This window comes from Sphingomonas longa (assembly GCF_016892685.1).
GTDB lineage: Bacteria > Pseudomonadota > Alphaproteobacteria > Sphingomonadales > Sphingomonadaceae > Sphingomonas > Sphingomonas longa.
Window position 1 is genome coordinate 115344 of sequence record NZ_JAFEMC010000002.1, and the last position, 224978, is coordinate 340321.

Below are 224978 nucleotides of genomic sequence, written 5' to 3' on the forward strand. Positions count from 1 at the left end.
GCTGTTGCAGGGGCTGGCGCTGGGTGGCGAATATGGCGGGGCGGCGACCTATGTCGCGGAGCACGCTCCGGCGCACCGGCGCGGCCTGTATACCAGCTTCATCCAGACGACCGCGACGCTCGGGCTGTTCGCGGCGTTGCTCGTCGTCATCGGGCTCCGGACGTTTGTCGGAGAGGCGGCGTTCGCGGCGTGGGGTTGGCGATTGCCGTTCATCATCTCGATCGTGCTGCTCGGCGTGTCCTTGTGGATCCGGCTGCAACTGGCGGAGAGCCCGGCGTTTCAGCGGATGAGGGACGAGGGCAAGACTTCGAAAGCCCCGCTGACGGAGGCGTTCGCGCGCTGGGGCAACCTGAAGATCGTGCTGATCGCGCTGTTCGGCGCGGCGATGGGGCAGGCGGTGGTCTGGTATACCGGCCAGTTCTACGCGCTGTTCTTCCTAGAAAAGATGCTGAAGGTCGACGGCGCGACGACCAACGTGCTGATGGCGGTGGCGCTGGCGCTGGGAACGCCGTTCTTCGTGATCTTCGGCTGGCTGTCGGACAGGATCGGGCGCAAGCCGATCATCATGGCGGGCTGCGCGCTGGCGGCGTTGACGTATTTCCCGCTGTTCGGCGCGTTGACGCAGGCCGCGAATCCGGCGCTGGCGGCGGCGCAGGCACGGTCGCCGGTGACGGTCGTCAGCCACGATGCGGATTGCTCGGTCCAGTTCGATCCGATCGGTCGCAACAGGTTCGACGCGAAAAGCTGCGACGTCGCCAAGTCGTGGCTGGCGAAGAACGGCATCAGCTACGCGAATGTCGAGGCTCCGGCGGGCACGATCGCCCAGGTTCGCATCGGCGACCGCAGCTTCGTCGCGCCAGATCCTGCCGCCGTGAGCGGAGAAGCGCGCAAGGTCGCGATCGCCGCCTATCAGGCCGCGCTGAAGACTGCGGTCGCCGCCGCCGGCTATCCGGCGAAATACGATCCGGCAGGCATGAACACGCCGCTGGTGATCGCGATCCTGTTCTTCATGGTGCTGCTGGTGACCGCCGTCTACGGCCCGATCGCGGCGTTGCTGGTGGAGCTGTTTCCCACCAACATCCGCTATACGTCGATGTCCTTGCCCTATCATATCGGCAATGGCTGGTTCGGCGGCTTCCTGCCGACGACCGCCTTCGCGATGGTCGCGGCGACGGGGGACATCTATTACGGGCTCTGGTACCCGGTCGTGCTGGCCGCGATCACACTGGTGTTGGGGTTGCTGTTCCTGCCGGAGACGTTCCGGCGGGATATCGAGGCATAGCGTCTTCTCGCTCCCTCTTCCGGAAGGGAGCGAGAAGACGGCGATCAGAATACCGCCGCCACCATCTGGCGGAAGGCGTCCGCGCGGTGGCTGATCTCGTTCTTCAGCGCGTCGTTCATCTCGCCGAAGCTACGGTCGTGGCCGTCTGGCACGAACATCGGATCGTAGCCGTGTCCCTTGTCGCCGCGCACCGGCGACACGAGCGTGCCGTCGACCCGGCCCTCGAACCATTCGACGTGCCCGTCCGGCCATGCCAGCGCCAGCGCGCAGACGAAGTGCGCGGAGCGGGCGGGCGCGGTGCCCGTTTCCGCCTCGATCCGGCCGAGATGATCCTCGATCAGGCGCATCGCCATGCCGAAGTCCTTGTCCGGCCCGCCCCAGCGCGCGGAGAAGATGCCCGGATCGCCGTCCAGCGCATCGACGCACAGGCCGCTGTCGTCGGCGAGCGCAGGCAGGCCCGACAAATCGGCCGCCGCGCGCGCCTTCAGCTCGGCGTTCATCACGAAGGTGGTGCCGGTCTCCTCCGGCTCGGGCAGGTCGAGCGACGCCGCGGACACGACATCGAGGCCATGCCCCTCCAGCAGGGCCGCGATCTCGCGAACCTTGCCGGGGTTGTGGCTGGCGATGACGAGCTTGCCCGGCGCGAGCTTGCGGATCGCCTGCGGCTCCTTGCCCTCGCCGCTCATTTCACGGCTTCGGCTTGAGCACGGAAGATGTCGCCGCAACCCATGCGGGCGAGCCGCAGCAGCCTCAGCAGCGCCTCCTCGTCATAGGTCGCGTGCTCGGCCGTCGCCTGCGCCTCGGCGATGTTGCCGTTTTCCAGCAGGACGAAATTACCGTCCGCATCGGCCGCCGAATCCTCGTCGTAATCGAGGTCGAGGACGGGCGTGCCCTTGTAGATGCCGCAGCTGACCGCTGCGACCTTCTGCGTGATCGGGTCGGTCGTCAGCTTGCCCGACTTCAACAGCCCGTCCACCGCCAGCCGCAAGGCGACCCACGCGCCTGAGATCGAGGCGGTGCGCGTGCCTCCGTCCGCCTGGATGACGTCGCAATCGAGCACGATCTGGCGCTCGCCGAGCAGCTTCATGTCGACGACGGAGCGCAGCGAGCGGCCGATCAGACGCTGGATTTCCTGCGTACGGCCGGACTGCTTGCCCTTCGCCGCCTCGCGGTTGCCGCGAGTGTGGGTGGCGCGGGGCAGCATGCCATATTCGGCCGTCACCCAACCCTCGCCCTTGCCGCGCAGGAAGGGGGGGACGCGTTCCTCGATGGAGGCGGTGACGAGAACCTTGGTGTCGCCGAAGCCGATCAGCACCGATCCTTCCGCATGGCGGGTGAAGCGGGGCTCGATGGTGATGGCGCGCATCTGATCTGGCGCTCGGCCGCTGGGGCGCATTCAACTCTCCTCAAGGTCGGGTAGCCCAAGCCCTAGCGTTCGAGGGCGGCCCACGCCAGTGGCCGTGCGAAAGAGGAACCGAGTCATGCACCTTGAGATCACTGCCTTGTTCGCCGTGACGATGTTGGCGGGGTGTGCGACCATGCCTCAGCCGGGTGGCGCGCCGGTGCCGATCGAGCGGGAGGAGATCAGCTACTCGACGGCGCCGTGCTTCGGCACCTGCCCGGTCTACACGGTCACCGTTCACCCCGACGGCAGCGGTGTGTTCGAGGGGAAGGCGCACACCGCCATCACCGGGCTGCGGTCATTCACGATGACACCGGATGCGTACCGCCGCTTCGCCGCCGCGCTGTCACCGTATCGCCCCGCGTCGGGCGAGCGGCTGATCCAGCCGGGCAGTCCCGATTGCGGCAACGCACCGACCGACATGCCAAGCGTCGATGTGCACTGGACCGGGCTGGAGGGCGCGGGGCAGCATCTGTCGCTCTACTATGGTTGCCGTCCCGACAGCGACGACCGCATGCGGACGACGTTGCGCGCTGCACCGGACCTGCTGCCGATCGCGGCCTTCATCGGCAAGCGGTGACCCAATCCTTCCCAATCAGGGACCGGGATGAAGCGGTGCTTTATCCCAGCCCCGCGACACTCTAGATCACCCACATGGCCCCGCCCGTCACCGAATTGACCGACCGCGCCCGCGAGATCTTTCGCGCGGTGGTGGACGGCTATCTGGCGAACGGTGCGCCGATGGGGTCGAAGACGATCGCGATCGCATCCGGCCTGAACCTGTCACCGGCATCGATCCGCAACGTCATGGGCGAACTCGAGTCGCTGGGTCTGCTCGCCTCGCCGCACACCTCGGCGGGACGCGTGCCGACCGAGCGCGGGCTGCGGCTGTTCGTCGACGGCATGATGCAGGCCGCCGAACCGTCTACGGAGGAGCGCACCGCGATCGAGGCGCAACTCGCCGCGCGTGCGCTGCGCGCCGGGCCGGTGGAGGACGCGCTGGCCGCCACCACCGCCGCGCTGTCGGGATTGTCGGCATGTGCCGGGCTGGTGCTGGTGCCGAAGCGTGAGGTCACGCTGCGCTCGATCGGCTTCGTGCCGCTGTCGAGGATGCAGGCTTTGGCGGTGATGGTCGGGGAGGACGGCGCGGTCGAGAACCGCGTCATCGACCTGCCCGACGGAATGGACCCATCCGCGCTGGTGGAGGCGGGCAATTACCTGTCGGCGACGCTCGGTGGGCTGACGCTGGCAGAGGCGAAGTCGCGAGTGGAGCGCGAGCTGGCGGACGGGCGCGCGGCGCTGGATGCGTCGGCGCGCGCGCTGGTCGAACGTGGCATCGCGATCTGGAGCGAGGACGACCGCCGACGCCCGGTGCTGATCGTGCGCGGGCAGGGCCGACTGATCGACGCCGCCGCCGCCGCCGACCTCGACCGCGTCCGCGACCTGCTCGACGATCTGGAGGGCAAGCAGGAGATCGCCTCGCTGCTCGACTCGGCGCGCGCCGGCGACGCGACGCGCATCTTCATCGGCGCGGAGAACAAATTGTTCGCGCTCAGCGGATCGTCCGTCATCGCGCGACCGTTTCGCGGACCGGGCGGGCAGGTGGTCGGTGTGGTCGGTGTGATCGGCCCGACGCGGTTGAACTACGCGCGCGTCGTGCCCATGGTGGATTTCACTGCGGCGACGCTCGCTCGCCTGATGCAATAAGTACAGGGAATACGATGATCGACAACGAGACCGAAACCGCCGGAGAGGACCTGCGCGCCGAGACCGCCGAGGCGGCGCCGGAAGTCGCGGAACACGACGCGTCGCAGGGCCGCATCGCCGAGCTGGAAGCGCAACTGGCGGAGGCGAAGCAGCAGGTGTTGTACGCGCAGGCGGAGGTGCAGAACGTCCGTCGTCGCGCCGAAAAGGAAGCGATCGACGCCCGCGCCTATGCGACCACCAGCTTCGCGCGCGACATCCTGTCGGTCGCCGACAATCTGTCGCGTGGTCTGGCGGCAATCCCGGCCGACTGGCGCGCCGACGAGAAGTCGAAGGGTCTGGTAACGGGTCTGGAAGCGACCGGACGCGAGCTGGAAAGCGTGTTCCAGCGCCACGGCATCACCAAGATTGAGGCGATGGGCGCGACGCTGGACCCCAACAAGCATCAGGCGATGCTGGAAGTGCCGAGCGATGCGCCGCCGGGCACCGTCGTGCAGGAGATGCAGGCTGGGTACATGATCAAGGACCGCCTGCTGCGGCCGGCGCTGGTCGGGGTCGCCAAGGCGGGGTGATCTGACGCTGACTATCCCTGCCGTCAGTACCGACGTGCCCGCAAAGGCGGGGATCCAGTAAGCCACGATTTCAGCATCTGCGGCTCACTGGGTCCTCGCCTTCGCGGGGACACGGGATCGCGTTAAGCCGGCTGGCCACCTCCACCGGTCGCCCCGAAGATTTGGCCGGTCGAGAAGGACAGGGCCGGATCCGCTGCCGCGACGTACAGCCCGGCGATTTCCGCCGGTTGCCCCGGCCGACCCAGCGGCGAGCTTTCGCCGAACGACTTCTGCTTCTCCGGCGTCGCGCCGCCGCTGACCTGTAGCGGCGTCCAGAACGGCCCCGGCGCGACGGCGTTGACGCGGATGCCCTTTTCCGCAAGCTGCTTGGCCATGCCCTTGGTGAAGTTCAGCACCGCGGCGCGCGTCATCGCATAGTCGATGATGTCCTTCGATGGATCGCCCGCCTGTTCGGACGACGTATTGACGATCACGCTGCCCGGCCCCATCCGTGCCACCGCCGCTTTCGTCAGCCAGAACGGTGCGTAGACGTTGGTCTTCATCGTCGCGTCGAAATCCTCCGAGGAGATGTCGGCGATCGTCGGTCTCGTCTGCTGGCGCGCGGCGTTGTTGACGAGGATGTCGAGCCCGCCGAGCTTTGCGGCCGCCTGCTCCACCAGTTTCCGGCAGAACGCCTCGTCGCGCAGGTCGCCGGGGATCGCGACGGCGTTGCGCCCTTCCGCCTTGATGAGCGCGATCACCTCGCGCGCATCGGGTTCCTCCGCGGGCAGGTAGTTGATCGCTACATCGGCACCCTCGCGCGCATAGGCGATCGCGGCGGCGCGACCGATGCCGCTGTCGCCGCCGGTGATCAGCGCCTTCTTGCCTGCGAGCCGGCCAGAACCCTTGTAGCTCGTCTCACCGTGATCCGGCCGCGGGTTCATCTTCGAAGCAAGACCGGGCCAGGGCTGGCGCTGAACCGGGAACGGCGGCTTCGGATAGGCGGCGGCCTGCGGGGTCGTCGCCGGCTTGGCGCCCTGCGCGATGGCCGGTGCGGCGGCGGCGACGCCCGCGGCGAGGGCCGCGCCGGTGACGAAGGTTCGGCGGTCGGTATCGGTCATGTTGGAAACTCCCGTGTTCCCGAATGCTAACCGGTTGCGAGCATGGCAGTTCCTTGGCGAAGGGTTTCCGTCGCGATCCGCGCGCGATAGATGCGGCGGCCATGAACCTGAACCCGAACCTCAGCGCCGACCGCCCGACCTTCGTCACGCATCTGGAATGCTCGATCACCGGCGAGCGGTACGACGCGGACCAGCTTCACGGCCTGTCGCGGGCGGGCCGGCCGCTGCTGGTCCGCTACGATCTGGACGCCGTCGGGGCGGCGCTGTCGAAGGACCCGCTGGAGGCGCGCCCGACCGACCTGTGGCGCTGGCGCGAATTGCTGCCGGTCCGGCGGACGGAAAACGTCGTCAGCCTCGGCGAGGTCGAGACGCCGCTGATCCCGATTCCGGCGTCTGGCGGCGGCAACGTGCTGGTGAAGGACGAGGGGCGCTTGCCGACCGGCAGCTTCAAGGCGCGCGGCCTCGTCATGGCGGTGGCGATGGCGAAGGAACTGGGCGTGACCCGGATCGCGATGCCGACCAACGGCAATGCCGGCGCTGCACTGGCGGCCTATGCGACGCGCGTCGGGATCGAGACGATCGTGTTCTGCCCGGAGGACACGCCCGAGGTGAATGTCCGCGAGATCGCGATGCAGGGCGCGCGGGTCTGGCGGGTCAACGGCCTGATCGACGATTGCGGCGCGATCGTCGGCAAGGGCGCGGCGGAAGGTCGCTGGTTCGACTTCTCGACCCTGAAGGAGCCGTACCGGATCGAGGGCAAGAAGACGATGGGTCTGGAACTCGCCGCCCAACTTGGTTGGGAACTGCCCGACGCGATCTTCTATCCCACCGGCGGCGGCACCGGCCTGATCGGCATGTGGAAGGCGTTCGACGAACTGGAGGCGCTCGGCTGGATCGGGGCGAAGCGGCCGCGGATGTATGCGGTGCAGGCGTCGGGCTGCGCGCCGATCGTGCGTGCATTCGAGGCGGGCGTCGAGCATGCCGAGCGGTGGGAGGATGCCCACACCGTCGCCGCCGGTATTCGCGTGCCGAAGGCGGTCGGCGATTTCCTGATCCTGCGCGCGGTGCGGGAGAGCGGCGGCAAGGCGCTTGGGGTAGGCGATCCCGCGATCCTGAAGGCGGTGGACGATTGCGCGCGCAAGGACGGCCTGCTGCTGTGTCCCGAAGGCGGCGCAACGCTGGCCGCGTACCGCGAGGCGGTGAAGACCGGCGAGGTCGACGAGGACGAGCGTGTCGTCCTGTTCAACTGCGCGACCGGACTGAAATACCCGATGCCCGAAGCACCTCGGACGCTCGACCGGCATGCGCCGATCGACTTCGATCGTCTGTGACGCGCCCGTGATCCGGATCGCCGCCCTTTATCGGTTCGCCCGCTTCGACGATCCCGGCGCGGTGCGCGAGCATCTGGAGGCGGTCGCGCAGGCGGCGGGCATCCGCGGCACGCTGCTGATCGCGGGCGAAGGCGTCAACGGAACGATCGCCGGCGGTCCCGATGCGATTGACGCGGTGCTGGCGGCGATCCGCGCCTTGCCCGGATGCACGGACCTGAAGCCCAAGTTCGCCGAGGCCGACGCGATGCCGTTCCACCGGCTGAAGGTGCGGCTGAAGGCGGAGATCGTCACGATGGGGGTGCCCGACATCGACCCGCTGGACGATGTCGGTACCTACGTAGCGCCCGCCGACTGGAACGCGCTGGTCGACGACCCCGACACCGTCGTGATCGACACCCGCAACGCGTATGAGGTCGCGGTCGGCAGCTTCGCCGGGGCGGTCGATCCCAGCACCGGCAGCTTCCGCGACTTTCCGGCCTGGGTCGAAGCGCACCGCGACGATCTGACTGGCAAGCGCGTCGCGATGTTCTGCACCGGCGGCATCCGTTGCGAAAAGGCGACGGCGTATCTGAAGCGGGAGGGAGTCGGAGACGTTTTCCACCTCGATGGCGGCATCCTCCGCTATCTTGAGGAGGTACCCGCCGCGGACAGCCGCTGGCAGGGCGAATGCTTCGTGTTCGACGAGCGGGTGGCGGTCGGCCACGGTCTGACGCCCGGCACGCACGGCCTGTGTCGCGGTTGCCGGATGCCCGTCAGCGAAGCCGACCGCGCCTCGCGCTTATACGAAGAAGGTGTGGCGTGTCCGCGCTGCCATGAGACCCGCACCGACGAACAGCGCGCCGGTTATGCCGAGCGGCACCGGCAGGTTGAACTCGCCGCAACGCGGGGCGAGGCGCATGTCGGGGCGGACTTTCCGAACCTCCCCAACTGACCTGTCATGCCGGGCTTGTCCCGGCATCCACTGCGCCGCGCGCCAGCAGGCGGCGGGCATTCCGAACCGTCGATGCCCGGACGCGCCCGGCACAATCAAAGCTCAAAACGGCAGCAGTCCCTCATACACTTCCACCCCCGGCGCGCCGACGACCTTCGCGCCGGCGCGCAGCAGGAAGGCATGCCGCACGATCTCGGCCTGTTGCTCGATGCCGTAGCGGTGGAAGGGCTGCCCCGGTTTCAGCGCATAGTCGTAACGGCAGAACGGGTGGCGCTTCAGCGGCAGGCAAAGCCCACATTGATGCTGCCAGACATGCACCATCTCGTGCATGAACAGCCCCTGCAATTGCAGCCCCGCTGCCGCGTAATCCTCTCGCCAGTCGAGATTTTCGGGATGCAGGTGAATGTGTCCGCGCGGTGCCATCGCCGTCCCGCGCGGCTGGAAAAACGCCCATTTCCAGCGGCGTATCTCGACTCCGGCATAATCGATCCGGTCGCCGAACATGCCGCGCGCCAGCGTCACCTCGCCGGCGGTCAGCGGTCGCGCGGAACGGGGCGGCGTCACTTGGGGGCCGGATCGCCCGCCGCGATCGCCCACGCCTTGCGCTGCATCCGCGACCCGTCGGAGAAGGTGAAGGTCAGGATCGTCGCCCCGCCGGGCTTCAGCGCCGGGTTCACTCCGAACAGCATCAAATGACGCCCGCCGGGTGCGAACACCACATCGCTGCGCGCCGGCACCGCGACCCGGGTCAGCGGCGTCATCGTCATCGTGCCGCCCGGCCCCTTCATGCTCTCATGCATTTCGGTGCGCACGGCGAGGTCGGCGGCGACGTTGATCAGCACCGCGTCCTTGCCCGCGCCGTGCATCTTGAAATAGCCCGATGCGGGCCGGCCGGCGACGGCGGGCAGGCGCACCCACGGGTCCTCCGTCTCCACCGTCTCCGCCTTCAGGCAGCCGGTGAGCATCGCCGCAGCGCACATCACCGGTGCCATCCTCATCAAAAGCCTGCGCATTGCCGCCTGTCCCTTCGCGATACGAAGCACGCACTAGGTTCCACGACTTCTTGCGGCAAGCGGCACGCCACCTATATCGCGCCCATCAACCGGTGATTGCGCCGCCGTAACGGGGCGCGGTCCCAAGGGCCTATTTTGTTTGTTGAGGGGCATCTACGACTCATGGCTAAAGTAATCGGCATCGATCTCGGCACCACCAACAGCTGCGTTGCGGTGATGGAGGGCGGCAAGCCCAAGGTGATCGAGAACGCAGAGGGTGCACGCACGACCCCGTCGATCGTCGCCTTCGCCAAGGACGGCGAGCGGCTGGTCGGCCAGCCCGCCAAGCGTCAGGCGGTGACGAACGGCGACAACACGATCTTCGCGGTGAAGCGCCTGATTGGTCGCCGCTTCGACGACCCGATCACCAAGAAGGACACCGAGCTGGTCCCGTACAAGATCGCGCGCGGCCAGAACGGCGATGCGTGGGTTTCGGTAGGGGGCAAGGATTACAGCCCGTCGCAGATCAGCGCCTTCACGCTCCAGAAGATGAAGGAGACCGCCGAGTCCTATCTGGGCGAGACGGTGACGCAGGCGGTCATCACCGTGCCGGCGTATTTCAACGACGCCCAGCGTCAGGCGACCAAGGACGCCGGCCAGATCGCCGGCCTCGAGGTGCTGCGCATCATCAACGAGCCGACCGCGGCGGCTTTGGCTTACGGGCTGGAGAAGCAGGACGGCAAGACGATCGCGGTCTACGATCTGGGCGGCGGCACGTTCGACGTCTCGATCCTGGAGATCGGCGACGGCGTGTTCGAGGTGAAGGCCACCAACGGCGACACTTTCCTGGGCGGTGAAGATTTCGACAACAAGCTGGTCGAGTTCCTGGCCGAGGGCTTCAAGAAGGACGAGGGCATCGACCTCGCCAAGGACAAGCTCGCGCTCCAGCGCCTGAAGGAAGCGGCCGAGAAGGCAAAGATCGAGCTGTCGTCGGCGGCATCGACCGAGGTCAATCTGCCGTTCATCACGGCCGACCAGAACGGGCCGAAGCACCTCGTGAAGACGATCAACCGCGCCGATCTGGAGCGGCTGGTCGACGACCTGATCAAGCGCACGATCGAGCCGATGAAGAAGGCGCTGGCCGATGCGGGCCTGAAGACCGACGACATCAGCGAAGTCGTCCTGGTCGGCGGCATGACCCGCATGCCCAAGGTGCGCGAGGCGGTGAAGGCGTTCTTCGGCAAGGACCCGCACACCGGCGTGAACCCGGACGAGGTCGTGGCGATGGGCGCCGCGATCCAGGCGGGCGTGTTGCAGGGCGACGTCAAGGACGTGCTGCTGCTCGATGTGACGCCGCTGTCGCTGGGCATCGAGACGCTGGGTGGCGTGTTCACGCGGATGATCGATCGCAACACGACGATCCCGACCAAGAAGGCGCAGACCTATTCGACTGCGGACGACAACCAGGGCGCGGTGACGATCCGCGTGTTTCAGGGCGAGCGGGAGATGGCGGCGGACAACAAGTTGTTGGGCCAGTTCGACCTCGTCGGCATCCCGCCGGCACCGCGCGGCGTGCCGCAGATCGAGGTCACGTTCGACATCGACGCCAACGGCCTGGTCAACGTGTCGGCCAAGGACAAGGGCACGGGTAAGGAGCAGCAGATCCGCATCCAGGCGTCGGGTGGCCTGTCCGACAACGACATCGAGCAGATGGTCCGCGATGCGGAGCAGTTCGCCGAGGAGGACAAGAAGCGTCGGGCCGGTGCCGAGGCGAAGAACAACGCCGAATCGCTGATCCACACGACCGAGCGTCAGCTGGTCGACAATGGCGACAAGATCGACGAGTCGCTGAAGGGTGAGATCCAGACCGCGATCGACGCCGCGAAGGCGGCGGTCGAAGGCGGTGAGCCCGATGCGATGAACGAAAAGGCGCAGGCGCTGGCGCAGGTCGCCATGAAGATGGGTCAGGCGATCTACGAGAAGCAGCAGCAGTCGGAGGCGTCCCCCGCATCCGACACCGCCGACGCGCCCAAGGAAGACGTGGTCGACGCCGAGTTCTCGGAAGTCGACGACAACCACAAGGCGTGATGCACCTCCCGCCGTCGCTCCCGGATCGGAGTGACGGCGGGTTGGTCGAGGGGCAGTGATGAGTACCCAGGTCGACTATTACGAGCTGCTCGAATGCGAGCGCACCGCCGATGCGGGGACGCTGAAGACGGCGTACCGGAAGCTCGCGATGAAGTATCATCCGGACAAGAATGCCGGGTGCAAGGATTCGGAGGCGCGCTTCAAGGCGGTGTCCGAAGCCTATGACGTGCTGAAGGACCCGCAGAAGCGTGCGGCCTATGATCGCTTCGGCCATGCCGCGTTCCAGCAGGGCGGCAGTGGTGGAGGTGCGCAGGATTTCGGCGGCTTTTCCGACATTTTCGAAAGCGTGTTCGGCGAATTCATGGGCGGCGGTCGTGGCGGTCGCCAGCAGGCAAGGCGCGGTGCCGACTTGCGCTACGACATGGAAGTCACGCTGGAACAGGCGTTCCACGGCCATGAGACGGAGATCACGGTCGACGTCTCTGCGCCGTGCGACACCTGCCACGGATCGGGCGCGAAACCGGGCACCCACGCCGCCACCTGCCGCCAGTGCAACGGCCACGGCAAGGTTCGCGCGCAGCAGGGTTTCTTCGTGGTCGAGCGCGCCTGTCCGGTGTGTCAGGGATCTGGTCAGGTCATCGCCGACCCGTGCGGCGATTGCCGTGGCGAAGGCCGCGTGGACAAGACCAAGACGCTGTCGGTCAACGTACCGGCCGGTGTCGACGAGGGCACGCGCATCCGCCTGACCGGCGAAGGTGAGGCGGGAGCGCGCGGCGTGCCGCCGGGCGACCTCTACATCTTCCTGCACGTGAAGCGGCATGCGCTGTTCGAGCGCGAGGGCACGACGCTGTTCGCGCGCGCGCCGATCAGCTTCACCACCGCAGCGCTCGGCGGATCGCTGGCGATCCCCGGCCTCGACGGCCGCACGCACGAGGTGAAGATCCCGGCAGGCATCCAGTCCGGCAAGCAACTGCGGCAGCGCGGTGCCGGCATGCCGGTACTACAGGGCCGCGGCGCCGGCGACCTCGTCGTCCAGATCGAGGTCGAGACGCCGACCAAGCTGTCGGTACGCCAGCGCGAATTGCTGGAGATGTTCCGCGAAACGGAAACCGGTGACGAATGTCCGGAAAGCCAGGGCTTCTTCGCGAAGCTGAAGGGTGTTTTCGCGGCGGAATAGGTCACCGTATGGACGGGCCCGCGGGCGATCTGTGGGCAGGCGCTACACCGTCTTTGCTCCCCTCCATTTGAGGGAGGGGCTGGCGGTGGGGGGAGGCCGGGCGTTACGTTACCCAGTACGCGGCCGGTGCCGTATCGCGAGCCCCCGACCCACCCCCGACCCCTCCCTGTCAGGGAGGAGAGAAGCCGGCGGGATGTCTTTGAGCTTTGCGTCAGGTCGCCTCGACGGCGAGCCGCATTTCTTTACTCCCTCCTTCTCAGGGAGAGGAGAAGCGGGTCCGAACTTTGAGGCGTGCAATCGGAACGGGCGCAGAGGGCAGCCTGCCCGCCCCCTCTCCCGAGAGGGCGGCTGGCCGATGGATCAGAAGGTGGAAACGACCACCCCGACCACCAGCGCCTGTACCGCGATCACCAGCAAGGAGCTGGTCACGGTTTCGAACATACGCATGGTTGGGTCTCCGCTGCCGGAGATATATCCGGCAAGCGATAGATGGCGATCATTGCGGTTTGGCGCAATTTCATAACAGGCTATCGCGATTGCATTCGGCGCACGGGTCGACTCATTCGCGCCCGGTGCGGCGACCGTGGTTGGATCGTCGGGTGGAGCAAACGGATCGGGGTTTTAAGGCGATGAACGCCGACGCATACCAGACTGCCCCGTGCCGTTGGGCGGTCGCGACCGCATGAGTCGAGGCGGCTACCGTCTGACGAAGGTCAGGCCGCGGCCAGCCGCCGGACGAAGCCGTCGGCTTCGTCTTGCAGACGCGCCGCGACGCTGCTGAGGCTGCTGGCGGCGCGGGCGACGCGATCGGACAACGTCTCGGTGTCGCCGGCCATGCGGACGATACCCGAGAATTCGTGGCTCAGCGCGTCGGCGCCGCCTGCGGCGGTGTCGGCGGCCTCTTCGATCAGGTCGGCGGTGTCGCGCTGGCGGGCGACCTCGGCGCGGATCGTTTCCGCCACGTCGGCGACGTCGTCGACGGTGCGGCCGATCGCGGCCAGCGCCTCGCGCGCCTCGCCCGCACCCCCGGCGATCGACCCGGCCAGCGATCGAATCTGGTCGGTCGCGCCCGTGGTCTGGCCGGCGAGCAGTTTCACCTCCCCCGCGACGATCGCGAAGCCGCGGCCGACTTCGCCGGCGCGGGCCGCCTCGATCGTGGCGTTCAGCGCGAGCAGGTTGGTCTGCCCGGCGATCGCGCTGATCGTGTCGGCGAAGCCGCCGACGGTGGCGGTGCGCGAAACGAGGGCATCGACCGCCTGATGGCCGGTGTTGCTGAGTCCGCGTGCCGCGCCGCTCAGGCTGGCCTGACGTTCGACCGATCCGCTGATCGTCGCAATCGAGCGGCTGAGATCGTGGACCCGCTCCGCCAGGCGCGCCGCGCTGCGTGACGATTCGCTGACGGTATTGGCTGTCCCGGCGGCATCCCGGCTGGTCTGTTGCGCCAGCTGATGTAGCGCCTTGGCCGACGCATCGAGGTCGGTGCAGGCGGTACCCATCGTCTCCACCACGCCCGCGATCGACCGGCGAAAGCCGTCCGCCAGCGCGACCAGTTCGGTGCGGCGTGTCTCCGCGGCGGTACGTTCTGCGGCTTCGCGGCGGGCGGTCTCGGCCTGTGCGCGCTGCTCCGCGGCATGGGCGGCGTCCAGTGCGTGCTGCGTTTCGGTGCGGCCGGCGATCGCCGCCTCGGTCAGCCGGCGGCTCTCGCCCTGCACCTCGCGCCGGTTTTTCAACAGGCGGCGCAATTGCGCGGTGATGTAGCTGAGCGCGGTGAACTGCAACAGCACGGCCGTCCCGTGGAACAGCACGCGACCGATGCCGGCCTGATCGGCGAACACCCATTGCGGCATGACCCACTCGCCGATCAGATGGTGGACGAGGATCAGCCCGGATGCGAGCAGCAGGGGCCGCCAGTCGCACAGCAGCGTCAACGCCGCGAGCGCGACGAAGAAATACATATGCCCGTCCATCTGCCAGGCATGCCCGGTCAGCATCATCACCAGCAGCGCCGGATGCGCCGCCGCCAGCGTCGCGACGGTCAGACGGGCGGGCAGATCGTGCCGACGGTTGTGCAGGATCAGGGTCGGCGCGGCGTTGATGACGATCCCCGCGATCGTCACGGGCAGGGTCAGCGTGCTGCCGACCGCCAGCCCCAGCAGCGTCAGGACGAGGGTCGCGCCCCAACCCGCGATCACGATCATGCGGATGCCGTGCAGCCGCAGCGGGGCGAGGTCGAGCACCTCCTCCGGCGTTTCCCGGGACATCATCGGCCGCACCAGATTCCGGGCGCCGCGACGGCGAGTACGCCGCTCGCCAGCAAGGGCCGAAACAGTCGCGCGCGTTCGCCGCGCACGATCAGCGTACCGGGGAGGGGGCCGAGCCCGCCGATGCGCGCACCGTGATCCAGCGCGAGGTCGACGATCGTGGCGGCCCGCTCTGCCGTCAGCGGCACCAGCAGCATCGCACCGTCCGCGGGCGGCATCAGGACGCTGCCCCCCAGCAACATGACGACCGCCGCGCCTTGGAACAAGACGAGGCGATACGGATGGGAAATCGCTGGCGACATGCCCCGGAGGATGCCTCCGAAACCGTTAATTCGGGGTTAGGAAAACGCCGACGACCCCAATATCCGGCTGAAAGGGTTGAGGATGCCGGCCCGGGGCCGGCGTCCCTGGGCTATCAATCGGCGGTCCCGAATACCCGCGCGAAGATCGTGTCGACATGCTTGTAATGGTAAGCGAGGTCGAAGCGCGACGCGATCTCGTCCTGCGACAGGGCCGCGGCGACCTCGGGGTCGGCCTGGAGCAGTTCGAGCAGCGACAGCGCGCCGTCCGACTCCCACACTTTCATCGCATTACGCTGCACCAGCCGGTACGCGTCCTCGCGGCTGACGCCGGCCTGCGTCAGCGCGAGCAGCACGCGTTGCGAATGGACGAGCCCGCCCATCTTGTGCAGGTTCTTCGCCATCCGCTCCGGATAGACGACCAGCTTGTCCATCACCCCGGTCAGCCGCGCCAGCGCGAAGTCGAGCGTGATCGTGGCGTCGGGGCCGATATAGCGCTCGACCGAGGAGTGGCTGATGTCGCGCTCATGCCACAGCGCGACATTCTCCAGCGCGGGCGTGACATAGCCGCGGACCATGCGGGCGAGGCCGGTCAGGTTTTCGGTCAGCACCGGGTTGCGCTTGTGCGGCATCGCCGACGACCCCTTCTGGCCGGGGGAGAAATACTCCTCCGCCTCCAGCACCTCGGTCCGCTGCAAATGGCGGATCTCGGTCGCCAGTCGCTCGATCGAGCCCGCGATGACGCCCAAGGTCGCGAAGAACATCGCGTGCCGGTCGCGCGGGATCACCTGCGTCGAGACCGGCTCGACGGTCAGGCCCATCTTCTCCGCGACATAGCTTTCGACGAACGGATCGATGTTGGCGAAGGTGCCGACCGCGCCGGAGATCGCGCAGGTCGCGACGTCCGCCCGCGCCGCCACCAGCCGCGCACGATTGCGATCGAATTCGGCATAGGCCTGCGCCAGCTTCAGCCCGAACGTCACCGGTTCGGCGTGGATGCCGTGGCTGCGGCCGATCGTCGGCGTCAGCTTGTGCTCGATTGCGCGGCGCTTCAGCACCAGCAGCAGCGCGTCGATATCGGCCAGCAGGATATCAGCGGCGCGCGCCAGCTGGACCGCGAGGCACGTGTCGAGCACGTCGGACGACGTCATCCCCTGATGCAGGAAGCGCGCCTCCGGCCCGGTGCGCTCCGACACATGCGTCAGGAAGGCGATGACGTCGTGCTTCGTTTCTGCCTCGATCGCGTCGATCCGTTCGACATCGAACGGGCCGGCGGCGGCATCCGCCTCCCAGATGCGGGCTGCGGCCGCTTTCGGCACGACGCCCAGTTCGGCCAGCGCGTCGGTCGCATGCGCCTCGATCTCGAACCAGATGCGGAATCGTGCCTCGGGGGTCCAGATCGCTGTCATCGGCGCGCGGGAATAGCGTGGGATCATGGCTGGCGTTCGTCCTGACAAGGCCACGAGTCATCGTGGGAATTCGCGGCAAACCCGCGGATTCGCGTGCCCTAGCATCCGTGCCGGCCGCCAGCAAACTTGCGCCTGCGGAACCGGGTTCTTAAATAACGGTTGTAGCAAGCAGAGATCACAACGTCGGCATCAAGGTTTAACCAAGGGTGCCGGTCGTAATTCGGAAGGAGAATATCAATGATCCGTACGATCTTCCTCGCAAGTGCGATGACTATGGCGGCTCCGGTACTGGCGCAGACGGCGACACCGCCGGCGCAGACCACGACCGCCAACCCGGCAGCGCCGACAACGTCTGCGACGACTGGAGCCGATCAGGCGACGACCGGTCAGGCTGCGCCGATACAGACGGCGCCTGCCACGACGGCGCAGGCGCAGCCGGCACCGACGACTCCGGCCGATCCCGCCCAGCCGGCGGTGGCCGATGCGACAGCGACGCCGGGTGCCGCTCAGGGCGATCAGGTTGCGCAGGCGGTCGACACGCAATTCGCGCAGTATGACAAGAACGCCGACGGCAAGCTCGACAAGGTCGAATTTTCGTCGTGGATGGTCGCGCTGAAGACCGCGAGCGATCCGGCGACGAAGGCCGACAGCCCGGCGACCAAGAAGTGGGTCGGGGCAGCGTTCGCGCAGGCCGACAAGAATAAGAACAGCAGCCTCGACAAGACCGAGGTGACGGGTTTCCTGGCGCAGGGCCAGTCGTAATCCCTCAGCCGCCCTACGCTTCGGCGTAGGTTAGCCGCCGACGCCGCCGAATCCCCCCCTCCCGGCGGCGTTTGGCGTTTCGGTCCCGTCAGATCAGCCCTTGCGCCCGCAGCGACGCATGCCCGTTCGTGCCGATGATGACGTGGTCGTGCACGGCGATGTTCAGCCGCTTGCCAACCTCCATGATCGCGCGGGTGACATCGATATCCGCGTGGCTAGGCGACGGATCGCCGGACGGGTGATTGTGGACGAGGATCAGCGACGCGGACCCCAAGTCGATCGCGCGCCGGATCACCTCTCGGACATAGACGGCGGTCTGGTCGACCGATCCCTTGCTCATGATCTCGTCGCGGATCAGGATGTTGCGCGTGTTCAGGTGCAGCACGCGGAAGCGCTCGACGCCGTGATGCGCCATGTCCGCGCGCAGATAGTCGAGCAGCGCCTGCCAATTGCCGAGCACCGGCCGCGCCGCGACGTTCGCCGCCAGCAGCCGCGTCGCGGCCGCCTGCGCGATGCGGATCGCCGCGGCGCTGGTTTCGCCCATGCCGTCGATGCGCAGCAGCGCCTCGCTCTCCGCCGCGAACAATCCGCCCAGCCCGCCGAACTCGCGCAGCAGCGCCTTTGCCAGCGGCTTTGTATCGCGTCGGGGCAGCGCCAGCGCGAGCAGATATTCGACGATCTCGTGATCGAGCAGCCCATTGGCATCGGTTAGCAACCGCCCGCGCAGGCGAGCGCGGTGACCACTGGCGTCATGGGGTTCGGGCTCCGCCATGCGCCACTGGCTATCACCGATGAAAGCGCAAGTTCAACATGAGTCAGGAACCGGCCGCATTGCCGTTGTCCCACTCCGGTTCCTTCTCTAGGAACACCTGCTGACCGCGAACGGAGCGACGGATACGTGGAGGACGACAACGACGCCGTTCCCTCCCTGCCGATCCGTCGCCGCTCCATCCGCCGCCGCGCGGCGATCGCATTGGCGCTCGTCGTCGTTGCGGGCCTGATCCTGCTCTGGGTCGAGCGCCGCCCGATTGCGGGCCGCTTCGTCGATCGCGAACTCGCCGCCGCGGGCGTGCCGGCGACCTATACGATCGCCGATCTGGGCCTTGGGCGGCAGCGGCTGACCGATGTCGTCATCGGCAACCCGGCCGATCCCGACCTCGTCGCCGACTGGATCGAGACACGGACGGAGATCGGCTTGTCCGGCGTTCGCCTCGACGGCGTCCGGGCGGGGCGCGTCCGTATGCGGGGACGCCTGATCGACGGTCGCCTGTCGCTCGGCGCGATCGATCGCCTGTTGCCCGCCGGTCCGAGCGGACAGCCCTTCACACTGCCGGCGCTCGACGTCGAGGTGGCAGATGCGCGGCTACGGCTGGAAACGCCGGTCGGGCTGCTGGGCCTGAAGATCGCGGGGAGCGGGAAGCTGGACGACGGATTCCGCGGCACCGTCGCCGCAGTCGCCCCGACGCTCGCCGCCGGGGGGTGCAGCGTTGCCGGCGGCACCGCCGCCGTGCGCCTGACGATCGACGGCGGGCGTCCGCACATCGTCGGACCGGTGCGCGCGAAAGCGGTGGACTGCAGGCAAGCCCGGATCGCCGCGCCGGGCGCGAACATCGACCTTACCCTGTCCAAGGGGCTCGATCGCTGGACCGGCACCGCCCGTCTCGCGACCGGTGCCACGCGGGGGCAGGGGGGCGTCGTACAGTCGATCGCCGGCGACCTCAGCTTCGCGGGCGACGCGACGTTGACGCAGGGCCGACTGGACGTGGTGGCCACCGCAATGCGCCATCCCGGCGTCACCGCCCGGCGCGTCACGATCGCGGGCGATTACGGCATCGGCCGCCGTCTCGCGTTTCAGGGACGCGTCGCAGCGGACGGAGCCGTCCTGGCCGCGTCGCTGCTGCCGAATGTGAGCGGGGCGGGGGCGGGCACGCCGGTGGCTCCACTCGTCCGCGCCGTTGCCACCGCCGTTGCGCGCGCGAACCGGGACATGGCGCTGAGCATCGACCTCGCCGCCGCCACTGGCGCAATACGCATCAGTCGTGCGACGCTGTCGTCCGCAAGCGGGGCGCGGATGTCGCTCGACGGTGTCGTCTCCGCCGATGCGCGTGGCCTGACGCTCAATGGGACCGTCGCGACCCGCGGCGGTGGCCTGCCGAGCGCGCGCGTATCGCTGATGCAAGCCGGCCCCGGCGCAGCGATCCGCGGAACCGCCCGCGTCGAACGCTACGCCGCCGACGGTGCCAGCCTGGAGCTGACGCCGGTCACCTTTTCCGCCACGCCCGGCGGCGCGACGCGGATCGCGACGACGGCGACGCTCGACGGGCCACTTGGCGATGGCGAGGTCGAGGGCCTGTCGCTGCCGCTCGACGTCGGCTGGAACGGTCGGACGCTGGTCGTCGGTCGCGGCTGTGCGCCGCTCGCGTGGCGGGCGCTGCGCATCTCGGGGCTGACCCTCGACCCGGCGCGACTGGCGCTGTGTCCGACCGGGCCGGCGCTCGTGACCGTCAGCAGTGGGCAGATGTCCGGCGGGGCGCGTCTCGCCGCCAGCGAACTCACCGGTCGGCTGGGTGGAACGCCGCTGCGCGTGGCGACCGGCGGCGCAACGCTGGGTCTGGCGGATCGTGGCTTCACGCTGACGCAGGTCGCAGCCCGCTTGGGCGCGCCGGATCGCCAGACGCGGATCGAGGCGGCTACATTGTCGGGTATGATCGCAAACGGCGGCGTTGCGGGGACATTCGCCGGTGGAGGCGGAAAGATCGGTGCGGTGCCGCTGATCCTGTCCGCAGCGGACGGCCGCTGGGCGCTGAAGGGGGGCGTGCTCGACCTGACGGGGGCGCTGACCGTGTCGGACGCGCAGACCGACAACCCGCGGTTCCGGCCGATGCAGGCGCGTGGTGTCGCACTCCGGCTGGCTGGCAGCGCGATCACCGCGACCGCTATGCTGCACGAGCCGACGACCGGCACGCGGGTTGCGGACCTCCGCATCGGCCACCTCCTGTCCAGCGGTATGGGCAGTGCGGACCTGACCGTGCCCGACTTGTCCTTCCGTGAGGGATTCCAACCCGAACTGCTGACTCCGTTGACCTTCGGCGTCGTCGCGGAGGTGCGGGGCAATGTCCGTGGCGCCGGGCATATCGCCTGGGACGCCCAGCGCGTGACCAGCACTGGTCGCTTCACCACCGAGGCGCTCGATCTGGCCGTCGCATTCGGACCCGTCACCGGCCTGTCGGGCACGATCGTGTTCGACGACCTGCTCGGGCTGCACACGCCGGCCGGTCAGGTTGCGCTGGTGAAGACGGTCAATCCCGGCATTCCGGTGTCCGATGGCACCGTGCGGTACCAGTTGCTCGGCGGCGTCCGGGTCGGGGTGGAGGGTGCACGCTGGCCGTTCGCGGGCGGCACATTGACGCTCGACCCGACCGTGCTGGACTTCGATGCCGCCCGCCAGCGCCGCATGACCTTCCGCGTCGACGGGGCGGGTGCGGGCATCTTCCTCCAGCAGTTCGATTTCCAGAACATCGACGCCAGCGGCACGTTCGACGGCGTCCTGCCGATGGTGTTCGACCAGAGCGGCGGACGGATCGAGAATGGCCGCCTGTCCGCGCGTCCGGGCGGTGGCAGCCTCGCCTATGTCGGCACGCTGTCGCAGCAGGAGCTGGGCACCTGGGGCAACCTGGCTTTTCAGGCATTGAAGTCGCTGAAATATCGCAGCCTGTCGCTGGTGCTGAACGGCCCGCTGACCGGCGAAATGGTCACCGACGTGCGCTTCGCCGGTATCAGTCAGGGGGCGGGGGCGAAGTCGAACTTCCTGATCCGCCGCCTCCAGAAGCTGCCCTTCGTGTTCAACATCCGCATCAAGGCGCCGTTTCGCGGCCTGCTCGATTCGGCGCAGTCCTTCTATGATCCGCGCCGGCTGATCCAGCGCAACCTGCCGGCGTTGCTGGAGGAGCAGAACAAGCGCGCCGTGCCGCCTTCGCGGCCGGCGGCGACAACTCCACCCGTTCAGACCCCCGAAAGCGAGACGATGCGATGAACCGTTCGAGGTTGACGACGATGCGAAGGATCACGACTTTAACCCTGCTGATCGCGACCGGCGCGACGGGTGGTTGCGTCAACGTGACCGCGCCCGACAAGCCGATCGAGATCAACCTCAACATCAACGTGACGCAGGAAGTGGTGTATCGCCTCGACAACGATGCGAAGTCGCTGATCCAGCAGAACCCGGGGATTTTCTAAGATGAACGCCAAGTTCGTTATTGCCGCCGGCCTAGCGCTCGGCCTCGCCACCGCCGCCTCCGCGCAGCGCGACCCCGCCTATGCCGCGGCACGGTCGGCGGGGCAGGTCGGCGAGCAGCCGGACGGCTATCTCGGGATCGTCGGCGCAGCCTCGGGCGATCTGCGCGCGCTGGTCAACAGCATCAACATCCAGCGCAAGTCCGCCTACACGCAAAAGGCGACGGCGAGCGGCGCGACTGTCGAGCAGCTCGCCTTCACCAGCGGCTGCAACCTGATCGCGCAGACGGGCGCCGGCGAGAAGTACAAGGCTCCGGACGGCGCGTGGAAAACCCGCACTGCCGCCGCCCCGGACCGCGACCCACGCTGCGTGTGACGATCCGGGTTGGCGGGCTTTACGAAGACGGGGCCGCTGCCACCCAACCCGGTTGACTTGCCCGCCCCCCCTTTCTAAACGGGCCGCGCCTTGGCGGGGTCGCTCGCCGTTTGCGCGTTTTCTCCCCTGTTGAGGCCATTGGTTTCGGCCAAGATGGTTTCCGGCAGGGGATGGCGCGTGGCGGAAGACGACTCCGGACAGGACTTCGGCAAGGCGGAGGATCCGCGACTGACTTCGCTCGACGAGCGACTGCGTCAGGCGCGCGATACCGAAGCGGCGCGGTCGGGGGTGAAGAAGCAGGACACGGACCGGGGCTATAGCCAGGGCAACCGCGTCATCTCCGCCCTGATCGGGAGTCTCGTCGGCAGCGCGCTGATCGGCTGGTTGATAGACCGCTGGTTCGGCACCGCGCCCTGGGGTCTGATCGTGATGCTGTTCCTCGGGATAGCGGTCGCCTTCAGGCAAATTATTCGGATAGGTGGCGAGCGCCCGGAATAAACCGGGCGCTTGTCGTATGTGGAGCGCGAACGTGGCGGCGGCAGAAGGCAGCAAGATCGATCCGATGCACCAGTTCCTGATCGAGCCGGTGGCCGGCTCGCATTGGGTGGTGGGCGGTTACGACCTGTCGTTCACCAATTCCGCATTGTGGATGGTGGTGACGCTGGCGTCGCTGGCCGCGTTCATGATCGGCGGCATGAAGCGCGAGCTGGTGCCCGGTCGCTGGCAGGCGGCGGTGGAGGGTTTCACCGGCTTCGTCTCGGCGATGCTGGTGTCGAACGTCGGCCCGGCGGGCAAGCGCTTCATCCCCTACGTCTTCTCGCTGTTCATGTTCATCCTGTTCGCGAACATCCTGGGCCTGCTGCCGTTCGGTGTGGTGCCCGGCGTGCATCCGTTCACCGTGACCAGCCACTTGACGGTCACCGGCGTGCTGGCGATCATCAGCTTCGCGATCGTGCTGATCGTCGGTTTCGGGAAGCACGGCTTCCACTTCTTCTCGCTGTTCGTGCCGCACGGCACGCCCGTCGTGATGATCCCGCTGATCTTCGTCGTCGAGCTGATGAGCTTTCTGGTGCGCCCCTTTTCGCTGGGACTGCGACTGTTCGTCGCGATGACCGCAGGGCATATTCTGCTCAAGGTGCTGGCGGCGTTCGTCATCAACGGCATCAACATGGGGCCGGGCTATGTCGCCCTGGTCTCGCTGCCCAGCTTCGCGCTGATGGTCGGCATCACGCTTCTCGAACTGTTGGTCGCGGGCATTCAGGCCTATGTCTTCGCGCTCTTGACCTCCGTGTACCTCAATGATGCGGTGAATCTGCACTGATCGCCGGCGTTGGGCTGAATTTCCGACTTAACTTCCGACCTAATCTGACTGGAGTGAATATCATGGACGTTGATGCCGCAAAGATGATCGGCGCTGGCCTCGCGGCGATCGGTATGGGCCTCGCCTCGCTCGGCGTGGGCAACGTGTTCGCGAAGTTCCTGGAAGGCGCGCTGCGCAATCCGGGTGCCGCCGACAGCCAGCAGGGTCGCCTGTTCATCGGCTTCGCGGGCGCCGAGCTTCTCGGCCTGCTCGCGTTCGTGACGATGATCATCCTGGTGTTCGTCGCCTAACAACACCGGATGTCGCGCCGGGCGGATCGTCCGCCCGGCCGATATCGAAGGAAGCCGATGCCACAGATTTCCCAGATCGCCGCCACCTACGCGTCGCAGATCTTCTGGCTGCTGATCACCTTCGGCCTGCTCTACTTCGTGGTGGGCAAGGGGATGGTGACCAAGATCGTCGCCACGGTCGACGCCCGCGAGGCGAAGATCGAGGGCGATCTCGCTGCCGCCGAAGCCGCCCGCCGTCAGGCGGATACGGTCGAGGATGCGTGGCGGGCGCAGATGGAAGCGGCGCGCGTCGCGGCGGCGGCGGAAACCGCGGCGGCGAAGGCGCAGGCGACCCAGTCGGCCGAGGCCCAGGTCAAGGCGGCGGACGCCAGCCTTGCCGAGCGTCTGGGCCATCATGATTTCGCGATCGCCAACGCCAAGGCCGAGGCGCTCGCCAATCTGGACACCGTCGCGGCCGAAGCGGCGCAGCAACTGGTGGCCAAGCTGTCCGGTATCGACGTCAGCGTCGATCAGGCGGCGCACGCGGTTCGCGAGGTGAGGGCACATGGCTAATCCCGGTTTCAGCGCCGAGGCGGTGAACTCCACCTCTTTGACCGAGCGTCCGATCAAGGGCGAGGACGGGCTGGAGCATGGTACCGCCGGCACCGTTGCGGGCGGCGAGGAGCATGTCGCGTCGCCGACCGCGCTTGGGTTCGACTCGACCGGCTGGGTGGCGATCGCCGCGATCGTCGTGCTCATCATCATGCTGGTGAAGAAGGTGCCCGCCGCGATCGGCGGTATGCTAGACACCCGCATCGCCGCGATCCGTGCGCAGCTCGACGAAGCGTCGAAGCTGCGCGCCGAGGCCGAAGCGCTGCGCGCCGAGTATGAGGGCAAGGCTCGCGCGGCCGAAGCCGATGCGGAGACGATGCGCGCGCATGCCCATCAGGAAGCGCACCAGATCCTCGTCAAGGCGAAGGCCGATGCCGAGGCGCTGATGGAGCGTCGTGCCAAGATGGCCGAGGACAAGATCGCCGCCGCCGAGCGGTCGGCGATCGCCGAGGTGCGCGCCCGCGCCGCGGATGCCGCCGCCAAGGCCGCCGGCCTGCTGATCGCCGAGCATCACGGTGCCGATGCCGACCGCCGTATGATCGACCGCACGATTTCGGGGCTCGGCCGGCCGAACTGATCCGGACTTCGCGGTGCAGCGGAGCCCAATCGCCTGCTGCATCGTGTGCCCGGACGAGGGCGGACGAGTTTCAGATTCAAGGCAGACCGCCTCTTTCGGGTTTCCGGCGGTCCTGCTTCTGCGTTGAGCCCGTGGGAGGAACCCCGCGCATGTATTGGCTCATTCTCGCCGTCGCCGTCGTCACCGAAATCTGCTGGGCATTGAGCCTGAAATGGGCAGCGACCCTCGCCACGTGGCAGGCATCGAGCGTGCCCATCGTCCTCAGCTTCGTGAATATGGGCCTGCTGGCGCTGGCGATGCGCGGCCTGCCTGCGGGCACCGCCTATGCGGTCTGGACCGGCCTTGGTGCGGTCGGCGTCATCATCGGCGGCATCTTCCTGTTCGGCGACCGCGTGTCCGCGGTGCAGGCCGGCTTCATGACGCTGACCGTCATCGGCGTCGTCGGCACGAAGCTGTTCGCGCAAGCCTGATCGAGCGCAAGGGCTTCGGCCGCTGTGGGCCGTGAAACGCACGTTTCAGGTGTGGCGGTGCTACGCCGCGGCCGCGATTCGATTGGGCCCGCGCTAAGCTCGCCGCCGGAGCCGTTTGCGCTAGGCCAGTTCAAGCACAGGTGGGACTCAGGCTCCCCGAGGTATCGCTTCGCACAGGCCGCGATAAGCTTCAGCGAACGGGCGAGGAAAATCTATGTCGTGTCGCTATGCAGCAATATCTCGACCGCTGACAGTGAACACAAGTTCTGATCGAACAGGACGGTGATGCTTGATCCTGTTTATGGACTTGGCCCTGCGTACCCGATCGGGTTCGTGGTAGAACCTGTTCGACTCGACGTCGAGTTGAGTCGATAACAGGGGAAGATCAATGAAAACGATGCATAAGATGCTGCTTGGCGCTGCACTGTTGAGTGCCGCTCCGGCTTTTGCGACGGACTTTTCGTATACCGGGACGTTCCGGCAGGATGACAATGTCGCCTTTTTCGACTTCGTCGCAACCGGGACTTCGACCGTCACGCTGCGCAGTTTTTCCTATGCCGGTGGAGTCAATTCAGCCGGTGCGACGATCGCCGCTGGCGGGTTCGATCCGATCCTGACGCTGTACGACTTGGCGACGGGTAACCGCATCTCGTTTCAGGATGACGGTAGCGGAGTGCCCGTCGACCCCGTGACCGGCGCCCCCTTCGACGTGAATTTCTCGTCGACGCTTGCAGCGGGCAGCTATCGCGTCGCCCTCAGTCAGTACAACAACTTCGGTGGAGCGACTCTGAGCGACGCATTCGACCGTGCGGGGAGCGGCAACTTCACTCAAGCCTATTGCGATATGGGGATCACCGCACCGTTCTGTGATTTCACCGGTGCGAAACGCACAAGCGCCTGGGCATTCGACATCCTCGGCGTCGACACGGCGACCGGTCCCGGCGGCACTGTGCCGGAGCCTGCCACATGGGCGATGATGATCCTGGGCATGGGTGCGGTCGGCGGAGCGCTGCGTCGCCGCTCGGTCAAGGTCGCTTTCGCGCATTGATCGAGACGGAGGCAGGGCCGGAGGGGATTCCATCCGGCCCTGCGCCTACCTAGATAAGGGGCGATGTCGACGCCCACGCCAGACCGGTTCAACGAAGAAAACGCCACCTATGCGATCCGCGGCTCCGACACGCCCGATCTCGACGCGGGCGTGGCGGCAATCCGCAACGTGCTGAAGACGCTGCCGCAGCGGTCCGGCGTCTATCGGATGCAGGATGCGCGCGGCGACGTGCTGTACGTCGGCAAGGCGCGGTCGCTGAAACAGCGGGTCGCGAACTACACGCAGGTCAAGGCGCTGCCCAAGCGGCTTCAGCGGATGGTGTCGCAGACGCGGTCGATGACGATCGTCACGACCAACAACGAGGCGGAGGCGCTGCTGCTCGAGGCGCAGCTGATCAAACGCTATCGCCCCGCCTACAACGTCCTGCTGCGCGACGACAAAAGCTTCCCATTCATCCTGCTGCGTGCCGACACCGATTTTCCGCGCGTCCAGAAGCATCGCGGTGCGCGGCGGGCGGTCGGCAACTATTATGGCCCGTTCGCCAGCGCCGGCAGCGTCAACAACACGCTGAACGCCTTGCAGAAACTGTTCCTGCTGCGGTCGTGCACGGACGGGTTCTTCAAGACGCGCGACCGGCCGTGCCTGCTCTATCAGATCAAGCGCTGCTCCGCGCCGTGCGTCGGTCGCATCGACAAGGCGGGCTATGCCGAGCTGGTCGGCGACGCGAAGGACTTCCTCGCGGGCAAGTCGACGCAGGTGCAGGCGAAGCTTGGCGCGCAAATGCAGGCCGCGGCGGAGAATATGGATTTCGAGCTCGCCGCGTTGCTGCGCGACCGGTTGAAGGCGCTGACCTTCGTGCAGGGAACGCAGGCGATCAACGCGGAGGGCGTCGGCGATGCCGACGTGTTCGCGCTGGCGTGCAAGGACGGGCTGACGGGCATCCAGGCGTTCTTCATCCGCGGCGGCCAGAATTGGGGACACCGCAGCTTCTTTCCCGCGCACACGGCGGAGGTGCCGGAGGAGGAGGTGCTGGTCAGCTTCCTGACGCAATTCTACGAGGATGTGCCACCCGCCCGGCAGATCCTGCTCGACCGCGAGTTGGGTGAGGCGGAATTGCTGGCGCAGGCGCTGGGCGATGCTGCTGGCTACAAGGTCGTACTGTCGGTGCCGCAGCGGGGCGACCGCCGCCGCCTGATGGAGCAGGCCAAGCGCAACGCGATCGAGGCGCTGGAGCGGCGTCTGGCCGAATCGACGACTCAAGCGAAACTGCTGCGCGAGGTCGCCGAATTGTTCGACCTGCCGGAGCCGCCCGACCGTATCGAGGTCTACGACAACAGCCACATCCAGGGCACCAACGCGCTGGGTGCGATGGTGGTCGCCGGGCCGGAGGGGTTCCGCAAGGGCCAGTATCGCAAGTTCAACATCAAGGGAAACGAGGCGCGGACCGACGACGATTTCGGCATGATGCGGGAGGTGTTCCGCCGCCGCTTCGCCCGCCAGCTGGAGGAGGCGCCCGACCGCGATGACTCCACATGGCCGGACCTCGTCCTGATCGACGGCGGCAAGGGTCAGTTGAACGCGGCGAAGGCGGTGCTGGAGGATCTGGGTATCGAGGATGTGTGCCTCGTCGGCGTCGCCAAGGGGCCGCATCACGGCCGCGACGGGCGCGAGGTCTTCCACATGATGGATGGGCGCGAGTTCCAGTTGCCGGTCAACGCCCCCGTGCTGTTCTATCTCCAGCGGCTGCGCGACGAGGTCCACCGCTTTGCGATCGGCGCGCACCGGGAAAAGCGCGCCAAGGCGATCGGCGCGTCGCCGCTGGACGAGGTGCCGGGCATCGGCCCGGCGCGCAAGAAGGCGCTGCTGATGCATTTCGGCACCGGCCGCGCGGTGCGCAACGCCAGCCTCGACGACCTGAAACGCGCGCCGGGCGTGTCGGCGGCCGTCGCGCAGCAGGTGTACGACTTCTATCACGCGCACTGAACGAGCTGATCTTCAGACGGGCATCTGCACCGGAACAGCACAGCATCAGCGATTGCGGTGTGCCCCCGACCGGCTAAGCTGGGATCAGGGATTTGGGGGCAGACATGGTTCGGTACGGGTTGCTGGTGGGGGCGTGCATGGTTGCGGCCCCCGCATTCGCGAGTGAGACGCCGCTGTATCAGGCTGCGCCGGCCTGGATAAAGGCCGCTACGCCGATCGACGCGGCGAAGCTGGATGCGGCATCGCCCGTCATCGTCCTGTTCGACAACCAGCAGCGGCTGGAGGGCGGGCAGGTCTGGTCCTATGTCGACACCGCCACGCGCATCGCCTCGCCGGAAATGCTGACGCAGGCGGGTACGCTGACCGCGTCGTGGCAACCCGATCAGGGCGACCTGATCGTCCACCGCGTCCAGATCCTGCGCGGCGGCGAGACGATCGACGTGCTGGCGGGCGGCAAGCGCTTCACCGTGCTGCGGCGCGAAGAGCGGCTGGAGCGGCTGGAGATGAACGGCGTACTGACCGCGACGCTGGCGGTCGAGGGGTTGCGGCTGGGCGACGTGCTGCGCCTGACAATCTCGACGACGAACAAGGATGCGGCGCTCGGCGGCAAGGTCCAGACGATCGCGCAGCTTCCCGTCGCGCCGGTCCGCGCGGGCCTCGCCCGCATCCGCCTGACCTGGCCCGAGAAGGATGCGGTCCAGTGGAAGACCTATGCGGAAGGAGCGAAGCCGCTGGTCACCACCGCGGACGGGTACCGCGAGGTGACCTTCGACGGCATCCTTCCGAAGCAGCCCGAACTGCCGAACGATGCGCCGGTCCGTTTCGTCCGTCCGCCGATCGTGGAGGCGACGACCTTTGCCAGCTGGTCGGCCGTGTCGCAGACGATGGCGCCGCTCTATGCCACCGCCGGCCTGATCCCGGCGGGCAGCCCGCTGGCCACCGAAGTGGCGCGAATCGCCGCGGCGACGCCCGACCCGCTGAAGCGGGCGGCGCTCGCGCTGGAGCTGGTGCAGGGCAAGATCCGCTATCTGTTCAACGGCATGGCGGGCGGTAACTACACGCCGCAGAAGCCCGCCGACACGTGGTCGCTGCGCTATGGCGACTGCAAGGCGAAGACGCTGCTGCTGCTCGCCATCCTGCACGAACTGAAGATCGATGCGGAGCCGGCGACCGCGCCGGCGCAGGCGGGCGACGTGTTCGACACGCGCCTGCCGTCCGCGGCGGCGTTCGACCATATCATCGTCAAGGCGAACGTCGCCGGCGAGACGCTGTGGCTGGACGGTACGATGAACGGTGTGACGCTGGCCGACATCCATGACGTACCGACGTTCCGCCATGTCCTGCCGATCCGCGCGGCGGGGTCCGACCTCGTCGAGGTGCCCTTCCACCCCGATGCCCGGCCGGAGGTCGAGGCGGCGGTCGAATACGACCAGCGGGCGGGCGTGTCGCTGCCGACGCTGGTGACCGTGACGATGAAGGTGCGCGGGCAGAGCGGGTCGATGATGAACCTCGTCGCGCAGCAGGCGACGCCGGATCAGAAGCGCGACATGGTGCAGAAGGTGGTCGGCAATATCGTGTCGAATGCGCGGCTGACCGACCAGTCGCTCGCCTATGACCCCGTCACCGGCGTCGCCACCGTGACTGGGCGGGGCATCGTGTCCAGCCCGTGGGGGAAGGAGCGGGGCCGCTGGCGCACGGCGCTGGACGGCACGATGTCCGACATCAACTTCGCGCCCGATCGCGGCCGGGCGGCATGGCGCGCGATCCCGGTCGCGGTCGGCCCGGCGAAGCGGATGGCGATGCACACGCGCCTGTTGCTGCCGCAGGGGGGCAAGGGCTTCGTGCTGGAGGGCGACCAAAGTCTCGACGAGGTGATCGCCGGCCGCCGCATCGTGCGGAAGAGCGCGCTGGCGGGCGATGTCGTCACGATCGACGACGAACTCGCCACCGTCGCGCCGGAGATCGCACCCGCCGACATCCCCGCCACCCGTGCCCGGGTCGCGCTGGCCAAGACGCGGACGTTGCAGGCGGCGGCGCCGGTCGATCTGCCATCCCGCTTCCAGGTCGTGGCGGAGGCGCGGCGATCGGGCGCGCTGAAGCCGATCCTCGCCGCCTATGCGAAGTCGATCGCCAACGATCCGGAGGATGTCGCGGTCTACATCAACCGCGCCAGCTTCCTCGCGAACACCTACGACCGGCCCGCCGCGATCGTCGACCTGACCAAGGCGCTGTCGATCGAACCGACGATCGATACCTATCTGTGGCGGGCCGGCCTCTATGAGCAGGGGGGTGAGAAGGCGAAGCAGCAGGCTGATCTCGACGAGGCGCTGAAGCTGGACCCGTCGTCGTTCGCGGCGATCAACACGATGGCGCGCTACCGCCTCGACGCGGGCGACAAGGATGCCGCGATCGCGATGATCCAGGAACGGATCGATGCCGGCGGCAAGGAAGCGGGCGACTACATGGCGGCGAAGGCCGACCTGCTCGCCCGCGCGGGCGATGGCGACGGCGCGCTGGTCGCGATCGACGAGGCGGTGAAGGACAATCCGGGCAGCGCACAGCTGCTGAATTCGCGCTGTTGGATCAAGGGCACGCTGAACGTGCAGCTCGACACCGCGCTGAAGGATTGCACGCGCTCGATCGAGCTCAGCGAGAGTCGGGTGTCGGCCCTCGATAGCCGGGCGATGGTCTATTACCGGATGAACCGCTTCGATGATGCGTTGGCGGACCTGACCGCGGCGCTGGACGATGCGCCGGAACTCGCCGCCAGCCTGTACATGCGCGGCATCATCCGCGGAAAGCAGGGCGCTGCACCAGAATCGAAGGCCGATCTGGCCTCCGCCCGCCTGATCTCGCCGTTGATCGACCGGGATTATTCGCGCTTCGGGATCAAGCCTTAGCGTCGGTGGGGGCGGTCGGCCCGGTGATCCGCCACCGCCTTTGCGCTTTCTTCACCAACCGCCCGTACGCATACGGTCATGACGACCCCCGTCTTCCTCACCGTCGACACCGAGTTCGCCTGGCGTCACCACAGCGCCGGCCACGATGTCGACGGCATCTACAGCCGATCGCTGGAGCCCGCCGGCGTTGGTCTCTCTTATCAGCTCGACAGGCTGGCGGAGCACGGGCTGAAGGCGTGTTTCTTCGTCGATCCGATGCCGGCGATGACGTTCGGCCTCGCCCCCGTCCGCCGGATGGTCGACACGATCCTGGAGGCCGGGCAGGAGGTGCAGCTCCACCTCCACCCCAACTGGACGGCGGCGCGCGCGGGCGACCGGGGCGCCGCACATGCCCGCTTCGCGCTGCATGAATATGGCTATGCGGAGCAGCGCCATTTGATTGCCGGCGCGACCGACCTGCTGATGGCGGCGGGAGCGCCCGCGCCGATCGCGTTCCGCGCGGGCTCCTACGCCGCCAACGACGACACGCTCGCGGCCTTGGCGGATTTGGGCTTCGTCTACGACAGCAGCCACAATGGCGCGGAGCCGGACAGCCTGATTTCGCTGCCACGCCGCCATATCGCCCCGGTCGCGCGCGAGGTCATCGAGGTGCCGGTGACGGTGATCGAGGACGCGCCGGGCAGCCTGCGCACGTTCCAGCTCTGCGCGCTGTCTTCCGGCGAAACCTATGACGCGCTGGAGCATGCCGCCGTCGCGGGCCACGCCGCGGTGACGATCGTCAGCCACGGTTTCGAACTCGCCAATCGCGCCGGCACCCGCGCCAACGGCGTCCACGTCCGCCGGTTCGAGGCGCTGTGTGCGATGCTCGCCGACCTGCGCGACGTGCTCCCGACCCACCATTTCGCCGACGACATGCCGCTGAAGCTCGACCGCGACGACCGTCCGCTCGCCCCCGATGCGCTGCGGACCCGCTGGCGGCAGGCGGAGCAATTGTGGTCGAACCTGGTGGAGGAGCGCGCCGCGTGAGCGCGTTATGAGCCAGGCCGGCGCGTTCCGGCTTCAGGTCGGAGCCCGCACGCTTGCGACGATCCCGCGCCGGCTGGTGCGTGTCGGCCTGTCGCTCGACGCGGCGCTGGCCGGGCAGATGCCGGTGTTGCCGCCGCTGGGTGACGCACACGGCTATCGCATCACCTCGTTGCCCGACACGGTTGCCGCGTGCGGCCTGCTCCCGGACCGGCTGCTCCGCCACGTCCAGCAGCGGTACGTCCGGCGCTGGACCGACCTGACGATCGGGCACGACGCGTGGCTGGCCGGCCTGTCCGCCAATGCGCGGTCGGGATTGAAGCGCAAGGGCAGGAAGCTGGCGGGCGAAGGCCGGCTCGACATCCGTCGCTATCGCGACCGGGACGGCATCGCGGTGTTCCACGCGCTTACCCGGCCGCTGTCGGCAACGACCTATCAGGAAAAGCTCCTCGACGCCGGCCTGCCGGAGAATCCCGCCCCACTGTTTGCCGCCGCCGATCGGGACGAGGTGCGCGCGTGGCTGATGCTGATGGACGACCGGCCGATCGCCTATCTTTGCTGCACCGCCGAGGGGACGGCGCTACGCTACGATTACGTCGGGCACGATCCGGCTTTGGGCGCTTGGTCGCCCGGCACTGCCCTGCACGCGCAGGCAATGGCCGACCTGTTCGCCGAGAAGCGCTTTACGCGCTTCGATTTTACCGAAGGCGATGGCCAGCATAAACGCCTGTTCTCCACCCGCGGTGTGGCTTGCGTCGACCTGCTGCTGCTGCGGCCAAGCATCGCGAACCGGGGAGCGCTGGGGGTGCTGTCCGGATTCGAATCCGGGGTCGGGCTGGCGAAGCGGCTGACGGCGGTGCCGGTGTTGAAGCGGCTGGCGGATCGGGTTCGGCGGTAAGATCCTCCCCGGCGGCGAAGCGGTGGAGGGGCAGCCACGGGCGAAACGGCTCGTAACTGCCCCTCCGTCATGCCTGCGGCGTGCCACCTCTCCGCGAACGAGGAGGATTAGCTTCAGCCTGCTCCCGCAACCCGCTACACCGGCGGGCATGCACCTGCTGACCGACGCCATCGTCCTCGCGACGCGCGCGCATGGCGAGCATGGGCTCGTCGCGCGGGCTTTGACGCGTGACGACGGCGTCCAGCCCGGTTATGTCCGCGGGGGTCGGTCGCGGCGGCTGCGGCCGGTGCTGCAACCGGGCAACACCATCCGTGGCGAGTGGCGGGCGCGGACCGCGGAGCAATTGCCTGCGCTGACCGTCGAGCCGTTGCACAGCCGCTCCGTCCTGCATGCCGAACCGCTGCCCGCCGCCGGCATCGCCTGGGTCACCGCGCTGACCGCGATCGCGCTGCCGGAGGCGCAGCCCTATCCGCGGCTGCACGACGGCCTCGACGCCGTGTTGTCGGCGATCGAGGCGGCTCCGGCTGCGCGGGGGTGGGCGGGAACGTTGGTGCGGTACGAGCTGCTGCTGCTCGCCGAACTCGGCTTCGGGCTCGACCTGTCGGGCTGCGTCGTCACCGGCACGACGGGCGATCTCACCTTCGTCAGCCCCAAGAGCGGCGGCGCGGTCAGTCGCGTTGGTGCAGCGGGGTATGAGCGTCAACTGTTCCCGCTGCCCGCATTCCTGATCGACGGCGGTCAACCGGATGGCGGCGATCTCCTTGCCGGACTGGCGATCACCGGGCACTTCCTGACCCGCGATATCCTGACGGATCGGCGCGCGGAGCCGCTGGCGGCGCGCGAGCGGCTCGTCGATCGGCTGAAGAGGGCGGTTGCGTGACCGCGTCGGTGTCGCCAAGGGCGAGCGCGAACACAGGAGACGACATGGCGCTCATCGCACTGCTCGCCGGCGACGGCATCGGCCCGGAAGTCACCGCGGAGGCGCGGCGCGTGCTGGAGGTGCTCGACCTCGGCCTGACGTTCGAGGAGGCTCCCGTCGGCGGCGCGGCGTACCGTGCGGCGGGACATCCGCTGCCGCCCGAGACGCTCGACCTTGCTCGCCGCGCCGATGCGATCCTGTTCGGTGCAGTCGGCGATCCCGCCTTCGACATGCTGGAGCGCGCGTTCAGGCCGGAGCAGGCGATCCTCGGCCTGCGCAAGGAACTCGGCCTGTTTGCCAACCTGCGCCCGGCGAGGCTATTCGCCGGGCTGGAGGATGCGTCCGCGCTGAAGCCGGAAATCGCGCGGCGCATCGACCTCGTCATCGTCCGCGAGCTGACCGGCGATGTGTATTTCGGCGAGAAGGGACGCCGCACGACGACCGAGGGACTGCGCGAGGGTAACGACCTGATGCGCTACGACGAAAACGAGGTGGCGCGGATCGCGCGGGTGGGGTTCGAGACGGCGCGCACCCGCCGCAGCATCCTGTTGTCGGTCGATAAGGCCAACGTCCTCGAAACCTCGCAATTGTGGCGCGACGTGGTCGTGGAGGTGTCGGCCGGTTACCCCGACGTTACGCTCAGCCATATGTATGTCGACAATGCCGCGATGCAGATGGTGCGCGATCCCGGGCAGTTCGACGTGATCGTCACGGGCAATCTGTTCGGCGACATCCTGTCGGATCAGGCGTCGATGTGCGCTGGGTCGATCGGCATGCTGCCGTCCGCCGCACTCGACAGCGCGGGCAAGGGGCTGTTCGAGCCGATCCACGGTTCCGCGCCCGACATCGCCGGCCAAGGAAAGGCGAACCCCTGCGCGGCGATCCTGTCTGCGGCGATGATGCTGCGCCACTCGCTGGCGATGCCGGAGCGGGCCGACCGGATCGAGGCGGCGGTGGCGGCGGCGATCGCCGGCGGCGCGCGAACCGGCGATCTGGGCGGCACCCTGTCCACGACCGCGATGGCCGATGCGGTGCTGGCAGGGCTGTGAGAGGTCGACGACCGTGACGGAACTGCTCGACCTCGCGGTGGTCGTGCCGACGTTCAACGAGCGTGGCAATGTTGCGACGCTGGTGGCGCGGCTGGATCAGGCGCTGTCGGGCATCCATTGGGAAGTGATCTTCGTCGACGACGACAGCCCGGATGGCACCGCCGACGAGGCGCGCTCGCTGGGCCGCGTCGATACCCGCGTCCGCGTCGTTCACCGGATCGGCCGCCGTGGGCTATCGTCGGCGTGTATCGAGGGGATGTGCGCGACCGCCGCGCCGGTCGTCGCGGTGATCGATGGCGACATGCAGCATGACGAGAGGCTGTTGCCGGCGATGCTGGCGCAGTTGCAGGCCGACTCCACGCTGGACGTGGTGGTCGGATCGCGCTTCTGCGAGGGCGGCTGCACGGGCGAGTGGGATCCCGACCGCGTCGCCAAGTCGGCGCTGGCGACGCGCCTGTCGGGCTATATCCTGAAGACCGGCCTGACCGACCCGATGAGCGGCTTCTTCATGATCCGCACCGCGGTGGCGCGTACGCTGTCGCCGCGGCTGTCGGGTATCGGGTTCAAGATCCTGCTCGACCTGATGACCGCCGCGCCGATGCCGATGCGCTTCGTCGAGCTACCCTATGTGTTCCGCGTGCGGACCGAGGGCGAGTCGAAGCTCGATCACGTCGTGGCGATGGAGTATTTGATCGCGCTGTACGATCGCCGGTTCGGGCGGTTCGTACCGGTGCGGTTCGCGATGTTCTCCGCGATCGGCGCGATCGGGGTGGGCATGCACATGGGCGTGCTGTCGCTGCTCTATCTGGCGATGGGCGTCAGCTTTTTGGCGGCGACGATCGTCGCGACGCTGGCGGCGATGACCGGAAACTTCTTCCTGAACAACGCGCTGACCTATCGCGACCGGCGGCTGAAGGGGTTCAGGCAACTGGCCGACGGGTGGGTGTCGTTCTGCGTCGTCTGCGCGGTCGGGGCGGTCGCGAATGTCGGCGTCGCGGCGTTCCTGCACGATGTCCACAACGACGCATGGGCGTTGTCCGCGCTGGCGGGGGTGCTGGTCGGTGCCGTGTGGAACTACGCGCTGTCGTCGCGCTTCGTCTGGGGGCGGTACTGATCCCGCGGAAGGTTAGGCTAAGGTTAGTCCAACGCGGCGTTTCGCCAAAGCCGTCGGGATGTCAAAGAACGGTTCGATCCAACGCACATAGCGGACCTCCGCCATGTAGGACAGCGGCCGATCACGGCCAACTCCTCAGCCACATCCAGCGCAGGAACGACCGTTCCCCGGCCAGCGGCGCGGCGGACAGGATCGGGTAGAAATACACGAACAGGCCGGCGACGAGCAGCAGATACGCTTCGTCCCAGCGGTCCACCCTCGCACGCCAGTGGTCGAACGCGACTGCGATCGGGATCGCCAGCCAGATGCCGGGCAGGTAATAATAATAGAAGAACCCCAGCGACTTGGGGATCGCCGGCCAGATCGCGAACGACGCGATCCAAAGCCCCGCCGCGACGCCCAGCCGCACGTCGCGCGTCCTGATCCAGCCCCAGGCGCACGCGGCCACCGCGACCAGTCCGCCCCACCACACCGCCGGGTTGCCGACCAGCAGGATGCCGCGCTGCGCCCAGTCGACGCGTTCGTACAGATACCAGATCGGGCGGATGTCGAGCGGCCACGTCCACCACGCCGACTGATAGGTGTGCGGCGGCAGCACCTGCGTCTGCTGCTGGTACATCGTCCACTGGAACGGGATCAGCGTCCGCCACGTCAGCGGCTGTTCGGCGTAGAAGAATGCCGGCAGGAACGTCGCGAAATACACCGCGACGCTGCCCAGCCCGAGCACCGCCAGCGCCACCTCCGCGTCCAGCCCGCGCCAGCGGTCCGGTCGCCCCCGCCGCAGCAGCAGGAACGCGATGCCGGCGAACGCCACGTATGGCGCGGCGGTCCACTTACAGGCGGTCGCCAGCCCCAGCATCGCCGCGCCAGCCGCCCAGCGTCGCCCGACTCGTCCCGGTGGCGCGTGCATCGCCCAAAGCAGGCACACCGCGCCGCCGACCACGAACGCCGCCATGAACCCGTCGAGCATCGCGATCCGCGCCTGCACGAACACGGTGAAGTTCAGCGCGGTCAGCACCGCCCCCGTGATTGCCGGTCGCATCCGCCGCGTGCCCAGCCACAGCAGCGCGAACATGCCCGTCACAACGCCCGTGGCGGCGACGCTCGACAGCGCCCGCCAGCCGAGCGAGGTATCGCCAAACAGCCAGATCCCCAGCCCGATCAGCTCCTTGGCGAGCAAAGGATGCTCGATATTCTGCGGCCGGGCGAGCGCCAGCAGCGTCCGCGCGGCGGGTACGTAATGCACCTCGTCGAACACCAGGCTGGTCGGCGTCGCCAATCGCCAGCCGAACAGCAATTGCGCGACCACCGCGATCAGCAGCGCGACGGGCCAGGGTCTATCGGCGAAACGGCGGAGGACAGCGGACACGCGCCCGTCATGCCGTCGTTCGGCTTTTCCTTGCAAGGGACCGCGCACCGGGGGCAAAGCGGCGGGCATGAAGCGCAAGACCGGCCAGGACCGCACGATCACCCAGAACTGGCGTCCCGCGACGCAGGCGGTCCGCGGCGGCACCGCGCGGTCCGAATATGGCGAGACGTCGGAGGCGTTGTTCCTGACCTCGGGCTACGCCTACGACTGCGCGGGCGACGCGGCGGCGCGGTTCGCGGGTGAACAGGTCGGCATGACCTATTCCCGCCTCCAGAACCCGACGGTCGAGATGCTGGAACAGCGTATCGCCCTGCTGGAGGGCGCGGAGGCGTGCCGGACGATGGCGACCGGCATGGCGGCGATGACCGCGGCGCTGCTGTGCCAGTTGCAGCAGGGCGACCATCTGGTCGGCGGGCGCGCCGCGTTCGGATCGTGCCGGTGGTTGACCGATACGCTGCTGCCGAAGTTCGGCATCGCCACAACGGTGGTCGATGCGCGCGACCCGCAGGCGTTCGTCGATGCGCTGCGCCCCGAAACCAAGGTCTTCTTCTTCGAGACGCCCGCGAACCCGACGATGGATGTGGTCGACCTTGCCGCCGTCTGCGCGATCGCCCGCGAGCGGGGGATCACGACGGTCGTCGACAACGCCTTCGCGACGCCGGCGCTGCAACGGCCGATGGAGTTCGGCGCGGATGTCGTCGCCTATTCCGCGACGAAGATGATGGACGGGCAGGGCCGCGTGCTGGCCGGTGCAGTCTGCGGGACGCAGGACTGGATCGACAACACGCTGCTGCCGTTCACGCGCAACACCGGGCCGACGCTGTCGGCGTTCAACGCGTGGGTGGTGCTGAAGGGGCTGGAGACGCTCGACCTGCGCATCCGTCGCCAGTCGGAGAATTCGGTCAAGGTCGGCACCTTCCTCGAAGGGCGCGTCGCCCGCGTGATGCACCCCGGTTTGCCGAGTCATCCGCAGCACGAGCTGGCGATGGCGCAGATGAGCGCCGCCGGCCCGATCTTCGCGCTGGAAGTACCCGGCGGTCGCGAACAGGCGCATGCCCTGCTCGACGGGCTGGAGCTGGTTGATATCAGCAACAACATCGGCGACTCGCGTTCGCTGATGACGCACCCCTCCTCGACCACGCACAGCGGCGTCGCCGAGGAAAAGCGGCTGGAGATGGGCATCGGCGAGGGCATGTTGCGTCTGAACGTCGGGCTGGAGGACGCGGACGACGTGATCGAGGACCTCGATCAGGCGCTCAGGCGTGCCGGCTTATGACGTTCGACGCGATGAAGAGCCTGTTCGGCTATGCGGCGACGACGCGCGACGTGACGGTGCGCGTCGCCGTCAGCTATCTGCCCGAACAGTCGGAGCCGGGACGGGGCCGCTGGTTCTGGGCCTATCACATCCGTATCGAGAATGACGGTAGCGCGCCGGTGCAGTTGCTGACCCGCCACTGGATCATCACCGATGGCCGCGGGGCGCGGCATTCGGTGGAGGGCGAGGGGGTGGTCGGCGAACAGCCGCTGATCGAGCCGGGCGCGAGCTTCGACTATGTCTCGGGCTGTCCGCTTGCGACGCCCTCCGGCGCGATGCAGGGCACGTACCGGATGGTTGCGGAAGACGGCACGCTGTTCGACGCGGACATTCCGCGCTTCGCGCTGCATGCGCCGACGGTGTCGCAGTGACGGGGTATCACCCGACGCCGCATGAGCGAATCGCGCGGGCCAGCACTCCTTTCCGGAGGGCAACGGCATGAAGCGCACCCACCTCCCGCTCAATGGTCTGCGCGTGCTCGACGCCGCTGCGCGGCATCTGTCGTTCACGCGCGCGGCGGACGAGCTTGCCGTCACGCCCGCCGCCGTGGGCCAGCAGATCAGGGCGCTGGAGGATACGCTGGGCGTCGTGCTGTTCCGGCGTACGACGCGCGGGCTGGAGCTGACGCCGGAGGGCGAGGCCGGGCTCGCGCCCTTGCGCGACGGATTCCTCCAGTTCGAGGAAGCGGTGCGAGCGATGCAGGCCGGACAGTCGTCCAAGTCGCTGACCATCGCCGCGCCGCGCGACCTGACCGACAAGTGGCTGATGCCGCGCCTCGCCGCGATCGCCGCCGCCGACCGTGACCTACGCTTCGTGCTGATCGGCGCGGACGAGACGGTCGACTTCACGCAAGCCAATCTCGACCTCGCGATCCGCTGGGGCGAGGGGCCGGGCGAGCATGAGGGCGAGGCGCTGGAATCGGACGGGATGGTCACCGTCGCCGCACCCGCCGTGGCGATCGACGCGCCGCTGATCGCGTGGCCGGGGTCGCCCGACGATACGGGCGCGCTGGTGCGGGTCGACGATGCCGGGCTGGCGATCGACGCCGCCGCCGCCGGGCTGGGCCGCGCGACCGTGCCGCAACTGCTCGCCGCCGCCGATCTGGCGTCGGGCCGGGTGATCGCGATGGGCGAGCCGGTGCCGTCGCGGCTCGGCTATTGGCTGGTCGCGCCGTTGCCGCAGTGGCGGCAGGCGAAGGTCCGCGCGCTGGTCGACGCGCTGGCGCAATGAAGGCGATGTTCGACAGCGAGCGCCTGACGATGCGCCCGCTGTCGACCGACGATGCGGAGGCGCTGCACGACGCGTATCGCGACGTCGACCTGATGCGCTGGTGGTCGAGCGCGCCGCATGCCGATCTGGCGGAAACGCGCGCCTATCTGATGCCGCGTGCCGTAGACGATCCGTGGACCGGCTGGGCGATCACGCTGGACGGCGCCGCGATCGGCACCGTGTCCGCGCACCGGCGTCGGCCGGGCGTGTACGAGATCGGCTATCTGCTCGCCCGCCGATACTGGGGTCAGGGCTATGCGCGCGAGGCGGTGGCGCGGCTGATCGACCTGCTGATCGCGGAGGATGGTGCCCGCCGCATCTTCGCCGACACCGACCCGGACAATGCCGGCTCGATCGCCCTGCTGGAACGCCTCGGCTTCCGCCGTGAGGGCCTGCTGCGCGAGGAGTGGGAAACCCACATCGGCATCCGCGACACCCTGCTGCTAGGACTTCTCGCGCGCGAGTGGCGCTGTCCTACAGAGGGTTGAGGGGGTAGAGTCAGGCGGTTCTTTGACATCGATGGTAGTGCGTGCCTCGCTGGGCCGAGGCTTGCGCGCGTTTCAGTTAGTCGGCATGGCCGCTTTTGGTGGTAAGCGGAAGGGCAGCTTTCGGGCGAGAACCAGCACATAGCTGCCATTCACGGGATGCCGTGCATCCGATCCTTCTCCGTCCCGAGCCTCGTGCGAATGCTGACAAAACCGGCTCGCCGAACGGCACGCGAAGCCTCGCGGACGCATCGAACAGGCGTGTCGGAGGTCGTAAGAATTTCAGCGCCTCTAGCGACCTCATAGCCATTCTGCGTCAAAGCGGCGGTAAGCTGGCGAGGGTTCATGCCAGTGTCAGTAAGCCAGTAGGTGCAGCTAGGCCGATCTACGGAAATCCAGACCCGATAGCTTTGGGAGAAATCCGCTTCGAGGGCGGGCGTCAGGGCGGCGGTAGCGAGAAGGGTGGCGAGCAGCATCAGCGGCGATCCTTGCACCAACCTTTGGTGTCCGCAATCAGGAATGGCGCCGGCTCTTCGCAATGTCTCGAATTGGGCGAAAGCGGAAGGGCCGAGACGGGAAGGAAGGCGGTCTGGCCGCTTTCGGCTACACGCGAGGATTAGCTGCCACCTGCTGATCGCCGCATCTTGTTCACGATTAAGCGAACAACGAAGAACAACATTGCCGCGACGACGACGGTCGGAGCGACGACGAAGGGCAAGAAGCCCTTCTTACAGTCCGAGTCCGGGACGCAGTCACCGAGAGCGTCAACGAGGGTGAGAAAACAGAAGAGGGGCACGCCAATGACTGCGGCAACGGCACAGCCCCACTTGCTACCTGCGGTAGTCCCGCCCTGATATCTGCTATCGCTCACGGGTTGAAGCTGAACGATCGACCGGTTTCGGGCAAGTCGCTCCTGCCTCTGAACGGCAGGCATTGGGCGTAAACGGCTCGTCCGCTTTCCCGCCCCAAAGCCGCCGGTCCGGTTTCGGGCAGGCAGCGTCCGCTACGCGGGTCGCGAACGGCGAGAGTTGGTGGTTAGCTGTCGTTCGAGATCGCGTCGTCGGTAGAAACCGTCTTCTCGATCAAGCGGCCCTGCGGCACGTCACTGGCGATCAGGCCAGTTTTTGCCATCAGCCAAAGCCGCCAAAGCAGAAATGCCATCCATCCAACCGCGATCGCGACGCCCGGTATGCGCCACCAGTTTCCGAAAAGCGGAGTAGCGAAGAGCGGAAACGCGCCAGCAGCGTACAGCAGCTTGCCGGCGTAAAGGCTTCCGGACTGAACCTCGTCGATCCAGATGCGAAACCGCTGATAGATCGTCATGAGGCCTCCTGTGGGGCTAAACCTAGCACATCCGGCTATGTCAGCAATCGGGCGTGAGCAGTCATTCCCGGTGTCGCCGCCCCGCCCCTGCACCGAAGTGGAAGACACCCGTCCGGTGCCTCCACTTCCTCCACTTCGCCCGCATTATCCTGTGAATTCAGCAGCCCGCAGCCACGCACCTCCCGCTCCGAAACCGCCGCCAACCGCCGCCGCAAAACCCCAAACAGCTCAGTTCTTCAACCGCCATCCGCGCCGCAGCAGCACGTAGCAGGCGACGCCCAGCGCCACATCGATGCCCAGCACCACCAGCGATCCGACAAACACCGGCGAATCGGCAATGCCGAGGAAGCCGTAGCGAAAGCCGGAGATGATATAGAAGAACGGGTTGGCATGACTGAACGCGCGGAAGGCGGGGGCGAGCTTGTCGACCGAGTAGAAGGTGCCCGACAGCAGCGCGAGCGGGGTGACGACGAAGTTGGTCACCGCGGCGGCGTGGTCGAACTTCTCCGCCCAGATCGACGTCAGCACGCCGAGAAACGCGAGGAACAGCGATCCCAGCAGGCCGAACCACAGGATCGCCAGCGGCGCGTGTGGGGTGACGTGAACGCCGGGGTACAGCGCCATCGCCGCCCACACGACGATGCCGACGATGATCGCCCGCGTCACCGCGCCGCCGACCAGCGCCGACAGCAATTCCATCGTCGACAAGGGTGGTTGCAGATAATCGACGATCGTCCCCTGGATCTTGCCGACCAGCAGCGAGAAGCTGGCATTGGCGAAGGCGGGACCCATCATCCCCTGGCTGATGATGAGGCCGGGGGCGATGAAATCGGCGAAGGCGACCTCCGATCCGCCGACCAGCACGGGGCGTTTCGCCCCCGTCGCGACGGTGAAGACGACGAGGAACAACAGCGTCGTGATCGCCGGTGCCCAGATCGTCTGGAGCTGCACCTTGAAGAAACGGCGCACCTCCTTGATATAGAGGGTGCGAAGGCCGCCCCAGTTGATGTTCCGGATGACGGGCACGCCGGGGGCGTTCCTCACCAGAGTTTGACCGATCGGGGGCTGGCTGCTCATGGCGGGGTCGGGTACTCCCTGCGGCTGCCGCCCGCAACGATGACGATAAGGAATACGCATGTCCTGGACCGACGAGCGGATCGATACGCTCAAGACGATGTGGGAGGCCGGCCAGACCGCCAGCCAGATCGCCGAGGCGCTGGGGCAGGGCGTCAGCCGCAATGCCGTGATCGGCAAGGCGCACCGGCTGGGCCTTCAGGCGCGCCCCTCACCGGTGCGCGCGAACGACTCGGCGGCGACCGCGGCCGCAGCCGCGCCGACACCGGCGCCAATGCCAGCGGCGGCACCGCCGCCGGCGCCCGTCGTAGCGGCTGCTCCGCCGCCGCCGCCCGTGGCCGCACCGGTCGCCGCGCCGCCGCGTGCCGCTGCGCCGGAGATCGAGGACGAGGACGAGGCGGAGGAGGCTGCACCCGCCGTCGTTGCAGCGCCTCCCGCGCCGCCGCAGCCGATCATGCGCTCGGTCGGCCCCGGTGGCTTCCTGCGTCAGGCGCCGGGCGAGCAGCAGCCGCCGATCGCCCCCGCGCCGCCGCGCCGGCTGGTTCCGGCCAAGCCATCGGCGGAGATCGCGGGCAAGACCAGCCTGCTCGATCTGAACGACCGCATCTGCAAATGGCCGCTGGGCCATCCGGGCGAACCCGATTTCCACTTCTGTGGTGAGAAGGTGAACCCGGGCTTCCCGTACTGCGTCGATCATTGCGGCCACGCCTATCAGGCGCAGCTCCCCCGCCGCGACCGCCGCCCGCCGCCGCCGCTGCCCTTCGGTGGCCCGCGCGTCCGGTAGGTCCGATGCCCCTCCTCCAGGCAGGAGGGGCGTCCAGTCCCGCTTCGGCACGCACAGGATGCTTGCCTGCGCTTAACCGATATGAAAGTCGGTCAGGCTAGCATGGGACGATCATGACCGATCAGGCAACCTCCGACGAAGACGGCTCGACAGCCGGCGGCACCACCAGCCGCCGTGCGCTGATGCTCGGCGCGGTCGGGGCGAGTGCGGTGGTGTCGATTCGACCCGCACTGGCGCAGACCGCCGGCTCCGTCCTGAACTGCGAGATCGCGGTGCCGGAGCGCACGCGCGCCGGTAACTGGATCACCGCGGACGGCAAGACGGTAGCCTCCGGCACCAAGGGGGCATTCCCACCCGCCAGCCGCGCCTACAAGGGGGAGGAGGTGAAGCGCGCGCTCAACGGCAGCACGCTGCCCGGCACCGATACCGAGCGCAGCCGCGCCTACGTGAATTACATCCGACGCCTGCAACGCGGGCAGGGCGGGTTCACGTGTTTCGCCTCGTTGCAGATGCCGCGCTGATCCCATGCGCCTGTGCGCCGAGCGGGCGACCGTGTCCGTGCCGCTCGATGCGTTCGTTGCGGTCCTCCACCGCCCGTCCGGTGCGACCCACCTGCTGACCGAACCCGCGCCGCAGATCCTGACCGCGCTGGGCGACGAGGCGGTGACGCTCGACGAACTGCTGGTGCGGCTGGCGGCGGGCTTCGATCTCGGCAGCCGTGCACGGGAGGCGCTGTCGGCACGCGTCGCGGAGCTGGTCGACATCGGCCTGATCGTCCCGGAATGAGACATTCGGTCCACCTTCGGATCGGCCCGGCTGCGTTCCGCATCGGGTCCGACTGGGCCGCGCCGGTCGATGCGCTCGCCGACCTGTACCGCGACTATCCGGTGCCGGACGTACCCGACTTCACCGTCCGGCTGGAGGCGACACGCCCGTGGCGGCGCTGGCTGCGTCCGTCGGTGCAGATCACTGGCGACTATATGCTGCCGGAGGCCGCGCCGCTGCCGCTGGCGCACGGGCTGCTCGCCGCCGAGATGGGCATGAACCTGCAAGTCGCGCTCGGCTGGCGGCGACATCTGCTGCTGCATGCGTCGGCGGTGGAGCGGAACGGCCGTGCGCTGCTCATGAGCGGCGAATCGGGCGCGGGGAAGTCCACGCTGGCGGCATTGCTGATGGGGCGCGGCTGGCGGTTGATGGGCGACGAGTTCGCGCTGATCGCACCGGCGACGGGTATGGCGCACGCCTTTCCACGGCTCGTGAGCCTGAAGGGCGGGGCGATCGGGGCGGTGGCGGGCGATCGATGGGGTCCGCTGCTGCCGTGCACGCCGAAGGGTGATATCCGCCACCTCGTTCCCGACGCCCGCGCCATCGCGGCGATGGACGAGCCGGCGCGGCCGGCGCTGCTGCTGTTTCCCCGTTATGGCGAGACGCGGGCGGTGCGGGAGATGCCGGCGAGCGAGGCGTTCGTCCGGCTGACTCAGGCATCGACGAACTACACGCTGCTGGGCGAGGCCGGGTTCACCGCGCTGACCCGGCTGGTGACGGAGGTGCCGGCACTGGCGATCGACTATCCGGACAGCGAGACCGCGCTGGCGATGGTCGAGGAGCTTTGGCCATGAGAGCTGTCGTCGGGACCGACGCGATGCTGCTGGTGCGGGCGCTGCGCGACCCGACATCGGTTCTAGACTTGGACGCGGACGGCTGGACCGCGCTGCTGACGATCGCGCGGGCGGAGCAGCTGGCGGGAACGCTGGCGCACAGGCTGCACGGGCTGGCGGTGCCGCCGGCGGTCGCCGCGACCCTCGCCGATGCGCGCCAGATCGCGGAGCATGCCCGCCGCACCGCGCTGTGGGAGGCGACCGTCGTTGCGCGCGTCCTCTTGCCGCTGGGCGTGACGGTCGTGCTGTTGAAGGGTACCGCCTATGCCGCGAGCGGGCTGGCGGCGGGGCAGGGGCGATCGATCGGCGATTGCGACATCCTCGTGCCGCGCGAGGCACTGGAGACGGTGGAGACGGCGCTGATCGCGGCGGGATGGGAATGGGTGAAGCCGGACCCCTATGACGACGCCTATTACCGGCGCTGGATGCACGAACTGCCGCCGCTGATCCACCGCGAGCGTGACCGGATGATCGACGTGCATCACACGATCCTGCCGCTGACCGCGCGGCCGAAGCCCGATGCGGCGGCGCTGATCGCGGACGCCGTGCCGCTGGGCAACGGGCTGTCGGTGCTGTCGCCGACGGACATGATCGTTCACGCCGCCGCGCATCTGTTCGCGGACGGCGATCTGGCGGGGGGACTCCGCAACCTGTGGGACATTCGCTGCCTGATCGAGGAGTTCGGCAAGGACCGGCTGGCCGATCGTGCCGCGCATCACGGTTTGACCGCGCCTGTTGCAAGAGCGGTTCGACTGGCGGAGGCGCTGTTCGGCGACGGCCGCACGACCGACCACCTCTTCCGCCGCCGCCTGCTGGCGCGCGATGGATGGGGGCGGGCGATCCGGCCGGCGACGCGGCTGGGCTTCTACGTCCGCTCGCACTGGCTGCGCATGCCGCCCGCGATGCTCGCGCGGCATCTGTGGGTCAAATGGCGGCGAGGCGCTCCAGCACGGGGATGAGTTCGGCGTACCCGTCGATCGTCGCGTCCGCACCGAGTTCGCCGACCGGCCGGTCGAGGAAACCGAAGCTGCACGCCACGACGGGCACGCGCGCCGCTTGCGCCGCCTTCACGTCGTAGATCGAATCGCCGACGAACGCCGGGCGCCCGCCGCCGCAGCGCGCGATCATCTCGATGATCGGATCGGGTTTGGGCTTGCCGCGTCCCGGCCCCAGCGTGTCGCCCCCGATCAGGCAGGCGAAGCGCGCGGTCAGGTCGAGTTCTTCGAGGATGCGTTTCGCGTAATGTTCCAGCTTGTTGGTCACGACGGCCAGCGTCACGCCGCGCGCCGCGAGGGCGTCCAGCGCGTCGAGTGCTCCCGGATAGGGTTGCGTCAGCACGACCATGTTCGCCTCGTAATAGTCGAGCAGGCGGCGGTGCAGCACGTCGAGTTCGGCATCGGTGCAGCCGCCGGTCGCGGCCATGCCCTGCGCCAGCATGTGCCGCGCGCCGCCGCCGATCATCGGCGTCACCTGATCCACGGTCAGCGTCGGTCGGCCGGCACTCGCCAGCGCGTGGTTGACGGCGGCGGCAAGGTCACCCGAGGTGTCGAGCAGCGTGCCGTCCATATCGAAGCCGACGAGGTCGAAAAACGATGAAGTCTTGTCCATGATCGCCCGCAAGACGGCACCGCTATGGAAATGGCAAGATGTTCGTGGCACCGGCGCGGCATGAGCCAGCCTGATACCCCGCTCGCCGCGCCTTTGGCCGTCATCGTCCTCGCCGCCGGCAAGGGCACGCGGATGAAATCCGACCTGCACAAGGTGCTGCACCCGGTCGCGGGGCGGCCGATGCTGCTGCATTTGCTCGCCAGCCTCGACGGAGCGGGAGCCAGCCGCCGCGTCGTCGTCGTCGGTGCGTCGGGCGAGCAGGTCGAGGCGGCGGTTGCGGGCAGTGGCGTCGACATCGCGTGGCAGCACGAGCAGCTCGGCACCGCCCATGCCGCGTTGCAGGCGAAGGCGGCGCTGGCGGACTTCGACGGCATCGCGATCGTCTGCTTCGGCGATACGCCGTTGCTGTCGACCGACACCGTGGCCCGGCTCGCGGCGCGGCTGGAGGCGGAGGATGCGCCGATGGTCGCGGTGCTCGGCTTCCGGCCGGCTGACGCCGCGGCGTACGGACGGGTGATCGCCGACGCGGACGGCACGATCCGCAAGATGGTCGAATACAAGGATGCGTCCGAGCAGGAGCGGGCGGTCGACTTGTGCAACTCCGGCGTCACCGCCGTCCGCACCGCCGATCTGTGGCGCTTGCTGGAGGCGGTCGGCAACGACAATGCGGCGGGCGAATACTATCTGCCCGACATCGTCATGCTGGCGATAGCCGAGGGAGCGCGTGCGGTCGCGATCGAGACGGGCGCGGACGAGGTCGCGGGCATAAACAGCCGCGCCGAACTGGCCGTGGTGGAAGAGGGCTGGCAGGCGCAGCGCCGCCTGCGCGCAATGGCGGAGGGCGCGTCGCTGATCGCACCGGACACCGTCTGGTTCTCGCATGATACCGTCATCGGCCGCGACGTGACGATCGAGCCTAATGTCGTATTCGGCCCCGGCGTGTCGGTCGCGGACGGTGCGGTGATCCACGCGTTCAGCCATCTGGAGGGTGCGACGGTCGGCCCCCGGGCGGATGTCGGTCCTTATGCGCGCCTGCGTCCGGGGGCGGTGCTGGGCGCGAAATCGCGCGTGGGTAATTTCGTCGAAGTGAAGAAGGCGACCTTAGGCGAGGGGGCGAAGGCCAACCATCTGAGCTATATCGGCGACGCCGAAGTTGGCGCGGGCGTCAACATCGGTGCGGGGACGATCACCTGCAACTACGATGGGTTCTTCAAATATCGCACGACGATCGGGGCGGGGGCATTCATCGGCTCCAACTCCGCGCTCGTTGCGCCGGTATCGATCGGCGCGGGTGCGATCGTCGCGGCGGGATCGGTCGTGACGAAGGACGTCGCCGCCGACGCGCTGGCGCTGGTGCGGCCCGCGCAGGTCGAAAAGCGGGGCTGGGCCGCGCAGTTTCGAGCGCTGATGACGGCGCGGAAGGGTGGCAAGTGATATCGCTGCGTGATATCTTGCGGATATGAGGACTCTGGTCAACATACCCGACGACGACGTTGCTGCGCTCGATGAGCTTGCACAGCGCAATGGACGATCGCGCGCAGCGGAACTGCGTGTTGCCGTATCGCAGCACCTGCGTGATCGAAGCAGCAACGACTGGATCGCGCGCGGAGCAGGGTATTGGAAGCACCGCCAGGACGTTGGCGATGCTGTCGAGTACCAGCGCGCGATGCGCGAAGACCGCGCCGATTTCTGATCCGACGTGGAGCCGTTCTTCGATACCAATATCCTGATCGACTGGCTCGTCGATCGTCCGCCGGCAGTGGCCGAATTGCAACGCTATGGCCGGCATCGCATCAGTCGTGTCGTCTGGACGGAAATCCTGGCGGGGGAACCACCCCAGCAGCGAGCGACCGTTGCTCGCCTGCTGTCTCCGTTCGAGGTTGTCGAGATCGATGCGCACATAGCCGCCGCAGCGGCAGCGATCCGTCACGAAGCGCGGATGAAGTTGCTGGACGCGTACATTCTGGCAACAGCACGCGTGAACGGTGCGATGCTCGTCACCCGCAACACCAAGGACTTCCCCGCGGACATGCCCGGCATCCGCGTCCCCTATACCTTCTAGACAAAGAGACATTCCATGTGCGGCATCGTCGGCATCCTGAGTAACGAAGACGTCGCCGAGCGCCTGCTCGACGGCCTGCGACGGCTGGAATATCGTGGCTACGACTCGGCGGGCATCGCCACCGATCACGATGGCCGGATCGAGCGGCGGCGCGCGTCGGGCAAGTTGATGAACCTGGCGAAGGAATTGGCCGCCGATCCGCTGCCGGGCCGGACCGGCATCGCACATACGCGCTGGGCGACGCATGGCGGCCCGACGACCAACAACGCGCACCCGCATGCGACCGACGAAGTCGCGGTCGTGCACAACGGCATCATCGAGAACTTCAAATCCCTTCGCGACGAACTGATCGCGCGGGGCCGGGTCTTCACCAGCGAAACCGACACGGAGGTCGTCGCGCACCTCGTCAGCGAACAGGTGGAGGCTGGTCTGGAGCCGGTTGAGGCGGTGCGTACCGTGCTGCCGCGCCTGCACGGTGCATTCGCGCTTGCAATCCTGTTCCGCCAGCACCCGGACCTGCTGATCGGGGCGCGGCTTGGCTCGCCCCTAGTCGTCGGCCACGGCGACGGGGAGACATATCTCGGCTCCGACGCGCTGGCACTGGCCCCGCTGACGCAACGCATCGCGTATCTGGAAGAGGGCGACTGGGTCGTCTGCACGCGCGACGGTGCGCAGGTCTACGATCAGCAGAACAACGCCGTCGAGCGGCCGATCACCATCTCCGGCGTCACCGGCGAACTGGTGTCGAAGGGCAACCACCGGCATTACATGCTCAAGGAAATCTACGAGCAGCCGATCGTCGTCGCCCAGACGCTGCGCTCCTACCTGCAACGCCTCGACGAGAAGGTGACGCTGCCGATCCCCGAAGGCGACCTGTCGGCGATCAAGCGGGTGACGATCGTCGCGTGCGGGACCAGCTTCTACGCCGGAATGGTCGCGCGATACTGGTTCGAGCAGTTCGCGCGCGTGCCCGTCGACCTCGATGTCGCATCCGAGTTCCGCTACCGCGCGCCGGTGATGGAGCCGGGCGGGCTGGCGCTGTTCATCAGCCAGTCGGGCGAGACGGCCGACACGCTCGCCGCGCTGCGCCACGCCAAGAAGGAGGGGCAGACGATCGCCGTCGTTTGCAACGTGCCCACGAGTTCGATGGCGCGCGAGGCGGACCTGTTGCTGCCGACGCATGCCGGGCCGGAGATCGGCGTCGCATCGACCAAGGCGTTCACCTGCCAGCTGGCGGTGCTGGCGGCGCTCGCCGCCAATCTCGCCCGCGCCAAAGGGCGGCTGTCGCATCTGGAAGAGCGGGCGATCGTCAAGCATCTGGCGGAGGCGCCCGCCGCGATCAACGCGGCGCTGGCCTATGATGAGGCGATCGAGGCGATGGCGGGCACCGTCGCGAGCGCGCGCGATGTGCTGTATCTGGGCCGCGGCACCGATTACCCGCTGGCGCTGGAAGGTGCGCTGAAGCTGAAGGAGATCAGCTACATCCATGCCGAGGGCTATGCCGCCGGCGAGATGAAGCATGGCCCGATCGCGCTGATCGACGAAAATGTGCCGGTGATCGTCATTGCCCCGTCCGGACCGCTGTTCGACAAGACGATCAGCAATATGCAGGAGGTGATGGCGCGCGGCGGCAAGGTCGTGCTCATCAGCGATTACGACGGCATCCAGGCGGCGGGCGAGGGCTGCGTTGCGACGATCACGATGCCCAAGGTCCACCCGCTGATCGCGCCGATCGTCTATGCGGTGCCGGTGCAGTTGCTGGCGTATCACGTCGCCGTCATGAAGGGCACGGACGTCGACCAGCCCCGCAACCTCGCGAAGTCGGTCACCGTCGAATAGCTGGCCGCCTGATGATTGGGGAGATCACGCCGTGTTGCTGAAGGATCGGGTCGCGATCGTGACCGGGGCGGGGGCCGGGCTCGGCCGTTCGCATGCGCTGTTGCTCGCACGCTACGGAGCGAAGGTCGTGGTCAACGATCTGGGCGACGGTGTCGACGCGGTTGCGGCGGAGATCGTCGCGGCGGGCGGCGAGGCGCTGGCGGCGACCGGGTCGGTGACCGACGAGGCTGCGGTGGCGGCGATGGTCGCAAATGCGCAGGAACGCTGGGGCCGGATCGACATCCTCGTCAACAATGCCGGCATTCTGCGCGACATGTCGTTCGGCAAGATGAGCATCGCCGATTTCCGGCTGGTCGTCGACGTCCACCTGATGGGCGCGGTGATCTGTTCGAAGGCGGTGTGGGACGTGATGAAGGCGCAGAATTTTGGGCGCATCGTCATGACCACGTCCTCGTCCGGCCTCTACGGCAATTTCGGGCAGGCGAATTACGGCGCGGCGAAGATGGCGCTGGTCGGGCTGATGCAGACGCTAGCGATAGAGGGCGCGAAGAACGAAATCCGCGTCAACTGCCTCGCCCCGACCGCCGCCACCGCGATGACGGAAAATCTGCTGCCGGAACCGGTCAAGGCGCTGATGCAGCCCGAGATGGTCAGCCCGGCGCTGCTGAAGCTGGTCGGCGACGACGCACCGACGCGGGCGATCCTGTGCGCTGGCGCGGGGCATTTCGAACGCGCCTACGTCACGCTGACGGCGGGCGAGTATATCGGCGGTGGCGACGATGCCGGCGAGCGTCTGCTGGAACGCTGGGACGCAGTGTCCGACCGCACGCACGAGAGCGTTCCCGATGCCGGCATGGCACAGTTGCAGCAGGAGGTCGCGGCGGCGATGACGGCGCTCGATGATCGATAGCACCGCGGCTGGCCAATCGCCGTCCCCCCGCACATAGAGGCGGCGCACCGATCGGTGGAAGAGGGAAGCACTATGCCGCACGGACGTCCGCTGATTGCCGGCCTCGAACTCGGCGGCACCAAGTGCATCGCCATTCTGGCACGGGGACCCGACGAGATCGAGGATCGGGTAACGATCCCGACGACCCGCCCTGAGGAGACGCTGAGCGCGGTCGAGGCGGTGCTCGAGAAGTGGAGCGGCTTTTCCGCGCTGGGCATCGCCAGCTTCGGACCCGTGTCGATCGACAGGCATGCCGCCGATTACGGCCACATCACCTCCACCCCCAAGCCTGGCTGGGCCGGGCAGGACGTCGCCCGGCGGCTGGCGCGGCACGTCGGGGTACCGACCGGCTTCCATACCGATGTCGTCGGCGCGGCGCTGGCGGAGGCGCGCTGGGGCGCGGCCAAGGGGTTGCCCGATATCGCCTATGCGACCGTCGGCACCGGCATCGGCGTCGGGCTCATCGCGGGTGGGCTGCCCGTCGACGGGCTCACGCATTCGGAATTCGGCCATATCCGCCCGGTGCGGGTCGCCGGTGACGACTGGATCGGTGTCTGCCCCTATCACGGCGCGTGTCTGGAGGGGCTGGCGGCCGGACCCGCGATTCAGGCGCGAACCGGCATACCGGGTCCGGAACTGCCCGCCGATCACCCCGCCTGGGATCTGGTTGCCGATGCGCTGGGGCAGTTGCTGCACACGCTGGTGCTGACGGGCGTGCCGCGCCGGATCGTGATGGGTGGCGGCGTGATGGTCGGCAGCGACCATCTGTTCCCGAAGGTGCGCGCGGCGATGACGCGCAGTCTGGCCGGCTATGTCGCCCTGGCGGAAGTCGGCGACGCGGAGACGTTCGTCGTCCCCCCCGCGCTCGGCGGCAATGCCGGGCCGCTCGGCGCGATCGTGCTCGGTGCGCAGGCGCTGGGCGCGGAGCTGTCGAGTTCGTTTACGTCCTCTTGATCGCGTCTGCTTACCCCGCGGCAACGATGGGCAAGGGTTGCGCGGATGGAAGGTTCGGACGGAGGCGGCAAGCGACTGCTGGTCGTCGACGACGGATCGGCCATGCATGCCTGTTACCGTCGCAGCTTCGCCGCGGTCGGTGACGGAGCCGCGCTGGGGGCGGGGCCGCCGACCTGTTCGGGGCTGGGCCCTGCGTGTGCGACGATCCGGCCTCCACGATGACGCATTGTCATCAGGGGCTCGACGCAGTGGCCCAGGTTGAGCGGGTGCTCGCAGCGGGGACACCTTACTCAGTGGCGTTCATCGACGTGCGGATGCCGCCGGGAAGCGACAGTCGCGAAACCGCCCGCCGCATCCGCGCGCTCGATCCGGCGATCAACCTTGTCAGCAGGGCTTTCAGATGCTGGAGATGATCGCTGCAAACGTCACCCCGTAAGCTGCATTCGCGGATCGCAGCAGCAAGGTTATGATCCGCCTCGCGCCTACAATTATCCTGTGGGGGGTAAACCACGCCCGCTGCTGATGATCTGCGCCATTGTTGAAGAACCTGCGGACCCCCTCTACGACCGGCCCGCCACCACCGCGGCGTCGCTGGCGAGTTTGTCGGCGCGTTCGTTGTCCGGATGCCCGGTGTGACCTTTGACCCATTTCCAGTCGATTTTGTGAGGCTTGGCCGCCGCGAGCAGCGCCTGCCACAGCTCGGCGTTCTTCACCGGCTTCCTGTCGGCGGTCTTCCAGCCGTTCTTCTGCCAGCCGTGAATCCACTTGGTCAGGCCGTCCATGACGTAGCGGCTGTCGGTGGACAGCGTCACGGCGCAGGGCCGCTTCAGCGCGTTCAGCGCCTCGATCGCCGCCATCAGCTCCATGCGGTTGTTCGTCGTCAGCTTCTCGCCGCCCGACAGTTCCTTCTCGGTGGTGCCGCTGCGGATCAGCGCACCCCAGCCGCCCGGCCCGGGATTGCCCTTGCATGCGCCATCCGTGGCGATCTCGACTTCTGTCACGCGAAAACCTCTGCTCCGTTCGCCCGGTAGAAGGCGAGCCGGCGCGTATAGGCGACGGGGTCCTTGCGCGTCACCAGCGCATCGGCGGGCGTGTTCAGCCAGTCCCAGCCCCGCGTCAGCGCGAAGCGGATACAGGCGCCCATGCACAACACCGGCAACTGCGCGCGCTCCGCGTCAGCGAGGCCGAACGTCGCCGCATAGCCGTCCAGCAGGGCGTGCCCCACGTCGCCGTCATAGGCTTCGCCGCGCGCATCGAAGCTCCACGCGGTGTGCATGATCGCGAGATCGTAGAGGCGCAGGTCGGTGCAGGCGAAATAGAAGTCGATCAGCCCGGTGACCCGGTCGCCCAGCATCAGCACGTTGTCCGGGAACAGGTCGGCGTGAATGACGCGGATGTCGCCGTGCTGCGGCCATGCCGCGGTCACCGCCTGAAGCCCGGACGCGAGGTCGTCGTACAGGCCCGGCGCGATCGTATCGAGGTCGCGGCCGCATTTCGCCAGCAAGGGCTGCCACGCATCGACACCCAGCGTGTTCGGACGGCTGCCGCCGAAATCCTCCAGCGCGCGATGCATCTGGCCCATCGCCGCACCCGCGGCGCGCGCCTGCTCCGGGGTCGGTGCCGTCACCGACACGCCGTTCAGGAAGCGGATCAGGCAGGCGGGACGGCCCTCCAGTTCATGGATCGTCGTGCCGTCGCGATCGGGCACCGCGGGCGGCACGGGGCTGCCGTGCTGCGCCAGATGCTCCAGCAGGTCGAGGAAGAAGGGCAGGTCACCCGCCGCGACGCGCTTTTCGTACAGCGTCAGGATGAACCGCGCCTCGGTCGTGTCGACGAGGTAGTTCGAGTTCTCCACCCCCTCGGCGATACCCTTCGCCGAGACGAGTTCGCCCGCGTCGAACCGCGCGAGGAAGCGTGTCAGCGCCTCGGCGGAGACTTGCGTGTAGACGGCCATGCGGGTGTCTCCAGCGGGGGTGCTAAGCCGCCGCTTCCAGTCCGCGTGGCAGCTTGAACGCGATCGTCTCGCGCGTGGTTTCTTCCTCGCGCTCGGACACGTCGAAGCGAGTGGAGAGCCGGTCGACCAGTTCGCGCACCAGCAGTTCGGGGGCGGACGCACCCGCTGTCAGGCCGAGCGTGCCGACGCCCTCCAGAAAAGCCCAGTCGAGGTCGGCGGCGCGCTGGATCAGCATCGCCGGCACACCCTCGCGCTCGGCGACCTCGACCAGTCGCAGCGAGTTGGACGAATTCGGCGCGCCGATCACCAGCATCGCGTCGCAGGCGGAGGCGATCGCCTTTACCGCCGCCTGCCGGTTCGACGTGGCGTAGCAGATGTCCTCACCCTTCGGACCCTGGATGTTCGGGAAGCGCGCCTTCAGCGCCGCGACCACCGCCGACGTGTCGTCCACTGACAGCGTCGTCTGCGTGAGGAAGGCGAGGTTTTCGGGGTCGATCGGCATGAAGGCTTCGACATCGGCGACCGTCTCGATCAGCGTCATGTCGCCGGCCGGGACCTGGCCGAAGGTGCCGATGACCTCCGGATGGCCGGCATGGCCGATGAAGACGATGTGGCGGCCGGCGGCGACCTGACGCTCCGCCTCGCGGTGGACCTTCGAGACCAGCGGGCAGGTTGCGTCGAGATAGTCGAGGCCACGGTCCTGCGCCGCGGCGGGCACCGATTTCGGGACGCCGTGCGCGGAGAAGACGACGGGAGCGCCGTCCGGGACCTCGTCCAGTTCCTCCACAAACACCGCGCCCATCGCCTTCAGGCTGTCGACGACGAACTTGTTGTGGACGATCTCGTGTCGGACATAGACGGGCGCGCCGTGTTTCTCGATCGCCAGTTCGACGATCCGGATCGCACGGTCCACGCCCGCGCAGAAGCCGCGCGGGGCGGCGATGAGGAGTTCCAGCGGCAGCTTCGACATGGCGAGCGCTCTACCGGATTGCTTGCGCGGCTCCAACCCGGTTCCTATGGCGGTGGCTCGGTGCCCCGATCGGGGTCGTCAGCAAGGTGTGCCCGTGAAGATTGCAGCCATTCTCGTCCTCGGTGCGGCCGGCCTGATCGGGGGCTGCTCCAGCAAGGGCGAACTCGATTCGACCGGCGGCGTCAGCGCGGTGCGTTCGGCATGCCCCGTTGTTGGCGTGCCCGCGGGTACGGGCGACGTGACGCTGTTCGACCCGCCGACCAGCCAGGCGCAGAGTGCGATCGATGTCATCGCGGCGATCACCAATGTGCGGTCGACCTGCGACGACAGTGGCGCGGACATCGCCACCAACGTCACCTTCGACGTGCAGGCCCGCCGCATCAAGACGGATGCGGCTCGCACCGTGGCGCTGCCGTATTTCATCACCGTGCTGCGCGGCGGCAGCAACGTCGTCGCCAAGCGCGTCGGCACGATCACGCTGCAATTCGCCGCCGGTCAGGACCGTGCGCAGGTGAGCGGCACGGCGGGCGCCAGCGTCAGCCGCGCCGCGGCGACGTTGCCACCCGCGATCCGCGAGCGCCTGACGCGCCGCCGCAAGGCGGGGGACGAGGACGCCGCGGTCGATCCCCTGACCCAGCCCGAAGTGCGGCAGGCGGTGCTGGCGGCCAGTTTCGAGGCGCTGGTCGGATTCCAGCTCAACGATGCGCAGCTGCGGTACAACGCCACGCGATAGGGGCCGAACGCCGTTCGTCATGCCGGGACGAGTCCCGCATGACGGACCGGAGTAGTCGAGCCTCAGGCGGGAAACACTGATCCTGGCGGGCATTCGCGATTGACTCGCGACCGCCGCCTAGCCACAGCGGCGATGTCGATGTCATGCGCGGGAGAGTGCCTCTTTCAGGGGCCGCCGAAGGAGCAACCGCCCCGGAATCTCTCAGGCACCAGGGACCGCGCGAGGCGATACGACACTCTGGAAAGCGTCCCGTTACAGGGGCCACCGAAGGGGTAAGCAGGTGCGCCTGCGAAAGCTCTCAGGTACCGTGACAGAGGGGGTTCGGATCGGCAGCGGGCGTCCCGCCGTCGATCGCCCTTGATGGAGTACGGTGCGATGAGCGATCTGGAAATCGGCGAACAAATAGTCGCGATCGAGGACGCGCCCGAGGGCGAGGACGTCATCCAGTTGCTGCCGCTCGACGCGTGGCACCGTGCCCGCGGGGGCCGGATGGTCCCGTTCGCGGGCTATGAAATGCCCGTCCAGTATGAAGGCATCATGGCCGAGCATCTGTGGACCCGTCAGTCCGCCGGCCTGTTCGACGTCAGCCACATGGGCCAGTTGGTCTTCACCTATGGCGACGACGAAACCGGCGACACCGATGCGGTCGCGAAGGCGCTGGAGGCGGTGCTGCCCGGCGACGTGACCGGGCTGAAGCAGGGTCGGATGCGCTATTCTCTGCTGCTGGCGGAGGATGGCGGCATCCTCGACGACCTGATGGTCACGCGCCGCACGGTCGACGGCACCGATGAAGTGTACATGGTCGTCAACGGCGCGACCAAATACGATGACATCGGCTATCTGCTCGAAGTCCTGCCGGACGACGTGACGATGAATTTGCAGGACGAGCAGGCTTTGCTCGCGGTGCAGGGTCCGAAGGCCGTCGACGCGCTCGCGCGGCTGGTGCCGGGCGTCGAGGCGCTGGTGTTCATGACCGCGGGTGCGTTCGACTGGAACGGCACGCCGCTGTGGATCAGCCGGTCGGGCTATACCGGCGAGGACGGCTTCGAGATTTCCATTCCTGCGGAGGTCGCCGCGGCGTTCGCCGACGCGATCTGCGCGGAGCCGGAGGTGAAGCCGATCGGTCTCGGCGCGCGCGACTCGCTGCGGCTGGAGGCGGGGTTGCCGCTCTACGGCCACGATCTCGATCCGGAGACGACGCCGGTGATGGCCGATCTCGGCTTTGCGCTGTCGAAGCGCCGTCGCGAGGCGGGTGATTTTGCAGGCGCCGGGCGTATTCTGGCGGAGCGCGAGAACGGCCCGGCGACGAAGCGCGTTGGACTGGTCGTGGCCGGTCGCCAGCCTGTGCGCGAGGGCGCGACGGTCGTCGATGCGGACGGCGCGACGATCGGTCGCGTCACCAGCGGCGGCTTCGCCCCGACACTCGGCGCGCCGATCGGCATGGCGTTCGTCCCCACCGCGCTTGCGACGCCCGGCACGGTGCTGCGGCTGTCGCAGCGCGGGAAATTCCATGAGGCCACGGTCGCGGCGATGCCGTTCGTGCCGCACAATTACGTCCGCCAATCCAAGACGACGGGAGCCTGAGATGCGTTACTTCACCGAGGATCATGAGTGGATCGAAGTCGACGGCGCGATCGGCACCGTCGGCATCTCCGAATATGCGCAGAGCCAGCTCGGCGACATCGTGTTCGTCGACGTGCCCGCCGATGGCCGGCAACTGGCGAAGGGCGACGAGGCGGCGGTGGTCGAGTCGGTCAAGGCCGCATCCGACGTCTACTCGCCGGTGTCCGGCAGCGTGCTGGAGGGCAACCCCGCCTTGTCCGACTCGCCCGATCTGGTGAACTCGGATGCCGAGGGCGAGGGCTGGTTCTTCCGCATCACGCTGTCGGACGAAGCCGAGCTGGACAGCCTGATGGACGAAGCCGCGTACGAAGCGTTCGTCTCCAAGCTTTGATCGTTTGAACGTCCCCCCTTAGCAGGGAGGGGGCCCCTGAAACTCCTCTCCCTTCGAGGGAGGGGTTGGGAATGGGTAGAATGCTCGCGATACGGTGACGTGCCGCGAGTCTCTTGCCGGACCGCCCGGACGCTACCCACCCCCGACCCCTCCCTTGAAGGGAGGGGAGAACAACAGTCCCAACCCCTCCCGAAAGGGATGGGAGGAGTAGAACATGCGCTATCTGCCGCTTACCCAGCCCGATCGTGACGCGATGCTGTCCGTCATCGGCGTGTCGTCGATAGACGATCTGTTCGTCGACGTGCCGGAGGCGGCACGGCTCGATGGCCCTGTTCATGATCTGCCGAACCATGCGTCGGAACTGGCGGTCGAACGCCACATGACGGCGCTTGCACGCCAGAACACGGTGGCGGGCGAAGTGCCGTTCTTCCTGGGTTGCGGCGCGTACCGGCATCATGTGCCGGCGTCGGTCGATCACCTGATCCAGCGCGGCGAGTTCCTGACCGCCTACACGCCGTATCAGCCGGAGATCGCGCAGGGTACGCTCCAGATGCTGTTCGAATTCCAGACGCAGGTCGCGCGGCTGCTCGGCACCGACGTGGCGAATGCGTCGATGTACGACGGCTCGACCGCGTGCTGGGAAGCGATCGGCATGGCGCGGCGCATCACCAAGCGCGGCAAGGCGATCCTGTCGTCGGGGCTGCACCCGCATTATGTCTCGGTCGCGAAGACGATGGCGAAGTATACCGGCGACGTGCTCGACACGACATCGCCGTGGCTGGTGCCGGAGCTGGACATCGATCGCCTGATCGCCGCGATCGACGACGATACCTCGTGCGTCGTCGTCCAGTATCCCGACATCCTCGGGCGCATTGCCGACCTGACGCCGCTGGCGGATGCCTGTCACGCGAAGAAGGCGCTGCTGATCGCGGTGGTGACGGAGCCGGTCGCGCTCGGCGCGATCCGCTCGCCGGGCGAGATGGATGCCGATATCGTCGTGGGCGAGGGGCAGTCTCTGGGCGTCGGGCTTCAGTTCGGCGGGCCTTATGTCGGGCTGTTCGGGTGCAAGGACAAATATGTCCGCCAGATGCCGGGTCGCCTGTGCGGCGAGACGGTCGACGCGAACGGCAAGCGCGGCTTCGTGCTGACGCTGTCGACGCGCGAGCAGCATATCCGGCGCGAGAAGGCGACGTCGAACATCTGCACCAACTCCGGCCTGTGTGCGCTGGCGTTCTCGATCCACATGACACTGCTGGGCGAGGCGGGGCTGCGCGCGCTGGCCGCGACCAACCATGCCGGCGCGGTCACCGCGGCGGAGCGGCTGTCGCAGGTGCCGGGCGTCGAACTGGTCAACGACGGCTTCTTCAACGAATTCACGCTGAAGCTGCCGGTCGAGGCGCGGCCCGTCGTCCGGACGCTGGCGGATCGCGGCATCCTCGCGGGCGTGTCGCTCGGCCGGCTGTATCCGGGCGAGGATGCGCTGGCGAACGGACTGGTCGTCGCCGTTACCGAAACCACCACGGCGGAGGATGTCGAAACCCTTGCCGCCGCGCTTCAGGAGATCCTGGCATGAGCATCAACCAGAGCGGCTGGCGCCCGGAGATGGTCGCCGGATCGGGCAATGTCCCGGCGACCTCGACCGGCAACACCTTTACGGGCAATCGGGCGCTGATGCTGGAGGAGGCGCTGATCTTCGAGATCGGCTCCACCGAAACGACGGGCGTCGAGGTCGCGGCCCCGGTCACGACCGCGTCGAAGCTGGGGTCGCTGGCGCGGACCGCACCGATCGGGCTGCCCGGCCTGTCGGAGCCGGAGACGGTGCGCCACTATACGCGCCTGTCGCGGCAGAATTACGCGATCGATCTCGGGCTGTTCCCGCTCGGTAGCTGCACGATGAAGCATAATCCGCGCCTGAACGAGAAGATGGCGCGGCTGCCCGGTTTCGCCGACGTCCATCCGTTGCAGCCGGTCGATACCGTGCAGGGCGCGCTGGCGGTCATCAACGAACTGGCGGTGTGGCTCATCAAGCTGACCGGCATGCACGGCGTCGCGATGAGCCCGAAGGCGGGCGCGCACGGCGAGCTGTGCGGCATCCTGTGCATCAAGGCGGCGCTGGAGAAGCGCGGCGAGGGGCATCGCAAGGTCGTCCTCGTCCCCGAAAGCGCGCACGGCACCAACCCCGCCACCGCCGCTTTCGCCGGGTTCCAGGTCGAGGACATCCCCGCGACCGCCGAGGGCCGCGTCGACACCGCGGCACTGAAGGCGCGGCTCGGGCCCGACGTGGCGGCGGTGATGATCACCAACCCCAACACCTGCGGCCTGTTCGAGCGCGATCTGAAGGAGATTTCGGACGCGGTGCATGAAGCAGGCGGCTACGTCTATTGCGACGGCGCGAACTTCAACGCGATCGTCGGCCGCGTGCGGCCGGGCGACCTCGGCGTCGATGCGATGCACATCAACCTGCACAAGACCTTCTCGACGCCGCACGGTGGCGGCGGGCCGGGATCCGGGCCGGTGGTGCTGTCGGAGGCGCTGTCGCCCTTCGGGCCGCTGCCCTTCACCGAACGCCACGGTGACGGTCACATCACGCTGGTCGAGGAAGAAAGCGTCGACGATCGCCACCCGGATTCGTTCGGTCGCATGGTCGCGTTCCACGGCCAGATGGGCATGTTCACCCGCGCGCTGACCTACATCCTGAGCCACGGTGCGGACGGCCTGCGTCAGGTCGCCGAGGATGCGGTGCTGAACGCGAATTACGTCCTGCGCTCGCTGGAGGATACGCTCGACGCGCCGTTCGGCGGGTCGGGACCGTGCATGCACGAGGCGCTGTTCAGCGACGCCAATCTGGCGGACGGGTTCTCGACGCTGGACGTGGCGAAGGGCCTGATCGACGAGGGGTATCACCCGATGACGGTGTATTTCCCGCTCGTCGTGCACGGCGCGATGCTGGTCGAGCCGACCGAGACCGAGTCGAAGGCGGCGCTCGACCAGTTCATCGGCGCGCTGCGATCGGTGGCGGAGCGCGCCAAGGCGGGCGACACCGCACTCAAGTCCGCACCGCATTTCGCGCCGCGCGCCCGGCTCGACGAGACGCTGGCCGCGCGCAAGCCCGTGCTGACGTGGAAGAACCCCACGCCGGTCGCCGCCGCCGCGGAGTGACGCCGGGAACGCCGCGCCATTTCTTGGCGCGGCGTTAACCTGCGACGGGCGTGCGCTTACCGCCACCACTCGTCGCAAACGAGGCGCACCTGCCCGCTTCGTTAGCGTGGCAGCAAGGTTCGGCGTGCGAAGGACCCGCATGCCCGATCGTTTCGAGCGACAGCGCCTGGAGGTGCTTCGCACCCTCGACATTCTCGACCGCCCCGCGGAGGCGGAGTTCGACGCGATCGTCGAAGCGACCCGGCGCATGTTCGGGTGGAAAATCGTGCTGGTGTCGCTGGTCGACGCCGACCGCCAGTGGTTCATGGCGCGTCAGGGGCTGTGCGAGACGCAGACGGACCGCGACATCGCCTTTTGCTCGCATGCGGTCGCCGCGAACGACCTGCTGATCGTGCGTGACACGACGCTCGATCCGCGCTTTGCACACAACCCGCTGGTGCTCGGCCCGCCCTTCGTGCGCGCCTATATGGGCATGCCGGTCCGAGCCGCGAAGCGACCGGGCGAGCCGAAGCTGCCGCTGGGAACGCTGTGCGTCATCGACGACAGCCCACGCGATCCGACATCGGACCAGATCGCGACACTGCGCCAGATGGCGAAACTGGTCGAGACGCTGTTCGAACTGCGCGTCGCAACGCAGGAGGCGGTGACGGCGGCGTTGGAGCGGCAGGAGGCGCTGATCGGCGTCGACCGCATGCAGCGCCAGTTGCAGCAGGCGGAGCGGATGGCGAACATCGGGTCTTGGCGGCTCGACCTGCGCGGAGATGCCGTCGAATGGTCGGACCAGACCTATACGATCCACGGCCTGACGCCGGCGGACGGAGAGGCGTTGGCGACCGCGCTCGATTTCTATCCGGCGCATGATCGTGCGAAGCTGGAGACGGCGCTGGCGCACTGCATAGCGACCGGCGAAGCCTATGACCTGGAACTGGAATTCGTCACCGCGCGCGGCGAACAGCGGCGCGTGCGGGCGATGGGCGAGGCGGAATATGCGGCCTGCGGCGAGCGGGTCGCGATCGTCGGCGTCATACAGGACGTGACCGAGCGCTATCGCCTGGAACAGAGCCTGCTGGAGACGGCGCAGACCGACGAACTGACGCAGATCGCCAGTCGCCGCGGCCTCAACCGCCACCTCGATGCCGCGATCGAATGCGCCCGGCGCGATGGGACGCCGTTGGCGGTGGCGCTGCTCGACCTCGACCGGTTCAAGGACGTCAACGATCGCTTCGGACACGCGCGCGGGGACGAAGTGTTGCGGGTGGTCGCGGGGCGGCTGCGGTCGGCCACCTATCTGGAGGACTGCTTCGTCGCACGGCTTGGGGGCGATGAGTTCGTGCTGATGCTGCGCGGCGACGATGCGCGCGACAACCTGATCGCCGTGCTGCGGCGGCTGCTCGGCGACCTCCGCTATGGCATCGGCGAGGGCGAGGATCGGATCACGGTGTCCGCGACGATCGGCGTCTGCGGACTGGATCATCGTCACGCGACCCGCTCGACACTGTTGGAGGCGGCCGATCAGGCGCTGTACCGGGCGAAGCGCATCAAGCGCGGCACCGCCGCGATCGCGGACCGTGCGGAGATGATCGCCGTACCGGATGCGCCCGCGCCGCTGCGCCTCGCCGCCGGTGCGCGCTGAGCCGGAAGGCTCAGAACGCAGTCGCCAGCGATAGCGCGCCGAGCACGATGCCCGGCGCATTCGCCAGTACGATCGGCCAGTCCCGCTTCGGTTGCCGCAAAAAGCCGTATGCCGCCCAGAGCGAGCAGTTGATGACGGTCGCCAGCGGCTGGATCGTCGACCCCTTTTCGCCCGACAGGTTCAGCCTGATCTGGTCGACATAGGACACGTACATCGTCACCGACGCCGCGGTCGCGATCCAGCCCAGCGTCATCACCGCCCGTTCGGACAGGACGGGGCGAGAATCCGGCTGCTGCAAACTTGGTCTCCTGATCGCCTGAAGGACGCGGGCCGATCCATCGCTGGACGCCGCCTGCCCGCCCGCGCATGACGGCGGCCGAGCGAAGCCGGGGGACAGTGCATGCAAGCGGACGGGCAGTCGAGCCTCCTGACCTATGTTATTACGGCGGTGGTGATCGCGGTCGTCTTCGCGGTCCGCTGGCGGCGGATGAGCCGGGTCAGGCCGCTGAAGCTGGAACGGCTGTGGATATTGCCGGGTCTGTTCGCGGTGCTGGTCGGGATCACCTTCGCGATGACGCCGCCGGTCGGCTGGGGTTGGGCGTTCTGCCTCGCCGCGCTGGTGCTGGGGGGAGCGCTGGGCTGGACGCGGGGGAAGCTGATGCGGATCACGGTCGATCCGGAGACGCATGCGCTGAGCCAGAGTTCGTCGCCCGCCGCAATGCTGTTCATCCTCGCAATCGTTGCGGTGCGCCAGGGTGCGCGCGCGGGCGGGGCTGGGTGGTTGCATCTGGATGCGCTGGCGATGACGGACATGCTGATGTCGCTCGCGCTCGGCCTGTTCGCGGCGCAGCGGCTGGAGATGTTCCTGCGCGCGCGACGCATGCTCGCCACGGCACGGAGGCCGGTCATTCCGGGCTGATCGCCGCCTCCGTGATTTCGCGTCGGCGGAGATGCTCGCGCCAGACGATGTAGAGACCGGAGGCGACGATGATCGGCGCGCCGATCCACGTCGTATCCCCCGGCAGCGTTCCGAACAGCCACCAGCCGAGCACCGTCGCCCATAACAGCGACGAATAATCCATCGGCACCACCAGCGACACCGATCCGTAGCGCAGCGACGCCGTCATCGCGAGTTGCGCCGCGCCGCCGAACAGCCCCGTAGCGGCAAGGATCGCCCAGCCGGTCGCGTCATGCGCCTGCGCCGTCATCGCATAGACGATGCTGAGCGGCACCAGCGATAGCACCGAAAACCACCAGACGGTGGTCTGCGCCCGCTCCGTCCGGCCGATCTGGCGCAGCAGGATGAACACCGTCGCCGTCGTCACCGCCGCGATCAAGCCATAGGCGATGCCGATCGGCGGCAGGGCGTGACCACCGGGTCGCGCGACGATGACGACGCCGACAAAGCCGGTCAGCACCGCCGCCCAGCGCCGCCAGCCGGTCGGCTCCCCCAGCACGATCGCGCCCAATATGGTCGCGAAGATCGGCGTCGAGAAGCTGAGCGTCGTCGCCTCCGCCAGCGGCAGCGTCATGATCGCGGAAAATACGAAGACCATGCCGGTCAGCCCGACGACCGCGCGCCGGATATGCGCCCCGATCCGCTGCGTGCGGATGGATGCGAGGCCCGGGCCGCTGGCGATCACCGCCGTCACCAGCACCGCCGCGCCCGCCTGCCGAAAGAACAGGAGTTCGCCGAGTTTTGCGCCGTGGACTTCGCCCAGCTTGATGCAGGCGTTCATGCCGGCGAACAGGACGACGGACAGCAGCCGGAACAGGATCGCAGCTGCGAGGCGGTCGGGGGACTGGGTCACGGGCGGGTGGGTAGCGGGTTTTCAGCGGCTTGGCGTGGTTTCTTCCAGGCTCTCTTCCTTCAGGGCAGGCTGTAAGGGCGAACGGACTCGCACTTCCGCTCCACCGCGCGAACCGCTAGGCGATCCCGCCATGAAGCATGCACTCCCCGTCACGCGCGAAGCCGACTTCGCGGCCTGGTACCAGTCCGTCATCACGGAGGCCGATCTCGCCGAGGAATCGGGCGTACGCGGCTGCATGGTCATCCGGCCCTGGGGATACGGCATCTGGGAACGCATCCAGCGGCTGCTCGACGATCGCATCAAGGCGACCGGGCATGAGAATTGCTATTTCCCGCTGTTCATCCCTCTCTCCTATTTCGAAAAGGAGGCGGAGCATGTCGAGGGGTTCGCCAAGGAGATGGCGGTCGTCACCCACCACCGGCTGGTGTCGGACGGGAAGGGCGGGCTGACCCCCGATCCGACCGCCAAGCTGGAGGAGCCGCTGGTCGTGCGGCCGACGTCGGAGACGGTGATCGGCACCGCCTTCTCGCGCTGGGTGCAGTCGTGGCGGGATCTGCCCGTGCTCATCAACCAGTGGGCCAATGTCGTCCGGTGGGAGATGCGGACGCGCATGTTCCTACGCACCAGCGAATTCCTTTGGCAGGAGGGTCACACCGCCCACGCGACCGCCGACGAGGCGCGCGAGGAGACGTTGCGCATGCTGGAAGTGTATCGCGAGTTTTCGGAAACGTGCCTCGCGGTGCATGTCCTGACCGGTGAGAAGCCGGAGAACGAGCGCTTTCCGGGTGCGGTCGCGACCTATTCGATCGAAGCGATGATGCAGGATGGGAAGGCGTTGCAGGCGGGAACGTCGCACTTCCTCGGCACCAATTTCGCGCATGCGCAGAACATCCGGTTCCAGAATGCGGCGGGCGAGCTGGAGTTCGCGAACACGACGAGCTGGGGCGTGTCGACGCGGATGGTCGGCGCGGTCATCATGGTCCACGGCGACGACGATGGCCTGCGCGTGCCGCCCGCGATCGCGCCGTGGCAGGTGGTGATCGTGCCGATGCTGCGCGACCAGCCGGAGGACGCGGCGATCGTCGACTATTGTCGTTCGCTCCAGAAGGACCTCGCCGGTCTGACGGCGCTGGGCGAGCCGGTGCGCGCGCTGCTCGACCTGAAGCCCGCCAAGGCCGCGACGAAGCGCTGGGGCTGGGTGAAGAAGGGCGCGCCGGTGGTGATCGAGGTTGGTGGCCGCGACGTGGCGGGCGGCAACGTCTCCGTCATCCTGCGCACCGACCTGTATCAGGACGGCGGCAAGCTGAAGTCGACGGTGATGCCGCGCGGCGAGTTGATCGATACGCTGGCGCAGGCGCTGGAGGATGCGCAGTCTGGCCTGCTGACCCAGTCCACCGAGGCGCTGCGCGCCCGCGTGACGCCGGTCGACGACTGGGCCGGGGTCGAGGCGCATTTCGCGGAGGGGGTGAAGAACCCCGGCTGGGTCGATGTCCGCTGGGCGAAGCCGACGGGCGCGGCGCTGGACCATGTGGTCGAGCGGCTGAAGTCGCTGAAGCTGACGATCCGCAATGCGCCGATGGGGCAAACGCACAGCGACAGCGGGCCGTGCGTGTTCACGGGCGAACCCGCGGTGGAGCGGGTGTTGATCGGCCGGGCTTACTGAGGTTTTTCGTTGTTCTCCCCTCCCTTGCAGCGAGGGGAGAAGGCAGGGCGAACCAGCAAGAACCGTTCGACCTCTCCCGCCTAGCCCCATACAACCCCAACCATGACGCCACCGCGCCGCCAGAACCGCCGGCATGCGCCGCTCCCCGGACGGATGGCGGCGCGTGCCGCCGTCACCGCCGCCCGGCCGCGGTTCTTTCGGGCGGGGCGGCTCAGTCCGCTGACGACGCTGGCGATCCGGGCTGCGGCGGTTCTCGTGCTCGTCGGGATCGCGCTGGGTGGGCACTGGTTCGACCGCACCGGGCTGCGCGACAATACCGATGGGGCCGTGTCTTTTCTGGATGTCGTGTACTTCACCGTCATCACGGTCACGACGGTCGGGTACGGCGACATCGTGCCCGTCTCCACCTCGGCGCGGATGTTCGACACGTTCGTCGTCACGCCGATCCGCATCTTCGTGTTCCTCATCTTCCTCGGCAGCGCGTACAGCTTCATGCTGAGGCAAGGATGGGAGCGGTGGCGCATGGGCCTGATACGGCGCGAACTGAAGGATCACGTCATCGTCTGCGGCTATGGCCGGGCGGGATCGGCGGCCGTGGCCGAACTGCTGGAGCGCGGTCACCTGCCGGAGACGATCGTCGTGGTCGACGAGAATGCCGAGGCTCTGCGCGAAGCCGAGGAACTCGGCGTCGCCACGGTGGAGGGGGACGCGACCCACAATGCGGTGCTGTCGATCGCGAAGGTGGAAGAGGCCTCGTCGGTCATCGTCGCGCCGGGGCGGGACGATACGGCGGTGCTGATCGTCCTGACCGTCCGCCGGCTCGCACCGCGCGCGGGCGTTGCGGTGTCGATCGCCGCGATCGAGAACGAACTGCTGGCGCGCGACGCCGGTGCGACGATCATCGTCAATCCGGTCAGCTTCGGCGGGCAGTTGCTGGCGCAGTGCACCAATGGGCCGCACGTGGCCGATTATGTCGCCGACCTCGTCACGCGGGGCGGCAAGGCGGAGTTGCGCGAACGCCCCGTGCGGCCGGACGAAGTCGGCCAGAGCCCGCACGACGGGGGGAATTCCCGCATCCTGCGCATCTATCGTGGCGACCGGATCATCGGATTCTGGGAGCCGGACGCCGCGCGGCTGCAAGCGGGGGACTCTGTCATCGAGGTCATCCAGGCGGGTGGCGGCGCGCCGTGAAACAGGAGGCAGATACGGCTGCTAAACGCATCTGGATGCAGGCGGCGAGACGTAGGTTGTTGAAATAAATATAGGCCGAACCGGTATCGTTTCACGGCGAAATGGGTTAATCCTTTATGAACGATGCTTCATCGGTAGACCCGGCGACGTCGTCCTGCGCAGTAAAACGGGGAGTATTTCGATGAAGACGATGATTTTGGCGGGTTTGCTTGCAGTTGGAGCCGCAAGTGGCGCCGATGCGGCGACGATCTACGGCGTCGATGAACTCAACAACCTGATCGGCTATAACAGCGCGGCGCCCGGCGTGGCCACGTCGAGCGTCGCGATCACCGGCATCGGTGACAGCATCAAGGCGATCGACTTCCGCCCTGGTAACCGTCAGCTCTATGCGCTGGGGTCGAACAACATCATCTACACGGTGAACCTCACCACCGGCGTGGCGACGGCCGCTAGCGGCGTGCTTGCCTTGACCGGGACGGAGTTTGCGTTCGATTTCAACCCGACCATCGATCGTCTGCGGATCGTCAGCAACTCGAATGACAATTACGTCTTCAATCCGAATGACGGCGCACTGACGACGGCCACGCCGGTCTTCTACGCCGCCGGCGATGTCAATGCCGGCCGCAATCCGGACGTGACCGCCGCTGCATACACGCAGTCGCTGAGCGGCCCGACCGCAACGACGCAGTTGTACAGCATCGACACCACGCGCGGCGTGCTGACGCGTCAGGCGAACAGCGCCGGTACGCTGGTGACGGTCGGCGCGCTGGGCACGCCCCTCGGTTCGCGGACCAGCTTCGACATCCTGGGTAACGACGCGTTCGTGTCGAACGGCACGCGCCTGTTCTCGATCAACCTCAACACCGGCGCGCTGACGCGGGTCGGCACGACGCAGGATGCGCTGTTCGGTCTCGCCATCGCGCCGGTGCCGGAGCCCGCGACGTGGGCGATGATGATCCTGGGCGCCGGTATGGCCGGTGGCGCGCTGCGTCGTCGTCGTGCCGTGAAGACCGCGGTCAGCTTCGGCTGATCCGACGATCCCCGGATCGCGCAGGCGGCCGCCGGTCCCGACGGGGTCCGGCGGCCGTCGTCGTTTTCGGGACATGACGGCGGGCACCGAAGTCCCTATCTTCCGTGCATGGCAAAACCCGTACCCGGCCTTCCCACGCGCGACCAAATTCTTGATTTCATCGCCGCGTCCGACACCCCCGCGGGCAAGCGGGAGATCGCGCGCGCCTTCGGCCTGACCGCGCAACAGAAGATCGCGCTCAAGGCGCTGTTGAAGGATATGGCGGACGAGGGGCTGATCGACAGCGCGCCCGGTCGCGCGTTCCACAAGATGGGCGGCCTGCCCAAGGTCACCGTGCTCAAGATCGTCGACGTCGACGACGGGGGCAACGTATGGGCGCAGCCGGAGCGATGGGAGGCGGACGGCGTGCCGATCCCGCGCATCCGCGTGCGCGAGCGCAAGCGCGGCGCGCTGGGCATCGGCGAGCGCGTCCTCGCCCGCACGGAGGAGACCGGCAACGGCTGGACCGCGCACCCGATGAAGGTGCTCGCACCGTCCGCCGAACAGATCCTCGGTGTGCTGCGCGAAGAGGGTAGTGGTCCGCTGAAGCGATACTGGCTGACCGGCGTCGAGAAGAAGGAGCGGCGGGAGTTCCCCGTGTCCGACACCGGCGATGCGGAGGCGGGCGACCTCGTTCTGTGCGAGATCGCCGGCCGGCCGCCGCGCATCACCGTGCGCGTCGTCCAGCGACTGGGCGATCCGTTCGCGCCGCGCAGCTTTTCGCTGATCGCGATCCACAAGCTCGGCATACCGGACGTGTTCTCCGAGGATACGCTGGACGAGGCGCGCCGGTCTGCCGCGCAACCGCTGGGCGAGGACCGCGAGGATCTGCGCCACCTGCCGATCGTGGCGATCGATCCCGCCGACGCGCGCGATCACGACGATGCGGTGTGGGCCGCCCCCGACGACGATCCCACCAACGAGGGCGGCTGGCAGGCGATCGTCGCGATCGCGGATGTGAGCTTCTATGTCCGCCCTGGCTCCGATCTCGACCGAGAGGCGCGGCGGCGCGGCAATTCGGTCTATTTCCCCGACCGGGTCGTGCCGATGCTGCCCGAAATCCTGTCGGCGGACGTGTGTTCGCTGAAGGAGGGCGAGGACCGTGCCGCGCTCGCCTGTCATCTGCGGATCAGTCCTGTGGGCAAGCTGCTGTCGTGGCGCTTCTCCCGCGCCGTCGTGCGGATTGCGGCCAATCTGGCGTACGAGGATGCGCAGGCGGCGATCGATCGAGTCCTCCCCGGCACGGGGAGGGGGACCAGCGAAGCTGGTGGAGGGGGGGCGCCGCAGACGGAGCCGTCCGTGAAAAGCCCCCTCCACCATCCTGCGGATGGTCCCCCTCCCCGTACCGGGGAGGATTTGACACCGATCCTCCAAAACCTCTGGTCCTGCTGGCGGGCGCTGGCGAAGGATCGCGACGCGCGCGAGCCGCTCGATCTCGACCTGCCGGAACGCCGCGTGGTGCTGGACGAGAAGGGTCGCATCCTGTCGGTCGCGCCGCGCGAGCGCCTCGACGCGCACCGGTTGATCGAGGATTATATGATCGCCGCCAACGTCGCTGCGGCGAAGGCGCTGGAGAAGAAGAAGGCGCCGGTCATGTACCGCGTCCATCAGGCGCCCAGCCGCGAGAAGCTGGTCGCGCTAAAGGATTATCTCGACACGTTCGACGTGCCCTTCGCGCTCGGTCAGGTCATCCAGCCCAAGACGTTCAACCGCATCCTCGACCGGATCGGCGACGCGGATTTCCGCCCGCAGGTGATGGAGCAGGTGCTGCGGACGCAGACCCAGGCCTATTACGCGCCCGCCAATCACGGCCATTTCGGCCTGTCGCTGGGCAGCTACGCGCACTTTACGTCGCCGATACGTCGTTATGCCGATCTTGTCGTGCACCGCGCGCTGGTCGCCGCCTATGCGCTTGGACCTGGTGGCCTCGCGCCCGCCGACGACGAGATGGAGCGGATCGGCGAGAATATCAGCCAACTGGAGCGGCGCGCGATGGAGGCGGAGCGCGACACGATCGACCGCTATGTCGCGGCGTTCCTGTCGGAACGTGTCGGCGAGGAGGTGGAGGTGCGGATCACCGGCGTCCAGAATTACGGCTTCTTCGCGACGGTGGAGGGGATCGGCGGCGACGGCCTGATGCCCGTTCGCGATCTCGGCGGCGAGTATTTCCGCTTCGACGAGGCGGGCCGAACGCTGACCGGCGAGGACACCGGCGACCAATATGCGCTCGGCCAGCGGCTGCGGCTGCGGCTGGCGGAGGCGAACCCGGTGTCGGGGGCCTTGCGGTTCGAACCGCCGGGCGGCCTCGGCGCGGCGCCGTCGCCGCGCGGGCACCGCGGCGGTGGAGGCGGCAAGAGCGGTGGTCCGCGCCGGATCGTCAAGCGTGGCCGGCCGGCCAACATCCGGCACGACGGCAAGAAGCGGCGCTGACCGGAAGGTTCGGACACGACGTCACGCCGGGCTTGTCCCGGCATGACAGAATGCATGCGCGGCGTGGCCGGAGAACCTCATCTCGCCAATAAACCTTCATCAACTTCCGCCCGCTACACCGCCGCCATGAGTCGCCGATCCGCCGCCCGCAAGATCATCGTCAGCCGCTTCGCCGCGGCGCGGGCGACCACTCCCGATACGGCTATGACGTTCGACGCCGGCGAAGACCCGGCACTCGCCCGCATGTTCGCGCGGCTCGCCCGCCACGGCGCGATCGTCAGCGCGGCGCCCGGGCTCTATTATCTGGACTCGTCGCGCCTCGCCCGTTTTCGCACGATCGTCCGCCGCCGTGCCGCGGCGCTGGCAGCCGGTACGGGCGTCGTCGCCACCGCTCTTGCCGCGGCGGCAGCCTTCTCGATCGCCGAGTAACGGTCAGCAGGCGGTGAAGGTCAGCCCCGCCTTCTCCTGCAAGCGATCCCGCAACGTCGTGCCGAGCAGTGCTCCCGGCGTCCACACGCCGCCCTTCGCCTCGCCACCGACGAGGCACAGCGCCGTTTCCGCCAGCATCTTGCACGTCGATCCGTAGCCTGGATCGCGGTCGCCGGTGACGACCGCGTCCGCGCGCCCGCCGTCCGGCGTCAGCGCCGCGAACAGGATGTCGTAATGCCCGGCGTCGCGTTCCTCTTTCGACGGGCCTTCGCCGGGCTTGGGTCCCTTGTCGCCCGCGAACGGATTGAGCTTGCCCAGCGCCTCGGCCGCGGCTTTGCCGAGATCGCCGAGCCCCGCGACCATCATCTCGTCATAGACGAAATCGGTGCCGTAGGGATGGCCGAGCAGGAAGTTGGTGCGGTGCACGTTCTTGGTATTGATCGGGGCCATCACGAACGGCGCGACCCACGCGTTCAGCGTCGTATCAAATTCCGGGATCAGGCCGGTCGGCTGATGCGGGCCGGTGAAGCCGGGCGTCAGCGCGAAGGGGTTGGTCAGCAGCATGACCAGCGAGGGATCGCGCGCCGCCGCCGCCAGCGTCGCCTTCAAACTGGCGGCCGTGCCGCCGGAGAAGCCGCCCTGCATCCGCCGCACGCGCCCCTTCACGCGCGGTGCGACCCGGCCGAAGCGCGCCACCGCCGCCTCCTGCGCGGTCAACACGCCGAGATCGAAGGGGATCGAGTCGAACCCGCACGAGAACACGATGCGCGCGCCGGATGCCTTGGCCGCGTCCTGATGCGCGTCGATCATGTGGCGCATCCACGCCGGCTCGCCGCACAGGTCGACATAGGCTGTGCCGCCCGCCGCGCACGCCGCGACCAGCGCCGATCCGTAAAGCTGGTAGGGGCCGACCGTGGTTACCACGACTTCGGTTCGTGCCGCGAGCGTGGACAGGCTGGCGGGGTCGTCCGCATCGGCGACGATCAGCGGCACGTCGGCGGGCACGCCGATCAGGTCGCGGACTTCCTCCAGCTTCGACAGGCTGCGTCCGGCCATCGCCCAGCGGCCATGACCCGGATAGGTCGCGGCCAGATATCCCGCCACCAGCCGCCCGGTGAAGCCGGTCGCGCCGTACACGATCAGGTCGAAGTCGCGCATCGTTACGTCTCCTCAGGATTGCGAAAATGCCGCGTTCGTCGAAGCGCGGCAAGCGAAACGGATCGTCATGCCGGGTGCGATCTGCCAGACTGCGCGGATGGCGTCCGATCGCAGAACCATCGACTTCATCGTCGACCAGATCGCTGCCGCGGGCGATGTCGTGGCGAAACCGATGTTCGGCGAGTACGGCATCTATTGCGACGGCAGGATGGTCGCTCTGGTCTGTGACGACCGCCTGTTCGTCAAGCAGACCGCGGGTGGCCGTGCGGTCGCGGGCGATGTCGACGAAGGTGCGCCCTATCCGGGCGCGAAGCCGTGCCTGTCGATCGATCAGGACCGCTGGGACGATCGCGACTGGCTGACCGACCTCATCCGCGTCTCCGCCGCCGAACTACCGTTGCCCAAGCCGCGCAAACGCAAGGGTGGGTGAGGGGACTGACACTGGCAACGGGCGGGCAGTACGGCTGTGGGAGAGGCCCGACCTAGACCTCTCCTGAAAATGTGTCCGCCAAGCCATTATAATTCTGCTTTCCTTCGGACACGTACCCTCATGTGTCCCCGCGAAGGCGGGGACACAGTACTGGGCTCCCGCCTTCGCGGGAGCACGTGGATGCCGGGCGGGTCGCTGTCCCCACTTGAAAGGATAGGTCTCGGACCGCTCAGGGGTAACGCGAGGCCGGGCGGGATGATCGGACTTAGAGCCGACCTCGGCCTTACGCAGCCTCGTTGAATTGCAGACTCGCCAGCCGTGCATAGAGGCCGCCACGGCCGATCAGCGCGGCGTGGTTGCCCTGCTCGACGATCCGGCCCTCGTCCATCACCACGATCCGGTCGGCGGCGCGGACGGTGGCGAGGCGGTGGGCGATGACCAAGGTGGTGCGCGTCGCCATCAGCCGCTCCAGCGCCTCCTGCACCAGCCGCTCGCTTTCCGCGTCGAGCGCGCTGGTCGCCTCGTCCAGCAGCAGGATCGGTGCATCGCGCAACAGCGCGCGGGCGATGGCGATCCGCTGGCGCTGGCCGCCCGACAGGCGTGCGCCGCCTTCGCCCAGGAACGTGTCGAGCCCTTCAGGCAGGCGGCGCAGGAAGTCGGCCGCGTTCGCCGCCTCCGCCGCCGTCCAGAGCGCCTCGTCGCCCGCCTCCCAATGACCATAGCGAAGGTTGTCGCGGGCAGACGCGCCGAAGATCACCGTCTCCTGCGGGACCATCGCGATACGCGCGCGGACCGCGGCCGGATCGGCGTCCGGCAGAGCGACCCCGTCGATCGTGATGCGACCGCCCTGCGGATCGTAGAAGCGCTCGGCAAGCTGGAACAGCGTCGACTTGCCGGCGCCGGACGGGCCCACCACCGCGACCGTCTCCCCCGGCGCGATTGCCAGCGAAAAATCGTCCAGCGCCGCGACCTCCAGCCGCGTCGGGTAGCGGAACGCGACATGCTCGAACGCGAGCGCTCCGCGTGGCGGCTGCGGCAGGGCGACGGGGTTGGCGGGGGCCGCGATCTCCGCCGGTTCGCGCAGCAGTTGCGCCAGCCGCGACGCCGCACCCGCACCACGCAGCAGGTCGCCATACACTTCGGTCAGGGCGCTCGCCGCGCCCGCGACGATGCCGCCGGTCAGGACGAAGGCGGCGATCGATCCGCCGCTCAGACGGCCCGCCGCGACGTCGATCGCGCCCTCCCACAGCACCAGCGTGATCGATCCGAACACCAAAGCGATCAACACCGCCGTCATGCCGGCGCGCAGCAGGATGCGCTGCCTCGCCGTCTCGAACGTCTCCGACACCGCCTTGCCGAAGCGGCCATGCTCGCGCGCCTCCTGCCCGAACGCCTGCACGACCTTCATCGCGCCCAGCGTTTCGGTCACCACCGCGCCGACCTCCGCCACCCGATCCTGCGACGTTCTCGACAGCGTCCTCAGGCGGCGGCCCAGCACGACCATCGGCCCGATCATCAGCGGTATCGCGATCATCAGCATTCCCGCCAGCTTGGGCGAGATCACGAACAGGTAGATCAGTCCGCCGATGCCGGTCAGCATGTTGCGGAGCGCGATCGACACCGTGCTCGACACGATGAACTCGATGATCGTCGTATCGGACGTCATGCGCGACGCGATCTCGGAAGGGCGGTTCACTTCGTAGAAGCGCGGCGCGAGGCGGAGCAGGTTGGCATGGACCGCGGTGCGGATGTCGGCGATCACGCGCTCGCCCAGCCATGATACGAAGTAGAAGCGGATCGCGGTGCCGATCGCCAGCACGACGACGATCATCAGCAGATAGTGGAACGACGACGAGACATTGCCGCCCGCCGCGCCAGAGGCGACGCCGCCGAAGCCGCGATCGACCACACGCTTGAATCCGTACGGGATCGCGATCGTCGCCGCCGACGTGGTAAGCAGCGCCAGCGCCGCCACGACGATGTGCCCCGGATAGGCCGCGGCGCGGCTCCAGACCATCGACAGGTCGCTCAGTTGCCCGCGGGCAGGCGTGTCGGTGGGGGTAGGGGGCGGCGATCCGTCTGCGTCTCTGGCCATGATGCGCGCCTAGCAGTGTGGCGGCGGCGGCTCAATCGTCGCGGAATGGGACCATTGTCCGACAAGAACGTTGCAGATGCGAAGCTTTGCGTTACCGCTTGATCAACCTATGTTGGGGTAAAGGATACCCGATGCTCTACGATGCCTATGAGATGCAGCGCTCGATGCTCGCCGGCGCCAGTGCGATGGCGAATTTCGGTGCCGGGCTGCTCCAGAACCCCGCCAACCCGTTCTCTTACATGGGGGGCGGGTCGATCGTGGCCTCCGCGCTGGAGGTGTTCGCCCATGCGGCCGCGCCCCGTGGGAAGCCGGCCTTCGGCCTCGACACGACCGTCGTCGACGGTCGCGAGGTCGCGGTGCACGAGGAGATCGTCGTTCGCAAGGCGTTTGGCCAGTTGAAGCGCTTCCGCCGTGAGGGCGTCGAGGGTGGTCCCAAGCTGCTGATCGTCGCGCCGATGTCGGGCCACTATGCCACGCTGCTGCGCGGCACGGTGGAGCGGATGCTGCCGTCCGCGGACGTGCACATCACCGACTGGCGCGATGCCAAGCTGGTGCCGACCTCGGCCGGCAAGTTCGACCTCGACGATTATGTCGATTACCTGATCGAATTCCTGGAGGCGATGGGCGAGGACGGGTCGGGCCGCGCGCATATGCTGGCGGTCTGCCAGCCGTCCGTGCCCGCCTACGCTGCGATCGCGTTGATGAGCGCGGACAAGCATCCGCTGCGCCCGTTGACGCTGACGCTGATGGGCGGACCGGTCGACACGCGTGAGGCTCCGACCTCGGTCAACACGCTGGCGACGGAACGGCCGCACGCGTGGTTCCAGCAGAACGTGATCGTCAGCGTACCGATGACCTATCCGGGTGCCGGACGCCGGGTCTATCCGGGCTTTCTGCAGCTCGCGGGCTTCATGTCGATGAACCTCGGCAACCACATGACCAGCCATTTCGAGCTGTTCAAGCACCTGGTCCGCGGCGACGGCGAAAGCGCCGACGCCACCAAGGGCTTCTACGAGGAATATCGCTCGGTCTGCGACATGACGGCGGAGTTCTACCTCCAGACGATCGACGTCGTGTTCCAGACGCACGCGCTGCCCAAGGGCGAGTATATCCACCGCGGTCGGCGCGTCGATCCGGCGGCGATCACCGACATCGGCCTATTGGCGATCGAGGGCGAGCGCGACGACATTTCCGGCATCGGTCAGACCAAGGCCGCGCTGACCTTGGCGACCGCGCTACCCGAGGACAAGAAGCGGTATCTGATGGCCGAGAGCGTCGGTCATTACGGCATCTTCAACGGCTCCAAATGGCGCACCCGCATCGCGCCGGTGGTCGAGGAATTCTGGGCCGCCAACGCCGCCTGAGGCTTGGTTCGACGAGCATGGAAAAGCCCCCGATCCGCGGAGGATCGGGGGCTTTTTCTTGCGCAGACGGATCGATCAGGCGATCGAGCCGACCTTCGCATGGCTGGAGGACTCACTGGCGTCGATGGTGCCGCCGAACAGCATCTTCAACTTGCCGGAAATAGCGACGTCGGTTTCCCAAAGCTCGGCCGATTCCACGTCGAATCGCAGCAGGGCGAGATTGGGGTCTTCCTTGCCCCCCGGGAACCAGGCCTCGACACTGTTGTCCCACAGCTTGTCGATCTGCGCGCGGTCGTTGTCCTGCGACACCGTGCCCGCGAGGCAGGCGAAGAAGTCGTGGCCCTTGCCGACGAACTGCACCATGCCCTTGCCGCCGCCCGCTGCGCGGTTATCCTTGCCCGCGAACACGAAGAGCGTGTTGGGCTGATCGTCGTCGAGGCGGACATACATCGGCTCGGAATGCTGGCCGTTTTCCAGCCCCAGCATGATGTACGGGCTCGCCTTTACCTTCGCGATGAACTTCTCCGCGATCTCCTGCGGGTTGTCGTGATCGGCCATGACGCTCTCTCCTTGATGGGGTCAGGCCTGAGAACGAGGGGCGCGGGGGTTGGTTGCGCGAGGCAGACGTGGGGACCATGACGGCAGGCGGCGGCAATTCCGCCGTCACCGCAGAAAGGTCGAGTATGCAACTCTCCGGTCTGTGCCTGATCCTGGGCGTGCTCTTCGCCTTTGCGACCCTGGTCGTGAAGATCATCGAAGTGTCGCGCAACAGGTAAGGTGCCGGGAGGGGCTTGGGCTGACACTCAAGCCCCGAACGCATGGGGCCGAAGTGAATTGGGCTCCGGCTGCTGACACAACCGGAGCCCATACAGAACGGCGCGTATGCAAAACGCCGACGCGATACATACGCGCCGGACGTTACCCTTTCAACCTCACAGCACCTCGAACAGCCCGGCGCCGCCCATGCCGCCGCCGATGCACATCGTCACCACGACATACTTCGCGCCGCGGCGCTTGCCCTCGATCAGCGCATGGCCGGTCATGCGAGCGCCCGACATGCCATAGGGATGCCCGATCGAGATCGCGCCACCGTTGACGTTCAGCAGTTCGTTCGGAATCCCGAGCTTGTCGCGACAGTACAGCACCTGCACCGCGAACGCCTCGTTCAGTTCCCACAGACCGATGTCGTCCATTTTCAGGCCGTTGCGCTCCAGCAGCTTGGGGATCGCGAAGACCGGGCCAATGCCCATCTCGTCCGGCTCGGTGCCCGCCACGGCCATGCCGACATAACGGCCGAGCGGCTGGAGCCCGCGACGCTCCGCCTCCTTCTCCTCCATCAGCACCGACGCCGATGCGCCGTCCGACAACTGCGACGCGTTGCCGGCGGTGATCGTGTAATCGGGGCCGAGGACGGGCTTCAGCGACGAAAGTCCTTCCAGCGTGGTGTCGGCGCGATTGCCCTCGTCCTTCGACAGGGTCACGTCCTTGTGGCTGACTTCCTTGGTTTCCTTGTCGACGATCGCCATCGTCGCGGACACCGGCACGATCTCGTCGTCGAACTTGCCGGCGGCTTGGGCGGCGGCGGTGCGCTGTTGCGACTGGAGGCTGTATTCGTCCATCGCCTCGCGGCTGATGCCGTAGCGCTTGGCGACCACTTCCGCGGTCTGGAGCATCGGCATGTAGATGTCCTTGTGCATCGCCACGAGGTGCGGATCGGGTGCGATGTTCATCTTCGGTGTCTGCACCAGGCTGATGCTCTCGACGCCGCCACCGATCGCGACGGCGACGTGGTCGACCACGATCTCCTTCGCGGCGGTGGCGATCGCCATCAGGCCGGACGCGCACTGACGGTCGAGCGACATGCCCGCGACCGTCGTCGGCAGTCCGGCGCGGAGCAGCGCGTTGCGGGCGATGTTACCCGCCTGATGCCCCTGCTGGAGCGCCGCGCCCCACACCACGTCGTCGACATCGCCGCCGTCAAGCTTTGCGCGCTCGACCGCCGCCTTGATCGCGTGGCTGGCGAGGGTCGGCGAGGGCAGGTTGTTGAAGGCGCCGCGATAGGCGCGGCCGATCGGGGTGCGGGCGGTGGAGACGATGACGGCGGAGCGCATATGACGGGTCCTCAACAAGAAATTAAACGAAGATCTGGCTGATCCATTCGGCGATCAGGGCGGGCTTCTCCTGCCCCTCGATCTCGACGGTGAATTCGGTGGTCTGCTGGAATCGTCCGGGCTGCTTCTCGACGAACGACAGGAGCTTGAAATGCCCGCGGACCCGGCTGCCGGAGCGGACGGGGGTCAGGAAGCGGACGCGGTCGCCGCCGTAATTCACGCCCATCCGCACGTTCGCGAGCATCGGCGCGTCCGGCACGCTGGCGGCGAGCGCAGGCATCAGCGACAATGTCAGGAAACCGTGCGCGATTGTGCCGCCGAACGGCGTCGCAGCCGCGGCGACGGGATCGACATGGATGAACTGGCGGTCGCCGGTCGCCTCCGCAAAGGCGTCGATCATTGCCTGCGTGACGGTGATCCAGTCGCTGACGGTGGTCGCGCCCACCCGCGCCTTCATCTCCTCGACGGTGACGGTCGCCACGCGATTTCCCCTCGACATGCTTTTGACGCTAAGCGCTTGGCATCCTGTAGTCGCGGGCGCCTGCCGACTGCAAGCCTTCAAGACCGGAACCACGAATATGACGACCGCCGTAACGTCCGAAGCGCGCAAATCCATGTCCCGGCTGTACCGCGCCGCCGAACCCGATGTTCTAAAACCGCTGCTGGACCGCGCGGCGACCACCCCCGAGTCGCGCGAGCGGATCATGGGACATGCCGCAGGGCTGCTCGCGGACCTGCGCGCGGCGCAAAGCCGGGGCTGGGTGAACCAGTTCCTGCAGGAGTACCGGCTGAACTCGTCGGAGGGCGTCGCGCTGCTGTCGTTGGCGGAGGCGTTCCTGCGCGTGCCCGATCCCGAGACGGCGGACCTGCTGATCGCGGACAAGCTGGGCGATGCCGACTGGCGTGCGCATGCCGGGCGATCGTCGTCGAAGCTGGTCAATTCCGCGACCTGGGGACTGGTCGTCGGACGCGCGCTGGTCGGCGAGGGGCCGGCGGGACCGCTCAAGCGCCTGATGGCCCGCGCGGGCGAGCCGTTCGTGCGGCAGGCGGTCGGCGCAGCGATGAAGATGATGGGCGAGATCTTCGTGATGGGGCGCACGATCGACGAGGCGATGCGCCGGATGCGCAAGCCCGAGAACAAGGGCTTCACCGCCAGCTTCGATATGCTGGGAGAGGCGGCGCGGACCTTCGACGACGCCGAACGCTATTTCCAGGCCTATGTCGGCGCGATCGACGCGGTCGGGAACGATCCGAAGGCCGGTCATTCGGTGTCGGTGAAGCTGTCCGCGCTCCACCCGCGCTACGAGGTCGCGCGCTGGGACGAGTGCGTACCGGCGCTGACCGAAATGGTCGAGGCGCTGGCGGTGCAGGCATCGCGCAAAGGCATCGCGCTGACCGTCGACGCCGAGGAGTCCGAGCGGCTGGAGATGAGCCTGGACATCATCGGCGCGGTCGCGGCGTTGCCCTCGCTGAAGGGCTGGGAAGGCTTCGGCATGGCGGTGCAGGCATACGGGAAGCGTGCGCGGCCGGTTGTCGCGTGGGCCAACGGACTCGATCGCATCATGAACGTGCGGCTGGTGAAGGGCGCGTACTGGGACAGCGAGATCAAGCGCACGCAGGTCGAGGGGCTGAACGACTATCCGCTGTTCACGCGCAAGGCGGCGACCGACGTGTCGTATCTGGCGGTGGCGAAGGACATGCTGGCGGCGGAGAACATCCGCCCGGCATTCGCCAGCCACAATGCGCTGACGGTCGCGACGATTCTGGAATGGGCTGGCAACAGCCGCGACTTCGAGTTCCAGCGGCTGCACGGCATGGGCGACGGCCTGTACGAGCGGTTGGTGCGCGAGAACGGCTATCATTGTCGCATCTATGCGCCGGTCGGTGGGCACCGTGATCTGCTGGCGTATCTGGTTCGGCGGCTGCTGGAGAACGGTGCGAACTCGTCGTTCGTGCACCAGTTGGCGGACGCGCGGCTGACCGAGGCGGAGATTTTGGCGGACCCGGTCGCGAAGATCGCGGCGGTGGGCGGCGCGCGGCATCCGTCGATTCCGCTGCCGAAGGACCTGTTCGCGCCGGGGCACCGGAATTCGAATGGAATCGATCTCAGCGATCGACCGACGCTGGAGGCGACGGTGGCGGCGGTGAACAGGCCCTTGGCATCCGGTGCCCACCCCGGCGACGGCCGGCGTGGTCAAAGCGAGGGGGCAGAGTTGGTGTCCGCCGCGATCACCCGCGCCCACGCCGCCTTTCCGGCGTGGCAGGCCACGCCGGTCGACGACCGCGCCGCCTGTCTGGAGCGGCTCGCCGACCTGCTGGAGGAGCATCGCGACGAACTGATGGCGATTTGCGTGCAGGAGGCGTTCAAGACCATCCCGGACGCGATCGGCGAAGTCCGCGAGGCTGCCGACTTCTGCCGCTATTATGCCGGCGAGGCGCGCGCCCGGCTGCGGCCTGTGGAACTGCCGGGGCCGACCGGCGAGCGCAACACGCTGCACATCGAGGGGCGTGGCGTGTGGGCGACGATCGCGCCGTGGAATTTTCCGCTGGCGATCTTTCTCGGCCAGACCGCGGCGGCGCTCGTCGCCGGCAACACCGTGGTCGCCAAGCCTGCGCCGCAGACGCCGCTGATCGCGATGAAGGCGGTGGAACTGGCGCACCGCGCCGGCATTCCGGCGGACGCCTTGATCCTGACGCCGGGCGGGCCGGAGGTCGGCGCCGCGCTGACCGAGGACGCGCGTGTGATGGGCGTCGCTTTCACCGGATCGACCGCCACCGCCAAGCGCATCGCGCGGGCGCTGGTGCAGGACGACGACCGCCCGATCGTGCCGCTGATCGCGGAAACGGGCGGCATCAACGCGATGATCGTCGATTCGACCGCGCTGCCGGAGCAGGTGGTCGCCGACGTGGTCGCGTCGTCGTTCCGCTCGGCCGGGCAGCGATGTTCGGCGCTCCGGCTGCTGCTGGTGCAGGCGGATGTCGCCGATACCGTCATCGCCATGCTGAAGGGCGCGATGGACACGCTGCGGCTCGGCGCGCCCGGCGATCCGGCGACCGATGTCGGTCCGGTCATCGACCAGTCGGCGTACGACCGGCTGATGGGCTACCGCGACAGCGTGCGCGATCGTTGGGTGAAGACGGTCGACGCGCCTGACGACGGGTTGTTTGTGCCGCCGACGCTGATCCGCCTCGACCGGATCGAGGACCTGACGCAGGAATGGTTCGGCCCGATCCTGCACGTCGCGACGTGGGAGGCGGGCACGCTGTCGGAGACGATCACGCGGGTCAACGCCAAGGGATACGGCCTGACGATGGGCCTCCACAGCCGCATCGCCCGCGCCGCCGAAGTCGCGGAGGCGGAAGCCGCGGTCGGCAACCTGTACGTCAACCGCTCGATGATCGGTGCGGTCGTCGGCTCGCAACCGTTCGGCGGTGAGGGGCTGTCGGGCACCGGGCCGAAGGCGGGTGGGCCGCATTACCTCTACCGCTTCTGCGCGGAACGGGCGGTGTCGGTCGACACGACCAGTGCGGGAGGGAATGCGACCTTGCTGTCGCTGGACGAAGGAGGGATTTGAAAAGAGCGGAAAGCGCCGTCCTCTGGCGCTTCCCGCCAGCGTGCGCGTGAACGTGCCGCATTCACCAAGTTCCACGCCAACAATCGGGTCGACCGGACGGCGACAGCGCCTTTACTGTCGACCCACGGTCGGCGATCAGTATCCGAGCATCATAGTCAGAGCACCCATGTCGTGGCCGGAGATGACACTCCCACGCTCGATATGCTCGTCGCGGAGGTTGGGGATGTACATCTGCCAAGCCTCTTCACCGCCCAGAGTATCGGGAACCTTGAACCCGGCCTGCTTTTCCTTCAGGTTCATCACCTTCACCCTGGCTAAAGCCTTTTTACCCGAACTGTCTTCGTTGGGGTTGCTCCAATCGGGCTTCCAAAGCTCCTGACTGAACTTTGGCATGGGGTTGAAGGTGCCCCAGAAGATGCGGGTATCGACCTTGAGCCTTACCTGCACGTAATTATCCAGGTCGTTCCAATCGATGCAGACGCAGGACATGAGGCGCACGATCGCCGACATATCCATGCCCTTGGTCTTGGCCTGGTTCAGACGACCGAGCGCACCCTCCTTGTCGTCCAGAAACGGCTTCACCGCAGACCACCACGGGCTCACGCCATATTGGCCCTCCGCAGCTACGCCCGCCGTCATCTTGAAAAGCAACGTACCCTTGGGCACCATCACGACGCGGAATTTCTTGAAGCCGTTCTGGTCCGACTTACGCAGCTTGTAGAAATCCGCCTGATTCAGCGAACCATTGAGCATGGCATTCCCCCCCTTTGGATTCATTATCCAATTCCATTCCTGGCGCGCCAGAATGCGGACGATAAGGGTGCGGCCGATTACTATCCGGTGCAACCGGAATGTGGCGAGTCCGCGAAAGGGGGGTCTTGTGGTCGTCCTTTGCCGCCGCTCGGCCTAAGGCTCCGGTACTTGCTGAAATCTTCAAGAATTCAAGACGTTGCAGCAGCGCGCCGATCATTGCCCATGCGGAGTTAGGGTCACGACCGGTGTGTGGATATGTCGATCGTCACCGTGATCGGCTGATATGGGCCAGTACAGCGCAACGACCCCTCAGCCGGTCGAGATCGCTATGCGCGAGCCACCGTGCAGGCTTCTATGGTCGAAGGAGGCCGCGATGAGGTCGAAGGTGACGGCTGGATTGCCTAAGACCCGTAAGGATGCAGCGACGCGCACCGGTAGGCCCGGGGTGCCAGTCGTGCAGCATCGCGCGGGGAGCATCCCTGCTCCCGTTCCCTAATTCGTCGGCTGCGTGCCCCGCGTGGGGTTCGCGCCGGTCGTCGTCTGCGGCGGGGCGGCGTTCGGGGCGGTGCCGGTGCCCGCGTCTCCCGGCAGCGAGCCGGGCTGTGCACCGGGCGTGCCGGCGGGGACGATCGGCTGGCCGAGCGGGATCGCCGCGACCTGCTTTACCGGGTTGTCCTTCATCAGCTTGAACGCCTGCTGATACCAGTCGCTGCCCGGATAGTTGCGGCCGAGGACGGCGGCGGCCTTTTGCGCCTCTTCCGGCACGCCGAGCGCGAGATAGGCTTCGGTCAGGCGCATCAGCGCCTCGGGCGTGTGCGTCGTCTGCTGATATTGCTCGACGACGGTGCGGAAGCGCATCGACGCGCCGAGCCACTGGCCGCGCACTTCGTAGAAGCGCCCGACCTCCATCTCCTTGCCGGCGAGGTGGTCGTTGACGAGGTCGATCTTCAGCCGCGCGTCCGACGCATAGCGGGTGTTCGGATAGCGGCGGACCAGCTCGCCCAGCGCATCGAGCGCCTGACGCGTGATCTTCTGGTCGCGCGTCACGTCCTGGATCTGCTCGTAATAGCCGAGCGCGATCAGGTAATAGGCATAGGGCGCGTCGCGATTGCCGGGGTGGACCGACAGGAAACGCTGCGCCGACTGGATCGACTGCGTGTAGTTCTTGTCGAGATAATAGCTGAACGCGCTCATCAACTGCGCGCGGCGGGCCCAGATCGAATAAGGGTGCTGCCGCTCGACCTCGTCGAACAGGATCGCCGCCTCCTTGTAGCGGCTCTGGTCGAGCCGATTCCGCGCCGTCGAATACAGCGTGCCGACGTCGCGCGCGACATAGGGCACGTCCGCCTTGGCGGTGGTGCGGGCGCAACCGCCGATCGGCAGCGCGGCGGCGCAGATCAGCGCGAGGGTAAGCGGGGCGCGAGGCCCGGATACAAAGGAGGGGGTACGCATCGAAGCGCGCTGTAGCGCAGCCGCTGGCGCTGCAACAGTGTTTTTGCTTTACGGCGCATCCGGTCCGCGCGCGACACGTTCGGACCCCCGAAAGGATAGTTCATGCCCGCCACCCTGCTGCACACCCACCGCGTCGAGAAGCCCTGGGGCCGTCACACGCTGTTCCCCGGTTTCGAGGATGCCGCGCCCGGAAGAGAGCCGATCGGCGAGGTCTGGTTCCAGCAGCCGGGCGACACCAGCCCGGACCTGCTGATCAAATACCTGTTCACCAGCCAGAAGCTGTCGGTGCAGGTCCATCCCAACGACGAGGAGGCGCACAAGCGCGGCCTGCCGCGGGGCAAGGACGAATGCTGGACGATCCTGAAGGCCGAACCCGATTCGACGATCGCATTGGGGCCGAAGCAGGCGATGACCGCCGACGAGCTGCGCGCCGATGCGCAGGACGGCTCGATCGAGGGCGATCTCGACTGGGTGCCGGTGAAGGCGGGCGATTTCTACTACGCACCGTCGGGCACGATCCACGCGATCGGCGGCGGGCTGACGCTGATCGAGGTGCAGCAGAATTCAGAGACGACGTACCGGCTCTACGATTACGGCAGCGATCGGGAGCTGCATCTGGACGACGGCGTCGCCGTCGCGCACCTGACGCCGTACCGGGCGATCACCTCGCCGGGGAAGGTCGCGGGCGACCGCACGATCTTGGTCGAAGGGCCGAAGTTCGTGCTGGAACGCTGGAGCGGCGGCGAGCATGCGGTCGATCTGGGCGGCAACACCGCTTGGATCGTGCCGATCGCCGGCACCGGATCGGTCGCGGGCGTCGCTTTCAAGGCGGGCGAATGCGCGACGGTGACGGGCGCGGAGACGATCGTGCTGGCGGATGGTGCGGACGTGCTGTTCGCCTATCCGGGCACCACCCGCCTCTAATCCAACAGGCTGTCGACCCAGGCGGGCACTAGGAGGCTCGCCGGCCCGTGCCGGCTCTGCGCGAAGGATGCGGAGCCGGCGGACGGTTCGAGATTAAGCTCCAGCGTGTCGGCTCCGTAATGGTCGGCAAGCTGGACGAAGCCCGCCGCCGGGTAGACCGCCCCGGAGGTGCCGATCGACACGAACAGGTCGCATGCGGCGAGCGCGGCTTCGATCGTGGGCATGTGGTACGGCATCTCGCCGAAGAACACGATGTCCGGGCGCAGGGCAGGGGCTCCGCAGGCGGTACAGACGCTGCCTGGGGGCAGGTCGCCATGATGCTCGGCGCGCGCTTCGCAGGCGGCGCACAGCGCGGAGAGCAACTCGCCGTGGATGTGGAGCAGCCGTCGCGCCCCGGCGCGTTCGTGCAGGTCGTCGACGTTCTGCGTGACGATCAGCAACTCGCCCGGCCACGCGGCGTCCAATCGTGCGAGCGCGTAGTGCGCGGGGTTCGGCTCCACCGTCGCCAGTGCCGCGCGGCGGGCATCGTAGAAACGGTGGACCAGCGCCGGATCGCGCGCGAGCGCTTGCGGGGTGCAGACGTCCTCGACGCGCTGCCCCTCCCACAGGCCGCCGGGGCCACGGAACGTGGCGAGGCCGGACTCGGCGGAGATGCCGGCGCCGGTGAGGATGACGATGTTCTGGGTATCGGGCATGGCCGTTGAATACGCCGGTGGCGGAAGGTCCGGAAGTGGTGGGAAGCTGACAGGCCGCTTTTGGCGTACACCGCGGATTAGCTGCCGTTGATGAACAGCGCCGACACCCCTGCAATTGCGGCGAATCCAATCAGCAAGCCTGCGGCGGCAAAATCGCGCTGCTTAGTTGTTTTCGCCTTTGTGAGCCTAATGACGAACGCGACTACCAAAGGCAGCGGAAGAAACATGGTCCAGTGCATCGCCATGTCGGGTTTGTGCGGCGGTCGGGTGGCACAGTCAACGTCCGCTATTGGAGAGTTCGATCAAGGCCCTGAATGTCCGCAAGTAGGCGACTGCCGCCAGGCCGCTCTTCCTTTCGGCAACGTCGCACCGTGGTGGATAGCTGACATTTGCTGAACGGTGTAAATCAGCTTGACAACGCAGCAGGCTCTATCCTTTCTCAAGGTGCCCGTTGGGCGAGCCGCGCCCGGTCGCCGGTATATAGATGGCGAGGTAGCGCTGGGCGAACTCAAGGAGCCGTTCTGGTCGGCAACCTAAGTCTGGACCCCCGACAGATATAGACGTCACTGGGCGGCTGCTGCGAGACGGTGCTTAGCTACGCGGCTTCCGGTGCTATTCTACACGGACGTAGGTGTCAGAGCGTCGATAGCGTATCACGTCTTGCCGACCGCGACCGGCTTGCTCGTTTTCGAGCAGATATTCCGAGATCCGCGTCAACCTCTGACCCGTGAAGGTGCAGCCCGAGCACTACTTCGGAAACGTGATCGCGTGTCCTGCTGGACCGCTCCTGTTGCCTCTCTGTATTCGCTTACGACGAACAGGTGAATGTCGGCGATTGGGTGTCTGCAGAGGTTGCAAACCGACGTTTGGAACTACCACTATTGATCGACGCGAGGGCCCTTCCACAGCCTGCCGGGACAGCGGATGATGGCGAGCCCGGACCCGGCGGAGACGCCGGCGCCGGTGAGGATGACGATTGAGGGCGTGGCGGTCGCCGCCCGCCTTACGAAAATGGCGCGGCGGGAGAAAGCCGCCGCGCCGTCGAGGCTTAGCCGATCGTGATGCCGACTACGCGCCAGGTGCCGCCTTCGCGATCGCGCGAGACGGTTTCGACGACATCGGCCTTGTTCGCGAAGCTGGTGCGGAACTTCACGACTTCGTAGCCTGAGGGCGGTGCGGGCAGGTTTTCCTGGCTGAGGAAGGTGCGGGACACCAGTGTCCCCAGCGGCACGCGCACCTTCTGCGATACCGTTGCCCAGACCGGTGCGGTGTTCAGCTTGCGGAAGGCCGACCCGGTCGCGCGGTAGCTTTCGTCCCATTCGCTTGCATCGACCAGCACCAGCCAGTTGCGCGCGGCCGCCACGACCTCTGCGTCGACGCCTTCGCTGGCCGCGGTTTGGGATCGGGGCGGGGTGAGGGCGGGGTCGGGGAGCAGTACGATGGCCAACAGGCCCAGAACGAACGTCATGACGAGGACTCCGATGATGATCCGCGGCCGGCGCACTGCCGGCCCGACGCCGTCGATCGGCGCGGTGTCCGGATCGTCCACCGGCGGCGCGACGTCGTCCCCCATTTCCGTGTCCGCAGTGGAATAGGGGTGCAGCGTGGCGGAGACTCCGGCCTCCGCATCCATCAACAGGCGGGCCGCCTCGCGGCTGCTGGAAACCGACAGCTTGCGGCGGGCGTCGCGGAGGCGTTCGTTGATCGTGTGCACGGACAGGCCCAGGCTGCGCGCGATCGACTTGGCGTCGTGGCCGCGAACGATCAGGCGGAGCGTCTGCTTCTCCCGTTCGGTCAGCGCCGAAACGCCGTTCTTCACTGTCGCCGCCATATCCGCCTGCGGGTAGGTTCGGCGCCGCGCCGCGCCCACCCCTAATATTTTGTACCCGTCGTCGGACAGCGCCTGTTGCCGCGTCGCGTCAGCGCACCGTCGTCCGCTCGCCGTCCAGTTCGGTCGCCTCGCGCACGATCGCGATCGTCTCGCCCATGTCGCGCATGACGTAGAGCTTGCCGCGCGCGTTGTTGAACGGGCGGTGCAGGACCATCATCAGCGTGCCGTCGAAACGGCGGAACAGCATGCCGTGGCCGCTGTCGGCGCGCACCAGCGGCGGCAGTTGCTCCCACGGACCCTCGATCCGCCCCGACGTGGAGCGGGCGATACTCTGCACATAGCCGTCGCGATCGTAGCTGGACCACAGCATCAGCAGCGTGCCGGTCCGGGTGCGGAACAGTTCGGGGCCGTCGGTGACGAAGTTTCTCGACCCGTCGGGCTGTTCGTCGCCCTTCGCCCACGGGGCTTCCGATGCGCGGAACAGGACGCGCGGCGGGCCGGCGGCGGACAGGTCGTCCTTCAGCGGCATCGCTTCGATCGTGCCGTCACCGATCTGGACCCATTCATGTGCGTAGACGAGCCACGGCTTGCCGTTGGGATCGACGAACAGCGTTCCGTCGAGCGTCATGATGGACCGATCGACGATCGGCTCGCCGTTGCGCACCGGCATGAACGGGCCACCGAGGCGATCCGCTACCGCCAGCGTCGTGCTCCGCCGCACCGGCTTGCGCGCGCCGTTCGGGGGCAGCGGTGCGGAATCATTGTAGAAGGTGGCGAACAGATACCAGCGGCCCTTCCAACGATGCACTTCCGGCGCCCAGGCGCCGTCATTCGCCCAGCCGCCCTTCGGCAGGACGAACACCATTCGCGGCCGCGTCCAGCTTTTCAGATCGCGGCTGGTATAGGCCATGATGCCGATCCGCGCGTCGCCGGACATGCGCCGCTCGTTACGGGTGAACAGGTGATAGGTGCCACTCGCCCTGTCGGCGACGATCCAGGGATCGTGCAGCGGCATGTCCGGCAGCCGCAGCGGTGCCGTCGTCGCGGTACGCGCCGACCGGGCCGGTGCAGCCGATGCGGCATGCCAACTGCCGCTGCCGAGGAGAAGTGCCGCGGCCACCATGAAACACGTCTTCACGGGTTCAGCTCCAGTGTTCGGTCATCTGCGACCGGATGACGCCGCGCAACGCCGCAGTGACACGCGCGTGACCCGTGTTCGTCAGCGCGGCGGCGCTGCCGGGGCGAAAGATCAGGTCCTCGGCTTCCAGTGCGCGCAGCCAGCGCTCGATTCCCGGCAGCGTGATCGCCGTCGCGGCAGCGAGGGTGCGGAAGCCCACCGGGCCGGTGTCGTGCGCCACGAACAGCGCGAGCAGGATGTCGAGCGTCGGTTCGTGCGTCAGATCGGCCGACAGCGCCTGTTGCAGGGCCCGGCGCGCGGCGATGATCCGGCGGGCGGCGGTGACCAGGTCGTCCCGGGCCAGCACGGAGTCCGCGTTCCATGCCGACGGTTCGGGCTTCACCGGCTTCTGCATGTCACGCCCCTTTTTCGTCAGCTCATGAACCGCTGTACATTCCCCTCCTATCGGTACTCCCTCATTCCGTAGAGGCAACCTTTGATTCTCAATATGTTCGCAAGAGGTCGTGGCGGCGTGCGGCGATCCGTGGCAATCCCCGCCTTATGACGAACCTCTTTTCTTCGCAGACGGTCCGGTCGTGACGGGCGTCGGCATCTATGGCAGTTCCGGCCGGATGGGCCGCGCGATCGCCGATGCGCTGACCGAAGCCGGCGCGACGTTGGCCGGTGGCGCGGATGCGCAGGACGACCCGGCGCCCCTGGCGCGGATCGCCGACGTGCTGGTCGACTTCTCCGCCGCCGGCGCGCTCGACGCGCACCTCGATGCGGCGGTGGCGGCGGGCACGCCGATCGTGATCGGTACGACCGGGCTGTCGACCGCGCAGCACGACGCGATCGACGCGGCGGCGGCGTCGATCGCGGTGCTCCAGACCGGCAATACGTCGCTCGGCGTGACGCTGCTGGCGATTCTGGTCCGCGACGCGGCGGCGCGGCTCGGCCCCGATTGGGACATCGAGATCGTCGAGATGCATCATCGTCACAAGGTCGATGCCCCGTCGGGGACGGCCCTGCTGCTGGGCGAGGCGGCGGCGGCGGGGCGGGGCAGCATGTTGTCCGAACTGCGCGTCGACGACCGGGTCGGGCTGACCGGTGCGCGATCCGAAGGGACGATCGGGCTGGCGTCGCTGCGCGGCGGCTCCGTCGTCGGCGACCACAGCGTGATCCTGGCGACGGAGGGAGAGCGGGTGGAGCTGTCGCACTTCGCGCAGGATCGTTCGATCTTCGCGCGCGGCGCGGTGCGGGCGGCGATCTGGCTCGCCCGACAACCCGCGGGCCGCTACCGGATGGGCGACGTGCTCGGGCTGTAAATGCGATGAAGCGCGCCGACGTCGTCGAATTCTATCGCCGGCTGGCGGAGGCCGATCCGCATCCCGAAACGGAGCTGGAGTTCCGCAATCCCTTTACGCTGGTCGTCGCGGTCGCGCTGTCGGCGCAGGCGACCGACGCGTCGGTCAACAAGGCGACACGCGCGCTGTTCGCGGAGGTCGATACCCCCGAAAAGATGGTCGCGCTGGGCGAGGAGGGGCTGAAGCGGCACATCCGCACGATCGGGCTGTTCAACACCAAGGCGAAGAACGTCATCGCGCTGTCGCGAATGCTGATCGACGATTTCGCAGGCGAGGTGCCGCCGGACCGCGAGGCGCTGGAACGCTTGCCCGGTGTCGGCCGCAAGACCGCCAACGTGGTGATGAACGTCGCGTTCGGCGCGGAAACCTTCGCGGTCGACACGCATATCTTCCGCGTCGGCAATCGCACCGGCCTCGCCCCCGGCAAGACGCCGCTGGCGGTCGAGCTGAAGCTGGACAAGGCGACGCCGCAGCCGTTTCGCCTGCACGCGCATCACTGGCTGATCCTGCACGGCCGCTATATCTGCAAGGCGCGGAAGCCGGAGTGCTGGCGATGCCCGGTCGTCGACCTGTGCGCCTACAAACCCAAGACGCCGCCACCGAAGACCGCGTGAATGCGCGAAGGGGCTGGCGGAGCCGAACGCGCTTTGCTAGGCGCGACGCTTCCAGGCACCCGTAGCTCAGCTGGATAGAGCGCTGCCCTCCGAAGGCAGAGGCCACTGGTTCGAATCCAGTCGGGTGCACCAGGTTCCTCTCTGACATAGCGACGCTCGGCCGGTGCGCGGTATCGCGTACGGTTCGGCCTGACAGGCCTCTTGCCGCATGTTAGCCTCCCGGCCATGCTCGAGCAGTTCCTCACACCAGCGTATCTGCCGTTCGCCGTCGCGTTCGCGGTGATGATCGGCATCGGTCTGATCGAGGCGGTCGGGCTGGGACTGGGGCACATGGATGTCGACGGCGATTTCGGGACCGATGCGCAAGGCAGCGTGCTCGACTGGCTGGGCCTCGGAGGCGAGTTGCCGATCCTGATCTGGCTGACGTCGCTGCTCGGCTGTTTCACGATGGCTGGCATCATCATCCAGCAGTCGGCCGCCGGTCTGACGGGGGCCGCGCTGCCGTGGTATTGGGCGTGCGGTGCGGCCGCACTGGCGGGCCTCGCGCTCAACACATTGGCGGCCAACGGTCTCGCACGGGTGATGCCGGGGTTTGAAACCACGGTGGTGTCGACGGACGATCTGCTCCGGCTGCGTGGCACCATCCTGGAAGGGACTGCCCGCCGCGGCCAGCCGGCCCGGGCGAAGGTGGTCGATCGACATGGCCAAGCGCATGTCGTGCTGGTCGAGCCGCATGACGATCACGGGGCCCTGTCGTCGGGCGCCACGGTGCTGCTCGTCCGCCGCGAACGCGCCCTGTTCTTTGGGCTGGGCGACGAAAATACGCTTTTTCAGGCGATCTGATCCAGATCGCGCTGATTCCATCGGGGGAGAGACCAAGTGCCTGCATCGATTTTGAATGTCCTGATCTATGCGGGCATCGTCCTGTTCGCGCTGGTCGTGATCGGCATCATCCTGACCCGCCTGTACCGGCGCGCGACCAAGGACGTGGCCCTGATCCGCACCGGATTCGGCGGCGAGAAGGTCGTGCTGAACGGTGGCATCATGGTGATCCCGGTGCTGCACGAACTGATGCAGGTGCGCCTGACCACGGTGAAGCTGGAGGTGTCGCGCCTGAACAAGGATGCGCTGATCACGCTCGACAAACTGCGCGTCGATGTCGTCGGCCTGTTCCATATCAAGGTGAAGCCGGATGCCGAGTCGATCGCCGCAGCCGCGCAGACGCTGGGTGATTCGGTCAACAGCCCCGATGCGGTAAAGTCGCTGCTCGACGGCAAGCTGGTGTCGGCGCTGCGGTCGGTCGCCGCGACCATGACGATGGAGCACCTGCACGCCAACCGTGCCGACTTCATCCAGAAGGTGCAGGAGGCGCTGATGACCGATCTGGACATGAACGGATTTCAGCTCGAATCGGTCAGCATCACCCATTTCGACCAGACCGCGTTCGAACATTTCAACGAGAACAACGCCTTCGATGCCGAGGGCCTCACCGTGCTGACCCGCACGATCGAGGAGCGGAAGAAGATCCGCAACGATATCGTCGCCACCAATCGCGTCGAGATCGAGCAACGCAACCTGGAGGCGAACAACCAGTCGCTGGAGATCGCGCAGGCGGCGGAGCAGGCGCGGCTGACGCAGGAGCAGACATTGTCCGCCCGCCGCGCCGAACAGGCGACGGCGATCGCGACGGCGGAGGCCGAGCAGACCCGCCTCGCCGAGATTGCGCGGATCACCGCGATGCAGGCGCAGACGGTCGCGCAGACCGAAGCGGACAAGATCATCAAGACTGCGACGATCGCCCGCGACGGCGCGATCCAGACCGCGACGATCGAGCGGGACCGGACGATCGAGATCGCGCGCATCACCACGGCGGTGCAGACCGCGCAGAAGTCGGAGGAGGAGTCGACCGCGACCGCCGCCGCGAACGAGGCGCGCGCGCTCGCCGTTCGCGCCGAGGAAAGCGTCGCGACCGCCAAGGCGACCGAGATCGCGAACCGCAACAAGAACGTCGCCGTCATCGCCGCGACCCAGCGCGCACAGGAGGAGGCGGTCGGCATCACCGTCGCGGCCTCCGCCGAAAAGGAAGCGGCGGAGGCCCGCGCGAGTGCCTTGCGCACCGAAGCGACGGCGCAGGCGGATGCCGAAAAGGCGCGGGCTGAGGGTCGTGAAGCGGCGTTCAAGGTCGATGCCGCCGGTCAGGCATCGCTGAACGAGGCGACCAACCTGCTGAGCGACACCCAGACTGCCTTGCTGGTGCGGAAGGCGATGCTGGAGGCGCTGCCGGGGATCATCGCCGCCGCCGCCAAGCCGATCGAGAACATCGACAAGATCAGCATCCTCGACGCGCGCGGGCTGCACGGCGACGGGGGCCAGGATGCGACGACGGGCGCAGGGCAGGGCAACCTCGCCGATGCCGCGGTCGCCGCGGCGATGCGCTACCGCGTCGGTGGGCCGTTGATCGACGGTTTGATGGCCGAACTCGGGATGACGGGTCATTCGCTGAACGGGATGCTCGCGGGGAGCGGGGTGCAGGCGGTCGCTTCTGAGGGGAGGACGGCCGAGCCCGGAAAGCCTGTGCCCAACGGACGTGCGGATGGCGGGTCGGGGTCGGTTCGCCCTGCCTGACGCCGCTATCGGGCGAGCCAGTGCTGCTGGTCATCCGCCGTTGCGGCGATGATCGGCAGCGCGCCGGCGCTCGGCTGCGGGCTTACACACCAGACGCGACGACGCGGCTTACGGGCTGATGCCTGCAAGATTGCGGCCGCTATATCCTTCTGGATCATCGCTCCGATCGGTCGGGAGCGTCATCGCATCGGGAATGGTGGAGCCGAGGGGGATCGAACCCCTGACCTCTGCAATGCCATTGCAGCGCTCTCCCAGCTGAGCTACGGCCCCATTTCCGTGCGGGAGGCAGCCCACTAGCGGGCCGCCGAAGGCTTGGCAAGCGGCGTTTCCACCGCTTGCCAAATCACCTCGAAATCAATGCTCGTCGTCGTTCGTCGGCGCTTCGACACCCAGGTCGTCGTCGCCGCCCAGATCGACTTCGTCATCGGCGGAGGGCTCTTCGTCCTCACCGGTGATCGCCTCGATATCCTCCTCGTCCCCTTCCAGGTCCGCATCGGGCTTGGCCGTATCGGGCTTGGCCACCTCGAACGCGAGCGGCTGCTTGGACTTCAGAATAGGTTCGGGTTCCCAGCCATACCCGCAATTGATGCAGGTGACGGGGTCGTCCTTGGTGAGGTCGTAGAAACGCGTCGCGCATTTCGGGCACGTGCGCTTCGTGCCCCATTCCGGCTTGATCATGCCGTACCGTGCCTTTCGGATTGGGAGTTCGACAGGGTTCCCCCCGCGAAGTGGGGCGCGCCTTGCCATAGCATTGCCCGACTGTCAAAGCGCCGCGCCTATGTCGCATGCATCATCCCAGCCGCTCACGCTCGTCGCCGCCGGTCCGTTGACGGGGCGGGTGACCGTGCCGGGGGACAAGTCGATCAGTCACCGGTCGCTGATGCTGTCGGCGCTGGCGGTCGGGGAAAGCCGGGTCGAGGGCCTGCTGGAGGGGGAGGACGTGCTCGCCACCGCCGCCGCGATGCGGGCGATGGGGGCGGACATCGCGCGGGGCGAGGACGGTGCGTGGACGATCCACGGCGTCGGCGTCGGCGGGCTGCTGCAACCGGCGAATGCGCTCGACATGGGTAATTCGGGTACGTCGACGCGGCTGTTGATGGGGCTGGTCGCCAGTCATCCGATCACCGCGACGTTCGTCGGCGACGCATCGCTGTCGAAGCGACCGATGGGGCGGGTGATCGAGCCGCTGATGAGCATGGGCGCGGACGTGAACGCCAGTCCGGGTGGCCGACTGCCGCTGATGCTGCGCGGCCTCTGCCCGGCGGTGCCGATCACCTACACGCTGCCGGTCGCATCAGCGCAGGTGAAGTCGGCGATCCTGCTGGCGGGGCTCAACACGCCCGGCATCACGCGCGTGATCGAGCCGATCGCGACTCGCGACCATTCGGAGCGGATGCTGGCGGGGTTCGGCGCAACGCTGACGGTGGAGCCGTCGCCCGAGGGTCGCGTGATCTCGCTGCACGGCGAGGCGGAGTTGCGGCCGCAGCAGATCGTCGTGCCGGGCGATCCGTCGTCGGCGGCGTTCTGGCTGGTCGCGGCGAGCATCGTGCCGGGATCGGACGTCACCGTCGAGAATGTCGGGCTCAACCCTACGCGCACCGGCCTGATCGCGGCGTTGCGGCTGATGGGCGCGGATATCGAGGAGCTGGACGCGCGGACCGTCGGCGGCGAGCCGGTCGCGGACCTGCGCGTGCGCCACGCGCCCTTGTCGGCGATCGAGGTGCCGCCCGAACTCGCCCCGAGCATGATCGACGAGTATCCGGCGCTGTTCGTGGCGGCGGCGTTCGCGCAGGGCCGGACGGTGGCGCGGGGCGCGCATGAGCTGCGCGTCAAGGAGTCGGACCGGATAGCGGCGATGAAGGCGGCGCTGGAGGCATGCGGGGTCGTTTGCGAAGAGTATGAGGACGGGCTGGCGGTACAGGGTTCGGGCGGCGAGCCGATCGCGGGCGGTGCGACGATCGAGACGCATCTGGATCACCGGATCGCGATGAGCATGGCGGTGGCCGGTTTGCATGCCCGCAAGGCCGTGACGATCGGCGACGCCAGTCCGATTGCGACCAGCTATCCGGGTTTCGTGGGCGTCGCCATTTCGCTCGGGGCCGAGGTGGTCGGTTGAGGGGTGATCGATTGAGGATCGATCGGCGCCAGTTCGTCGCCGGCCTCGCCGCGCTGGCCGCGGCGCCGGGTTGGGCGCGGGGACCTGCGCGCTATCCCAAGCCCGATCGCGAGGCGATGGTGCCGGTCGAGGGTGGTCGCATCTACGTCCGGGTCAACGGCGACCTGAACGGGCCGAAGCCGCCGGTGGTGTTTTTGCACGGCGGGCCGGGTGGCACTCACGGCGCGTATCTGGATGCGCTGGCGCTGGCGGACGAGCGCGCGGTGATCCTCTACGACCAGCTCGATTCGGGGCGGTCGGATCGGCTGGACGACCCGAACAACTGGCGCGTGGCGCGGTTCGTGGATGAACTGAACGCGATCGCGCGGGCGCTCGGCGTCCGGCGCTGGCATGTCGTCGGGCATAGCTGGGGCGGCACGATCGCGCTGGAGTACGGCGCTCGCCGACCGCAGGCGCTGGCAAGCCTGATCCTTGCCAGTCCCTTGATCTCGACGCGAAGCTGGATCGCCGATGCCGATGCGCTGCGGCGCGAACTGCCGGCCGATGTGCAGAAGGAACTGGTCCGCTGCGACTCGCTGCCGGCCCCGCAGCCCGCGACGTGCGACGCCGCGACCGGTGCGTTCTACGCCGCCTACAACGGCCGCGAGCCGGCGAGCGAGGGGCACAAGGCCTATCGTTCGCAGTCGGGCCGCGGGTTCAATCCCCGCCTGTACGAAGCGATGTGGGGCCGCAGCGAGTTCGTCGCGACCGGTAGTTTGAAGGGTTACGACGGAGAGCCGTTGCTGGCACGGCTGGACGGACGGCGGACGCTGTTCGTCGGCGGCCAGTATGACGAGGCGCGCCCGGCGACGCTGGCGGGGTTCGCCGCGCGCGTGCCGGGCGCAGAATGGGCGGTGGTGCCGGGCGCCGCGCATGGCATCTTCACCGACCGCCCGGACGAATCGGTCGCGCTGTTGCGTGGCTGGATGCAAAGGCACGACCTATGATCATCGCCGTCGACGGCCCCGCCGCATCGGGCAAGGGTACTATCGCTAGAGCTTTGGCCGGCCATTACGGCCTGCCGCACCTCGACACCGGGCTGCTGTACCGCGCGGTGGCGTTCACCGTGCGGCGGCTGGAGCTGGACCCGACGCGGGAGGCGGACGCGGTCGCTGCGTGCGACTTCGACGACCTGACGCTGGCCGATCCCGCGTTGCGCGACGACGATGTCGGGCAACTCGCGTCGATCGTCTCGGCGCATCCGCTGGTCCGCGCGTCGCTGCTCCAAAGGCAGCGGCGCTTCGCCAACCAGCAGGGCGGGGCGGTGCTCGACGGGCGCGATATCGGGACGGTCATCGCACCGGACGCGGATGCGAAATTGTTCGTCAAGGCGACGCCGCAGATCCGCGCGCGCCGCCGGCATACGGAGCTTCAGTCGCGCGGCGATACGACGAGCTTCGACCGGGTGCTCGCCGATATCCGCGTTCGCGACGCGCGCGACAGCGGCCGCGATGCGGCCCCGCTGATCATGGCGAGCGACGCCGCGCTGCTCGACACCACCTTCCTGTCGATCGAGGAGTCGATCCGGCGTGCGACCGTGCTGGTCGATGCTGCGCTCGCGGCGAAGGCGAAGACCGCCGAATAGGAGGGGCGGGCGGTCCATGCGACCTTGCCCGCAAGCCGGTTTTGCGCTATCCGGCCGTGTCCGGCGGGCTGTGGCTCGCGGAGGTCGGCGCGGAGGCATGTCCTCCTGCGCCCTTTTCGCATAGCCGCGAATCTCCTCCGCCTGCATCGGTTCGAACGGATGCCGTGGCGGCATGGGGTCGTCGCGGCGTTCAGGCCAAGACCAGCGGAACCAACCGCTTGGCCGGAAACAGACCGAGGAATACGCTTTTTTTATGGCAACCCAGGTTCAGCCCACGCGCGACGATTTCGCGGCGATGCTCGATGACATGTTCGGCGGCGCCGACAGCTTCGAGGGTCGCGTCGTTCACGGCACCGTCACCGCGATCGAAAACGACATGGCCGTCATCGACGTCGGCCTGAAGTCGGAAGGCCGCGTGCCCCTGCGCGAATTCGCACCCGCCCCGGGCCAGAAGGCCGAGCTGAAGGTCGGTGACGAAGTCGAGGTTTACGTCGACCGCGTCGAAAACATGCACGGCGAAGCGATGCTGTCACGCGACCGCGCCCGCCGCGAAGCCGCCTGGGACAAGCTGGAAGTCGAGTTCGCCAAGTCGGCGCGCGTCGAGGGCACGATCTTCGGTCGCGTCAAGGGCGGCTTCACCGTCGACCTGTCGGGCGCCGTCGCGTTCCTGCCGGGTTCGCAGGTCGATATCCGTCCGGTGCGCGACGTCACCCCGCTGATGGACATCCCGCAGCCGTTCCAGATCCTGAAGATGGACCGCAAGCGCGGCAACATCGTCGTGTCGCGTCGCGCGGTCCTGGAAGAGACCCGCGCCGAGCAGCGTTCGGGCCTGATCCAGAGCCTGCACGAGGGTCAGATCATCGACGGCGTCGTCAAGAACATCACCGATTACGGTGCGTTCGTCGACCTGGGCGGCATCGACGGCCTGCTGCACGTCACCGACCTGAGCTACAAGCGCGTCAATCACCCGTCCGAGATGATCAACATCGGCGACACGGTGAAGGTGCAGATCATCCGCATCAACAAGGACACGCAGCGCATCTCGCTCGGCATGAAGCAGCTCGAGTCGGATCCGTGGGACGGCGCATCGGCGAAGTACCCGATCGGCGCGAAGTTGTCGGGTCGCGTCACGAACATCACCGAATATGGTGCGTTCGTCGAGCTGGAGCCGGGCATCGAGGGTCTGGTCCACGTGTCGGAAATGTCGTGGACGAAGAAGAACGTCCATCCGGGTAAGATCGTGTCGACCTCGCAGGAAGTCGAAGTCGTCGTGCTCGAGGTCGATCAGGACAAGCGCCGCATCTCGCTGGGCCTGAAGCAGGCGCAGAACAATCCGTGGGAGGCGTTCGCATCCGCTCATCCGATCGGCTCGACCGTCGAGGGCGAAGTCAAGAACGCCACCGAGTTCGGCCTGTTCATCGGCCTGGACAACGACGTCGACGGCATGGTCCACATGTCGGACATCGCCTGGGGCGTGTCGGGTGAGGATGCGCTGGCGCTGCATCGCAAGGGCGAGACCGTCCAGGCGATCGTGCTCGACATCGATCCCGAGAAGGAGCGCATCTCGCTCGGCATGAAGCAGCTGGAGCGTGGTGGCCCGGCCGCCGGCGGCACCACCGCAGCGGGCGATCGCCTGAACAAGAACGCGGTCGTTACCGTCACCGTCCTCGAAGTTCGCGACGCGGGTCTCGAAGTGCAGCAGGGCGACGACGGCGCGACGGGCTTCATCAAGCGTACCGATCTGGGACGCGACCGCGACGAGCAGCGCCCGGAGCGCTTCCAGGTCGGTCAGAAGTTCGACGCGATGGTCACCGGCTTCGATCGTTCGAAGAAGCCCACCTTCTCCGTCAAGGCGATGCAAATTGCCGAGGAAAAGCATGCTGTTGCGCAGTATGGCTCGTCGGATTCGGGTGCTTCGCTCGGCGACATCCTGGGCGCCGCGCTGAAGGCTCAGAACGAAAAGAAGTAATCGGTGATACCGGTTCAGCTCTAAACGAAGGCCGGGAGCGATCCCGGCCTTTTTTTTGTATAATTTCCTCCAAAACGGTCTTTCCTCCGCGCAAGTTGACTTGTATCAACATCTTCAACTCAGCCGCCGGGGGGTGGAAACATCGTGATTCGTTCCGAACTAGTTCAACGACTTACCGACGCTCACAGGGATCTGACGCCCCGCGAAGTCGAGATGATCGTGTCGACATTCTTCAATGAGATTACGGACCGTCTCGCCGCGGGCGGACGCGTCGAAATTCGTGGCTTCGGCGCGTTCTCGACCCGTGCGCGCGATGCCCGGACGGGGCGTAATCCACGCACCGGCGAGGCGGTCGACGTGGACGCCAAGCGCGTTCCGTATTTCAAGCCCGGCAAGGAAATGCGATCTCGCCTGAACGTATGACCTGCCGCGCGGTCGTGTTTTCAACAGGACTGCAAACGGTTGCTCCGCACGCGGTGACGTGATGGATTGCAGACCGAGGGCGGGTCGACCGTGAACAGGATGGCAAAGGTGCGGGCAGTGCTTGACTGGCAGGTGCGGCTGCGCTTCGTGACGGTGGATGCGGGCGTGGCGGAATCGGTAGACGCTGCCGACTTAAAATCGGTTTCCTGATGGAGTGCGGGTTCGAGTCCCGCCGTCCGCACCAATCCGGCCGGTGGCGATTGCACCCAACCGTGCGATGCGGCCGGGCGCGAGCGTCGGATTGTCGGCGTAGCAATCCCGCGAGCGTCGGTTTGCATGGTTCGCCGGGATCACGAAGGACCGCGTGCTTCCATGCTCTTTCCCTTCGACTGGGCCAGGTGATCCGCCCGGGCGAAGAGCGGCGGCGCTTCGAGTGCAAGCAAACGGCGTTTGACGGCCAGTCCTCCCGCGAACCCGGTCAGCGCGCCGGTGGATCCGACGACACGGTGACATGGCGCAACGATCGACAGCGGATTGCGTCCGTTGGCGGCTCCGACGGCGCGCACCGCGCCGGGCCGGCCTATCCGGTGGGCGATCTCCGCATAGCTTCGGGTCTCTCCGTACGGGATGACGAGCAACTCCTGCCACACGCTGCGTTGGAACGGGGTGCCGATGAAATGGAGGGGAAGGTCGAAGGCGTGACGTCTTCCGGCGAAATACTCGCCGAGTTGCCCCATCGTCATATGCAGCACGGGGTGGGCATCGTCGCGCACGAGCGGCGGCAACGGCACCCGCGCAGGTCGATCATCCGGCCACAGGACCGCGATCAGTCTTTCCGCATCCGCCACCAGCGTCAGCTCGCCTACGATCGTCTGGCAAATGGTAAAGGCGGGGGCGCCGATCTCGTTCATACCGTAATCCCGATCTTCGACGACGCTCGATCGGGTTATTCTCGGGCACAGTCACGCCACTCGGCAAGCGACGAAATCGCCGGAGCGATCCATGCCGCCGCTGTCGTGGGAGCGGCGACAGGGATGAGTGTCATACCGGCGTCGCCGTCTCCTGCCCGTCACCCGGCACCATGACGTGGGCGTGATCGATGCGCATCAGCATTGCTGGTCGTTGACGCTGCCGGGCCATCATTGGCCCGGTCCCGAACTGCCGACGATATTCCGCGATTACACCCCCGCCCATTTTCATGCCGCCGCCGATCCGCGCGTCACCGGGACCGTGCTGGTGCAATCGCAGGCGACGGACGCGGATACCGACTGGCTGCTGGAGATCGCAGCGCGCGAGCCGATGATGTTGGGCGTGGTCGGCTGGGTCGATCTCGCCGCCGCCTCGGCACCGGCCCGGATCGCGACATTGGCGGCGCACCCGAAGATGCGTGGGCTGCGCCCGATGCTGCAATGTATCGAGGATACCGATTGGCTGCTCGACGAAGCGCTCGTGCCCGCGCTGAAGGCCGTCCGGGATTACGGTCTGCGGCTGGATGCGCTGGCCGAGCCGCGACATCTGCCCATGCTCGCCCGCTTCGCGGACCGATGGGGGGATGTGCCGCTCGTGATCGATCACGGGGCCAAGCCGTTCACGACGCCGGATCGGCTGGATGCGTGGGCGGTCGGCATCGCGAATCTGGCCGACCGGGGCGTGTATTGCAAGTTGTCGGCCCTGAGGGTCGCGGGACAGGACGACGCTGCGTTGCAGCCGGTCGTTCGGTATCTGGTGGAGCGGTTCGGATCGCGGCTGATGTGGGGCAGCGACTGGCCCGTACTGACGCTGGTCGGGGACGATCAAGGCGGCTGGCTCGACACGGCGACGAGGCTGTCCGGGCTGGGCGGGGCGGCGCTCGCCGATCTGATGGCTGGATGCGCTCGCCGCTTCTATTCGCTCGGGGAGCCGGCGTGCGGATGAACCAGTCGTAATCGTCCGTCCAGACCGAAACGTCGGGGATGCGATAACATTGGATCGGTGAATCCATCAGGAGCAGAAACCAACCTATGTTGCGTGTCAGATGACGAAGTCCGGATCGATGATACCCCGGCGCGTGCTGGGCGATACCGGCCTGTCGGTGAGCAGCATCGGCCTGGGCGGGGCCGTGCTCGGTAACCTGTATCGCGCGATCCCGGACGATGTCGCTGCGCAAACGCTGACGGCTGCGCTGGACGCGGGCATCCGCTACATCGACACCGCGCCGCACTATGGACGCGGGTTGAGCGAACGGCGCATCGGCGACGCACTCCGCGACCGTGAGGGGATCGTGCTGTCGACCAAGGTCGGCCGGTTGATGCTGCCCGACATGTCGATCGTCCAAGAGCATGGCGGCACCCTTGATGGCTTCCACTCGCCGATGCCGTTTCGCGGTGTCTACGATTATAGCCGGGACGGCGTGCTACGGTCGTGGGAACAGAGCCTGCAACGTCTCGGGATCGCGCGGATCGACCTGCTATACGTCCACGATATCGGTCGGCGGCAGCATGGCGAGGATCATGACAGGACCTGGCGACAACTGACGCGGGGCGGGGGTTTGGCGGCGCTGGAGGAATTACGCGCGGCGGGCGAGATCACCGGGTTTGGCGCAGGATTGAACGAGATCGCCGTCTGCCTCGACCTGCTGGCGGAAACCCGGCTCGACGTCGTGCTGCTGGCGGGGCGCTACACGCTGCTGGAGCAGGAGGCGTTGACGGCGCTGTTTCCGGCCTGCGCGCGAACGGGCACGCCGGTGGTCATCGGCGGTCCGTACAATTCCGGTATCCTGGCGCAGGGGACGCAGACGGACGCGACGATGCGGTACGATTATGCGCCCGCGTCGCAGCCCGTCGTCGCCCGCGTCGCCCGCATCGAGGCGATTGCTGCCGACCACGGCGTGCCGCTCGCCGCCGCGGCGCTGCGCCTGCCGCTGGCACACCCACAAGTGGCGAGCGTCATTCCGGGACTGGGCAGTCCGCAGGAGGTCGCGGCGACGCGGGCGCTGCTCGCGGTGCCCATTCCGGAAGGTTTCTGGCAGGAACTGATCGCGGCCGATCTGCTGCATCCGGATTGCCCGTTGCCGAAGGCGGCGTAAGCCGACGCCGCCCATCGGAAGGCGTCATCGCACCCAGCGATTTTCCCTGAACCATTTCGTGATGATGTACTTCACGCCGGCGACGACGGGCATGCCTTCGTGGATGGTCGCCTCGTTGGGCAGGCCGTCCGCGTTCATGTTGTTCCACGTCAGCAGCAGGCCGCGTCTGGGCGCGACCTTGATCCCCGCCTGTGGAAACCATGTCGCGCCGCCATCCTCGACATCGTTGAGGTAGATCATCGCGGTCCAGGTCCGCTGCCCGCCCTCCCGCTGCATCCGTTCCCAATAGCTTTCGCTCTCGTGGAAGTAATCGTGATGCGCGCGGAATTGCTGGCCGGGGGCATAGCGCTGGCCCTGCATCGTCTCGCCATGCTCGGGTTCGATGCCCAGCAGGGCGGCGATCGCCTCGTCGATCGGCTGCACGTCCGGCGACCAGCGATCCATGTCGCAACTGTCGGAGGTGCGGAAACCCTGATCGTTGCGGTCGGACAGCAAGGTCGAGGGCCGGCGGTTCGTATCGATCATCGCCACCATCCGCGCGCAGGTGGCCGCATCGAGGAAGTCGTGATGGAAATACACCTGCGCCCCATCGACGGGCGCGCGGATTACGGCAGGATTGGCGTCGAGGCGCAGGCCGACATCGATGCCGACCTGTCGGCGTCCCTGCGCGGCGGGGGAGGGCTTTGGCGCGAACTTGCGGGCGAAGAAACTCATGCGCGCTTTTCCGCCGATCGGGGCGGTATTGGCAAGACCCGGCGGACATGCCGCCGGATCTTGTCGTAGCGATTACCAGAAGATGCCGTAGACCGCGTCGACGACCTGACCGGAGTCGAGATCGACCAGCAGCGCGTCGTCATAATAGCGCACCCAGCGATACTGGCCATAGGCGTCGGGCAGGCGATAGCTCCACGGATCGGCAATCCAATAATTCTGTCCCCAAAGCTGCGGCGCGAGGCTCAGCCCGATCGACAGGCGGCGATAGCTGCTCCAGCCGTACGGTGCATAGTAGCGCGGCAGGCGGTAGGCGTTGCGGTTCGTGCTGCGGTAGCGCGTCCAGTCGTAGCGGTTCTCCGTTCGCCAGCCGCGGTTCCACGCCCGGCGATCCTCGAACCGGCTGCGATCATACGCCTGGTCCCGCCAGCCATTGTTGCCGCCATAGCCGTAGCCGTAAGCGCGGCGCTGCTGGTCCGGGCGCCGATCGTTGTTCCAGTCGCGGCGGTCGTCGTTGCGCCAGCCGTTGCGGCGATCGTCACCTTGGCGGATCGTATCGCGCCGGTCCCGATCGCTGCCGACGATGTCGGGACGACCGTCACGATCGGGACGGCGAGTGCCACGGTCACCGTCGACCTGCCCACGATCCTGTCCGCGATCTCGCCAGCCGCGGCGATCGCCATCGGGGCGAGGCTGCTCGCCGATCGCATTCTGTCCGCGTGGATAGCGTTGATCCATGCCGAAGCGCCCCTCGTCGCCACGACCGGCGCGCTGGTCGTTGCCCCAGTTGGGGCGGTCGCGCCGAGGCTGGTCGGGGCGTTGTTGGTCAAGACGGGGCTGGTTGCGGGGCTGGTCGTATCGCGCCTGAGCCGCAGGCTGCGGCTGTTGCTGCTGTTGTGGCTGGGGGCGGGCCTGGTCGCGCGGCGCGTTCTCGCGCCGACCACGATCCATCTGGCCGGCATCGCCACGCATCCGGCCCCATTCGCCGCGGCGACCATCACGGCCGCCACCGGCGTCCTGCGCGGACGCGACGACGGGTGCCAGCGTGGTGGCCATCAGCAGCGATGCTATCCACGTCCTCATCATGATGCTCGTCCCGAACTGCCGGCGCACGAGCCGGCTCCTATGATGGACAAGCTGTGCCAAACAGGCGGCGAATGGAAGCTGAACCCGTTCGTCAGCGATCCGACAGCTTCGGCGGCACCAGCGCCGGTACGACACGCGCGGCATCCGCGGGATCGATCCCGGGCCGCGCGCCGGCGGCGATCACCTCCTCGCCACGTGCTGCGCGGGCGGCGCGCTCGATGGCCTCGACCAGCCGGGGATAGATACCGCAGCGGCACAGGTTGGTGATCGCGCCGCGGATAGTGGCCTCGTCCGGATCGGGGTTGCGACGGAGGAGGACGGACGCGGCCATGATGATGCCGGGGACGCAGAAGCCGCATTGCACGAGATTGTCGGCCAGAAACGCGAGTTGCAGCGGGTGACTGCGTTCGCGCGACAGCCCCTCGATCGTGGTGACGTACGTTCCCTCCGCCTCCGCGATCGTCATGCTGCAGGATCGGATCGCGCGACCGTCGACATCGACCGTACACGCACCGCAGTGGCCAGTGCCGCAACCATATTTCGTGCCCGTCAGGTTCGACGCATCGCGCAGCGCCCACAGAAGCGGGGTGGCGGGGTCGAGCCGGTACTCGACGGCCTGATTGTTGACGGTGAAGCGGGTCATCTGCGCCCGACCATAGGCGAGCGGCACGATCCGGCAAACGCCGCGTCGCACATTTAGGCGTCGTCGGAGACTCGCCAGCCAAGTGCTCGGAAAGAAAACCTATGTGTGTCGTCGATGCCCAATCCTGCGTGAATGCCTTGGATCGATCGGCGGGTTAGCCTGTCGGCCACGGCGTGGTGGGGCGCTGCCATAAGGATGATCGATGGCTGGCGCGAGTTGCCCGCAGGATGTGCTCATTGCCAAGCTGGAAACGCGATTTCCCCTGTCGGAGAGCGATCGCGATGCGTTGCGGGGGTTACCGTGCATCCCGCGCACGATTCCGGCGCAAAGTTACATGCTGCGCGAAGGGACGCGTCCGACCAAGTGCTGCCTGTTGCTCGACGGCTTCGCCTTTCGGCACAAGCTGGCGGCGGACGGAGGGCGACAGATCGTCGGCCTGATGATCCCGGGCGATTTCACGGATCTTCAGCATCTGTTCCTGCGCGAGGCGGATCATAACATTCAGGCGCTGACCCGGATCGAGGTGGCCGAATTCGCTGCGGAGGACTTGCGGGGACTGGCGCTCGGCCGCCCTGCGGTCGCGCAGGCGCTGTGGATCGATACCCTGATCGAGGCGTCGATCGCGCGGGAGGCGATCCTGAACTTCGGTCGACGCAACGGGCCGATGCGGCTGGCGCACATGCTGTGTGAATTCGAGGTGCGGCTGCGGCAGTCAGGGTTGGCCGATGCCGGATACGACCTGCCCATGACGCAGGAGCAGATCGGCGATGCGACCGGCATGACCGCGGTTCACGTCAACCGCACGCTGAAGCAACTGGAGCGCGAGGGGCTGATCGTCCGGGTCAAGCGGCACCTGAAGATCGCCGACTGGGTCGGGCTTCAGCAGCGGGCGGATTTCAACCCATTATACCTGCACCTCGATCAGGCGCGGCCGGCCGATTAGCCGGCGAATGGCTCCTTCCCCACGCGGAAGGAGCCGATATAGTCAGCACCGGTCGATGTTCGTGGAGGATTGCAACGTCGCGATGCGCGTGCCGTCGGCGTCTTCGATCATGACGCGGATGCCGCCGGGGGTCCGGCCGCTGGCAATGTCCTCGGCCAGCACCGATCCGGCGGTGCGGCCGGCCTCCGCGACCGCGGCGTCGATCGTCTCGTAATTGTGGCCCTCAAGGTCGCGTTGCAGGCCATTATGGTTTTCGAGATGCAGATCGAGATGCGGCATGAGGGTCCTCCTGCAACCCCGTCTGCCACATCCCGGAAGGCCGATCGTGGATCGAGGTTAAGCGACCCGCACCCTCGTTCTGGCGAACCTTACTGCCGCCAGCTCGTGTCGCGGCGATCGACCAGCCGCACCATCGCGGCGAAGTCCGCCGCGCCGGGGCCACCCGGAGCCTGCGCCTGATGAAGGTCGCGCTGATGCACGGCGACGGTGTCGGCCGATACCTCCAGCGGTGTGCCCATCGACAGCGTCGCCAACTGGATTTCGCACGCGCGCTGAAGCGACCAGTGCTTGATGAACGCCTCCGGCAGGGTGCGGCCCATCACCAGGATTCCGTGATTGCGCAGCAGCATGATGCGCTTGTCGCCGAGATGCTCCAGCAGCCGCTGCCCTTCCTCGTCGCGGACGGTGACACCCTCGAAATCATGGTACGCAATCTGGCCGGCGAAGTTGCAGGCGTAGAAGTTGATCGGCCGCAGCCCGCCCTCCAGCGAACTCACCGCCATGCCGGCGGTGGTGTGCGTGTGCATGATGCAATGCGCGTCGGGGAGGTGGCGGTGGAACAGCGCGTGCTGGACGAACCCGGCGCGGTTCACCGGATAGGGGCTATCCGCCAGCTTGTTGCCGTCGATGTCGATCTTGACGAGGCTGGACGCGGTGACCTCGGAGAAATGCAGGCCGAACGGATTGATGAGGAACGCGCCATCCTCGCCGGGAATCTTCAGCGTGATATGGTTGTAGATCATCTCCGACCAGCCGAGCATGTCGAACACGCGATAGCAGGCGGCGAGCTGTTGCCGCGCCTCGTGTTCGGCGTCGGACATCTGCGGGCGGATGGGCGCGACGGTGGCCATGACTGCACTCTCCTTTGAAGATGGAGTATGCCACGCGGCGGGGCTGGGTGCCAGAGATTGCAGCGATGGTGATCCTCCCCGTGCCGGGGAGGATTTTAGAACGCGGGGATGCCGGTGATGGCGCGACCCAGGATCAGCGCGTGGACATCCGCCGCGCCTTCGTAGGTGTTGACCGTCTCCAGGTTCATGACGTGGCGCATGACCTGATACTCGCCGGAAATGCCGTTGCCGCCGTGCATGTCGCGGGCGTGGCGGGCGATCTCCAGCGCCTTGCCGACATTGTTGCGCTTGACGATCGAAACCATCTCCGGCGCGAACCGGCCCTCGTCCATGAGGCGCCCGACGCGCAGGCTGGCCTGCAAGCCCAGCGCGATGTCGGTCAGCATGTCCGCGAGCTTCTTCTGATAGAGTTGCCGCCCCGCCAGCGGCGTGCCGAACTGCTTACGGTCGAGACCGTACTGGCGTGCGGAATGGAGGCAGAACTCCGCCGCGCCCAAGGCGCCCCAACTAATGCCGTAACGCGCGCGGTTGAGGCAGCCGAACGGCCCCTTCAATCCTTCGACATCCGGCAGCAGCGCGTCATCGCCCACCTCGACCTCGTCCATCAGGATCATGCCGGTGATTGAGGCGCGGAGCGACAGCTTGCCCTCGATCTTCGGCGTTTCCAGCCCCTTCAGCCCCTTGGTCAGGATGAAGCCGCGGATCTTGCCGTCATGGGCGTCGGACTTGGCCCAGACGACGAACACGTCGGCGATCGGGGAGTTGCTGATCCACGTCTTCGCGCCGGAAATGATGTAGCCGCCATCGACCTTCTTCGCGCGCGTCGTCATCCCACCGGGGTCGGAGCCGGCATCCGGCTCGGTCAGGCCGAAGCAACCTATCATCGTGCCCGCCGCAAGACGGGGCAGGAAGCGCCGCTTCTGCTCCTCCGACCCGTAAGCGTGGATCGGGTACATCACGAGGCTGGACTGAACGCTCATCATCGAGCGGTAGCCGGAGTCGATCCGCTCGACTTCTCGGGCCACCAGTCCGTAGGCGACGTAGCTGGCACCGACTCCGCCATAATCCTCCGGCACGGTCGGGCCGAGCAGGCCGAGTTCGCCCATCTCCGCAAAGATCGCCGGGTCGGTGTGTTCGTGCTGGAACGCCTCGACGATGCGCGGCGCGAGCTTGTCCTGCGCATAGGCGCGCGCGGTGTCGCGCACCATCCGCTCGTCCTCGGTCAACTGGTCGTCGAGGAGAAAGGGATCTTCCCAGTCGAACCTGCCCATGCCTGCCATCGTACGTCTCCTTAGAAGACGCGGTACGGTGACGGGAGCAGAGTGTCCAGCGTTGCGGCCGATCCTCCTCGGGGTGGGGGCATGCGCCGAAGCCGTGGAGGGGCAGTCATAGGCGGTGTTGCCCGTGGCTGCCCCTCCATCGCTTCGCGGTCCATCCCCGTGCCGATGAGGATTTAGAGGCGGAAGCTCAGTGTCGCGCGGAGATCGCGGCCCGCCAGTGGGGCGAAGTCCTTGAGGAAGCTGGCGTGCCGGCGTGCGACCACGTCGAATATGTTGTTTGCGGACAGCGTCAGCGTGGTCGCGTTCTCCGCACCGAACGGCTTGAGCGCGACGCTGGCGTTGACCAATGTGAAGCCGCCCGTGGGCGTCTCGAAGGCCGTCACCCGGTCCTGCTTGAAGCTGTGCTCCACCTCCGCGCGCGCGGTCAGGCGATCGCCCTGCGCCTCGATCCCGCCGAGCAGCCGCAGCGGGGGGATGCGCGGCACGGGGCCGCGGTCGACGACCTCCGCATGCACCCAATCGCCCACCGCGTCGGCGTTGATCGCATAGCCGCCGACGCGGGCCAGCGTGACCGACCCTTGCGCTTCGAGGCCGTAATAGCGCGCGTCCGCCTGCGAATACTGGAAGCAGGGCAAATCGACATCGCCACGCGCCGCCGCGACGCAGACTGCTGCTGCGACCTGCGTCTCGTAGATGTAGTTGGAAAACCAGTTGTAATAGGCCGATGCGTCGAAGCTGAAGCCGCTGCCATGCGCGTGCAGCGTCGCCTCCAGTCCCCAGCTTTCTTCCTTCCTGAAATCGGGGTTGCCGAGTTCGTAGGACTGGGTGCCGGCGTGAGGACCGTTCGCGAACAGTTCCTCCGCCGACGGTGCGCGTTCGGTGCGCGATCCGTTCAGGCCGATGCGGACGCCCTGCGCGATGGCATAGGACGCGCCTGCGGACGCCGAGTAGGTATCGAAATCGCGCGTGCCCGAAAAGAAGCGTGCGGGGTCCACGGCGGTGCGCGCCGACAGCGTGCTCGTCTCGTAACGGCCGCCGACCTCGGCGCGGAAATCGCCCAGGTTGAACTGTTGCAAGGTGAACAGGCCGACCTGCGTCGTCTCGTTGCGCGGCAGGAACGCCTCGTCGCCCTCCACGTCGAAGCGGCGGTTGAACACCTGCACGCCCGACGCGCCCAGCCAGCCGCCGCGGTTCGCCTGAACCAGTTCGAACCGGCCCTCCAGCCCCTTGTTGAAGAACTGCGTGCCGACGCTGCCGTCCTCTTCCAGTTCGGCATGCGTGTAATCGGCCATCGCCGCGCGCAGCCGCACCTTGTCGAAGAAGCCGCCGCCGGTGTTCACTTCCGCGCGAAGGTCGACGCGGTCCTGCTTCAGGTCGATGCGCGGCGCTTCCTGCTCCTGGCCCGGCGCGGTCGCATAGCGGACGGGCACACCGTAGAGGCTGTCGTAGCGGCTGTACGACACGCCCAGACTGCCGCCGTCGCGGATCAGCGCCGCGCCGACGCCGACGTTCCACGTCTCCGACGCGGTGTTCGGCAGGCGGCCACGGATCGCGGCGTTGCCGGTGAAGTCGATCGACTCGGGGTCGGCGGGGTCGACCGGCTGGACGGCGGCGGACGTCAGTGCGGCGGCGCGCTGCTGACGGGTCAAGGCATGGCCGCCGATCTCCAGATCGTCGGTCTTGAGATACGAACCGTCGGCATGCACGACGAACCCTTCGCCGACCGCGACATCGGCGGCAGCGGAGCCCGAACGCTCATTCGCCGCGGAACCGTAGGTGGCGTTGCCGCCGACGCGGTAGCCGTTCTCCGGCACCGTGCGCGGGATCCGCGTGTCGATGACGTTGACGACGCCGCCCACCGCCGACGATCCGAACAGCAGGGCGGAGGGACCGCGCAGCACCTCAACGCGCTCGGCGATCAGGGGGTTGATCGCGACGGCGTGGTCGACGCTGGTGTTGCTGACGTCGATCGACCCGATGCCGTCGGTCAGCACCCGGATACGCTCGCCCTGAAAACCACGCAGCACCGGGCGGGAGGCGTTGGGGCCGAACGATGTCGCCGACACGCCCGGCTGATGCGCCAGCGTCTCGCCGATCGTCGGTCGCAGCGCCCGCTGAAGCTCCTCGCCCGACACGATCGAGGTGCCCGACAGCACGTCCGTCTCGCTCTGTGCGAAGGGTGCGGTCACGACGATATCGCGGGGCGTGTTCGCAGTGGTCGTTTGCGGAGCGGGATCGGCCGGCTGGGAGGTCGCGGCGCTGGATGCTTCGGTGGAGGGTCCCTGAGCGGCGGCGGGCAGGGCGGGCAGGGCGAGCGCGGCGGTACCGAGCAGCAGGCGGTGGAGAATCATGAACAAGTGGCTCCGCGGGGACGTGATATGCGGAGCCTCTAGGTTGCGTGTTACGTTATATCAATTGCCTATTGTCCGTATGACGCATTGTTTATCGGCGTGTCATGCGGCCAGCGTCAGCGCCGACAGGTCGATCTCGACCGGCGCGGCCGATGTCGGCCAGGAGCGGACGACGGACAGCTCGGCAAGGACGTGGCCCGGCATGACGATATCGGCGGTCGGCAACAGCGCCAGCCACGCGTCCAGCGCGGGCGATGCCGATGCCGCCAGCCGCATCTGGTGACGCGCCGCGACGAAGGTGGCGCTCGCCCAGTCAGAGGCGCTGGCGGCGACGACCTCGACGCGCACGCCCGCGGCGTCCGCCGCGCGGCAGAGGGCGCGCGACAGGATGGCGCTGGGGCCGCGGCTCATGGCTGCATCTCCCGCGGCATCGAGTCGCGGAGGAACGCGTCCACCCGCTCGATCACGGCGGGGCCGGGGCGGCGTCCGCGGCGCAGGTCGGTGACGAGCCGGGGATCGTTGCAGGCGAGGCGGCCGAACTTGGAAACGGGCATTTTGGTGCAGCGAAGATAGCGGTCGATCTTGATGAGCAGCGACACGGTGGAAGCTCCTGGAGTCGGTGATGATGTGTTCTTGTTCTGTTCCATTCTCCAACTTGTCTAGGAAAATTTCCTAGATTAGGAATGCGGCATGACGGATGCGCGCAGCAGGTTGATGACCTTGACGGAACGGCGGGGCACGAACCTGTCGGCGCTGTCGCGGATGCTGGGGACGAATGTCGCCTATCTTCAGCAATATGTCCGCCGGGGAACGCCGCGCGTGCTGCCCGACCGGCATCGCGCGACACTCGCGGCGTTCTTCGGAGTCGGCGAAGAGGAACTGGGCGGGGCGGCGGCACCATCGGCGATGATGCTGCCGCGGCTCGACGTGTTCGCGTCGGCGGGCCCGGGGGCGCTGGTCGATACGGAAACGCTGATCGGGACGGAGGCGATCGATCCGGCGCTCGCGCGGACGCTCGACCTGAAGCCGGGCATGGCGGCGATCGTACGGGTCAGGGGCGATTCGATGGAACCGGGCCTGCTCGACGGCGACCATATCGTCGTCGATCGCGCGGACACGCTGCCCGGTCCGCGGGGCGCGGTCTATGTCATCCGGCAGGGGGACGCCTTGATGGTCAAGCGGGTGGCGCGGACATCGTCCGGCCTGATCGCTACGAGCGACAATCCCGCCGCGGCCCCTGTATCCGACGAGCCGATCGTCGTGATCGGCCGCGTCGTGTGGCAGATGCGGCGGTGGAGGTAGCGGTTCAGTCCTGGTTTTCGTACGCGAGCTGGAGCACGCCCCAATGTTGCCCAGCGACATGGATGGAAGCGATCACCTGCTTCAGCAGCATGACGCCGCCACCCGCCACGGGCCGACGGTACGCTTTCAGACAAAAAGGCGTCTCCGTCAGGACCTGCGCCGCGGTATCGGGGAAATCGTAGACCAGACCGGCCCGCGAGTGCTCGCTGTTCCACACCGGATCGTTCGGACGCTGCGGCTGGGATCGCTCCGGCATCGCGACAGCGCCGAAGCACCGCCGATCCGTGAAACTCATGCCGAAAAATCCGGGCAGGCTTCGTGCCGCCTCCTGATGCGGACGCGCCAGCCGCGTCAGCAACGCCATCGCCGGATGTGTGAACAGCGGCGGGTTCGTGCCTGCCACCGGCGTGTAGGTCTGGCTCAGGATGGCCTGAAGCGTGATGTCGCCCGCCTGTATCGCCGCGGCCAAGCCCTCCGACACCTGACGTGCGGCATCGAGGCCGAAGCGGATATAGGGTCGGTCGGGAATGTCGGCGTCGCTCTCGGCCAGCATCTGCAACAGGCCGTTGGTGTCGCCGCTGACGACGGAGACCCGTTCCGACAGATGTTCGAGGCCCAGCGCGTTGTCCGACGAGGTGCTGGACAGGGCCGAGAGGCCCGCCTCGACCTCCTCGACCGCGACGACCATCGACCCGACGCCGTCCGCGACCGTGTCGCTGTTGCGGGCGAGGTCGTCCATCAGTCGCGCCAGCCGGGCGACGAGCGATTCAATGTCTTTCGTGCCCTGGTGCGCCGATTGCGCCTTGGCGACGCCGACATCGACGCGGTGGAGCATCGTGTCGGCTTCGGTCGCCAGCGTCCCGATCGACCCATTGATGAGCTTGGTGGCGACCGCGGTCTGGGCGGCGAGTTTCTTGACTTCCGCCGCGACGACGGCGAATCCCCGACCTGCATCGCCCGCCCGCGCCGCTTCGATCGTGGCGTTGAGCGCCAGCATGTTGGTCTGCTTGGCGATCGCGTTGATCGTCTCCGTCACCTGACCGACCTCGGCGAGGGCGGAGGTGAACGCGTCCAGCCCCTCGTGGATGCGGCTGACCTGCGCGATCAACTCCACGACGTCGCTGGTCGCGGCGTTGATCTGGACGTTCGAATCCTCGATGACGGCATAGGCGCCGGCGGTATTAGACCGCGCGTCCTGCGCCGCGCCCGCGACCGTGCTCACTTCCTTCGACAGCCGGTGCGTCTGCGCCTCCACCGACTCGATCGTCGTGGCCTGAGCGGTGACGCGGTTCGACAACGCGGAAATGTCGGCCTGCAGGTCCAGGGTCCGGATTCCCAGATCACCCGAAATGCGTGCGGCCCGTGTAATGGTCTGGCTAAGCGACAATGGATATTCCCGTCTGGTGCGGACGGGCTACCGGAGATTAGTTAAAAGGTGATTATTCAGTCGTTTGATGGATGACGACGGAGAGGTTCTGGAGTGACAGGACACTTCACAGGTCTTTCAACGGAATCGCGACCTCGCATTAACTATGAGGCAACTATTCCCGATGCCGGCACGTAGCTTCATCGGCCACGAAAACCGCGCAAGGTGGGCAGGACAGGCCGGGGAGAGATGATGAAAAAGCTGGCACTCGGGATCGCGGCTATCGCCGCCTTCATGTCGTCGCAGGTTTCGGCCGCGGAGTTCGACTTTCGCTTCGATACCACCAGAACGTTTTTCGACGGGCCGTTTCAGACCATCCGGGGCGTGTTCACGACATCCGACACGGCCGTCGATCGGTTCGGTCAAACGGCCTACGCGATTACCGGCATCTCCGGAACGATCAACGACGTCGCGATCAGCGGCCTGTTCGCCGCGCCGGGCGATCCGACCTATTACTACTTCACCACGGGCCCCACGTTCCTCGATGGTAGCGGCGTCCGCTTCAACGCCGGCGCGGCGCAGAACATCGCGTTCTTCCACCAGGACGGTGTTCCCGCGACGGAGTATCGCGTCAACGGCAATGGGACGATTTCCGCGTTCGGTACCGCATCCTCCAGTCCGGCGGCCGCAGCAGTGCCCGAGCCCGCCGCCTGGCTGATGATGATCGCCGGGTTCGGTATCGTCGGAGGCGCAGTTCGCCGTCGTACCATCGGCGCGACCGTCGCCACAGGCTAATCCGTCACGGATGGCTGCGTGAAGAACCGCTCGTCGAAAGCGAGCGGTTTTTCGGCCCCAGAAGTTACTGATAAATTGGGAGTGCCAGCGATGCTGTCGGTGGTGCCGCTTACAGGACTCGAACCTGTGACCCCCGCATTACGAATGCGATGCTCTACCAGCTGAGCTAAAGCGGCCCGGACCGGTGTTCCCGGTCGAGGGGGCGGCGCTTACCAGCAGGTTCGGGGGCTGGCAAGGGGCTGCGAGCGGGATCGATCATCGAGGGCGGTTTACGTCGCGTTTACCAAATCGGGTGCAGAAGCGGGGCCGGGTCAAGGAAAGCGCGACGATGAACATGGGATTCGGTCAGGACGGCTTCGGTCGGGATGATTTCAGCGAGCGCGATGCGTTCACCGGCGGCGCCGATCTCGGCGCGCACGATTTCGCGCATGACGACTTTCCGCAGGACGATTTCGGGCTGGAGGATCAGGCGTCCGTCGACGCGGGCGATCCGAACGCCGAGGGGAATGTCGACGATCGCATGTTCGACCTGGGTGGCGACGAGCGGCGCATGCACGTGCGCGCCTATAATCACTGGGTGTCGTTGCTGAAGGGCCGCGCCTATCCCTCGATCGAGGATCTGGAGCCCGAGAACATCGTCGACTTCGGGCCGCACAGCGTGCTGCTCGACTTCGGCGGCGACGTGGCCGATCCGGCGATCGCCTATCTCGGCGGCGCACTGCGCGAGGAATGCGGGCTGGACACGCCGCCGTCGCATATCGCCAACGTGCCCAGCCGCTCACTGCTGTCGCGCCTGACCGACCATTATCTACAGATCATCGCCAACCGCGCGCCGATCGGGTTCGAGGCGGAATTCGTCAGCACCCGCGGCCGCACGACCGCCTATCGCGGCATCCTGATGCCGTTCTCGTCGGGTGCGGGGCAGGACATCGACTTCATCTACGGGGTCATCAACTGGAAGGAAGCGGCCGATCCGCTGACTCAGGCATCGCTGGGCTCGGAACTCGAGGCCGCCGTTCGGGCTGCTCCGCGGGCGGGGGAAGCGGCGGTGTGGGCCGATGGCCCCGGTGCGGAGACGGACCACGATATCGATGGCCGCGAGGCCAACCCGGCGGCGACGCTGGGCGATGCGCTGGTGCTGGCGCGGGAGACGGCGGCGCAGGTCAATGCCGCCGACACGCGCAGCCGGGCTGCGTTGTACCGGGCGCTGGGTCGCGCGCATGATTTCGCGCTGGTCGCGGCCGAGGACGCCGAGGGCTATCAGGAACTGCTCGCCGACGCTGGCCTGACGGTGCAGGCGCGCGCGCCGATGACGCCGATCGTGAAGCTGGTGTTCGGCGCAGATTACGACAAGACGCGCATCACCGAGTTCGCGTCCGTGCTGGGCCATGCGCAGCGTTCGGGCATCGCGCGCGGCGGGCTGGCCGGCTTTCTCGAAAGCTTCGAGGGCGGCATCAAGGCCATCGTCGCCGCCGAGCGCGACGCGCGCCGTCCCGCGCCGAAGCCTGTGGCGGTCTCGGCAGAGCGGCCGGTGCTGGCGCGGCTCGAACTGGATACCGGAGCCAGCGCCGGCGACACGGTCGTGCTGATCGCACGTGTCGGCGAGGACGGGATGCTCGACGTGATCGCCCACCACCACGACGCGAAGCTGACCGCTCGGGCGCTCGCCACGAAGGCACCGCGCCGCAAGAAGTGACGTGGCTCCGCGGGGTTGAGTAGCCCCGCCGCCGGGCGCATAGGGCACGGCATGGAGATGGAACACATCACAGCCGCGCTCGCCGCCCGGCTGACCGTCGGCGCGCTTCCGGGCGAGCTGCGTGATTTCGGCCCCGCAGAGGTGGAAACCGCTGCGCAGTTCGTCGCCGCGACCGCCGCCACGCGGCTGCCTGGACAACCGGCGATCGCGCTGGAGCCGATCGCCGCCGACGATGTCCGCCGCCGGATGCGGGTCGCGATCGTCAACGACGACATGCCCTTTCTGGTCGACTCGGTCGCCGCCGCGATTACCGCGCAGGACATCGCGATCGATCGCATCATCCACCCCGTCGTTCCCGTCACCCGCGATGCGGACGGCCGCCTGACGATGCTGGGCGAGGGCCCACGCGCCGAATCGATGATCTATCTGGAGATGGAGCGCGCCGACGCCCGCGACCGCCGCGAGCTGGTCGAGGATCTCGCTGCCGCCCTGGCCGATGTCCGTGCTGCCGTCGCCGACTGGGACGCGCTGAAGAAGGTGCTGGCGCGCGACGCCGACGCGCTGTGGTCGGGCGAGGGGGCGGCGTTGTTGCGGTGGTTCCTCGACGGCAAGTTAACGCTACTGGGGCACGAGACGTGGCGGACGGACGGCAGCGTCACGCAGGCGCTGGGCATCTTCGCCAATCCGCAGCCGCGACCGATTTTGGCCGAAGGATCGCGCAAGCTGGCGGTGGACTGGTTCGAGGCCGGCAACCAGCCGCCGTTGCTGCTGAAGTCGAACGTCGTGTCCAGCGTCCACCGCGCCGTCCCGGTCGACCTCGTGGTGATGCCGGTCATGGAGGGCGGACGCGTTGCCGGCCTGTCGATCCACGCCGGCCTGTGGACCAGTGCCGCGCTGGCGACGCCGCCGCGCGACGTGCCGATGCTGCGCGCGCGCCTGTCTGCGCTGGAGGAGAAGTTCGGCTTCGATCCGCGCGGCCATACCGGCAAGGCGCTGACGCACGCGCTGGCGGCATTGCCGCACGATCTGGTGGTCGGGTTCGACGCGGCCTCGCTGGAGGAACTGGCGCTGACCGCGATGTCGCTGGCGGACCGGCCGCGACCCGCGCTGGTGCTGGTGAAGTCGCCGCTGGGCCGGCACATGTTCGGCTTCGTCTGGCTGCCGCGCGACGACGTGACCACCAGTCGCCGCGTCGCGATCGGGCACATGCTGGAGGAGGCGGGTAATGCGCGCCTGCTGAACTGGTCGATCGCGTTGGAGGACGGGCAGGTCGCGCTGATCCGCTACATGCTCGATCTGCGCGGCACCGGCGGCGCACTGCCGGAGGTCGCCCCGCTGGCGCAGCGGCTGGAGCGGATGGTGCGCGGGTGGGTGCCCGACGTGGAGGCCGCGCTGGCCGATCAGGTGCCCGCCGCCCGAGCGGCGCGGCTCGCACTGCGCTGGGCCGCGGCGTTCCCGCAGAATTACCGCAACGTGTCGTCGGCGGCGGAAGCGGCGGCGGACATCGTTCGCATGTCCGCGCTGGAGGACGAGCATGGCCGCGCCGTCCGCATCCTGCCGTCGCAGCCGGGCGAGGACCGACAGCTCAAGATCTACAAGCTGGGCGGTGCGCTGGCGCTGTCGGACGCGGTGCCGGTGCTGGAGAATTTCGGCTTCCGCGTCATCGGCGAGTTGCCGACGCGGCTGCGCGAAGCCGGTGACGCATTCGTCCACGACTTCGTGGTCGCTGGCGGGACCGAGGGCGACAATCCGGTGCTGGAAGCGGCGATCGCCGCGGTGCTGGAGGGCAAGGCCGAGAACGACGCGTTCAACCGCCTGATCGTGGACGCAAGCCTCGCGCCCTCATCGGTCGTGCTGCTGCGCGCGTGGTTCCGCTATCTGCGGCAGGCGGGGCTGACGTACGGGCTGACCACCGTCGTCGATGCGCTACGCCGTGCGCCGGACGTGGCTCGGGCGCTGGTGGCGCGGTTCGCCGCCGCGCATGACCCGGCGGCGACCGGCAGCGTCGGCGAGGCGGAGGCGGCGATCACCGCCGGTCTCGACGCGGTATCCGCAATCGACGACGACCGCATCCTGCGCGCGTACCGTGCGCTGATCGCCGCGTGCCTGCGCACCAACGCCTATGCGCCGGCATCTGAGGAGGCGCTGGCGTTCAAGCTGGACAGCGCGCTGATCCCCGGACTGCCCGCACCCGTGCCGTGGCGCGAAGTGTGGGTGTATTCGCCGCGGGTCGAGGGTATCCATCTGCGCGCCGGTCCGGTCGCGCGGGGCGGCTTGCGCTGGTCCGATCGCCGCGACGATTTCCGCGTCGAGATTCTCGGCCTGATGAAGGCGCAGCGGGTGAAGAACGCCGTCATCGTGCCGACCGGCGCGAAGGGCGGTTTCTACCCCAAGCAATTGCCGTCGCCCGCGGTCGACCGCGATGCCTGGCTGGCGGAGGGGACGGAGAGCTATCGCATCTTCATCCGTTCGCTGCTGTCGATCACCGACAACATCGTCGACGGCAAGGTCGTGCACCCGGCAAGCGTCGCGGTCCACGATGGCGAGGACCCCTATTTCGTCGTTGCCGCCGACAAGGGTACGGCGACGTTCAGCGACGTGGCCAATGCGCTGGCGCTGGAACGCGGCTTCTGGCTGGGCGATGCGTTCGCCAGCGGCGGCTCGCAGGGGTACGACCACAAGGCGATGGGCATCACCGCCAAGGGCGCGTGGGTGTCGGTCCAGCGCCACTTCGCGGAGCGTGGTACCGACGTTCAGGTCGATCCGATCACCGTCGTCGGCTGCGGCGACATGTCGGGTGACGTGTTCGGCAACGGCATGCTGCTGTCGAAGTCGATCCGGCTGCTCGCCGCGTTCGATCACCGCCACATCTTCCTCGATCCGAACCCGGATGCGGCGGTGTCATGGGAGGAGCGGGCGCGCCTGTTCGCGCTGCCGCGGTCGTCCTGGGCGGATTACGCCGCGCCGATCTCCACCGGCGGCGGTATCCATCCGCGCACCGCGAAGTCGATCGCGATCACGCCGGAGGTGAAGGCGGCGCTGGGCATCACCGCCGACGCGCTGGAGCCGACCGCATTGATCTCCGCGATCCTGAAGGCGCCCGCCGACCTGCTCTGGTTCGGCGGTATCGGCACCTATGTGAAGGCGGCGGCGGAAAATAATGCGACCGTGGGCGATCCGGCGAACGATCGGCTGCGCGTCGATGCGGAGGAGCTGCGCGTCACCGCGATCGGCGAGGGCGCGAACCTCGGCGTCACGCAGGCCGCGCGCATCGCGTTCTCGAACCGTGGCGGGCGGATCAACACCGACTTCATCGACAATTCGGCGGGCGTCGACTGCTCGGACAATGAGGTCAACATCAAGATCGCGCTGAACCGCGAGATGAACGAGGGCCGGCTGGCGGAGGCGGATCGCAATACGCTGCTTGCCAGCATGACCGACGATGTTGCGCATCTGGTGCTGGAGGATAACCGGCTCCAGACGCTGGCGCTGTCGATCGCCGAGGGTGATGGCGCGGCGGCGATTCCCAGCTATGTTCGCGTCATCGAGATATTCGAAGCCAGCGGCCATCTCGATCGCAAGGTCGAGGGGCTGGCAGGCAACGAGGACCTGCTGCGGCGCGGGCAGGAGGGCAGGGGGCTGACCCGGCCGGAACTGTCAGTGCTGCTCGCGACCGCGAAACTCGCATTGCAGGATGCGATCGAGCAGACCGATCTGGGCATGGAGCCGGCGCTGCTGCCTGACCTGCACGCGGCCTTCCCGCCGGCGATGCAGGAGCGGTTCGCCGAGGCGATCGATCAGCATCGCCTGCGTGGCGAGATCGTCGCGACCAAGCTGGCGAACCGGATCGTCAACCGTCTGGGCATCCTCTACCCGTTCGAACTGGCCGAGGAGGAAGGTGCGGCGCTCGGCGACATCGCGACGCTGTTCGTGGTGGCGGAGCGGCTGTTCGGCCTGAACGACCTGTGGGCGGCGATCGAGACGGGGACGATGCCGGAGGCGGCGCGGATCGCGCTGTTCGACGAGGTGGCGCTGGCGACGCGGTCGCACATCGCCGACTTGCTGCGCGTTGTCGCACCGGGTGCAACGGTGGGCGAACTGCTCGACCGGTTGTCGCCGGGGATCACGCAGCTCGACGCTGGCATCGAAACGCTGCTGGAGGAGGAGGCGCGCGATCAGGCGTCGCGCATCGCCGCCGGTCTGGAAGCGGCCGGCGCCCCCGCCGACCTGTCGGCGCGGACGGTGCGCCTGTTCGCGCTGGACGGCGCGGTCGGGCTGGCCGATCTCGGCGCGCGGCTGGGGCAGGAGGAGGCGGTGCTGACGCGCGCCTTCACGCATCTTGGGCAGGCGCTGGGTCTCGACTGGGCTCAGGCGAATGCGGCGCGGATCACTCCGTCCGATCCGTGGGAACGGCTGCTGATTGCGGGGCTGGCCCGCGATTTCCAGCAGTTGCGGCTCGACTGGCTGGCCCGCTGCGGCGGCTCCGATCCGCAGGGTTCGGTCGATGCGTGGCTGACGCGCAATGCCGCGCGGGTCGGCCAGTTCCGCGCCGTCATCGATCGCGCACGGCACGCGGCGCAGCCCAACGCGGCCATGCTGGCGCAGATCGCCGGGCAGGCGCGGGTGCTGCTGGGGAGGTAGGGGCTCGCGTTCTCGTGCGAGGGCGGGGGGCCAGTGTCTGGAGCCAAGTCACTGGGTCCCCGCCCCCGCGGGGACACTACCGCGCGGGGGCCGCGATCGCCGCGCCGGTGTCGTCGGCGACCTTGACCGCGACCGAGCGCCCGCCGCCGGCGAAGGTCACCGTCCAGTCCGGGTTGCGGGCGGTGGGCCAGTCGATCGTCGCCACCCGCCCGCCCGTCACCTGCGCGCGGGCATGCGCCGCGACGATGTCGACCGGCTGCGCAGGGTTTGACATCGGCGGCAACCCGCCCGGCGCGCGGTGCAGCCAGCCGTCGACCCCGCCCGTGTCGGTCACGCCCAGCACGTGCGCGGTCGGCGGATCAAGGAACGCGGTGCGCGTCCCGGCGACGATGATCGGTCCGCTGTCGATCGGCAGGATCAGCCGCGCGACGCGACCGCCCAGCACCGCCGCGCCGGCCTCGGCATAGCGCCCAACCGGCAGGCGGGCCTCGCCCGACACGGCATAGCGCCCCGGATGCAGGATGCGGTCGAGCAGGCCCGGCCGGATCGCGACCGCCATGATGACAGCGACCAGCACCGCGCCGACCAGCACGATCCAAAGCCTGCGATTGCCGGGTTTCCGTCGCTTCCGCGCCATGCGCCGCGCCGTGGCAGCACTCGGCAGTGCGGTCAAATCAGGCGTCGGCCCAGCGCCGCAGCAGATTGTGGTACACGCCCGTCAACTGCACCACGGCGGCGTCGCCCTGACCGCGGTCGCCCGCTACCGCTTGCACGGCGCGGTCCAGTTCGAACAGCGTGCGGCGTTCGCCGTCATCGCGGACCATCGACTGCAACCAGAAGAAGCTGGCTGTCCGTACTCCGCGCGTGACCGGCGTGACGCGGTGCAGGCTGGATGCGGGGTAGAGGATCATATGGCCGGCGGGCAGCTTCACCGTCTGAGGCCCGAACTGGTCCTCGATCACCAATTCGCCGCCATCGTAACTGGCCGGACTTTCCAGGAATACGGTTGCCGACAGGTCGGAGCGGATGCGGAAATCGGTGCCGCGCTTCATGCGGATGGCATTGTCGACGTGCAGCCCGAAATCCTGCCCGCCGGCATAGCGGTTGAACAGGGGCGGGAAGACCTTCAGCGGCAGCGCCGCCGCCACGAACAGCGGCGACCGGCCGAGCGCTTCGAGGATCATGCCGCCCGCCTCGCGCGCCGCCGGGGTATCCTCCAGCAATTGCTGGTTGCGCTTGGCCAGCGCCGCTTGCGGCCCTGAGGTGACGTTGCCGTCGACCCACTCGCCCGCGTCGATCGTCGCCCGCACGCGCGCCACGCCGTCCGCATCGAGCACGTCGGGAATGGCGATCAGCATGCGGGTCCTTCCATCTCGCCTCCGGGGCGCGGGTCTCCTCCCCGGCCGGGGGGCCGGGGAGGAGCTAGCAAGCTCAGAAGCTGTAGAACAGGCTCAACACCGCCGAGCGTCGGTCGCCCGGTGTCGCCCAGCCGTTGTTGCGGATGCCGGTGAAGTACTTCTCGTCGGTGAAGTTCTGCACGTTCAACTGCGCGGTCAGGCCGTTGGCGAAGCTGTACGCCATGTAGGCGCGGTGGGTCAGATAATCGTCCGACCGGAACTGCGTCGGCGCGGCCAGCGAGACGGCGTTCAGTGCAAAGCTGCCCTGGTAGGTCAGGCCGTACCCGACCTCCAGCCCGAACGGCAGCTTGTACGTCGTGAACAGGCTGCCCGAATGCTTGGGCGTCTGCACGAACGCGGTGCCGCGCTGCGGGTCGGGGAGCGCGCCCGAATTCGCGCACGGGTTGTTGGTGGCGGTGCCGTTGCCGGGGTTGGCGATGCAGGCGTCCGACACCGATTGCAGGACCTCGCCGTCGAGATAGGTGTAGTTGGCGAAAATCGTCCAGTTTTTCGTGATCGTGCCCGACGCGCCGACCGCGATGCCGTCGACCCGCGCGCGGCCGTCCAGCACCTGCGTCGCCGCCGGCAGTGCCGGATCGTTGGAGGCGACGCGGAAATTGGTGCGCTCGTTGCGGAATGCCGCCGCGGTCAGTTCCAGACGGCGGTTGAACAGCCCCGCCTTGATGCCCGCCTCGTAATTCTTGGCGGTTTCGGGGGCCACTTCGCAGGGCAGGGCGGTGCCGGTCGCGGAGGCGGTCGGCGTCCCGCAGCCCAGTCGCACCGTCGCCGAGGACGGCGTCTTGGAATTGCCGTAACCGCCATAGATGCTGACGTTCTGCACCGGGTGGAACACCGCGCCGATGCGATAGGAGAACAGCCGTTCGTGGCTGGTCTGCGGCAACTGCGCCGCCGCGCTCAGCTGCGTCGATCCCGGCGGCACCACGGTCAGCGGCAGGCCGCGGAAGGTGGCGTCCTGCACTTCCCACCGAACGCCGCCGTTCAGTTCGAAGTACCGGCCGAGTTCCAGCGTATCGAAGGCGTACACCGCCAGATTGCGCGTCTCCGACTTGGACTGGCCGGTGATGGTGAGGTTCACCGGACCGGTATAGTTGGTGTTGGGGTTGCTGATGCTGATCTGCGGCTGCACGACGGCCTGACCCAGCGCGCTGCGCGGCAGCGACGCGTTGGTGATCGTGTAATCCTCGATCGTGCCCGACATGCCGATATTGGCGACGTTGCGGATGCCCCCCTTCGTGCCCGTCTCCAGCCGGATATCGGTCTGGTTGTAGAGCAGCTGGTTCTCCTGATCGCGGACCAGTCCGCGTGGGCCGTTCGGCTGGAAGAAGCCGGGCTGCACCGTGACCGACAGCGGATTGGCCGCGGTGCGGAATACGCCGGCGGCATCGACCACGTTGGTCAGGGAGGCGGTGCAGGCGCCGCCGGTCGGCGTGCGCGATGTCGCGGCGAGGCAGAAGGTGCCTTGCGGTGCGCTCGTCACGCTATACTGCGCCACCCGTTGCCAGCGGGTCAGGTTGCGGACCGACAACTGGTCGTTGATCCGGTGACGGAACGTCGCGGTGAAGCGATCGACATTGGTGTCCTGGCGATCGAGGTTGCGGATGCCGAAATAATCGCTGCGGTCGACGCCGGGCAGTTCGCCGTCATACAGCGCGTTCTTGTAATAGGGGACGCCGTAGACCGGCGTGTTGCGGTCCTCCTGATGGACATAGGCGAGCGTCAGACTGGTCGGCGTGTCGATGCCGATCGTCACCGACGGCGCGATGCCCCAGCGCTTGTACCGCTCGACGTCGCGGCCGGGCACGTCGTTGCGGTGGTAGGCGCCGTTCAGCCGCACCGCGATAGTGTCGGTCACGCCCTTGTTCGCGTCGACCGCGCCGCGCCAGTAATCGTCGGTGCCGACGCCGCCCTGGATGATCGTCAGATCCTCCGCCCGCGGCTCCTTCGTGACGAGGTTGATCGTCCCGCCGACGCTGCCCGCGCCGTTGAAGACGGAGTTTGCGCCGTTGTAGACCTCGATCTGTTGCAGGTTGAACGGGTCGGTGCGGCTGTACTGCGCGCTGTCGCGGACGCCGTCGACGGTGATGTCGTTGTTCGCCGAATAGCCGCGCAGGTTGATGCTGTCGCCATATCCGCCGCCGCCTTCGCCCGCCCCGAAGGTGATGCCGGGAATGGTCTGGAGCGCGTCGCGCAGCGTCTGGAGGTTCTGCTTGCGCAGCGTCTGGTCGGAGATGACCGTGATCGTCTGCGGTGTATCGATGATCGCGGAGGTCGCCTTCGGGCTTTCCACCTCTGCGGGTGCGGCCTCGACCTTGCCGTTGACGATGATGTCGTCGCGCTCGGCGCGCGCCTTGCCGTCCTGGTCGGTCGTGCCGGTGGCCGGAGTGGCGGTCGTCGCCTTCGCGACATCGTCGGCCGCAAGCGCCGGTGCGGAAGCGATGAAGCCGACGCACGACAGAGCAAGGAACGACACGGACGTTTTGGACACTGGAGACCCCCTTTTTCGTTGAGGCTCCGCTATTGAGAGTCGTTCGCACTGTCAACGCTATTGCGACTGATTTTCAGCTTTCGAAACATGGAGCATCGCCATTTCGCACCGGGCGTACCGCCGATCGAACCGCTCCATAATGCCGGCTCGGTGGACGAAGCCCAGCCCTTCGCAGAGGTGGATCGCGGCGGTGCAGGCGCGATTGGCCAGCAGGTAGAGGGGGTTGGCGGCAAGTTGGCGGACACGGATGATGGCGGCGTTCAACAGGAACCCACCCTTCTGGCGGCCGCGTGCCGCTTCGGTCACGCCCATCTTGGTCTGCTCGAACTGTCGGTCGCCGGTTTTCGAACGCGCGTATGTTTCGATGCTGCCAAGCCGCGGATGCTCGACGAACAAGATCACTTCGCCGCGGCCGACGATCCGTTCATGCGGGTTTCCAGCACGTCGCGGTCGGTCGGCTCCAGCCGGAACATCCCGGGGATCCACGCTGCGTTGATATCGTGGAAACGGCGCGCGAGATACAGACGGCGTCGATCGCCGCGACCAGCGCCGACAGCGGCAATGCGCGCCGTGGCGCTGTCGGGTCCAGCGCGGTCCAGAAGCCCGGTTCCAGACTGATCGAGGTCTGAGGCCCGGCGATCGTCACCAAACGGTTCACGGGACCAACGGCAACGCCAGCGCGCGGAGCGACAAAGATGCGGATGCGGACACCGGACTGACCGGGGCCCAACAGCGATGACGAAGCCGAAGACATGCTCTGGATCGGTAGATGCGGGAAGCTATCGGCCGGAAAACGGGTTCGGTAACAAGGGGGTCCCAGGTGCGAAGAACATGACGACACGGGCGGGGCGGTTTGGAGCGAAGGATGCTGTTGCGTCGGGCTTCGGCGCCGATCATTCGGCGGTCGATTCTCGGAAGGAATAGATGTCGCTCGTCATACCGTGCAGGATTCCGCCTGCATCGCCCTCTTTGCCTCGCTCGTAGAACGGCATGCTGTGGCAGGCACGGTGCCCGCGCGAGGCGTCCGTCCACCAGATGAAGGTGGTCGTGCAGTCCTTCACCTCGCCTTGGGGATCGATCGTAAAATGCTCCGTCGCTTCCGCATACACAGCTTCTCCCGGAGACAGCACCAGGTCGGGCGGCGCGGTGGAGCCGAAGCTCGCCGCCCGCCGATGGTGAGACTCAATCCTGCCGGTAAAGCCGGATCTTGCCCGGATCCTCTCGACGATCTTAGCGATTTCGCCGCATTGCGGCGGCCCGTCATCGATGCCGGCGACGCGACGGCATTCGGACCGGGCCTTGGCTCCGAGAGAAATGAAGACGATGTCGTCTCGCCATTCTTGGATCGGGAGCCTGAACGGGGGAGTCGCCACGAGGCGCAAAGCCATGGTTTCTTGCCGGGTCTTTAGCCCTTTCGCGCGACGCGCGGGGCATGGATCGCCCGGATCGAGCGCCTCGTCGGTCAACTGGCCTGAGATCACCGTCTTGCAGCCGGATACGCCTCCATCCGGAGCTACGGTGTAAGTGGTCCTGATCTCGCGCAGAATTATCTCGTCGCCGGCGGGCGCAATGGCAGCTTCACCATCACCCGCCCCCACCACCTTTATCGCGGAAAGCGTCATCCGCCCCTTGATACCGGATATGGTACGCGCGCGCGGCAACAGGCCGCTCAGTCGCTGACAATGGCGGATAGATCGTTGTCGGCCGATATTGTCTCTCGTGATGCCGCAATCGATCGGCCTGTCATCGCCTTCGACTTGCAGGTTGAATGTCTGATATCTCGCGCGTTGAGCGTCGATGGTTTCCTCGTCTTGCCAGAAACCCCACCAGATCATCGTTTTGTAATCGGCCGCGACCGCCGTGCCGGCCGTATCGCGCGCGGGCAATATCCTCCCCCGACGCCGCGCTGCATCGCACGCGGTACGGTCCAGCGCGAGTGCCCCCGTCGGCGGATCGACGCGGCACGCCGTGACGGTGCCGCCGACATCGACCGAGAGGATGACGTTGGCCGGTCCGTCCTCGGCAATCGCAACAGCCTCCGCGGGAAAGTCCTCGGGAAATACCCAGATGCTGTCGTTCGCAAACCGCGCGCCGACCTGCGCCGCGACTTCGGGCGCGCAGAACAGCAGCGCCGTGCATGCGGTGATCCGCCGGACACGTGCGCCGTTAATCACAGCCCCGAACTTCATTTTCACCCCCGACGATATGCTACCGGATGGAGCATGCGTGTCTACAGGCAAAAATGATTATTCCACGGGTCGACCCGTATCGAGGAACGCCGTCTGAAAATGCCGCGCCAGCGTATCGCCAAATTCGCGAATGCGCAGATCGTCAGTCGTGGGCCTTCACCTCCACCAGCAACCACGACCGGATTGCGCTCGCCAGATTCGGTGGATCATCTTCGCCAATGCGGACCGCGTCGATCGCCGCGACCAGCGCCGACAGCGGCAAGGCGCGCCGCGCAGAGGCGGCCTCCAGTGCGGTCCAGAAGCCCGGCTCCAGACTGATCGAGGTCTGATGGCCGGCGATCGTCACCGAACGTTTGACAGGGCCGGCAAAGCCCCCCTCCGGCGGTAGGATCGCGATCGACATCGAGTCATCGTCTAACCGCGACGGTACGCGATGTCGAAAGCAGAGAGTTGCTTCAGGTCAACGACTTGGCTGGAAACCGTCGCCGGGGTGGTGGGTTGATCCGGTCGAGAGAGGATCGCAAGGGTTATGCAATCAGAAGCGGCGGAGTCAGAAGCGGCGGTCAGGGCGCGACGAGTGCTGGAGCGTGCGACCGAACGCGAGTTGTCGATCGTGACGGCGGAAAGCTGCACTGGCGGACAACTGGCATCGCTGCTGACCGACATCGAGGGCGCATCGGGTGCGTTCGAGCGTGGCTTCGTCGTCTATAGCGAAGTGGCGAAATGCGAATTGCTGGGGCTGGAACAGCGTCGCATCACCCAGTGCGGCGTCGTCAGCCGCGATACCGCGATCGCGATGGCGGAGGGCGCGCTGACGCACTCGCACGGCGATGTCGCAGTCGGTATCACCGGCTTCGCGGGGCCGGCGGGGCCGGACGACGAGCCCGGCCTCGTCCACATCGCCTGCGCAACGAGAGCCGGCGAGACGACGCACCGCGAATGTCATTTCGGTGATATCGGTCGCGATCCGGTGCGCGACCGCAGCGTCATGGTCGCGCTGGAGTTGCTGGACGCCGCGATCGGGTAGGGCGTGCCCGGTGGCGCACTGATCCTGCAGCATTCAATCCGTATCGAACAGCGCCGCGAGCTGTTCGATGATCGTCCCGCCGAGCTGTTCGGCGTCCATGATCGTCACCGCGCGGCTGTAATAGCGCGTCACGTCATGGCCGATGCCGATCGCGATCAGCTCGACGGGCGACTTGCCCTCGATCCAGCCGATCACCTGCCGCAGATGCCGCTCCAGATAGGAACCGGAGTTCACCGAGAGAGTCGAATCATCGACCGGGGCGCCGTCGCTGATGACCATCAGGATACGGCGTTCCTCCGGGCGCGCGATCAGGCGGCCATGCGCCCACAACAGCGCCTCGCCGTCGATATTCTCCTTCAACAGCCCTTCGCGCATCATCAGGCCCAGACTGGTGCGTGCGCGCCGCCATGGTTCGTCAGCCTTTTTGTAGACGATGTGCCGGATGTCGTTCAGCCGCCCCGGTTGCGGCGGACGTCCCGCGGCCAGCCATGTCTCGCGGCTCTGCCCGCCCTTCCACGCGCGCGTCGTGAAGCCGAGGATCTCGGTCTTGACCCCGCACCGTTCCAGCGTGCGCGCGAGGATGTCCGCCGAGATGGCAGCGATCGAGATCGGTCGGCCGCGCATCGATCCGCTGTTGTCGATCAGCAGCGTCACGACCGTGTCGCGGAAGTCTGTGTCGCGCTCCACCTTGTAGCTCAAGGACTGGCCGGGACTGGTCACCACGCGCGCCAATCGCGCGGCGTCGAGCAGCCCTTCCTCCTGATCGAAGTCCCACGACCGGTTCTGCTGCGCCATCAGTCGGCGCTGGAGCCGGTTGGCGAGCTTGGACACTGCCGATTGCAGATGCGCCAGTTGCTGGTCGAGATAGCCGCGCAGCCGCGTCAGCTCGTCCGCGTCGCACAGGTCGGCGGCGGTGACGACCTCGTCGAACTGCGTCGTCCACGGCTTGTAGTCGAACTGGCCGCTCGGGTCCGCCATCGGCCGGTTGGGGCGGACCGGCTGCATCCCGTCTTCACCCTCGTCGCCGGGTTCGCCGTCCAGATCGTCGGGCGCGTCCTCACCCAGTTCCTCACTGTCGCCCTCGTCGCCGTCCGCCTCCTGCTGCTCGCCGCGGGCTTCGACCTCGCCCTCGCTCTGGCCGCCTTCTTCGGCGTCGTCGCTGTCGTCGTCACCGGAGGCGTCGTCCTGGCCCTCGTCTTCCTCGCCGCCCTCATCGGCATCCTCGGGCTTCTGCTCGGCCTCGATCAATTCCAGATCGGCGAGCAGGCGTGTCGCGAGCGACTGGAACGCACGCTGATCGTCAAGCGCCAGCGCCAGGGCCGACAAATCCGCCTTCGCATCGACCCAGTCGCGGACCAGCGCCAGCCCCGGCAGCGCTGCCGCCGGTGTCTCGCGCCCGGTCAGCGCCTCGCGCACCATCAGGCCGAGCGCAGTGGACAGCGGCACCTCCGCCCGGGTCCGCGCGCGGCCGATGGGGTCGGAGCGCATCCGCATCTCCAGCGCCTGCGCCAGATTGTTGCCGATGCCGTGATAGCCGCGGCTGCCCAGCGCCTCGACCCGTGCCGTCTCGATCGCATCGAACACCGCGCGCGCCACGGGTTCTGCGGGCGCGCCGCGTGCATGCAGGGCGGCATCGTGCAACCGCAGCCGCAGCGCGAAGCCGTCCGCGAAGCCGCGGGCTTCCGCCACCTGCTCCGGCGGCAATGCGCGGGGCGGCATCGGGACCTTGATGTGCTTGCCCGACTGCACCGGCACGTCGGCGGTGAAGGCCAGCTCCACCTCCGCCTCGTCCGCCAACGCGCGCGCGGTGCCGCCGAGGACAGCCTTGAACCGGTCGAGAGGGGTTTCGTTATTGGCCATTACTGCTCCAGCGCCGCGAGGCAGGCGGCGCGTAGTGGAGGGAGGTCGTCGACGACCGTGTCGTAGATCGTCCGAACGTCGATCGCATCATAGGCGTGACGGAGCTGATTTCCCAATCCGCGGAGCGCATGCAGCGGGATGTCGGGGGCGATCACCGTCATCCTGACGTCCCCGATCCGGATGGCTGCTTCGGTGATGCACTGTAGACAGCGTTCGATCGCGGCGACTGTCTTGCGATCGCTGCACATCTGTTCGAACGACATCCCTTCCAGAAACCCACGTACGTCATCGCTGTAGTCGATGATGTCCCGCAACCACAGCCGCTCGCGATCAGAAGACAACGACCCGGTCCCGGTCGATCTCGGCCTGAAGCCACTGCTTGCGTGCGGGTTCGCTTACGAGGTCGACCTTGGCCCCGACCATCTCGCCGATCGATCCCTCGATACCGAAATAGCCGAACGGACCAAGCCGCCGGACGGCGTCATGATCGATCGCCGCAGCGAGGTCGATGTCCGATCCGTCATGGGCTTCGTCGCGCGCGGTGGAGCCGAAGAGCGCCAGCCGCGTGATCCCGAGCGCCCGCAGATCGTCCTCGCGGGCGCGCAGTCGACGAAGGGCCTCGGCCTTGTCCATCGCGATCCTATGCCTTCCCGACCACGCTCTCGGGCAGGTCCTTGCCGAAGACGCGCTGGTAGTATTCCGCCACCAGCGAGCGTTCGGCTTCGTCGCACTTGTTGAGGAAGGACAAGCGGAAGGCGAAGCCGACGTCGCCGAAGATCAGCGCATTCTGCGCCCAGGTGATGACCGTACGCGGGCTCATGACCGTCGAAATGTCGCCGTTCACGAAGCCCTTGCGCGTCAGATCGGCGACGCGGACCATATTCTCCACGACCTTCTTGCCATCCGGCTTGTCATACTCGCCCGACTTCGCGAGGACGATCTGCGCCTCGGTTGCGGCGGGCAGGTAGTTGAGCGTGACGACGATGTTCCAGCGGTCCATCTGACCCTGGTTGATCTGCTGCGTGCCGTGATACAGCCCGCTGGTGTCGCCGAGCCCCACCGTGTTGGCGGTGGCGAACAGACGGAACCACGGGCTGGGGCGGATGACGCGGTTCTGGTCGAGCAACGTCAGCTTGCCCTCCGTCTCCAGCACGCGTTGGATCACGAACATCACGTCCGGGCGGCCGGCGTCGTATTCGTCGAATACCAGCGCGGTCGGTGTCTGGAGCGCCCAAGGCAACAGGCCCTCGCGGAACTCGGTCACCTGCTGACCATCGCGCAGCACGATCGCGTCGCGGCCGACGAGATCGATGCGACTGATGTGCGCGTCGAGGTTGATGCGGATGCACGGCCAGTTGAGGCGCGCCGCCACCTGTTCGATGTGCGTCGACTTGCCGGTGCCGTGATAGCCCTGCACCATCACGCGCCGGTTGTGCGCGAAGCCCGCCAGCACCGCCAGCGTCGTGTCGTGATCGAACACGTAGGCCGGATCGAGGTCCGGCACGCGCTCGTCCGCCTCGGAGAAGGCGGGCACCTCCATGTCGAGATCGATCCCGAACAGGTCGCGCACGCCGACCATCCGGTCGGGCGCGTCGAGGATCGTGGTTTCCCGGCTGTCGGGCTGCGTATTGGAAATTTCGGTCATTCGGGCCTCTTCTGTCCGAACGCCTTAGGGCAGGCGACGCTCCCTACTCAACCGACACCTTCGACGGCAGCGCGAAAAGCGTCACGAAACGATCCCATGTCACCCGATCGCCGGTCACGCGGACGGCTCCGGCGGCCTCCGCCTCCGCCAGCGGCCATTTGCCGTAGACGAGCGCGGCCATCGTGACCGGATCGGTATCGAGCGTCACGTCGGCGGGCTCGTCACTGCGCGCGATGGGTAGTTCGCCGTTCGCCAGTCGCGCGACAAACGAGTCGGTGTCGAAGCGGAAGCCGATCGTCGCGGTCATGCTGCGGGCCTTGCCGACATCCAGCATCGTCCGCAGGGACATCATCGCCGATGCCGCGGAAAAAGGCAGGGTGGGGTCGTGATCCGGCGACCGTGCCGCCCAGCGGCCCAGCGTCTGCATGATCGGTTCGCTCTCATACCCCCAAGGCGTGAGTTCGTAGACCTGCACGCCGGCGGGCGGAGGGAGGAGGCGGCGACGCAGCACGCCCGCCGCCTCCAGCCCCGCCAGCCGCTGGGTCAGGATGTTCGCGCTGATCCCCGGCAGGCCGCCGCGCAAATCCCCGAAGCGGCGCGGGCCGAACATCAGTTCCCGCACGACAAGGATCGACCAACGCTCCCCCAGCAATTCCAGCGCATGCGCCGTGCCGCAGGCGTCGTCATACCATCTGGTTATCTTTTCTGACCTCATAGTTGTATTTCATAACTAGATGCAGCATTCAAGGCAAACAGCGATTCGCAAAGGGGAGAGACGACATGGCCAAAATGATCTTCGTGAACCTGCCGGTGAAGGATGTGGAGGCGTCCATCGCCTTCTATCAGGCGATCGGCGCGACGAAGGACGAGCGGTTCAGCCAGCCCGACAAGGCGGCGTCGATGCAGGTTTCCGACACGATCGTGTTCATGCTGCTGAGCCACGACTTCTTCGCGGGATTTTCGCCCAAGCCGATCGCCGACGCGCACCAGAGTACGGAGGTGCTGCTATGCCTGTCGCAGGACAGCCGGGAGGCGGTGGATGCAATCACCGAAGCAGCGGCGAAGGCGGGCGGCAAGGCGGACATTCGCCCACCACAGGATCACGGCTTCATGTACGGCCGCAGCTTCGAGGACCCGGACGGCCATATCTTCGAGCCGATGTACATGGACCTCGACGCCGCACTCGCCGCGATGGGCGGCCAGACGCAGGCGGCATGACGTGCGCCGGCGCGTCGGACCCGATCTGAAGACCGGCGTGCTGGCGTTCGTGGCGACCGTCTTGGCGATCCTTGGTTACGCAGTCATGATCGGCGGATAACAGCGAGGAGAGAATCATGTCGTGCGTTCAGGGGTTCGTCATTCCCGTCGCGACCGGGAAGCGCGACGCGTATCTGGCGATGGCGCAGATGGCCGCACCGCTGTTCTTGGAATATGGCGCATCGCGGGTCGTGGAATGCTGGGGCGACGACGTGCCGCACGGTACACTCACGGACTTCTTCCGCGCGGTCGCGGCGGAGGAGGGCGAGACGATCGTGTTCTCGTGGATCGTGTGGCCCGACCATGACACTGCCAAGGCCGCCGAGGCGAGGATGATGGAAGACGAGCGGATGAAACCGCCTGAAGACATGCCGTTCGACGGCAAGCGCCTGATCTATGCCGGGTTCCAGGAGATCTACGACGGCGGGCAAGGCGGCCCGTTCGGCTATATCGACGGCTTCCTCGCGCCGGTGCCGATCGCATCGAAGGAGGCGTATCTGGACCATGCGCGCACGATGACGGCGATCGTCGCGGAGAATGGCTGCACGCGCGGGACGGAGAATTGGGCGGAGGATATCGCGGAGGGCAAGGTGACCGATTTCCGCCGCGCCGTGCAACTGGAGCCGGGCGAGGCGGTCGTGTTCAGTTGGCTGGAATGGCCCGACAAGGCAACGCGCAACGCGGGCATGGGCAAGATGATGGAGGACCCGCGGGTGCATGCGCTCGACATGCCGTTCGACGGCAAGCGCATGACCTATGGCGGGTTCGTGCCGATCCTCGACACAGCGAACTGAGCGAGGTCGCGTCCGCCCCCGTTTTCAATGAGCGGGCGCGGACTTGCCGAACAGCGTCATGACGCGCGGCACGATCAGCGCGACGATCGTGCCGACGATTAGGCCGACCAGTGCCGACGCGACGGCGAAGCCGAACCACGACCCGATGCCGGGTGCGAACGGCGTCAGGCCGGCGACGGCATCGGATACGACGTGCGCGGCATGGGGGAGCGCCTCCATGTGGAATTCCTCCAGTCCGTGGATCAGGATGCCGCCGCCGACCCACAGCATCGCGATCGTCCCGACCTTTGCCAGGATCGCCAGCACGACCGGCATCGCCGTCACCAGACCGCGCCCCAGTGCCTGCACGGCACCGTTGCGCCGTGCGGCCAGATTCAGGCCGATATCGTCCATCTTCACGATCAGCGCGACCACGCCGTAGACGCCGCCGGTGATCAGCAACGACACCGCGACCAGCGCCGCCGCCTGCGTCGCGAAGCTCTGGTCCGACACCTCCGACAGGGCGATCGCCATGATCTCCGCCGACAGGATCAGGTCGGTTCGGACAGCCCCGCCGACCTTCTGGTTCTCGATCTCTTCCGGAGTCTGGTCGGCGAGCGCCGCGTCCTCGGTGCCGTGGCCGTGGCCGGTCACCATCTCGATGATCTTCTCCGCGCCCTCGTACGACAGGTACAGGCCGCCCAGCGTCAGGATCGGGGTGATGATCCACGGCACCAGCGCGCTTAGCAGTAGGGCACCGGGCAGCAGAAATAGCAGCTTGTTGCGCAGCGATCCCTTGGCGATCCGCCAGATGATCGGCAGCTCACGCGCGGGCGTCAGGCCGGAGACGTATTTCGGCGTCACGGCGGCGTCGTCGACGACCACGCCCATCGCCTTGGACGAGGCCTTCATCGACGCGGCGGCGATATCATCCGCGGACGCCGCGGCCAGACGCGCGATCGCGGCGACATCGTCGAGAAGGGCTACGAGACCAGAGGCCATGAACGGATATCCGTGTCGTGATAGGTTGCGCGGAAGCTGAACAGCAATGGCGGCGAAGTGGCTAGAGGAAATGTACGGACGTGAGGCGAACTGACGAGCGCCGGTGGATTTCCGCTTTGCAGCCTGTAGGTTGCCCGCCAACGAGCGATAAAGGGGCGATATCGATGCGGATGGGCAGGATGTTGGCGGCGACGGCCGCGCTGGCAATGGCGACAGGGGCACCGGCGCAGGATTATGCCCGCTACAGCGACGACGCGATCGCGCGCGAGATGGCGGCGAAGGTCGATGCGGAGATGATCGCGCTGGTGCCGATGCGCGACGGCGTCGGGCTGGCGACGAACATCTACCGTCCCAAAGACGCGAAGGGGCCGCTGCCGACGCTGTTGTGGAAGACGCCCTATAACGAGCTGTCGTACAAGACCGCGACCAGCCGTCGCGCGCTGGAGGCGGTGAAGCGCGGCTACGCCTTCGTCGTGCAGAACGAGCGCGGGCGCTATTACTCGGAAGGGAAGTACGAGATTCTCGGTCTGCCGCAGACCGATGGCTACGACACGCTGACGTGGATCGCGAAACAGCCCTGGTCGAATGGCAAGGTCGGCACGGTCGGCTGTTCCTCGTCGGCGGAATGGCAGTTGGCGCTCGCGGCGCAGAACCATCCCGCGCACGCGGCGATGGTGCCGATGGCGTCGGGGGCCGGCATCGGCAAGGTCGGGCCGTTCGAGGAACAGGGCAACTGGTACACCGGCGGCGTGCCACGCACGCTGTTCCATATCTGGCTGTACGGAGTCGATAATCCGCTTCGCGCGGAATTGCCCAAGGGGCTCGACCAGCCGACACGCGCGCGGATCGCGCGGTACAACGATCTCGACGCGAAGAAGCCGGAGGTGAACTGGTTCACGCAGATCCGGCACCTGCCCTATGCCGACATGCTGAAGGACCTGGGCGAACCGCCGGCGACGTTCGAACAGTTTACCGCGCGCGCCGGACCGGCCGATCCGGCGTGGCGGACGGGTGGGCTGTATCACGACGACATGGGCTGGGGCGTGCCGGCCCTGTGGTTCAATTCGTGGTACGACGTGTCGATCGGGCCCAATCTGGCGCTGTTCAACCATGCGCGCGCGGTAAAGTCCGACAAGGAGGCGAGCGCGAACCAGTTCGCCGTGGTCGCGCCGAACACCCACTGCGCCTTCGCGCGGCTGGGGCCGAACTTCCAGTCGGGCGACCGCGACCTGGGCGATGCCAGCTTCGACACGGACGGGCAGATCTACGCGTTCTTCGATCGCTGGCTGAAGGGCGATATGAAGGCGTTCCCAGCCCGCACCGCGCCGATCCGCTACTATACGATGGGCACGAACCGCTGGCAGCAGGCTACGCAGTGGCCGCCGGCGGAGGCGAAGACGGTGCGGATGTACCTGCGCTCCGGCGGGCGCGCCAACGGGATGAGCGGTGATGGGCGGCTGGATGCGGGCGCCCCGCCGGCGGGCGAGATGGCGGATCGCTACACCTATGATCCGATGAATCCGGTGCAGACGATCGGCGGCGCGGATTGCTGCAACGGCGGGCTTATCACCGCGGGCGCGTTCGACCAGCGGGTGATCGAGGCGCGGGACGACGTGCTGGTGTACAGCAGCGAGCCGCTGACGAAGCCCATCGAAGTAACCGGCTTCGTCAACGCGGTGCTGAAGATATCGTCGGATGCGAAGGACACCGATTTCGCGGTCAAGCTGGTCGATGTCGCGCCGGACGGGACCGCGTATATCCTGGGCGATACGATCCTGCGCGCGCGATATCGCGACGGCTTCGCGACGCCGGCGATGATGGCGCCGAACACGGTCTACACGCTGAAGCCGACGCCGATCTCGACCAGCAACACGTTCCTGCCCGGGCATCGCATCCGGGTGGAGGTGACATCGTCCAACTTCCCGAAGTTCGTCCGCAACCTGAACACCGGGGGTGACAACGAGCGCGAGTCGAAGGGCATCGCGGCACGCAATGCCGTGCATCATGCCGGTGCCGACGCGTCGTATATCGAATTGCCCGTGATCGGCCGGTAAGCAGGGCGGCTATCGCGGCGTAAAGCTAAACTCCTGAAAACGGCCGGCGTCCATTGAGCTAGGGACGCCGGCTCTCTTGGCGCGCGATTGAAGGACGACATGGCCGATCTGGCGATCCTGTACGAACATCCTGCCTGGTTCACGCCGCTGTTCGCGGCGCTGGACCGGCGCGGGATCGATTATGTGGCGGCGACCGCGGACGGTCACGGCTTCGACCCCGCCGACCCGACGCCGCCCGCGCCGGTGGTGTTCAACCGCATCGCCATGTCGAGCTTCCTGCGCCAGCCGGAGCATCCGATCTTCTACGCGCAGGCGCTGATGGCGCATTGGGCGGCGCAGGGCGCGCGGGTCGTCAACGGCCCCGCCGCGCTGGCGGTGGATGCGTCCAAGGCGCGGCAATTGTCGCTGATCGCGGGCCTCGGCCTCGGCATCCCGGCGACGCGGATCGTCCACCGCGCCGCCGATTTGGTCGCCGCGAGTGAGGGGCTGCGTTTCCCGATCGTCGTCAAGGCGAACATCGGCGGCTCCGGCGCGGGGATCGTCCGCTATGACGATGTCGCGGCGCTGGCGGCGTCGGTCGCGGACGGGACGACGCCAGACAGCATCGACCGCGTGCTGATGGTGCAGGAATATACGCCGGTGCGGGGTGGGGCGATCACGCGGATCGAGACGCTAGGGGGCAAATACCTGTACGCGCTCGGCGTGGACGGCGGCGGCAGTTTCGACCTGTGCCCGGCCGATGTATGCCTCGTCGCGCCGGGCAAGGCGTCGATCGCGATCGATCGGGTGGAGCCGGATGCGGCGTTGGTCGACGCGGCCGAGCGGATCGTGCAGGCCGCGGGGATCGATGTCGGCGGCGTCGAGGTGATGATCGACGATCGCGACGGGACCGCGCGCTTCTATGACATCAACGCGTTGTCCAATTTCGTCGCCGATCCGTTGAGCGTGCTGGGCTGGGACCCGCATGAGCGGCTGGTGGACTGGCTCGAGATGAAGATTGCGGAGGCGAAGACGTGAGGTACGGTTATTGGATGCCGGTGTTCGGCGGCTGGCTGCGCAACGTCGGCGACGAAGGCATGCGGGCGGAGTGGGACTATGTCCGCGATTTGGCGATCCGGGCGGAGCAGATCGGGTTCGACCTGACGCTGATCGCCGAGTTGAACCTGAACGACATCAAGGGCACGGACCAGCCCGCCCTCGACGCCTGGTCGACCGCCGCGGCGATCGCCGCCGTCACGAAGACGCAGGAGCTGATGGTCGCGGTGCGGCCGAACTTCCACCAGCCGGCGCTGTTCGCGAAGGCGGCGGCGAACATCGACCGGATCTCCGGCGGCCGGCTGTCGCTGAACGTCGTGTCGTCGTGGTGGGCGGACGAGGCGAAGCAGTACGGCCTCCAGTTCGACCAGCATGACGACCGCTACGCCCGCACGTCCGAATGGCTGGATGTGGTGAAGGGCCTGTGGTGCGAGGAGCGGTTCAGTTTCGAGGGGCAATTTTATCGCACCGAGGACGCGATCTGCGCGCCCAAGCCGCTGCACGCGCCGATCCTGTACGCAGGCGGCGAGAGCGAGACCGCCAAGACGCTGATCGCGGGCAAGTGCGATGCGTATGTCATGCACGGCGACCCCGCGTCGGCGATCGCGCCGAAGATCGCCGACATGCAGGCCCGCCGCACCGCTGCGGGCGGCGCGCCGATGACGTTCGGGATGGCTGCCTATGCGATCGTGCGGGACAGCGAGGCGGAGGCGAAGCGGGAATTGGCGCGGATCACCGAGGTCCGCGACTTGCCCGCCGGCTACGCCAATTTCGATCAGTGGCTGTCGGGGACTCAGTTGGAACGGGAGCTGAAGATCCAGGAATACAGCGTCTCCAACCGCGGCCTCCGCCCCAATCTGGTCGGGACGCCCGAGCAGGTGAAGGAGCGGATCGCCGAGTACGAGGATGCCGGGCTCGATCTGTTGCTGCTGCAATTCAGCCCTCAGGCGGAGGAGATGGAGCGGTTTGCGGCGCAGGTGATCGCCGCGTGATCCGACTGGAGGGCGTCCACAAGATTTTCGGCGACGGCCACGCCGCGCTGGCGGGCGTCGACCTGTCGGTGGCGCGAGGCGAGGTGTTCGGGATCATCGGTCGATCCGGCGCGGGCAAGTCGACGCTGGTGCGGCTGCTGAACGGGCTGGAACGGCCGACATCGGGCCGGGTCGAGGTCGACGGGATCGATGTCGCGGCGCTCGGCGGCGCAGACTTGCGGACGTTGCGGCGGCGGATCGGGATGATCTTCCAGAATTTCGGGCTGTTGTCGTCGCGAACGGTGGCGGAAAACGTCGCGCTGCCTCTGAAGATCGGCGGCGAGGCGGCGTCGGTGACCTCCGCCCGTGTGGGCGACCTGCTGGCAAGGGTCGGGTTACAGGATCAGGGCGCGAAATATCCGGCGCAGTTGTCGGGCGGGCAGAAGCAGCGCGTCGGCATCGCGCGCGCGCTGGCGACCGGGCCGGACATCCTGCTGTGCGACGAGGCGACGAGCGCGCTCGACCCGGAGACGACGCACAGCGTCCTGGCGCTGATCGCCGAGCTGAACCGCGAACTCGGGCTGACGATCGTCCTCATCACGCACGAGATGGAGGTGGTGCGGCAGGTCTGCGACCGCGTCGCCGTGCTGCATGCGGGCCGCGTGGTCGAGAGCGGAACGGTCGCCGACGTGTTCCTGCGCCCGCAGGCGGCGGAGACGCGGGCGATGATCGCGGTGGCGGGTGAGGATGCGCCGGCGATCGATTTCGACGGGCGGGTCGTGAGGCTGATGCTGCGCGGCGATGCGGTGTGGCAGCCGGTGCTGACGCGGATCGCGCGCGAGACTGGTACGGACTTCGCGATCCTCGACGGCCGGATCGGCCGGTTGAAGGACGATAGCTTCGGGCAACTGACGCTAGGTTTGAGCGGCGGCGATGTCGCGGCGGCGGTCGCGGCACTGGGCCGGGCCGGCGAGGTGAGCGCATGAGCGGATTGTTCGCCAATATCGACTGGGCGGAGATCGGCCGCGCCACGCTGGAGACGCTGGCGATGCTCGGCGGATCGCTGGTGCTGACGATCCTGATCGGGTTGCCGCTGGGCGTGGTGCTGTTCCTGACCGGGCCGGGGCAGGTCTGGGCGAGCCGGATCGGCAACGGCGTCGTCGCGCTGATCGTCAACCTGCTGCGGTCGGTGCCGTTCATCATCCTGCTGATCGTGATGATCCCGATCACCGTGTTGCTGGTCGGAACCTCATTGGGCGTTGTCGGCGCGATCCCGCCGTTGGTGGTGGGCGCGGCACCGTTTTTCGCGCGGCTGGTCGAGACGGCGCTGCGCGAGGTCGATCGCAATACGGTGGAGGCGGTGCAGGCGATGGGCGCGACGACCCGCGATCTGGTGCTGCGCGCGCTGTTGCCGGAGGCGGTGCCGGGGATCGTCGCGGGCGCGACGGTGACGGCGGTGGCGTTGGTGTCGTTCACCGCGATGGCGGGCGTCGTCGGGGCCGGGGGGCTGGGCGATCTGGCGATCCGGTTCGGGTATCAGCGGTTCCAGACCGATGTCATGCTGGTGACGGTCGCGCTGCTGCTGGTGCTGGTGCAGGGTATCCAGATGCTGGGCGATGCGCTGGTGCGGCGGTTCACGCGGCGGTGATGCGTCGTTCTTTTTGCTCCATTCAGGAACTCAGGTCATGATCCGTCGCAGCCTTCTTGCCGCTATCGCCCTGCTTCCGCTCGCCGCGTGCGGGGGGAGCAAGTCCGCCAGCGATCCGAACACGCTCACCGTCGCGGCGACGGCGGTGCCGCATGCGGAGATCCTGGCGCAGGTCGCGCCGGTGCTGGCGAAGCAGGGCGTGACGCTGGATGTGAAGGTGTTCAACGACTACGTCCAACCCAACACGCAGGTCGCGGAGGGGCGGATCACCGTCAATTACTTCCAGACCGAGCCGTACCTCGCCTCCTTCAACGCCGCGCGCGGCACGAAGCTGGTGACGATCGCGGGCATCCATGTCGAGCCGTTCGGCGCCTATTCGCGCAAGTGGAAGCGGATCGGCGATCTGCCCGCGGGCGCGACCGTCGCAATCCCGAACGAGCCGAGCAACAGCGGCCGGGCGCTGCGCCTGCTGGCGACGGCGGGGATCATCACGCTGAAGAACCCCGACGATCCGTCCGCGACGCCGCGCGATATCGTCGCGAACCCGAAGAAGCTCCAGTTCCGCGAATTGGAGGCGGCGACGCTGCCGCGGGTGCTGGGCGAGGTCGATCTGGCGCTGATCAACACCAATTACGCGCTCGACGCGAAGTTGAACCCGACGCGCGACGCGCTGCTGATCGAGGGGAAAGACAGCCCCTATGTCAACTATGTCGTCGGGCTGGCGGCGGCGAAGACCGACCCGCGCGTCCAGAAGCTGGTGGCGGCGCTGCGCAGCCCGGAAACCAAGGCGTTCCTCGCCCGCAAATATGGTGGTGCGGTCCTGCCGGCGTTCTGACGCCAAACCGTCGCATAACCGTCAACACACTGTCTTACGCCGCGACTAGCGCCGGCTCCGACGATCCGACCCCCCGATGACGGGGGCGGACGATTGGGGAAGACGAAGCGATGACGACGATCCGCCGTGCGGCACTGATGACCGGTGCCGCCCTTGCCGTGACGATGCCCGCATTCGCCGGCGCGCAAAGGACCGCCGCACTGGCGACGACCGCCGTCGACGGGCAGGGTCCGACCGCGCCAACCGCAAAGGAGCCGCAGGCCCAGGCCGAGGGTCAGACCGAAGGACAGGACATCGTCGTCACCGGCGCGAACACGCGGTCCGTGACGCAGATCACCGGTGTGGAGATGCAGCGCGTGCTGCCCGGCGTCAGTCCGCTCCAGGCGCTCCAGACGTTGCCCGGCGTGACGTACCTGACCGCCGATCCGTGGGGCAATAACGAGCAGAACATCTCGCTCTTCATCCACGGCTTCAATGCGCAGCAGCTCGGCTATACGCTGGACGGCGTGCCGCTGGGCGACCAGACCTATGGCAATTTCAATGGCCTGTCGCCGCAGCGCGCGATCATTTCCGAAAACGTCGCGCGGGTGACGCTGGCATCGGGGGCAGGCGACCTGGGCACCGCATCGACCAGCAACCTGGGCGGCACGATCGATACCTTCTCCAGCGATCCAAAGCCCGCGTTCGGCGTGCAGTTGAACCAGACGCTGGGCAGTTACGATGCCAGCCGCCTGTACGTGCGCGTCGACACCGGCAGCTTCGGCAACGGCAACTCCGCCTATATCGCCGGCGTGCGCCAGAAGGCGCGGGCGTGGGATTTCGACGGCATTCAGGGCGGATATCAGGCCAACGCCAAGTTCGTCCACGACGACCAGAACGGCAAGCTGACGCTGTACGGCGCGTTTTCCGACAAGATCGAGCCGAACGAGGACGCGACCGTCATCACCCCGGCGAACCGCGCCACCGCTCCCTATGCGCGACCGTTCCTCTACCCTAATTTCGGCGCCGCCTTGCAGTATCTGGCATCGGGCGCGTACCGGGCCGCAGGATCGAACTATCGCAACTACTACAGCGATGCGCAGCGCACCGATTACCTCGGCTATGCCCGATACGACTGGAAGGTCGACGACCGGGTGACGTGGTCGAACACCGGATATTATCACCATAACGACGGCGTCGGCGTGGTGGCGGGGCCGATCGACGTCGCCGGCCTGCCGCGGCTGTTCTCCTTCTATTATCCGGGCCAGAACCTGACGACGGTGTTCGGCGGATCGGGCTTCGCGACGCGGACGACCGAGTACCGGATCGACCGTGGTGGCCTGATCTCCACGATCCAGCTCGCGCTCGGCGACCATCGGATCGAATTCGGCGCATGGTACGAGCATCAGAGCAGCAGCGCGTTCCGCCGCTGGTATCCGCTGCTCGTCGGCGATCCGTCGACCCCGTACGAGCGCCCGCGCGACGACCTGACCCCGCTCATCACCCAGTATCACAGCGAAATCCGGGTCGACGAGTACCAGACGCATATCCAGGACAGCTGGCGCGTGCTGCCGACGCTGACGGTACAGGCGGGCTTCAAGAGCACGTTCCAGAACGCGACGCAGCGGCTGCCGGTGCAGCCCATCCCCGGTTCCTTCACCGGATCGGTCGCGCTGCCGGTCGGCAAGCTGAACACGCATCGCGGCTTCCTGCCGCAGGTGGGTGCATTGTGGGAGGTGACCGGCGACGAGCAGGTCTTCGTCAACGCACAGAAGAACATCCGCCAGTTCCAGACGAGTGCCGCCGCCGGCCTGTCGCCCTTTGCGCTGGGCAGCCAGGGCGCGTTCGAGATCTTCCGTAACGATGTGAAGCCGGAGACGAGCTGGACCTACGAAGCCGGGCTGCGGACGCGCAGGTCGGTGTCGCTGGGGCCGATCACCGGTTTCGACGGGCAGATCAGCTATTATCACGTCGATTTCTCCGACCGGCTGCTCGGGATCAGCCCGAACCCGGTCATCACCTCGATCGTGTCGGGGGCGGCGATCCTGCAGAATGTCGGCGACGTGAAGACCGACGGTATCGACGTGGCGGGCACGTTGCGGTTCGGGTCGCACTTCTCGTTCTACGACGCGCTGTCGTACAATGTGTCGAAGTTCCAGGACGACTATACGAACGGCACCGCGCTGGTCGCGACATCGGGCAAGACGGTGCCGGGGACGCCGAAATGGCTCAACAAGTTCGTCGCGGCGGCGAATTACGACGTGTTCGACGCGCAGCTGATCGGCGACTATATCGGCAAGCGGTATGCAACCTTCACCAACGACCTGTCGGTGCCGGGATATTTCACGCTGGCGGGGCGGATCGCGGTGCGTGTTCCGCTCGACGCGGGCAGCGGGATCCGGACCGCGACGGTGAGCCTGAACGTCACGAACATCACCGACAAGAAGGCGGCGTCGACACTTTCGATCGGCGCGGCATCCGGGACGTTCAACCAGTTCCCGCTGGCCCCGCGCCAGTTTTTCGGCACGATCGCGGTGGGGTTCTGAGGATGCGCGCGAGTCTGGCGGCGCTGGCGGCGGTCCTGTTAGCGGGAGCGGGGGCACAGACGGGAGTGGCGCAGACGGGGGCGGCGCAGAGGGGAACGGCGCAGGTCGCGCCGCGCCCGCTGGTGTTCGCGCATCGCGGTGCGTCGGCGCTGCGGCCCGAGCATACGCTGGCCGCCTATGCCAAGGCGATCGAGGACGGGGCGGATTTCGTTGAGCCCGATCTGGTCGCGACCAAGGACGGCGTGCTGGTCGCCCGGCATGAGAACAACATCGTCGGCACCACCGACGTGGCGTCGCACCCGGAGTTCGCCGCACGCAAGACGGTGAAGACGATCGATGGCGAGCGGCAGGAGGGCTGGTTCACCGAGGATTTCACGCTCGCCGAGTTGAAGACGCTGCGCGCGGTCGAGCGGCTGGGGACGATCCGCACCGAAAGCCGAAGCTATGACGGGCAGTTTCAGGTCGTCACGCTGGACGAGGTGATCGACTTCGTCGCGGCGGAGGCGGCGGCGAGGGGGCGGGTGATCGGGCTGGTGCCCGAACTGAAGCATTCGACCTATTTCATGGGCATCGGGTTGCCGCTGGAGGATCGCTTCCTCGCCGTGCTGGCGGCGCATGCATACACGCGCACCGCGCCGATCGAGACCCAGTCGTTCGAGGTCGCGAACCTGAAGTATCTGCGCGGCAAGATCGGCAGATCGCCGCGCGTCAAGTTGATGCAGCTGGTCGGGGAGCCTTTCATGATCCCCGCCGACATCGCCGCCGCGAACGGCAAAACCACGTTCGGCGAACTGACGACGCGCGCCGGGTTGAAGGACATGGCGCGCTATGCCGATGTCGTCGCGCCGGCAACACGGGGCGTGATCCCGCTGGGGCCGGACGGGCGACTGGGCGCGGTATCGCCGATCGTCGCGGACGCACATGCGGCGGGGCTGCTGGTGCAGGTGTGGACGTTCCGGCCGGAGAACCGCTTCCTCGCCGCCGACTTCCGCAACGACGCGGGCGACGATGCGCGCAATCCGCAAGGGTCCGTGGCGGAAATCCGGCGGTATCTGGCGGCGGGGATCGACGGGTTCTTCACCGACGATCCGGCGCTGGGGCGGCAGGCGGTGGACGTCGGCAACCCACGATAACCGTGGTCACGATAATTGTCGGCCGGCGGATGCACCGGCAGGCGGCATTTCCCATATCGCGGGCATGACAGACGATCGCAGCAAGGGCCGTGCCGTGCCCAGTGGACGCCTCTCCCGCCTGGGTGTGTTCGGGCGACTGGCGGGCGGCGTCGCGGGCGGCGTCGCCGCGGAGGGGGCGCGCCGGCTGGCGCGGGGCGAGCGGCCGAGCATGGGCGACCTGCTGCTGACGCCGGCCAATGCGACGCGCGTCGCCGAGCAATTGTCGCATCTACGCGGCGCGGCGATGAAGCTGGGGCAAATGGTGTCGATGGACGCGGGCGACATGTTGCCTGCCGAATTGGCGACGATCCTCGCGCGGCTTCGCGACAACGCGCATCACATGCCGCCCGCGCAGCTGGACAAGGTGCTGGCGGCGGAATGGGGACGCGACTGGCGGCGGAAGTTCGCGCATTTCCAGGCGCATCCGGTCGCCGCCGCCTCGATCGGTCAGGTCCACCGCGCGCGCTTGCCGAACGGGCGCGAACTGGCAATCAAGGTTCAGTATCCGGGCGTCGCGGGCAGCATCGACGCCGATGTCGACAATGTCGCGACGCTGCTGCGCGTGTCCGGGCTGTTGCCGAAGGAACTCGATATCGCGCCGCTGCTGGGCGAGGCGAAGCGGCAGTTGAACGAGGAGGCGGATTACGAGCGCGAGGCAGGGATGCTGGCGCGGTATCGCGAGTTGATCGGCGATTCGCCCGACTTCGTGGTGCCCGCGCCGGAGCCGTCGCTGACCACGTCGCGCGTGCTGGCGATGGATTTCGTCGAGGGGGTGCCGGTCGAGACGCTGGAGACCGCGCCGCAGGACGTGCGCGACCGGGTGATGCACAACCTGATCTCGCTGGTGCTGCGCGAATTGCTCGACTGGGGGTTGATGCAGACCGATCCCAATTTCGCGAACTATCGCTGGCAGCCGGATACCGGCCGGCTGGTGCTGCTCGACTTCGGAGCGGCGCGGCCGGTCGCGGCGGAGACGGCGGCGGGGTACCGCGCGCTGCTGATGGCGGGGCTGGCGGGTGACCGCGATGCGGTGCGGGAGGCGGCGCTGGCGGTCGGGTTCCTCGGCGCGGCGGCGGTCGAGCGGCACGGGCCGCTGATCGACCGGATGATCGACGTGATCCTGGGAGAACTGAACCAGCCGGGCCCGTTCGACTTCGGCGATCGTGCCTTCGTCGGCGTACTGCGCGAGCAGGGGATGGAGGTCGCGCGCGATCGGGCGACCTGGCATTTGCCGCCCGCCGATACGCTGTTCACGCAGCGGAAGATCAGCGGCACCGCGTTGCTGGCGGCTCGGTTGAAGGCGCGGGTGGATGTCCGGGCGATGGTGGCGGGGTATCAGGTCTGAGCTGATCCTTTCCCTTTTAGGGGAGGGGGCATGGCTCAGGTCCCAGGTTTGTCCTTCAGAGCCGCCGCCAGCGATGCGGTGGCGCTGCCACGGCGGGCGGGTTTGGGTTGGCTGGCGTCGGGGGACCAGCCGGTGAGGAAGACGATGTCGATCCGCTCCCGCGTCCGGCCGTCCGGCCCCGCCGCCGCCGCGAACGCATCCGCCGCGCGGGCCAGAGCCGTGCGGGATAGCGGATGGCGTTCGGCCAGCGCGTTGCTGGCCGCCATGCCGCGCAGGTCGTCGAGCAGGCGGAACAGGTTCGGATAGCCGACGTCCAGCGTCTCGACGTCGGCGACCGGCAAGGCGAAGCCGGCGCGGACCAGCAGGTCGCCGGCGGAGCGCACGTCGATCTGCGGGTGGACGCGGGCTACCGGGCGATCCGGCTCCGCAGCGCGGAACGCGGCCTTCAGCGCCGGGAACGAGCCGGCGCCGACGAACGCCGCGAGGAACAGGCCGTCCGGGCGCAGCACGCGGCGCGCCAGCGTCAGCGCGCCCGGCAGGTCGTCGACCTGATCCAGTACCCCCGCGCTGACCACGCAGTCGAAGCTGGCGTCGGCGAAGGGCAATCGGTCCTCGTCCGCCTGCACGCCGCGGCTCGCGCGCGCGAAGGCGAAACCGGGATCGGTGCGGGCTACGCGCGCGCCGGGCGGCGCAAGGAAGCCGCCGGTCCAGCTGCCGAGATCGAGGATGTCGGTGAAGTCGCGCTTCACCGCGTCGAGACGCTCCGCCAGCCCGTCGAGCATCGCGGCGTGGACGAAGTCGTGCTCCGCGAAGCGCGACTCGGCCCGGTCGCGGTGACGGCGGCGGGCGTGGCGGTCGAAGATCGCGGGCCGGCCTTGCGATGCCGGATCGGGAGCGGGTCCGTTCATGGCCGCGGCTTGTGCGCCGGGCGGGGACGGGGGACAAGAGCGGGATGCGGGCGATCGACCTCCTGACACGACCGGTCCACGCCGTCGGCGCGCTGGCGCTGCCGTCGCGCTGTCCCGGATGCAGCGTGCCGGTGGCGGAGGATCATCGTTTCTGCGCAGCCTGCTGGGGGACGCTGCACTTCGTCGCGCCGCCGTGGTGTGCGGCGTGTCAGCGGCCGTTCGCCTATGATCGTGGGCCGGACGCGCTGTGCGCCGCGTGTCTGGCGGAGAGGCCGCGCCATGCCGGCGTCCGTGCAGCGGTGGCCTATGGCCCGGTCGCGGGGCGGATCGCGGTGCGGCTGAAGCATGGCGAGCGGATCGCCCTGGCGGAGACGATGGCGCGGCGCATGATGCGGGTGATGCCGCCGCATGCGGAGGTGATGATCCCGGTGCCGCTGCATCGCTGGCGGTTGTGGCGGCGCGGTTTCAGTCAGGCGGCGCTGATCGCCGACGCGCTGACGCGCCGCACCGGCGTGGCGCACGATCATCACGCGCTGCAACGCCGCCGTGCGACGACGCTGTTGAGAGGGCTGGGCCGGCGCGAGCGCGCGAAGCAGGTGCGAGGAGCCTTCGTCGTGACGCGGCCCGGGGTGGTGAAGGGTCGCGCGGTGGTGCTGGTCGACGACGTCTACACCACCGGCGCGACCGCGGCTGCCTGCACGGCGGCGCTGTTGAAGGCGGGTGCGCGGTCGGTGACGATCCTGTGCTGGGCACGCGTGCTGGAGGGCGACGATTGACAGCGTCGCACGCGCACCACACCTATTGATGTATGGCAAAGGTCGAAATCTACACCAAGGCGTACTGCCCCTACTGCACGCGCGCGATGAGCCTGCTGGCGAAGAAGGGGGTGGAGCCGGAGGAGCATGACATCACGATGGGCGGCCCGCGCCGTCCGGAGATGATCCAGCGCGCCAACGGTCGCACGACGGTGCCGCAGATCTTCATCGACGGGAAGCATATCGGCGGCTCCGACGATCTCGCCGCGCTCGACCGGGCAGGGGGGCTCGACCCGCTGCTGGCGGCGTGAAGATCGCGGTGGTGCAGATGACGGCGGGGATCGACCCTGCCGTCAATGCGCAGACCTTGACGACGGCCGTCGCCGATGCGGCCGCGGCGGGCGCGACGATGCTGTTCACGCCGGAGATGTCGGGCCTGATCGATCGCGACCGCGTGCGTGCGGCGGCGTCGATCGTGGCGGAGGCGGACGATCCGGTACTGGCCGCCGTGCGAGAGGCGGCGAAGGCACACGGGCTGTGGGTCCATCTCGGCTCGCTGGCGGTGCGGCGGGATGACGGGCGCTTCGCAAATCGCGGGTTCGTGATCGATGCGGAGGGCGTAATCCGCGCCCGGTACGACAAGCTGCACCTGTTCGACGTCGACCTGCCGACCGGCGAAGTGTGGCGAGAGTCGGCGGCCTATGCGCCCGGTGATACGGCCAGCGTGGTGGCGACGCCGGCAGGGATGATCGGCCTGTCGATCTGCTACGACCTGCGTTTTCCCGACCTGTATCGGGCTTTGAGCGATGCCGGCGCGACCGTGCTGGCGGTGCCGGCGGCGTTCACGCGATCGACCGGGGCGGCGCACTGGCACACCCTGTTGCGGGCGCGCGCAATCGAGGCGGGCGCGTGGGTGATAGCTGCGGCGCAGACCGGCGAGCATGCGGACGGCCGCACCACCTATGGCCATTCGCTGGTGATCGATCCGTGGGGCGAGGTGGTGCTGGACATGGGCGAGGCGGCGGGGCTGGGCTTCGCGACCCTCAACCCGGAGGCTCTGACGGCGGCGCGGTCGCGTGTGCCGGTGTTGACGCACCGTCGCCCGATCCCGCCGGTCGCGGTGGTGCGATGATCGTGCCAGACTTCCTCGTCGTGTCCGTCGCGTAAGCCGCAGACGGAATGCTCTTCGGCTGGCAATCTCCCCCGGCGTCATGGACCCCATCGTGCGCCCGTGGGTTCCCCTCCGCATGACCGACACGCGCACCGAAACCGACTCGATCGGCCCCATTGAGGTTCCCGCCGACGCCTATTGGGGGGCACAGACGGAGCGATCCCTGGAAAACTTTCCGTTCGGGGCGACCGAGCGGATGCCGATCGGCATCGTCCACGCGCTCGCGCTGGTGAAGCAGGCGGCCGCGCGCGTGAACCGGCGACACGGATTGTCGGCGGAGAAGGCCGATGCGATCGAGGCCGCGGCTTCGGAGATCGTCGCGGGCGGGCTGGACGACCAGTTCCCGCTCGTCATCTGGCAGACGGGCAGCGGCACGCAGTCGAACATGAACGTGAACGAGGTGATCGCCGGCCGCGCCAACGAAATGTTGACGGGCACACGCGGCGGCAAGTCGCCGGTGCACCCCAACGACGACGTGAACCGCGCGCAGTCCTCCAACGACAGCTTTCCGACCGCGCTGCACGTCGCGGTGGCACTGGCGGCGACGCAGCGGCTGATGCCGGCGCTGGAACGCCTGGAAGCAGCGTTGTCGGCCAAGGCGGAGGTGTGGGACGACATCGTCAAGATCGGGCGGACCCACCTTCAGGACGCGACGCCGCTAACGCTTGGTCAGGAATTTTCCGGCTATGCGCACCAGCTCTATCGCTCGAAGGCGCGGATCGAGCCGGGTATCCTGCACGGCATGACGGCGCTGGCGCAGGGCGGCACGGCGGTGGGCACGGGGCTGAACGCGCCGGAAGGCTTTGCGGAGGATTTCGCCCGCGAGATGGCGGACCTGACCGGGCTGCCGTTCCGCACCGCCGAGAACAAGTTCGAGGCGCTGGCATCGAACGATCCGCTGGTCCACGTCTCGGGCACGCTCAACACGCTGGCGGTCGCGCTGATGAAGATCGCCAACGACATCCGCCTGCTGGGATCGGGGCCACGCTCCGGCTTCGGGGAACTCGACCTGCCCGCAAACGAGCCGGGCAGTTCGATCATGCCGGGCAAGGTCAACCCGACCCAGTGCGAGATGCTGACGATGGTCGCGGCGCAGGTGATGGGAAACCACGTCGCGGTGACGGTCGGCGGGATGCAGGGGCATCTGGAACTCAACGTCTTCAAGCCGCTGATCGGCGCGGCGGTGCTGCGGTCGATCCATCTGCTGAGCGTCGGCATGGACAGCTTCGCCGAACGCTGCGTCGATGGGCTGGAGCCGAACCGCGAACGCATCACCGAACTCGTCGGTCGATCGCTGATGCTCGTCACCGCGCTCGCGCCCGAAATCGGGTACGACCATGCGGCGAAGATCGCCAAGCACGCGCATGAACATGGCCAGACGTTGCGGGAAGCGGGATTGGAACTCGGGCTGGTCGATGCCGACACGTTCGACCGGGTCGTGCGCGCGGAGGATATGCTCGGCCGCTGACGGAACCTTCCGCCGCTCCTCGCGCTTCATCGACGAGAAGGAGATGCTTACGTGAGTGCAACGACAATCGGTGCCCTGGTCGGCGGCGCGATCGACGCGATGAGCGGCGACGACGGTGCTGCCGATGGCGCCATCAAGGGCGCGATCGCAGCCAACGTGCTCAAGGTCGTGGTACCCCTGGCGATCACCTACGCGATCGGTTGGGCGGTATTGCGCGGCATCGGCGAACTCAAGGACCTCGCATTCGGAGAGATGGAATGATCGGACGGATTATCGGTGCGCTCGTCGGGCGCGAGATCGATCGGCGCGACGGACGCGGCGGCGTGAAGGGTGCGGCGCTCGGGGCGCTGGCGGTCGGCGGCCTGCGCCGCATGGGTCCGCTCGGCATGCTGCTGGGTGGCGGTTATGTCGCGAAGAAGGCGTATGACCGCCGGCGCGCCGGTCGCGTCTAAGCGCCGGCCTGCCACGCGCTGATCGCCTCGACGGGGACGATCAGCGCGATCAGGTTCAATGTCAAATTGTCGCGGATGACGAGAGCCAGACCGACCTCCAGCGTCAACACGATCGCGACGGACATCGCCACCGGCAGGCGCGACGCCAGCCAGAAACCGAATATCATGCAGCCGATATCGGCGAACGAGTTCAACACGCTGTCCCCGGTATAGCCCAGCGCCAACGTCGTCGCCCGATAGCGGTCGATCACCATCGGCGTGTTTTCGGCGATCTCCCACGCAGCTTCCAAACCGACCGCCATCACGAGTTTCGCGCTGAGCGGCCAGCGCCGGAGCGCCGTCGACGCCGCGGCGTAGAAGATCAGGCCGTGCACGACATGCGTGAAGCTGTACCAGTCGGTCAGTTGTTGACTGTTCCGATCCGACTGCACTTCGCCATGCCAAAGAGCGACATGGCCGCACCGGCAGATCAGCGTCCGCCCCATCGCCAGCAGCGACGCCGCCGCGATCGTCAGGACCGCAGCGATCGCGATGCCGGATTTCGCCGCGATGCAGCGACCAATGCTTGACGCCTGCGCCACCGGCACGGCACTAGCGGGCATGGATCACGCCGCCAACCTCGGGCTGATGCCCGATCCGCATCACCTGAAGCGTCGCGGCGTCTTGTTCGTGCTGTCGTCGCCGTCGGGCGCGGGCAAATCCACGATCGCGCGCAAGCTGCTGGCCGCGGAGCCGGAGCTGGAAATGTCGGTGTCCGTCACGACCCGCAAGCCGCGCGTCGGCGAGGTCGACGGCAAGGATTACCATTTCGTCGATCTGGAAGAGTTTCGGCGGATGGCGGCGGACGACGAGTTCCTCGAATGGGCGCACGTCTTCGACAACCGCTACGGTACGCCGCGCGCGCAGGTCGACGCGATGCTGACCGCGGGCAAGGACGTGCTGTTCGACATCGACTGGCAGGGCGCGCAACAGCTATTCCAGATCGCCGGCGGCGATGTCGTCCGCGTCTTCATCTTCCCACCGTCGATGGCCGAGCTGCGTCAACGGCTGGAGCGCCGTGCGACCGATGCGGTGGAGGTGATCGACGCGCGCATGGCACGGGCGGCGAACGAGGTCAGCCACTGGGACGGGTATGACTATGTCCTCGTCAACGACGATGTCGAGGCATGCTTCGCGGGCGTGAAGACCATCTTGGCGGCCGAGCGGCTGAAGCGGTCGCGCCAGACCGGCCTGATCGGGTTCATCCGTAAGCTGACCCGCTGAGTCGTCGTCGCGCGGCGTCGGCAATGGCGGGGCGCCGGCCGCTGCTCTGCAAGCCTTCGACGATCGCCTGCTGATCCGGTATCTTCTGTTCGATGACGCATTGCAACCCGAGCCCGTCGAATCCCTTGACGCTCGCCGCGGGGGCCACGACGACGAGGCGTTCCGCTATGCCGTCGGCGGATCGACGGTCCACGATCAGGCGCTGTCCGAAGCGATAGTCACCGGTCGAGTTCATGACGTGCATCGTCGCATCGACGATCGACACCGTGATGCCGGTGCTCGTATGGCCGGCCGCGGCCATCACCTCACCGCTCTGCGCCTCGAAGTCATATTCCAGATACACGGCACCCTTGATGTGCCCGGCGCGGCGGATCGGCGCGACGAAGACCAGCACCTTGCGGTTGTCGGAATACGGGTTCTCCCACACCGCGTCGGTGAACCAGTCCTCGTCCGGGGCCGCCGCCATCGCGTGCTCATATTGCGGCATGCCGCGCAGGTTGACCGCCCGGACTCCCGTGTTGGCATGGGCGCAGACGACGACATTGCCCTTGTCGTCGACGACGAAGGCGTTGATGAAATAGGGCGAAAATCGCAGCAGGGCGCGGAGTCTCTCCAGCGCCTGCGCTTCGGCCGCCGGGTTGAGGCGGGCGCTGGTGACCCCGGCGGTGATCGCCGGATCGGTCGCGAGCATGCGAACGTCGATCGATCGGTCGTGGATCGACCGCGTGACGCCCTGCATAATCGACTGGGCAAGCTCGGCCAGCCGGGCGCCCTCGACCTCCGAAACCAGTTCGTCCGCGATGACCTCGCCCTGCGCCAGCCGCACCAGAAAGTCTTCGCGAAAGGCAGCGGCGGCGGTGCCGGCCTGCATCGCCAGCGACTTCACTTCCTGCGCGACCACGGAGAAGCCGCGCCCACTCGGCCCCGCACGCGCCGCCTCGATCGTCGCGTTCAGCGCGAGCAGGTTGGTCCGCTCGGCAATCGCTTCATTGCTGTTGGCGTAGCGGGTCACTTCCTCGCGGAGCATCGTCAGCAGCGATTGGATACGGCGCGGCATGAGCTAGCAAACGGATGCAAAGGCGAAAATCATCATTCATAGGTAAATAGGAACGACCTAAACAAAGGTAAAGACCATCTTGACCAACAGGGTTTACTCCGTCGCGGCGACCATAAACGCATTAGCGGCATCGTATTCCCTGCGACGGGCCGTCGTGGCGGCGGCCGCGAGCGCATCCACGCCCCAGCATTCGATCTGCCATGTCTCATCGATCATGGCGGCATCCCAGACGGCGTCGGGCGTCATCACACGCTCCGCCAGAGCCAGCGCCAGGATCAGCGATCCGGTGATCGTCACGATGGGCGACAATGCCGCCAGAACCCACGCATCGCGCGTCGCGATCGCCTCGGCCAATCGCGTCACGGTCGGCTCGGGTTGAGCGATCGGCACGACGCCGGCGGTGACCTCGAAATGCACGCCGTAGCGTCGCGCCGCCCATGCCAGCGGCGGGTCCCAAGCCGCCGCCTGCCGCGCGATGAGGGGGGGCGGCGCCTCCGCCCGGTAGTAGAGCAGATCGCTCTGCCCGTATCGCGCAAGCCCGGCGGCGAAGGTGAGCGGGTCCGGCGCGATCCGGTCGATTGCGGCATTCGCAAGCCCGGTCAGCGGCATGCGGCGCGGGTCGAGCGTGCCCTCCACCGCGCGCCACTCGTCCGCGACCGCCTCCGCCAGGGCATCGGTGGGAAGCAGCAACGGGACGCGACCCGGGGTGCGCACCGGCTTTCCGTCGAGCGCGATGCTACGATCGGCGACGGTGACCTCCGTCCAGAAGCGCTTCAACGGTCGCTCCGCCACTTCTGTGCGAGGCCGCGTGGTACGGTCGCGATCATCGCCATCGCCGACAGCACGATCGCAAAGCCCAGAATGCGCGGCGGCAGCAGGTCGGACCGGCCCATCAGAACGAGCCCGAAGATCGCGCCCGCCACGCCGCTGATCTCGACCGCGCGGATGATGTAGTAACGGCGGCGGGCGAGGGCATCCGGATCGGTCATGCCAGCATCCCCGGCAGGTCGGAGGCATGCCGCGCAATGACATCGGCGCCCGCGGCGGCAAGATCGTCGACGCTATGATAGCCCCAGGCGACGCCCACCGCGCGGCATCCCGCCGCCCGCGCCATCGCCATGTCGAAACTCGTGTCGCCGATCATCGCGCTATCCTGCGCCAGTGCGCCCGCCTCGTCCATCGCAGCGATCAGCATCGACGGGTCCGGCTTCGACGGATGCCGGTCCGCGGTCTGGAGGGTGGCGAAGCGATCGGCGATACCGTGCGCGGCGAGCACGTGCGCCAGACCGCGGTCCGACTTGCCCGTCGCGACGCCCAGCAGCCAGCCTTGCTCGACCAGCGTCATGAGGATGTCGGCGATGCCTTCGAACAGCGGCTCCGGATCGAGGCCGCCGGTCTGGCGCAGATCGTGGAACGCAGCCTTGTAGTCGTGCGCGAGACGCCGGTGTGCAGCGTCGTCGGCCTCCGGCATCAGCGCCTGCATCGCCTCGACCAAGCTCAGTCCTACGATCCGCCGCGTGTCCGCGAGCGCGGGTGGGGTAAGGCCGGACGCGCGGAACGCCGCGTCCATAGCGCGGCCGATATTGGCTTGGCTGTCGACGAGCGTTCCGTCACAGTCGAAAATGGCGAGGCGGGTTGTCATTGGGGTTGGGCGTTCATCATGTTGGCGAGGTCGATCTTGCCGGCGTTCCGAAGCCCGGCGATCACGCCTGCCCGATCGGCGGCAGACTTGTTCTGGCTCAATTTGCAGGTCGACCTGATATCATCGATCGCCAGCTCGAAGCCGCAAATCCCACCGAGCATCCTGGTGAATAACGTCGGGTCCATCTTCGAGCGCGCCCACGGCGCTCGCGGGTTGACGAGCGCTTCATGCGTCAAGGCGAGTACGTCGAGTTGTTCGATCAAGGCAGCTTCGTCCAGTCGGGTACAACTACCCTCGATTTCTATCGCTTCGTAATTCCAGGTGGGGACCTGATCGAGAGGGGCGGCGTACCAATTGGGGCTGATGTAGGAGTCGGGACCGGTGACGCTTGCCAGAACTCGCGTGCCGTCTAGCCGGTCCGACACGCGGTTTGCACGCGCGACGTGGAATCGCAGTCGTTCGCCGTGGCGAGTCACTGGCGCATGAACCATGCAGGGAAGGTCCCCCGCGACGAACACCGCGGCGAAGCCGATTTCCGCCACGCGCGCGAGCAGATCGCCATCGCCGCGGAATGCCGGGTTTGGGTGCACTACTCCCGCGTTCCCCGGCCGCGTCGTTCGCCGCGGCGTTCCTTGCGGACGGATTTCGCGTGCGCCTTCGCCCGCTGCTTCAGCACCGCTTTCGGCGGTGGGCCCTTGTCCTCGTCCAGCTTCAGCGCGTCGCCCAGTGACTCGTCGAAGCCGAGGCTCGCCAGCGACTCGCGGAAATGGGTCGGCAGGTCCGCGACCTCGTCGATGCGGCCGCCGTCGGGGTGGTCGACGCGAATGCGGCGGGCGTGGAGGTGCATCTTGCGGCTGATCCCACCGGTCAGGAACGCCGCGGGGCCGCCATATTTGCCGTCGCCGACGATCGGATGGCCGATCGCGGCCATGTGCACGCGCAGCTGGTGCGTGCGGCCGGTGAAGGGTTGCAGCTCGACCCAGGCGCAGCGATTGCCGGCGCGTTCGATGACACGGTAGCGGGTGCGCGCCGGGCTGCCATTCTCCTCGTCGATCGCCATTTTCTCGCCGCCGGTGCCCGGCTGCTTGCCGATCGGCAGGTCGATCGTGCCGTCGTCGATCGAGGGAACGTCGACGACCAGCGCCCAGTAAACCTTGCGCGCGGTGCGGCTGCTGAACGCCTTGGCGAAGAAGGCGGCGGCGCGGCTGGTGCGGGCGATCAGCAGCGCGCCCGACGTGTCCTTGTCGAGGCGGTGGACCAGCTTCGGCCGACCCTCGGCATCGCCCTGCAACGCGTCGAGCAGCCCGTCGACATGCACCTCGGTCTTGGTGCCGCCCTGCGTGGCGAGGCCGGGCGGCTTGTTGAGGACGATCCCCTGAAAGTCGCGGTGGATGACCATCTCCTCCGCAAAGGCGATCTGGTCCGGCGACAGCGGCGCACGCTCCTTCTTCGGGCGGGCGGCGGGCGCATCGGGAGCGCGCTCCGGCTCCGGCGGTGGGACTCGCAGGATCTGGCCGGCGGCGATGCGGTCGCCCGGCGTCGCGCGCGATCCGTCGACGCGAAGCTGGCCGGTGCGCGCCCATTTGGCGACGGTGGTGAAGCTCGTCTCCGGCAGATGGCGCTTGAACCAGCGATCGAGACGGATGCCGTCGTCGTCATAGCCGACGGTGAACTGGCGGACGGTGTCGGTCATGCGGCGGCTCCGATCCGGGCGACTGCGAGGCCGGCGACGAGGGCGGCGATCGACCCGACGATGGACAGCAGCAGATAGCCGAGCGCGACGCCCGGCTGCCCACGCTCGACCAGCGTCACGACATCGAGCGAGAAGGACGAGAAGGTCGTGAAGCCGCCAAGCACGCCGACGCCGAGCAGCAGCCGCCACGGCTCGTTGCCGCCGCTGCGCGATAGCACGCCTGCGAGCAGCCCCATCAGGAGGCCGCCGACGATGTTGACGCTCAGCGTGCCGGCGGGAAAGTCGGGTCCGAACGCGGCCAGCGTGGCGCGTCCGGTCAGGTGCCGCGCACCCGATCCGAGCGCACCGCCAAGCATGACGAGAAGGAGGGAGTTCATGTCGCCCGCCCTAGTCGTTCCGCGCGTCGGCGGCAAACCGGCGTCGTCAGGTGCCCGCGTTGGCGACCAGATCGACCTCGGTGCCACCGCCCGCGCGGGGACTGGCGTAGACGACATAGGCCGCGTCGCCACGCGTGCCGGCGAGGACATGCTGTTTGCCATCGACCTTGTGCTCGGCCGAATAGCCGCCGGCGGTCGCGCGGGTGTAGTACCAGTCGAGCACGCGATCGAGCGGTGCGGTGCTGGCGAACGTCACGACGCGCAGCGCACAGCCGTCGCGGCTGGCTCCGGCCGCTTCCAGGACGCGCGCGTCGGGATAGAGGGGGATCGCTGCGGGCAGGCGGTTCGCCCATCCCGCCGAATAAGCGACTTTCGCGGCGCACGAGCCTTGCGAGCCCTGCCTGCCCGCGAGGGCACCCAGCGTCATCGCGCCGTCCCTAGTGCGGCATTCGGGGCAGTCGGCGGTCGGCGCAGGGGCTTTGCGAAGCGTCTTCGGGTCGACCCTGTCGTCCGTCCTGGCGATGTCGGCCGGCGGCACCGCGCGCGGATCGGGGCGGTTGGGCGGACGAACGGCGTTCGCGTTCGATCCTTGCGTCAGCGCCGGGTCGACCATGATCTGATCCGCCAGCGACGCGGTCAGCGCGGGATCGCGCCCCGCGGCGTTACCCTGCGTTAGTTCCTTGTCGAGACTGTCGAGGTCCTGCTGCGAGGCAGGCTGCTTGCTACAGCCGGCCAGCGCGGCGAGCAGGGCGATGGAGGCGAGAATCCGGGTCACGCCCACCGGCATGGGCGCCGACCGTTAACGAAGCGTCAACGAAGATGGTTGATGCGGAGCCAGCCGTCCGGCCGTCCCGGAACGGGACGCTTGTGCGGGCGTCGCGATCACCCCATGTTCGCGCCCATGCTGAACATCGTATCCGTGCTGATCGGTCTCGTCACCCTGGTGCTGGGCCTGATCGCGTTCGTGCCGCTTCTCGGCTGGATGAACTGGCTGGTGATCCCGATCGGGATCGTCGGCGCGGCGGTGGGGGCAATGTCGTCGTCGAACGGCGGCCGCAACCTGAACATCGTGCTCATCATCATCTTCGCAATCCGGCTGTCGCTGGGCGGCGGCATCTTCTGATACGAAAAGGGGCCGGCGGACCGGCCCCTTCCTGATCTCGCAGAGGCGCGAGGATCAGCGGCAGACCACCTGACCGCGATCGACCGACTGGCCGAGCAGGGCGCCACCGCCCGCGCCGATCAGCGTGCCAAGCAGGCGCGAACCGCCACCGGCGATGATGTTGCCGAGCGCACCGCCCGCGAGCCCACCGACGATCAGGCCTGTCGTGCCGTCGTTGCGGCGACAGTAATACCGCCCGTTGCCGCCGCGATAGATGCGGTCGTTGCGGCCAAGGCGGCGCGGCTGGTAATAGCTGCCGTCGCGGTAGTAGCGATCCGCGTAATAGGTGCGCTGACCCCGCTCGAACCGGTTATAGTCGTAGTTGCGATAGCCGCGCCAGTCGCGCGCATCCTGACGACGGTCCTTGCGAATGTCGCGCAAGTCCTCGCGGCGATCCTTGCGCGCGTCGCGGACCTCGTCGCGATATTCGCGGCGGGCGTCGCGCACGTCGCGTCGGCTGTCGGCGTTCCGTACATCGCGCTGATAGTCGCGCTGCGCATCGCGGACTTCGTTGCGGTATTCACGGTTGGCCTGATAACGATTGTCCTGCGCCATGACCGGCATGGCCGTAAAGGTAGTTGAAGCCAGTACGGCCGACATGATGGCGATACGCATGAAATACTCTCCGTCTTGTGACGTGGATTAAACCGTCCCGCCAGCTTTGTAGTTGCGTGAACCGAAAACTACGTCGCGTTCACTTGGCCGACAGTTCGTGGAAGGTTCACAGACGCAGAAAGGGGCGCCGCGACTGTATCGCGACGCCCCTTTCGTGTCGGTCACACCTTAGCGGCAGCGCTTGTTGCTGCTGCCCCGATCGATCTCGCGGCCGGCGAGGGCGCCGGCGGCGGCACCACCCAGCGTACCGATCGTGCGATCGCCGCGGGTATCGATCGTGCGGCCGAGCAGGGCGCCGGCAACGCCGCCGACGACCAGACCGGTGGTGCCGTTCGGCTTGCGGCAACGGACGCGGCCACGATCGTCGCGCCACTCGCGATACTTATACCGGCGCTGCGCGTCGGCCGTGCTGACCGTCACCATCAGGCTGGGTGCGACCATCGCGGCGCATCCCAGTGCGAGCATCATCTTACGCATTTTACACTCCCTCTCGAAAAGTACGCAGCCGAAACGTCCTCCGGGGCAAGGCGGTTGCATGAACGGAAAACAACGGTCGGGTTCGTTCCCGTTCAGGAACGAATTATCCCCATGATCCACGTTATCCACAGGCTGTGGATGATCGCCGGTTGCCGGTGGCCCGGATGCTTTATAGGCGGGCGGCATGTTGCCGCCCGTCCTCTCCGCACCCGTCATCCCGCCGATCGCGCCGTGGGTCGACTTGGCGGGGCTGGCGGTGTTCGCGGCATCCGGCGCACTGGCGGCGGCGAAGCGGCAGCAGACGTTCGTGACGCTGGCGTTCTTCGCGCTCATCACCGGTGTCGGCGGCGGCACGATGCGCGACCTGTTGATCGATGCGCCGGTGTTCTGGGTCCACGACGCGCGCGTGGCGGCGCTGTGCCTGTTCGTGGCGGTCGTGATCTGGGTGACGCCGCAACGCTGGTGGTCCGACACCGCGCTGGCATGGTTCGATGCGGTCGGGCTGGCGGCCTACGCCGTCTACGGCGCGGCGAAGGCGATCGGGTACGGGGTGCCCCCGGTGCCGGCCGCGGTTATGGGCGTGCTGACCGCGTGCGTCGGCGGCATCATCCGCGACGTGCTGGCAGGCGAGCCCTCGATCCTGATGCGGCCGGAACTGTACGTGACCGCCGCGGCGCTGGCGTCCGGCCTGTTCGTGACGCTCGTGCAGTTCGATACGCCGATCACGGCGGCGGCGGTGATCGCCGCATCGGCCGGGTTCGCGCTGCGCGCGGCGGCGCTCAGGTGGCGACTGGCGCTGCCGGCGTATGGAGGTGACGCATGACCGACCCCGTGGTGATCGTCGGTGGCGGGTTCAGCGGCACGCTGCTCGCCATCAACCTGCTGCGCTTCGGTGGACCGGACGCCGTGCTGGTAGAGCGTGCCGGCGACCGGATCGCACGCGGCGTAGCCTACAGCGCGACCGAGTCGGCCCACCTGCTCAACGTGCGCGCCGCCGGGATGAGCGCGTTTCCCGACGATCCCGGCCATTTCGTAAAGTGGCTGGAGGCCCGCGATGCGGGGGGTGCGCAGGCCTTCGTGCCGCGGCTCCTGTATGGGGCGTACCTGCGCGAGACGCTGGACTCGGTTCGCGATGCGCGGCTGAGGCTGATCGAGGGCGATGTCGTGGACCTCGGTGCGGACGGCGTGATGCTGGCGGACGGTCGTCGCATCGCCGCGGAGAGCGTCGTGTTGGCGACGGGCAACCTGCCGCCGCACACGCCGCCGGGAGTCGATCCGACACTGCTGACGAAGGGCAGTTATATCGACGATCCGTGGCGATCGCGCCCGGGCGAGGGGCTGGGTGCGGACGACAGCGTCATCCTGCTCGGCACCGGCCTGACCGCGATCGACGTCGCGCTGCAGCTCGACGCGAGCGGCTTTGCCGGCTCCATCGTAGCAATGTCGCGACGGGGCCTGCGACCGCGGCGGCACCGCGACGGCTTGCCCCCGCCACAGGGCGAGACGGACCTGCCCGGCGTGCCGCTGTCGGGGATCGTCCGGCAACTGCGCGAGAAGGCGGCGACGGACGGGTGGCGCGCGGCGGTCGATGCAATGCGTCCCATCACGCAGCGGCTGTGGTCGGCCAGCGACGCCGCCACGCGCAAGCGCTTCCTGCGCCACGTCCGCCCGTTCTGGGACGTGCATCGCCACCGCCTCGCGCCGGCGGTCGCCGATCGCATCGACGCGCTGGTCGAGAGCGGCCGACTGCGCTTCGTCGCGGGCAAGGTCGCGAAGGTCGAGGCGGACGGCGAAGGCGTGTGCCTCCACTGGCGTCCGCGCCATGGCGACGCGGTAGGGACGCTTCGCGCGGCGCGTATCGTCAACTGCACGGGGCCGCAGGGCGACCTGACGCGGACTGACGACACGCTGCTGCGGACGCTGGCCGGGCGTGGAGCGATCCGGCCCGATCCGTTGCGGCTGGGCATCGACGTCGATGCGCAATCGCGCGTCGTCGATCGATGCGGGCAGGCGCAGGACGGGCTCTGCTGCATCGGGCCGATGACGCGGGGCGGGCTGTGGGAGGTCGTGGCGGTGCCCGACATCCGGCGACAGGCGTGGGATCTGGCGCGGCGGTTGAGCCACGCGCAATGGGTCGGCGGCGAGGGGCTGTAGCGCGACTCCGTTGCGCAGCCGGTCCGGCCGCCCTATCTCCAGGCCACTACGCCGCATCACGAAAGGGACACCGCGCCGATGACCAGCTTCGAGGACCGCCAGCGAGCTTTCGAGACGAAGTTCGCGCGCGACGAGGAGATGGCCTTCCGCATCATAGCGCGCCGCAACCGGCTGCTCGGCGTCTGGGCGGCGGAGCAGATGGACCTCACGCCCGCGGAAACCGACGCCTATTGCAAGGCGGTCGTGCAGGCCGATTTCGAGGAAGCGGGCGACGAGGACGTGATCCGCAAGCTGATGGGCGACCTGACCGCAGCCGGCGTCGAAACCGACGAGGGCATCGTGCGCCGCGCGCTCGATGACCGTTCGATCGAGGCGCGCCGCCAGTTGATGGAGGCGCAGTAACACCGTGCCGATGGCTGCCGACGATATCGCCGCGCTGATCCGCGCCGCCATCCCCGATGCTGAGGTGGAGATCACCGACCTGGCCGGGGACGGCGATCATTATGCCGCGCGCGTCGTGGCGAAGAGCTTTGCCGGGATGAGCCGCGTGGCGCAGACCCGCGCCGTCTATGCCGCGCTTGGCGGCCGGATGGGCGGCGAACTGCATGCGCTGCAACTCACGACGGCGATTGACTGAAGACCGGATGACCCAAGGATGACCGAGATGACCGACGACGCACAGGCCCGCATCGATGCCGTAGTGAAGAACAACGACGCAGTGCTGTTCATGAAGGGCAGCCCGCTGTTTCCGCAATGCGGCTTTTCCAGCCGCGCGGTGGCGATCCTGAATCACCTCGGCGCGGAATTCGAAAGCGTCGACGTGTTGCAGGATCAGGGCATCCGTCAGGGCATCAAGGCGTATTCCGACTGGCCGACGATCCCGCAGCTGTACGTGAAGGGCGAATTCGTCGGCGGCTCGGACATCATGATGGAGATGTACGAGAGCGGCGAGCTGGCCGCCCTGTTCGGCGCGGAGCAGCCCGCGGACTGATATTCCGACTGGGAGTGTGCGATGCTCCCGCGAACGACAGCGGCGGGTGAGGATGATCGCCGGTCGCCGATCCACACCGCCGGTGGGTTTCATCGCACGTGGCGCTTTTCCCGTGTCCATCTTGTCCAGTGTCGCAGGTTCGCGGTTTGGCGATCACCGCCCGATCGTCTCGCAGCAAAGGCGCTTGTCGTCGTCGGTCCGGCTGTCCGCGACGTTCGAAGGCCGCTCGGCGAGCTTGGGCCACGCTTTAGCATAGGCGAATAGCCGGGTGCGGGTGGATCGGCGCGAGGCCGTGCGAGCGTCCGATCCACCCTGCTGAAAGCGCTGACGCTTCGGCTGTATCTATCCTTGCAGCGCGCGTGCCAGTTCCGCGGAATCGCCCGTGACTGCGGGGCGAAGCGGTTAACGGTCATTGCCGGAGGATCAGAGGTGTAAGGTCTGCCGACGGGGCTGGCCTTCCCCTGCGGCAACCTGATTGACTACAGCCGTAATCGATGCGATTACAGGCGTAGTCGATGAGGAGTGAGTCGTGACCGAACGCATCAGCGATGCCGAGCATGCCGTCATGGAAGTGCTGTGGGAAGAATCGCCCCTGACCGCGAGCGACGTCGCCGACCGGGTCGATCCTGCGAAGGGGTGGAGCGGCAATACCGTCAAGACGCTGCTGGGTCGCCTGCTCGCCAAGAACGTCATCGCGCATGAAGAGGATGGCCGCCGCTACCTCTATCGCCCGGTCGTCGCGCGGGAGGATTACGTGTCCGGAGAATCGCGGCGACTGATGGACCGCTTGTTCGGTGGTCGCCTGACGCCGCTGGTCGCGCATCTCGCCGATCGCGACCAACTCACCCAGCGCGATATCGCCGATATCGAGGCGATCCTGAAGGAGTTGAAGGCATGAACGGCTTCGACGTCACGGGTTGGGCGGTGGAGGCGCTGATCGCATCGACCCTGTTGATGATCGCGGTGCTGCTGGCGCGCGGTCCCGTCCGACGCGCCTTTGGGCCGCAGGTGGCGTATGCGCTCTGGGCGCTGCCGGCGCTGCGACTGTTGCTGCCGCCGCTGCCCGCCGACTGGCGCGAGCAGGCGGCGATGCCGATCACCCGCGCAAGCGAGGCGGTCACGGTGCTGATCGTGCCGGCGCGTCTCGCGCCGGTGACGCGTGCGCCCGCTGCGGTCGTCGCGGTTGAGCCGTCGCTGTGGTCCAGCTTGCCCTGGGGGATGATCGTCGCCGCTGCGTGGGTGCTGGGTGCCGCCGCGTTCTTCGCCTTCCACCTCGTCAATCATCGCCGGTTCTGCGCGCGCGTCCTGTCGGAGGCGAAGCTGGTCGACGAAGTCGGCGGCATCCGCGTGATCGAAAGCGCCGCTGCCAGCGGCCCGCTCGCCTTCGGTACCGGCCTGGGCAAGAGGGGCCGCCGCTTCGTCGCCTTCCCGCGCGATTTCGCCGATCGCTACGACGCGGACGAGCGCGAACTGGCGCTGGCGCACGAACTGGGTCACCACGCCCGCGGCGACCTGTTCGCCAACTGGGCGGCGCTCGGCGTGCTCGCGCTGCACTGGTTCAACCCGGTCGCGTGGCGGGCCTTCCGCGCCTTTCGCTGCGATCAGGAGCTGGCGAACGACGCCCGCGTCCTCGCCGGCCGCAGCCGAACCGACCGCCACATCTATGCCTGTGCCATCGTCAAGGCGGCACACGGCGGCGCGGTGTCCGCCGCCTGCCACCTTCACACCATCGCCGATCTGAAAGGGAGACTGAAGATGCTGACCAACTCGCGCGTCTCGCGCACCCGTTTGATGACCGGCGCCGCCGCCGTGCTCGGCCTCGTCGCGACCGGCCTCGTCGCGACGGCATCGGGCACCCGCGCCGCCGCCGCCGTGACCGGCACGATCGAGGCCGCGACGGGCGTGAGGATCGTCACACCGCCGGCTCCACCCGCGCCTCCCGCTCCTGCCGCCCGCAATGTCAAGCGCGTCGTGATCGTGAAGGATGGGAAGACGCGGGTGTACGAGGGGGCCGAGGCCGATCGCTACGCCGCTACCCACGCGCTGCCGATCCCGCCAATACCTCCGGTTCCACCCGTGGCGCCGCAAGGTCCCGTGCCTCCCGTGCCGCCGGTTCCCCCCGTCGCACCCGTCATGCCGGAGGTGAATATCTCCTCCGCCAACTGCGGATCGGGTGAGGCACGGGCGTTCGTCATCACACGCCGCCAGAACGGCCGCGATGCGACCGTGATCTGCAACGACCGGATCGCCGCCGCGGCCCGCGCCGGCGCGTTGTCGGACTCCGACCAGCAGGACATCCAGCGCAAGGCGATGAATGCCGCCCTCGCCAGCCTTTATGCCACCCGCGCCTCGCTGGCGGTGAACGGCGCGATCCCGGAAGAGGGCCGTCAGGAGGCCGTCGCCGGCATCGATGACGCGATCGTCGAACTGAAGGGCGAGATCGCCGACATCGGCAAGGACAAGGACTGACCCTCGTGAGCGGCGGGCGGGTCGGGGTTGCGCCCCGGTCCGCCAGCCGCCATTTCAGTCGCGATGGCACAACATCCCACCGGCGTCGCAATGCGGCTGGACCCTCTGGTCACCCGCATCCTCGCGCCCAACGCCTCCGCCTATACCTATACCGGCACGCAATCCTATCTGGTCGGCGACACCGACGTGGCGGTGATCGATCCCGGTCCCGACGATCCCGCCCACCTCGCCGCGCTGACCGCCGCGATCGATGGCCGAACGGTCACCGCGATCGTCGTCACCCACCACCACCGCGATCATAGTCCCGCCACGCGCCCGCTCGCAGCCGCGACCGGAGCGCCGATCGTCGGACCCGCACCGGTCTCGGTCAGCGGCGAGGGGGGTGCCGACGCGGCCTTCGATGCCAACTATGCGCCCGATCGCGTACTTGCCGACGGAGAGGACGTGGTCGGCAGCGGCTGGACCCTGACCGCGCTGGCGACGCCCGGCCACACGTCCAACCACCTCTGCTTTGCGCTGCCGGAGAGCGGCGTGCTGTTTTCCGGCGACCATGTCATGGGCTGGGCGACGAGCGTTGTCTCGCCGCCGGACGGCGACATGGGCGCGTATATGAGCAGTCTTGAGCGGCTGATGGAGCGCGACGACCGCGTCTATTATCCCGGCCACGGCGACATCGTCGAAAACCCGCGGCGTCTGGTGCGCGGTATGCTGGGACATCGCAAGCAGCGTGAGGGACAGATCCTGCGACTGCTGGGCCATGGCGAGTCGCCACTGGAGACGATGGTCGCGCGCATGTACGCCGGTCTCGACCCGCGGCTGATGCGCGCCGCCGAACGGTCCGTACTCGCGCACCTGTACGACTTGCGTGGCCGCGGCATGGTCGCGGAGGAGGGCGAGACGTGGCGGATCGCGGCATGACGCCCGACGTACCAACGCCGAACCCGCAGCCGCCGGTTCGCAGCGGTGGCGGCATCGGCGCGTTCCTCGTCAAGGCGACCGGTGTCGTCCTGATCCTCGTCCTCGCGGCGCTGCTGGTGCTGTGGGGCGTGCAGCGATACGTCACCGAGCGTCTGACGCCCGATCCCGTGACCGTCGCCAGCGCCAGTTTGGAAGGATTGCGCGAGCAGAACCGGCTGTCCGCTTTCGCCGCGCGTTTCGTAGCGGTCACCACCTCCACCCAGTCGCAATACGGCCTGTCGACGAAGAAGACGCTGATCATGCCCGGCATGGTCCGGTACGAGGTCGACCTCGGCAAGCTGACGCCGCGCGACGTGGCGTGGGACGCGAAGACATCGACGCTGTCGGTGCGCCTGCCGCCGGTGGAGGTCGAGGGTCCGCAGATCGACCTGACGCAGATCCGCGAGTACGGCTCGGGCGGGTTGCTGACGACGTTCACGGATGCGGAGTCGCGGCTCGACGAGGCGAACCGCCGCGCCGGGCAGATCGAACTGGTGCGTCAGGCGAAAGCCGCGCCGATGATCCGCATCGCGCGCGACGCGACCCGCCGCGCGGTCGAGCGCAGCTTCGCGATGCCGCTCAACGCTGCCGGCGTGCCCGCCAAGGTGCAGGTACGCTTTGCCGACGAACCCGTCGCCAACGACGAACGCTGGGATGTCTCGCGCTCGCTGGAAGACGTGCTAGGGAACCGCCGATGACGATCCAGACCTCCTTCACGGGCGTGGACATCCGCGCCGAGATCGACCGCCTCCGCAAGGAGCGCAACGCCGTGATCTTGGCGCACTACTACCAAAAGCCGGAATTGCAGGACATCGCCGACTTCGTGGGCGACAGCCTCGACCTGTCGAAGAAGGCGCAGGCGACGGATGCGGACGTGATCGCGTTCTGCGGGGTGCGCTTCATGGCGGAAACCGCGAAGATCCTGAGTCCGCAGAAGATCGTCGTGCTGCCCGACATGGATGCCGGCTGTTCGCTGGAGGACAGCTGTCCGCCGGACCAGTTCGCCGCGTTCCGTGCCGCGCATCCCGATCACATCGCGCTGACGTACATCAATTGCTCGGCGGAGGTGAAGGGCCTGTCCGACGTGATCGTCACGTCGTCGTCGGCGGAAGCGATCCTCGCGAAGATTCCGCCCGAACAGAAGATCATCTTCGGCCCCGACCGCAATCTCGGCGGCTATCTGGCGCGCAAGACCGGGCGCGACCTGCTGCTGTGGCCGGGCGTGTGCATCGTCCACGAGGCGTTTTCGGAAACCGAGTTGTTGAAGCTTAAGGCGCAGCATCCGGGCGCGCCTGTTGCCGCGCATCCCGAATGCCCGGCAGTGATCCTCGATCATGCGGATTACGTCGGATCGACGCGCGGTATCCTGGAATATGCGAGCGCGATGCCCGGCGACACGCTGATCGTCGCGACCGAGCCGCACATCATCCATCAGATGGAAAAGGCGATGCCGCACAAGCGGTTCATCGGTGCGCCGGGGGCGGACGGGAACTGCAACTGCAACATCTGCCCGTACATGGCGCTGAACACGATGGAAAAGCTGTACGTGGCGCTGCGTGATCTGGAACCGCGGATCGAGATCGAGGAGGGCCTCCGCCTGCGCGCGAAGAAGAGCCTCGATGCGATGCTGGCGATGGCGTCGGGAACGGTCGGGCAGGGCGATCTGGGACCGGCGCGGGTGACCGGGGAATGAGGTCCGTTCCCTAAAGCCCCGCAATCTCCAGCTGCGCTTCGGTCCCGATCGCGCCGTCCGCCAGCCGCGCATCGCCGCCCAGCGCCTTGATCCGGTACAGTCCGCCGTCTGCGCGCTTCATGAGTTCGCTGAGCGAGGCGTTCGCGTCGGGCAGGGCGATGCCGATGCTGCCGCCCGACTGGATCACGGCATCGTTTAGCCGGTACGGCCGGCGCAGCGCCTGCGAAATCGCATCGCCGATCGCCAGCGCCTCGTCCTGCGTCGTGGCCGCCGCCAGCACCACGAACTCGTCGCCGCCGGTGCGGGCCGCCAGCGCCTCCGGTCCGATCGTCCCGCGGAGCCGCGCCGCGACTTCCAGCAGCACCGCGTCGCCCACGGCATGGCCATGCGCGTCGTTGACCTGCTTGAACCCGTCGAGGTCGATGTAGAACAGCGCATGGCCGCGTCGCGTCGCATGGCCCTGTTCCAGCCCGGCGCGATTGCACAATCCGGTCAGGGGATCGTGCAGCGCCCGCTGCTGGCTGTCGAGTTCCGCCTCCATCGTCTTGACCAGCATGCGGTTGAGCCGGAACGCGCTCGTCGCCATGCTGAAGCTGAAGAACGGGAGCTGGATCAACACGACGAGCAGCACCGGCTCGCGTGACAGCAGTGCGGCGACCGCGCACGGCCCCAGGATCATCAGCAACTGCACGATCGCGAAGCGCGGCGCGGAATAATTGCGCAGGCACGCGCCTCCCGCCATTGCCGCCACAGACAGGCACACGATCGCGATCGTCCGCCAGTCGCCGTGCTGGATCGTGATGAACCCGCCATATCCCAGGCTCGCCGCCCAGAGCAGGGTGAGCAGCATATACAGGTCGGTCGGCGTCGATCGCCCCTGTGCGGCCCGGCGCAGCGACAGGGTCAGCGCCGCCAGCCGCGTCAGGCAGATGACGAGTTCCGCCACGAACCAGATGTCGAAATGCACGTCGTTGTCGTGATGAAGCGCGACGACCCCGGCGGTGACGATGGAATTGACCAGGGCGGCGAAATAGACCGGCAACGATCCGAACAGCGCCCCCAGCAGCGCGCCGTGCAACGCAACGGGGGTCGTCATGCCCGGTGACGCAAGCCAGCCGAGCAGGCGCACGCGCGGAGGCGTGAAGGTGTCGTTCCTGCCCGTCATCCCGCCTGCCCCGTATCCACAGCGTGCCCACGTGACACTCTGCGCCGTCGCCCCGCCCGATCGAGCCATTCTGGGCGAATCGGGTTAACAATGTCTGTCGCAGATCGCCGCCGCCCGCTAGATGGCGACGCATCCAATCCATCCTTTTCCTGTTCGGAACAGCGCAATGACGATCCCGCATGGCTTCGACGCCGCATCCTTCGTGCGTGCCACGCTGGCGGAGGATCTGGGCGAGGGGGGCGACATCACCTCCGCCGCGGTCATCCCCATGGACGCGCGCTTCGCCGGCGTGATGGACAGTCGCGACGCGATCGTCGTCGCGGGGCTGGACCTGGCGGAGGCGTTCTTCCGCACGCTCGACCCCGATGTCGCGATCGAGCGGATCGTCGACGACGGCCAGCGGGTCGCGGCGGGCAGCGATCTGCTGCGCCTGACCGGCAACGCGCGGGCGCTGCTGACCGCCGAGCGGTCCGCGCTGAACACCGTGCAGCATCTGTCCGGCATCGCCACGCTGACGGCGACCTATGTCGATGCGATCGCCGGGACCGGTGCGACCCTCCTCGACACGCGCAAGACGATCCCAGGCCTGCGCGTGCTGGAGAAATACGCGACGCGGATGGGCGGTGCCACCAATCACCGCATGGGGTTGTGGGATGCGGCGATGATCAAGGACAATCACGTCGCTGTCGCCGGCGGTATCGCGCCCGCGGTGCGTAGGGCGGTCGAGGCGGGGATCGCCCGCATCATCGTCGAGGTCGACCGCATCGATCAGATCGCACCCGCGCTGGAGGCGGGGGCGACGCACCTGCTGCTCGACAATATGGTGCCGCCGATGCTGCGCGAGGCGGTGGCGCTAGTCGGTGGACGCGTTCCTACCGAAGCGTCGGGCGGCGTCCGCCTCGACACGATCCACACCATCGCGGAGACGGGCGTGACCTTCATCAGCGTTGGTCGCCTGACCCAGTCCGCGCCCGCCGCCGACATCGGGTTGGACTTCGCGCTGGCCTGAAGCGGCGTACGATCCGCTTTGCGGGACTGGTGCGCGCGGCTATCGTGGCGGGCGAACAGGAAGGGAAACGATGCGACCGAAATCCGTGGTGCAGTCCGAACGCATCTACCTCGTGGCGACGATATTGTTGCTCGCAAGTTCGCTGATGGTCTGGCCCGAACTGATCGCGGTCTACGGGATCGGACTGGCGGCGGGGGTCACCGCATTCACCGTCGGCGCGTTCCTGCTGCTGATCCTGCTGAGCACGAGAAGGGGCAGCAACGTGTCGCGCTGGCTGCTGACGATCCTGACCGTCATCGGCACGGCGTCCCTGCTGTATCAGGTCGCCACCGCGCAGCTTGCGTTCGGGATGCTCGGCGTGGTCAACACGGTACAGGTCGTGTTGACGATCGTCGGCGCGGTGCTGCTGTTCCGGCCGAATGCAGGCATCTGGTTCGCGCGCGAGCACGACGACTGGGAGGAAGACCAGTGATCCGGACCCTCGTGATCGCCGCGACGCTGACCGCTCTGCCGACCGCCGCGGGCGCGCAGGCACTGCAATGCCAAATCCCGACGCGCGTGGATCGCCCGCGTCCTGACCTTCCGTCGCGCAGCCAGCCGACCCGCGTAGTGCCGATCGGCAGCTATACGCTCGCGATCACTTGGTCGCCGAACTACTGTCGGGAGCATGCGCGTGACGCTTCTGCGCGCTTTCAGTGCGGCAGCGGGGGAAATCGCTTCGGCTTCACGCTGCACGGCCTGTGGCCGGACGGAGCGGGGAAACAGTGGCCGCAATATTGCCGGCCGACCGCGCCGATCCCGGCACGCGTCATTCGCACCACGCTCTGTTCGACGCCATCGGCGCAGCTGCAGCAGCATGAATGGGCCAAGCACGGAACCTGCATGCCCGGCTACAGCCCGGCGCGGTATTTCGCCCAGTCGACGCGGCTGTATCGCGGGCTGCGTTACCCGGACATGGATGCGCTGTCGCGACGGCCAGTGACAGCGGACGGGCTGGCGCAGGCGATCGCGCGCGTCAATCCGGGTCTGCGGGCCGACATGATGCGGATCACCGCCGATCGTCAGGACTGGCTGGACGAGGTCTGGTTATGCCTCGACAAGCGGTTCGGCTTCACCCGCTGTCCGGCGCATCAGGGCGGGCTTGCGCCGACATCGCAGCTGCGGATTTGGCGCGGGCGGAGCTGACCTCTCCGTCACGCGGGCGGCATCAGCCCTCCACCGTCGCCGTACCGGGATGATACTTGTCGAGGTGGCGTCGGATGATGCGCAGATTGCGTGTGTTCGATCGGAAGAAGAAATCCGCCGCATCGCCGACGAACGGCACCAGGCCGAGCACTGCATCGAACCCGACATTGCCCATCATCCGGGCGAGCTGGAACTTCGACATGCCGAGGTTCCGCGCTTCCCACACGACCCAGCTGCCGAGCGCCGCTGCCGCGACGTCACCGACCACGGGTACCAGTCCCAGCAGAAAGTCGAGGCCGACCGGCCGGTTGATCCCGGGTACGGTGAAGCTGCGTTCCAACAGCTTCTCCATCGCCTCGATCCGGCGACGCACCGCAGCGGCATCACGGCCGAGCGGCAGTTGGTCGAACATCCGTGGGTCGATGCGGGGCTGAGGGCGGGCAGCGTGCGTGTCCATAGACTGCTATTTGGGATCGGCGCGTAACCGGTTCAACGGGTGCCACGACCGCGCATTGCCGGTCCATGCCGCCAGTCGGCTGGACACCAAAGACCAGCGCAGCGGCTGGGCGAGCGGGATGAACGCGGTGTCGGCGTTCATCGCGGCATCGGCGGCGGCTATCCCCTCCGATCGCGCGCCCAGCGTCAGGGCATCGCGCGCCGCTTCCAACGCCGCCACCGCCGTCAAGTCGCACGGACGGCAGGCGGTCGCCAGATACCAGCGCGCGCTGTCATAGGGGGCGACCTCGTCCACCAGCGTCAGGTCCGCTGGAGCGTCCGGCGCGACCCGCGTCGCACCGACGCCGATCGTCCCGAACGAGGCGGCGAGCTGCGCGAACAGGATCGTCGACCCCGGGCCGGTGGGGAGCGCGATCGACACCGTCACCAGCCCGCCCGCTTCCTGCCCCGCCGCCGTCGCACTCCACGCCGCGACCCGTGCGCGGGCCGCCTCGCGCCGCTGGTCGAGCGTCAGCAGCAGCCATTCCGGCACCTGCGGCGGCGCGGCCGAATCCAATGCCTCCGGCAGGATACGGTCGGCGGGTTCCCACTGTGGCATCACCGCCGCCGTCAACGCCGCGCGGTCGATCGCCTCCGACAGCGCGGCGCGGTTGAGCGGATCGGCGAGGAAGCCCTCGCGCCGCGTCACCGCCAGCCCGAACAGCCCCGCTGCCGGATCGGTCCGAACGACATTGCGCGGTAGATCGACGGTTGCGAGCAGCGGCCAGTCGACGAAGCGCCCGCCGCTGACCAGATCGGATCGGTTGCGCGCGAATCGCAGGATCGCTCGCGCCGCGCGCTCCCCGATCAGGTGCACGCGTTCTTCCGGGGCGATCTCGTTCTGGTCCTCGGGATCGGCGAGGCCAGGGTCGAATGCCGGCTGCAACAGCGGCGCGGTACCCGCCGACGCGATCCGCATCGGGCCGCTGCCGATCGCCGGACCCGGCCGGATCAGCGCCATTTCCGGCTGCGCGAACAATTTCAGCAGATCGAGGCGTGGACGCTTCAACCGCAATTCGATCACCTGCGGCGTCATCACCACCGCTTCGTCCACCGCGGTCAGGAACGGCGCGAGCGGATTGGCGCGGCTGGCGATCCGCCGCTGGAGCAGCTTCACGACCTGCTCCGCGCTGACGCGCGATCCGTCCGCCCAATAGGCTTCACGCAGCCGAAAGATGTAGCTGGTGCCGCCGTCGATCACGATCCAGCGCTCGGCCAAACCGGGTTCGATCTGCCCCGCCGCATCGAAGCGCACCAGCCCCTGGCCGATCGCATCGACCAGCAAGCGCGACGGCAGGTTGGCGGACGACCGCGCCTCCGGGTTCGTGCCGATCGCGCTGACGACGACGGGGCCGGAGTCCGGCCGCCGCTCGCAACCGGTCGTCAGCGCGAGCGTCGCTGCCAGCCACCACCGATATGCGATCCGCCGCGTCATCGGGCCTCCTTACACAAGCGGCGCGGGGATGCGTAGCGGGAGCGGTCGGGAGATGATTTTGCATCGAGCTGATCGTCATGCCGGGCGTATCCCGGCATCCACTGCTCCGCGTCATCAGCGTTCGGCGAGCGCGGGGAAACGTGGATGCCGGGACACGCCCGGCATGACGCGGGGGTCGGCAGATGGTCGCTAGGCAGAAGCGCCGGGTGCGTCCCGGTTTCGCGAGTCACCACCGGCAAGCACCACCGCAGCGAAAAGGGCGCCCGGATCGAACCGGACGCCCTTCTCGATAGTCCCGTCGTGGCGAAGCCACGCCATCGGTCGTCGCCGGAGCGACGCCGGCCATGCTCGGGCTGGCGCATGTACGCCAGCCCTGCGCATCAGCCGCTGTAGTACATGTCGTATTCGACCGGGCTCGGCGTCATTTCCCAACGGGCGACTTCGGCCATCTTGATCTCGATATACGCCTCGATCTGATCCTTGGAGAACACGTCGCCCTTCAGCAGGAAGTCGTGGTCTGCGGCCAGGCAGTCGAGCGCCTCGCGCAGCGAGCCAGCGACGGTCGGCACCTGTGCCAGCTCGGCCGGCGGCAGGTCGTACAGGTTCTTGTCCATCGCCTCGCCGGGATGGATCTTGTTCAGGATGCCATCCATGCCCGCCATCATCAGTGCCGCATAGGCGAGATACGGGTTGGCGAGCGCGTCCGGGAACCGCACTTCGACGCGCTTCGCCTTGGGGCCGGTGCCGTACGGGATGCGGCACGATGCCGAGCGGTTGCGGGCAGAATAGGCCAGCAGCACCGGCGCTTCGTAACCCGGCACCAGCCGCTTGTAGCTGTTGGTCGAAGGGTTGGTGAACGCGTTCACCGCCTTGGCGTGCTTGATGATGCCGCCGATGAAGTACAGGCACATGTCAGACAGGCCGGCATAGCCGTTGCCGGCGAACAGCGGGTTCTTGCCTTCCCAGATCGAGAAGTGGGTGTGCATGCCTGAGCCGTTATCTTCCTTGATGGGCTTCGGCATGAACGTCGCCGTCTTGCCGTAGGCATGCGCGACCTGATGCACGACATACTTGTAGATCTGCATGCGGTCGGCGGTCTGCGTCAGCGTACCGAAGGTCAGGCCCAGCTCATGCTGTGCCGCGGCGACCTCGTGGTGGTGCTTGTCGCAGGGGAGGCCCATCTCGATCATCGTCGAAACCATCTCGCCGCGGATGTCGACGGCGGAGTCGACCGGCGCGACCGGGAAGTAACCGCCCTTGGCGCGCGGCCGGTGGGCGAGGTTGCCGCCCTCATATTCGCGGCCGGAATTACCCGGCAGCTCGATGTCGTCGATCTTGTAGTAGCTGGTCGAGTAGCTGTTCTCGAACCGCACGTCGTCGAACATGAAGAACTCGGCCTCGGGGCCGACATACACGGTGTCGCCGACGCCGGTTGTCTTCAGATAGGCCTCGGCGCGCTTGGCGGTCGAGCGCGGATCGCGGGCATACAGCTCGCCGGTCGAAGGCTCGACGATGTCGCACACCACGATCAGCATCGGCGTCGCCGAGAACGGATCGACGTAAACGGCGTCCAGATCGGGCTTCAGGACCATGTCCGACTCGTTGATCGCCTTCCAGCCCTCGATCGAGGATCCGTCGAACATCAGGCCGTCGGTGAACTCGTCCTCGCCCATCAGGCCGGCGACCATCGTCAGATGCTGCCACTTGCCCTTGGGATCGGTGAACCGCAGGTCGATCCACTCGATCTCCTGCTCTTTCATCATCTTCAGAACGTCGCTGGCCGAATTCGCCATGTCATGCCCCTTGCTCTTGGAACCAATGCCGGGAAGCTCCCCGGCAGAATCATGTTACGATTGCGAACGCTGGATCGTGGAAATGTTGCGCCGCGTCAAATGACGATAGCGGGTGCCGCTCTCAGATTGCCGCCTCGTCGCGCTCGCCGGTGCGGATGCGCAGTGCCGACTCGACCGGGATCACGAAGATCTTGCCGTCGCCGATCCGACCGGTCTGGGCGGCGGCGGCGATCGCCTCCACGACGCGCTCCGTCAGCGCATCCTCGACCACCACTTCCAGCTTCACCTTGGGCAGGAAATCCACGACATATTCGGCGCCGCGATACAGCTCCGTATGACCCTTCTGGCGTCCGAAGCCCTTCGCCTCGGTGACGGTGATGCCGGACACGCCGATCTCGTGCAGCGCCTCCTTCACCTCATCGAGCTTGAACGGCTTGATGATCGCCTCGACCTTTTTCACTGCGGAACGTCCCCCGAAAACCGAATCCCTCGCCCGGCTGGGCGCGATGCACACAACGTGCCAGCCGGGGCCGTCAGGGGCAATGCTGAAGGAAACGTAAATGCCTGCCTGCAAATCGGGCAGGGTGAGGAAGGATGCCCAGGCGGGCGGCATTCCGACGTTGGTTCCTCCCCCAAAAAGGGGAGGAATCAACCTACTCGGTCTGCTTCGCGAGCCAATCCTCCAGCCATTTGATCGTATAGTCGCCGGCCTGGAACTCCGGGTCCTCGATCAGGTCGCGGTGGAGAGGGATGGTGGTCTTCATGCCCTCGATCACGAACTCCTCCAGCGCGCGGCGCAACCGCGCGATGCAGCGTTCGCGGCTGGTGCCGTAGACGATCAACTTGGCGATCATGCTGTCGTAATAGGGTGGCACCTTGTAACCAGCATAGAGGCCGGAATCGACGCGGACATGCATGCCGCCCGGCGCGTGGAACTGCGCGACCTTGCCCGGCGAGGGCATGAAGGTACGCGGGTCCTCCGCGTTGATACGGCATTCGATCGCGTGGCCGCTGAAACGCACCTGATCCTGCGTCACCGACAGCGGATGACCTTCGGCGACACGGATCTGCTCGCGCACCAGATCGATGCCCGTAATCATTTCCGTCACCGGATGCTCGACCTGAAGCCGCGTGTTCATTTCGATGAAGTAGAACTCGCCGGCTTCCCACAGGAACTCGATCGTGCCCGCGCCGCGATAGCCCATATCGGCCATCGCCTTGGCCACGATACCGCCCATCCGCTCACGCTCGGCGGGGGTGATGACGGGGGAGGGGGCCTCCTCCAGCACCTTCTGGTGACGCCGCTGCAACGAACAGTCGCGCTCGCCGAGATGGATGGCGTTGCCGTTGCCGTCGCCGAACACCTGGAACTCGATGTGGCGCGGATTGCCGAGATACTTCTCCATGTATACGGTGGCGTCGCCGAACGCGGCCTTCGCCTCCGTGCCCGCCTGCGCCATCAGCGTCTCAAGCTGATCCTCGGACGTGCACACCTTCATGCCCCGACCGCCGCCGCCCGACGCCGCCTTGATGATGACCGGATAGCCAGCCTTCGCGGCGATCGCCTTCGCCTCGTCCAGATCGGCGATCGGGCCGTCGGAGCCGGGTACCAGCGGCAGGCCGAGCGCGCCGGCGGTCCGCTTCGCCTCGATCTTGTCGCCCATCGTACGGATGTGTTCGGGCTTGGGACCGACGAACAGCAGGTCGTGCATCTCCACGATCTCGGCGAAGCGCGCATTCTCGCTCAGGAAGCCGTAACCGGGATGGATCGCGTCCGCGCCGCTGATTTCGGCAGCCGAGATGATGTTCGGGATGTTGAGGTAGCTGTCGGTCGCGGCCGGCGGTCCGATGCAGATCGCCTCGTCCGCGAGGCGCACGTGCATCGCATCGGCGTCGGCGGTCGAATGCACCGCGACGGTCTTGATGCCCATCTCGTGACAGGCGCGGTGGATGCGCAGCGCGATCTCGCCGCGATTGGCGATCAGCAGCTTCTTGATCTGCGGCATTATTCGACCACGACGAGGGGCTGGTCGAACTCGACCGGCTGGCCGTTCTCGATCAGGATCGACGTGATCGTACCCGCGGTCGGCGCGACGATCGGATTCATGACCTTCATCGCTTCCACGATCAGCAGCGTGTCGCCAGCCGCGACCTTCTGCCCGACCGACGAGAACGGCTTCGCGCCGGGTTCGGCGGCGAGATACGCGGTGCCGACCATCGGCGACTTGACCGCGTTGACGGTGCTGGCCGGCGCCATCGCCCCCGCCTCGACGGCCGGCGAGGCGGCTGCGGTCGGAGCCGGTGCGGCGAGTTGCGGCGCATATTGTACAGGTGCGGCGGCCGCGGCCTTGCGCGCGACGCGGATCTTGCGATCGCCGTCCTCGACCTCGATTTCGGTCAGCTGCGTCACGTCGAGCAACTGGGCGAGCTGGCGCACGAGATCGACGTCGACCTGCATGGCACCGGATGAATTCGTGTCGGTCATTCTAGACCCTTCCCTCTGTAATCGGCGGCGTCTGTCAGAACCGCGCCGCGGCTTCAAGCGCGAGCCTATAGGACAGTGCGCCGAACCCGGCTATCGTCCCCTTCGCCGCTTGCCCGACGAGGCTCACGTGCCGAAACGCCTCACGACGGTGCGGGTTCGACAGGTGCACCTCGATGACCGGCACCGTGATCGCCTTGATCGCGTCGAGCAGTGCGACCGACGTGTGCGTGAAGGCGGCGGCGTTCAGCAGCACTGCCTTCGCCCCCTCCGCCTGCGCCTCATGCAGCCAGTCGACCAGATGCCCCTCGTGGTTGGACTGGCGCAGATCGATCTCCAACCCCAGTTCGCGGGCGCGATCTTCCAGCATCCCGGCGATGTCGTTGAGCGTGTCGGAACCGTAGATCTCGGGTTCCCGCAGCCCTAGCAGGTTCAGGTTCGGGCCATTCAGGACGAAGACGATGTCGGTCATGCGTGCGTTCATCGCATCCGTAACGACCGCGCGCAACATTGCCGGGCACGGGCACGACGCCTAGATGACAGGCATGGCACATACCGACGGAACCGTATCGATCACCGTGAACGGCGAGCACAAGCGGGTCACGGCCGGCCTCAGCCTCGCCGATCTCGCCACCGAACTGGGGCTGGTGCCCGAAAAGGTGGCGGTGGAGCGTAACCTGGAGGTCGTGCCGCGCTCGACGTTGAAGGATGTCTGCGTCGAGGATGGCGACGATCTGGAGATCGTGCACTTTGTCGGCGGTGGCGATCATGCCCGCCCGATCGCGGACGACAGCTGGACTGTCGCCGGCCGGACCTTCCGATCGCGCCTGATCGTCGGCACCGGCAAGTACAAGGATTTTGCGCAGAACGCCGCCGCGCTGGAGGCGTCGGGCGCGGAGATCGTCACCGTCGCCGTCCGCCGCGTCAATGTCAGCGATCGCAATGCGCCGATGCTGACCGACTTCATCGACCCGAAGAAGGTGACGTATTTGCCCAACACCGCGGGCTGTTTCGACGCCGAAAGCGCGATCCGGACGCTGAGACTGGCGCGCGAGGCGGGGGGCTGGGACCTCGTCAAGCTGGAGGTGCTGGGCGAGGCGAAGACGCTGTATCCCGACATGCACGAGACGCTGCGCGCGACCGAGATCCTCGCCAATGAGGGGTTCCTGCCGATGGTCTATTGCGTCGACGATCCGATTGCCGCGAAGCGTCTGGAGAATGCCGGCGCGGTCGCGATCATGCCGCTCGGCGCGCCGATCGGGTCGGGGCTGGGTATCCAGAACCGCATCACCATCCGCCTGATCGTCGAGGGGGCGGGGGTGCCGGTGCTGGTCGATGCCGGCGTCGGCACCGCGTCTGACGCAGCGGTGGCGATGGAGCTGGGCTGCGACGGCGTGCTGATGAACACCGCCATCGCCGAGGCGAAGGATCCGGTGATGATGGCCGCCGCGATGCGCTCTGCGGTGGAGGCGGGGCGGCTCGCCTACCGCGCCGGACGCATGGGGCAGCGCCGCTATGCCGATCCGTCCAGCCCACTCGCTGGATTGATCTGAATCGATAATTTGGCTCAGGTTACCGCTTTGTCACGGAACTCCATTCCGTAGAGCCCGTTTCCTCCCTGAATGTCGAAGCGGCCCGGCTGGCGGGCGGCGGACAGAGATGGAGGCCATCATGGGCGAGTTCACCGACAAGGTCGCAGCAGCCGGCAACAAGATCGCGGGCAACGTCAAGGAAGCCATCGGTAAGGCGACCGACAACGAGCGTCTGGAAGCCGAAGGCGAGGCCCAGCAGGTCAAGGGCACCGGCCAGGACGTCAAGGGCAGCGTCAAGGGCGCGCTCGGCGACAAGATTTGATCGGATCTGACGTCTGACGAAAGGCCGCTCCGGGCAACCGGGGCGGCTTTTTTGTTTACGGGTTACAGAACTATTCGTCGCCTCCCCGGTCTTTGCCGTGGAGGGGCACGGGCAGGCGCCTCTGCGGGAAACGAGAGAAGGTTAGAAGCTCGCCTTGTTCACCCTCGCAGCTTCGCCAGCGTCGTCCCCGCGGTGATCGCCTCGACATCCGTCTTCACGTGCAGCAAACGAACGCCCGGCTCCGACCCAGCCCGTGCCAGCGCCCCGGCGAAATCCTCCGTCCGCTCCACCGTGTCGGCCCAGCATCCGAACGCCCGCGCCAGCGCCGCGAAGTCCGGATTGGCCAGCCGCGTGCCCGCGACGCGTCCGGGAAACTCGCGTTCCTGGTGCATGCGGATCGTGCCGTACCAGCCGTTATCGACCACCACGACCAGCATCGATGCACCGCTCTGTACTGCCGTCGCCAGCTCCTGCCCGTTCATCAGGAAGCACCCGTCGCCCGCCAGCGCCACGACGCTGCGCCCCGGATGCCGCAGCGACGCGGCCACCGCCGCCGGCACGCCGTACCCCATCGCGCCGGCGGTCGGCGCCAGCTGCGTGCCGGGACCGGCATAATGCCAGTATCGGTGCCACCAGCCCGAGTAATTGCCCGCGCCGTTGCAGATGATCGTATCCGCCGGCAAAGCCTCGCGCATCGCCGTCACGCACGGCCCCAGATCCATCGTCAGGTCGCGCGGCTGCGGTGTCGACCAGCCCAGCCACTCCGCATGCGCCTCCGCCCCCGCGGTCAGCGGCGGAATCGAGATGGCCAGCAGCGCTTCCGCGAATTCGGCCATGCCAGCGCAGATCGCCTGATCGGTCCGATAGGTTCGCCCCAGCTCCTCAGGATCGGGATGGACGTGCACCAGCCGCTGCCCCGGATGCTCTGGCGTGACCAGCGCATAGCCGTCCGTCGTCGCCTCTCCCAGCCGCGCCCCGATCACCAGCAACAGGTCGGCCGCGCGAATACGCTCCAGCAGCCTCGGGTTGGGGCCATAGCCTAGATTTCCCGCATAGACCGGGCAGTCGTTCGGCACCGCATCCTGTCGCCGAAACGCCGCCGCCAGCGGCACGCCCGCCTCCGCCGCCCAGTCGGCGACCGTCAGACCCGCGGCTTCGTTCCAGCCCGCGCCGCCGATGATCGCCACCGGCCGTTCTGCGGTGGCGAGCAGATCGGCCAGATGCTCCATCGCGTCCGCGTCCGCCCCCTGCGCCGTCCGCTCGACGCGCGGGCGGTCCAGCGCCGCCACCACGTCGAGCAGCATATCCTCCGGCAGCGCGAGCACGACCGGTCCCGGCCGCCCGTTGATCGCGGTCGCATAGGCGCGCGCGACATATTCCGGGATGCGCGCGGCATCGTCGACCCGCGCCGCCCACTTGCATAGCGGTGCGAACATCGCCTGGAAGTCGACCTCCTGAAACGCCTCGCGGTCGCGGGTGCCGCGGTCGACATCGCCGATGAACAGGATCATCGGCTGCGAATCCTGCATCGCGACATGCACGCCGATCGACGCGTTGGTCGCGCCCGGTCCGCGCGTGACGAAGGCGATGCCCGGCCGGTGCGTCATCGTCCCGTCCGCGCATGCCATGAACGTGGCGCCGCCTTCCTGACGGCACACCACCAGATCGATCGCGGGCGTGTCGTGCAGCGCGTCGAGCACCGCGAGGAAGCTTTCCCCCGGCACGGTGAAGATACGGTCGCAGCCTTGCGCCACGAGCTGATCGACGAGGAGGCGGCCGCCGGTTCTGAGTGTCATGGCGGCAGCATAGCCGCTTGCCGCCCGACCGGGAACCGCGTCCGTCCGCCGATCATTCCCGCGCAGACATTCCGTTTCAGGAGAACACCTTATGCCGCTGTCGAGCGATCCGGTCTGGTTCATCACCGGCTGTTCCACCGGCTTCGGCCGGGCGCTCGCGAAGCGCGTGCTGGCACGCGGCTGGCGCGCCGTCGTCACCGCGCGTGACGAGGAACGGGTCACCGATCTCGCCCGCGACCGCGCGCTGGCCGTCTCGCTCGACGTGACGGATCAGGCACAGATCGATGCGGCGGTCGCGGCCGCGCTGGAGCGGTTCGGCCGGATCGACGTGCTCGTGAACAATGCCGGTTATGGCTATCAGGCGAGCATCGAGGAGGGTGACGATGCCGAGATCCGCGCCCAGTTCGACGCCAACGTCTTCGGCCTGTTCGCGCTGACCCGCGCGATCCTGCCGACGATGCGCGCGCAGGCGGCCGGGCATGTCATCAACGTCACTTCCGTCGCCGGCATCGTCGGCTTCCCCGGCTCCGGCTATTATGCCGCATCGAAGCACGCGGTGGAGGGCTTCACCGACTCGCTCGCGGCAGAAGGCGCTCCGCTCGGCATCCGCGCGACATGCGTGGAGCCGGGGCCGTTCCGCACCGACTGGGCTGGCCGATCGCTGCGCCAGACGCCGGTGAGGATCGACGCCTATGCCGACACCGCCGGCGCGCGGCTCGCGAGCACGAAGGACATCAGCGGCAAACAGGCCGGCGATCCCGTCCGCGCCGCTGACGCGATGATCGCGCTCGCCGAAAGCGACACCCCGCCGCGGCACATGGTGCTCGGCAAATGGGGGCTGGACGCGGTGCTCGACCGCTTGAAGGCGCGTGTCTCAGAGATCGAACGCCTGCGCGGGGAAGGGGAGGCGACGGATTTTCCGGAGTAGGCTGCTGGGTCAAGGCATCAGCTTCCTCGTCAGCACCGACCTTATTTAGCCCGTCACCCCAGCGAAAGCTGGGGTCTCCGTCGAAGGCGCTACACAGCCCGGCAACAACGAGACCCCAGCTTCCGCTGGGGTGACGGGCATCCGCTATTATCACGCCACGAAAGAGATCGGGTTTACTCCATCCCCTCCAGCGCCGCACCCCCGCGCCAGCACCCGATCAGATGCTCGACCAACGCCACTGCCGCCGCCAGCGGCGTCACCGTCGGGAACACCGCATGGATCGCCACCCGTGCCGATCCTTCATAGTCCGGCAACACCCGCACCAAGGCGCCCGCCGCGAGCGCACCACGCACGTCCCATAGCGACCGCAGCGCGACGCCGACGCCGCCCAGCGCCAGTTCGCGGATCAGGTCGCTGCTGTTCGTCCGCACGTGGCTGGGCCGATCCACGGTCACCGCCTTGCCCCGTCCGGACAGCCGCCACGGCAGCTGATCGACGGTCGCGAGCAGGCGATGCCGCTCCAGATCGGCCGGTGTCTTCGGTTCGCCATGAACCAAAAGATAGGCCGGGCTGGCGCACAGCACGCGCCGGCTCGACGCCAGCCGCCGCGCGTGCAGCGGCGGTGGGATGTCGGCGGCAATGCGGATCGCCAGATCGACGCGCTCCGCCGCGATGTCGATCATCGCATCGCTCAGGTCCATCTCCAGTTCTACCGCTGAATACCGGTCGAGAAAGCCGGCGAGGTGCGGCGCAATCAGCATCCGCCCGAACGATGTCGGTGCCGCCACGCGCAGCCGTCCCGCCGGTGTGCCGCCGCGCCCGGATACCCGCGCCTCCGCCTCCGCCAGCGTCGCGAGGATCGCCACCGCATCGGTGTGGAACCGCTCCCCCGGCCCGGTCAGGTCCAGCCGCCGGGTCGTCCGCACGAGCAGCCGGACGCCAAGCCGCGCTTCCAATCGCGCGATCCGCTTCGACACCATCGCCGGCGATATGCCCGCTGTACGGCCCGCCGCGCTCAGGCTGCCGGCGTCCACGACGGCGACGAACAGCGCGATGTCCGGGTCCATTCGTTCCTCCAGCGATCGACAGCTTTGTCACATATGCGCCTAACGACCAACTGCACGAACCGCTATGCTCGTCCCGATCTACAAGGGACGAGCGCATGACGACGATGATCGACCGAGCCGGCTTACAGGTCGCACCGTCGCTGGCGAGCTTCATCGAAGATCGCGCCATACCCGGCACCGGATTGCAGCCGGAGCGCTTCTGGCAAGGCGTCGCCGACATCTTCGCTCGGTTCGCGCCGGATAACGCTGCGCTCCTCGCGGTTCGCGACACGATGCAGGCGAAGATCGACGCATGGTACGACGCGCACGCCGGAACACCGGTCGACATGCCCACCTATCAGGCCTTCCTGCGCGAGATCGGCTATCTCGTGCCCGAGCCCGCGCCATTCGCGATCGGCTCCACGAACGTCGACGCGGAGGTGGCGACGCTCGCAGGGCCGCAGCTCGTCGTGCCGATCCTCAACGCGCGCTTCCTGCTCAACGCCGCGAACGCACGCTGGGGTAGCCTGTACGACGCGCTCTACGGCACGGACGCGATTTCCGGCGCGCCGGCGGGGCAGGGCTATGACCGCGACCGCGGCGCGCAGGTGATCGCCTGGGGCAAGGCGTTCCTCGACCGCAGCGTACCGTTCGCCGCCGGATCGTGGGGCGATTGGCGGGGCGGGGACCCCGTCCTTGCCGATCCGTCGCAGTTCATCGGCCGCTCGGGGGACACACTCCTGCTGCGCCACCATGGCCTGCACATCGAACTCGTCGTCGATCGCGATCACCCGATCGGCCGCGACGATCCCGCCGGGCTGGCGGACATCGTCCTCGAATCGGCGCTGACCGCGATCGCCGATCTGGAGGACTCCGTCGCTGCCGTCGACGCCGAGGACAAGGTCGCCGCCTATGCCAACTGGCTGGGCCTGATGACGGGCGACCTGACCGCCAGCTTCGCGAAGAACGGCCGCACACAGACGCGCCGTCTTGTCGACGATCGCCACTATGTCGCGCCGGACGGCAGCGCGGTGACGCTGCCCGGCCGCAGCCTGATGTTCGTGCGCAACGTCGGCCATCTGATGACGACGCCTGCCGTCCTTCTGCCGGACGGGTCGCAGGCACCGGAGGGTGTACTCGACGCGATCGTCACCAGCCTGATCGCCCTCCACGACCTGAACGGCCCCAGGGCGAACAGTCGCGCCGGGTCGATCTACGTCGTCAAACCCAAAATGCACGGGCCGGACGAAGCCGCCTTCACCGACCGGCTGTTCGACGCGGTCGAGGATCTGCTCGATCTGCCGCGCCATACGATCAAGGTCGGCGTGATGGACGAGGAGCGGCGGACGAGCTCCAATCTGGCGGCCTGCATCCATGCCGTGCGCGACCGCATCGTGTTCATCAATACCGGCTTCCTCGACCGGACCGGCGACGAGATGCACACCGCGATGCGGGCGGGACCGATGATCCGCAAGGGCGAGATGAAGGCGGCAGACTGGATCGCGGCATACGAAGACCGCAACGTCCAGATCGGCCTCGCCTGCGGGCTGTCCGGCCGTGCCCAGATCGGCAAGGGCATGTGGGCCGCGCCCGACCGCATGGCGGACATGCTCGCGCAAAAGGTCGGCCACCCGCTCACCGGCGCCAACACGGCATGGGTGCCGAGCCCGACCGCGGCGACGCTGCACGCCACCCACTATCATGCGATCGACGTGTTCGCGCGTCAGGCCGAACGCGGCGGGGAGGGCGTCGCCTCGCTCGACCGCCTGCTGACGGTGCCGGTCGCGACGGGGCGGAACTGGTCGCCCGAGGAGGTTCGCGAGGAACTCGACAACAATGCGCAGGGCATCCTCGGCTATGTCGTCCGCTGGATCGATCAGGGCGTCGGGTGTTCGAAGGTACCCGACATCCACGACATCGGCTTGATGGAGGACCGCGCCACCCTGCGCATCTCGTCGCAGCACATCGCGAACTGGCTGCTCCACGGCGTCGCCACGCGTCCCGAGGTCGACGCAGCGTTCACGCGCATGGCGGCGAAGGTCGATGAGCAGAATGCCGACGATCCGCTCTACCGACCACTGGCGGACGGCGGCCTCGCGCTGGACGCGGCGCGGGCACTGGTGTTCGAGGGGCTGGACCAGCCCAACGGCTACACGGAACCGCTCCTCCACCGCTATCGTGCGCTGGCGAAGGCGGCGGCTTAGCCCGCCAGCAGTTGGGGCGGGGCCTATCAGCAGACGACCCGCTCGGAACAGACGAAAAGGGCCGGCCCACCCAGCGGTGGACCGGCCCTTCGTCCGCGATCGGCAGATCAGAAGCGTGAGCGCAGCGTCACGCCATAGGTCCGCGGCTCGGCGAGGAAGGCCGAGTAGAGCGCGTTGGCGGTCTGGCCGAAGCGTTGCGTGTTGGCGACCGAGTTCGCGCCCTGGAACGGCGAGTTGAACGCGACCTGCACATAGTTTTGGTTCGTCAGGTTCTGCGCCCAGACCTCCAGCGCCCAAATTTGGTTCGGTCCACGCAGGCCGACGCGCGCGTTGACCAGCGGGAAGCCGTCCTGCTTCTTCTCCGGCGCCAGATCGGAGCCGGTGTTGTAGTCGGAGGTCATGCGGCCATCGACATAGAACAGCGCGGACAGGCCGTTCGACCCGATGTTCGGCGTCCACGCCAGCGACGAGGTGACGACGTTGCGCGGCGCATTCGACAATTGCGCACCCGGCAGCAGGAACAGCGCCGGGTCAAGCGCCTCGCCCTGCGAATTGCCGACCAGATTGCGGCGGAACTTGGTGTCCGCGAAGGTGTAGCCGGCGGTGAACGTCACGTCGCGCGCAGGGTTCATGACCGCTTCGACTTCGACACCCTGCGAGATCACGCCTTTGCGGTTGGCATCGCCGGCGCAGGTTCCGTTGCCGGCCAGGCTGTCCGTGTCCGCGCCGCCCAGGTCGTTATCGCAGCCCTGGATGTTCTGCACGACGAAGACCGTGCCGTTGAACGTATTGAGCTGGAAGTCCTTGAACTCCTGACGGAACGCCGCGACGTTCAGGCTCAGGCTGCCGCGGATGTTGTACTTCGCTCCGATTTCGTACGCGTCGACCTTCTCCGCGTCGAAGCGCAGGCCAGCCGCGTCGGCGTTCGACCGCGGCGCGAACACGCCGCTCAGGCCGCCCAGATCGGAACGATCGAGATTGAACCCGCCCGCCTTGTAGCCCTTCGCGTAGGAGGCGTAGGTCAGCAGGCGCGGCGTCGGCTTCCACGAAATCACGCCGGTGCCGGTGAATTCACCGTCCTTGAACCCGTCGCGCAGGTCGAGGCCGTTGAGCTGCACGGAGCTGTTGCCGACGCACGACAGCGTGATGATGCCGCCGATGAAGGTCTTCGCGGCCGCCGGAACGGCGGCGCTGCCGAGCAGCGGCGCCAGGTTCGCCTGCTGCACCGGACAAACCGTATTGTTGTTGTTGATGTCGGCGCTGAACCGCTTGTTCTCGTGCGTGTAGCGCAGGCCCAGCGTCACCGACAGCGTGTCGGTGATGTTCAGGATGTTGTGTGTGAAGAACGCGTAGTTCTCGCTGGTCTGGCGATAGACCGAGCCGCGATCGCCGAGGTTGTTGACGGTCGAGAGGCGATCCAGCCCGGCGAGGATGGCCGGTGCCAGCGGCCCGAAGTTGGCACCGAACGCCTGCCGCGCCGTCGCGCCGCCGAACGCCGCCGAGGGCGTCGTGCCGAGACAGCCCGGATTGTTCTGGTTCTGGAGCAGCACCAGCGGGTTGGCGGTCGCCACCAGACGGCAGGCTGCGAACGCGCCGTATTGCGACCCGAAGTTCGTGCTGTCGACCAGCCTCAGCTTCTCATGCGAATAGAATCCACCGACCAGCCAGTCGAGCTTGCCCTCGAACAGCGATCCCTGAAGGCGCAGTTCCTGCGTGAAGGTCTTGAACTGGCGGTAGGAGTCGGAGCCGCGATAGCCCAGATCGACATTGCCGTAATCGACGTCGGCACCGTTGCCCGACTTGTACTCGCGATAGGCGCTGATCGAGGTCAGCGTCGCGCCGCCCAGATCCCAGTCGAGCTGACCCGACCCGCCATAATCCTTGGTGATGTTGCGATAGCTGCGGCCCGGCGTGATCGCGACGTTGCGCTCGAACGGGTTGGCGTTGACGGTGTTGGTCGGACGGACCGCACCCAGCCGGTCGAGAATGCCGAGAATACGGTTGCTGGCATTGTAGGCGACCGCGCCGTCCGTGTTCACCGCGCTGCCGTTCGCCTGCGCGGCGTTGGCGGTCGGATCGACCGTCTCGAACTTGCTGTAATAGGTCGCGCCGCAGCAGCTTTCGTTGCGACGCGTGAAGTCGCCGATCAGCCGGAGCGAGATCGCGTCGGTGGGCTTGAACAGCAACTGGCCGCGGACGAAATACCGGTCGCGGTTGTTGACCTCGCGCTCGCTCCCGTTGCGGTTCGGGGTGATGTTGGTCAGGAAGCCGTCGCGCTTGTTGTAGACGCCGTCGACGCGGAACGCGAGCACGTCGCCGATCAGCGGACCGGTCAAACCGCCGGCGAAGCGATAGTTATCGTAATTGCCGTAGGTCGCCTCGGCGACGCCGCCGAAATTGAACTCGGGCGCTTTCGACACGATGTTGATCAGGCCGGCCGACGCGTTGCGGCCGAACAGCGTACCTTGCGGACCGCGCAGCACTTCGACGCGCTCGATCTCGCCGAGCTCGTTCAGGCCGACGCCGGTGCGGCTGCGATAGACGCCGTCGATGAAGACCGCGACCGAGCTTTCCAGGCCGGGATTGTCGCCGACCGTGCCGATACCGCGGATACGGGCGGACGCGTTCGCTTCCGATCCGGTGGAGGACACCAGCAGCGACGGTGCAAGCTGGTTCAGCTGGCGGATGTCGTTGCCGCCCGAATTCTGCAACGCGTCCTGCGTCACCGCGCTGACCGCGATCGGCACGTCGCTCAGCGGACTGGCGCGGCGGGTGGCGGTGACGATGATGTCGCCGGCATTGGTGGCCGGTGCTTCGCTCTGGGCAGTGCCGGTGTTGTCCGACTGGCTCTGCACCGCACCCGCGGCGGTCGCCTGCGACGGTACCTGACGCTCTTCCCCCGTGGTGGGGGTCGCTTGCTGGGCAAAAGCTGGCACCGCGAGGGCAACGGTGGCGACGGCAGACAACAGGTATGCGGTCCGGCGCATGGCGGCATCTCTCCCTTGGTTGACGTTCGTTTTACCGGTGTCCGGCTTTTTCGAATGTCTGGTTTGGACATTTGCTAGAGGGTCCAAGGGGCAGGCGTCTACCGGTTTCGAGTATTGACCATGTTTTTTCCGCAAATCGTGGGGGGAGTGTCGCCGCCGGGCAACATCATGCACTGCAACATGAAATCGCCGACATGGGGCACATATGGAAAGGGCGGCCCTCTCGGACCGCCCTGTCGTTCCACCGATCTCGGTACCGGCTTACTTCGGCGACAGCACCATCAGCATCTGCCGACCTTCCATCCGCGGATAGGCCTCGACCTTGGCCACGTCGGCGACCTGTTCGGCCACCCGTTGCAGCACGGCCATGCCCAGCTGCCCGTGGCTCAGTTCGCGTCCGCGGAAGCGCATCGTCACCTTCACCTTGTCGCCCTCGCCGATGAACTCGACCACCTTCTTCATCTTGGTGTCGTAGTCGTGGTCGTCGATGTTCGGACGCATTTTGATCTCCTTGATCTCCTGCGTCTTCTGCGACTTGCGGGCGAGGTTCGCCTTTTTCTGGGCCTCGTACTTGAACTTGCCGACGTCCAGGAACTTGGCGACGGGCGGATCGGCGTTCGGCGAGACCTCGACCAGATCGAGCCCGACTTCCTGTGCCGCAGCGATAGCCTCCCGCGTGTACATGACACCGAGATTCTCGCCCTCGTGATCGATCACGCGGACCTTCTGGCTCTGGATCCATTCGTTGAAACGAGGACCGTTCATCGGCGGCGCCTGGTTCGGCCGGCGCATCATGGGAGGACGTATGGGTATTGCTCCTGTGGTTGTTGATACGGCATATAGTGTTTTTCCGACGCTCGCGAAAGATGCTGATGCTCTGCTAGCCCCTTCCGTAAGGCGGGCGGTAGGAACGGGCCTTTCCATCAGCGTCACCGTCGCGACGAATCCGCTTTTCAGAGGGGAGGGAGGAACCTCACCGCAGATCCGGCGGGGTCGCCTCCGCCACCAGCATCGCGATCGCCTCGTCCAGCGTCAGGATCTCCTGCGCCTGGCTGCCCAGCCGGCGCAGCGCGACCTTGCCCTCCTCGGCCTCGCGCTTGCCGACGACCAGCAGGTTCGGGACCTTGGCCAGCGAATGCTCGCGCACCTTGTAGTTGATCTTCTCGTTGCGCAGGTCGGTTTCGACGCGGAGGCCCGCCTTCGCCAGCTTCGCCTGCACGTCGCGCGCATAGTCATCGGCATCCGACACGATCGTCGCGACGACCGCCTGCACCGGTGACAGCCAGAGCGGGAAACGGCCCGCATGATGCTCGATCAGGATGCCGATGAAGCGCTCGAACGTGCCGAGAATGGCGCGGTGGAGCATGATCGGGCGGTGGCGATTGCCATCCTCGCCGACATAGCTGGCATCGAGTCGCTCGGGCAGCACCGTGTCGGTCTGGATCGTGCCGACCTGCCACGTCCGACCGATCGCGTCGGTCAGGTGGAACTCCAGCTTCGGCGCATAGAACGCACCCTCGCCGGGCAGTTCCTCCCAGCCATATTCGGCCGTGTCGCGTCCCGTCGCCGCGACCGCATCGCGGAGCGACTGCTCCGCCCAATCCCACATCGCCTCCGACCCGAAACGCTTTTCGGGCCGCAGCGCCAGCTTGATCGCATAGCTGTCGAAGCCGAGATCCTTGTAGACCGAGTCAAGCAATTCGCAGAACTTGCGGACCTCGTCGACCAGCTGGTCCTCACGCACGAAGATGTGCGCGTCGTCCTGCGTGAACTGGCGGACGCGCATGATGCCGTGCAACGCGCCATGCGGCTCGTTGCGGTGGCAGCAACCGAATTCGGCCATGCGGATCGGCAGATCGCGATACGACTTGATCCCCTGCTTGAAGATCAGGACGTGCGCCGGGCAATTCATCGGCTTCAGCGCCATCAGGTCGCCTTCGCCGGACAGGACCGCGCCCTCTTCCTCGGTGTTCGGCACTTCGTCCGGCACCACGAACATGTTCTCGCGATACTTGCCCCAGTGGCCCGACTGCTCCCACTGGCGCGCGTCCATGAGCTGCGGCGTCTTCACCTCTTCGTAGTCGGCGGCGTCGAGGCGGCGGCGCATATACGCCTCCAGCTGCCGCCACAGGATGAAGCCCTTGGGGTGCCAGAACACCGACCCCTGCGCCTCCGACTGGAGATGGAACAGGTCCATCTCCGCGCCGATCTTGCGGTGGTCGCGCTTGGCCGCTTCTTCCAGCCGGAACAGATGCTGGTCGAGCTGCTTCTTGTTCAGCCAGCCGGTGCCGTAGATGCGGCTGAGCATCGCGTTCTTCTGGTCGCCGCGCCAATATGCGCCGGACACGCGCGTCAGCTTGAACGCCTGCGGATCGAGCTTGCCGGTGGAGGCCATGTGCGGCCCCCGGCACATGTCGAGCCACTGGCCCTGACGATAGATCGTCAGCTCCTCGTTCTCGGGCAGTTCGGCGGCCCATTCCGCCTTGAACGTCTCGCCCTGCTGCGTCCACGTGTCGATCAACTGCTCGCGCGACCAGACCTCGCGCACGAAGGGTTCGTTGCGCGCGATGATGCGGCGCATCTCCTCCTCGATCGCGGGCAGGTCGTCGTCGGTGAACGGCCGCTCCTTTGGCGCGAAGTCATAGTAGAAGCCGTCGTCGGTCGCAGGGCCGAAGGTGATCTGCGTGCCGGGGAACAGGTGCTGCACTGCCTCCGCCATCACATGCGCCAGATCGTGACGCACCAGCTCCAGCGCGTCCTTCTCGTCGCGCGCCGTCACCAGCGCCAGTTGCGTATCGCCGTCGAACGGCCGCGACAGGTCGCGCACCTCGCCGTCGATCCGCGCCGCCAGCGCCGCCTTCGCCAGCCCCGGCCCGATCGCCAAGGCCACGTCCGCGGGGGTGGTCCCCGGCGCAACCTCGCGGACGGAACCGTCGGGCAGCGTGATGCGGAACATGACAGACATGAAAAACTCGGCTGTTGGGAGGAGAGGCGGCCTTATGCCGTCGCCTGCTCGATATAGGCAAGCAGGGGCGGATCGCCTAGCGTAGCCCAGCATTTCCGCCGTTTTTGGCGGGCGCACGGGAGCAGATTGACGATATGCGTGCGCGATCGGGAACTTACACAGCGCGTCGGACGCGAATCGGGGCAACCGGGACACGCAACCGCGTCGTGGCGATCGCAGCGTCGATGGCGACACCGGTTGCTGCGCAGGAGGTTCCTCCGTCGACCTCCACCGAGTCCTCCGCCGAAATCGTCATCGAAGGCAAAAGGCTGGATGATCGTTCGATCGTCGGTACGACCCAGCCGCTCGCGGTGTTCGATGCGACCGCCTTGCAGGGGCTGGGCACGACGTCGCTCGCGGACATGCTCAAGAAGTTGCAGTCGCTGACCCGCTCTCCGTCCGGCGAGCCGCCGATCCTGCTGCTCAACGGGCGCCGCATCTCCGGGTTCGAGGAGATGCAGGACCTGCCGTCCGAAGCCGTCGAGAAGTTCGAGATCCTCAGCGAGGCGGACGCGACCCGCTTCGGCTATCCCCCGACCCGGCGCGTGGCGAACATCATCACGAAGAGGCGCTTCCGCTCGCTCGAACTGGAGCAGCAGAGCAATAGTACGACCGAGGGTGGCGGCACCGGCATCCTCGCGCGGGCCGCCGCGACGCGGCTCGACGGGCCGCGCCGCCTGACGCTCGGCGCGCGGGGGGAGCGGCGGCTGGCGATCACGGAGGCGCAGCGCGATCTCGATCCGCTGCCCGGCCTGACGCCGCGGTCGATCGCCGCCGCTTCCCGCACCATTCGCGGCAACGGAGCCTGGGCGGTCCCGCTCGGCCGCACGACCAGCCTGTCGTTGTCCGGATCGACCGAGCGACAGGCGGACCTGTCGCTGCTCGGCGTCGCGATCGGCTCGGCGGACGCTGCGCGCCAGCGGTCGGTCATCAGCACGACGACGGGCGGCATCGCGGTGAATGGCTCGCTCGGCGAATGGACCTGGAACGGCACCGGCAGTGCCACGAGTCTCGCGGCGACCATCGCTACGCTGGGCGGCGAGCCGGCGCAGGCGCTGCGCACCCGGTCGGCGACGCGGACGCTCTCGACCAAGCTCGTCGCCAACGGCCCGCTCGTGACGCTTCCTGCCGGAGACGCGACGCTGGCGCTGGCGCTCGACAGGGACGAGTCGCGCAGCCGTCGGGCGGGCGCCTCCGCCGCCGACGCGCGCACCTTCAACCGCCGCACCAGCGCGGCGACGGTCACCGCAAGCCTGCCGATCGCCTCCGCCCGCCTGGGGGTGCTGTCGATGCTGGGCGACGTGACCGCGACCGCGACCGGCGGCATCGGGCATGTGACGGGCGGCGGTACCTACCCCCGCGTCGCCGCGACGCTCGGCTGGCAACCGATCGCCGCGGTCCGGCTGGGCGGCAGCGTCGACCGCAGGCAGACGCCGCCTTCGGTCAACCAGCTCTTCGATCCGGTCCGCTCCTTCCCGAACGTCCCCTATTTCGACAATCTCACCGGCCAGACCGTGCTGGTCGACGTGATCGGCGGCGGCAACGCTCGCCTCGCGCCGGAACGACAGCGGCGAAGCGCGATCGACCTGACGCTCAAGCCGTTCGCGAAGCGCGAGCTGACCCTGGCCGTAACCTATGCCACGACCGACATCATCGATCAGGCCGCCTATGTGTCGCAGCCGACACCGCTGGTCGCCGCGGCCTTTCCGACGCTGTTCACGCGTGATGCGAACGGGCGGCTGCTGTCCGTGGACAGTCGCCCCGTGAACCTTGCGCGCGAACGCCGCCGGGAACTGACGGCGAACCTCGGATGGGCCGGTCCGCTCGGCGCACAGCCGATGCTGCCCATGCCGCCGCCGCCGGGGACGGAACCCGGCCCGCCCCCGGCGATGCCGAGCGAACCGTTCTTTCTGTTCGCCAACGTGTCGCCCACGCTGCGCCTCGCCAACCGGCTGATGTTGGTGGACGGCCAGCCCTCGCTCGATCTGCTCGACGGCGATGCGTTCGGCGGCAGCGGCGGCCGTCCCCGTTTCGAGGGCAACGCCTTTGCGGCCCTGTCGCGGGGCGGCATCTCCGGAACGTTCGACCTCCAGTGGCGCTCCGCCACCCGCGTCCGTGCCGATCTCGCCGCGGCCGATCTGCGCTTCGGCAGCTTGTTGACGATCGGCACCTCCCTGATCGTGCCGCTGGCGAAGATCACGGGCGGCCAGCATTGGGGCAAGGGGGTGCAGATCGCGCTCAACGCCCGCAACCTGTTCAACGAGCGCCAGCGCGTCCGTGACCGTGACGGGATCACCCCGATCGGCCTGCGCCCCGCCTATCTCGACCCGTTCGGCCGTTCGGTGATGGTGTCGCTGCGTAGCCTGTTCTAAGGGGGCGCCCTGTTCTGAAGGGGCGCCCTGTTTCGAGCAGGCGGTTTGTTCCGACGATCAGGCGATTCCGAACGGCACGACGTAGTTGTCCTGCGTGTGCCCCACCCGCGCGCGGCCCAGATACGGCACGCCCATGTCGCGGCACCAGCGCGCCATCATCGCCTCCAGCGTCTCGCCCCACGGCGGATCGTTCTCGACGATATCGTTGACCACGCCCAGCCGCACTCCGGCGATCCCCTTCAATTGTGTCGCATTGGCTACCGTGAACAGCATCCGGTCGACGCGGTACAGCGGCTCCGACACCTCCTCGATGATGAGCACGTGGTCGGTCAGGTCGGGCAGCCACGGCGTCCCGATCAGCGCATCGAGGATGGCGAGGTTGAACGCCGCCGCCGGCCGCCCGCCCAGATCGGGTTCCAGCCCCTGCCGGTCGCCGCGCACCAGCCAGCCCAGCGTCCGCGCGACCGTCTCGTCGCCCTTGTTGCGGTTGATGTCCGTCGCCATCGGCGCGTGCACCGGCCGCCCGATCCGCCGCGCGTACAGGGCACCGAGCAGGAACCCCATGTCCGAATAGCCCGCATACGCCTTGCGCGCCGCCGCCGGTCCCAGATTCGGCATCACCTCCGCCAAAATGCGGTTCGACCCGTACCCGCCGCGCGCGAACCACACCGCATCGACCGCGGGATCGTTCGCCACCGACAGGAACGTCGCCGCGCGCAGCGCATCGCTCCCCGCGAAATGCCCCGCGCTCTCGAAGCATTGCGGGTGGAAGATCAGGTCCACCTCCGGATAGGCGATCGCCGCAAACGCCCCCGCGCGTGCGGCGACGACCGGATCGATCGGCCGGCCGGGCGCTACGACGGTGATCTTCATGGTCTTGCGTTCCTTATGATCACGAACTTCTTCCACCCCGGCGAAGGCCGGGGTCCAGTCGCCGCGCACGCCGTGGGTCTCACTGGCTCCGCCGAGACTGGACCCCGACTTCCGCCGGGGTGGCGGGCAGCGGAGAACGCCCGCATCATGCTCAAAAGCTTGCCCACGCTCCACCGCCGCGATAGCCCGCCCCGATGCACAGCGGCAAATCCTCTTTCTTCGTCGGCATCGGCGGGTCCGGCATGATGCCGCTGGCGATGATCGTCCGCGCGCGCGGCGGCATTGTCGCGGGTTCCGATCGCGGCCTAGACCAGGGCCGCACCTCCGCCAAGTTCGACGCGCTCCGCGCCGCCGGCATCGCGCTGTTCGCGCAGGATGGCAGCGGCGTGACCTCCGCCGATCAGATCGTCATCGCCTCCGCCGCGGTCGAGGCGAGCGTGCCCGACATCGTCGCCGCCGACCGGCTCGGCTGCACGCGTATGACGCGGGCGCAGGTCAATGCCGGCCTGTTCAACGACGCGGCGCTGCCGATCGGGGTCGCCGGCACCAGCGGCAAGTCCACCGTTACCGGCATGATCGGGTATATCCTGCATACGCTCGGCCGCGATCCGACGGTGATGAACGGCGCGGTGATGAAGGACTTCGCGACGCCCGACGCCCCGTTCGCCAGCGCACTGGTCGGTCGCGGTGACGCCTTCGTCAGCGAAGTCGATGAAAGCGACGGCTCGATCGCGCTATACCGCCCTGCGGTCGCGGTGCTCAACAACGTCACGCTCGATCACAAGGGGCTGGACGAACTCCGCCAGCTATTTGGCGACTTCGCCCGCGCCGCCCGCCACGTCGTCGCCAACGCCGGCGATGCGGAAACCGCGGCGCTGCTGGCGACGCTGCCGCGGGACACGCTCACGACCGTTGCGGTGGAAGGGGAGGGCGATCTCGTCGCCCGCAACCTGTCGCCCGAACCGTTCGCGATCGGGTTCGATCTGATCGGCGCTGAAGGCGACCACCACATCCGCCTTTCGGTCCCGGGCCGCCATAACGTCTCTAATGCGCTCGCCGCGATCGGCGCCTGCGTCGCGGCCGGCGTCCCGCTCGCCGACGCCGCCCGCGCGATCGAGGGCTTCACCGGCCTTCGCCGCCGCTTCGACCTCGTCGGGCAAGCGAACGGCATCGCCGTCATCGACGATTTCGGCCACAACCCGGACAAGATCGCCGCCACGCTCGACACGCTGCACGCGCATCCCGGCCGCCTGCTGATCCTCTTCCAGCCGCACGGCTACGGCCCCCTCAAGCAAATGGGCCGCGAACTGGCGCAGACCTTCGCCGACCATCTCGCGGGCGAGGACGTGCTGACGATCCCCGATCCCGCCTATTTCGGCGGCACCGTCACGCGCGAGGTCGGCAGCGCCGACATCGTCGCCCGCATCGCCGCCGCCGGCCGAACCGCCCACCACGACCCCGATCGCTCGGACGCAGCTTCGCGCCTCGTCGCCCTGGCCCGGCCCGGCGACCGCATCGTGGTGATGGGCGCCCGCGACGACACGCTGAGCGGATTGGCCGCGGACATGCTGGCAAACCTGTAAATCCTCCCCTGCAAGGGGAGGTGGCAGGCCGCAGGACTGACGGAGGGGCAGCCACAGGCGACACGGCGAGCGGCTGCCCCTCCGTCACGCCTGCGGCGCGCCACCTCCCCGTGCCGGAGAGGATCGACAGCCAACGCTGGATCACTCCGCGCCTTCCGTCTACGCTGGCGCCTGCAAAGGAGCAGACCGGCGATGAACCCCTTCACCGACCACCCCGCCGCCGTCGGCGAAAGCTACGGCCAGCATTTCGTCGTCGCCACCCGCTTCGGGCTGCGGATGATCGCCGGCGGCGTCGGTGCGATCATCCACGGTGTGTTCCCGTTCCTCTGCACCACCACCGGCAGCCGCGCGATCAAGACGCTGCACGGCGAGATCGTCGCCAAGCGCGACGGCGAAGTGCAGACGCGATCGGTGGAATTCATCATCTGACCGGATGCCGCCGTTCGTGCTTCCGCGGTTGCACGGACGACGGCGCAACCTGTCCTACACGGCTCGCCCGATCTATACCGCGCCGCATGGCCACCACCCCAACAACGCCCGCCGATCACCCCGACACCAGCCGCGCCGTACCGAAGTGGAGGCCAGCGTCCCGACGCCTCCACTTCCTCCACTTCGCCCGGATTCCAGCATGACCCAGCCGCACCGCCTCGCCTTCCACCACACCGCCGGCACCGGCCCGACGATCGTGTTCCTGCCCGGCTACGCGTCGGACATGCAGGGGTCGAAGGCGCTGGCTCTGGAGGCGTGGGCGAAGACGGAGGCGCGCGCCTTCCTGCGCTTCGACTATGCCGGCTGCGGCCAGTCGGAGGGGGATTTCAAGGACCAGACGCTGGCCGGCTGGCTCGGCGATACGCTGGCGATGCTGGACGAGGTGGCGAAGGGTCCGGTCGTGCTCGTCGGCTCGTCGATGGGCGGCTGGCTGATGCTGCTCGCGGCAAAGGCCCGGCCCGATCAGGTGAAGGCGATGGTCGGCATCGCGCCCGCGCCGGACTTCACCGACTGGGGCTTCACGATGGACGAGAAGATGGCGATGCTCCAGACCGGTCGCCTCGAACGGCCCAACCCCTACGGACCGCTGCCGACGCTTTATACGCGCGCCTTCTGGTCGTCGGGCGAGGCGAACCGGCTGATGTTCGGGATGATCCCGTTCGCCGGTCCGGTCCGCCTGCTGCACGGTCAGCAGGACAAGGACGTGCCGTACCAGCGCACGATCCGGCTGGCGGAACTGATCGCGAATGACGACGTGCAGATCACCCTCGTCAAGGACGGTGACCATCGCCTGTCGCGCGACGCGGACCTCGCGCTGCTGATCCGCGCCGTCGGCGACGTAACGGACCTAGTTCAAGGCTGATCCGTTCCGCCCCAGACCTTCCACGGAGTTCTCGCGTGAAATACCTGCACACCATGATCCGCGTCGCCGACCCGGACAAGACGATCGCCTTTTTCGAACTGCTCGGCCTGAAGGAAGTGCGGCGGCTGGAAAGCGAGAAGGGCCGCTTTACGCTGATCTTCCTTGCCGCGGATGCCGACATGAACGCACCCAGCGAACGCGCAGAGGCGGAGGTCGAACTGACCTACAACTGGGATGCGGAGGAGTATTCGGGCGGGCGCAACTTCGGCCACCTCGCCTACCGCGTCGAGGATATCTACGCGACCTGCCAGCGACTGATGGACGGCGGCGTCACGATCAACCGCCCGCCGCGCGACGGCCACATGGCGTTCGTGAAGACGCCCGATGGCATCTCGATCGAGTTGCTGCAGGACGGCACGCTCGACCCCGCCGAGCCATGGGTGTCGATGCCGAACACCGGAACCTGGTAACGTGTCGGGGCTGGAGATCGTCCGCGTTCCCGTGCTCTCGGACAATTATGCCTGGCTGATCCACGACACGAAGACGGGTGAGGTCGCGGTCGTCGATCCGGGCGAGGCCACACCCGTCCTCGCCGCGGCGAAAGCGCGCGACTGGACGATCAGCCAGGTCTGGACGACGCACTGGCATCCCGATCACACCGGCGGCAACGCCGACATGAAGGCCGCCGGCGCGACGATCACCGGTCCGGGCGCGGAGGCGGCGAAGATCCCGACGCTCGATACGCAGGTCGGGGAGGGCGACGTCGTCCGCATCGGCAGCCACACGGGTCATGTCCTGTCCGTGCCCGGCCATACCGCCGGGCATATCGCCTTCCATTTCGCGGACGACGCGCTGATCTTCACCGGCGACACGCTGTTCGCGATGGGCTGCGGCCGCCTGTTCGAAGGACCGCCGGCCGATATGTGGCGCAACATGGAGCGCTACGCCGAACTGCCGGACGCAACGAAGGCCTATTGCGGTCACGAGTACACGGTGTCCAACGCCGCCTTCGCCGCCCATGTCGATCCGGACAACGCCGCGATCGCCGAGCGCAAACAGGCGGTGGAGGCTCAGCGCGCGGAAGGCGAGGCGACGGTGCCGTTCACGATCGGGGAGGAGCGGGCCACCAACCCCTTCCTGCGTGCGGGCAGTGCCGACCGGCTGGGCGAGTTGCGGGCGATGAAGGATGCTTTTCGCGGTTGATGCGTTGGGGATGTGGAGGATGATGTCATGAAGCCGTTGATCCCGATCGCCGCACTTGCCCTGCTCGGCGCCTGTGCCGCGACCCCCGCCGAAACCGCCCGCGCCACGGCGGTCGCGCAGGGCGACGCAGACCGTCTCGCCAAGGCGTTGAAGGGGTTCGTCCCCGGTCGTAAATCGTCGTGCGTGCCTTCGATCCGCTCTGCGCGAACGGAGGTATACGGTCCCACGCTGCTCGTCCGCGACAGCGTCGGCAGCAGCCCGATCTACATCGCCGACACGGGCGGCGGCTGCGAGCGCGCGGCCCGCGGCGATATCATCGTGACGGTGCGGTCGTTCGGCCAGATGTGTTCCGGCGACATCATCCAGACGCGCGACCAGACGCAGGGCTTCTTCACCGGAAGCTGCTCGCCCGGCGAGTTCACCGAATATCGAAAGGCGAAATGATGCGCGCCCTGCTCCTCGCCGCCCTCGCGCTGCCTTTGCTGGCGGCCAAGTCCGACCCGCTCGCGGGCCGCATAGCCGGCCCACCCGAAAACTGCCTCACCCTGACGACGCAGCAGGGTCTCTACATCGCCGACGAAAACCTGATCCTTGCTCAACAGACCGGTCGCCGGATCTGGAAAGCGAATACGATCGGGCGATGTTCGATGCAGGCACTCGATACGCTGATCGTCGATGTCTACGGCAGTCAGGTCTGCCGCAACGATCGTTTCCGGGTGCTGCGGGCCGGCACCTCGATCCCAAGCCAATATTGCCGGTTCGAAAGCTTCACCCCGTACGAGAAGCCGCCGAAGAATTAAGCGGCCAGTTCGACCGCTTCGCCCGCCGCGGCATTGACCAGCCGCTTCTCCAGCGTCCTCAGCCGCTGCGGTGCGGTGATCCGGTCCCCGGTCAGGTCGGTCAGGTAGAAGGTGTCGACCGCGCGCTCGCCGTACGTCGCGACATGCGCGGAGTGGATCGTCACCTTCGACTGGAACAGCGCCTGCGCCAACTGGTTCAACAACGCCGGTCGGTCGCGGGCATTCACCTCGACGACGGTGAACCGGTTGGACGCCTTGTTGTCGATCAACACGTTGGGCTGGATCGCGAACGCATCCGCCCGCGGCCGCACCGCCGGCTTGGCGGTCAACCGGTCGGCCAGCTTGCTGCGGTTCGCCAGCGCATCCTCGATCGCTACCTTCAACCGCGTCAACTGGCTGGTATCCGCGAACGGCCGCCCCAGCGGGTCCTGCACCAGGAAATTGTCGATCGCCATCCCGTCGCGTGTCGTGTGGATGCGCGCATCGATGATGTTTCCCCCGGCAAGGCTGATCGCGCCGGCGATGCGATAGAACAGCCCCGGATGATCCGCCGCATGGATCGTCACCAGTGTCGCGCCACGTTCCGGATAGACCTGCGCGTCGATCGACAGCGGCGTGTCGGCGGCCGTCATCGCCCGTGCGTTATGCGCCAGCACGTCGTCCGGCTCCGCGATCCAGTACGCCTCCGGCAAACGGCGGACATGCTTCGCCAGCGCCGCGTCGCTCCAACCCATCGCCGCCTGCAATCGCGCCTGCTTCTCCGCGATCCGCTCGCTGCGCCCGCGTTGTTTGTGCCCGAGCCGCAGCACCTCCTCCGCGGCGTGGAACAGGTCGGCGAGCAACTGCCGCTTCCACCCGTTCCACGTTCCCGGCCCGACCGCCCGGATGTCGACGATCGTCAGCACCAGCAGCAGCCGCAGGCGTTCGGGTGACGCCACCGTCTCGCAGAAATCGAGGATTGTCTTGAAATCCGACAGGTCGCGCTTGAACGCCGTCGCCGACATCAGCAGGTGATGCCGCACCAGCCACGCGACGGTCTCCGTTTCCGCCGGGTTCAGTCCGAGCCGCGGCGCCAGCCGCAGTGCCACCTCCGCCCCCAGAATCGAGTGATCGCCACCGCGCCCCTTGGCGATGTCGTGGCACAGCACCGCCACGCGCAGCGCCCTGCGCGACACGATCTGACCAATGATCGCGGTGGCGAGCGGATGATCCTCCTTCAGTGTCCCCGCCTCGATCCGCGCGAGCAGGCCGATCGCCTGAATCGTGTGCTCATCGACGGTGAAGTGGTGGTACATGTCGAATTGCATCTGTGCGACGACGCGGCCGAAATCGGGCACGAAGCGACCGAATACGCCGGCCTCGTTCATCCAGCGCAGCACCAGTTCGGGATCGCGCGGGCTGCACAGCACGTCCAGGAACAGCGCGTTGGCGCGCGGATCGCGGCGGATGCCGTCGACCAGCTTGGCGTCGCGGGCGGCGGCGCGCATCGCCAGCGGGTGGATATCCACCTCGTTCGCATCCGCCAGCGCGAAGATCTCGATCAGCCGTACCGGGTCCTCGGCGAAGAACTGGTCGTTCGGTAGACCCAGCCGCCCGCGATCGAGCACGAAGCCCTTCAGCCGCTTCGGGCTGCGACGGATGCCGGGAAATCCGAACCGCCGCCCACGCGCCGCGAACCGCTCGTCCAGATGCGCGAGGAATACGCCCGTCAGCGTGCCAACCGTCTTCGCGTGCAGGAAGTACAGCTGCATGAACCGTTCGACTGCCGGCTTTCCCGCCGCATCGCGGAACCGCATCCGCGCCGCGACCTCGCGCTGCACGTCGAAGGTCAGGCGATCTTCGGCTCGTCCGGTGATGACGTGCAGATGGCACCGCACCGCCCACAGGAATTCGTCGGCGCGATGGAATTGCCGATATTCGGCGGGCGTGAACAGCCCGACGTCTACCAGTTGTCGCGCCCGTTCCACGTTGTAGACGTATTTGCCGATCCAGAAGAGCGCGTGCAGGTCGCGGAGCGATCCCTTGCCCTCCTTCACGTTGGGTTCGACCACATAGCGCGTGTCGCCCATGCGCCGGTGACGGGCATCGCGCTCGGCCAGCTTGTCCGCGATGAACTGACGCTCGGTGCCGCGCTGCACCTCGTCGGAGAAGCGCTTTTCCGCCTCGTCCGCCAGCGCCTGATCGCCGACTACGAACCGTCCTTCGAGCAAGGCGGTGCGCACCGTCACGTCGGCCTTGGACTGCCGGATCATCTCGTCCAGCGACCGGCTGGAATGGCCGACCTTCAGCTTCAGGTCCCACAGGGCGTACAGCACCGTCTCCACCACCTTGGCGGCGCGGGGCGAGGGCGTGTCGCGCGTGAGGAAGCCGATATCGATATCGGAATGCGCCGCCATCTCGCCGCGGCCGTAGCCGCCGACTGCCATCACCGCGATCGGCTCGCGCTCGTCCGGATGCAGCCGCAAGGCGACCGCGAACAGTATCTGCAAGATGCGGTCGATCAGATACGCCTGCGCCGCCGCCGCTTCCAGCCCGCGTGTCGGTCGCTCGGCCAGCCGGCGCGCGATCTCCTCGCGTCCGGCGTCCAGAGCACCGCGCAGCAGCGTGGTCGCGGCGACCGGAAGCTGGTCGATCGGCAACGCCGCCACAGCCTCGGCGAGCGCGCGCCGATCGACGATCGCCTTGCGGTTGGACAGACTTTCGAAGCGATAGGTCATCACAGCGCTACATGGCCGTTCGCCGCCGACAGCGCTAGCCGTCCCGCGCCAGCGCTTTCAGCCGGTACAACGTATCGAGTGCCTCGCGCGGGGTCAGCGCATCGACGTCGATCGCCTCCACCTCGGCGCGGATCGCATCGCACTGTTCCTCCTCGACCGCGGCGGCGGCGGCGAACAGCGGCAGGTCGTCCAGCCCCGCCGCCAGTCCGCCCGTTTTGGCGCGACCGGCTTCCAGCTTCGCCAAGACCGCCTTGGCGCGCGCGACGGTTTGCGGTGCCATGCCGGCGAGCCGCGCCACCGCCAGCCCATAGCTGCGATCCGCCGGCCCGTCCGCCAGCTCGTGCAGCAGCACGAGGTCTCCCTTCCACTCGCGGGCGCGGACATGATGCAGCGACAGCGCGTCGCAGCGTTCCGCCAGCCGCGTCAGTTCGTGATAGTGCGTCGCGAACAGGCAGCGGCAGCGATTGTCTTCGTGAATCGCCTCCACCACTGCCCAGGCGATGGCCAGCCCATCATAGGTCGACGTACCGCGGCCCACTTCGTCGAGGATCACGAAGCTGCGCGGCGTCGCCTGCGCCAGGATCGCAGCCGTCTCGACCATCTCGACCATGAACGTCGACCGCCCGCGTGCCAGATTGTCCGACGCGCCGACGCGGCTGAACAGCCGGTCGATCATTCCCAGCGTCGCGCTGCCGGCGGGTACGTAGCTTCCCGCCTGTGCCAGCACCGCGATCAGCGCATTCTGCCGCAGGAAGGTCGACTTGCCGCCCATGTTCGGACCGGTGACGAGCCACAATCGCGATGTCTCCGACAGCCGGCAATCGTTGGCGACGAACCGTCCGCCCGATCTGGCGACGGCGGCTTCGACCACCGGATGCCGCCCGCCCTCGACATCGAAGCACGGCTCTTCGACCAGTTTGGGCCGCGTCCAGCCGCCTTCGGCGGCGCGCTCCGCGAGTGCCGTGGAGACGTCGATCCGCGCCAGTGCATCGGCGGTCGCGGCAATCGCCTCCCGGTGTGACAGCGCGCGGGCGGTCAGGTCCTCCAGATGCGCGGCTTCCGCCGCCAGCGCGTGTGCGCCGGCCTGTGCGACCTTGCTCGCGACCTCGTGCAGCGCGGGCGTGTTGAAGCGGACGACACCGGCCAGCGTCTGACGGTGCGTGAAGCCGCTGTCCGGCTTCATGAGCGCATCGGCGGCGCGCGCCGGCACCTCAACATGATAACCCAGCACGTTGTTGTGACGTACCTTCAGCGCCGCGACGCCGGTGTTGCTCCGCATCTCGGCTTCCAGCGCGGCGATCGCCCTTCGCCCGCCCGCGCCCGCGTCGCGCAGATCGTCGAGCGCGAGATCGTAACCGGCGGCAATGTAGCCACCGTCGCTCGCCTCGATCGGCGGCGAGGGCACCAGCGCGCGCCGCAACTGGTCGATCAACTCGCCATGCCCCCGCAACCGCGGTGCCAGCTCGGTCAGCAGCGCGGGGGGCTCGCCCGACCCCAGCCGCTCGCCGAGCGACCACGCGCCGTCCAGCCCGTCCCGAAGCTGGCCCAGATCGCGCGGTCCGCCCCGTCCGGCGACGAGACGCCCCAGCGCCCGACCGATGTCGGGCAAGGCGCGCAACGCCGCGCGCACCTTCTCGCGCTCCGCCTCGTCGTCATGGAAATGCCGGACGAGGTCGAGCCGCGCGTCGATCGCGCCACGCTCCACCAGCGGCGCGCCCAGGTCGCCCGCCAGCAACCGCGCCCCTGCGCCGGTGGCGGTCCGATCAATTGCGTCGAGCAGCGACCCCTTGCGCTGGCCCGATGCGGTCTGAGTCAGTTCCAGGCTTTCGCGCGTCGCCGCATCGATCGCCATCGTGTTCGCTGCCCGGTGCAGCACCGGCGCGCGCAAGAACGGCAGTGCGCCCTTGGCGGTATGATCCAGATAGGCGACGAGGCCACCGGCCGCGGCGAGTTCCGCGCGCCCGAACTGTCCGAAGCCGTCCAGCGTTGCGACCGCGAACAGGCGTTTCAGCCGCGCCTCTCCCGCGCCGCTGTCGAACTCCGCCTTCGGCCGCAGTGTCGTCGCCAGCTCCGCCACGCCGCTGGTATCCGCCGCAACGACCTCCGCCGCACCGAGCCTTGCCAACTCCGCCGGTACGCTGGCTTGATCCAGCGCGATTACCACGAACCGGCCCGTCGACACGTCGGCCGCCGCCAGCGCGACGTCTCCCGCCGCCTCGCCGATCGCGACGCACCAATTGTCCGCCCGTGAGTCGAGCAGGGCCTCTTCGGTCAGCGTGCCGGCCGTCACGACGCGGACGATCGCCCGGTTGACCAGCGCCTTCGACCCGCGTGCCTTGCGCGCCGCCTCCGGACTTTCGGTCTGCTCCGCGATGGCGACGCGGTGGCCGGCCTTGATCAGGCGTTGCAGGTACGCGGTCGCGGCATGCACGGGCACGCCGCACATCGGCACCTTCTCGCCTTCATGCTCCCCACGCGCCGTCAAAGCGATGTCGAGCACCGCCGCTGCAATGCGCGCGTCTTCGAAGAACATCTCGAAGAAGTCGCCCATGCGGTAGAAGAGCAGGCAATCCTGCGCCTCCGCCTTCAGGGCGTGATATTGCGCCATCATCGGCGTCGGTGTGGGGTTCACGGGAGAACCGCCGCGGCCCGACGTGCGCAGTACCAAATCGTAGTGATCGTCACTTGATGTTCGTGACGCTGGCAGGACAGCAGGCGACGCACGGGGCGATCAGCAACGTGAGATCACGCATGTGGGGCGACAGATGGACGGACTCTGGCTTCATCGCTTCCGACATACGCATGGCCACACCGGGTTGAAACCCCCCGCCCAAAGCCCGTAGAGGCCGTAGGGTAATTCGGGAGAGGCCGCCGCCATGTCAGACGCCGTCAACGTCCAGTTCTCCGAGCGCGAGGCGCTGCTGTTCCATTCGGAGGGGCGGCCGGGCAAGATCGAGATCATCGCGTCCAAGCCGATGGCGACGCAGCGCGATCTGGCGCTTGCCTATTCGCCCGGCGTCGCGGTGCCGGTGCGCGCCATCGCCGAAGATCCGGCGACCGCATATGATTATACCGCCAAGGGCAACCTCGTCGCGGTCATCTCCAACGGCACCGCCATCCTCGGCATGGGCAATCTCGGCGCGCTGGCGTCCAAGCCGGTGATGGAAGGCAAGGCGGTGCTCTTCAAGCGCTTCGCCGATGTCGATTCGATCGACATCGAGCTGAAGACCGAGGATGTCGATCGCTTCATCGACGCGGTCGAGCTGATGGAGCCGACATTCGGCGGCATCAACCTAGAGGACATCAAGGCGCCCGAGTGCTTCATCATCGAGCAGACGCTGCGCGAGCGGATGAACATCCCCGTCTTCCATGACGACCAGCACGGCACCGCGATCATCACCGCGGCGGGCCTCATCAACGCCTGCCTGCTGACAGACCGTAACCTTGCCGACGTGAAGGTCGTGGTGAACGGCGCGGGTGCTGCGGCGATCGCCTGCACCGAACTGATCAAGGCGATGGGCGTACGCCACGACAACGTCATCATGTGCGACCGTTCGGGCGTCATCTACCAGGGCCGTACGGATAGCATGGACCAGTGGAAATCGGCGCATGCGGCGATCACCGAGGCACGGACGTTGACCGAGGCGCTGCACGGGGCCGACGTATTCCTCGGCCTGTCGGCGGCAGGTGCGCTCCACCCGGATATGGTCGCGGACATGGCCCCTGCGCCGATCATCTTCGCGATGGCCAATCCGGAACCCGAGATCCGCCCCGAACTCGCCAAGGCGGCGCGGCCGGATGCGATCGTCGCCACGGGGCGGTCGGACTACCCGAACCAGGTCAACAACGTCCTCGGCTTCCCTTTCATCTTTCGCGGTGCGCTCGACGTCCGTGCCACCGGCATCAACGATGCAATGAAGATCGCTGCGGCAAACGCCATCGCGGAGCTGGCCCGTCAGCGGGTGCCGGAGGAGGTCGCGATCGCGTACGGCACGCGGCACAGCTTCGGGCCCGAATACATCATCCCGGCACCGTTCGACCCGCGTCTGATGGAGGTCGTGCCCGCCGCGGTCGCCAAGGCGGCGATGGACTCCGGTGTCGCGACCAAGCCCATTCTGGACATGGAGCGCTATCGCCAGTCGCTGCGCGAGCGGTTGAACCCCACCACCTCGCTGCTGACGCTCGCCTATGAGGGCGCACGCGCCCACCCCAAGCGCGTGCTGTTCGCGGAGGGCGAGGAGGAGGTCGTGCTGCGCGCCGCGATCGCGTTCAAGGAGGGCGGCTACGGCACCCCCGTCCTGGTTGGGCGCGACGACGTGTACGACCGACTGAAGGCGCTCGGCGTGACCCGGCCGGAGGAGTATGAGGTTCACAACAGCCGCCATTCGCCGCTCGTCCCGAAGATGGTCGACTTCCTCTACAAGCGCCTGCAGCGCCGTGGCTTCCTGCACCGCGATGCGGAGCGGATGATCAATCAGGACCGCAACATCTTCGGCGCGGTCATGCTGCAACTCGGCGAGGCGGATGCGATGATCACCGGCATCACCCGCACCTGGGCGCACACCATGCGCGAGGTGAAGCGCGTGATCGATCCGGAGCCGGGCCGCACGCCTTTCGGCATTCACATCCTCGTCGGGCAGAGCCATACGGTCTTCATCGCTGACACCACGGTCAACGAGCGACCATCGGCGGAGGAGCTGGCCGATATCGCCGAACAGACCGCGCAGGTCGCGCGCCGGATGGGCCACGAGCCCCGCGTCGCGTTCCTCAGCTATTCGACGTTCGGCAATCCCGAAGGGCGGTATCTGGAGAATGTTCGTGCCGCGGTCGGGGTGCTCGACGGGCGTCAGGTCGGCTTCGAATATGAGGGCGAGATGTCGCCCGACGTGGCACTCAACCCCAAGCAACTGGCGAATTACCCGTTCGCGCGGCTGTCGGGTCCGGCCAACGTGCTGGTCATGCCGGGGCTGCAATCCGCGAACATCTCGGCGAAGCTGTTGCGCGAACTGGGAGGCGACAACATGATCGGGCCGATGCTGATCGGGATGGAGAAGCCCGTGCAGATCGCGCCGATGACCTCGACTGCGAGCGAACTGGTGACGCTGGCGGTGTTGGCGGCGGGCGGGATCGCTCGCTGAACTGCCGCTACGACGCCTCCAGTGCCACGCCGGCTCAGCCGGGGCCCAGTTGCTACCAACATAGTTCGAGTATGATGTCCGCACTCACATCGACGTTTGCAACCGGACCCCGGCCTTCGCCGGGGTGGGGCAGGGCGGTCGTGGTCTCGGCGCTGCTGATGCTGACGGCCGCCGTCCCGCAGACCGGCCCGAGGGCCGGGATCGTCCGCGTCAGGCTCGATACGACCGCCGGTCGCATTCTGCTGGCGCTCGACGCTCGCCGCGCGCCGAAGACGGTCGAGAACTTCATGGCCTATGTCGATGACGGTCGCTTCGACGGAACGACCTTCTATCGCGCAGCGCGGGGCAAGAAGGACCCGAAGACGGGCTTCATCCAGGCCGGCATCCGCACCGACGCGCGCCGCATCCTGCCGCCTTTCCCGCTGGAGACGACGGCCAAGACCGGCATCCGCCACCTCGATGCGACCGTGTCGATGGCGCGCGCTGCATCCCCGGACTCGGCGGGCGGCAATTTCGTCATCACCATCGGTCCCGCGCCGCAGATGGACGCCCGGCCGGACTTCCCGGGCTATGCCGCTTTCGGGCACGCGGTCGGCGGGCTCGATGTCGTGAAGCGCATTCTGGCGTTACCGTCAGGGGGCGGGGTGGATGCATTCAAGGGTCAGATGATCCTGAAGCCGGTGCGGATCATCAAGGCGGTGCGGCTCGACGGCAAGGCGAAGCCGACCAAGCAGCCAAAGGCGTGGTTGCTGACCCCAGCAGGCTAAGCGGCTGTATTCCAAGCGAATCGTTCTGGAAGGTTAGGCTAAGGTTAGGCCAATACGGTGTTTCGGGAACCCGTACGCACCGTCGTCGCCCAACATTTCAAACAGCATGCCCGCGCAGAGCACGATCGATGCTTGGCAATATAGGCTGTCTTCCAACAAAGAAAGTTCGGAGCTTCTGGCGCGGCAAGGGCAGAGGTTCAGCCGTCGATGCTGACCCCCAGCGACGCATGCACCAGCCCCCCATCAACGGTGATCGTTTCCCCGACCACATAGTCGCCGGCGCGCGATGCGAGATAGATCGCCGCGCCCGCCATATCCTCGTCACCGCCGATCCGGCCGGCGGGGATCGACTTGCCGACCGCATCGCCGTGGTCGCGCGCGGCGCGGTTCATCTCGCTGGCAAAGGCACCCGGCGCGATCGAGGTCACGGCGATGCCGTCGCGGATCAGGCGTGCCGCCAGCCGCTTGGTCAGATAGATCAGGGCTGCCTTCGACGCATGATAGCTGTACGTGTCCCACGGGTTCAGCCGCTGACCGTCGATCGAGGTGATGTTGATGACCTTGGCGACACGCTCCGCCCCCGCAGCCTTCAGCAACCCGTGCAGCGATTGAGTCAGGAAGAAGGGGGATTTGACGTTCAGGTCCATGACCTTGTCCCAGCCGCTCTCCGGAAACTCCTCGAACGCCACGCCCCATGCCGCGCCGGCATTATTGACGAGGATGTCGAGCCGCTCCTCGCGCTCGCCCAGTGCCGCGGCCAGCGCGCGGCAGCCATCGACGGTCGACACGTCGGCGGGCAGGGGGATGCAGTCCGGGCCTAGCTCAGCCGCGGTTTCCTCGCATGCGGCCGCCTTGCGCGACGAGACGTAGACCTTCGCCCCCTGCGCGATGAAGCCCGCCGCGATCATCTTGCCGATGCCGCGGCTGCCCCCGGTCACGAGCGCCACGCGGCCGTCCAGCCGGAACAGCGTGCTGGTATCCATATCGTCATCCTCTCGCGCCGGCGGTCCGATCTTCCGGTCCCGCTTATGAAAAGTCCCTCCCGATCTAGTGATCGGAAGGGACTTCGTCATTACGCTTGTGGTGGCGATCAGGCGTAGCTGACCTTCACCGAACGGCGGCGACGCAGCGCGCCACCGGCTGCGCCGATACCGACGATCATCATCGCCCAGCTCGCCGGCTCCGGCACCGTGCCCGCCACGGTGCCGATGTTGCTGACACCGAGGAAGCCCGAACCCGCACCCAGGCTGGGATACAGGCCGTTCTCGCTGCTCTGCACGCCGATCAGGTAGCTGAGGCCGAGGCCCTGCGCCTGGGTGAACAGCAGGTCCAGCGTCTGCCCCGGCATGTTGATGCCGTAGTAATAGGCAAACGTCTTCGATTGCCCCGCGTCGATCGTGCCGAGACCCAGATCGATGCCCGCACCGAGATCTCCGACCTGGTTGCAACCCAACAGGCAGGACGAGGTGAAGGCGGTCGCGGGACTGGCGTTTTCGAAGCCGTTATAGCTTGCCCCGACCACCGAGGTGTTCGTCCCGAGCGGTCCGAACGTATTCTCGTTGAAGGCGGTCGGTGGCACGTCGAGGTCGACGTTGCGGCGGAACACGATACCGCTGATCGCCGTATTCGACGTGTTGGTGACGGTCTGCTGCACCGACAGGATGTTCGGCGCAAAGAAGTTGTAGGCGTGTGTGACGGTCAGACCCAGAGTGGTGGTGGAAACCGCAGTTCCACTGTTCGTACCCGGCGTAAAGACCGTGCCAGTGATGTTGGCCGTTCCGGTGAAAGACTGATCGGCGAACGCACTGCCGACGCTGGACGTGATGCCCCAGGAGTCACGCGGCGTACCGGGCGCGATATAGTCGGAACCGGCAGGGTTACGAAGGCCGACGCCAGTAGCGTAGTCGTAAAGCTCGCCGTTCCGACCGATGCCGACCTGATATTGACCGGTCGCATCCGAGAAGGTCTGTGCCGAGGCGATCTGGGCAAAGCCAGCCAGACCGGCGCTCAGTACCGCCGCAGTCATCATCACAGTCTTCATTTTCATCTCCCCCTTGCATAAAATTCTCGTGGAGTCGCGCACGTCAGCGGGACTTCACGAATTGTTAATCTTAGATTCGACGAAGATTCGCAACCATCTTTTGATGGATGAGCACTGCGATCGTGTCGCGGTTCGTGAATTGGCGCGCAGTTGCGAAGCACTAGACGGCAATGGCCAAATACGATGTACCTGCTATCTTCTTATAGTATCACCAGCAGAAGATAATTTTACCCACTGGTAAGCGAGGGATGCCGTGCCGGTCGATCCTTGCGCACGACGCGGTGAACAACGTCCGAGTCGATCTTGCCGTGGATCGGGAGCGCATGTGATCCGACGAGACGCGATGTCTCCGCGACGCGGATTGATTCAGCAGCGATGGTAGCAAGTCTGATCCAGGATCACGGCGATGCTGGCCCTTTTCAGGCGAGGCTTGGCGGGGAGCCGTGCCACCACTGACCCGCAGCCCACCAGCGCGTCGATCAGTTTCTGGTCTAGGCTCAACCGCAGTGGGACGGAGGGCCGGTGTCGTGCGCGCGTGTCGTTCTCGTCCACGGCCAGCGGGGCATTCCGACAGGCGCAGGTCAAGCGCGGGCTGAGGGGCGAGGAGGAGGCTGGATCGCCCGTCCCGAGTTCGCACCCACGCCAGTACGACGAAAAACCCCCGCCGGACCATGCGGTCCGACGGGGATCTTTCGATCGTCCCGAAGACAGATCAGTCGTTCAGATATTCGCCCGCATCGGCATCCGTGCCGGTGCCCGAGGGCACCACCGCCGCCAGCGGATCGTCACCGGTGCCGGCGTCGTCACGGCGCGAACGCTGCTCCTCCGCCGCCCGCAGTTCGGCTGCGGATTCCGGAGCGACGAGGGCCGCCGACAGCGCCCGCTGCTGCGCCCGGAGCGCCACGTCGCGGCTGGTGGCCGCCACGCGGAGGCGGTTCATGCCCGCACCCGTACCCGCCGGAATCAGACGCCCGACGATCACGTTCTCCTTCAGGCCCATCAGCGTGTCCTGCTTGCCCTGGACCGCCGCCTCGGTGAGGACGCGGGTGGTCTCCTGGAACGACGCCGCCGAGATGAAGCTGCGGGTTTGCAGCGACGCCTTGGTGATGCCGAGCAGGATGGGCTTGCCCTGCGCACGCGCCTGGTTCTTGTCGAGCTTGTCGTTGATCGCGTCCATTTCCTCGCGATCGACCTGCTCGCCCTTCAGCAGCGTGGTGTCGCCGCCGTCGGTGATCTCGACCTTCTGCAGCATCTGACGAACGATCGTCTCGATGTGCTTGTCGTTGATCTTCACGCCCTGCAGACGATAGACCTCCTGGATTTCCGACACGAGATACTCGGCCAGCGGCTCGATCCCCATCGTCTCCAGAATGTCGTGCGGATCGGGGCTGCCGCCGATCAGGTTGTCGCCACGCTTGACGTAGTCGCCTTCCTGAACGTCGATCACCTTCGACTTCGGCACCAGATACTCGACGACGTCGCCGCCATCCTCCGGCTGGATGCCGATCTTCCGCTTCGCCTTATAGTCCTTGCCGAACACGACCCGGCCGGAGACCTTGGCGATGATCGCCGATTCCTTGGGGACGCGCGCCTCGAACAGCTCGGCCACGCGCGGCAGACCGCCGGTGATGTCGCGGGTCTTGGCGCTTTCGCGGCTGACACGCGCGATCACGTCGCCGCCCTGCACCTGCGCGCCGTCCTCGACCGAGAGCGTCGCACCCACCGCCAGCATGTAGCGACCGGCCTCACCCGAGCTTTCGTCGAGCAGGGTCAGGCGCGGACGCAGATCCTCCTTCGACTTGGTCGAGGTACGGTATTCGGTCACGACGCGCTGGGCGATACCCGTGGCTTCGTCGGTCTGCTCGACGAGCGTCTTGCCCTCGATCAGGTCGACGAACTTCACCGTGCCGGGGTTCTCGGTGATGACCGGCATGGTGAACGGGTCCCACTCCGCCATGCGATCACCCTTCGACAGGATGTGACCGTCGTCCATCAGCACATACGCACCGTAGGGGATGCGATGCGTCGACAGTTCGCGACCGTCCATGTCGAGGATCGCGATCTCGCCGGAGCGCGACAGCGTCACGCGGCGGCCACGCTGGTCGACGATCAGGCGCAGGTCGCGGAATTCGGCCTTGCCGTCGACCGGCGATTCCAGGTTCGACTGCTCGTTGAGCTGCGCCGCGCCACCGATGTGGAACGTACGCATCGTCAGCTGCGTGCCCGGCTCGCCGATCGACTGCGCGGCGATGACGCCGACAGCCTCGCCGATGTTGACCGGCGTACCGCGGGCGAGATCGCGCCCGTAGCACTTGCCGCAGACGCCGATCTTGCTCTCGCAGACCAGCGGCGAGCGGATCTTCATCCCCTGGATGCCGATCTTCTCGATCTGCAGGATCATCGCCTCGTCGAGCAGCGTGCCCGTCGGGATCGCGACCTTGCCGGTCTTCGGATCGACCACGTCCTCGGCCGTGGTGCGGCCCAGGATGCGCTCACCCAGCGACGCGATGGTCGAGCCGCCCTGAACGATCGCCTTCATCTCCAGGGCGCGCTCAGTCCCGCAATCCTCCTCGATGATGACGCAATCCTGCGACACGTCGACGAGGCGGCGGGTCAGGTAGCCCGAGTTGGCGGTCTTCAACGCCGTGTCCGCGAGACCCTTGCGGGCGCCGTGGGTGGAGTTGAAGTATTCGAGGACGGTCAGGCCTTCCTTGAAGTTCGAGATGATCGGCGTCTCGATGATCTCGCCCGACGGCTTCGCCATCAGGCCGCGCATGCCGGCGAGCTGCTTGATCTGCGCCTGCGAGCCACGGGCACCGGAGTGCGCCATCATGTAGATCGAGTTGATGTCCTTCTCGCGGCCCTTGTTGGGACCGTCGGTGTAGTGACGGACAGCCTTGATCTCGTTCATCATCGAGTTCGCGACCTGGTCGCCGCAACGGCTCCAGGCGTCGATCACCTTGTTGTACTTCTCCTGCTGCGTGATCAGGCCGTCCTGATACTGCTGCTCGAAGTCCTTCACCTGATCGCGCGTTTCGTCGACCAGCTTCTCCTTGTCCGGCGCGATGATCATGTCATCCTTGCCGAACGAGATGCCCGCCTTGAACGCGTGCCGGAAGCCGAGCGCCATGATCGCGTCGGCGAACAGCACGGTCTCCTTCTGGCCGGTGTGACGGTAGACCTCGTCGATCACGTCGCCCACGTCCTTTTTGGTAAGGAGGCGGTTGACGGTCTCGAACGGCACCTTCGACGACTTCGGGAGCGTCTCGCCGAGCAGCATGCGGCCCGGCGTCGTCTCGAAGCGCTTCATGTACTGCTTGCCGGCCTCGTCCGTCTGCGGGACTCGGCTGATGATCTTGGTGTGCAGCGTCACCGAGCCGGCGTTCAGCGCCTGATGCACCTCCGCCATATCGGAGATCAGCATGCCCTCGCCGGGCTCACCCTCCTTCATCATCGACAGGTAATACAGGCCCAGCACCATGTCCTGCGACGGCACGATGATCGGCTTGCCGTTCGCGGGCGACAGGATGTTGTTCGTCGACATCATCAGGACGCGCGCTTCCAGCTGTGCCTCGAGCGACAGCGGGACGTGCACGGCCATCTGGTCGCCGTCGAAGTCGGCGTTGAACGCGGAGCAGACCAGCGGATGAAGCTGGATCGCCTTGCCCTCGATCAGCACCGGCTCGAACGCCTGGATGCCGAGACGGTGGAGCGTCGGTGCGCGGTTGAGCATCACGGGATGCTCGCGGATCACCTCGTCCAGGATGTCCCAGACTTCCTTGCGCTCCTTCTCGACCCACTTCTTCGCCTGCTTCAGCGTCATGCTGAGGCCCTTGGCGTCGAGGCGCGCGTAGATGAACGGCTTGAACAGCTCGAGCGCCATCTTCTTCGGCAGGCCGCACTGGTGCAGCTTCAGCTCCGGTCCGGTCACGATGACCGAACGACCCGAATAGTCGACGCGCTTGCCCAGAAGGTTCTGGCGGAAGCGGCCCTGTTTGCCCTTGAGCATGTCGCTGAGCGACTTCAGTGGACGCTTGTTGGCACCCGTGATCGTACGACCGCGACGACCGTTGTCGAAGAGGGCGTCGACAGCCTCCTGCAACATGCGCTTCTCATTGCGGACGATGATGTCCGGCGCGCGCAGTTCCATCAGCCGCTTCAGGCGGTTGTTGCGGTTGATGACGCGGCGGTACAGGTCGTTCAGATCCGACGTCGCGAAGCGGCCGCCGTCCAGCGGCACCAGCGGGCGCAGCTCGGGCGGGATGACCGGCACGACCTCGAGGATCATCCACTCCGGACGGTTGCCCGACTCCAGGAAGGACTCGACGACCTTCAGGCGCTTGATGATCTTCTTGGGCTTCAGCTCCGACTTGGTCGTCGCCAGCTCCTCGAGCAGGTCGCGCTTCTCACCCTCGAGATCGAGCGATTCGAGCATGATCCGCACGGCTTCCGCGCCGATGCCGGCCGAGAACGCATCCTCGCCGTACTGGTCCTGCGCGTCGAGCAGCTCGTCCTCGGTGAGGAGCTGGAACTTCTCCAGCGGGGTCAGGCCCGGTTCGATGACGATATACGCCTCGAAGTACAGCACGCGCTCCAGCTGCTTCAGCTGCATGTCGAGCAGCAGGCCGATGCGCGACGGCAGCGACTTCAGGAACCAGATGTGCGCGACCGGCGCGGCGAGCTCGATATGGCCCATCCGCTCGCGGCGGACCTTCGATACCGTGACTTCGACACCGCACTTCTCGCAGACGATGCCCTTGTACTTCATGCGCTTGTACTTGCCGCACAGGCACTCGTAATCCTTGATCGGACCGAAGATGCGCGCACAGAACAGGCCGTCACGCTCGGGCTTGAACGTGCGGTAGTTGATGGTCTCGGGCTTCTTGATCTCGCCGAACGACCACGAACGGATCTTGTCCGGGGACGCGATGCCGATCTGGATCTGGTCGAAGGTTTCCGGCTTGGCGACCGGATTGGCGAAGTTGGTCAGTTCGTTCATGTCGTTTTCCCTCAGGAGGGTAAAATCAGTGCCGGGCCGGCAGAGCAGGGTGGGGGCGCCGCCAGCCGGCAGCACCCCGGAACCCGCTTATTCCGCCGCGATGGCGATGCCATCCTCGTCGAGCTCGTTGCTCTTCAGGTCGACGTTCAGGCCCAGCGAGCGCATTTCCTTGACGAGCACGTTGAAGCTCTCCGGAATGCCCGCCTCGAACGTGTCGTCGCCCTTGACGATCGCCTCGTAGACCTTGGTGCGGCCGACCACGTCGTCCGACTTCACCGTCAGCATTTCCTGCAACGTGTACGCCGCGCCGTAGGCCTGGAGCGCCCAGACCTCCATCTCGCCGAAGCGCTGGCCACCGAACTGCGCCTTGCCACCCAGCGGCTGCTGCGTGACGAGCGAGTAGGGTCCGATCGACCGGGCGTGGATCTTGTCGTCCACAAGGTGATGCAGCTTGAGCATGTAGATGATGCCCACCGTCACCTTGCGGTCGAACTTGTCACCCGTGCGACCGTCGAACAGGTCCGACTGACCGGAGGGATCGAGCCCCGCCAGCGCCAGCATGTCCGCCACGTCCGACTCGTGCGCGCCGTCGAAGACCGGCGTGCCCATCGGGACGCCGCCCTTGAGGTTCTGCGCCAGCTCGATGATCTCGCTCGCGTCGCGCGCCTCGATGTCGGCGGCATAGTGGTCGCCATAGACTTCGAGCAGACGGCTTTTGACCGCGTCCGGCATCACGCCGCCCTTGGCATCGGGATTGGCTTCGCGCCATTCCTCCAGCTGGGCCGCGATCTGCATGCCGAGACCGCGTGCGGCCCAGCCCAGATGCGTCTCGAAGATCTGCCCGACGTTCATGCGCGACGGCACGCCGAGCGGATTGAGCACCAGATCCACCGGCGTCCCGTCCGCGAGGAAGGGCATGTCCTCCTGCGGCAGGATGCGGCTGATGACGCCCTTGTTGCCGTGACGGCCGGCCATCTTGTCGCCCGGCTGCAGCTTGCGCTTCACCGCGACGAAGACCTTGACCATCTTGAGCACGCCCGGCGGCAGCTCGTCGCCCCGCTCCAGCTTCTCGCGACGGTCGTGGAACTTGTCGGTGATCAGCTTGGCGGCGTCGTCATACTGCTGCTTGACCGCTTCGAGGTCCGACTGGACCTTGTCGTCGGCGACGGCGAACTTCCACCACTCGTGGCGGTCGACGCTGTCCAGCATCTCCATGTCGATCGTCGAGCCCTTCTTCAGGCCCTTCGGAACGGCGGTGGCGACCTGATCCAGCAGCATCTCGCGCAGGCGCGACCATGTGGCACGGTTCAGGATGGTGCGCTCGTCGTCCGAGTCCTTCTTCAGGCGCTCGATCTCCTCACGCTCGATCGCCATCGCGCGCTCGTCCTTGTCGATGCCGTGGCGATTGAAGACGCGGACGTCCACGATCGTACCGGCAACGCCCGGCGGCAGGCGCAGCGAGGTGTCGCGCACGTCCGACGCCTTTTCACCGAAGATGGCGCGGAGCAGCTTCTCCTCCGGCGTCATCGGGCTTTCGCCCTTCGGCGTGATCTTGCCGACCAGGATGTCGCCCGGCTCGACCTCCGCGCCGATGTAGACGATGCCCGCCTCGTCGAGGTTGCGCAGCGCTTCCTCGCCGACGTTCGGGATGTCGCGCGTGATGTCCTCGGGCCCCAGCTTCGTATCGCGAGCCATCACCTCGAACTCGTCGATATGGATCGACGTGAACACGTCGTCCTTCACGATCCGCTCACTGATGAGGATCGAATCCTCGTAGTTGTAGCCGTTCCAGGGCATGAACGCGACGAGCGCGTTACGGCCCAGCGCCAGCTCGCCGAACTCGGTCGAAGGACCGTCGGCCAGCACGTCGCCGGCGTTGACCACGTCGCCCACCTTCACCAGCGGGCGCTGGTTGATGCAGGTCGACTGGTTCGAACGCTGGAACTTCATCAGGGTGTAGATGTCGACGCCCGACTTGCCGGCGTCGACGTCACCCGTGGCGCGGATCACGATGCGCGAGGCATCGACCTGATCGACGATGCCGGCGCGCTTCGCCGAGATCGCCGCACCGGAGTCGCGCGCCACCGTCTCTTCCATGCCGGTGCCGACGAACGGCGCCTCGGCCTGGACGAGCGGCACCGCCTGACGCTGCATGTTCGAACCCATCAGGGCACGGTTGGCGTCGTCGTTCTCCAGGAACGGGATCAGCGACGCGGCGACCGACACCAGCTGCTTCGGGCTGACGTCCATCAGCGTGACGTTGTCGGGCAGCGCCATCAGGAACTCGCCCGCCTGACGCGACGACACCAGCTCCTCGGAGAAGCCGCCATTCTCGTCCAGCTCGGCGGAAGCCTGCGCGATCGTGTGCTTGGCCTCCTCCATCGCCGACAGATAGACGACGTCGTCGGTGACCTTGTGATCCACGACCTTGCGGTACGGCGTCTCGATGAAGCCGTACTTGTTCACCCGGCTGAACGACGCCAGCGAGTTGATGAGGCCGATGTTCGGGCCTTCCGGCGTCTCGATCGGGCAGATGCGGCCATAGTGGGTCGGATGAACGTCGCGGACCTCGAAGCCTGCACGCTCGCGCGTCAGACCGCCCGGCCCGAGCGCCGACACGCGACGCTTGTGCGTCACTTCGGACAGCGGGTTGGTCTGGTCCATGAACTGCGACAGCTGCGACGAGCCGAAGAATTCACGCACCGCGGCAACCGCCGGCTTGGCGTTGATGAGGTCGTTCGGCATCACCGTCGACACGTCCACCGACGACATGCGCTCCTTCACGGCGCGCTCCATCCGCAGCAGGCCGACGCGGTACTGGTTCTCCAGCAGCTCGCCCACCGAACGAACACGGCGGTTGCCGAGATTGTCGATGTCGTCGATCTCGCCCTTGCCGTCCTTCAGGCCGACGAGCGTCTTCACCACGGCGAGGATGTCCTCGGTCCGCAGCGTCGTGACGGTGTCCTCGGCATCGAGGTCGAGGCGCATATTCAGCTTGACGCGGCCGACCGCCGACAGATCGTAGCGGTCGGGATCGAAGAACAGGCCGGCGAACAGCGACTCCGCCGTCTCCAGCGTCGGCGGCTCGCCGGGGCGCATGACGCGGTAGATGTCCGACAGGGCCTGCTCGCGCTCCTCGGCCTTGTCGGCCTTCAGCGTGTTGCGGATCCACGGACCGGTCGAGACATGGTCGATGTCGAGCAGCTCGATGCGCTCGATGCCGGCCTGATCCAGCTTTTCCAGATTGTCGGCACCGATCTCGTCACCGGCCTCGACATAGATCTCGCCCGTCGTCTCGTTGATGAGGTCGTAGGCGGAGTAGCGGCCGTAGATCTCCTCGGTCGGGATCAGCAGCTCGGTCAGGCCGTCCTTGGCTGCCTTGTTGGCGGCGCGCGGGCTGATCTTCTGCTGGGCGGCGAACACCACCTCGCCCGACGAGGCGTCCACGATGTCGAACAGCGGCTTCACGCCGCGCCAGTTCTCGGCCGCGAACGGGATAATCCAGCCGCCCTGACCGCGCACATAGGTGACGCGGTTGTAGAACTCGTTGAGGATGTCCTCGCTGGTCATGCCGAGCGCGTAGAGCAGCGCCGTCACCGGCAGCTTGCGCTTGCGGTCGATCCGGACGTTGACGATGTCCTTGGCATCGAACTCGAAGTCGAGCCACGACCCGCGATACGGGATGACCCGCGCGGCGAAGAGGTACTTGCCCGATGCGTGCGTCTTGCCGCGATCGTGGTCGAACAGCACGCCCGGCGACCGGTGCATCTGCGACACGATCACGCGCTCGGTACCGTTGATGAAGAAGGTGCCGTTCTCCGTCATCAGGGGCATGTCGCCCATGTAGACGTCCTGCTCCTTGATATCGATGACCGACTTGGCCTCGGTATCGGGATCGACCTCGAACGCGGTCAGGCGCAGCGTGACGCGCATCGGCGCGGCATAGGTGATGCCCCGCTGGCGGCATTCCTCGACGTCGAACTTCGGCGGCTCGAGAACATAGTCATCGAAATCGAGATAGGCGGTGCCGGCGAAATCCTGGATCGGGAACACGCTGCGCAGCGTCTTCTCCAGGCCCGACACGTGGCCGGTCGACTTGTCCGAACGCAGGAACTGCTCATAGCTTTCGCGCTGAACCTCGATCAGGTTCGGCATCTGCACGACTTCGTGGATGTTGCCGAACACCTTGCGGATCCGCCGCTTGGCGGTGCCGCTTTCGACCCGCCGGGCGCTGCCGCCGTCGATTGCCTTGGTTGCCATAGGAATACAGTGCCTCGTCAGCCAGAATTGCCGGCGCATAGGTCGGACGCAAAAAAGCCGATCGCAATCCTGCGTCGGCTTTCGGCGTCCAAGAACCGCCAGTTTCCCATTCGATCGGCATACTGCGCGACGGCATGCCATTTCCCGGAAGCTGTGGTGAAGACGGCGATATAGGCGCCGTGTTGGACGATGTCAAAGGGGTGGTTACTGCGCGGTCAGCGGCGTGGACGCGCTCCAACCTGCGCCGGTGGCGGCCACTTCGTAGGATAGTGAGCGGGTCAGCGGTTCCGCGGCTACCACCGTCTCATATCCCGCTGGCGCCCTGCCATAGAGGAAGTTCGCGGCGCAGGTCGCGTCGCCATCGCTCTCGCCATCGCGCTTCCGGACCGCCCACACGTTGCGCCGGGCGCCGTCCCTGAGGGCTGCGACCGTCAGCCCTTCGACGCACGCGGCCTTCGCTCCATCATATCGGACGACGAACTCGGGCGAAGCGCCGTGATGCCGGACGTCGATTGCGGCATCGAACTGGCAGCCGGAGAGCAGACCCGTCGTCAGCAGTGCGGACATAAGCAAGCGCATTCGACGCACCCTAATGCTTAAGCCCCAAGATGCCAGTGCCGGGCAATTCGTTGGCTGGACCTCGCCCCGCTCTTGGCCGGTGCGGCGTGGTCAGAATGCCGCCTTGCTCCGCCCGGGGGTGCGGCGGCCGCCGCAACCTCGGGCGCGTCTGCCGGTTGAGCCACGCGAGGCGCGGCGTCGGGTCGGGCCGGTGAAGAGGAAGTCGAATATGGCCGACGATAACAACGCGAGCAGCGCCGGACAGGGCCAGTTTCACGAGCGGATCGCCGAGCCGGCGCGGCGTGCGGGTGAAGCCATGAAGGCGTCGGGCGAGAAGATGGTGGAGGGTGGCTCCACGATCGGCACCAAGATGATCGATCAGGCCGAGCAGAATGCCCGCGAGGCCTTTACGGCGATGCGCGAGGCGGCGAACGCCAAGGACATTTCGGAGGTCATGAAGATCCAGGGCGAGTATCTGCGCGAGCAGAGCAGCCGATCGATGGCGCAGGCGCGGGAGATCGGTGAACTCATCATGCAATTCGGTCGCGACGCGGTCGCGCCACTGAAGGGCGGGTCGACGGAATAGAGAGCGGCTGTTCCGTGGGGCTTGGGCGCGGCCGCTTTGCGATGCTAGTCGCCGACGATCGTCAACAAGTCCCTGGAACGTCATGTCTCGTTTCTTCCGGCCGATCCTGCCGGGTGCCCAGCTTCGCGACCGCCTGATCGGCTGCGTCGGTGCAGCGATCTGCATCGCGTTGACGATGGTCGTGTGCGCCGGCCTGCCGCCGCTCGGGGCCGACCTGCCGATCATCGTCGCGCCGCTCGGCGCGTCGGCGGTGCTGGTGTTCGCCGTGCCGACCAGTCCGCTGGCGCAGCCTTGGCCGGTGGTCGGGGGCAACATCATCTCGACATTAGTCGGCGTGGCGATGTTCCAGATCATGCCGAACACGACGGTGGCGGCAGGAGCGGCGGTCGGTGGCGCGATCCTAGTGATGTCGCTGTTGCGCTGCCTGCATCCCCCCGGCGGGGCCGCCGCGCTGACGGCGGTCATCGGCAGCCAGGGTATCCATGCGGCGGGCTATAGCTTCGCGTTCACGCCGGTCGGGATCAACTCCATCGCACTGGTGTCGCTGGCGATGGTCTATCACCGGGCGACGGCGCGAACCTATCCGCACCAGCCGGTGGCGGCCCCGCGCGAGGTCGCGGCGGCCGGGTTCCACGCCGCGGATATCGACGCCGCGCTGGCCGAGATGCACGAGAGCTTCGACATCAGCCGTGAGGATCTCGACGCGCTGCTGGCCAAGGCGGAACTTCACTCGATGGCCCGGCGGCGGTAGGAAAACGTCGCCAGGCCTTACGTCAGGAGAGGGTCTGCAAGGGATTGGGCAGCGGTGCCATCGGCATCGGCTCGTCGCCCGTCATCAGCCGCCAGCCGGCGGGGCCGAGCACCTCGATCGGGCGGAAGCGGACCTTGTACGCCATCCGTGCCGAACCCTTCACCCAATAGCCGAGATAGACATAGGCGAGCCCAGCATCGCGGGCGCGCATGATGTGGTCCATGATGATGAAATTGCCGAGGCCGGGGCGATCGTCCTGATCGGCGGCGAAGAAGCTGTAGATCATCGACAGCCCGTCCGCCTGCCGGTCGGTCAGGCATGCCCCGACCAGCCGCCCGCGCCGACCGTTCTTCGCCGGTTCCCGATATTCGACGATCAGCGAGTTGACCGGCGAATGTTCGATCATGTCGGCATAATCGTCCTCGTCCATGCCCGCCATGCCACCGGCGGGGTGTCGCGCGGACAGGTATCGGCGGAGCAACTGGTACTGCTCGTCCGTCGCCCAGGCGCGGCAGGCGGTGACGTCCAGATCGGCATGACGGCGCAACAGCTTGCGCTGGCTGGCATTGGGCACGAACTCACCGGTCACCACACGCACGGAGACGCAGGCGGTGCAGCCGGCGCAGGACGGACGATAGGCGACACCCTGCGACCGGCGGAAGCCGATCCGGCCGAGCGCGTCGTTCAGCTCCGCGGCGTGCGGGCCGGTCAACTCCGTAAACACCTTCCGTTCCTGCCGACCCGGCAGATAGGGGCAGGGCGACGGGCTGGTGACGAAGAAGCGCGGGAAACGGAATGGCGCGGTCACCGCCGACGGACCCCCTGTGGAAACATGGAACCCCTATATGGATCGACCCAGGGCCGCTGAAAAGCGGCTTTACCATCATTGACGGTTAACGGTGTGGGCCGTAGCGGCAACACTTCGTCGCAACCGGGGCGAAATTGATTCCGGTTGCAACTTAATGTGGTATGCCGCGTTGCGGCAAATCGTGTGTCGAAGGTTTAAAGGGAGAAGTTTATGCGTCTTATGTCCATGTCCGCCGCAGTTGCCGCCATGTCGCTCGTTGCAGCGCCGGCCGTCGCAGCGTCGGCCAACCCGGCAGCGTCGCTGTCGGTCGCCAAGTCGGTTCGTGCGTCGTCGACCTCGGCGAAGTCGAACAAGCTGGCCGGTGGCGGTCTGGTTGCCGCGATCATCGCAGCCGGTGTTGTCGCGATCGGCGTCGTCGCCATCGTCAACGACAGCAACGACGACGATTCGGACAGCAACTGATCGTTCGGGGAGCGGGCGGCCTGGCCGCCCGCTCGTTCGTGTCCTCAGGCGAGTTCGACCTGGGTCGTTTCGTAGCCCGCGGCCTGTAGAGCCAGCACCAACCGATCGAGATGGGCTCGATCGCGCGCCTCGCACTCGATATCGGTGACGAGGCCCTTTGCCGGCAGCGTCGTGAAGACGCGCTGATGATAGACCTCGATGATGTTGATCCGCTCCTGATCGAAGATCCGGGCGACGTTGAACAACGCGCCGGGCTGATCCTGAAGCCTGATCCGTAGACGCGCCAAACGCCCCGACCGTGCCAGATCGCGGAGCAGCACGTTGGCGAGCAGCCGCGTATCGATGTTGCCGCCGCACAGCACGACGCCGACGGTCTTGCCACGGAACCGCTCCGGATGCTCGATCAGCGCCGCGAGCCCGGCCGCGCCGGCACCCTCGACCACGGTCTTCTCGATCTGCAACAACAGGCTGACGGATTTCTCCAGGCTGCGCTCGGAGACGAGGACGATGTCGTCGACGAGTTCGCGGACCATGGCCGAGGTGATCGCGCCCGGCTCCTTCACCGCGATGCCCTCGGCCAGCGTGTCGCCGGCGCAGGGCATGTCGGTGCCGCGGATGCGGTTGTACATCGAGGGATAGAGTTCCGCCTCGACGCCCACGACGTCGATCGCGCGACCCGACGCGCGGGCGACGGTCGCCATTCCCGAGATGAGCCCACCGCCGCCGATCGGCGTCACGAACGTGTCGATCGCCGGCACGTCCTCCAGCATCTCGATCGCGACGGTGCCCTGACCGGCGATGACGCGCGGGTCGTCGAACGGGTGGACGAAGGTGTAGCCGCGCTCCGCCTCCAGGATGCGGGCATGCGCGTAGGCGGCGTCGAACGTCTCGCCTTCCAGCACGACGGTCGCACCGTGTCCCTCGGTCTGGACGACCTTCACCGTCGGAGTCGTCGTCGGCATCACGATCGTCGCGGGGATGCCGAGCCGGTTCGCGTGATAGGCCAGACCCTGCGCGTGATTGCCCGCCGATGCGGCGATCACGCCCTTGGCGCGCGCTTCGTCCGACAGTTGCAACAACGTGTTGAGCGCGCCACGCTCCTTGTAGGCGGCGGTGAACTGGAGATTTTCGAACTTCAGATACACCGTCGCGCCGGTCATCTCACTCAGCGTCCTGCTGATCAGCGTCGGCGTGCGGACGATGGATGCACGGATGCGGTCGTGCGCGACACGGACGTCGTCGATGGACACGGGCAGTACGGGCTGCGGCGGGTTGATCTGCGTTGCCATTGGCGGGCGTTAGACCGTCTGGCGCGGTGGGGGAACACCGCTTATGCGCGGACGCATGGCAAGACTGGCATTCATCGGCACGGGCGTCATGGGCGCGCCTATGGCAGGGCATCTGGCGAAGGCCGGACATGACGTGGTGGTCTTCAACCGCACGCGCCAGAAGGCGGAGGCGACCGGGCTGGAGGTCGCGGACACGCCCGCCGCCGCCGCCAAGGGTGCGGACGCGGTGTTCACGTGCGTCGGCAATGACGACGATCTCCACGCGGTGACGCTGGGGCGGGACGGGGCGTTCGCGGCGATGCGCGACGGCGTGCTGTTCGTGGACCACACGACCGTCTCCGCCGATATCGCCCGCCGACTGGCGGCGGAGACGCGGCTGCTGATCGTCGACGCGCCGGTGTCGGGCGGGCAGGCGGGCGCCGAGAAGGGCGCGTTGTCGATCATGTGCGGCGGCACCGCCGAAGCGGTCGCCGCGGCCGAGCCGTTCATGCAGGCCTATGCCGCGCGCATCGTTCACGTCGGCGAGGCGGGGGCAGGCCAGCAGACCAAGATGTGCAACCAGATCGCCATCGCCGGCGTGCTCCAGGGCGTCGCGGAATCGTTGCGGTTCGCTCAGGCGAGCGGGCTCGACACGGACAAGGTGCTGGAGGCGATTTCCGGCGGTGCGGCGCAAAGCTGGCAGATGGTCAATCGCTGGCCGACAATGGCGCAGGATACATTCGACTTCGGCTTCGCGGTCGACTGGATGCGTAAGGATCTGGGGCTGGCGCTGGCGGAGGCACGGAGCAACGGCGCGGTGCTGCCGGTCGCGGCGTTGGTCGACCAGTTCTACGCCGACGTGCAGGCGATGGGCGGTGGCCGCGACGATACGAGTTCGCTGGTGCGGAGGCTGCCGAAGTGAGGCGGCTGCTTCTCGCCGCGATGCTGCTGCCGACGCCGGCGCCGGCGCTGGCCGACGCGCTGGTCGACAATGTCGCGGGGGTGACGCTGGATGCCGACGGCAAGGTCGTGCGTTTCACCGGGCTGCTGATGAGCCGCGACGGGGTCGTGACCAAACTGCTGTCGGCGAAGGACAAGCGGCCCGACAAGCTGGATTGGCGTGCCGACATGAAGGGCCGGGTGCTGATGCCCGGCTTCATCGACGCGCACGGCCATGTGATGGAGCTGGGATTCCGCAAGATCGAGCTGGACCTGGCGGAAACCAAGACGCTGGCGGAGGCGCTGGACCGGATCAGGGCCTATGCCGCCGGCAATCCCGACCGGCGCTGGATCGTCGGCGGCGGCTGGAATCAGGAAATCTGGGGGTTGGGCCGCTTCCCGACCGCAGCGGAACTGGACTCGGCGGTCGGCGATCGGCCGGTGGTGCTGGCGCGCGGCGACGGCCACGCAATCTGGGTCAGCAGCGCGGCGATGCGAGAGGCCGGGGTCACGGCCAAGACCGTCTCGCCTCCGGGTGG

The 224978-nt window shown here is 67.4% G+C and carries 217 protein-coding genes, 4 tRNA genes and 1 riboswitch (2 of these 222 cut by a window edge); of the genes, 128 read left to right on the plus strand and 93 right to left on the minus strand.

Going from position 1 to position 224978, the window contains the following annotated elements; genetic code table 11:
* Positions 1 to 1282, plus strand: partial view of an MFS transporter gene (locus tag ILT43_RS06580; RefSeq protein ID WP_204196818.1) — the 3' portion only. The gene continues 386 nt to the left of window position 1, outside the view; the window shows 1282 of its 1668 coding nt (coding positions 387-1668); its start codon lies off the left edge, out of view; it ends in the stop codon at positions 1280 to 1282.
* Positions 1283 to 1326: 44 nt separating this feature from the next.
* Here the strand turns inward: ILT43_RS06580 and rdgB are convergent, their stop codons facing one another.
* Together rdgB and rph are read right to left on the minus strand one after the other, a co-directional pair.
* Positions 1327 to 1968, minus strand: a complete 642-nt coding sequence (gene rdgB / locus ILT43_RS06585) for an RdgB/HAM1 family non-canonical purine NTP pyrophosphatase (RefSeq protein WP_204196819.1) — start codon at positions 1966 to 1968, stop codon at positions 1327 to 1329.
* Positions 1965 to 2678, minus strand: a complete 714-nt coding sequence (gene rph, locus ILT43_RS06590) for a ribonuclease PH (RefSeq protein WP_204196820.1) — start codon at positions 2676 to 2678, stop codon at positions 1965 to 1967. The genes rdgB and rph overlap by 4 nt, the downstream gene beginning before the upstream one ends.
* 85 nt (positions 2679 to 2763) lie before the next feature.
* Between rph and ILT43_RS06595 the strand changes: the two genes are divergently transcribed.
* From ILT43_RS06595 to grpE, 3 genes are all read left to right on the plus strand, one after another.
* Positions 2764 to 3264, plus strand: a complete 501-nt coding sequence (locus ILT43_RS06595; protein WP_204196821.1) for a DUF6438 domain-containing protein — start codon at positions 2764 to 2766, stop codon at positions 3262 to 3264.
* Positions 3265 to 3338: 74 nt separating this feature from the next.
* Entirely contained in the window at positions 3339 to 4391 is a 1053-nt protein-coding gene (hrcA, locus tag ILT43_RS06600; protein WP_204196822.1) for a heat-inducible transcriptional repressor HrcA, read from the plus strand.
* A 14-nt stretch (positions 4392 to 4405) separates the two neighbouring features.
* A complete protein-coding gene (gene grpE / locus ILT43_RS06605) occupies positions 4406 to 4960 on the plus strand; it encodes a nucleotide exchange factor GrpE (protein ID WP_204196823.1) in 555 nt (184 codons plus the stop codon).
* Between the two features lie 122 nt (positions 4961 to 5082).
* On the opposite strand, the gene ILT43_RS06610 is transcribed toward grpE, so the two are convergent.
* On the minus strand, positions 5083 to 6060 hold the full coding sequence (locus ILT43_RS06610; RefSeq protein ID WP_204196824.1) for an SDR family oxidoreductase: 978 nt from the start codon (positions 6058 to 6060) through the stop codon (positions 5083 to 5085).
* A gap of 101 nt (positions 6061 to 6161) precedes the next feature.
* Between ILT43_RS06610 and ILT43_RS06615 the strand changes: the two genes are divergently transcribed.
* Positions 6162 to 7391 (plus strand): threonine synthase, encoded by a 1230-nt coding sequence (locus ILT43_RS06615; protein ID WP_204196825.1) that lies wholly within the window; start codon positions 6162 to 6164, stop codon positions 7389 to 7391.
* Positions 7392 to 7398: 7 nt separating this feature from the next.
* On the plus strand, positions 7399 to 8322 hold the full coding sequence (gene trhO, locus ILT43_RS06620; RefSeq protein WP_204196826.1) for an oxygen-dependent tRNA uridine(34) hydroxylase TrhO: 924 nt from the start codon (positions 7399 to 7401) through the stop codon (positions 8320 to 8322).
* 102 nt (positions 8323 to 8424) lie between these two features.
* On the opposite strand, the gene ILT43_RS06625 is transcribed toward trhO, so the two are convergent.
* Both ILT43_RS06625 and ILT43_RS06630 read right to left on the minus strand, forming a co-directional pair.
* Positions 8425 to 8826, minus strand: a complete 402-nt coding sequence (locus tag ILT43_RS06625; protein ID WP_239474289.1) for a vgr related protein — start codon at positions 8824 to 8826, stop codon at positions 8425 to 8427.
* A gap of 56 nt (positions 8827 to 8882) precedes the next feature.
* Complete coding sequence (locus ILT43_RS06630; protein WP_204196828.1) at positions 8883 to 9365, minus strand: copper chaperone PCu(A)C domain-containing protein; 483 nt, start codon at positions 9363 to 9365, stop codon at positions 8883 to 8885.
* A 132-nt stretch (positions 9366 to 9497) separates the two neighbouring features.
* On the opposite strand from ILT43_RS06630, the gene dnaK reads away from it, so the two are divergent.
* Together dnaK and dnaJ are read left to right on the plus strand one after the other, a co-directional pair.
* Positions 9498 to 11402: a molecular chaperone DnaK gene (dnaK, locus tag ILT43_RS06635; protein WP_204196829.1), complete on the plus strand. Its 1905-nt coding sequence runs from the start codon at positions 9498 to 9500 to the stop codon at positions 11400 to 11402.
* Positions 11403 to 11460: 58 nt separating this feature from the next.
* Positions 11461 to 12579, plus strand: a complete 1119-nt coding sequence (gene dnaJ / locus ILT43_RS06640; protein ID WP_204196830.1) for a molecular chaperone DnaJ — start codon at positions 11461 to 11463, stop codon at positions 12577 to 12579.
* Between the two features lie 713 nt (positions 12580 to 13292).
* On the opposite strand, the gene ILT43_RS06645 is transcribed toward dnaJ, so the two are convergent.
* The 3 genes from ILT43_RS06645 to purB form a co-directional block, all read right to left on the minus strand.
* Entirely contained in the window at positions 13293 to 14843 is a 1551-nt protein-coding gene (locus ILT43_RS06645) for a methyl-accepting chemotaxis protein (RefSeq protein ID WP_204196831.1), read from the minus strand.
* Complete coding sequence (locus ILT43_RS06650) at positions 14840 to 15142, minus strand: hypothetical protein (protein ID WP_204196832.1); 303 nt, start codon at positions 15140 to 15142, stop codon at positions 14840 to 14842. The genes ILT43_RS06645 and ILT43_RS06650 overlap by 4 nt, the downstream gene beginning before the upstream one ends.
* Before the next feature lie 113 nt (positions 15143 to 15255).
* Complete coding sequence (gene purB, locus ILT43_RS06655) at positions 15256 to 16575, minus strand: adenylosuccinate lyase (RefSeq protein WP_204196833.1); 1320 nt, start codon at positions 16573 to 16575, stop codon at positions 15256 to 15258.
* A 210-nt stretch (positions 16576 to 16785) separates the two neighbouring features.
* Here purB and ILT43_RS06660 point away from each other — a divergent pair, with 210 nt between their 5' ends.
* Positions 16786 to 17310: an EF-hand domain-containing protein gene (locus ILT43_RS06660; protein ID WP_204196834.1), complete on the plus strand. Its 525-nt coding sequence runs from the start codon at positions 16786 to 16788 to the stop codon at positions 17308 to 17310.
* An 88-nt stretch (positions 17311 to 17398) separates the two neighbouring features.
* Here the strand turns inward: ILT43_RS06660 and radC are convergent, their stop codons facing one another.
* Positions 17399 to 18082 (minus strand): RadC family protein, encoded by a 684-nt coding sequence (radC, locus tag ILT43_RS06665; protein ID WP_204196835.1) that lies wholly within the window; start codon positions 18080 to 18082, stop codon positions 17399 to 17401.
* A 126-nt stretch (positions 18083 to 18208) separates the two neighbouring features.
* On the opposite strand from radC, the gene ILT43_RS06670 reads away from it, so the two are divergent.
* The 17 genes from ILT43_RS06670 (at position 18209) to ILT43_RS06750 (ending at position 36102) form a co-directional block, all read left to right on the plus strand.
* Positions 18209 to 21343, plus strand: a complete 3135-nt coding sequence (locus ILT43_RS06670; protein WP_204196836.1) for an intermembrane phospholipid transport protein YdbH family protein — start codon at positions 18209 to 18211, stop codon at positions 21341 to 21343.
* A 20-nt stretch (positions 21344 to 21363) separates the two neighbouring features.
* Positions 21364 to 21546: a YnbE family lipoprotein gene (locus ILT43_RS06675; protein WP_204196837.1), complete on the plus strand. Its 183-nt coding sequence runs from the start codon at positions 21364 to 21366 to the stop codon at positions 21544 to 21546.
* Between the two features lies 1 nt (position 21547).
* On the plus strand, positions 21548 to 21919 hold the full coding sequence (locus ILT43_RS06680; protein WP_204196838.1) for a YdbL family probable chaperone protein: 372 nt from the start codon (positions 21548 to 21550) through the stop codon (positions 21917 to 21919).
* Positions 21920 to 22009: 90 nt separating this feature from the next.
* Positions 22010 to 22417, plus strand: coding sequence for an AtpZ/AtpI family protein (locus tag ILT43_RS06685; protein ID WP_204196839.1), 408 nt, complete (start codon positions 22010 to 22012; stop codon positions 22415 to 22417).
* Positions 22418 to 22433: 16 nt separating this feature from the next.
* The gene (locus ILT43_RS06690; RefSeq protein WP_055848563.1) at positions 22434 to 23240 is read left to right on the plus strand and encodes a F0F1 ATP synthase subunit A; all 807 of its coding nucleotides are present in this window, start codon (positions 22434 to 22436) and stop codon (positions 23238 to 23240) included.
* Positions 23241 to 23302: 62 nt separating this feature from the next.
* On the plus strand, positions 23303 to 23530 hold the full coding sequence (locus ILT43_RS06695; RefSeq protein WP_055848881.1) for a F0F1 ATP synthase subunit C: 228 nt from the start codon (positions 23303 to 23305) through the stop codon (positions 23528 to 23530).
* A gap of 57 nt (positions 23531 to 23587) precedes the next feature.
* Positions 23588 to 24082 (plus strand): F0F1 ATP synthase subunit B family protein, encoded by a 495-nt coding sequence (locus ILT43_RS06700; RefSeq protein WP_055848566.1) that lies wholly within the window; start codon positions 23588 to 23590, stop codon positions 24080 to 24082.
* Positions 24075 to 24698 carry a F0F1 ATP synthase subunit B family protein gene (locus ILT43_RS06705; RefSeq protein WP_204196841.1) on the plus strand — a complete coding sequence of 208 codons (624 nt, stop codon included), beginning with the start codon at positions 24075 to 24077 and terminating at the stop codon, positions 24696 to 24698. Before ILT43_RS06700 ends, ILT43_RS06705 begins: the two co-directional genes overlap by 8 nt.
* A gap of 149 nt (positions 24699 to 24847) precedes the next feature.
* Positions 24848 to 25168, plus strand: a complete 321-nt coding sequence (locus tag ILT43_RS06710; protein ID WP_204196842.1) for a DMT family transporter — start codon at positions 24848 to 24850, stop codon at positions 25166 to 25168.
* Positions 25169 to 25556: 388 nt separating this feature from the next.
* Entirely contained in the window at positions 25557 to 26216 is a 660-nt protein-coding gene (locus ILT43_RS06715; RefSeq protein WP_204198768.1) for a DVUA0089 family protein, read from the plus strand.
* 63 nt (positions 26217 to 26279) lie between these two features.
* A complete protein-coding gene (uvrC, locus tag ILT43_RS06720; protein WP_204196843.1) occupies positions 26280 to 28199 on the plus strand; it encodes an excinuclease ABC subunit UvrC in 1920 nt (639 codons plus the stop codon).
* 104 nt (positions 28200 to 28303) lie between these two features.
* Positions 28304 to 31099 carry a DUF3857 domain-containing protein gene (locus tag ILT43_RS06725; protein ID WP_204196844.1) on the plus strand — a complete coding sequence of 932 codons (2796 nt, stop codon included), beginning with the start codon at positions 28304 to 28306 and terminating at the stop codon, positions 31097 to 31099.
* A 78-nt stretch (positions 31100 to 31177) separates the two neighbouring features.
* On the plus strand, positions 31178 to 32125 hold the full coding sequence (locus ILT43_RS06730; RefSeq protein ID WP_204196845.1) for a polysaccharide deacetylase family protein: 948 nt from the start codon (positions 31178 to 31180) through the stop codon (positions 32123 to 32125).
* Between the two features lie 7 nt (positions 32126 to 32132).
* Positions 32133 to 33020 carry a GNAT family N-acetyltransferase gene (locus ILT43_RS06735; RefSeq protein ID WP_204196846.1) on the plus strand — a complete coding sequence of 296 codons (888 nt, stop codon included), beginning with the start codon at positions 32133 to 32135 and terminating at the stop codon, positions 33018 to 33020.
* A gap of 148 nt (positions 33021 to 33168) precedes the next feature.
* Positions 33169 to 33900: a DNA repair protein RecO gene (gene recO / locus ILT43_RS06740; RefSeq protein WP_204196847.1), complete on the plus strand. Its 732-nt coding sequence runs from the start codon at positions 33169 to 33171 to the stop codon at positions 33898 to 33900.
* A 44-nt stretch (positions 33901 to 33944) separates the two neighbouring features.
* The gene (gene leuB, locus ILT43_RS06745; protein WP_204196870.1) at positions 33945 to 34988 is read left to right on the plus strand and encodes a 3-isopropylmalate dehydrogenase; all 1044 of its coding nucleotides are present in this window, start codon (positions 33945 to 33947) and stop codon (positions 34986 to 34988) included.
* On the plus strand, positions 34966 to 36102 hold the full coding sequence (locus ILT43_RS06750) for a glycosyltransferase family 2 protein (RefSeq protein ID WP_211534411.1): 1137 nt from the start codon (positions 34966 to 34968) through the stop codon (positions 36100 to 36102). Before leuB ends, ILT43_RS06750 begins: the two co-directional genes overlap by 23 nt.
* Before the next feature lie 121 nt (positions 36103 to 36223).
* Here the strand turns inward: ILT43_RS06750 and ILT43_RS06755 are convergent, their stop codons facing one another.
* Positions 36224 to 37471, minus strand: coding sequence for a phospholipid carrier-dependent glycosyltransferase (locus ILT43_RS06755; RefSeq protein WP_204196933.1), 1248 nt, complete (start codon positions 37469 to 37471; stop codon positions 36224 to 36226).
* A gap of 67 nt (positions 37472 to 37538) precedes the next feature.
* On the opposite strand from ILT43_RS06755, the gene ILT43_RS06760 reads away from it, so the two are divergent.
* The 4 genes from ILT43_RS06760 to ILT43_RS06775 all read left to right on the plus strand — a co-directional run bounded on the left by ILT43_RS06760 (position 37539) and on the right by ILT43_RS06775 (position 40543).
* On the plus strand, positions 37539 to 38747 hold the full coding sequence (locus ILT43_RS06760; RefSeq protein ID WP_204196972.1) for a trans-sulfuration enzyme family protein: 1209 nt from the start codon (positions 37539 to 37541) through the stop codon (positions 38745 to 38747).
* A gap of 11 nt (positions 38748 to 38758) precedes the next feature.
* On the plus strand, positions 38759 to 39157 hold the full coding sequence (gene apaG, locus ILT43_RS06765) for a Co2+/Mg2+ efflux protein ApaG (RefSeq protein ID WP_204198769.1): 399 nt from the start codon (positions 38759 to 38761) through the stop codon (positions 39155 to 39157).
* Between the two features lie 67 nt (positions 39158 to 39224).
* Positions 39225 to 40016, plus strand: coding sequence for a LysR family transcriptional regulator (locus tag ILT43_RS06770; protein WP_204196984.1), 792 nt, complete (start codon positions 39225 to 39227; stop codon positions 40014 to 40016).
* Entirely contained in the window at positions 40013 to 40543 is a 531-nt protein-coding gene (locus tag ILT43_RS06775; protein WP_204196992.1) for a GNAT family N-acetyltransferase, read from the plus strand. The genes ILT43_RS06770 and ILT43_RS06775 overlap by 4 nt, the downstream gene beginning before the upstream one ends.
* Positions 40544 to 40692: 149 nt before the next feature.
* Here ILT43_RS06775 and ILT43_RS06780 read toward each other — a convergent pair whose 3' ends face one another.
* The 3 genes from ILT43_RS06780 to ILT43_RS06790 all read right to left on the minus strand — a co-directional run bounded on the left by ILT43_RS06780 (position 40693) and on the right by ILT43_RS06790 (position 42940).
* The gene (locus ILT43_RS06780; protein ID WP_204196994.1) at positions 40693 to 41016 is read right to left on the minus strand and encodes a hypothetical protein; all 324 of its coding nucleotides are present in this window, start codon (positions 41014 to 41016) and stop codon (positions 40693 to 40695) included.
* A gap of 559 nt (positions 41017 to 41575) precedes the next feature.
* Positions 41576 to 41863: a hypothetical protein gene (locus tag ILT43_RS06785; RefSeq protein WP_055848615.1), complete on the minus strand. Its 288-nt coding sequence runs from the start codon at positions 41861 to 41863 to the stop codon at positions 41576 to 41578.
* A 228-nt stretch (positions 41864 to 42091) separates the two neighbouring features.
* A complete protein-coding gene (locus ILT43_RS06790) occupies positions 42092 to 42940 on the minus strand; it encodes an ABC transporter permease (protein ID WP_055848618.1) in 849 nt (282 codons plus the stop codon).
* A gap of 58 nt (positions 42941 to 42998) precedes the next feature.
* Between ILT43_RS06790 and ILT43_RS06795 the strand changes: the two genes are divergently transcribed.
* From ILT43_RS06795 to ILT43_RS06815, 5 genes are all read left to right on the plus strand, one after another.
* Positions 42999 to 43721 carry a GcrA family cell cycle regulator gene (locus ILT43_RS06795; RefSeq protein WP_204197003.1) on the plus strand — a complete coding sequence of 241 codons (723 nt, stop codon included), beginning with the start codon at positions 42999 to 43001 and terminating at the stop codon, positions 43719 to 43721.
* 113 nt (positions 43722 to 43834) lie between these two features.
* Positions 43835 to 44242, plus strand: a complete 408-nt coding sequence (locus tag ILT43_RS06800) for a hypothetical protein (protein WP_204197006.1) — start codon at positions 43835 to 43837, stop codon at positions 44240 to 44242.
* Between the two features lie 4 nt (positions 44243 to 44246).
* Positions 44247 to 44507, plus strand: coding sequence for an HPr-rel-A system PqqD family peptide chaperone (locus ILT43_RS06805; RefSeq protein ID WP_204197012.1), 261 nt, complete (start codon positions 44247 to 44249; stop codon positions 44505 to 44507).
* A complete protein-coding gene (locus ILT43_RS06810; RefSeq protein ID WP_204197014.1) occupies positions 44504 to 45340 on the plus strand; it encodes an HprK-related kinase A in 837 nt (278 codons plus the stop codon). Before ILT43_RS06805 ends, ILT43_RS06810 begins: the two co-directional genes overlap by 4 nt.
* Positions 45337 to 46338, plus strand: a complete 1002-nt coding sequence (locus ILT43_RS06815; protein ID WP_204197017.1) for a nucleotidyltransferase domain-containing protein — start codon at positions 45337 to 45339, stop codon at positions 46336 to 46338. Before ILT43_RS06810 ends, ILT43_RS06815 begins: the two co-directional genes overlap by 4 nt.
* Here ILT43_RS06815 and ILT43_RS06820 read toward each other — a convergent pair.
* Entirely contained in the window at positions 46304 to 46987 is a 684-nt protein-coding gene (locus ILT43_RS06820; RefSeq protein ID WP_204197022.1) for an HAD-IA family hydrolase, read from the minus strand. The two genes, ILT43_RS06815 and ILT43_RS06820, sit on opposite strands and share 35 nt — an antisense overlap.
* A gap of 60 nt (positions 46988 to 47047) precedes the next feature.
* Here ILT43_RS06820 and glmU point away from each other — a divergent pair, with 60 nt between their 5' ends.
* The 7 genes from glmU to ILT43_RS06855 all read left to right on the plus strand — a co-directional run bounded on the left by glmU (position 47048) and on the right by ILT43_RS06855 (position 53013).
* Positions 47048 to 48421, plus strand: coding sequence for a bifunctional UDP-N-acetylglucosamine diphosphorylase/glucosamine-1-phosphate N-acetyltransferase GlmU (gene glmU / locus ILT43_RS06825; protein ID WP_204197032.1), 1374 nt, complete (start codon positions 47048 to 47050; stop codon positions 48419 to 48421).
* A gap of 25 nt (positions 48422 to 48446) precedes the next feature.
* Complete coding sequence (locus tag ILT43_RS06830) at positions 48447 to 48680, plus strand: ribbon-helix-helix domain-containing protein (RefSeq protein ID WP_204197035.1); 234 nt, start codon at positions 48447 to 48449, stop codon at positions 48678 to 48680.
* Positions 48681 to 48686: 6 nt separating this feature from the next.
* Entirely contained in the window at positions 48687 to 49049 is a 363-nt protein-coding gene (locus ILT43_RS06835; protein WP_204197044.1) for a PIN domain-containing protein, read from the plus strand.
* Positions 49050 to 49064: 15 nt separating this feature from the next.
* Positions 49065 to 50888, plus strand: coding sequence for a glutamine--fructose-6-phosphate transaminase (isomerizing) (glmS, locus tag ILT43_RS06840; protein ID WP_204197052.1), 1824 nt, complete (start codon positions 49065 to 49067; stop codon positions 50886 to 50888).
* A gap of 31 nt (positions 50889 to 50919) precedes the next feature.
* The gene (locus ILT43_RS06845; protein ID WP_204197080.1) at positions 50920 to 51798 is read left to right on the plus strand and encodes an SDR family NAD(P)-dependent oxidoreductase; all 879 of its coding nucleotides are present in this window, start codon (positions 50920 to 50922) and stop codon (positions 51796 to 51798) included.
* A gap of 72 nt (positions 51799 to 51870) precedes the next feature.
* Entirely contained in the window at positions 51871 to 52791 is a 921-nt protein-coding gene (locus ILT43_RS06850) for an ROK family protein (RefSeq protein WP_204197090.1), read from the plus strand.
* A gap of 45 nt (positions 52792 to 52836) precedes the next feature.
* Positions 52837 to 53013 carry a hypothetical protein gene (locus ILT43_RS06855; RefSeq protein WP_204197091.1) on the plus strand — a complete coding sequence of 59 codons (177 nt, stop codon included), beginning with the start codon at positions 52837 to 52839 and terminating at the stop codon, positions 53011 to 53013.
* Positions 53014 to 53351: 338 nt separating this feature from the next.
* Here the strand turns inward: ILT43_RS06855 and rnhA are convergent, their stop codons facing one another.
* The 3 genes from rnhA to ispH are packed head-to-tail and all read right to left on the minus strand — an operon-like array spanning position 53352 to position 55715.
* Positions 53352 to 53792 carry a ribonuclease HI gene (rnhA, locus tag ILT43_RS06860; protein WP_204197105.1) on the minus strand — a complete coding sequence of 147 codons (441 nt, stop codon included), beginning with the start codon at positions 53790 to 53792 and terminating at the stop codon, positions 53352 to 53354.
* Entirely contained in the window at positions 53789 to 54745 is a 957-nt protein-coding gene (gene thrB, locus ILT43_RS06865) for a homoserine kinase (RefSeq protein WP_204197120.1), read from the minus strand. The genes rnhA and thrB overlap by 4 nt, the downstream gene beginning before the upstream one ends.
* A 22-nt stretch (positions 54746 to 54767) precedes the next feature.
* Entirely contained in the window at positions 54768 to 55715 is a 948-nt protein-coding gene (gene ispH, locus ILT43_RS06870; RefSeq protein WP_204197130.1) for a 4-hydroxy-3-methylbut-2-enyl diphosphate reductase, read from the minus strand.
* 88 nt (positions 55716 to 55803) lie between these two features.
* On the opposite strand from ispH, the gene ILT43_RS06875 reads away from it, so the two are divergent.
* From ILT43_RS06875 to ILT43_RS06900, 6 genes are all read left to right on the plus strand, one after another.
* On the plus strand, positions 55804 to 56448 hold the full coding sequence (locus tag ILT43_RS06875) for a hypothetical protein (protein WP_204197137.1): 645 nt from the start codon (positions 55804 to 55806) through the stop codon (positions 56446 to 56448).
* Positions 56449 to 56586: 138 nt separating this feature from the next.
* Positions 56587 to 56676: riboswitch (glycine riboswitch) on the plus strand.
* A 147-nt stretch (positions 56677 to 56823) separates the two neighbouring features.
* Positions 56824 to 58032, plus strand: coding sequence for a glycine cleavage system aminomethyltransferase GcvT (gene gcvT, locus ILT43_RS06880; protein ID WP_204197162.1), 1209 nt, complete (start codon positions 56824 to 56826; stop codon positions 58030 to 58032).
* Position 58033: 1 nt separating this feature from the next.
* Complete coding sequence (gcvH, locus tag ILT43_RS06885; RefSeq protein WP_204197163.1) at positions 58034 to 58402, plus strand: glycine cleavage system protein GcvH; 369 nt, start codon at positions 58034 to 58036, stop codon at positions 58400 to 58402.
* A 214-nt stretch (positions 58403 to 58616) separates the two neighbouring features.
* A complete protein-coding gene (gene gcvPA / locus ILT43_RS06890; protein ID WP_204197171.1) occupies positions 58617 to 59975 on the plus strand; it encodes an aminomethyl-transferring glycine dehydrogenase subunit GcvPA in 1359 nt (452 codons plus the stop codon).
* Positions 59972 to 61561: an aminomethyl-transferring glycine dehydrogenase subunit GcvPB gene (gene gcvPB / locus ILT43_RS06895; protein ID WP_204197185.1), complete on the plus strand. Its 1590-nt coding sequence runs from the start codon at positions 59972 to 59974 to the stop codon at positions 61559 to 61561. The genes gcvPA and gcvPB overlap by 4 nt, the downstream gene beginning before the upstream one ends.
* 139 nt (positions 61562 to 61700) lie before the next feature.
* Positions 61701 to 63194, plus strand: coding sequence for a sensor domain-containing diguanylate cyclase (locus ILT43_RS06900; RefSeq protein WP_204197213.1), 1494 nt, complete (start codon positions 61701 to 61703; stop codon positions 63192 to 63194).
* A gap of 10 nt (positions 63195 to 63204) precedes the next feature.
* Here ILT43_RS06900 and ILT43_RS06905 read toward each other — a convergent pair whose 3' ends face one another.
* Positions 63205 to 63492, minus strand: coding sequence for a SemiSWEET family transporter (locus ILT43_RS06905; protein ID WP_318293473.1), 288 nt, complete (start codon positions 63490 to 63492; stop codon positions 63205 to 63207).
* Positions 63493 to 63594: 102 nt separating this feature from the next.
* Here ILT43_RS06905 and ILT43_RS06910 point away from each other — a divergent pair, with 102 nt between their 5' ends.
* Positions 63595 to 64113: a CcdC protein domain-containing protein gene (locus tag ILT43_RS06910; protein ID WP_204197220.1), complete on the plus strand. Its 519-nt coding sequence runs from the start codon at positions 63595 to 63597 to the stop codon at positions 64111 to 64113.
* Here ILT43_RS06910 and ILT43_RS06915 read toward each other — a convergent pair.
* Positions 64100 to 65005 carry a DMT family transporter gene (locus tag ILT43_RS06915; protein WP_318293474.1) on the minus strand — a complete coding sequence of 302 codons (906 nt, stop codon included), beginning with the start codon at positions 65003 to 65005 and terminating at the stop codon, positions 64100 to 64102. The genes ILT43_RS06910 and ILT43_RS06915 overlap by 14 nt on opposite strands.
* A 130-nt stretch (positions 65006 to 65135) precedes the next feature.
* Between ILT43_RS06915 and ILT43_RS06920 the strand changes: the two genes are divergently transcribed.
* The 5 genes from ILT43_RS06920 (at position 65136) to ILT43_RS06940 (ending at position 71787) form a co-directional block, all read left to right on the plus strand.
* Positions 65136 to 66668: an aminoacyl--tRNA ligase-related protein gene (locus tag ILT43_RS06920; protein ID WP_204197225.1), complete on the plus strand. Its 1533-nt coding sequence runs from the start codon at positions 65136 to 65138 to the stop codon at positions 66666 to 66668.
* 102 nt (positions 66669 to 66770) lie between these two features.
* On the plus strand, positions 66771 to 67859 hold the full coding sequence (locus ILT43_RS06925) for a potassium channel family protein (protein ID WP_204197229.1): 1089 nt from the start codon (positions 66771 to 66773) through the stop codon (positions 67857 to 67859).
* A gap of 181 nt (positions 67860 to 68040) precedes the next feature.
* Positions 68041 to 68889: a DUF4394 domain-containing protein gene (locus ILT43_RS06930; protein WP_204198772.1), complete on the plus strand. Its 849-nt coding sequence runs from the start codon at positions 68041 to 68043 to the stop codon at positions 68887 to 68889.
* Between the two features lie 108 nt (positions 68890 to 68997).
* Complete coding sequence (locus ILT43_RS06935; RefSeq protein WP_204197235.1) at positions 68998 to 71358, plus strand: ribonuclease R family protein; 2361 nt, start codon at positions 68998 to 69000, stop codon at positions 71356 to 71358.
* A 126-nt stretch (positions 71359 to 71484) separates the two neighbouring features.
* Positions 71485 to 71787 (plus strand): hypothetical protein, encoded by a 303-nt coding sequence (locus ILT43_RS06940; protein ID WP_204197239.1) that lies wholly within the window; start codon positions 71485 to 71487, stop codon positions 71785 to 71787.
* A 3-nt stretch (positions 71788 to 71790) separates the two neighbouring features.
* Here ILT43_RS06940 and ILT43_RS06945 read toward each other — a convergent pair whose 3' ends face one another.
* On the minus strand, positions 71791 to 72945 hold the full coding sequence (locus ILT43_RS06945) for a saccharopine dehydrogenase family protein (protein WP_204197243.1): 1155 nt from the start codon (positions 72943 to 72945) through the stop codon (positions 71791 to 71793).
* 67 nt (positions 72946 to 73012) lie between these two features.
* On the opposite strand from ILT43_RS06945, the gene ILT43_RS06950 reads away from it, so the two are divergent.
* Positions 73013 to 73375: a TfoX/Sxy family protein gene (locus tag ILT43_RS06950; RefSeq protein WP_204197245.1), complete on the plus strand. Its 363-nt coding sequence runs from the start codon at positions 73013 to 73015 to the stop codon at positions 73373 to 73375.
* A 283-nt stretch (positions 73376 to 73658) separates the two neighbouring features.
* On the opposite strand, the gene ILT43_RS06955 is transcribed toward ILT43_RS06950, so the two are convergent.
* Positions 73659 to 75470: an ABC transporter transmembrane domain-containing protein gene (locus tag ILT43_RS06955; protein ID WP_204197262.1), complete on the minus strand. Its 1812-nt coding sequence runs from the start codon at positions 75468 to 75470 to the stop codon at positions 73659 to 73661.
* A gap of 131 nt (positions 75471 to 75601) precedes the next feature.
* On the opposite strand from ILT43_RS06955, the gene ILT43_RS06960 reads away from it, so the two are divergent.
* Positions 75602 to 76834, plus strand: a complete 1233-nt coding sequence (locus ILT43_RS06960) for a polyhydroxyalkanoate depolymerase (RefSeq protein ID WP_204197270.1) — start codon at positions 75602 to 75604, stop codon at positions 76832 to 76834.
* Between the two features lie 75 nt (positions 76835 to 76909).
* On the opposite strand, the gene ILT43_RS06965 is transcribed toward ILT43_RS06960, so the two are convergent.
* The 3 genes from ILT43_RS06965 to ILT43_RS06975 all read right to left on the minus strand — a co-directional run bounded on the left by ILT43_RS06965 (position 76910) and on the right by ILT43_RS06975 (position 79402).
* Entirely contained in the window at positions 76910 to 77392 is a 483-nt protein-coding gene (locus tag ILT43_RS06965; protein WP_204197288.1) for a pyridoxamine 5'-phosphate oxidase family protein, read from the minus strand.
* 374 nt (positions 77393 to 77766) lie between these two features.
* Positions 77767 to 78945 carry an acetyl-CoA C-acyltransferase gene (locus tag ILT43_RS06970; protein ID WP_204197298.1) on the minus strand — a complete coding sequence of 393 codons (1179 nt, stop codon included), beginning with the start codon at positions 78943 to 78945 and terminating at the stop codon, positions 77767 to 77769.
* A gap of 22 nt (positions 78946 to 78967) precedes the next feature.
* The gene (locus ILT43_RS06975) at positions 78968 to 79402 is read right to left on the minus strand and encodes a MaoC family dehydratase (protein WP_204198773.1); all 435 of its coding nucleotides are present in this window, start codon (positions 79400 to 79402) and stop codon (positions 78968 to 78970) included.
* Positions 79403 to 79523: 121 nt separating this feature from the next.
* Here ILT43_RS06975 and putA point away from each other — a divergent pair, with 121 nt between their 5' ends.
* The gene (putA, locus tag ILT43_RS06980) at positions 79524 to 82520 is read left to right on the plus strand and encodes a bifunctional proline dehydrogenase/L-glutamate gamma-semialdehyde dehydrogenase PutA (RefSeq protein ID WP_204197311.1); all 2997 of its coding nucleotides are present in this window, start codon (positions 79524 to 79526) and stop codon (positions 82518 to 82520) included.
* A 135-nt stretch (positions 82521 to 82655) separates the two neighbouring features.
* On the opposite strand, the gene ILT43_RS06985 is transcribed toward putA, so the two are convergent.
* Both ILT43_RS06985 and ILT43_RS06990 read right to left on the minus strand, forming a co-directional pair.
* The gene (locus ILT43_RS06985; RefSeq protein WP_204197322.1) at positions 82656 to 83273 is read right to left on the minus strand and encodes a hypothetical protein; all 618 of its coding nucleotides are present in this window, start codon (positions 83271 to 83273) and stop codon (positions 82656 to 82658) included.
* Positions 83274 to 83765: 492 nt separating this feature from the next.
* On the minus strand, positions 83766 to 84725 hold the full coding sequence (locus tag ILT43_RS06990) for an outer membrane protein assembly factor BamD (RefSeq protein WP_204197328.1): 960 nt from the start codon (positions 84723 to 84725) through the stop codon (positions 83766 to 83768).
* A gap of 102 nt (positions 84726 to 84827) precedes the next feature.
* Between ILT43_RS06990 and ILT43_RS06995 the strand changes: the two genes are divergently transcribed.
* The gene (locus ILT43_RS06995; protein WP_204197342.1) at positions 84828 to 85649 is read left to right on the plus strand and encodes a class I mannose-6-phosphate isomerase; all 822 of its coding nucleotides are present in this window, start codon (positions 84828 to 84830) and stop codon (positions 85647 to 85649) included.
* Here ILT43_RS06995 and ILT43_RS07000 read toward each other — a convergent pair.
* The 5 genes from ILT43_RS07000 to ILT43_RS07020 form a co-directional block, all read right to left on the minus strand.
* The gene (locus tag ILT43_RS07000; RefSeq protein ID WP_204197350.1) at positions 85646 to 86344 is read right to left on the minus strand and encodes an NAD-dependent deacylase; all 699 of its coding nucleotides are present in this window, start codon (positions 86342 to 86344) and stop codon (positions 85646 to 85648) included. The genes ILT43_RS06995 and ILT43_RS07000 overlap by 4 nt on opposite strands.
* Before the next feature lie 77 nt (positions 86345 to 86421).
* Positions 86422 to 86589: a hypothetical protein gene (locus tag ILT43_RS07005; protein ID WP_204197363.1), complete on the minus strand. Its 168-nt coding sequence runs from the start codon at positions 86587 to 86589 to the stop codon at positions 86422 to 86424.
* An 803-nt stretch (positions 86590 to 87392) separates the two neighbouring features.
* Positions 87393 to 88175: a helix-turn-helix domain-containing protein gene (locus ILT43_RS07010; protein WP_204197372.1), complete on the minus strand. Its 783-nt coding sequence runs from the start codon at positions 88173 to 88175 to the stop codon at positions 87393 to 87395.
* Positions 88176 to 88263: 88 nt separating this feature from the next.
* The gene (locus tag ILT43_RS07015; RefSeq protein WP_204197392.1) at positions 88264 to 89313 is read right to left on the minus strand and encodes a family 43 glycosylhydrolase; all 1050 of its coding nucleotides are present in this window, start codon (positions 89311 to 89313) and stop codon (positions 88264 to 88266) included.
* Positions 89314 to 89317: 4 nt separating this feature from the next.
* Complete coding sequence (locus ILT43_RS07020) at positions 89318 to 89707, minus strand: hypothetical protein (RefSeq protein ID WP_204197401.1); 390 nt, start codon at positions 89705 to 89707, stop codon at positions 89318 to 89320.
* 181 nt (positions 89708 to 89888) lie between these two features.
* Here ILT43_RS07020 and dapB point away from each other — a divergent pair, with 181 nt between their 5' ends.
* From dapB to ILT43_RS07045, 5 genes are all read left to right on the plus strand, one after another.
* Entirely contained in the window at positions 89889 to 90617 is a 729-nt protein-coding gene (gene dapB / locus ILT43_RS07025) for a 4-hydroxy-tetrahydrodipicolinate reductase (RefSeq protein ID WP_204197416.1), read from the plus strand.
* Between the two features lie 5 nt (positions 90618 to 90622).
* Positions 90623 to 91270, plus strand: a complete 648-nt coding sequence (gene nth / locus ILT43_RS07030; RefSeq protein ID WP_204197417.1) for an endonuclease III — start codon at positions 90623 to 90625, stop codon at positions 91268 to 91270.
* A gap of 55 nt (positions 91271 to 91325) precedes the next feature.
* Positions 91326 to 91402, plus strand: a tRNA-Arg gene (locus ILT43_RS07035).
* Between the two features lie 93 nt (positions 91403 to 91495).
* Positions 91496 to 92113 carry an OB-fold-containig protein gene (locus tag ILT43_RS07040; RefSeq protein ID WP_204197418.1) on the plus strand — a complete coding sequence of 206 codons (618 nt, stop codon included), beginning with the start codon at positions 91496 to 91498 and terminating at the stop codon, positions 92111 to 92113.
* 36 nt (positions 92114 to 92149) lie between these two features.
* Positions 92150 to 93895, plus strand: a complete 1746-nt coding sequence (locus tag ILT43_RS07045) for a flotillin domain-containing protein (RefSeq protein WP_204197419.1) — start codon at positions 92150 to 92152, stop codon at positions 93893 to 93895.
* Between the two features lie 194 nt (positions 93896 to 94089).
* Here the strand turns inward: ILT43_RS07045 and ILT43_RS07050 are convergent.
* Positions 94090 to 94165: transfer RNA gene (locus ILT43_RS07050), tRNA-Ala, on the minus strand.
* Between the two features lie 84 nt (positions 94166 to 94249).
* On the minus strand, positions 94250 to 94573 hold the full coding sequence (locus tag ILT43_RS07055) for a TIGR02300 family protein (protein ID WP_204197420.1): 324 nt from the start codon (positions 94571 to 94573) through the stop codon (positions 94250 to 94252).
* A 100-nt stretch (positions 94574 to 94673) separates the two neighbouring features.
* Here ILT43_RS07055 and aroA point away from each other — a divergent pair, with 100 nt between their 5' ends.
* From aroA to ILT43_RS07085, 6 genes are all read left to right on the plus strand, one after another.
* On the plus strand, positions 94674 to 96011 hold the full coding sequence (gene aroA, locus ILT43_RS07060; RefSeq protein ID WP_204197421.1) for a 3-phosphoshikimate 1-carboxyvinyltransferase: 1338 nt from the start codon (positions 94674 to 94676) through the stop codon (positions 96009 to 96011).
* Between the two features lie 11 nt (positions 96012 to 96022).
* Complete coding sequence (locus ILT43_RS07065; protein WP_204197422.1) at positions 96023 to 96997, plus strand: proline iminopeptidase-family hydrolase; 975 nt, start codon at positions 96023 to 96025, stop codon at positions 96995 to 96997.
* Positions 96994 to 97635: a (d)CMP kinase gene (gene cmk, locus ILT43_RS07070; protein WP_204197423.1), complete on the plus strand. Its 642-nt coding sequence runs from the start codon at positions 96994 to 96996 to the stop codon at positions 97633 to 97635. Before ILT43_RS07065 ends, cmk begins: the two co-directional genes overlap by 4 nt.
* A 253-nt stretch (positions 97636 to 97888) precedes the next feature.
* Entirely contained in the window at positions 97889 to 99604 is a 1716-nt protein-coding gene (rpsA, locus tag ILT43_RS07075) for a 30S ribosomal protein S1 (protein WP_204197424.1), read from the plus strand.
* Between the two features lie 144 nt (positions 99605 to 99748).
* The gene (locus ILT43_RS07080) at positions 99749 to 100027 is read left to right on the plus strand and encodes an integration host factor subunit beta (protein WP_204197425.1); all 279 of its coding nucleotides are present in this window, start codon (positions 99749 to 99751) and stop codon (positions 100025 to 100027) included.
* 159 nt (positions 100028 to 100186) lie between these two features.
* Positions 100187 to 100271: transfer RNA gene (locus ILT43_RS07085), tRNA-Leu, on the plus strand.
* Between the two features lie 106 nt (positions 100272 to 100377).
* Here ILT43_RS07085 and ILT43_RS07090 read toward each other — a convergent pair.
* Complete coding sequence (locus ILT43_RS07090) at positions 100378 to 100938, minus strand: methylated-DNA--[protein]-cysteine S-methyltransferase (protein WP_204197426.1); 561 nt, start codon at positions 100936 to 100938, stop codon at positions 100378 to 100380.
* A 181-nt stretch (positions 100939 to 101119) separates the two neighbouring features.
* Here ILT43_RS07090 and ILT43_RS07095 point away from each other — a divergent pair, with 181 nt between their 5' ends.
* Together ILT43_RS07095 and ILT43_RS07100 are read left to right on the plus strand one after the other, a co-directional pair.
* A complete protein-coding gene (locus tag ILT43_RS07095) occupies positions 101120 to 101941 on the plus strand; it encodes an amidohydrolase family protein (RefSeq protein WP_204197427.1) in 822 nt (273 codons plus the stop codon).
* A gap of 100 nt (positions 101942 to 102041) precedes the next feature.
* The gene (locus tag ILT43_RS07100) at positions 102042 to 103091 is read left to right on the plus strand and encodes an aldo/keto reductase (RefSeq protein ID WP_204197428.1); all 1050 of its coding nucleotides are present in this window, start codon (positions 102042 to 102044) and stop codon (positions 103089 to 103091) included.
* Between the two features lie 24 nt (positions 103092 to 103115).
* Here ILT43_RS07100 and ILT43_RS07105 read toward each other — a convergent pair whose 3' ends face one another.
* The 3 genes from ILT43_RS07105 to ILT43_RS07115 all read right to left on the minus strand — a co-directional run bounded on the left by ILT43_RS07105 (position 103116) and on the right by ILT43_RS07115 (position 105531).
* Positions 103116 to 103805: a 2OG-Fe(II) oxygenase gene (locus tag ILT43_RS07105; protein ID WP_204197429.1), complete on the minus strand. Its 690-nt coding sequence runs from the start codon at positions 103803 to 103805 to the stop codon at positions 103116 to 103118.
* Between the two features lie 72 nt (positions 103806 to 103877).
* Complete coding sequence (locus tag ILT43_RS07110; RefSeq protein WP_204197430.1) at positions 103878 to 104915, minus strand: RcnB family protein; 1038 nt, start codon at positions 104913 to 104915, stop codon at positions 103878 to 103880.
* 64 nt (positions 104916 to 104979) lie between these two features.
* On the minus strand, positions 104980 to 105531 hold the full coding sequence (locus ILT43_RS07115; protein ID WP_204197431.1) for a (2Fe-2S)-binding protein: 552 nt from the start codon (positions 105529 to 105531) through the stop codon (positions 104980 to 104982).
* 202 nt (positions 105532 to 105733) lie between these two features.
* Between ILT43_RS07115 and ILT43_RS07120 the strand changes: the two genes are divergently transcribed.
* On the plus strand, positions 105734 to 106474 hold the full coding sequence (locus tag ILT43_RS07120; protein WP_204197432.1) for a Crp/Fnr family transcriptional regulator: 741 nt from the start codon (positions 105734 to 105736) through the stop codon (positions 106472 to 106474).
* Positions 106475 to 106516: 42 nt separating this feature from the next.
* Here ILT43_RS07120 and ILT43_RS07125 read toward each other — a convergent pair whose 3' ends face one another.
* The 6 genes from ILT43_RS07125 to ILT43_RS07150 all read right to left on the minus strand — a co-directional run bounded on the left by ILT43_RS07125 (position 106517) and on the right by ILT43_RS07150 (position 111834).
* Entirely contained in the window at positions 106517 to 106753 is a 237-nt protein-coding gene (locus ILT43_RS07125; RefSeq protein ID WP_204197433.1) for a DUF6894 family protein, read from the minus strand.
* An 89-nt stretch (positions 106754 to 106842) separates the two neighbouring features.
* Positions 106843 to 107604 (minus strand): class II aldolase/adducin family protein, encoded by a 762-nt coding sequence (locus ILT43_RS07130; RefSeq protein WP_204197434.1) that lies wholly within the window; start codon positions 107602 to 107604, stop codon positions 106843 to 106845.
* A gap of 95 nt (positions 107605 to 107699) precedes the next feature.
* Complete coding sequence (locus tag ILT43_RS07135; RefSeq protein WP_204197435.1) at positions 107700 to 108884, minus strand: acyl-CoA dehydrogenase; 1185 nt, start codon at positions 108882 to 108884, stop codon at positions 107700 to 107702.
* Positions 108885 to 109057: 173 nt separating this feature from the next.
* Positions 109058 to 111235: a TonB-dependent receptor gene (locus ILT43_RS07140; protein ID WP_204197436.1), complete on the minus strand. Its 2178-nt coding sequence runs from the start codon at positions 111233 to 111235 to the stop codon at positions 109058 to 109060.
* Positions 111236 to 111337: 102 nt separating this feature from the next.
* Positions 111338 to 111646: a hypothetical protein gene (locus ILT43_RS07145; protein WP_204197437.1), complete on the minus strand. Its 309-nt coding sequence runs from the start codon at positions 111644 to 111646 to the stop codon at positions 111338 to 111340.
* Positions 111643 to 111834 (minus strand): hypothetical protein, encoded by a 192-nt coding sequence (locus ILT43_RS07150; protein ID WP_204197438.1) that lies wholly within the window; start codon positions 111832 to 111834, stop codon positions 111643 to 111645. Before ILT43_RS07150 ends, ILT43_RS07145 begins: the two co-directional genes overlap by 4 nt.
* Before the next feature lie 91 nt (positions 111835 to 111925).
* Between ILT43_RS07150 and ILT43_RS07155 the strand changes: the two genes are divergently transcribed.
* Positions 111926 to 112537, plus strand: coding sequence for a S24 family peptidase (locus ILT43_RS07155; RefSeq protein ID WP_204197439.1), 612 nt, complete (start codon positions 111926 to 111928; stop codon positions 112535 to 112537).
* Between the two features lie 4 nt (positions 112538 to 112541).
* Here ILT43_RS07155 and ILT43_RS07160 read toward each other — a convergent pair whose 3' ends face one another.
* A complete protein-coding gene (locus ILT43_RS07160; RefSeq protein ID WP_239474208.1) occupies positions 112542 to 113924 on the minus strand; it encodes a methyl-accepting chemotaxis protein in 1383 nt (460 codons plus the stop codon).
* Between the two features lie 228 nt (positions 113925 to 114152).
* On the opposite strand from ILT43_RS07160, the gene ILT43_RS07165 reads away from it, so the two are divergent.
* Positions 114153 to 114698, plus strand: coding sequence for a PEPxxWA-CTERM sorting domain-containing protein (locus ILT43_RS07165; protein ID WP_204197441.1), 546 nt, complete (start codon positions 114153 to 114155; stop codon positions 114696 to 114698).
* A gap of 100 nt (positions 114699 to 114798) precedes the next feature.
* Here the strand turns inward: ILT43_RS07165 and ILT43_RS07170 are convergent.
* Positions 114799 to 114874 (minus strand) — tRNA-Thr (locus ILT43_RS07170).
* 152 nt (positions 114875 to 115026) lie between these two features.
* On the opposite strand from ILT43_RS07170, the gene ILT43_RS07175 reads away from it, so the two are divergent.
* Both ILT43_RS07175 and ILT43_RS07180 read left to right on the plus strand, forming a co-directional pair.
* Positions 115027 to 116394 (plus strand): PAS domain-containing protein, encoded by a 1368-nt coding sequence (locus ILT43_RS07175; protein ID WP_204197442.1) that lies wholly within the window; start codon positions 115027 to 115029, stop codon positions 116392 to 116394.
* A gap of 57 nt (positions 116395 to 116451) precedes the next feature.
* Positions 116452 to 121035 (plus strand): NAD-glutamate dehydrogenase, encoded by a 4584-nt coding sequence (locus ILT43_RS07180; RefSeq protein WP_204197443.1) that lies wholly within the window; start codon positions 116452 to 116454, stop codon positions 121033 to 121035.
* 76 nt (positions 121036 to 121111) lie between these two features.
* Here ILT43_RS07180 and ILT43_RS07185 read toward each other — a convergent pair whose 3' ends face one another.
* The 7 genes from ILT43_RS07185 to ILT43_RS07215 all read right to left on the minus strand — a co-directional run bounded on the left by ILT43_RS07185 (position 121112) and on the right by ILT43_RS07215 (position 127530).
* Positions 121112 to 121672: a hypothetical protein gene (locus tag ILT43_RS07185; protein ID WP_204197444.1), complete on the minus strand. Its 561-nt coding sequence runs from the start codon at positions 121670 to 121672 to the stop codon at positions 121112 to 121114.
* A 37-nt stretch (positions 121673 to 121709) separates the two neighbouring features.
* On the minus strand, positions 121710 to 122393 hold the full coding sequence (locus tag ILT43_RS07190) for a Fe2+-dependent dioxygenase (RefSeq protein WP_204197445.1): 684 nt from the start codon (positions 122391 to 122393) through the stop codon (positions 121710 to 121712).
* A gap of 73 nt (positions 122394 to 122466) precedes the next feature.
* Positions 122467 to 124938 (minus strand): TonB-dependent receptor domain-containing protein, encoded by a 2472-nt coding sequence (locus tag ILT43_RS07195; RefSeq protein ID WP_204197446.1) that lies wholly within the window; start codon positions 124936 to 124938, stop codon positions 122467 to 122469.
* Positions 124939 to 124995: 57 nt separating this feature from the next.
* Positions 124996 to 125340 (minus strand): GNAT family N-acetyltransferase, encoded by a 345-nt coding sequence (locus ILT43_RS07200; protein WP_204197447.1) that lies wholly within the window; start codon positions 125338 to 125340, stop codon positions 124996 to 124998.
* Positions 125341 to 125362: 22 nt separating this feature from the next.
* Complete coding sequence (locus ILT43_RS07205; RefSeq protein ID WP_211534412.1) at positions 125363 to 125692, minus strand: ribbon-helix-helix domain-containing protein; 330 nt, start codon at positions 125690 to 125692, stop codon at positions 125363 to 125365.
* A gap of 139 nt (positions 125693 to 125831) precedes the next feature.
* Positions 125832 to 127127 (minus strand): energy transducer TonB, encoded by a 1296-nt coding sequence (locus tag ILT43_RS07210; protein WP_343283961.1) that lies wholly within the window; start codon positions 127125 to 127127, stop codon positions 125832 to 125834.
* Positions 127128 to 127269: 142 nt separating this feature from the next.
* Positions 127270 to 127530 carry a ribbon-helix-helix domain-containing protein gene (locus ILT43_RS07215; RefSeq protein ID WP_204197450.1) on the minus strand — a complete coding sequence of 87 codons (261 nt, stop codon included), beginning with the start codon at positions 127528 to 127530 and terminating at the stop codon, positions 127270 to 127272.
* 126 nt (positions 127531 to 127656) lie between these two features.
* On the opposite strand from ILT43_RS07215, the gene ILT43_RS07220 reads away from it, so the two are divergent.
* Entirely contained in the window at positions 127657 to 128154 is a 498-nt protein-coding gene (locus tag ILT43_RS07220; protein ID WP_204197451.1) for a CinA family protein, read from the plus strand.
* 33 nt (positions 128155 to 128187) lie between these two features.
* On the opposite strand, the gene cobT is transcribed toward ILT43_RS07220, so the two are convergent.
* From cobT to ILT43_RS07245, 5 genes are read right to left on the minus strand one after another with little or no spacing between them, the layout of a single operon-like run.
* Positions 128188 to 130014, minus strand: a complete 1827-nt coding sequence (gene cobT, locus ILT43_RS07225) for a cobaltochelatase subunit CobT (RefSeq protein WP_204197452.1) — start codon at positions 130012 to 130014, stop codon at positions 128188 to 128190.
* Entirely contained in the window at positions 130014 to 130355 is a 342-nt protein-coding gene (locus ILT43_RS07230) for a HepT-like ribonuclease domain-containing protein (RefSeq protein ID WP_204197453.1), read from the minus strand. The genes cobT and ILT43_RS07230 overlap by 1 nt, the downstream gene beginning before the upstream one ends.
* Positions 130345 to 130647 (minus strand): nucleotidyltransferase family protein, encoded by a 303-nt coding sequence (locus ILT43_RS07235; RefSeq protein WP_204197454.1) that lies wholly within the window; start codon positions 130645 to 130647, stop codon positions 130345 to 130347. The genes ILT43_RS07230 and ILT43_RS07235 overlap by 11 nt, the downstream gene beginning before the upstream one ends.
* Positions 130648 to 130654: 7 nt before the next feature.
* Positions 130655 to 131659 carry a cobaltochelatase subunit CobS gene (gene cobS, locus ILT43_RS07240; protein WP_204197455.1) on the minus strand — a complete coding sequence of 335 codons (1005 nt, stop codon included), beginning with the start codon at positions 131657 to 131659 and terminating at the stop codon, positions 130655 to 130657.
* Between the two features lie 43 nt (positions 131660 to 131702).
* A complete protein-coding gene (locus ILT43_RS07245; protein ID WP_204197456.1) occupies positions 131703 to 132374 on the minus strand; it encodes a winged helix-turn-helix transcriptional regulator in 672 nt (223 codons plus the stop codon).
* 65 nt (positions 132375 to 132439) lie between these two features.
* Here ILT43_RS07245 and ILT43_RS07250 point away from each other — a divergent pair, with 65 nt between their 5' ends.
* Both ILT43_RS07250 and ILT43_RS19855 read left to right on the plus strand, forming a co-directional pair.
* Positions 132440 to 132877: a VOC family protein gene (locus ILT43_RS07250; RefSeq protein ID WP_204197457.1), complete on the plus strand. Its 438-nt coding sequence runs from the start codon at positions 132440 to 132442 to the stop codon at positions 132875 to 132877.
* A gap of 116 nt (positions 132878 to 132993) precedes the next feature.
* The gene (locus ILT43_RS19855) at positions 132994 to 133710 is read left to right on the plus strand and encodes a DUF1428 domain-containing protein (protein ID WP_204197458.1); all 717 of its coding nucleotides are present in this window, start codon (positions 132994 to 132996) and stop codon (positions 133708 to 133710) included.
* A 24-nt stretch (positions 133711 to 133734) separates the two neighbouring features.
* Here ILT43_RS19855 and ILT43_RS07260 read toward each other — a convergent pair whose 3' ends face one another.
* A complete protein-coding gene (locus ILT43_RS07260) occupies positions 133735 to 134691 on the minus strand; it encodes a DUF808 domain-containing protein (protein WP_204197459.1) in 957 nt (318 codons plus the stop codon).
* A gap of 170 nt (positions 134692 to 134861) precedes the next feature.
* On the opposite strand from ILT43_RS07260, the gene ILT43_RS07265 reads away from it, so the two are divergent.
* The 9 genes from ILT43_RS07265 to ILT43_RS07305 all read left to right on the plus strand — a co-directional run bounded on the left by ILT43_RS07265 (position 134862) and on the right by ILT43_RS07305 (position 146276).
* Positions 134862 to 136745 (plus strand): CocE/NonD family hydrolase, encoded by a 1884-nt coding sequence (locus ILT43_RS07265; protein ID WP_204197460.1) that lies wholly within the window; start codon positions 134862 to 134864, stop codon positions 136743 to 136745.
* A gap of 99 nt (positions 136746 to 136844) precedes the next feature.
* The gene (locus ILT43_RS07270) at positions 136845 to 137762 is read left to right on the plus strand and encodes an ATP-grasp domain-containing protein (RefSeq protein WP_204197461.1); all 918 of its coding nucleotides are present in this window, start codon (positions 136845 to 136847) and stop codon (positions 137760 to 137762) included.
* Positions 137759 to 138772: an LLM class flavin-dependent oxidoreductase gene (locus tag ILT43_RS07275; protein WP_204197462.1), complete on the plus strand. Its 1014-nt coding sequence runs from the start codon at positions 137759 to 137761 to the stop codon at positions 138770 to 138772. Before ILT43_RS07270 ends, ILT43_RS07275 begins: the two co-directional genes overlap by 4 nt.
* On the plus strand, positions 138769 to 139737 hold the full coding sequence (locus tag ILT43_RS07280) for an ATP-binding cassette domain-containing protein (RefSeq protein WP_204197463.1): 969 nt from the start codon (positions 138769 to 138771) through the stop codon (positions 139735 to 139737). The genes ILT43_RS07275 and ILT43_RS07280 overlap by 4 nt, the downstream gene beginning before the upstream one ends.
* Positions 139734 to 140399, plus strand: coding sequence for a methionine ABC transporter permease (locus ILT43_RS07285; protein WP_204197464.1), 666 nt, complete (start codon positions 139734 to 139736; stop codon positions 140397 to 140399). The genes ILT43_RS07280 and ILT43_RS07285 overlap by 4 nt, the downstream gene beginning before the upstream one ends.
* A gap of 37 nt (positions 140400 to 140436) precedes the next feature.
* Positions 140437 to 141234 carry a MetQ/NlpA family ABC transporter substrate-binding protein gene (locus ILT43_RS07290; protein WP_204197465.1) on the plus strand — a complete coding sequence of 266 codons (798 nt, stop codon included), beginning with the start codon at positions 140437 to 140439 and terminating at the stop codon, positions 141232 to 141234.
* Positions 141235 to 141344: 110 nt separating this feature from the next.
* On the plus strand, positions 141345 to 143759 hold the full coding sequence (locus tag ILT43_RS07295) for a TonB-dependent receptor (RefSeq protein WP_204197466.1): 2415 nt from the start codon (positions 141345 to 141347) through the stop codon (positions 143757 to 143759).
* A 2-nt stretch (positions 143760 to 143761) separates the two neighbouring features.
* Positions 143762 to 144892 carry a glycerophosphodiester phosphodiesterase gene (locus tag ILT43_RS07300; RefSeq protein ID WP_204197467.1) on the plus strand — a complete coding sequence of 377 codons (1131 nt, stop codon included), beginning with the start codon at positions 143762 to 143764 and terminating at the stop codon, positions 144890 to 144892.
* Positions 144893 to 144956: 64 nt separating this feature from the next.
* Positions 144957 to 146276 (plus strand): ABC1 kinase family protein, encoded by a 1320-nt coding sequence (locus ILT43_RS07305; protein WP_204197468.1) that lies wholly within the window; start codon positions 144957 to 144959, stop codon positions 146274 to 146276.
* 35 nt (positions 146277 to 146311) lie between these two features.
* Here the strand turns inward: ILT43_RS07305 and ILT43_RS07310 are convergent, their stop codons facing one another.
* A complete protein-coding gene (locus ILT43_RS07310) occupies positions 146312 to 147184 on the minus strand; it encodes a class I SAM-dependent methyltransferase (protein ID WP_204197469.1) in 873 nt (290 codons plus the stop codon).
* A gap of 44 nt (positions 147185 to 147228) precedes the next feature.
* Between ILT43_RS07310 and ILT43_RS07315 the strand changes: the two genes are divergently transcribed.
* From ILT43_RS07315 to ILT43_RS07340, 6 genes are all read left to right on the plus strand, one after another.
* Complete coding sequence (locus tag ILT43_RS07315) at positions 147229 to 147960, plus strand: ComF family protein (protein ID WP_204197470.1); 732 nt, start codon at positions 147229 to 147231, stop codon at positions 147958 to 147960.
* Positions 147961 to 147992: 32 nt separating this feature from the next.
* The gene (gene grxC, locus ILT43_RS07320) at positions 147993 to 148250 is read left to right on the plus strand and encodes a glutaredoxin 3 (RefSeq protein ID WP_204197471.1); all 258 of its coding nucleotides are present in this window, start codon (positions 147993 to 147995) and stop codon (positions 148248 to 148250) included.
* A complete protein-coding gene (locus ILT43_RS07325) occupies positions 148247 to 149071 on the plus strand; it encodes a nitrilase-related carbon-nitrogen hydrolase (RefSeq protein ID WP_204197472.1) in 825 nt (274 codons plus the stop codon). The genes grxC and ILT43_RS07325 overlap by 4 nt, the downstream gene beginning before the upstream one ends.
* A 115-nt stretch (positions 149072 to 149186) precedes the next feature.
* Positions 149187 to 150578 (plus strand): class II fumarate hydratase, encoded by a 1392-nt coding sequence (fumC, locus tag ILT43_RS07330; RefSeq protein ID WP_204197473.1) that lies wholly within the window; start codon positions 149187 to 149189, stop codon positions 150576 to 150578.
* Between the two features lie 51 nt (positions 150579 to 150629).
* The gene (locus ILT43_RS07335) at positions 150630 to 150839 is read left to right on the plus strand and encodes a hypothetical protein (protein ID WP_204197474.1); all 210 of its coding nucleotides are present in this window, start codon (positions 150630 to 150632) and stop codon (positions 150837 to 150839) included.
* Positions 150836 to 151030 (plus strand): hypothetical protein, encoded by a 195-nt coding sequence (locus tag ILT43_RS07340; RefSeq protein ID WP_204197475.1) that lies wholly within the window; start codon positions 150836 to 150838, stop codon positions 151028 to 151030. The genes ILT43_RS07335 and ILT43_RS07340 overlap by 4 nt, the downstream gene beginning before the upstream one ends.
* Here ILT43_RS07340 and ILT43_RS07345 read toward each other — a convergent pair.
* The gene (locus ILT43_RS07345; protein ID WP_204197476.1) at positions 151027 to 151632 is read right to left on the minus strand and encodes a DUF2585 family protein; all 606 of its coding nucleotides are present in this window, start codon (positions 151630 to 151632) and stop codon (positions 151027 to 151029) included. The genes ILT43_RS07340 and ILT43_RS07345 overlap by 4 nt on opposite strands.
* Between ILT43_RS07345 and gmk the strand changes: the two genes are divergently transcribed.
* On the plus strand, positions 151631 to 152293 hold the full coding sequence (gene gmk, locus ILT43_RS07350) for a guanylate kinase (protein WP_239474212.1): 663 nt from the start codon (positions 151631 to 151633) through the stop codon (positions 152291 to 152293). The genes ILT43_RS07345 and gmk overlap by 2 nt on opposite strands.
* On the opposite strand, the gene ILT43_RS19680 is transcribed toward gmk, so the two are convergent.
* The 8 genes from ILT43_RS19680 to ILT43_RS07390 all read right to left on the minus strand — a co-directional run bounded on the left by ILT43_RS19680 (position 152271) and on the right by ILT43_RS07390 (position 157837).
* Positions 152271 to 153350, minus strand: a complete 1080-nt coding sequence (locus ILT43_RS19680) for a cache domain-containing protein (protein WP_211534413.1) — start codon at positions 153348 to 153350, stop codon at positions 152271 to 152273. The two genes, gmk and ILT43_RS19680, sit on opposite strands and share 23 nt — an antisense overlap.
* Positions 153351 to 153443: 93 nt before the next feature.
* Positions 153444 to 154127: an ATP12 family chaperone protein gene (locus ILT43_RS07360; RefSeq protein WP_204197477.1), complete on the minus strand. Its 684-nt coding sequence runs from the start codon at positions 154125 to 154127 to the stop codon at positions 153444 to 153446.
* Positions 154124 to 154339, minus strand: a complete 216-nt coding sequence (locus ILT43_RS07365; protein ID WP_204197478.1) for a hypothetical protein — start codon at positions 154337 to 154339, stop codon at positions 154124 to 154126. Before ILT43_RS07365 ends, ILT43_RS07360 begins: the two co-directional genes overlap by 4 nt.
* The gene (locus tag ILT43_RS07370; protein WP_204197479.1) at positions 154336 to 154992 is read right to left on the minus strand and encodes an HAD-IA family hydrolase; all 657 of its coding nucleotides are present in this window, start codon (positions 154990 to 154992) and stop codon (positions 154336 to 154338) included. Before ILT43_RS07370 ends, ILT43_RS07365 begins: the two co-directional genes overlap by 4 nt.
* Complete coding sequence (locus ILT43_RS07375; RefSeq protein WP_204197480.1) at positions 154989 to 155534, minus strand: FMN-binding negative transcriptional regulator; 546 nt, start codon at positions 155532 to 155534, stop codon at positions 154989 to 154991. Before ILT43_RS07375 ends, ILT43_RS07370 begins: the two co-directional genes overlap by 4 nt.
* A 47-nt stretch (positions 155535 to 155581) precedes the next feature.
* Positions 155582 to 156685, minus strand: a complete 1104-nt coding sequence (locus ILT43_RS07380; protein WP_204197481.1) for an RluA family pseudouridine synthase — start codon at positions 156683 to 156685, stop codon at positions 155582 to 155584.
* Complete coding sequence (crcB, locus tag ILT43_RS07385; RefSeq protein WP_204197482.1) at positions 156682 to 157062, minus strand: fluoride efflux transporter CrcB; 381 nt, start codon at positions 157060 to 157062, stop codon at positions 156682 to 156684. The genes ILT43_RS07380 and crcB overlap by 4 nt, the downstream gene beginning before the upstream one ends.
* Before the next feature lie 46 nt (positions 157063 to 157108).
* Positions 157109 to 157837: a hypothetical protein gene (locus tag ILT43_RS07390; RefSeq protein ID WP_204197483.1), complete on the minus strand. Its 729-nt coding sequence runs from the start codon at positions 157835 to 157837 to the stop codon at positions 157109 to 157111.
* 126 nt (positions 157838 to 157963) lie between these two features.
* Here ILT43_RS07390 and ILT43_RS07395 point away from each other — a divergent pair, with 126 nt between their 5' ends.
* The gene (locus ILT43_RS07395) at positions 157964 to 158185 is read left to right on the plus strand and encodes a hypothetical protein (RefSeq protein WP_204197484.1); all 222 of its coding nucleotides are present in this window, start codon (positions 157964 to 157966) and stop codon (positions 158183 to 158185) included.
* A gap of 54 nt (positions 158186 to 158239) precedes the next feature.
* Here ILT43_RS07395 and ILT43_RS07400 read toward each other — a convergent pair whose 3' ends face one another.
* Together ILT43_RS07400 and ILT43_RS07405 are read right to left on the minus strand one after the other, a co-directional pair.
* Positions 158240 to 158839, minus strand: coding sequence for a glycine zipper 2TM domain-containing protein (locus tag ILT43_RS07400; RefSeq protein ID WP_204197485.1), 600 nt, complete (start codon positions 158837 to 158839; stop codon positions 158240 to 158242).
* A gap of 168 nt (positions 158840 to 159007) precedes the next feature.
* Positions 159008 to 159316: a glycine zipper 2TM domain-containing protein gene (locus ILT43_RS07405; protein ID WP_055841471.1), complete on the minus strand. Its 309-nt coding sequence runs from the start codon at positions 159314 to 159316 to the stop codon at positions 159008 to 159010.
* A 184-nt stretch (positions 159317 to 159500) separates the two neighbouring features.
* Between ILT43_RS07405 and ILT43_RS07410 the strand changes: the two genes are divergently transcribed.
* The 10 genes from ILT43_RS07410 (at position 159501) to nadA (ending at position 167580) form a co-directional block, all read left to right on the plus strand.
* Positions 159501 to 160139, plus strand: coding sequence for a trimeric intracellular cation channel family protein (locus tag ILT43_RS07410; RefSeq protein ID WP_204197486.1), 639 nt, complete (start codon positions 159501 to 159503; stop codon positions 160137 to 160139).
* Entirely contained in the window at positions 160136 to 161470 is a 1335-nt protein-coding gene (locus ILT43_RS07415) for an FAD/NAD(P)-binding protein (protein ID WP_204197487.1), read from the plus strand. The genes ILT43_RS07410 and ILT43_RS07415 overlap by 4 nt, the downstream gene beginning before the upstream one ends.
* A 78-nt stretch (positions 161471 to 161548) precedes the next feature.
* A complete protein-coding gene (locus tag ILT43_RS07420) occupies positions 161549 to 161872 on the plus strand; it encodes a DUF1476 domain-containing protein (RefSeq protein ID WP_204197488.1) in 324 nt (107 codons plus the stop codon).
* Positions 161873 to 161876: 4 nt separating this feature from the next.
* Positions 161877 to 162107: a BolA/IbaG family iron-sulfur metabolism protein gene (locus ILT43_RS07425; RefSeq protein ID WP_204197489.1), complete on the plus strand. Its 231-nt coding sequence runs from the start codon at positions 161877 to 161879 to the stop codon at positions 162105 to 162107.
* 27 nt (positions 162108 to 162134) lie between these two features.
* Positions 162135 to 162461 (plus strand): Grx4 family monothiol glutaredoxin, encoded by a 327-nt coding sequence (grxD, locus tag ILT43_RS07430; protein WP_204197490.1) that lies wholly within the window; start codon positions 162135 to 162137, stop codon positions 162459 to 162461.
* A gap of 529 nt (positions 162462 to 162990) precedes the next feature.
* Entirely contained in the window at positions 162991 to 163359 is a 369-nt protein-coding gene (locus ILT43_RS07435; protein WP_204197491.1) for a BlaI/MecI/CopY family transcriptional regulator, read from the plus strand.
* Positions 163356 to 164930 (plus strand): M56 family metallopeptidase, encoded by a 1575-nt coding sequence (locus ILT43_RS07440; RefSeq protein ID WP_204197492.1) that lies wholly within the window; start codon positions 163356 to 163358, stop codon positions 164928 to 164930. The genes ILT43_RS07435 and ILT43_RS07440 overlap by 4 nt, the downstream gene beginning before the upstream one ends.
* A 63-nt stretch (positions 164931 to 164993) precedes the next feature.
* A complete protein-coding gene (locus tag ILT43_RS07445; protein WP_204197493.1) occupies positions 164994 to 165848 on the plus strand; it encodes an MBL fold metallo-hydrolase in 855 nt (284 codons plus the stop codon).
* Positions 165830 to 166585: a DUF4230 domain-containing protein gene (locus tag ILT43_RS07450; RefSeq protein WP_204197494.1), complete on the plus strand. Its 756-nt coding sequence runs from the start codon at positions 165830 to 165832 to the stop codon at positions 166583 to 166585. The genes ILT43_RS07445 and ILT43_RS07450 overlap by 19 nt, the downstream gene beginning before the upstream one ends.
* Positions 166582 to 167580, plus strand: coding sequence for a quinolinate synthase NadA (gene nadA / locus ILT43_RS07455; protein ID WP_204197495.1), 999 nt, complete (start codon positions 166582 to 166584; stop codon positions 167578 to 167580). Before ILT43_RS07450 ends, nadA begins: the two co-directional genes overlap by 4 nt.
* Positions 167581 to 167590: 10 nt before the next feature.
* Here nadA and ILT43_RS07460 read toward each other — a convergent pair whose 3' ends face one another.
* The gene (locus ILT43_RS07460; protein WP_204197496.1) at positions 167591 to 168745 is read right to left on the minus strand and encodes a GGDEF domain-containing protein; all 1155 of its coding nucleotides are present in this window, start codon (positions 168743 to 168745) and stop codon (positions 167591 to 167593) included.
* Between the two features lie 166 nt (positions 168746 to 168911).
* On the opposite strand from ILT43_RS07460, the gene nadC reads away from it, so the two are divergent.
* The 3 genes from nadC to ILT43_RS07475 all read left to right on the plus strand — a co-directional run bounded on the left by nadC (position 168912) and on the right by ILT43_RS07475 (position 170939).
* A complete protein-coding gene (nadC, locus tag ILT43_RS07465; protein ID WP_204197497.1) occupies positions 168912 to 169754 on the plus strand; it encodes a carboxylating nicotinate-nucleotide diphosphorylase in 843 nt (280 codons plus the stop codon).
* A gap of 70 nt (positions 169755 to 169824) precedes the next feature.
* Positions 169825 to 170226 carry a hypothetical protein gene (locus tag ILT43_RS07470; protein WP_204197498.1) on the plus strand — a complete coding sequence of 134 codons (402 nt, stop codon included), beginning with the start codon at positions 169825 to 169827 and terminating at the stop codon, positions 170224 to 170226.
* Positions 170223 to 170939 carry a ribonuclease T2 family protein gene (locus ILT43_RS07475; protein WP_204197499.1) on the plus strand — a complete coding sequence of 239 codons (717 nt, stop codon included), beginning with the start codon at positions 170223 to 170225 and terminating at the stop codon, positions 170937 to 170939. The genes ILT43_RS07470 and ILT43_RS07475 overlap by 4 nt, the downstream gene beginning before the upstream one ends.
* A 22-nt stretch (positions 170940 to 170961) precedes the next feature.
* Here the strand turns inward: ILT43_RS07475 and ILT43_RS07480 are convergent, their stop codons facing one another.
* The 7 genes from ILT43_RS07480 to aroQ form a co-directional block, all read right to left on the minus strand.
* On the minus strand, positions 170962 to 171351 hold the full coding sequence (locus ILT43_RS07480; protein WP_204197500.1) for a DUF4112 domain-containing protein: 390 nt from the start codon (positions 171349 to 171351) through the stop codon (positions 170962 to 170964).
* A 51-nt stretch (positions 171352 to 171402) separates the two neighbouring features.
* On the minus strand, positions 171403 to 172869 hold the full coding sequence (locus ILT43_RS07485) for an ABC transporter substrate-binding protein (RefSeq protein WP_204197501.1): 1467 nt from the start codon (positions 172867 to 172869) through the stop codon (positions 171403 to 171405).
* A gap of 380 nt (positions 172870 to 173249) precedes the next feature.
* Complete coding sequence (gene glnA / locus ILT43_RS07490; RefSeq protein ID WP_055841513.1) at positions 173250 to 174662, minus strand: type I glutamate--ammonia ligase; 1413 nt, start codon at positions 174660 to 174662, stop codon at positions 173250 to 173252.
* 121 nt (positions 174663 to 174783) lie between these two features.
* On the minus strand, positions 174784 to 175122 hold the full coding sequence (locus tag ILT43_RS07495; protein WP_055841515.1) for a P-II family nitrogen regulator: 339 nt from the start codon (positions 175120 to 175122) through the stop codon (positions 174784 to 174786).
* Positions 175123 to 175315: 193 nt separating this feature from the next.
* A complete protein-coding gene (gene accC, locus ILT43_RS07500) occupies positions 175316 to 176668 on the minus strand; it encodes an acetyl-CoA carboxylase biotin carboxylase subunit (protein WP_204197502.1) in 1353 nt (450 codons plus the stop codon).
* Complete coding sequence (gene accB / locus ILT43_RS07505; RefSeq protein ID WP_204197503.1) at positions 176668 to 177147, minus strand: acetyl-CoA carboxylase biotin carboxyl carrier protein; 480 nt, start codon at positions 177145 to 177147, stop codon at positions 176668 to 176670. Before accB ends, accC begins: the two co-directional genes overlap by 1 nt.
* Positions 177148 to 177181: 34 nt before the next feature.
* Entirely contained in the window at positions 177182 to 177616 is a 435-nt protein-coding gene (aroQ, locus tag ILT43_RS07510; protein ID WP_204197504.1) for a type II 3-dehydroquinate dehydratase, read from the minus strand.
* Between the two features lie 73 nt (positions 177617 to 177689).
* On the opposite strand from aroQ, the gene thiS reads away from it, so the two are divergent.
* Positions 177690 to 178697 (plus strand): sulfur carrier protein ThiS, encoded by a 1008-nt coding sequence (thiS, locus tag ILT43_RS07515; RefSeq protein WP_204197505.1) that lies wholly within the window; start codon positions 177690 to 177692, stop codon positions 178695 to 178697.
* Positions 178698 to 178815: 118 nt separating this feature from the next.
* Positions 178816 to 178998, plus strand: a complete 183-nt coding sequence (locus tag ILT43_RS07520) for a CsbD family protein (RefSeq protein ID WP_204197506.1) — start codon at positions 178816 to 178818, stop codon at positions 178996 to 178998.
* A gap of 158 nt (positions 178999 to 179156) precedes the next feature.
* Here ILT43_RS07520 and ILT43_RS07525 read toward each other — a convergent pair whose 3' ends face one another.
* A complete protein-coding gene (locus ILT43_RS07525) occupies positions 179157 to 180794 on the minus strand; it encodes a thiamine pyrophosphate-binding protein (RefSeq protein WP_204197507.1) in 1638 nt (545 codons plus the stop codon).
* Positions 180795 to 180885: 91 nt separating this feature from the next.
* On the opposite strand from ILT43_RS07525, the gene ILT43_RS07530 reads away from it, so the two are divergent.
* Positions 180886 to 181722, plus strand: coding sequence for an oxidoreductase (locus tag ILT43_RS07530; protein ID WP_204197508.1), 837 nt, complete (start codon positions 180886 to 180888; stop codon positions 181720 to 181722).
* A 173-nt stretch (positions 181723 to 181895) separates the two neighbouring features.
* Here the strand turns inward: ILT43_RS07530 and ILT43_RS07535 are convergent, their stop codons facing one another.
* Positions 181896 to 182789, minus strand: a complete 894-nt coding sequence (locus ILT43_RS07535) for a LysR family transcriptional regulator (protein WP_204197509.1) — start codon at positions 182787 to 182789, stop codon at positions 181896 to 181898.
* A 95-nt stretch (positions 182790 to 182884) separates the two neighbouring features.
* Between ILT43_RS07535 and ILT43_RS07540 the strand changes: the two genes are divergently transcribed.
* Entirely contained in the window at positions 182885 to 184972 is a 2088-nt protein-coding gene (locus ILT43_RS07540; protein WP_204197510.1) for a malate synthase G, read from the plus strand.
* Between the two features lie 107 nt (positions 184973 to 185079).
* Here the strand turns inward: ILT43_RS07540 and ILT43_RS07545 are convergent, their stop codons facing one another.
* From ILT43_RS07545 to thrS, 3 genes are all read right to left on the minus strand, one after another.
* Entirely contained in the window at positions 185080 to 187959 is a 2880-nt protein-coding gene (locus ILT43_RS07545) for a TonB-dependent receptor (RefSeq protein ID WP_204197511.1), read from the minus strand.
* Between the two features lie 261 nt (positions 187960 to 188220).
* Positions 188221 to 188754: a translation initiation factor IF-3 gene (gene infC / locus ILT43_RS07550; protein ID WP_055841534.1), complete on the minus strand. Its 534-nt coding sequence runs from the start codon at positions 188752 to 188754 to the stop codon at positions 188221 to 188223.
* A 178-nt stretch (positions 188755 to 188932) separates the two neighbouring features.
* Positions 188933 to 190924 (minus strand): threonine--tRNA ligase, encoded by a 1992-nt coding sequence (thrS, locus tag ILT43_RS07555; RefSeq protein ID WP_211534414.1) that lies wholly within the window; start codon positions 190922 to 190924, stop codon positions 188933 to 188935.
* A 224-nt stretch (positions 190925 to 191148) separates the two neighbouring features.
* On the opposite strand from thrS, the gene ILT43_RS07560 reads away from it, so the two are divergent.
* On the plus strand, positions 191149 to 193335 hold the full coding sequence (locus ILT43_RS07560; protein ID WP_204197512.1) for a TonB-dependent receptor: 2187 nt from the start codon (positions 191149 to 191151) through the stop codon (positions 193333 to 193335).
* Positions 193336 to 193392: 57 nt separating this feature from the next.
* On the opposite strand, the gene ILT43_RS07565 is transcribed toward ILT43_RS07560, so the two are convergent.
* Positions 193393 to 194208, minus strand: a complete 816-nt coding sequence (locus ILT43_RS07565; RefSeq protein ID WP_204197513.1) for an LD-carboxypeptidase — start codon at positions 194206 to 194208, stop codon at positions 193393 to 193395.
* A gap of 194 nt (positions 194209 to 194402) precedes the next feature.
* Between ILT43_RS07565 and ILT43_RS07570 the strand changes: the two genes are divergently transcribed.
* From ILT43_RS07570 to ILT43_RS07600, 7 genes are all read left to right on the plus strand, one after another.
* Positions 194403 to 195791, plus strand: coding sequence for a UDP-N-acetylmuramate--L-alanine ligase (locus tag ILT43_RS07570; RefSeq protein ID WP_204197514.1), 1389 nt, complete (start codon positions 194403 to 194405; stop codon positions 195789 to 195791).
* Between the two features lie 192 nt (positions 195792 to 195983).
* Positions 195984 to 196220 carry a DUF6356 family protein gene (locus ILT43_RS07575; RefSeq protein ID WP_204197515.1) on the plus strand — a complete coding sequence of 79 codons (237 nt, stop codon included), beginning with the start codon at positions 195984 to 195986 and terminating at the stop codon, positions 196218 to 196220.
* A 199-nt stretch (positions 196221 to 196419) separates the two neighbouring features.
* Positions 196420 to 197142, plus strand: a complete 723-nt coding sequence (locus ILT43_RS07580) for an alpha/beta fold hydrolase (RefSeq protein WP_204197516.1) — start codon at positions 196420 to 196422, stop codon at positions 197140 to 197142.
* Positions 197143 to 197177: 35 nt separating this feature from the next.
* On the plus strand, positions 197178 to 197612 hold the full coding sequence (locus ILT43_RS07585) for a VOC family protein (protein WP_204197517.1): 435 nt from the start codon (positions 197178 to 197180) through the stop codon (positions 197610 to 197612).
* Position 197613: 1 nt separating this feature from the next.
* On the plus strand, positions 197614 to 198345 hold the full coding sequence (gene gloB / locus ILT43_RS07590; RefSeq protein ID WP_204197518.1) for a hydroxyacylglutathione hydrolase: 732 nt from the start codon (positions 197614 to 197616) through the stop codon (positions 198343 to 198345).
* 27 nt (positions 198346 to 198372) lie between these two features.
* Entirely contained in the window at positions 198373 to 198789 is a 417-nt protein-coding gene (locus ILT43_RS07595; RefSeq protein ID WP_204197519.1) for a hypothetical protein, read from the plus strand.
* Positions 198786 to 199145: a hypothetical protein gene (locus ILT43_RS07600; RefSeq protein ID WP_204197520.1), complete on the plus strand. Its 360-nt coding sequence runs from the start codon at positions 198786 to 198788 to the stop codon at positions 199143 to 199145. Before ILT43_RS07595 ends, ILT43_RS07600 begins: the two co-directional genes overlap by 4 nt.
* Here ILT43_RS07600 and ILT43_RS07605 read toward each other — a convergent pair.
* Both ILT43_RS07605 and mutS read right to left on the minus strand, forming a co-directional pair.
* Positions 199142 to 201862, minus strand: coding sequence for a [protein-PII] uridylyltransferase (locus ILT43_RS07605; RefSeq protein WP_204197521.1), 2721 nt, complete (start codon positions 201860 to 201862; stop codon positions 199142 to 199144). The two genes, ILT43_RS07600 and ILT43_RS07605, sit on opposite strands and share 4 nt — an antisense overlap.
* A gap of 34 nt (positions 201863 to 201896) precedes the next feature.
* On the minus strand, positions 201897 to 204473 hold the full coding sequence (mutS, locus tag ILT43_RS07610) for a DNA mismatch repair protein MutS (protein WP_239474362.1): 2577 nt from the start codon (positions 204471 to 204473) through the stop codon (positions 201897 to 201899).
* Between the two features lie 265 nt (positions 204474 to 204738).
* On the opposite strand from mutS, the gene ILT43_RS07615 reads away from it, so the two are divergent.
* Positions 204739 to 207000: an NADP-dependent malic enzyme gene (locus ILT43_RS07615; RefSeq protein WP_204197523.1), complete on the plus strand. Its 2262-nt coding sequence runs from the start codon at positions 204739 to 204741 to the stop codon at positions 206998 to 207000.
* A gap of 158 nt (positions 207001 to 207158) precedes the next feature.
* Positions 207159 to 207767, plus strand: coding sequence for a peptidylprolyl isomerase (locus ILT43_RS07620; RefSeq protein WP_204197524.1), 609 nt, complete (start codon positions 207159 to 207161; stop codon positions 207765 to 207767).
* 197 nt (positions 207768 to 207964) lie between these two features.
* Here the strand turns inward: ILT43_RS07620 and ILT43_RS07625 are convergent, their stop codons facing one another.
* The 5 genes from ILT43_RS07625 to ILT43_RS07645 all read right to left on the minus strand — a co-directional run bounded on the left by ILT43_RS07625 (position 207965) and on the right by ILT43_RS07645 (position 219634).
* On the minus strand, positions 207965 to 208750 hold the full coding sequence (locus ILT43_RS07625) for an SDR family oxidoreductase (RefSeq protein WP_204197525.1): 786 nt from the start codon (positions 208748 to 208750) through the stop codon (positions 207965 to 207967).
* 107 nt (positions 208751 to 208857) lie between these two features.
* Entirely contained in the window at positions 208858 to 209808 is a 951-nt protein-coding gene (locus tag ILT43_RS07630; RefSeq protein WP_204197526.1) for a PEPxxWA-CTERM sorting domain-containing protein, read from the minus strand.
* 712 nt (positions 209809 to 210520) lie between these two features.
* Positions 210521 to 214807, minus strand: coding sequence for a DNA-directed RNA polymerase subunit beta' (gene rpoC / locus ILT43_RS07635; protein ID WP_204197527.1), 4287 nt, complete (start codon positions 214805 to 214807; stop codon positions 210521 to 210523).
* An 87-nt stretch (positions 214808 to 214894) separates the two neighbouring features.
* Positions 214895 to 219067 carry a DNA-directed RNA polymerase subunit beta gene (gene rpoB / locus ILT43_RS07640; protein WP_204197528.1) on the minus strand — a complete coding sequence of 1391 codons (4173 nt, stop codon included), beginning with the start codon at positions 219065 to 219067 and terminating at the stop codon, positions 214895 to 214897.
* A gap of 204 nt (positions 219068 to 219271) precedes the next feature.
* A complete protein-coding gene (locus tag ILT43_RS07645) occupies positions 219272 to 219634 on the minus strand; it encodes a hypothetical protein (protein ID WP_204197529.1) in 363 nt (120 codons plus the stop codon).
* A gap of 220 nt (positions 219635 to 219854) precedes the next feature.
* Between ILT43_RS07645 and ILT43_RS07650 the strand changes: the two genes are divergently transcribed.
* Entirely contained in the window at positions 219855 to 220211 is a 357-nt protein-coding gene (locus tag ILT43_RS07650; protein ID WP_204197530.1) for a phasin family protein, read from the plus strand.
* 82 nt (positions 220212 to 220293) lie between these two features.
* Positions 220294 to 220962: an HPP family protein gene (locus ILT43_RS07655; RefSeq protein ID WP_204197531.1), complete on the plus strand. Its 669-nt coding sequence runs from the start codon at positions 220294 to 220296 to the stop codon at positions 220960 to 220962.
* Positions 220963 to 220984: 22 nt separating this feature from the next.
* Here ILT43_RS07655 and ILT43_RS07660 read toward each other — a convergent pair whose 3' ends face one another.
* Positions 220985 to 221770, minus strand: a complete 786-nt coding sequence (locus ILT43_RS07660) for an arginyltransferase (RefSeq protein ID WP_204197532.1) — start codon at positions 221768 to 221770, stop codon at positions 220985 to 220987.
* A 210-nt stretch (positions 221771 to 221980) separates the two neighbouring features.
* Here ILT43_RS07660 and ILT43_RS07665 point away from each other — a divergent pair, with 210 nt between their 5' ends.
* Positions 221981 to 222232 carry a hypothetical protein gene (locus ILT43_RS07665; RefSeq protein ID WP_204197533.1) on the plus strand — a complete coding sequence of 84 codons (252 nt, stop codon included), beginning with the start codon at positions 221981 to 221983 and terminating at the stop codon, positions 222230 to 222232.
* 44 nt (positions 222233 to 222276) lie between these two features.
* On the opposite strand, the gene ILT43_RS07670 is transcribed toward ILT43_RS07665, so the two are convergent.
* On the minus strand, positions 222277 to 223521 hold the full coding sequence (locus ILT43_RS07670) for a threonine ammonia-lyase (protein ID WP_204197534.1): 1245 nt from the start codon (positions 223519 to 223521) through the stop codon (positions 222277 to 222279).
* Positions 223522 to 223576: 55 nt separating this feature from the next.
* Between ILT43_RS07670 and ILT43_RS07675 the strand changes: the two genes are divergently transcribed.
* The gene (locus ILT43_RS07675) at positions 223577 to 224422 is read left to right on the plus strand and encodes an NAD(P)-dependent oxidoreductase (protein ID WP_204197535.1); all 846 of its coding nucleotides are present in this window, start codon (positions 223577 to 223579) and stop codon (positions 224420 to 224422) included.
* Positions 224423 to 224442: 20 nt separating this feature from the next.
* Positions 224443 to 224978, plus strand: the start of a protein-coding gene (locus ILT43_RS07680; protein WP_239474368.1) for an amidohydrolase. 1084 nt of this gene lie beyond the right edge of the window; the window shows 536 of its 1620 coding nt (coding positions 1-536); its start codon is at positions 224443 to 224445; the stop codon falls past the right edge of the window.

What these genes read in the sequence shown, in the direction of transcription:
- ILT43_RS06700 (WP_055848566.1), top strand. Translation starts at nt 23,588, where the DNA reads ATGCCACAGATTTCCCAGATCGCCGCCACCTACGCGTCGCAGATCTTC.
- hrcA (WP_204196822.1), top strand. Translation starts at nt 3,339, where the DNA reads ATGGCCCCGCCCGTCACCGAATTGACCGACCGCGCCCGCGAGATCTTT.
- gcvH (WP_204197163.1), top strand. Translation starts at nt 58,034, where the DNA reads ATGCGTTACTTCACCGAGGATCATGAGTGGATCGAAGTCGACGGCGCG.
- ILT43_RS06725 (WP_204196844.1), top strand. Translation starts at nt 28,304, where the DNA reads ATGGTTCGGTACGGGTTGCTGGTGGGGGCGTGCATGGTTGCGGCCCCC.
- ILT43_RS07370 (WP_204197479.1), bottom strand. Translation starts at nt 154,992, where the DNA reads ATGACAACCCGCCTCGCCATTTTCGACTGTGACGGAACGCTCGTCGAC.
- ILT43_RS06975 (WP_204198773.1), bottom strand. Translation starts at nt 79,402, where the DNA reads ATGAAGGCGCGGGTGGGCGCGACCACCGTCAGCGACTGGATCACCGTC.
- ILT43_RS06715 (WP_204198768.1), top strand. Translation starts at nt 25,557, where the DNA reads ATGAAAACGATGCATAAGATGCTGCTTGGCGCTGCACTGTTGAGTGCC.
- ILT43_RS06680 (WP_204196838.1), top strand. Translation starts at nt 21,548, where the DNA reads ATGAACGCCAAGTTCGTTATTGCCGCCGGCCTAGCGCTCGGCCTCGCC.
- ILT43_RS06595 (WP_204196821.1), top strand. Translation starts at nt 2,764, where the DNA reads ATGCACCTTGAGATCACTGCCTTGTTCGCCGTGACGATGTTGGCGGGG.
- ILT43_RS06615 (WP_204196825.1), top strand. Translation starts at nt 6,162, where the DNA reads ATGAACCTGAACCCGAACCTCAGCGCCGACCGCCCGACCTTCGTCACG.
- ILT43_RS07600 (WP_204197520.1), top strand. Translation starts at nt 198,786, where the DNA reads ATGATGCGCGCCCTGCTCCTCGCCGCCCTCGCGCTGCCTTTGCTGGCG.
- ILT43_RS07570 (WP_204197514.1), top strand. Translation starts at nt 194,403, where the DNA reads ATGCACAGCGGCAAATCCTCTTTCTTCGTCGGCATCGGCGGGTCCGGC.
- glmS (WP_204197052.1), top strand. Translation starts at nt 49,065, where the DNA reads ATGTGCGGCATCGTCGGCATCCTGAGTAACGAAGACGTCGCCGAGCGC.
- ILT43_RS07625 (WP_204197525.1), bottom strand. Translation starts at nt 208,750, where the DNA reads ATGGATACCAGCACGCTGTTCCGGCTGGACGGCCGCGTGGCGCTCGTG.
- ILT43_RS07135 (WP_204197435.1), bottom strand. Translation starts at nt 108,884, where the DNA reads ATGGCAGGCATGGGCAGGTTCGACTGGGAAGATCCCTTTCTCCTCGAC.
- ILT43_RS07670 (WP_204197534.1), bottom strand. Translation starts at nt 223,521, where the DNA reads ATGGCAACGCAGATCAACCCGCCGCAGCCCGTACTGCCCGTGTCCATC.
- ILT43_RS06775 (WP_204196992.1), top strand. Translation starts at nt 40,013, where the DNA reads ATGAAGGCGATGTTCGACAGCGAGCGCCTGACGATGCGCCCGCTGTCG.
- radC (WP_204196835.1), bottom strand. Translation starts at nt 18,082, where the DNA reads ATGGCGGAGCCCGAACCCCATGACGCCAGTGGTCACCGCGCTCGCCTG.
- ILT43_RS07210 (WP_343283961.1), bottom strand. Translation starts at nt 127,127, where the DNA reads ATGAAGTTCGGGGCTGTGATTAACGGCGCACGTGTCCGGCGGATCACC.
- ILT43_RS06660 (WP_204196834.1), top strand. Translation starts at nt 16,786, where the DNA reads ATGATCCGTACGATCTTCCTCGCAAGTGCGATGACTATGGCGGCTCCG.
- ILT43_RS07000 (WP_204197350.1), bottom strand. Translation starts at nt 86,344, where the DNA reads ATGCCCGATACCCAGAACATCGTCATCCTCACCGGCGCCGGCATCTCC.
- ILT43_RS06770 (WP_204196984.1), top strand. Translation starts at nt 39,225, where the DNA reads ATGAAGCGCACCCACCTCCCGCTCAATGGTCTGCGCGTGCTCGACGCC.
- ILT43_RS07140 (WP_204197436.1), bottom strand. Translation starts at nt 111,235, where the DNA reads ATGATTCTCCACCGCCTGCTGCTCGGTACCGCCGCGCTCGCCCTGCCC.
- dnaK (WP_204196829.1), top strand. Translation starts at nt 9,498, where the DNA reads ATGGCTAAAGTAATCGGCATCGATCTCGGCACCACCAACAGCTGCGTT.
- ILT43_RS07470 (WP_204197498.1), top strand. Translation starts at nt 169,825, where the DNA reads ATGCGACCGAAATCCGTGGTGCAGTCCGAACGCATCTACCTCGTGGCG.
- ILT43_RS07540 (WP_204197510.1), top strand. Translation starts at nt 182,885, where the DNA reads ATGACGACGATGATCGACCGAGCCGGCTTACAGGTCGCACCGTCGCTG.
- ILT43_RS07615 (WP_204197523.1), top strand. Translation starts at nt 204,739, where the DNA reads ATGTCAGACGCCGTCAACGTCCAGTTCTCCGAGCGCGAGGCGCTGCTG.
- ILT43_RS06625 (WP_239474289.1), bottom strand. Translation starts at nt 8,826, where the DNA reads ATGTTCGGCGACCGGATCGATTATGCCGGAGTCGAGATACGCCGCTGG.
- ILT43_RS07580 (WP_204197516.1), top strand. Translation starts at nt 196,420, where the DNA reads ATGACCCAGCCGCACCGCCTCGCCTTCCACCACACCGCCGGCACCGGC.
- ILT43_RS07005 (WP_204197363.1), bottom strand. Translation starts at nt 86,589, where the DNA reads ATGGCGATGCACTGGACCATGTTTCTTCCGCTGCCTTTGGTAGTCGCG.
- nadC (WP_204197497.1), top strand. Translation starts at nt 168,912, where the DNA reads ATGACGATCCCGCATGGCTTCGACGCCGCATCCTTCGTGCGTGCCACG.
- ILT43_RS07340 (WP_204197475.1), top strand. Translation starts at nt 150,836, where the DNA reads ATGATCGGACGGATTATCGGTGCGCTCGTCGGGCGCGAGATCGATCGG.
- fumC (WP_204197473.1), top strand. Translation starts at nt 149,187, where the DNA reads ATGACCGACACGCGCACCGAAACCGACTCGATCGGCCCCATTGAGGTT.
- thrB (WP_204197120.1), bottom strand. Translation starts at nt 54,745, where the DNA reads ATGGCCGTCTACACGCAAGTCTCCGCCGAGGCGCTGACACGCTTCCTC.
- ILT43_RS07525 (WP_204197507.1), bottom strand. Translation starts at nt 180,794, where the DNA reads ATGACACTCAGAACCGGCGGCCGCCTCCTCGTCGATCAGCTCGTGGCG.
- ILT43_RS07440 (WP_204197492.1), top strand. Translation starts at nt 163,356, where the DNA reads ATGAACGGCTTCGACGTCACGGGTTGGGCGGTGGAGGCGCTGATCGCA.
- dnaJ (WP_204196830.1), top strand. Translation starts at nt 11,461, where the DNA reads ATGAGTACCCAGGTCGACTATTACGAGCTGCTCGAATGCGAGCGCACC.
- ILT43_RS07310 (WP_204197469.1), bottom strand. Translation starts at nt 147,184, where the DNA reads ATGAACGGACCCGCTCCCGATCCGGCATCGCAAGGCCGGCCCGCGATC.
- grxD (WP_204197490.1), top strand. Translation starts at nt 162,135, where the DNA reads ATGACCGACGACGCACAGGCCCGCATCGATGCCGTAGTGAAGAACAAC.
- ILT43_RS07185 (WP_204197444.1), bottom strand. Translation starts at nt 121,672, where the DNA reads ATGGCGCGGAAGCGACGGAAACCCGGCAATCGCAGGCTTTGGATCGTG.
- ILT43_RS07290 (WP_204197465.1), top strand. Translation starts at nt 140,437, where the DNA reads ATGATCCGTCGCAGCCTTCTTGCCGCTATCGCCCTGCTTCCGCTCGCC.
- ILT43_RS07410 (WP_204197486.1), top strand. Translation starts at nt 159,501, where the DNA reads ATGTTGCCGCCCGTCCTCTCCGCACCCGTCATCCCGCCGATCGCGCCG.
- ILT43_RS07420 (WP_204197488.1), top strand. Translation starts at nt 161,549, where the DNA reads ATGACCAGCTTCGAGGACCGCCAGCGAGCTTTCGAGACGAAGTTCGCG.
- glmU (WP_204197032.1), top strand. Translation starts at nt 47,048, where the DNA reads ATGAGCCAGCCTGATACCCCGCTCGCCGCGCCTTTGGCCGTCATCGTC.
- ILT43_RS07130 (WP_204197434.1), bottom strand. Translation starts at nt 107,604, where the DNA reads ATGGCCACCGTCGCGCCCATCCGCCCGCAGATGTCCGACGCCGAACAC.
- ILT43_RS07605 (WP_204197521.1), bottom strand. Translation starts at nt 201,862, where the DNA reads ATGACCTATCGCTTCGAAAGTCTGTCCAACCGCAAGGCGATCGTCGAT.
- accC (WP_204197502.1), bottom strand. Translation starts at nt 176,668, where the DNA reads ATGCCGCAGATCAAGAAGCTGCTGATCGCCAATCGCGGCGAGATCGCG.
- ILT43_RS07650 (WP_204197530.1), top strand. Translation starts at nt 219,855, where the DNA reads ATGGCCGACGATAACAACGCGAGCAGCGCCGGACAGGGCCAGTTTCAC.
- ILT43_RS19680 (WP_211534413.1), bottom strand. Translation starts at nt 153,350, where the DNA reads ATGCCGCGCCGTATCCAATCGCTGCTGACGATGCTCCGCGAGGAAGTG.
- rpoC (WP_204197527.1), bottom strand. Translation starts at nt 214,807, where the DNA reads ATGAACGAACTGACCAACTTCGCCAATCCGGTCGCCAAGCCGGAAACC.
- ILT43_RS06695 (WP_055848881.1), top strand. Translation starts at nt 23,303, where the DNA reads ATGGACGTTGATGCCGCAAAGATGATCGGCGCTGGCCTCGCGGCGATC.
- glnA (WP_055841513.1), bottom strand. Translation starts at nt 174,662, where the DNA reads ATGGCGAATTCGGCCAGCGACGTTCTGAAGATGATGAAAGAGCAGGAG.
- ILT43_RS07265 (WP_204197460.1), top strand. Translation starts at nt 134,862, where the DNA reads ATGGGCAGGATGTTGGCGGCGACGGCCGCGCTGGCAATGGCGACAGGG.
- ILT43_RS07620 (WP_204197524.1), top strand. Translation starts at nt 207,159, where the DNA reads ATGCTGACGGCCGCCGTCCCGCAGACCGGCCCGAGGGCCGGGATCGTC.
- thrS (WP_211534414.1), bottom strand. Translation starts at nt 190,924, where the DNA reads ATGTCTGTCATGTTCCGCATCACGCTGCCCGACGGTTCCGTCCGCGAG.
- ILT43_RS07215 (WP_204197450.1), bottom strand. Translation starts at nt 127,530, where the DNA reads ATGTCGATCGCGATCCTACCGCCGGAGGGGGGCTTTGCCGGCCCTGTC.
- ILT43_RS06675 (WP_204196837.1), top strand. Translation starts at nt 21,364, where the DNA reads ATGCGAAGGATCACGACTTTAACCCTGCTGATCGCGACCGGCGCGACG.
- ILT43_RS07250 (WP_204197457.1), top strand. Translation starts at nt 132,440, where the DNA reads ATGGCCAAAATGATCTTCGTGAACCTGCCGGTGAAGGATGTGGAGGCG.
- gcvT (WP_204197162.1), top strand. Translation starts at nt 56,824, where the DNA reads ATGAGCGATCTGGAAATCGGCGAACAAATAGTCGCGATCGAGGACGCG.
- ILT43_RS06790 (WP_055848618.1), bottom strand. Translation starts at nt 42,940, where the DNA reads ATGAGCAGCCAGCCCCCGATCGGTCAAACTCTGGTGAGGAACGCCCCC.
- ILT43_RS07520 (WP_204197506.1), top strand. Translation starts at nt 178,816, where the DNA reads ATGGGCGAGTTCACCGACAAGGTCGCAGCAGCCGGCAACAAGATCGCG.
- ILT43_RS06850 (WP_204197090.1), top strand. Translation starts at nt 51,871, where the DNA reads ATGCCGCACGGACGTCCGCTGATTGCCGGCCTCGAACTCGGCGGCACC.
- ILT43_RS06920 (WP_204197225.1), top strand. Translation starts at nt 65,136, where the DNA reads ATGAAGCATGCACTCCCCGTCACGCGCGAAGCCGACTTCGCGGCCTGG.
- ILT43_RS06940 (WP_204197239.1), top strand. Translation starts at nt 71,485, where the DNA reads ATGAGTCGCCGATCCGCCGCCCGCAAGATCATCGTCAGCCGCTTCGCC.
- gcvPB (WP_204197185.1), top strand. Translation starts at nt 59,972, where the DNA reads ATGAGCATCAACCAGAGCGGCTGGCGCCCGGAGATGGTCGCCGGATCG.
- purB (WP_204196833.1), bottom strand. Translation starts at nt 16,575, where the DNA reads ATGATCCCACGCTATTCCCGCGCGCCGATGACAGCGATCTGGACCCCC.
- cobT (WP_204197452.1), bottom strand. Translation starts at nt 130,014, where the DNA reads ATGGCCAATAACGAAACCCCTCTCGACCGGTTCAAGGCTGTCCTCGGC.
- cmk (WP_204197423.1), top strand. Translation starts at nt 96,994, where the DNA reads ATGATCATCGCCGTCGACGGCCCCGCCGCATCGGGCAAGGGTACTATC.
- ILT43_RS06985 (WP_204197322.1), bottom strand. Translation starts at nt 83,273, where the DNA reads ATGCTCAATGGTTCGCTGAATCAGGCGGATTTCTACAAGCTGCGTAAG.
- ILT43_RS07565 (WP_204197513.1), bottom strand. Translation starts at nt 194,208, where the DNA reads ATGAAGATCACCGTCGTAGCGCCCGGCCGGCCGATCGATCCGGTCGTC.
- ILT43_RS07175 (WP_204197442.1), top strand. Translation starts at nt 115,027, where the DNA reads ATGAACATGGGATTCGGTCAGGACGGCTTCGGTCGGGATGATTTCAGC.
- ILT43_RS07055 (WP_204197420.1), bottom strand. Translation starts at nt 94,573, where the DNA reads ATGATCAAGCCGGAATGGGGCACGAAGCGCACGTGCCCGAAATGCGCG.
- ILT43_RS07190 (WP_204197445.1), bottom strand. Translation starts at nt 122,393, where the DNA reads ATGCTGATCGCCATTCCCGACGTGCTCGATGCGGACGGCGTGGCGCGC.
- ILT43_RS07405 (WP_055841471.1), bottom strand. Translation starts at nt 159,316, where the DNA reads ATGCGTAAGATGATGCTCGCACTGGGATGCGCCGCGATGGTCGCACCC.
- ILT43_RS07145 (WP_204197437.1), bottom strand. Translation starts at nt 111,646, where the DNA reads ATGAGCCGCGGCCCCAGCGCCATCCTGTCGCGCGCCCTCTGCCGCGCG.
- ILT43_RS06970 (WP_204197298.1), bottom strand. Translation starts at nt 78,945, where the DNA reads ATGCGCTCCGCCGTCATCGTCTCCACCGCCCGCACCCCGATCGGCCGC.
- ILT43_RS06730 (WP_204196845.1), top strand. Translation starts at nt 31,178, where the DNA reads ATGACGACCCCCGTCTTCCTCACCGTCGACACCGAGTTCGCCTGGCGT.
- ILT43_RS19855 (WP_204197458.1), top strand. Translation starts at nt 132,994, where the DNA reads ATGTCGTGCGTTCAGGGGTTCGTCATTCCCGTCGCGACCGGGAAGCGC.
- ILT43_RS06810 (WP_204197014.1), top strand. Translation starts at nt 44,504, where the DNA reads ATGAGACATTCGGTCCACCTTCGGATCGGCCCGGCTGCGTTCCGCATC.
- ILT43_RS06830 (WP_204197035.1), top strand. Translation starts at nt 48,447, where the DNA reads ATGAGGACTCTGGTCAACATACCCGACGACGACGTTGCTGCGCTCGAT.
- infC (WP_055841534.1), bottom strand. Translation starts at nt 188,754, where the DNA reads ATGATGCGCCGGCCGAACCAGGCGCCGCCGATGAACGGTCCTCGTTTC.
- ILT43_RS07460 (WP_204197496.1), bottom strand. Translation starts at nt 168,745, where the DNA reads ATGACGGGCAGGAACGACACCTTCACGCCTCCGCGCGTGCGCCTGCTC.
- leuB (WP_204196870.1), top strand. Translation starts at nt 33,945, where the DNA reads ATGGCGCTCATCGCACTGCTCGCCGGCGACGGCATCGGCCCGGAAGTC.
- rdgB (WP_204196819.1), bottom strand. Translation starts at nt 1,968, where the DNA reads ATGAGCGGCGAGGGCAAGGAGCCGCAGGCGATCCGCAAGCTCGCGCCG.
- ILT43_RS06650 (WP_204196832.1), bottom strand. Translation starts at nt 15,142, where the DNA reads ATGTCGCCAGCGATTTCCCATCCGTATCGCCTCGTCTTGTTCCAAGGC.
- ILT43_RS07395 (WP_204197484.1), top strand. Translation starts at nt 157,964, where the DNA reads ATGCTGAACATCGTATCCGTGCTGATCGGTCTCGTCACCCTGGTGCTG.
- ILT43_RS07040 (WP_204197418.1), top strand. Translation starts at nt 91,496, where the DNA reads ATGCTCGAGCAGTTCCTCACACCAGCGTATCTGCCGTTCGCCGTCGCG.
- gmk (WP_239474212.1), top strand. Translation starts at nt 151,631, where the DNA reads ATGGATCACGCCGCCAACCTCGGGCTGATGCCCGATCCGCATCACCTG.
- ILT43_RS07180 (WP_204197443.1), top strand. Translation starts at nt 116,452, where the DNA reads ATGGAACACATCACAGCCGCGCTCGCCGCCCGGCTGACCGTCGGCGCG.
- ILT43_RS07480 (WP_204197500.1), bottom strand. Translation starts at nt 171,351, where the DNA reads ATGTTCGACCAACTGCCGCTCGGCCGTGATGCCGCTGCGGTGCGTCGC.
- accB (WP_204197503.1), bottom strand. Translation starts at nt 177,147, where the DNA reads ATGACCGACACGAATTCATCCGGTGCCATGCAGGTCGACGTCGATCTC.
- ILT43_RS07315 (WP_204197470.1), top strand. Translation starts at nt 147,229, where the DNA reads ATGCGGGCGATCGACCTCCTGACACGACCGGTCCACGCCGTCGGCGCG.
- ILT43_RS07575 (WP_204197515.1), top strand. Translation starts at nt 195,984, where the DNA reads ATGAACCCCTTCACCGACCACCCCGCCGCCGTCGGCGAAAGCTACGGC.
- ILT43_RS06800 (WP_204197006.1), top strand. Translation starts at nt 43,835, where the DNA reads ATGACCGATCAGGCAACCTCCGACGAAGACGGCTCGACAGCCGGCGGC.
- ILT43_RS07285 (WP_204197464.1), top strand. Translation starts at nt 139,734, where the DNA reads ATGAGCGGATTGTTCGCCAATATCGACTGGGCGGAGATCGGCCGCGCC.
- ILT43_RS06780 (WP_204196994.1), bottom strand. Translation starts at nt 41,016, where the DNA reads ATGCTGCTCGCCACCCTTCTCGCTACCGCCGCCCTGACGCCCGCCCTC.
- putA (WP_204197311.1), top strand. Translation starts at nt 79,524, where the DNA reads ATGACGACCGCCGTAACGTCCGAAGCGCGCAAATCCATGTCCCGGCTG.
- ILT43_RS07165 (WP_204197441.1), top strand. Translation starts at nt 114,153, where the DNA reads ATGATGAAAAAGCTGGCACTCGGGATCGCGGCTATCGCCGCCTTCATG.
- ILT43_RS07630 (WP_204197526.1), bottom strand. Translation starts at nt 209,808, where the DNA reads ATGAAGACTGTGATGATGACTGCGGCGGTACTGAGCGCCGGTCTGGCT.
- ILT43_RS06750 (WP_211534411.1), top strand. Translation starts at nt 34,966, where the DNA reads ATGCGGTGCTGGCAGGGCTGTGAGAGGTCGACGACCGTGACGGAACTG.
- mutS (WP_239474362.1), bottom strand. Translation starts at nt 204,473, where the DNA reads ATGATGGCGCAATATCACGCCCTGAAGGCGGAGGCGCAGGATTGCCTG.
- thiS (WP_204197505.1), top strand. Translation starts at nt 177,690, where the DNA reads ATGGCACATACCGACGGAACCGTATCGATCACCGTGAACGGCGAGCAC.
- ILT43_RS07205 (WP_211534412.1), bottom strand. Translation starts at nt 125,692, where the DNA reads ATGTCTTCGGCTTCGTCATCGCTGTTGGGCCCCGGTCAGTCCGGTGTC.
- ILT43_RS07345 (WP_204197476.1), bottom strand. Translation starts at nt 151,632, where the DNA reads ATGCCCGCTAGTGCCGTGCCGGTGGCGCAGGCGTCAAGCATTGGTCGC.
- rpoB (WP_204197528.1), bottom strand. Translation starts at nt 219,067, where the DNA reads ATGGCAACCAAGGCAATCGACGGCGGCAGCGCCCGGCGGGTCGAAAGC.
- ILT43_RS07445 (WP_204197493.1), top strand. Translation starts at nt 164,994, where the DNA reads ATGGCACAACATCCCACCGGCGTCGCAATGCGGCTGGACCCTCTGGTC.
- ILT43_RS06910 (WP_204197220.1), top strand. Translation starts at nt 63,595, where the DNA reads ATGCAAGCGGACGGGCAGTCGAGCCTCCTGACCTATGTTATTACGGCG.
- ILT43_RS06995 (WP_204197342.1), top strand. Translation starts at nt 84,828, where the DNA reads ATGCCCGCCACCCTGCTGCACACCCACCGCGTCGAGAAGCCCTGGGGC.
- ILT43_RS06925 (WP_204197229.1), top strand. Translation starts at nt 66,771, where the DNA reads ATGACGCCACCGCGCCGCCAGAACCGCCGGCATGCGCCGCTCCCCGGA.
- ILT43_RS07530 (WP_204197508.1), top strand. Translation starts at nt 180,886, where the DNA reads ATGCCGCTGTCGAGCGATCCGGTCTGGTTCATCACCGGCTGTTCCACC.
- rph (WP_204196820.1), bottom strand. Translation starts at nt 2,678, where the DNA reads ATGCGCCCCAGCGGCCGAGCGCCAGATCAGATGCGCGCCATCACCATC.
- ILT43_RS07245 (WP_204197456.1), bottom strand. Translation starts at nt 132,374, where the DNA reads ATGAGGTCAGAAAAGATAACCAGATGGTATGACGACGCCTGCGGCACG.
- gcvPA (WP_204197171.1), top strand. Translation starts at nt 58,617, where the DNA reads ATGCGCTATCTGCCGCTTACCCAGCCCGATCGTGACGCGATGCTGTCC.
- ILT43_RS06965 (WP_204197288.1), bottom strand. Translation starts at nt 77,392, where the DNA reads ATGGCCGATCACGACAACCCGCAGGAGATCGCGGAGAAGTTCATCGCG.
- ILT43_RS07125 (WP_204197433.1), bottom strand. Translation starts at nt 106,753, where the DNA reads ATGCCGCATCTCGATCTGCATCTCGAAAACCATAATGGCCTGCAACGC.
- ILT43_RS07675 (WP_204197535.1), top strand. Translation starts at nt 223,577, where the DNA reads ATGGCAAGACTGGCATTCATCGGCACGGGCGTCATGGGCGCGCCTATG.
- ILT43_RS06690 (WP_055848563.1), top strand. Translation starts at nt 22,434, where the DNA reads ATGTGGAGCGCGAACGTGGCGGCGGCAGAAGGCAGCAAGATCGATCCG.
- ILT43_RS06955 (WP_204197262.1), bottom strand. Translation starts at nt 75,470, where the DNA reads ATGGCCAGAGACGCAGACGGATCGCCGCCCCCTACCCCCACCGACACG.
- nadA (WP_204197495.1), top strand. Translation starts at nt 166,582, where the DNA reads ATGACGATCCAGACCTCCTTCACGGGCGTGGACATCCGCGCCGAGATC.
- grxC (WP_204197471.1), top strand. Translation starts at nt 147,993, where the DNA reads ATGGCAAAGGTCGAAATCTACACCAAGGCGTACTGCCCCTACTGCACG.
- aroQ (WP_204197504.1), bottom strand. Translation starts at nt 177,616, where the DNA reads ATGACCGACATCGTCTTCGTCCTGAATGGCCCGAACCTGAACCTGCTA.
- ILT43_RS07270 (WP_204197461.1), top strand. Translation starts at nt 136,845, where the DNA reads ATGGCCGATCTGGCGATCCTGTACGAACATCCTGCCTGGTTCACGCCG.
- ILT43_RS07155 (WP_204197439.1), top strand. Translation starts at nt 111,926, where the DNA reads ATGACGGATGCGCGCAGCAGGTTGATGACCTTGACGGAACGGCGGGGC.
- ILT43_RS07665 (WP_204197533.1), top strand. Translation starts at nt 221,981, where the DNA reads ATGCGTCTTATGTCCATGTCCGCCGCAGTTGCCGCCATGTCGCTCGTT.
- ILT43_RS07365 (WP_204197478.1), bottom strand. Translation starts at nt 154,339, where the DNA reads ATGACCGATCCGGATGCCCTCGCCCGCCGCCGTTACTACATCATCCGC.
- ILT43_RS07535 (WP_204197509.1), bottom strand. Translation starts at nt 182,789, where the DNA reads ATGGACCCGGACATCGCGCTGTTCGTCGCCGTCGTGGACGCCGGCAGC.
- crcB (WP_204197482.1), bottom strand. Translation starts at nt 157,062, where the DNA reads ATGAACTCCCTCCTTCTCGTCATGCTTGGCGGTGCGCTCGGATCGGGT.
- ILT43_RS07020 (WP_204197401.1), bottom strand. Translation starts at nt 89,707, where the DNA reads ATGCAGAAGCCGGTGAAGCCCGAACCGTCGGCATGGAACGCGGACTCC.
- ILT43_RS06930 (WP_204198772.1), top strand. Translation starts at nt 68,041, where the DNA reads ATGAAGACGATGATTTTGGCGGGTTTGCTTGCAGTTGGAGCCGCAAGT.
- ILT43_RS06960 (WP_204197270.1), top strand. Translation starts at nt 75,602, where the DNA reads ATGCTCTACGATGCCTATGAGATGCAGCGCTCGATGCTCGCCGGCGCC.
- nth (WP_204197417.1), top strand. Translation starts at nt 90,623, where the DNA reads ATGAAGCGCGCCGACGTCGTCGAATTCTATCGCCGGCTGGCGGAGGCC.
- ILT43_RS07010 (WP_204197372.1), bottom strand. Translation starts at nt 88,175, where the DNA reads ATGGCGGCGACAGTGAAGAACGGCGTTTCGGCGCTGACCGAACGGGAG.
- ILT43_RS07655 (WP_204197531.1), top strand. Translation starts at nt 220,294, where the DNA reads ATGTCTCGTTTCTTCCGGCCGATCCTGCCGGGTGCCCAGCTTCGCGAC.
- ILT43_RS07090 (WP_204197426.1), bottom strand. Translation starts at nt 100,938, where the DNA reads ATGAACGAGATCGGCGCCCCCGCCTTTACCATTTGCCAGACGATCGTA.
- ILT43_RS07120 (WP_204197432.1), top strand. Translation starts at nt 105,734, where the DNA reads ATGGCTGGCGCGAGTTGCCCGCAGGATGTGCTCATTGCCAAGCTGGAA.
- ILT43_RS07295 (WP_204197466.1), top strand. Translation starts at nt 141,345, where the DNA reads ATGACGACGATCCGCCGTGCGGCACTGATGACCGGTGCCGCCCTTGCC.
- ILT43_RS06785 (WP_055848615.1), bottom strand. Translation starts at nt 41,863, where the DNA reads ATGACGATCTATCAGCGGTTTCGCATCTGGATCGACGAGGTTCAGTCC.
- rpsA (WP_204197424.1), top strand. Translation starts at nt 97,889, where the DNA reads ATGGCAACCCAGGTTCAGCCCACGCGCGACGATTTCGCGGCGATGCTC.
- recO (WP_204196847.1), top strand. Translation starts at nt 33,169, where the DNA reads ATGCACCTGCTGACCGACGCCATCGTCCTCGCGACGCGCGCGCATGGC.
- ILT43_RS06855 (WP_204197091.1), top strand. Translation starts at nt 52,837, where the DNA reads ATGGAAGGTTCGGACGGAGGCGGCAAGCGACTGCTGGTCGTCGACGAC.
- ILT43_RS06645 (WP_204196831.1), bottom strand. Translation starts at nt 14,843, where the DNA reads ATGATGTCCCGGGAAACGCCGGAGGAGGTGCTCGACCTCGCCCCGCTG.
- ILT43_RS07560 (WP_204197512.1), top strand. Translation starts at nt 191,149, where the DNA reads ATGGCGACACCGGTTGCTGCGCAGGAGGTTCCTCCGTCGACCTCCACC.
- ILT43_RS07380 (WP_204197481.1), bottom strand. Translation starts at nt 156,685, where the DNA reads ATGACCGACACCGTCCGCCAGTTCACCGTCGGCTATGACGACGACGGC.
- ILT43_RS06935 (WP_204197235.1), top strand. Translation starts at nt 68,998, where the DNA reads ATGGCAAAACCCGTACCCGGCCTTCCCACGCGCGACCAAATTCTTGAT.
- aroA (WP_204197421.1), top strand. Translation starts at nt 94,674, where the DNA reads ATGTCGCATGCATCATCCCAGCCGCTCACGCTCGTCGCCGCCGGTCCG.
- ILT43_RS07645 (WP_204197529.1), bottom strand. Translation starts at nt 219,634, where the DNA reads ATGTCCGCACTGCTGACGACGGGTCTGCTCTCCGGCTGCCAGTTCGAT.
- ILT43_RS07400 (WP_204197485.1), bottom strand. Translation starts at nt 158,839, where the DNA reads ATGCGTATCGCCATCATGTCGGCCGTACTGGCTTCAACTACCTTTACG.
- ILT43_RS06815 (WP_204197017.1), top strand. Translation starts at nt 45,337, where the DNA reads ATGAGAGCTGTCGTCGGGACCGACGCGATGCTGCTGGTGCGGGCGCTG.
- ILT43_RS06900 (WP_204197213.1), top strand. Translation starts at nt 61,701, where the DNA reads ATGCCCGATCGTTTCGAGCGACAGCGCCTGGAGGTGCTTCGCACCCTC.
- uvrC (WP_204196843.1), top strand. Translation starts at nt 26,280, where the DNA reads ATGTCGACGCCCACGCCAGACCGGTTCAACGAAGAAAACGCCACCTAT.
- ILT43_RS06735 (WP_204196846.1), top strand. Translation starts at nt 32,133, where the DNA reads ATGAGCCAGGCCGGCGCGTTCCGGCTTCAGGTCGGAGCCCGCACGCTT.
- ILT43_RS06610 (WP_204196824.1), bottom strand. Translation starts at nt 6,060, where the DNA reads ATGACCGATACCGACCGCCGAACCTTCGTCACCGGCGCGGCCCTCGCC.
- ILT43_RS06950 (WP_204197245.1), top strand. Translation starts at nt 73,013, where the DNA reads ATGCCGGGTGCGATCTGCCAGACTGCGCGGATGGCGTCCGATCGCAGA.
- grpE (WP_204196823.1), top strand. Translation starts at nt 4,406, where the DNA reads ATGATCGACAACGAGACCGAAACCGCCGGAGAGGACCTGCGCGCCGAG.
- ILT43_RS06945 (WP_204197243.1), bottom strand. Translation starts at nt 72,945, where the DNA reads ATGCGCGACTTCGACCTGATCGTGTACGGCGCGACCGGCTTCACCGGG.
- ILT43_RS07300 (WP_204197467.1), top strand. Translation starts at nt 143,762, where the DNA reads ATGCGCGCGAGTCTGGCGGCGCTGGCGGCGGTCCTGTTAGCGGGAGCG.
- ILT43_RS07260 (WP_204197459.1), bottom strand. Translation starts at nt 134,691, where the DNA reads ATGGCCTCTGGTCTCGTAGCCCTTCTCGACGATGTCGCCGCGATCGCG.
- ILT43_RS07115 (WP_204197431.1), bottom strand. Translation starts at nt 105,531, where the DNA reads ATGACCCGCTTCACCGTCAACAATCAGGCCGTCGAGTACCGGCTCGAC.
- ILT43_RS07105 (WP_204197429.1), bottom strand. Translation starts at nt 103,805, where the DNA reads ATGAGTTTCTTCGCCCGCAAGTTCGCGCCAAAGCCCTCCCCCGCCGCG.
- ILT43_RS07415 (WP_204197487.1), top strand. Translation starts at nt 160,136, where the DNA reads ATGACCGACCCCGTGGTGATCGTCGGTGGCGGGTTCAGCGGCACGCTG.
- ILT43_RS07100 (WP_204197428.1), top strand. Translation starts at nt 102,042, where the DNA reads ATGACGAAGTCCGGATCGATGATACCCCGGCGCGTGCTGGGCGATACC.
- ILT43_RS07545 (WP_204197511.1), bottom strand. Translation starts at nt 187,959, where the DNA reads ATGCGCCGGACCGCATACCTGTTGTCTGCCGTCGCCACCGTTGCCCTC.
- ILT43_RS07235 (WP_204197454.1), bottom strand. Translation starts at nt 130,647, where the DNA reads ATGGACAAGGCCGAGGCCCTTCGTCGACTGCGCGCCCGCGAGGACGAT.
- ispH (WP_204197130.1), bottom strand. Translation starts at nt 55,715, where the DNA reads ATGTCGAAGCTGCCGCTGGAACTCCTCATCGCCGCCCCGCGCGGCTTC.
- ILT43_RS07485 (WP_204197501.1), bottom strand. Translation starts at nt 172,869, where the DNA reads ATGACGCGGCGGATCGCATATCGGTGGTGGCTGGCAGCGACGCTCGCG.
- ILT43_RS06820 (WP_204197022.1), bottom strand. Translation starts at nt 46,987, where the DNA reads ATGGACAAGACTTCATCGTTTTTCGACCTCGTCGGCTTCGATATGGAC.
- ILT43_RS06705 (WP_204196841.1), top strand. Translation starts at nt 24,075, where the DNA reads ATGGCTAATCCCGGTTTCAGCGCCGAGGCGGTGAACTCCACCTCTTTG.
- ILT43_RS07305 (WP_204197468.1), top strand. Translation starts at nt 144,957, where the DNA reads ATGACAGACGATCGCAGCAAGGGCCGTGCCGTGCCCAGTGGACGCCTC.
- ILT43_RS06990 (WP_204197328.1), bottom strand. Translation starts at nt 84,725, where the DNA reads ATGCGTACCCCCTCCTTTGTATCCGGGCCTCGCGCCCCGCTTACCCTC.
- apaG (WP_204198769.1), top strand. Translation starts at nt 38,759, where the DNA reads ATGAAGAGCCTGTTCGGCTATGCGGCGACGACGCGCGACGTGACGGTG.
- ILT43_RS07595 (WP_204197519.1), top strand. Translation starts at nt 198,373, where the DNA reads ATGAAGCCGTTGATCCCGATCGCCGCACTTGCCCTGCTCGGCGCCTGT.
- ILT43_RS06795 (WP_204197003.1), top strand. Translation starts at nt 42,999, where the DNA reads ATGTCCTGGACCGACGAGCGGATCGATACGCTCAAGACGATGTGGGAG.
- cobS (WP_204197455.1), bottom strand. Translation starts at nt 131,659, where the DNA reads ATGACCGAAATTTCCAATACGCAGCCCGACAGCCGGGAAACCACGATC.
- ILT43_RS07220 (WP_204197451.1), top strand. Translation starts at nt 127,657, where the DNA reads ATGCAATCAGAAGCGGCGGAGTCAGAAGCGGCGGTCAGGGCGCGACGA.
- ILT43_RS06805 (WP_204197012.1), top strand. Translation starts at nt 44,247, where the DNA reads ATGCGCCTGTGCGCCGAGCGGGCGACCGTGTCCGTGCCGCTCGATGCG.
- ILT43_RS06710 (WP_204196842.1), top strand. Translation starts at nt 24,848, where the DNA reads ATGTATTGGCTCATTCTCGCCGTCGCCGTCGTCACCGAAATCTGCTGG.
- ILT43_RS06760 (WP_204196972.1), top strand. Translation starts at nt 37,539, where the DNA reads ATGAAGCGCAAGACCGGCCAGGACCGCACGATCACCCAGAACTGGCGT.